The sequence below is a fragment of the Paenibacillus psychroresistens genome (assembly GCF_009728935.1).
GTDB classification, from domain to species: domain Bacteria; phylum Bacillota; class Bacilli; order Paenibacillales; family NBRC-103111; genus Paenibacillus_AC; species Paenibacillus_AC psychroresistens.
Genome location: NZ_CP034235.1, coordinates 6,676,272 through 6,906,957, shown reverse-complemented (window position 1 = coordinate 6,906,957; position 230,686 = coordinate 6,676,272). Strand labels below are relative to the sequence as shown.

Genomic DNA, 230,686 nt, shown 5'->3' with positions numbered 1-230,686 from the left:
TGACTTTTGCTTTTTTATATTTTATTTATAGGAATACAAAATTACTGGTGATGATGCCCTGGCTGTCCATGGTGTTCAAGATGTGGGTGATGGTAGTGGTGGATGTGGTGGTGATGATGGTGATGAACGTGATAGTGGCCGTTATGATCTTGTTGAGGTTGATGATATACAGGTCCATGACCTTGTATCTCTGGACGAACTTCATTTTGCTGGAAAGGATTAAAATTTATATCATTTAGGTTTTGATCTGGGTTACTCATCGGTATCCCCCTTTCATTAGCTATGCCTCATACTATTCATTATCGAGTAACAAGGGCACTTATCTATACAAAATGGGCAATTGGAAGAATAAAACTCATATATTTAGGCACCATATAACGAAAAAATATAAACGGAGGAAAATATATGAAAAACGCGGTATATTCATCGTCTGAGATAACGGATTTTAAAACTAAATCCGAACATTTTCTTCCATTAGATTGGTATAAGAAAATGCTGGAGGAGAATCCGGTTTATTATCATGCAGGCACGGACACTTGGAGTGTTTTTAAATATGAGAACGTTAAACGAGTGCTGACAGACTATGCATTATTCTCAAGTGTTCGCCAACGTACCCTTGTCAGTGCCGGATCTGGTACAGAGGAAGGAACTTTTCCAGAACGAATAAATCTCCATGATAGTGACCCACCTGAACACCGGAGGTCACGTTCTTTACTTTCGGCAGCTTTCACTCCTAGAAGCCTACAAGCATGGGAGCCACGTATTGAACAGGTAGTGAAGGATTTGATTAGCGAGATGGAAGCTAAGACGGTGATAGATATTGTCAAAGATTTTACAACCCCGCTACCGATCATAATAATGGCCGAGTTACTTGGAGTTCCGCATAAAGACAAACTGCTTTTTAAGAAATGGGTCGACATTCTGTTCATACCGTTCCATAAGGAAAATGTTGAAGAAGTTAATCAGCAGAAGGGGAGGGCAGCAAAGGAGTTTTTTAGTTATTTGCTTCCTTTCATTGTCGAAAAAAGAACACAAATTTCGGACGACATTATTTCGGATTTGATTCAAGCTGATTTCGAGGGAGACAAGTTAACGGATGATGACATTGTTAGAATAACTATGTTTATTCTTGGGGCAGGCATAGAAACAACCAGTCACTTGTTAGCTAATTCATTCTACTCTTTGTTGTATGACGATCCTAAACTTTATGATGAATTAAGAAGCGATATCGATCTCGTACCTAATTTTGTTGAGGAGATGCTGCGTTACCGTTTTCAAATCAGCAAAATGGACCGTACTGTGAAGGAAGATAATAATGTCTTAGGTGTTGATTTGAAGAAAGGTGATGTGGTGGTTGCTTGGATGAGTGCAGCAAACATGGATAAGGATGTCTTTGAAGATCCATTTACATTAAACATTCACCGTAAAAACAACAATCGACATCAATCGTTTAGCAATGGACCGCATATCTGCATCGGTGCACCTCTAGCGAGAATGGAAGCTAACAAAGCTTTTAGAATTTTTATTGAAACATTCTCTCACATTGAACCTGTCCCTGGGTTCGATTTGGAGTCGAATTTAAAGCTCGCAGCTGCTGGTCAAACCTTATTGAGCTTACCAATGAAGGTACTTCGCTGGGACGAGCCCGAATAGATAACCGGATTATAAAAAGTAGAGTCAAACACGGATAAACCCTTCTTTCTTAGAAGGTAGGGTTATCTGTGTTTGACTATTTCATAAGTACTCAAACATGACTTAAGTCATATTTTTGAGCATATTATGTAAAATAATGGTGGGATTATTACTTTTGTAGTGAACTTCATCATCTAGTATGGAACCTTATTATTACTTATAATGGAGTTAATCAATAGGAATGCAAGTCTGATAGATTTAAAATATAAATTCCAAGGAGAGTGATTTATGATAAACAAATTAAGATTACTCACATGTTTGCTGCTAATTTGTGTTAGTATACCCGTTAATTTAACATTTGCTGATCCTCCTTCTATTGATCGTGAAGGAGATGGTATTCATATTGATGATATTGTTTTTTATAATCTATCTCATTCAGGAGATTCTTTAGAAATACGAAATTTATTGGATCAGATTGTCCCAATAGTAGCGCCAAATGGTGGCCCTGGCCCAGTGGGATACACCTTTTGTGCGTATGAAGGTGGAACGTGCAGTTTTTCTGGGACCGCGATTGTAGCGTTTGGAGCAGAAGCAGGTGAAGTGGGAAATAAAGTGGGCTATTATAGTTATAAAAATTTCAGATCGACTACTTCTTGCGACAATGGAATATTTGGAGATCCGATAGGTGGCGTTCAAAAGTCCTGTTACTATCTTAATGTAGCTGACACAACGTCTCCTGTTCTGACCATGACCGGAGAATTAACGGTTAACTTGACGTACGGAGCGAGTTATGTGGATTTAGGAGCAACAGCAATAGATGATTTCGATGGCAATCTAACAGGGAGCATCGCCGTCACAGTCAGCAACAATGTTAATGAGGATACAACATTGAATACCTCAGTAGCAGGAACCTACACTTACCATTACAATGTGAATGATTTGACGGGAAATCACGCAAACGAAATAAAAAGAACTGTAGTAGTTGCAGCAGAAACATCAACACATGACCCACTATTTAATATAGCGATTGGAGCTACAGCAACAGCTTTAACTACGTATGAAGGCTATTCTGCGGCAAAGATTAATGATGGGAGTAATGATACTTCATTGGGTCAACCCTATAGTTGGACAAATCTCGCTGTTCCTGCATTGCCGCAATGGATTGAATTGGATTGGGGTGTGAATAATAAGACTTTTAATCGGGTTGAGCTCTATACGAGCAGCGGCTATGAAATAAGGGATTATCAAATTCTATATTGGAATGGTTCTTCTTGGGTGGATCTATTCACAGCGGAGACAGGAAATACATCCGTACATCGCACGCACATTTTTACTACTGTAACGAGTTCAAAAATACGTGTGGTAGGCAATAGCGGACCCTCGGGTCAACTTCAACACATTCGGGTCAATGAGTTAGAGGTTTATTTGGATTAGTCGAATAAAGGTATGAGAGCACCCTAACAGGTGTTTTTTTTTTATGTGAAAAATAAAGATCCTTAGTAAAAATCGGAATATTATGGTATTTCCAGGGGCAATTTAACTACAGCGAGCCGATTTTCAGTCTAAAGAAATTAATTTCAAACTAAGGAGTGGCCTTCATGCTTCGTTCTACAGAACATGATCGAATTTGGTCCAGGTTGTTTCGAAATCACAATACCCCGTTTACACACAATCGCCCCCTACATATCATGATCATTGTGTTTATGTTTATTTGGGTATTAACTGCCATTCATCCTGTAGATTTGAAAGATTGGATAGTCGAAAATGTCCCATTAATACTTTTTATTGGCGGGCTTGCCTTTCTATACAGAACCTTTGCATTCAGTAACTTGTCTTACCTGTTGATAATGGTCTTTTTAGTACTACATGCGATTGGTGCCCACTATGCTTACCAGCATTCACCGATAGATAGTTGGTTTAAAACAGTATTTCATACTAAACGTGGGGTTTATGACCGTATTGTACATCTAGCATTTGGCCTACTAATTGTCTATCCGACAATGGAAATTACCGTACGTATCATGAAACTGAGGAGCGTTTGGTCATACGTAGTCACTTTTGGATTAATCATGGCTTCGGCAGCTTTCTTTGAAATTGCAGAGATGCTGGTGGTCACACTTCTGGCTAATCCAAAGCTAGCAGCGAAGTATCTAGGATTTCAAGGTGATCCAATGGATACTCAGAAGGATATGCTGATGGCTATGATCGGTGCTATTCTGGCAATTGGGGTAATAGGTTTTTTGCAATATCGCAGGAGTTGCAAGAGGAAGTAGAGAAATTATTAATCCATAAAAATATGTATATTATTATCATGAATTATCGGTAGGAAGACTGTACAAATAAGGTTGGCGTATTGATATAATGGGGCTCAAGTATACTACAGATGAGATAATTGATGCTATAAACGAACATGGGTATAGAGCAAGAACAAAAGGAAAGTGACAGGAGATGAATATTATGAATTGGTTCTTAAAAAGTCATTATGGTCTTTTCTCACATTTCACGTATCGCAATAGTACAATCCATCAAACCATTTTTCCGGATGGTAAGCATCCTGCGAATTTGGATGAGCTTGGGAATAATTTTAATGCGGTGCAATTTGCTGAGGATGCCGATTTGTTTGGTGTCGAATATGTGGTCTTTACTGCATGGCATGCTGCTATGAATGTACTCTATCCAAGTGTTGCAAATGATTCATGGCGACCAGGGCATTCAACGACCCATGATGTAATTCAAGATTTGATTAATGCATTAAAGCCTTATTATATTAAATTAATACTGTACATACATGTTACGGATGGTATGGATTTTACTGATGCTAACCAAACGGCAACCGGATGGGACGATTCGTCGAACAGCTACCTTGTATGGAATAATTATGTGAATGATGTCATCGCAGAAATGGGTAATCGGTACGGCACTGGAATCGATGGTTATTGGATTGATATGGTTTTTGATACTACTTCATTTGGTATAAAAATTGACAAAGCCAGACTTCGCACAAGCCTGCTAGCTGGAAATCCGAACCGAATTATAATTGGCAACGGTGGCTATGGCGATGGTCCTATTGTTTCTGATGGCGTAGTAACCGATTATGTAGCGAAGGAAATGTTTAATATACCTGTAGATAATGGTGACTGGCAAGCTACTAATAATCATATCGCGACAGTAACAACAATAAAAGGCAACGACCCTCACTACTATTGGTGGGCCTCCATTCCGCAAGGGATCAATGCCCTCTTATATACTCCGGAAAATATGTTCCGATTCACCGTATTGCAAGCAGGTGTGAACCGAAATGGTGGGGGTATGCTTTGGGATGCGGGTAATTATGCGGGCTTTGAAGCTTAATGGGAAGACGGTGTGAAAACAGGCTTAATTAAGCTTGGCGGTTATATCAATGCCGTTGGTGTTTCCTTAAAAAATGTTTATTCAAGCACATCCTATGTAAGTGAAAGTGGTACCACACTAAATAGTTTAGCTAATGGCATTGTTGCCACCAAGTCAATTGACGATACAGTCGAATATATCCATATCTTGAATCCGCCAAGCGGTGACGTATTGTACTTACCTGCACCTAGAGATGGTAAGCAATTCATTAATGGGACTATTTTAAGCAATGGACATGCAGTAACTATTTCGCAAAATATATCAGGTGTGACTATCACCAAATCCGTGACTGATGTTTGGAGCAGCTTGGATACAGTGATTAGAATGGAAGTAAGCAGCGCCACAATCTAATAACGTGTATTTCGATACTCAGTTGGGGTAAGACCCATCCATTTTTTGAACTGTTTTGAAAAATAGAGCGGGTCGGCATATCCAGTTGCAGCAGCCACTTGTTCAATTGAGAGATGACCGTGAAGCAGAGACTGGGCGCGGCGCATTCTTATTTGAAACAAATAAGTCATAGGTGCGGTGCCGGTATATTTATGAAAAAGCCTTGTCATATGAGAACGATGATACCCAATCGTAAGGGCTAGCCGCTCTATGGAAATAGGTTCATGATAATGGGTATTCATCCAACGGATCGCTTTGGCTATGTTACCTGCTCCTTCATTGCTATTTTTCAGAGGTATAGCTGTATGCAATGATTTGCCATATTCAGCGATTAAAAGCTGGGTATAGGCTTGTGCTTGAAGTTCGGCAATAGCGGAACGGTCAAGAAAATGGCGCTCGATAAGCCGTAGGAAGGCTGAAATTCTGCGCTTACCCTTTGCTTCAACGACGGGCATATCTATAGAAATCCCCATTTCGTCCAACATCTGATAAGCTGCACCACTGCGGAAGCCGACCCAGTAATAATGCCAGGGTGAGTCTATACTGGACTCGTAGTCAACAAGCTCATCTGGAAAAATAAAAAAGCTGCTGCCTGCACTAACCGTATAGCGTTGCCCGCGGCACTGAAAGAAACCTTGCCCGCTTACTACATGATGAATGAGACAATAGTCAATAATCTGGGCACCGACGCGGTGTCCTGGTTTTGTTATGTGTGAACCGGCGGTAAGCACCGTAATGGAGCTTGATACCGGGTTGGGTGCTAGAAATGAGATATGCGAAAGAGACATTGGATTCCTCCTGTAAATCATAAGTGTGCATGTACGCCTGCAACATTTGTCCATATATATGCTTGGATTGTCTCTGTTAATAGGTGCGGTTTAATTCTACAATAAGGTTACTAGACTAGTGTAAGTAATTTCTTTTACGAGAGCAATTAATATTCGCAGATTGATTATTGTAGCGAAAAGGAGCAGGGTTAAATGTCAGCTGAATGGATGCATACCAGTTTCGAGGACGGGAGTCTTTCCGCCCAGTGGAATCAGATTTCGTTAAGTGGAGTTAAACCGCAGGCGACATTATGGATTGGGGAAACGGAGCATTTCTACCAATGGAAACCAGTGGAAATGCCGGAAGCGCTTATAGCAGATAGAGAAACATTCGCAGGTGCAGCAACGGATTATCAATTCATCTGGCGTGAAGAGGCTGGTTACGAGTGGTTCTGGTCGATAAGTATACTTAAGGATAAACCAGGTTTTACGGTCAGGGCAACGTTTACCAACCATTCCGGGGAGCCGATTCGCTGGAACAACTTTACATTGCTTCATTCCGTGGATAAAGGTCTGGCTTGCAAGGGAGATCCTTCATCATGGCATTTATCGCCATTTGCCCACGATTTGAGGGTAGGTCATTTGGGCGAAACATTAATAAGCAGCAACGAATCGACTGTTGCGATGTGGGAGGGGTTCGGTATGCCTGTCCCTCATGCGCTGGAAACCGGAAGCAAAGCAAATGACGGACGATGGCGCAGCTACGAGGATTATGCATCGCTTTATACCGATCAAGGCAGGCAAGGGATTGTAATTGGAGCGGTTGGAGCACCGGAAGCGGATATTCGTCTTGATTTTCAAGTTACGAAAGGAACAATGAAGCTGGTTGCCACTAGTGAAATGTCCGGGATTATAGTTTATCCTGGTGAAACTCGTGAAGCTCAGGAGCTGCTAGTGTTAGGTGGACCTTATGTGACAGCTGCTGAAACAATGCTGCGTTGGACGGCGAACACTCATGGAGCACGTACCTCAGCAGGAAGCCGGTTTGGTTGGTGCAGCTGGTACGATTTGATGGATAAAATTACAGAGTCTTCGATCCTTGAAACCACGGAGCGCATAGCTGATTTGAAGCAGCGATTGCCATTTGACGTTATCCAAATTGACGATGGCTATCAGCTTGAGACCGGTGATTGGAGGTGTAATCATAAATTTCCTAATGGCTTGTTGCCTATAGTCCTTAAAATCAAGGAAACCGGTGCAGAACCAGGTATTTGGCTAGCTCCTCTGGCAATGCATGACCGCTGCGGTCTGCTGGGCTTGAAACCGGATTATTTTCAGCGAAACGTTAAAGGCGAATTGGAAGGCCAGGCTAGTAACTGGGGCCCTACATCTCATTGGCTTGATCCAACTCATCCGGAAGTAAAGGCAATGCTGCGGCAGATGATCCAAGACAAGAAAGCGGACGGATTCACCTATTTCAAAATAGATTTTAATACAATCGGGCGTAAAGTCCGACTTTATGATAAGCATAAAACAAGACTGCAAGCTTTCCGCGAGCTTTATCAGCTGTATCGTGAAGAGATTGGTGAGATGGGCTATCTGCTGGCTTGCTCCGGTTTCACCCGAGGTGTTGCTGGGTATGCAGACTCAGCACGAATCGGTCCAGATTCTGCAGCTTTCTGGTCAGCAGCGCATTCTTGCACTATATTGGAATGTATTCGTTCTGTCGGCATGAATGCTATTGCCAATGGGATATTGTTTGCCAATGATCCAGACGTCACCTATATCCAGCCGCGCAATGCATTGACGGAAGATGAGTTGCGGACGTGGCATGGCTTCGTTGGCCTATTAGGAGGACTGTCGCTCGTGTCCGAACCGCTGCAACAGACTACTATGCAATCCCCGGAAGCCATGCGCAAGCTGGAATGGCTTCGGCCGTCATCACCTGAGCGAGGTTTGCCGCTCCGACCGGGCACTGAACGGAACACTAATCATTTTGGGTTCATTTCAACCCGAATGGAGGGAAACCGCTTCATAGCGATACAATTATTCAATGATGCAGAGCAGTCAACGGATATACCGTTAGATTTCCCTGGACTTGACGAGTTTGATAATAAGTTTCATGCGTGGTCGTTCTGGGATGGTGCCTATATAGGTTTAATAGACCGCTCCTATATCAGCCGAGGTATTCCGCCACATGGATCGCGCCTGTTGCGATTGACAGCCGCGAATAGTACCAGTCATCCTTTATTAATCGGCTCAGATCTTCATATCTCACTGGGAGCAGCTGAGATTGCCGAGGTTAGAAGTGATGCTGAAGATTCGACGTATGAGATTACGTTCACCGATGCGGGTACACGATCAGGTAGGTTATATCTCTATGCGGAGCAGAAAGTTTCGCTTATAGCAGCTAATGGTTGTAACTGCTCGGTTCACGCAACCTCAACAGATCATGTATGGTCCATCGCAATTGAGGGAAGAGCAGGGAATGAGCAGTGGGTCAAGCTAGGGGGATCGGATTAAGCACGAACCTTAATGAAAGCAATGAAAGCAATAATCATTCATTCACCAATATAAAGCTGTAGTGGTAAAAAGTATCGTTACAAAGATAAATTAGTAGAAGTAACTTGCTGTAGCGATATAAATTATCGTTTGAGTAGCAGTGGATGAGTGGTGGGAGCGGGTCTAGTGCTGTAACGATATTAAATATCGTTACAAAGATAAATTAGTAGAAGTAACTTGCTGTAGCGATATAAATTATCGTTTGAGTAGCAGTGGATGAATGGTGGGAGCGGGGTCTAGTGCTGTAACGATATTAAATATAGTTACAAAGATAAATTAGTAGAAGTAACTTGCTGTAGCGATATAAATTATCGTTTTAGTAGCAGTGGATGAATGGTGGGAGCGGGGTCTAGTGCTGTAACGATAAAAAGTATCGTTACAAAGATAAATTAGTAGAAGTAACTGGCTGTAGCGCTATAAATTATCATTAGAATGGCCGTTGGTAAGTGGAGTGTGCTGTCCCTAACTAATTCAAAAAGAAGACCGCCCGAACAAAAGGCGGTCTTTCCTATTTTTCAACAAAGAGTGCGGCATATTCTTTCGGCGTAATTCCATAACGGCTTTTGAAAAGCTTGTAGAAGTAGGATTCATTCTCATAACCAACTTTATTAAGAATGTCATAGACACTCTTGTTTGTATTTTTCAATAAATAGGCGGCTTCTTTCAGGCGTACTTCAGTGATAGAATCACTAACGGAAAGACCGGTATTTTCTTTGTAGATTTTGGCAAGCTTGCGTGAAGGTACATTTAGAGCGTCGGCAATCTGATCCAGGCAAAGTCCATTGTCGATATAGCTGCTTTGAATAATTTGATTGGCTGTATCGACAAGCAGCTGCTCTGTATTTACACTAACCTTATTCTCATCTGTGTCGAGCTTGTCATGCAGTGCGGCATGTAGCTTGTTGAAGCATTCATCAATAGTTTCGTATGTACCGATTGACTTCAATATTTCCAGCAAGTTGTAGCTGTCGTTCGTATCCGTTGTATTCATAGAGCGCAACCGATTTCGAATGGCATCAATTAATTGCAAGAGCGAGGACATTAGAGACTCATATTGCATTCCGCTTAACTCCAGACGAATGCTTTCCAAAGCAAGTCTGATCCCCGCCATATTGCCTGTATCTATATTCTCCATCAAGGCTGCCTCAAGCTTCTTAGACAAGGAGCTAAGCTTATTAGCTTCATTTGCACCAAGCAGTTTGTCCGTAATCAACCCGCGAGGTCCATAGACAAACCTGTAATGTGAATTATAAATTAAGCTGCGGTACGCTTCAGGCAGCTTGGAAAAGTCACCCGCCGAACCACTGACCGTTATAGTAACGGATAAGCTGCAATAATGTAAAATGTTCGCTTGCGCTTCTTTAATTTTGGCTACAAGTATGTCCTTGTTAGTTATTTCATTTCGGTAGGGGAGCAAAATAATAAGATCCTTATCGTTTAGCGAAACTTCTTTGACATTACCAAGCGAGATCACGGTTTCCTGAAAAATGTTAGCGACAGCATATTTAAGCAGGTTGCGGTCATGCAGATTGTAATTTTGCTGGAATTGGGTGAATCCGTCAATCTGGACCAGGATGAGCAGATAAGAATTGTCGTAACGGAAGTCTGAGTCCTCTTTGCCGAAGGCATCTTCGAATTTAGCTCTGGATATGAGGTTGTTATCGGTCAGTATGCTTTTCAAAACATAGGATTTCATAACCTGCTGCACATTTTGCTTTTCTGCATTATATTGCTTCAATGTTGCAGACAAGTCTCGATACGTATCGCTCAATAATGAAATTTCATCCACGCCTTGCAGAGGAACTGTTAACGGAGATACTTGTCGGATAAGACGCGAAATAGGGTTATAAACAATACTCGAGACCATCAGGGAGAATAGTAACGCCAAAAGCACGGTAATGAAAAATATGGTTAGCAAAAGCCAGCGAAACGTCTTTAAATACTTGTAGACTATTAGGGTAGGCTGTATTTTGAAAAAAGTAAGCTTCTGGTTAGGCAATTGCAAGTAAGTAATGACATAGCTTTGTCCTTCAAGCTTTTGTTCGAACGAGCCCGATCCTGCCTTGTCGCGCTTCAAATGATCCTGATATTCACGCAGCAGCGATTCCTTAAGGTTAGGGACGCTGTTTTTTTGCTCGAGAAAGCCACTGATATCACTATAGATAAAGATACTTTCCTCTGCTTTTTCATTAAAAAGATTAATTTGGTTGATATTCTCATAGATCCAATCTGCATTGATATTAATGGCAACCGCTGAATCAATCTTTGCAGGCTCCCCCGAAGTTTGGTAAATCAAATAGGTAAAGACCGTTTCTCCCACCACTTTGGCACCAAAAGTATTGTCAAGTGAGCGAATGATCGGTTTCATTCTCGGTGTATCCGGATAATTGGCAATCATTTCTTTCATGCCCACGTCATTGAAATCAAGTCCTTTCCCAGCATAAAAGATGCGGTTGTTATAGCTGTTATAGAATCCAATCGAATGAATAAAGGAATTGGAAGCGATTACCGATGTCGTTATGCGATTGATTTGGTTGTAAATTTCATCGTATTGCAAATTACCGGTATCGTTAAGTATGGTTGAAGATTCAGGATTGACAAACAGGTATTTAGTCAGATTTTGCACAGTGGAATCCATGAGCTCAAAATTGAAACGGGTTTGGTTCAGCAATTTCGCATTATTGGCCGTTTCTATTTGAAAAAGCATTTGTTTACCATAAATATAAGAAGTAATGAATAAAGCTCCGACGAGGATAATCACAAAGATGCTTACCGAAAGCATTATGCGCAAATAATATTTCTTTCTATATAATGAAGACGTTTTCGGAAACTTCATGTGGTTACTCCGTTCTCTGTTCTGTAAGTGTCTAGACTCTAATGTTACTTATTCTACTGCCTTTGTAAAGGGTTTTAACGATTTTTACAGTCGATGACAAAATGTACAGTGCCAAATTGCAGGCCGTTGTCAATTTGTGCAGTTCCGTAAGTGAGAGGCATCTTGCATAATAAGGGTATCAAACCGAAGTCAAACAGAAATCAGCTTTCAGAAAGGGATCATGAAACCATATGAGCAAGACAATGAGCAGACGTATACATCGTTTTAAAAGCAGCCTAGGACTTTCATTTCTGGCATTACCGGCATTTCTCTATATTCTAATATTCAGTTATATACCCTTGTACGGTCTGATACTTCCTTTTAAAAATTATACCTTTACAAAAGGTTTCTGGGGTAGTCCATGGATCGGGTTTACGAACTTTGAATTTCTGTTTAATTCAGATTTGCTGTATATTCTCCGGAATACGGTGGTTATGAATGGATTATTTATCACAATTAATGTAATTGTTGAGGTTGCCGCTGCCTTATTGCTGTTGGAGATAGGCAGACGAGCAACCAAGACTTATCAAACAGTGCTGTTCCTGCCTTACTTTATTTCATGGGTAATCGTTTCCTATGCAGTATATGGTTTTTTGGATCCGGATCTTGGATTAATCAGTAAATGGCTAACTGCATTAGGCAGTGAACCCATTATGTTCTACAACGAGCCCAAGTATTGGATTTTCGTATTGGTCATCGCTCATGTATGGAAATTTCTTGGTTATGGTACTTTGATGTATTATGCGGCGCTAATGGGTATCGATCCAGAGTATTACGACGCTGCCAAGATCGATGGGGCGAGTAGGCTCCAGCAAGCGATCCATATCTCGATACCGATGATCCGACCCATCATTATTATCATGGTTATTCTCAGTATCGGCAACATTTTTTACGCTGATTTCGGACTATTCTATAGTGTGCCCCGGGACAGTCCGATGCTATATCCAACGACAGATGTTATTGATACCTACGTTTTCAGGGCATTGCGTTCGCTCGGAGATTTTGGGATGTCATCAGCAGCAGGCTTGTTCCAATCCATCTGTGGGTTTATTCTCGTGCTGCTGTCAAACTATCTCATCGGTAAAATCAGCAAGGACGACAAATTATTTTAAGGTGGCATGATCATGGAAACCCCAATAGTTACTGAAAGATCAACGAGAACCTTCTCCACACCAGAGCAAAAAAGATTCAGCTTTTTCGTGCATATCATTTTTATTCTGCTATGTATTGCGGTTATTGTCCCGTTTCTCATCATTCTGATGGCTTCTTTCTCGGAAGAAATGAAACTGATCCGCGAAGGCTATTGGATTTGGCCCAGAGGTTTCACGTTAGATGCCTATCTTATTGTTTTTAATAATGGGAACCAATTGATGCAGTCTTATAGTGTAACTATTATTTCCACTTGTGCTGGAACTCTAATAGGATTGTGTCTTATGACAACATTAGGGTATGTGTTAAGTCGTAAAGATTATCCCTATGTTGGATTTTTATCCTTCTACGTTTTTTTCACTATTTTATTCAAAGGCGGTCTGGTTCCCTCTTACATTCTGATTACTAAATGGCTTGATATGCAGGATACGATTTATGCATTGTTTGTCCCAGCGATGGTCAATGCTTTCTATATTCTAATATTAAAAGGGTTTCTCAAAAGCATTCCGGATGCCATTTACGAATGCGCCAAGCTTGACGGAGCAGGGGAACTCCGTATTTTTATCCGTATTGTGGTACCATTATCGACACCTGTAATCGCCACGGTTGGGCTGCTCATGGCTCTGCAATTATGGAATGACTGGTTCGCCAGCCTGCTCTATACCGAAAGCAATAGTCTGTTGACACTCCAGGCTATGCTGAACCGAATGCTGAACAGTATTCAATTCTTGAACGTCGTTAAGCCAACTGGAATGTCAGGCTCCATTTTACCGGTTAATTCGTTCAGAATGGCGATTTGTGTACTGGCTATAGGACCTTTGCTGTTCGTGTTTCCCTTTTTCCAGCGCTTCCTGACTCGAGGGCTGACTGTAGGTTCAGTAAAAGGTTAGAGCATATTAGATGTGTGGTTATAACCGATCGTGCAAACAAGTTTGTTTACATGACCGATTAACATAGACTCCAGATGGATTGTGGCCACAATCGTATAGGAGTGATAGATTTAAAGAAAGATGGTGTTGCTGCGAGTAAGGTGATTTACAATGATACAAGGATGCTTTAATTATGTTAAACAATTATAAATAGGGAGGCTATTTCATTGAAATATTTAATGCGAAAAAGACTTGTTGGTTTGCGGATTTCAGTTCTATTAATTTTGGTATTATCGATTGTACTTGCAGGCTGTGCCAACACCAATAAGAAAGAAGCGGCTTCTCCTGCAGTCAGCGATGATAAAACCAGTTCGTCTAGCACTCCTGCCGAGAACACACCACCTCCTTCAGCTGATATTTCAGAATTCGTTGAGCTTATCTGGTATATGCCTCCGCCACTTGATCCACGTCCGAATGAGGCTAATGTTATGAAAGCTGTTAACGAGGTCCTTAAGGAGAAAATAAATGCACATGTAACGATAAAATTCGTCGATTGGGCTACGTATGTGCAGAAAATCAAGGTTGCTGCTTCGGCTGGTGAAGAATTCGACCTGTTTAGCGATCTACTCGGTACACTCGGCTTCAGTCAGAACGTCTCCAGCGGTATTGCAATGGAACTCGATGATTTAATTAATAAATATGGTCAAGATATCGTCAAAAAAGTGCCTAACCAAGCTTGGCAAGCTGTCACAAGCCAAGGTAAGAAATACGGGATAGCCAACCCAAGCGCATGGGTGAACTCGTTTAATATTGCTATGCGTAAAGATATTGCCGACAAATATGCGATCGATTACGCCAGTATTCATTCCTACAAAGATTTAGAGCCCGTCCTTGAAAGCTTAAAAAACAAGGAGCCGGATATGATTCCCTTCGTAGGCTATGGACCAGGGTATGCCGCTTTCCAACAGACCTTTGACAAAATATCCCCCATGATAGGTTATGATGTCGTTGACGGTAAATGGAAAAGCCAGCTGGAAGAACAGACATGGATTGATTTAGTGAAGATGATGCATGATTGGGCGCAAAAAGGCTATATTCCCAAGAAGGTCATTACAGATGCCAATGCAGAATTCAAAACGGGACGGTATGCCGTTGCTTCTTATCATATTTATGATCCGTCCTTTGTAAAAACAAGCACAGATTTTGGAGTTCCTATGGTGGCCACTCCGCTTGATTTCCATAATGTTGTGACAGGTTCGAGTATTCGTACAGCGGTCAGCTATGTCAGCACAACAAGCAAACACCCGGAGCGGGCGATGATGCTGCTTAACCTGATCTATTCCGACAAGGAATTCTTTAATAAATTCGCATACGGTGTTGAAGGTGAAGACTGGAACTATGTAAGTGGTAAAGGCACTGACAATCCAATCATTAAGACAAGTGAGAAAACAAACTGGGCTATGTGGCATCCGTGGATCGGAAGCCTCTGGGATCAATGGCCTTCGAATTGGAACAGCAAGGAAGTATTGGACGGTCTGAAAGCTACAATTGATAAGGCTGAATATTCACCTTATGCAGGCTTTACTTTCGACTCGACACCTGTCAAGAAGGAAATGGCACAGATCGATGCGATATTCCCTGAGCTTACCCCAGTATTTCTAGCGGGCGATGTTGATGCAAGTATTGCCAAGCTGAAGGAAAAAGTGGATAAAGCGGGTCTGAGTGAAGTATTGAAAGAGATCCAGAAACAGGTGGATGCCTGGAAGGCAACTAATTCGTAAATTAGCCACTTCAAAAATAAGGTAAGATGCAATATAACATTTAATTAGCGAAGAGGCTGTCAAAGAATGGGGACAGCCTCCCGCTAACCATGGTTTCTCAAATTTCTAATAGAGGCGAGGGATAATGATGAAAAAGTTAACTATTAACATTTTTTTAGTAAGCGCATTCATTTTTACGGCGGCAATTTTTCTTATTCATACTCCGACGGCCAATGCATTGAATACTACTTATTATGTAAATAACAAAGCTGGCTCAAATTGTGCGAACACCCATGCAGGCACAGCTCAAGGATCTCCTTGGTGTGACTTCACAAACGTCAACAGCCGTACCTTCGGCGGGGGTGATCAGGTACTACTGGCTAGAGGTGCCACATGGAATCAGCAAATGACAATTAACGGTTCGGGCACATCGGCCAATTATGCGATTATCGGTGCCTATGGTACAGGAAACAAACCAGCGATTCTCCGCAATAAGAATGAAGCTGACCGCGGAATCCGCATGAACAACCCTTCCTATTGGCAGGTCTCTGATTTGGAGGTAGGTAATGCCGGGACGGGCATACTGGTGCATTATGATACTAAATTCCATGATGGTCTGAGATTTAGTAATCTTTACCTGCATCACAATTCCGGTATCACGCGAGGTGACACAGCCAGTGGAGCGGCTGACCATATTTATTTTTCAAGTGGTATTGTATTTACTGGAAATATTGGTGCACTTGGAAGTAGTGAATATGTACTCCGCGACGTTATCCTGGACACTATTGAAGGCACCAAGAACATAAATTCTATCAGCTTTAATTGGAATAACAGTGGTTCCGTTACATCCAATCAGCATTTAACCACACAGGATGTCGTCATCAAGAATATCTATCTGCATGATGATGACGGGGATGGACGAAGCTCAAGCTGCAGCCAGTCGCTTGACCTGATTAATATGACGCGTGTTGTGCTCAAGAATGCCAATCTGGACAATGTGGCAGCCTGTTATGCACCACAAGGAACAGCAGCCATCTTATTGGGACGCGTCGACCATGTGGAAATTGTCAACAGTATGATTCATAATACGCCTGTGACCGGCTCAGGCGATGAGACGGGTATCGATTTTGAGATGGATACGGACAATGTAACCATTCATAATAATTATTTTGGGAATAATGCTGGAGCAGGTTTTGAGCTATTGAACATCGCTCCCGGATATACCGTTTCGAATACCTATTCATCAGGCAATACATTCGTAAATAACGGACATGGAGCAAATCCTGGTGGTGGGATGGCTACTGCAGGTAATTCCTCTACATTCCCAACTGGAACCGCAAGTAATAATATTTATGCTGAGCCGAATGGCTTTAATACGACCTGGTATAATGGTAGCTGGCAGAATTACACGTTTACCAATAATAAAAATGCCATTGATACCGAGATCTATTCTGCGCTTAAAGGTTTCAGTGCTACGCAAGGAAGCAACCGTTGGTCCTATCAATATAAAGTGAGCGGAGTATGGAATAATTCAACGTATGACAGCACAAACAAAAGATGGTCTGATGGAAACCTGAATATTGTCAGCCAGTTCTGGCAGCATCCGGAGAATTGCTCAGGCTGCGATTCTGCCAGAGTGTGGACCGCTCCAATGAATGGAACAGTGAGCATCCGTGGTTGGGTATCCAAATCTAATGCTGGTGGAAATGGCGTGCTAGTGCGGATTACGAAGAACGGAACACGAATATGGCCTGTAGCTGGAGACCAGACAATAGCAGGCAACGATGAGCTTGGAGTGAATACTGAACTGGATAATATAACTGTAGTCACTGGTGATTTGATTCGGTTCGAGGTGGGCAATAACGGCAATTATTCTTATGATGCAACAAGCTGGGCTCCAACCGTTGCTTATCCGAGCTTGGGCTTCATGATGATTAACGACAATGCTATATCATCCTCAAGTTATGTGGGTCCAGGCTGGATCTATGATCCAAACCGTTCAGGCTTAGGTGATTATGCAGGAGATGAACATTACACACAGACCAATAACGAATATTTTGAATACACGTTTACAGGAACGCGAGTCGACTACATTGCCGAAAAAGCATCAGGTGGTGGCAACATTGATCTCTACATCGACGGTGTTTTCCAACAAACGGTCAATACTTATAACGCAACACGTTTAGTCCAGCAGGTTATTTATAGCAAAACAGGACTAAGTAACGCAAGCCATACGATCAAGGGAATCAAGAAAAGTGGTTCTTACATGGAAGTAGATGCTTTCAAGGTATACTCGTAGAATTAAATGGATTACCAACCCAAGGACTTCCGCCACCTATTTAATTAGGAAACGGAGGTCCTTTTTCTGTTCCAAGATCTACCCTCCCCAACAAAACCGATTAATTTTTCACTATAAAAGATAATATACCCTCATATTTGCAGATGCCATCTTAAGGTAACATAAATGGTAGGAATATGCAGATGATGTCTTCAAGAGAGGTGATTAAGGGTGGGAAGTATTACGTTTAGCCATATATTTAAGCACTATAAAGGAGAGTCGCGTCCTGCAGTCAACGATTTTCACCTGACCATTGAGGAGGGGGAATTTCTTGTGCTGGTCGGTCCATCCGGCTGCGGTAAATCAACAACATTGCGTATGTTAGCGGGGCTTGAGGAGATAACAGACGGTGAGCTGTATATTGATGGAAAATTCGTCAATTACGTTTCGCCAAAGAACCGCGATATTGCGATGGTTTTTCAAAATTATGCGTTATACCCGAATTTATCCGTATATGAGAATATCGCGCTAGGCTTAAAGCTGCGTAAAACAGCGAAGCATGACATCGAGCTAAGGGTTAATCGCGTGGCGAAAACCCTCGAAATTTCGCATCTGCTAGATCGCAAACCAAGTCAGCTGTCCGGAGGACAGAAACAGCGGGTAGCGTTAGGCAGAGCGATTGCGAGGGAGCCGCAGGTGTTCCTGATGGATGAGCCATTGTCGAATTTGGATGCTAAATTAAGAGCCCAGACACGGGCGGAAATTATAAAGCTGCAAGGTGAATTGAAGCGAACGATGGTTTACGTGACTCATGATCAAGTGGAAGCGATGACAATGGGGACGCGAATTGTGGTTATGAAGGATGGCATTATTCAGCAGGTAGCAGCACCGCGCAAGCTGTATGATGAACCGGCTAATCTTTTCGTCGCAGGCTTCATCGGCTCGCCGCAAATGAATTTTATTGAGGGTAAGGTAACTTTGCAGGACGAGCGGTATTATTTTGAAAATAAACGCATGAAGCTCTTGATCCCTCAACAATTCGATGCTGATTTGGAAAGAGCATTGAGATCATCGCGCAGCTTTGTTATGGGAGTTAGACCGGAGCATGCATTGCTTAAGCAAAAGGATTGGGCAGCGACGGATGATGATTATGTACAATGCGTTGTCGAGATGACGGAAGTTACTGGGGCCGATTCCTATGTATATACGAAGATTGGTGATACGGCGGTCATTGTTAGAACGGATCCCGATACAGTCTACCTGAAGGACGAAAAACCAGCCATAGGCTTTAATATGAACAAGGTGCATTTTTTTGATGAACAATCCGGCGCCTCGATAGGGGTCGGGGGAGATGAAGGATGAGGAAGGGGAAACGACTTAGCCTTTTAATTCGCCTGGCTATATTTGCTTTGTTGATTTTTGTTTTATTTCGCTGGTTATCTGGCGGGGAGGCTATCATGCAGGCTTCAACGGTAAGCGTCTCGAAGCTGCTGTCGTTCGAGGAGCAGGGCTTACCCACTTATGCGAAGCTGATGTTGAAGAGTCCGGATGCTGCCGTCACAGTTGTAGATGCTCAACAGATCAGCATTCCACCAGCTTCGTTTAGTGCCTCTGCACCTGAAGCAACGCTTAAAATCGTGGACGAATCAGAGGGTAAAGCTCTGCAATGGGTTAACGACCAAGGCTGGGTGGAATGGAAGTTTACGGTTGCGCATGCTGGGTGGTACGAGCTGAGTTTGGATTACAAGCCACTCGAAGGCGGCAATACCTCAGTCGTTCGTGGTGTGCAGATTGACGGGCAATATCCATTCGCAGAATCACAGTATATTGAGCTGGAACGCAAATGGAAGGATGCCAAGTATCCTTATGCTCAGAATGAAATTGGTCAAGAGATTCGTCCTCAACAAACGGAGCTGGTGGGCTGGTCGGCCAAAGCGGCAGTTAATTTATCTACTTCTTCAGAGCCGTTGTTATATCGATTGGAGCAAGGAGAGCATACGCTCAAGCTGGTCGGAGAGCGAGAGGCTGTTGCGCTTAGAGCAATCACTTTTCAATCTAAAAAAAGCTTGAAAACATATGCCGAGTATGAGAAGTCCCATCCAGCATCAACCTCACAGGTTAATTGGTCAGAAGTAATTGAAGCGGAGCATTTTAAACAGAAATCGAGCTTGGCGATTCAAACCGATCACTGGTCAGAGCCCTATATCTCTCCAGATCCGGAAGGACGGATTAAGTATAACGTGCTTGGAGGCCAAAGGTGGCGCTTGCCTGGTGAATGGGTGGAGTGGGAGCTTGCTGTGCCTGAAAGTGGATGGTATGAAATCGATTTAAAAGCTTTTCAAGCTTATCGAAGCGGCTTCAAGGCTTATCGAACGATTGCTATAGACGGTGAAGTCCCCTACAAGGAAATGCTTCATTATGGCATTGATTCGAAAAAAGAATTTGAAATCGTCCCGCTTCAAGAGGCCGAAGGCAAGCCCTATCGATTTTATCTGGAGAAAGGCCCCCATACACTGCGTATGACCGCAGATGCATCTATGCTGCAGCCGGTTAGTCTGGCTCTCAAAGATACGCTTGAGCAGATCGCGGCTTTTGATCGACATATACGTCTGTTGACGGGCAATTATAGCAATAAATCTTTTGATGCAAATATGGATTCCACCCGAACGTGGAATATGACCAAGTTTGATCCAGACATCGAGAAGAAGCTAAAGGGATTAATCGACCATTTACTAGATATTCGCGAAGCCATTAATGGCTTAAACATGAAGAACTCGGATATATCGGAAGCGATCAAGGGCTCTGTTGATATCCTCGCGATCATGCTGGCTGATGTGGATCAGATTCCTAATAAAATCAATGATTTTGCGACGATTCAGAATAATATTGGCACTTGGATGTCGACTTTGACGCAACAGCCGCTGCTCCTTGATTCAATCGCGGTGCATACCTCAGGAGCTGAAACCAGCTTAAAAGTACCCACTGCACTATCCCGAGTTCCGTATGGCTTTGTTGAATTCGCGCGTTCTTTCTACATGGACTATGACATGCGCAAGCATAACAAGAAAAAGGCGTTAACGATTTGGGTACAGCGCGGTCGTGATTATGTGGATTTATTGCGAGAGCTGGTAGATCAGGATTTCACGCCTAAGACGGGAATCGAAGTCAATATTAATCTAATGCCTAACCCGAACATGCTGATTCTTGGGAATGCAGCTGGAGATGTGCCCGACATTGCACTTGGAGTTGGCGAGGCGACACCTGCGGATTTCGCAATGAGAGATGCAGCCCAGGATTTGTCGGTCTTTCCCGATTTCAACGACGTATTCGATCGGTTTATCCCTGGTGTGCGGCGTGCTTTGACCTATAACGGCGGAACCTATGGACTTCCCGAAGTGGAAAATTTCCAGATGATGTTCTATCGGACGGATATTTTTGAAAGATTGAATTTGAAGGCCCCAGATACGTGGGATGATGTTTTCAATATCCTGCCTACCCTGCAAGAGAATGGGATGACGATGAATTATCCCAAAGCGGATTTCATGACGCAATTTTTTCAGAATGGTGCTGATTTGTATTCGCCAGATGGCTTGAAAGCAAATCTGACTAGCGATGCAGGGCAGCAAGCGTTTAAACGTTGGACGGAATTGTTCAGCAAGTATAATCTGCCGATTGAGATTCCGGCATTCTTTCAGCATTTCCGGGATGGCGACATTCCTATCGGGATTGGCGATTTCAGTACTTACTTGCAGCTGCAGGTAGCAGCCCCTGAAATAACGGGCCATTGGAAAATTGCACCGTTGCCGGGTATTAAGCAGGCAAATGGCGAGGTAGCGAGATGGTCTCCGCAAGGAGTATCAGCAGCGATGATTATGCAGAAAAGTGAGCGCAAAGATGAGGCATGGGAGTTCTTGAAATGGTGGACCTCTAAAGAGGTACAGTCGCAATATGCAAGTGATATTGAATCCTTCTATGGGATTGAGTTTCGCTGGAACACAGCTAATATTGAAGCAATGAAATCACTCTCCTGGCCGAACGACGACTTGATTGCACTAAGAGAGCAGACACGCTGGGCTAAGAATTTGCCTTATGTTCCGGGTTACTATTTTCTCGCTCGTGAAATGGACTTTGCTTGGAATCGAACCGTTATGGATCGAATGCCTGCCCAGGAATCACTGGAACAAGCACAGCTTTCTCTGCAGAGGGAAATGAACCGTAGACAGAAGGATTTTGGAATCGAAGGCAAGGATGGGCTGCACATTCAGCAAATTAACAAACCTTACGAATGGGAGGGATCGCTTAAATGAATACAGAGCTTTCGCCTACTCTCCCTAAGGCTAGAAGATCGTCAGGTGTCCGTGTGAAATTGAAACGGTTTTGGTTGGATCTTAAGCGTGACAGCTTCTGCTATCTCTTTCTTGCACCGTTCTTAATTTGTTTCATCATGTTTATTGTCGTTCCCGTGGTTATGGCTGCAACTCTCAGCTTTACTTCTTACAACGGTTTTGGATCACTGCGATTTATCGGATTCAGCAATTACATCATGCTGTTCACGCAGGACATTATCTTCCTAACCAAGGCTATTCCCAACACGTTTCTGTTCGCATTAATTGTTGGTCCTGGCGGCTATGTGCTCTCATTCCTGTTTGCCTGGTTAATTCATCAGCTGCCGCTCCGCATTCGTGATTACTATACGTTGGCCTTCTATGCTCCATCGATGGCAGGCGGCGTGGCATTATCCGTGGTTTGGATTGCTGCATTCAGCGGAGATCGTGTGGGTTACTTGAATCATTTTCTACTTGAAATAGGCTGGATGGATAGTGCGATTGCATGGCTGCAGAAGCCAGAATATTTACTGAAAATCATGATTATTGTTTCGCTTTGGACCAGCTTTAGCGTTGGGTTTCTAGCGATGCTTGCAGGGCTGCAAACGGTGAACCGTGAGCTTTATGAAGCGGGGCGAATTGATGGGATATCTAGTCGGCTTCAGGAAGTTTTCTATATTACTTTGCCATCGATGAAGCCGCAGCTGCTGTTCAGCGCAGTAATGTCCATTGTCACAACCTTGAAAGCAGGTGGCATCTCTACCCAACTGACAGGCTTGGCGATAACACCACAATATGCGGGGCATTTGGTTATCAATCATATCGATGATTATGCTTTTATCCGTTTTGAGCTTGGCTATGCTTCCTCTATCTCTGTGGTCCTGTTGGTTGTCAGCTATTTTGCGATGAGATTCGCTTATCGGCTGTTCGGATCTAAGGAGGAGTTATAACCCGATGATACGCAGATTGCGCAGGTTGACTCTATTCGATGTAAGCCTAATTATCGTCTTTACGGCTCTAGCCGCATTCATGTCATTGCCGATTATCTTCATTTTCAGCAATGCCTTTAAGCCACAAAGCGAGCTGTTCTTGTTTCCACCGCCGTTTCTGGTAAAGAATCCGACGTTTCGCAGCTTCGAGCTGTTGTTCTTTCACGCGGCGAACTCAGCGGTGCCGTTTACGAGATACCTGTTTAACAGTATTCTGGTCGCTGGTATGACCCTTGTTAGTGTAATTATCGTCAGTACGATGGCGGCATTCGTGCTTGCTAAGTACGCGTTTCATTTTAAGCATCTCATATTGGCGCTTATCACCTTGTCCCTGATGTTTGCTTCAGAAACAGTAGCTATTCCGCGGTATCTGATTATTAGTGGATTAGGGATTAATAACACGTACTTTGGCCATATTTTACCAGCTATTGCATCTCCAGTTGCTGTATTTATGCTAGTTGGCTTCATTTCACAGATTCCAGGCGAATTGTTGGATGCAGCGCGAATTGACGGTGCTAGCCGGTTTGGAATATTCACCCGCATGGTGCTGCCGTTGTCCATTCCCGCAATTGCAACGATCTCGATTTTTACGTTTCAAGGTGTATGGGGAGATGTGGAAACCTCGACCTTATTCATGCAAGAAGAGACGATGAGGACACTGGCCTTCTATGTCAACAGCTTGCTCAGCGGTCTGCAGAATAGTGTTTCTGGACAGAATGTGGCTGCAGCTTCAGGGCTGTTGATGTTTATCCCGAATTTGATAATCTTCCTGCTCTTCCAACGGAAGGTACTTGAAACGATGATCCATTCCGGAATCAAGTAATTCAAACCAGCAAAGGATGTCGGAACGATGAAGAGATTTCTAATTTTACTGCTTTTGGTTGCGGCAGCTATGTCTGTCGTTCCAGCAACTATATATGCGGAGCTTCCTTACCGCACACAGTATTATGACAAAAATTTAGGCCAATGGCTGCGCGTTCAGCCCATCTATACTCCAGCAGAAGCGCACGGAACCCATCTTAATGAGCCTGTCGATCTTCAGGTCGGGGTGGATGATAAGGTATATGTCGCTGATAAAGGAGACAACGCTATAGTTGTGCTCAGCAACGACGGAGAGCTGCTGCAGAAAATCGGTGATAAGGATGGAAGCGGTCAGCTGAGCGCTCCTGAAGGAGTGTTCGTCACGCCTGAAGGAATCATCTATGTTGCGGACTCAGGCAATCAGCGAATCGCTGTATTCGACAAGGCTGGCAAGTTTATTCGGGAATATAAGAAGCCTAAATCCAGCTTTCTGGTGAATGAGCATTTTGTACCCATCAAGCTGGTTGTTGATCGTCGCGGTGTTATGTACATTGCTTTGAATTCCGCTTATCAAGGCTTGCTTCGCATGGATCAGGCTGGAGAATTCATGGGTTATTTTGGAGCTAATAAAGCCCAGCAAACGGTGCTAAATTGGTTGAAGAAGCTGATTCTTAATAAAGAGCAGCTTGCTAAAGAACTAGCCAGTCTACCTCGTCCAATAACAAATATAGCGTTGGATAATGATGGTTTTATCTATACGGCAACAGCTGCTGGCAATGGGCCAGGTGCCATCCGCAAGCTGAATGCGGGAGGTGTTGATGCCTTTAAGAATATGACCTTGAATCATGGATTTGGCATCATTGATGTAGCAATTGATCAGAATGGCTTTCTCTACAACATCGACAATGATTCGCGAAAAATCAACATTTACGATCGATATGGAGCTGCATTATTTGCTTTTGGCTCGATGGATAATGAAACGCAGCAATATGGTGTTCTCGGGTTTCCAACAAGCATTGGCATTGATTCTAAATTTGCGGTTTGGATTTCGGATAGTCGGACTAAAACGATTCATAAATTTGTGCGCACGGAGTTTGGTGTGGACGTAATGAATGCAATTACGTTGTATATGGATGGCAAATATGAGCAAAGCAAGCCTTTCTGGGAAAAGGTTTATGCGCGCAATGATATGTACAACGGCACCTTCGAGGGATTAGGCAAAGCGTATCTCCATGAGAATAACAATCACGAGGCGTTATCCTTCCTAAAGGCAGCTTTTGATATAAAAGGGTATTCCAAAGCTTACTGGCAAATTCGCTTGGATTGGCTGCAGAGTCATATTATCGGATTGGTAGGAGCATTGGCTGGTTTGTTTATTCTCTGGAAAATAGCCCGTCTGGCATTCAGAAAGCTAGCTGCTGCCCGCCGTCCGCTATCCGTTTATTGGCAGCGTTCGTGGAGTGATTTGCGCAATTTGGGTTATGTTATGCTCCATCCCTATCATGGATTCTATCGTTTGAAGGAAGCGCGGGTAACCCCGTGGATTATTATTCTAATCCTCATTTCTGTCCTGTTGGTTAAGCTTGCGACGATTTATTACACAGGCTTTCTATTCCATCCCGTTGAGCTGGCCAATATCAATGTTTATAGCAATCTGCGATTGTTCGTGCTTCCGTGGGTGACTTGGATTATTGCCAATTATCTTGTTTGCAGTGTGAAGGATGGGGAGGGGAAGTTCAGAGAGGTGATTCAGGGCAGTACCTATGCGCTAGCTCCTTATCTATTCTTTTCGATTCCTACATTGATATTGTCCAACATCGTTACGCTCGATGAGCGGGTTATAGTCGATTCGCTGGGCACGATTATGTATTTATGGATGGCTGTTATGTTCATTGTCATGACGCAGGTTATTCATAATTTTGATTTTGTGGAGACGCTGAAGAATATCGCTATTACGGTATTTGCGATCGGCACGATCTGGTTGTTTGCTTTCATTGTGTTTGGTTTGTCTTATAATCTCTACGACTTCTTCTACCAGCTATACAGGGAGGTGACCTTCTAGAATGCCTACGCTCATCAAGCGCCTGCCTTTTCCTGTGAAATTGGCTGCTATAGCTTTTTGTATTCTTATCGTGTTTATCCTATCTTTTCTGCTCAAAAATCACGGGACTTCACCTGCTGCTGCACTTGAAAAAACGGGAATCTCGACAACAGATTTAGCAAGAGTTCCTCTTTATACTGGCTCAGAGTGGAAGCCGACTGTGGAATCAGATGGTTATGCCAAAGCGTTAGAGAACGATACCTTTGCTTTATATATTCAGCCTAAGAGCACCCAGATTGTTTTGATCGATAAACGAACTGGTTTCCGCTGGAGTAGTAATCCTTCGGAGGAGCAGTTGAAAAGCCAAACCGTTAAAGGCTTGCTATTATCCAATCTGAAATCTCCTTTTGCGCTGACCTACGTTAGAACCAAGGGGAAAGACCAAACGATTCGTGAGGTTATCAATGCACTTGATCCAAAAATACAAATGGTCCTTACTCAATCAGCGGCAGGCATACAGGTTGTTTATACCTTCCCAGAAAGGAAGCTCAGCTTCGCGATTCAGTACGAACTAACTGCAAAAGGGCTTAAGACGCGTATTCCAACGGATGGGATTAAAGAGGAAGGCGAGTTTTCTGTATTCAACATCGATTTATTGCCTTATTTCGGAGCTGCTTCATCCGATGAGGATGGCTATGTATTCGTCCCTGATGGACCTGGCGGTTTAATTCGCTTCGACACCAAACGGGCTGACATCTCAAAAGGCTTCATTCATCAGGTTTACGGTTTTGAAGTGACCAACAATGGCAATTGGTACCGATCTGGTGAATGGCGTGAGGACATTGCATACCCAGTATTCGGGATGAAGCGGGGCAGCAATGCGTTTATGGCTGTTCTGACAGAAGGTGGAGATTCAGCGAACATTGCTGCCATGCCTCCGGGAGTGAAATCGACCTTGTTCAACGTTTACTCCAATCAGATTTACCGTGAAGAATATTTGTATCGGATGAGTCGGCTTGCTGCTCCTGCTAAAGCTGTACAGAAGCAAAGATTGGAAACAGACCGTGAGGTCGAGTACCGCTTTTTGAATGGAGCGGATGCTGGCTATGTCGGGATGGCGAAGTCATATCGCGAGTATTTAACTGAAACAGGCCGCTTTAAAAGTTTGTTGAAGCCTGTTGAACATGTTCCGCTCAACCTGAAAATCGTCGGAGGAGACTTCACAGAAGCCTATAACCGAATCCAATACATTCCCACAACTACCTTCTCTCAAGCAGGCGATATCGTGGATGGACTAAGGAAACAAGGAGTCGCCAATCTAAAGGTTACCTATTTTGGCTGGAAGAATTTAGCGGCCGATAATAGGTATGAGCCCTCCCCGATTGAGAAGGCTATTGGTGGTGAAGATGGGGCACGTGAGCTGGCAGCCAAGCTGAAGAAGCAAGGAATTCCATTGCTATTCACGGAGGACATGGTTTGGGGAAATACTAAAACCTCTGATTTATCAGGCAAGTCAAATGGAATACGTGGAATCGATGGCACGGTGTTCATGGAAGAGGGTTGGTTCGTCAATAAACCGGCAAGCACGGTAGCAAAGGCTTACGACACTATAAAGACACTGAAGTCTATTGGCATATCGGGTATTCAATACAACGATCTAGGCAGCTTTGTGTTTCACGATTATGAGCCTTCGGGCATCGCCACTCGTGCTGAAACGATCAACATATATAAGGGGTTGCTCGCTTACACCAAGAAAACTCTCGGATTGGCAGGCGTTTATCGTGGCTACGACTATTCGGTCGGTCAGGTGGACTCGATAGATTTACTTCCTCATGAATCTAGCTATGATTTCATGATTGATGAGACGGTTCCGTTCTATCCTATTGCCCTTCATGGCTATGTACCTTATTCATTTGGTGATGGGAATTTGCGGAACAATGTAGAAGCTGAATTTCTCAAGGCCATTGAATATGGCGCCGTGCCTTCCTTTATTCTGACACATGATGATTCCAGAAAGCTAAAATACACCTGGACCAGTGGGATTTTCAGCAGCCAATACGAGAAATGGTCAGACAGAATCGGAGATGAGTACAAGAAGTTCGATTCCCTCTCCAGCTTGTTCGCCCAGCAAATTATCAATCATGAAAAGCTGGCTGCAGATAAATTCGCGACCACTTACGAGGATGGAACTCGTGTTATCGTCGATTATGCTCAGAAAACGTTCGCTATAGAGAAAGGTGGGGGCGTTTAATGCAAACGAAGCTTAAAATTCGCGCAGCACGTCTTCATCTTTGGAAACGTTATGGTGTAGGACTGCTGTTCATGCTTCCGTGGATAATCGGGTTCTTATCCTTTGTCGTGATCCCCATTATCTGGTCGTTGTTCATGACCTTGAACAAAGTTAGGGTCGGGGTTGGCGGACTCAAATATAAGTGGGTCGGGATGCAGAATTTCCGGGATGCCTTCATTAAGGATAATATTTTTCCGATCCAGCTGATCACTTATTTTCAGGAAATGCTGCTGATGGTGCCGATCATTGTGATCTTCGCCTTGCTCATAGCTTTGATGCTAAATCAGCGGTTTCCTGGACGCTTCATCTACCGCGCCTTGTTCTTTCTTCCTGTTATTTTTGCGACGGGTCAGGTGCTGTCAGAGCTGTTCGTGCAGGGGTCAGGAGAAATTCCTTTCCTCGAGCAGTACAATTTGCTGCCGATTGTTGAACAGTACGTGGGTAGGGAGTTTGCCGCAACGGTCATGGATGTTCTAAGCAAGGTCGTACTTATTCTCTGGTACTCAGGTGTACAGATTCTTATATTTATTGCTGGATTTCAGACGATCTCGCAAACGATTTATGAGGCGGTTCGAATTGATGGTGCCTCTCCTTGGGATAGTTTTTGGAAAATAACACTGCCAGCTTCCATTCCCTTCATCAGCTTAAACGTGCTCTATACGATCATTGATCTGTTCACATTCCCGCTAAACCCTGTGATGAAGCATATTAAAGACAATATGTTCAAGATCGAAACGGGCTACGGTTATGCGAGCGCGCTTGCCTGGATATATTTTGGATTCATCTTCGCTCTGATCATGCTTGTGTTATGGCTATTCAATCGCAGTCTCAAGACCAGGAGGGCACATACATGATAGCGAGCTTAAAGCTTGAACTGGAGAAAATGACTCATAACGTGAGGACATTATTGTGGAGCCGCAATGCTCAAAGAATCAAAGTTCTGATTATGGGGCGTAATTTATCGGACGGGTTACTCGCCAAGCTAATCATCTACCTGCTGCTCTCCATTGTCGCTTATCTATATCTGCAGCCCGTGCTTTATATGGTCAGCACCATGTTCAAAACCCTCAGCGATCTGCTGGATCCAACGGTTAAGTGGATTCCTCGTGAGGTCACTTGGGAGAATATAACCAAAGCTTGGAAGGGGCTGCAATACCCAATAGCTCTGAGGAATACGGCTATCCTCTCGTTGTCTTGCTCGATTGTTCAGGTGTTCGTTTGTGCGATGACGGGGTACGCATTGGCTAGGTTAAGCGTGCCTTTTAAAGGCTTGATTACGGCGTTGGTTATCATGACCTTTCTCATCCCGCCTCAGATCATCATCATTCCGCTTTATGTGATTTACAGTAAGCTGCATTTACTTAATACGATATTTGTCTTTCTTGTTCCCGCTATTTTCGGGCAAGGGCTTAAAGGTGCGTTGTTTATTCTGATTTTTCGCCAGTTTTTCAAGGCACAGCCTATGAGCTTAGAGGAAGCTGCCAAGCTGGATGGAGCATCTACGTTAAGATTGTTTTTTGGAATTATGCTGCCTTTGGCTCGCTCGGCTTGCTTGGTCGTGTTCCTCTTTTCCTTCATCTGGTATTGGAACATGTACTATGAACCGTCGATGTTTTTGGCCAAATCTTTTACACCTCTATCGATTCGATTAGATGGGCTGGAGCAAGTGCTGAACCCGTCCTTGCTGGGAAATACCTTTACCATAACCAACCCAGTCACGGAGAGCACGAAGATGGCAGCCGCATTCATGATTATTTTACCGCCTATCCTTGTGTTTATGTTCTTGCAGAGATGGTTTGTTAGTGGGATTGAAAGAACAGGCCTGGTGGAATAAGGAGATTTAGCGAGAGGAGTGATGGCCGGAAAGTCAGCTTTGTTAGCCTAGTTTATTGCAATAATTCTGTATAACTAGAACCACAAAAACCACAAATTTAAGGGAGGAATTACAATGAAGAACAAACGTTTAGTAGGTTTTATGTTGAGTATTTTATTGATGATGACCGTATTTTTTACCGCATGCTCGAGTGGTGGAGATGAAGCAACTAAAGAAACAGATAAGGCAACAGCAGCACCTGTAGCTTCAAGCGGGGCAACAAAAGCACCTGAAGAGGCCGTAACGGCACCGCCTGAAACCGCTCACGAACCGGTAACATTAAAGCTGATCTCTTGGTCAGATTCCTACACCGAATTATATAAGAAGTTTAATGAAAAATACCCATGGATCACGATTGAGCAAATTCCGGTTAACAGCCGTCCAGTTATGGAGATAATTGCGACTCTGGAAGCAGCAGGCACGCCAGCTGATTTGACTTGGATCGATTCCGATTTAATTACCTTTGATCAAAATGGCTTGATCGAGGATCTAACACCTTATCTAGAAAAAGACACCTCATTCCGCGATATTCAATTGCCAACAGGCTTCTTCGATACAATGACGTATAAAGGTAAAAAACTAGCTGCGCCTTTTGTTGATGTGCCGATGTGGATTCTTGTAAACAAGGATCTACTGACTAAACATGGCGTGGAAATGCCGAAAAACGACTGGAGCTACGATGATTTCCGCGATGTAGCCAAGAAGTTGACAGATCCAGATGCTGGAGAGTATGGCTTAACTACACAGCCTGAATTCCAAATGCGCTTATTGAGCACCAAAGCAGTTGCGGATGGGCATGCTGCAAACCTGCAGTTTATGAATGCGGATTTGACACAAAGCGTGCTTAATACACCAGAAGTGATTAATGATGTGAAATGGCTGCAGGACTTCGTGACTAAAGACGGTTCGATGCAAAGCTATGCAGCTGCCAAAGAAAAGGGCGATGTTTCCGCTCAGTTCATTAATGGTAAAACAGGCTTCGCTATCGGCGGAGACTGGGTACTGCCTGGATTGAAAAAGGATGCTAAATTTGCTTGGGACGTTCTCCCTTTTCCAAAAGGTAAAGTTAGTCAGCCTGGTTACACGATCTACGGACCACTTTCCTTACTTAGCGGATCCAAGCACAAAGAAGAAGCTTACTTATGGATCAGCTTCCAATTCTCTAAAGAAGCCCAAAAATGGAAAATCGATCAAGGGGCCAATGCATCTGTAATTGATCCAGAATTAACAGCTTACTATGATCAATCCCCAATGTGGCAAGGCAAGAATATTGAAGCCGTCAAAATTGCTCAGAAAAACGCCGTAATCCAACCGGGTGCTACAGTTCCTGCATGGGGCGAATACAACTGGAACAATATCATGAATGATGTTGTAATGGGCGAAGGCGACATCAACTTGATCATTCCAGAGACGGAAGCTTGGAACAAGAAGACGCTCGAGGTTCGGGATAGTTTGAAGTAAGGTAAACAATCACCAACACCCTAAACCATGTTAGTTGTGGCGTTGGGTGTTTTTGAATTGTTGAAAAGCCAGGAAATAGAGGGTGATTTGCGAAAAGAGCTAACTTTGTACCATTAAGTTTAAGATTGACTCCTACTAAAGCAGGGTGGAATTTATGTAAAATAGTATCAAATATGAAATGAGGGGTATTCAGGATGATTAATGAGAAACAAATTCATAAAACGCTAGGCAAGCTGAAGAAAATCGAAGAAGTGTATTTGCCTTATATTTTTCAAAAAGTCGGAGATGTTCCTGTACGTTATATGGAAACTAGCGAGCACTTGTATGAGGTTCCTAGCGAAAATGATTCGTGGAAAAAAGCACATAGTGGGTTGGCGTGGGGGAAAGCTTGGGAGTCGGCTTGGTTTAAAGGTACTTTTGAAATCCCAGCAAGCTTAAAAGGCAAGAAGTTATTCGTCAGCGCGCAAACAGATGGGGTGGAAGCTTTTTTCTGGGTTAACGGCAAGCCTAAAGGGATTTTCACACATGCCAAAGAAGCTGAAAATAGGGGAAACCATCATACCCTGCTATTGGCGGATGAGGCCAAGGTAGGAGCGGTTTATGAGCTTGCTTTTGAGGGCTATGCAGGCCATCCTTGCTTTGGCACACAGCCCTACCAAACCTACCAATCCAATGATGGCTATCATGACCGCTTCGAGCGAGTCTTTCAATCTATCGATATTATGATTTGCAAGGAAGATGTTAAGGATTTTGTGTTCGATTTACGTACCTTGAACCAATTATCCAGTTCAGGAAGAGTTGATGAGTTCCGGAGGGGGCGAATAGTTAACGCACTGCTGGAAGCATTTACGGTTCTTGAGCAATCACCAGATGAAGTGTCAGAGGACATCTGGCGACCTGGGATTAAGAAAGCTTGTGAAATAATAAAGCCACTTTTGCAGCAGAAGAATGCGGATTCCGCACCAAAAGCAGGCATAATCGGACATTCTCATATGGATACGGCTTGGCTGTGGACGCGTGATGAAACGATTCGCAAATGTGCACGAACCTATGCCAATGTGCTCTCTCTTATGGAGCAATATCCGGAGTATACCTTTATTCAAAGCTCTGCATTTCACGCAGAGCTGATGCGCCGCCATTACCCGACTATCTTCGAGGGAATGAAGCAGCGCATTGCTGAGGGGCGATGGGAGCCAAACGGCGGCGTTTGGATTGAGTGTGATTGCAACCTAGTCTCAGGTGAATCTATGGTGCGCCAGTTCCTCAAGGGGCAGCGTTACACTCGAGAGCATTTCGGTTATACAGCAGATACCTTCTGGCTGCCAGATACATTTGGTTACAGTGCAGCCATACCGCAAATTATGGAGAGCTTCCACGTGCGTTATTTTCTGACGACTAAGCTTTCTTGGAACGATACGAATCGGTTTCCATACGATACCTTCCGCTGGCGAGGGCTGGATGGAACAACCGTGCTGACTCATTTTAACAGCATCCATTGCTGGCCGGACGCCGAGACATTGATCCAGCGAGTTTATGACACTACACAGAAACAGGTAGTGGACAGTCGTTTGATTTCATACGGCTATGGTGATGGCGGCGGTGGTCCGCAGTATGAAATGCTGGAAGCGGCTAGACGTATGAAGGATGTGGAGGGTGCTCCGAAAGCTGAGCATACAACCGTCAGCCGCTTTATGCAAGAGCTGGAGCAAACAGCAGTTAATCCACCGCTGCATGTAGGTGAGCTCTACTTCGAAGGGCATCGCGGGACGCTTACCCAGATGCATCAGATCAAGCGCAATAACCGTAAAGCAGAATTTGCAATGCAGAATTTGGAGCTTCTAGAGGTTTGGAGCTGGGTTAATGGAGGAGCTGCTCCTTCTGCAAGACGAGATGAAATTTATGAAATTTTGCTGATTAATCAGTTCCATGATATTTTGCCAGGCACATCCATTCCAGAAGTACATGATCGAGCGATTAGCGAAGTCAATGATATCATTCGTGAAGCGCAGGAGATGACAGCAGCATTGTTAGCAAAAGCTGTTGTTGCCAAGCCAGAATCGATAACGGTTTGGAATACACTTAGCTGGACTAGAACGGGCACAATTGCTGTAAATCAAATTCCAGATGGGTTTATTCCAGAGCAAGCTTCGTTAATTAGCCAACGGATTGAAGATATAGCTGGGCGAAAAAGCCTGTTAATTGGTGGAGTGGAGCTGCCAGCCTTGGGAGCGCAGGTCATTGACCTTAAGCGTGTAAGTGTAAGTAACTCTGCGGTGGCTAAAGCTTCACCTTTTCAAATGGTAGGCAATCGCTTAGAGACTCCTTATGCAATTGTGTTATTTGATGAAAATGGCTATATTGTCTCGTTTATAGATAAAACTTCAGCTCGTGAGCTCAGGGGCAGCGGTTATCCACTCAATGCTTTTCTAATGGGTGAAGACCTTCCGGGGGCTTGGGATAATTGGGATATTGACCGAGATGTTTTTGGTAAGCTGAAGCTGCAAAATACGCTTATCTGTCGAGATGTCGTGGCGGATGGTGAGCTGCAATTTAGGATCAGAAGTCATTATCGTATTGGGCTTAATTCTGCGCTTAAACAGGACATTGTCTTCCATGCCAATAGTCCGCAGGTGGATTTTGAAACGATTATCGATTGGAGAGAGAAGCATCAGCTTCTAAAGGTAGGTTTTAATGTTAATATTCTGGCTCATAGTGCACGTCATGAAATCCAGTTTGGGCATGTGGAGCGTCCAACGCATACCAATACGACCTATGATCAAAGTATGTTTGAAGTATGCGCACACAAATGGACGGATATCTCGGAAAATCGTTTCGGTATTGCCTTGCTCAATGATTGCAAATATGGGGTATCCGTTGATGGTTCCGACATCCGACTGTCCTTGCATAAAGGCGGTACTCACCCTGATCCGCGTGGTGATGAAGGACTCCATGAAGTGACCTACAGTCTGCTGCCGCATCAAGGTGGCTTTAGTGCAGAAACCGTTATTCGTCCGGCCTATGAGCTGAATGTTAAGCCTTTGGTGGCATATGGCAGCTCAAACCGCGAGATTAATTCCTTTCTTGAAGTAGGTGCTTCAAATGTGATTTTGGAAACCGTTAAGCCGGCAGAGGTTGACAAAGCCTACATTATCCGCCTATACGAAGCAGAGCGTTCCGCTGTTAATGGCATGTGGCTGAGATTCAACACGATTCCAAGCAGAGTTACTCTGGTAAATATGCTGGAGGAAGAACTTTTGGAGCTTCCTGTTAATGGGGCTGAAGTGTTACTGGATTTCCATGCATTTGAAATAAAGACAGTTAAGGTGTTCTTCTAAAAGGTGCACTTCTGCACCTTATATCATCGATCTGGGCCCATTCCGATAAATGAGGTGCACTTATGCACCTTAAATCATCGATCTGGCCCCATTCCGATAAATGAGGTGCAATTCTGCACCTTATAACATCGGTCTAGCCCTATTCCGATAAATGAGGTGCATTTATGCACCTTATATCATCGGTCTAGCCCTATTCCGATAAATGAGGTGCAATTCTGCACCTTATATCATCGGTCTAGCCCTATTCCGATAAATGAGGTGCAATTCTGCACCTTATATCATCGTTCTGGCCCCATTCCGATAAATGAGGTGCACTTCTGCACCTTAAATCATCGATCTGGCCCCATTCCGATAAATGAGGTGCAATTCTGCACCTTATATCATCGATCTGGCCCCATTCCACTTCTGCACCTCTGTAAGTTGCCAGCATCTTTAGCCCCCGCCCATAAAGGAGATTAGACTAATGTGAAAAAAGCTAGAGTGAAGATAATACTGGGTTTTCTATTATTAATTAGCTTTTTTCTAGTAGGCTTCTTTGTTGTTCCACACCTTCAGTCAACTAAAGTTCCTGCCAAAGAATTCAAAGTGCTCGTTTTCAGTAAAACAGCAGGTTTTCATCATGATTCAATTCCTGCTGGAATTGCAGCTATCCAAGCATTAGGTAAGGCGAATGACTTCCGAGTCGATGCAACCGACGATGCGAGCCAATTCTCAGCAGACAATTTAGCTCAATATGCGGCGGTCGTTTTTCTGAGCACAACAGGCGATGTGTTGGATAAGGCTCAGCAGGCTGCTTTTCAAGCGTATATTGAATCCGGGCATGGCTATGTGGGTATTCACTCTGCCTCCGATACGCTGCATTCTTGGTCATGGTATGGAGATCTGGTTGGAGCATTCTTCACGGATCATCCGGCTGTTGCCCAAGCGACGGTGAAGGTAGCGGATAAAGCTCATGGTTCCACGGCAGATTTACCAACCATCTGGTCACGAATAGATGAATGGTATAACTATCACCATAATCCACGGGGTTCTGTTCATGTACTCGCAACTGTAGATGAGAAAAGCTATACTGGCGGCAAAATGGGCTTTGATCATCCAATCTCGTGGTGTCAAAAGTACGATGGCGGTAAATCGTGGTACACGGGAATGGGGCATGCCATTGAAAGCTATACAAGCGATTCTCAATTCCAGCAGCATATCTTAGGCGGAATTCTGTGGGCAGCAGGCAAGGTCGAAGGGGATTGTTCAGCAACAGTTTATTCTAATTTCAATTACCAGAAGCAGGAGCTCATTTCTGCTGTTCAAGCACCGATGGGCTTTGATTTTGCACCTGATGGACGGATGTTCCTGATTGAAATTGGCGGCAGAGTCCGCGTCTATTCCCCAAAAACAGAGGTGACTAAAACGGCAGTGACCTTGAAAACGGTCAGCGGAAATGAGCAAGGCTTGTTGGGTATTGCGCTAGATCCTAATTTTGCTGCCAACAATTGGCTTTATCTCTATTACTCACCTGCTGGAGCGACAGAGGAAGACCGCATTTCACGTTTTACAGTGTCAGGCGATACGATCGAGTTAGCTTCTGAAAAGCTCTTATTGAGCGTGCCCACCCAAAGAGCAGAATGCTGTCATCATGCAGGGGATTTGGAATTTAGTGCCGACGGCAATTTGTATCTTTCTACCGGCGATAATTCGAATCCGTTTGCTTCAGATGGGTTTGCACCACTGGATGAGGGAGCGGGCCGTTCAGCATGGGATTCGCAGAAATCATCAGCCAACAAAAACGACCTCCGTGGCAAAATATTAAGAATCCGACCGCAAGCGGATGGGACCTATACGATACCAAGCGGCAATTTATTTACGGATGGCTCAGGAAAACCTGAAATTTATATCATGGGGGCACGGAACCCGTTCAGGCTAACTGTTAGTCCTTATGATAATACGCTTTACTGGGGCGAGGTTGGACCTGATGCTGGTGCGGATAATCTGCTGCGAGGCCGTAAAGGCTACGATGAAATCAACCAAGCAAAGACAGCTGGAAATTACGGCTGGCCTTATTGCATTGCTAATAATAAAGCTTATGTGGATTATGATTTTGCTGCGCATAAGTCGGGAGTTGCTTTTAATTGCGATGTCCCACTCAATAATTCTCCCAATAATACGGGCGGGCAGAGCTTACCAGCAGCACAAAACGCCTTGATTTATTATCCATACGGAAAGAGCATTGAATTTCCTGAGATGACGGACGGAACTGGGCGAACTGCTGCGGTAGCATCCGTTTATAAGTTTGATGAGGCGAACACCAATGTTTTTAAACTGCCAGCTTATCTGGATAAGTCGCTGATTATTTATGATTTCTCACGGCAGTGGTTTAAAGAGGTCAAGCTCGATGACAAGGGAGACTTACTGAAAATCAACCCTTTTCTAACTAATTTAAATTTTGACCATCCGATTTATGCAAAAGTAGCGAAAGACGGGAATCTTTATATCGCTGAATATGGGAGTGGCGGAGCAGACGGCAAAATATCGCAAGTCATTTACACAGGCGGTGGAGGAAACTTAGCTCCGACAATCGAGGCATCAGCTGATAAAACAAGCGGTTTAGCTCCTTTACTAGTCACCTTCAACACAAAAGGCACAGTAGATATGAATGGTGATCGAATAACGTACGCTTGGGATTTTGACAATAATGGCACAACGGATTCCACAATACCTAATCCAAGCAACTCTTATGCGAAGAATGGGAATTACAAGGCTAAGCTAACGGTTACCGACAGCAGGGATGAAGCTGCTTCGATGACTATCCCGATTACAGTGGGGAATAATGCGCCAGTTGTGACCATTACCACACCATCCGCAGGCGGATTCTTCACTTGGGGAGATACGCTTAATTACACGATATCCGTTACAGATGCAGAAGATGCAACAATCGATTGCTCCAAAGTTAAAGTAACTCCCGCGCTTGGGCACGATGAGCATTCTCATCCTGACGCGACCCAAACGGGCTGCACAGGTTCTTTTAAAACAGCTTTAAGTGATACTAATATTGAGAATACCTTTTATTACCTTACGGCAGCTTATACGGATAACGGCGCGACTAATGCAAATCCCGTAACGGGAGCATCAACGATTAAAATTCTCTCCAAAGATCGACAAGCCGAGTTTTATGACAGCTGGAGCGTAGGAGCTCTTCAAACCGAAGCGACAGCGGACAAAGGTGCAGGCAGCAATCTCGGTTTTATCGAGAATGGGAGCTGGATTGCTTATAAAGACATGGACCTAGCTGGAATGAATGGTATTAGTGCAAGAGTTGCTTCAGCGGGTGCAGGTGGAACCATAGAAATGCGTGTCGATTCGATAACGGGGACACTGCTCACTACCCTGACCGTTCCCGTAACAGGCAATTGGCAAACCTGGAAGGATGTATCAGGTAAGCTAAATCAGGTACCGACCGGTAAGCATACTGTTTATTTTGTGTTTAAAGGGAAGGCTGGTTACTTGTTTAATGTGAATAAATTTGAATTTTATTAAAGAAGCTAATTTTAACCTTAAAAGTTTAATATTGTCTCCTATTATTGGGATATCACTTTAATATAAGATCATTATGAGAAACAGCAAGGGTAAACTTCACTTTATGGAAACGCTTGCAGAGAGCGCCGATTAAGCAAAGGAGGTAAGTGGTGCGAGCTGGATGGATAGCAACCAGCTCTTGGGTAGTTGAAATTGGCGTTATCTGTTTTAGAAATTTTATTAGTACCTAGCAGTTAAATTTATTCGGAAAAAGGAGTGTTAACAATGAAAAAATCTTTAATGGTTCTGGCTTTAGTTATGATTATGGTAGTAAGCAGTGCAAGCTTGGCGTTCGCAGCAATCAGTCCTTATGATAAGATTTCCCCAAGTGAAAACACAGATCTGAATAGTGACACGGGCAAGCATGATGATGGAAAAGGCCCAAGAATTGAGGAAAATGATAAGAAAAACTTAGGCTACATTAAAGCTGGCAACTATGCCAAATTCGGCGGAATAGATTTTGGTGCAGAGGGTGCATCGAAAGTAAAGGTTGAAGCTGCAACTCCAAATGCTGCTGGTGAAATCGCATTCGTGTTGGATGATCCCAAAGGCGCACCATTTGCAACGGTTAAATATGAGTCCTCAGGGGATTGGCAGAAATATGTATGGTCTGAAGCAGATGTTACAGGTGTTACTGGCGTACATGATCTCTACGTAGTATTCATCAGCGGTGATGTGAATGTAGGCGATATTCAGTTCGTAAAAGCTAGCGGTGGAGCTGAAGCCGCTGTTCCTGCTGCCGACAATCCAAAAACAGGTGATGCTGGTGTGATGCTGTATGTTCTGCTTGCAGCTGGTTCCGCAGCGTTGTTATTTTCGGTAAGAAAGTCATTTATTAAACAATCGTAATTAAACGGATTTAATCAACACAACTACCTAAAGGAGGGGATGTTCTCATGTCATTGAAAATGGCGGAGGAACGTCCCTTTTTAAACGAAGAGGGACGAGTGAATCGAGTAGCTGCACATTGGATTAAATGGTGTGTACTGAGTATTGCTTTAGCTGTATTCCTATTTTCCACCTATAAAATTGTGGCATATGTAAATGCCGGCTCTGAGAACAAGAAAACTTATGCAGAAATAAGAGAATTGTATGTTGCCGGACCGCCTAAAGTAACTCAAACAACGCTAGTGACCTCAACCTACCAACCATTTAGCTCGGATGATGATTTACATAATGAGCAGGTCCTACCTGAGAAAAAACCTAATCCTAAATTCCTTGAGCTGCTTAAGCAGAATGCAGAAATCGTTGGATGGATTAAAATTAACTCCACTAAAATTGATTATCCAGTAACGCAAACAAAGGATAATGAATTCTATTTGGACAACGATGTAAACAAAGTTAAGAATCCAGCTGGAAGTATCTTTATGGATTATCGGAATTTAGCGGATGGGCCAAATCGGAATATAATTATCTATGGCCATGACATGCGTACAGGTGCTATGTTTGCTAATCTACTGGGTTATCAGAGTAAATGGAATTTTGACAATAAGTCGATTATTGAATTCGATACACTGTATGCGGATGAAAAGTGGCAAATATTCTCTGCTTATACAACGGATTCACAGTTCGATTATATAAAAACAGATTTTCGTACGGATGTGGAATATTTGGCTTTCTTGAAGACAATTCAGGCTAAATCGATCCATTCAACCTCTATCGAGCTTACCGAGACAGACACCATTATAACTTTATCGACATGCTCAGCTGCGTCTAAAGATGCGAGATTTGTAGTTCATGCCAAGCTGATTAAGGAGGAGTTATGAAAAGATTCACGTGGATTGTCCTATGTTTTAGCTTGATTTCAGGCTGTAAATCGGAAGCAGTAATATCGAGCAAAACCGAGACAACGCCAGTACCGTCCTTATCGACACCTATACCTACACCAAAACTGATTAGGGATGGGGATGTCTTAGGCAAGGTTTATGCTGGCTATCAAGGCTGGTTTAATGGAGTGGGTGATGGGGCGAGCAATGGTTGGACTCACTGGTCTAAGAATAGTAAGGCTCCTGAAGCCAATGCCAATACCCCTAATGTAAATTTTGAGCTATATCCGGACATTAGAGAGTATTCAAAGCTATATAAAACTAATTTAGCTAACTTTGGAAATGGACAGCCTGCTATGTTGTTTTCGTCCTATGATCAAGAGACGGTTAACAAGCATTTTGAGTGGATGCAGACCTACAATATAACAGGTGCTGCCTTGCAGCGATTTGGAGCAGAAGTGAGTGACAAACCAAGTAACTGGAAGAAGAATCGCGATAGTGTAGCTGTAAAAGTGAAAAATGCCGCGGAAGCGTATGATCGTAAATTTTATGTGATGTATGATATTACAGGAATGAATGCTGAGACTTGGGTAAATGCGGTTGAACATGACTGGACCACTAACATCGTAAGTACGATGAATCTGACGGGCTCAAGTGCTTATGCCAAACAGGATGGGAAGCCAGTTGTTTGTATCTGGGGAATTGGGTTTAACGACCGACCAGCTGACGCCGTGCAATCTGCCGCAATCATCCAGTGGTTCAAAGACCAAGGGTTTTATGTGATCGGCGGGGTACCCACTTATTGGCGTTCAGGCAATAAAGACTCAAAGCCTGGTTTCGAGGAGGTTTATAAATCACTAGATATGCTATCTCCGTGGTTTGTTGGGCGCTTTGGAAAGCTTGAGGGGGCGGATCATTTCAAATATAGCCAATGGAAACCCGATTTCACCTACACCGAGCTTCACCACATAGATTATCAACCGGTGCTTTGGCCGGGTTCTGCATGGTCTAACTTAACTAAAGGCAAAGGTCCTAAAAATGAAAATCCGAGATTGCACGGCGACTTTATGTGGCGGCAGGCTATCAACTTAAAGAGTATCGGGATCTCAACGGGGTATGTGGCGATGTTTGATGAGTATGATGAAGGCACAGCCATTGCCAAAATAGCCGAGAATAGCTCAATGATCCCAACGGATCAGTACTTCCTTACCTTAGATGCAGATGGAGTGGCTGTTTCAGCAGATCTCTATCTTAGGCTGACTGGCGATATTAATCGACTGTTTAATGATGAAATTCCTTTAACCCCGGAGCATCCGACAAGTCATCAATAGAGTGTTAATAGAAAATGCGAAGACGCCTTAAGATCTCTTAGGGGGTCTTCGTTTTTAAATTCCATTTCTGTAAATCTAACTCCCCGCGTCCACTGCTACTCTAATCAAATGAGGTTTAGTTGATTGGCGAACAATCAAATGAGAAGGCAAAACAATTTTTTTGCGTTCCTGCAACGGGTTGTTAATTAGCGAAATGAGCAATTTCGCGGCTTCCTTGCCGATTTCTTCCTCTTGCTGAACGATGACAGTAGGTGGGATTCGCGATAGCTCGGAGTACTCATAGTCATCAAAGAAGACTAAGGAAAGCTGGTCTGGAATGGGGAGATTGAGCTTAGCTGCAATATGAAGGACATGATTGCCAGTACCCGTATTCTCGGCAAAAACAGCAGTGATTTCGTTGTGTTCTTTCAAGAAATTCTCAATATCATCGGCTCCTGCGTTCAAAAGTCGCAGGTTATGGTGGATCGGAAGACCGTGATCAGATAGAGCTTTTTCATAGCCAATCAAGCGTTCCTCCACACTTGCGGTTCCGTGCTGGCTGGAGCTAATAAAAGCGATTTGCTGGTGGCCTTGTTCAATTAAGAATTTAGTTCCAGTATAAGCACCACCGCTGTGATCGGAGCAAACGCTATTAGCGGCAATTCCGCGCATTTCCCGATCGATAAGGACAATGGGAAAACGTGATAAGGTAAGCTGTACAAGCTCTTCATTAAAATGCTCACCGTCAACTGGGAAAATAATAATGCCTTTGACCCCGAGCTGGATCACTTGATGAATCAGTTCTTTTTCTCTCTGTTGGGTATCATGTGATCTATAGAACAAGACATTATAGCCGGATTTAGCTAGTTCTTCCTCAACACCACTCAATAAGTTAGCCGTAAATCTATTCCTCAACCATGGCATGATGTAGGCAATTAAGGGTGGAGTGTTCGGATTTGATTCTGGTGTGAGGAGTGTGGGTTCTCCAGCACCAGGTGCTGAAACGAAGCTGCCTCGCCCTTGAATGCGATAAATTAATCCCTCTTTGACGAGAGTCTTAAGTGCATTTTTTACAGTGATTCGGCTGACACCAAATTGATTCGCAAGCTCATTCTCAGAGGGTAAGCGATCACCAGATTGCCAATGGTGCTGTTGAATCTGCTCAAGAACAAAGGTGCGAAGCTGAATGTATAAAGGAATGCGTTTATCCATAGATACCAAGTAGATTCATCTCCAAATTATTATTATACCAAATATACAACTTTTATTCGTAAAAGTAAACATGAAAGCGGTTGATTTCCTTGTTTTATCGTGATATATTCTGAATATAATAATCAATGTACTAATTAGTTATAAAGGTTTATAGGGTATACTATTAAGGGGTGCAACTATTGCTTCTTGAAAAAGGGTGAGATGTTCATGTACACACTATTAATTGTCGATGATGAGAAGGAAATTCGCGAAGGCTTGAAAACGGTCATTCCCTGGAATGAGTATGGAATTGATGTCGTGTTAACAGCAGATGATGGGGATACGGCTTTGGCGGTCGTCCAAGCAAATCATATCGATATTATCCTGACAGATATAAAGATGAATCGCATGTCGGGGTTAGAGTTTATCAAGAATGTGTATCGGGATAAACTATTCGCCGCTAAATCTATTGTCATTAGCGGATATGATGATTTTGAATCGGTGAAGGAAGCCATGAAGCTAGGGGTAATGGATTATATTTTAAAGCCAATTAATATAGACGAGCTGCAGCAAATTATCAGCAAGGCGATTAACCATATCCAAACTGAGCAATTTGATAAGCAAAATCAATTATTTCGTGACAAACAACTAAATCATGCGATTCCGCAATTGCAGGAGCAATTTCTCAGAGGGCTTCTAGATGCGGAGCATATTGTTGAATCGGATTGTTGGATTGCGGATCAGCTGAAATCTGTGCAAATGGAGTGGTTAAAGGACCATGCATTCGCGCTTTTAGTGCTTGAAGTCGATGATTTAAAAGCCATTGAAGAAAAGAAAAAGTATCGCCGTGAGAAAGAATTGGTTATATTCGGTGTTGGAAATGTGATCAATCAAACCCTCAAGGAAGAGTGCTTTGAGCCATTTGCCTTATTCGCAGATAAGAAAGAACGCTGGGTGCTATTGGTTAATTATGAGCAGAACAAGGAGCTTGAGGTGATCGAATCACTGGCTAAGCTTATTATCGAGCGGTTGAATAAATATGTAAAAGTTAACGTGACTATAAGTATAAGTCCAGATGTGGAGGGGGTGAATAAGCTCTATTCTTCTTATCATAAAGCAATTGAAATTCTCGAACGTAAAGTGATAATTGGTGGGAATCGGTTGATCGGATCAGATGATATGGAGGAGGAGAATAACAACGCTCAAGTGACATTGCGGAATGTGGCAGAAGTGGTCGATTTAATTAAATTTGGGACTGAAGCTGAAATTGAAGAATGCTTTCGTTCATTCTCGACGATGGTTAAAGGCTGGTCTTTTACTAATATTAAAGATATTCAGCAGCTTACTTTCGAATGGCTCATTGAACTGTTTAAAAAAGCGGAAGCAGCTGGCTGGAAGGAACGCTGGCGCGAGCAAAATTTAATTGCCGTCTGGGAGCAAATGGAGCAATTCGATACGTTGGATTCCTTGCAGAAATGCACAATGAACTATGTAATTGAAATTGCAAGAAGCTTTAAGCTGAATCACCAGCCTAATAATCAGATTATTACAGAAGCAGAAGCCTATATATCGAAGTATTATGCGGATAATTTAACGTTGCAGCTTGTTGCGGATCATGTGCATATTACACCTGTGTGGCTTAGCAAATTATTCAAAAAAGAGAAGCAAACCCCGTTTCTCGAATACTTAACTGCTGTCAGAATTGATAAAGCGAAGCTGCTATTAAATGATCTTCAGTTCCGAATTTATCAAGTGGCCCAGGAGGTAGGGTACAAGGACTCGGTCCATTTTACCAAAATATTCAAAAAAGTTGTAGGGTATACACCGAAGGAATATCGCAATATGCGAGGCATCCATGAAGAATAAATCCTTTCTGGTCAATTCGGTATCAGTCCGCAAAAGAATCGTTGTGTTGTTCTTTATTTTTATTATCCTGCCTTTCATCTTCTTGGCCTATTATTCCTATAATCAATCCGTTAAAGGCATTTCCGATGCTAATGCATCGTTTTCGCTGGATTTTCTAATCCAATCTAAAAAAAACTTTGAAGATTATTTAAAGGATTTAAACGAACAAATGAACACTTTGATTGGGACTAAAAAGCTGCAGGATCTGGTGATTGCCAAGCCGAAAGGCCCTGCCGAAGAGGAAGCCTATGCCGCTGAATTGGAGGATTTCATATACGAGAAGAAACCCATTGTAGACGCTTATCGGATTCGAGTTTACCCGCTCCTAACGGTACCCTATTTTGCTTATATTCATCATTTCTACTATGGAAATGATATTAGCAATGAAAACTGGTTTACTGAAGTGAAGAAAACGGGCAGACCCTCTTGGTATTTATTCATGCCAGCTGACAATGCCGATTTGTATCCTTTTCCAATTATCTCCTATGTAAAACGCTTTACGGGTCTATATGATAACGTACCTCGAGGCCTTATTATTGCGGATTTATCAGAGGATAATATTTATCGATATATGTCGACACCGCAAAGGCTGAATGGGCAAGAAACCTTTCTGCTCGACATTCATGGAGTCATTATTTCGCATCCCGTGAAGAGTAAAATCGGCACCATCCTTGAATCCCCAGAGTTAATAAGCTTGATAGACTTGAGCGGTGAAGGTACAGAAATCATCAAGCTGGGTAAAACCAAATTTCTCGCTACTTTTGTGAAATTAGAGCAGCAGCCATGGACCATGGTAAGCACGATACCTCTAAGTGAAATGACAAAGTCGATTAGCAAAATTAGCAACGTGACGTATTATTTTATCTTAGGCTACATTCTCTCCTGTATCATTATGATTCTTTATATCACGAATTTTTTCACTAATCCAATTGTGCATTTGGTACGATCGATGAGGAAGATGGATAGCAATAACGTTGCCATGCCTTTGCAATATTTAAAAAGACAGGATGAGATTGGTCTGCTTTACCGCGGATTTGATCAAATGCGCAGCAAGAATTATGACTTGATTGAAGAAGTCCATAAATCCGTGAAAACTAAAAAAGAGCTTGAATTTCAGGTGTTGAGCCATCAAATCAATCCGCACTTTTTGTACAATACCTTGGAGTCGATTCGCTGGAAAGCGGAGCAAAGCCATATGAAGGAAATCAGTGAAATGGTTTCTGCATTAGGTAATCTACTGCGTTTAAGTCTCAATCAAGGTCAAGAGCTAACCACGGTTAGCCGAGAGCTTGAGCATTTAAGAGCTTATATTCATATCGAAAAAGCACGCTTAGACAAACCATTTCGAATTATGATCCAGGTGGATGAGGATACGTTAAAGCTGCCTTTGCTGAGACTCATTTTTCAACCATTAATCGAAAATGCGATTCATCACGGGATACGCGATAACCCGGAAACAGGGAAGATTATCCTAACAGGCAAGCTTGAAGGCAATAATCTTTATTTTGAATTAATCGATAACGGCAAGGGAATACCACCGCATATCATTGAGGGATTGAATAATCCGCCGATGGATGGCATGCAAGCTAAGAATACTAATGGAGGTGTAGGGCTTTCAAATGTGAATAAAAGATTGAAACTATATTTTGGGGAAGCGTATGGGTTGCAAATTATTTGTGAAGAAGGCAAAGGTACGAAAATTATTATTAAGCATCCGGTACTTCCAGAAAACTATGAAGGTTAACAGGAAACGCTATATCGTAAAAATCGATATGGCGTTTTTGTTTCCTTAATGCTAACAAGCCAATTATGTGCCTGTAAAGTTTATGATCGTCTTATAGCAGAGCAGCTTCATTAACTAGTAAAATAGACTTATGAAAGCTGAAGAAGCCAAGCAGGACGGTACTAGTCATCATAAGAAAGGTTGATCAGAATGAGGGGATTGGACATGCAAACACAGCAGTTTCCTGTTAAGAAACGCAAGGGAGTTTGGCATGAATTAAAAAAGAATGCATCTGTGTATATGATGTTTATTCCAGTAGGGGTATTGCTGCTGTTATTTAATTATTTTCCAATGGCCGGACTGGTCATAGCGTTTAAGGACTTTAATTTCACTAAAGGGATTTTTGGAAGCGAATGGATGCAACCGTTTTTTAGTAATTTTGATTACCTATTCACTTCATCAGCTGCTTTTAGAGCGATCAAGAATACGATTTTCCTTAACCTGCTGTTTATCTTGTTTGGTTTAATATTTGAGATCGGGTTAGCTTTGATTTTCAATGAAATCCGCAATAAATACTTTAAAAGAATCTCGCAATCCATTACGTTTTTACCTTATTTTATTTCTTGGATTGTCGTGGGTGTGTTTGCGTATAGCATGTTGAGCGATATTGGTTCTCTCAATTCTTTCTTGAAGTTCTTAGGCATCCCGCCAATTGATTTCTATAACAAACCAGGTCTCTGGCCGATCATTCTCACCTTTATTATTCGTTGGAAGGTCACGGGTTATGGAAGTGTGATCTATATGGCAACTCTAGCTAGCGTCGATTCTTCTTATTATGAAGCTGCCGCAATTGACGGTGCTAACAAATGGCAGCAAATTCGCCACATCAGCTTGCCCATGCTCAGGCCAACCGTGATTATTCTAACCTTGCTGGCTATTGGGCGGGTTATGAATGCAGACTTTGGAATGTTCTATGCGGTTATTGGCGATTCTTCTCCCTTATACCCAACCACGGATGTTATCGATACTTTTGTTTATCGCAGCCTACGAGTTACGGGGGATATTGGAATGGCTTCGGCAGCAGGTTTTATGCAATCAACTATCTCATTTATTCTAATCCTTGGCAGTAATCTAATCGCCAGGAAATTGGATCGTGATGCCGCTTTATTCTAGAGAGAAAGGGGGATACCCAAATGGTTGCCAAAAAATTCGATATTGTACAGATCATTCTAATGCTCCTGGTAGCTGTATTTTGTATCTTTTGCTTAATTCCGTTCGCAATGGTGATTAGTGGATCGTTGAGCTCGGAAAGAGATATTTTTCAATATGGGTATACGTTAATTCCGAGAAATCCAACGTTATTAAGCTATAAAATTCTCTTATTGGGATCTGCTAGAGTAATTAATGCCTATAAAGTGAGTATTATTGTTACGGTTTGTGGGACACTGCTAGGTCTGCTTGCCAATACCTTAGGCGCTTATGCCATGGCAAGAAGAACGCTGAAATATAGGAATATTCTCTCGATTTATGCTTTACTCACCATTATGTTTAATGGCGGTTTGGTTCCTTGGTATATCATTTGTGTGAATTATCTGCATCTGAAGGAAACTTTATTTGCTTTAATTCTGCCTGCAGTTGCCAATGCCTTTTATATGTATCTCATACGCAATTATCTGTTATCCATTCCGGAAGAAATGTATGAATCCGCTAAAATCGAGGGAGCAGGAGAATGGCGAATTTTCGTACAAATTATTATGCCGCTTGCTAAGCCTGTTCTGGCTACTATTGGTCTTTTCTTTGCTCTACAGTATTGGAATGATTGGTTTCTCGGGCTTATGTATACAGATACGCAGGAATTACAGCCGTTACAGCTGATTCTTAGAGTACTCATCAATAATGTTGATTTTCTTCGCACCTCGGCAAATGCTAGTGAAATGTCTCGTCTGTCTGCAGCTATACCCTCAGAGGGAATTAAAATGGCTGCAACTATTATTACGATTGGACCTATCGTATTCGTGTATCCCTTCCTGCAAAAGTTTTTCATCAAAGGAATTATGGTTGGTGCAGTAAAAGGGTAACTATTACAGCTATACTGTTAACGGGAAACAAATTTGCCCGTTAACAGTATCACCGCTGTTTAGTATAAATATTAATAAAGGGAGCGTTCAAGATGCAAAAAAGACGTTATTTTATGTTAGCTTTGGCTTTATTCTTGATGTTAAGTATTGTGCTTTCCGCTTGTAGTTCTAAGAAGGACGTAGAAGAAGCTGTTCCAACTACTGCTCCACCTGCCAGTTCAACTGCTCCTGCAGTAAGTGCTTCGGCCGCTCCTCCAGTAACGCCAGCAGCTGATGAAAAAGAAGTTACGCTCCGCTTTTATTTTGGGGGAGATAAAAAATCAGCTACGGATGAGATTTGGAAAGCAGTAAGCGATTATGTGAAAGCCAAAGGGCTTAATGTTAATTTCAACATCAGTACAATACCATTCCCGGATTATAAACAGAAAATGCTCGTAATGGCTGCTTCTGGCGATGATTGGGACATGAATTTTGATGGCGATTGGCTCTCGATTTTCCAAATGGCTGCCAAAGGCGGATATATGTCGCTTAATGACCTGTTGCCTAAATATGCACCAAACCTTTATAAGAAATATCAGGATGCAGGCACACTTCAAGCTGCTACTGTAAATGGAGAGATTATTGCGCTCCCATGGACAATGGAAATGAATCAACGTATATTCGCTAACTGGCGGTCTGACCTAGCAAAGAAAGCGGGTATCAATCCAGCACCAGGTGCGATTAAAACGATTGAAGATGTCGATAAATTTGTACATGAATTTAAGAAAGCTTACCCGAACCAAAAGTTTGGTAGAAGCGGTCCTTTGGACTTAATTCAGCCTAAATATGAGTTGGTTAAAACAGATTGGCATTTCTTGTACTTTGATGTCAATGATCCGTTAGTGAAGCTTGTTCCGATTGAACAAACCCCAGCCTACAGAGAAGCGATTAATTTAGCGGAAAAATGGAAAGATGATGGAATCATCAATAGTGATGCATTGGTTACTAAAGAAGATGGCGCAGTAGAGTGGAGAAATGGTAAGAATATCTTTACGATTACTTCCCATGAATGGACTTATAATACGATGAACTTCTCTGAGCCTGGTGCTGAAAGAGAAGGAGCAGAAATGTATCCGGATAAAAAACAAGTAAACCGTACAGCATTAGCTAATGTTGTCGCGATTAATAAAAACTCGAAGAATGCAGATAAAGTACTGCGTTTTCTAGATATGCTGGAAGTGGATCAGAAGCTTTATGATCTTGTACAGTATGGTATCGAAGGCAAAACTTATGTTTTGAATGGCAATAAAGCAGATTACCCTGCCGGTATGGACGGCGGTTCGAGTAATTATATGGAGTGGGGCGGTCAATGGGCGCTTTGGAAGCCGCAATATATGAGACCAAACCCAAGCTATCCAGATGGTTTCTGGCAGAAGGAAGCAGATTTCGCACATGAACCAACGAATATCGTAAATCCAATTGATGGATTATTGCTAGCTGAAGATAACGTGAAAACAGAAGCAGCGAAACGTGACCAGCTGCAGGATGAATTCGGTAAAGCCTTAGAGCTTGGAAGTATTCCTAAGGGTAAAACAGCAGATCAAGCCGTAGATGAATATATTGCTAAGCAAAAGGCAGCAGGTGTTGATAAATTTGTCGCAGAAGCTCAAAAACAAGTGGATGCATTCTTGGCAAGCAAGAAGAAATAAAAGGTAACAATTACAAAAAGCGTGCTGCTTGTAGAGCACGCTTTTTGTACATTAGGAGGGATGGAAATGGCAAAAATTAAAGAAGTAAGATGTATCCGTACGAGAGCCAATTTAAGCTGGACGATTGTAAAAGTCATTACAGATCAGCCTGGTTTATATGGAATCGGCTCTGTCTCAGACATGTACAATCCAGGTGCTGTAGTGCAAGTGATTGAGCAGCTGTTTGCTCCAAGATTAATTGGCAGAGATGTCAGTCAGATTGAAGATATTTGGCAAACGCTGTATACCAGTGGCTATTGGCGTAATGGAGCATATCTCCAAACAGCAATTGGCGGGATTGATATGGCTTTATGGGATATTAAAGGCAAGGAAGCGAATATGCCTGTATATAAGCTGCTCGGCGGAGCCTGCCGTTCAGCTGTCCCATGTTATGCCCATGCGGGCGGGCAAGATATAGAGGAGCTCATAGATGAAGTTTCTCGCTATAAAGAAGCAGGTTATTCCGTTATTCGCTGCCAGTTTGGCAGCTATGGCGGCGGGGGATTTGTCTCTGGTAAGCAAGCTAATTTGCCTGATCCAGCATGGGCTAGTCAGGTATTCGATGAAGCCTTATATATCCACACCATTCCAGACATGTTTGAAAAGCTGCGAGTTAAGTTTGGCATGAGTATAAACTTTACGCATGACGTGCATGAGCATCTATCGCCTATAGCTGCGATTCAATTATCGAAACGCTTGGAGCCTTATAGCTTGTTTTTCTTAGAGGATGTGCTGCCGCCTGAACAGATAAGCTGGTATAAACAGCTGAGACAGCAAAGCGCCACGCCTCAAGCAATCGGCGAGCTATTCACGAACCCGCAAGAGTGGGTTCCGTTAATTAAAGAGCAGCTGATTGATTTCATTCGCGTTCGGGTTTCGAAGGCGGGAGGCATTAGCGCTTGCCGCAAAATTGCTGCATTGTGCGAGGCTTTTGGTGTGCGCACAGCTTGGCAGGAGGGTGGAGAGAATGATCCCGTCAATCAAGCGGCAGCGGTGCATTTGGATATGGCCATCTCTAATTTTGGAATCCAAGAGATTAATCATTTTCATCCAGAAGAGGAAGCAGCTTTCCCAGGTCTTATCGAACGAAAAGGCGGATATCTATATACCAATGACAAACCTGGACTGGGGATTGATATCGATGAGGAAAAAGCTTCGCTGTTGGTAGATGATGAATGGAAGAATAAAGCGTATCATCGTCCCTATCCGACGGATCGCAAGGCAGATGGAACTATTGTAAAACCATAATAGAAAGGGAGACTTATTGAATGAAGAGCATTGCAGTTACTGGAGCAAGCGGGAAGCTAGGCAGTTGGGTAGTTAATGAATTATTGGAGTATGGGTATAGAGTGATTGCGCTAGATCAAACTAGATCAAATAAATTAAAATGTGAGCAAAGGATCATCGATTTAACCAAGCTTGGGGAGGTTATTGGCGGGTTGAAAGGAGTAGATGCCGTCATTCATTTGGCAGCGATTCCGGCACCTGTGATGTTTCCGCATGAGGTTATTTTTAACAACAATGTGATGGCTACCTATAATGTTCTAGAAGCCGTTTCTATTCTAAAGATACCGAAGGTTGTAATAGGATCGAGTGAGTCGGCTTATGGATTTTGCTGGGCTCCTCAACCGTTTTCTCCTTTATATTTGCCTGTTGATGAAGAGCATCCATTACTACCACAGGAGTGTTATGGATTATCGAAAGAAATCAATGAGCGTACAGGAGCGATGTTTAATCGTAGAGCAGGCACACAGGTTATTGCAATGCGATTCTCGCTTATTCTAACCATAGAAGAATATGCAGCTATGCAGGAGAGAATTAGTAAACCGGAGAATTTTAAACGGATCCTTTGGAGCTATATTGATATTAGAGATGCAGCCGCAGCTTGCCGGATTGGGATAGAAGCCGATGACTGTAATTATGTTAGCCTCAATGTTACAGCCAACGATACTTTAAGCGATTGGGAAACGAATCGGTTGCTTGCGGAATTCTATTCAGACGTGACTGATCTGCGATGCAGCTTTATAGGGCGTGAAGCGGTAGTGAGCAACGAGCTTACTAGTCGAATATTGAATTGGCGTCCGCGGTATTCATGGAAGGAAAGTTTGACGGTATCTTAGTAGCGAAGCTGGTTCCTGAGTTTTTGGGAATCAGTTTTTTTGTGGGAATAATTAGCAACATTTCCATGCGGTCTGCGTCTTAGAAGATGAGGTGATTAAGTTGAGGAAATTTCCAATAGTGGGGCTTTTATTACTTGTTCTATTGGGCGGATGTTTGGGTAACGGGAATCAAGCCGAAACCATTAAGAACGTCGATGAATTTAATAGCTTGCAAAAGGTTGCTGAGGTGAAACAAGGTGATTTTATTTATCGTTTGATCTCGGATAAAGAAGAGTATAAGGGAAATGAACCCGTAAAGCTATACGCGACTATAGAGTACATCGGAGAGCGGAAGGAAATTACGCTTTTTCATGGATTTACGCCTCTTGGCTTTCAGCTTCTCGAGAAAACACGGAATTATAAGATTGACCAAGCTATGCCTGCCATCTTAAAAAGTGCCGTCTATAAAAAAGGCGTGCCTGTTCGTACTGACTACACGAAAAGTGGAGGTTATGGTGAGACGGACACTAAAGCTTATACTAACTTTATTAAAGAGCTTTGGAGTGATGGCTTACCTACTGGTTACTATGTAGTAGATGGAAGCGCCCAATTTTATACAGAATCTCCTGTAGGTGCGGAACCGGATAAAAACCAAATTATGATTAATGCTCAAATTGATTTTAAAGTGGTGCGTTTAGTAGGATGATCTAGTCACTGCATGAATGTGAATGTGAATGTGAATATCGGGCTGAATTCCATGTAAATCATAGAAACAAATCTGAATCCATTTATGAGCAGGAGAAATTCCATGTAGATCATCTGAGTGGGTAGGAATTATGATCACTTTAAAATGATTTTCTCAACTACCTGCAAATATACAGTTACATTGGATAAAATCAGCCTATTAGTGTGATCTACCTGCAAATATACAGTAAGAATTCCATGGAAATCCTCAAAACGCCAGTTTTCAAGCTATTTTAGAGAAACAAACTGTATTATTGCAGGTAAACACCTAGTTTTGAGTAATTTTGTGTAATCTAACTGTATTATTGCAGGTTGGTTTAGAGCGGAAGAAGAGATTAAACGGTTTGAGATATATATAACTTACCTTGGGCAACCGATCCATTCATTCGGTTGCCTTTTCCCATAAGAAATAAATCCTAATATTGACAACTATGGTGTATTAAACGTATAGTACATCTATGGTGTATTAAGTGCTTAATACATAGATGGGATAGGAACAGGGGATGGGCGGATGAATGTTAAGTTTAACAATCGGGATCCAGTTTATCTGCAGGTCGTTCGGCATTTTAAAGAAGAGATTGCCACGGGTAAGCTGGCAGCGGGTCAGGAGATTCCATCTCGTCGGGAGCTAGCGGGTTTGTTTGAGATCAATCCTAATACGGCACAAAGGGCATATAAGGAAATGGAATCTCAGAGTTTGATTACAACAGAAGGCAATTCACCAAGCCGAATTACCAAAGATGAGGGGGTTCTTAAGTTGATTCGATCGGAGCTGCTGCAAGAAGCAGTTGGCGTATTCGTCGGTTCTGTGATGAAAATTACGGAATCAATGGATGAGCTGCTGCAGCTGGTTAAAGAGAAATATGAATCAGAACGGGCTAAACCGCAGGAGGATGTCTTATGATTGAACTGAATCGGATCAGTAAAAAATATGGGAATAAGCGAGTCTTATCTGAAGTCTCATTCGCAGCGGAGAAGAGCCAAATTACATGTCTAATTGGTTTAAATGGCGTAGGTAAATCCACCATTCTTAAAGCGATCATGGGACTAACGCCAATAAATAGCGGGAATATCCTGATCGACGGACAACCGATTAATCATCTAATTTATGAGAAGGTTGCTTTCATATCAGATACACTTACGATGCCTTCATCGTTAAAGGTAAGAGAGACGATAAGCTTTATGAAAGATTTCTATGTGAATTGGAACGGGGATCGTGCCCGAGAGCTTTTAGCTTTCTTCAAGCTTAATGAACAAGATCGGATCGGAGATTTATCTAAAGGAAGTGCTGCCAAATTAAATTTATTGCTCGGATTATCGCTAAATGCCGATTATGTGCTAATGGATGAGCCTTTTTCTGGGATTGATTTGTTCAGTAGAGAGCAAATTGCCAAGGTATTTACTAGTGATTTGATGGATGAGCGCGGTGTAATTATTACTACTCATGAAATTCAAGACGTCGAGCATTTAATTGATAAGGTGATACTGCTGGATCAAGGTGCTGTTCTGAAAGAATTCAATACAGAGGATATGCGCTTGCAGGAAGGTAAATCTGTAGTAGACGTAATGAGAGAGGTGTATCAAGCATGAATCGCTTTTGGAAGCTTCTCAATTGGGAGCTTAGCCGCTTTGGCAAGCTTTACGCTGTATTATTACTCGTGATCTTAGTTCTGCAGTTCACTGGAGTTTTGTTATATTCCTTTGGAATAATGAGCAAGTTTAATGCCCAAATGGATGGAAATTTTTTATCGCTTAGCCAGTATTTGCAGAAAAATGGGGTCACTAATTTAGAACAGTATACAAGCTATACAAGCTATAGCTTATGGTTTGCTGCACCCATTGCTTTGGGGGCGGTAACACTTATTCTGTACGTTCTTTTAATTTGGTATAAAGAGTGGTTTGGCAAGAACACATTTGTCTATCGCCTCCTCATGCTGCCTACCTCAAGAATGAATATATATTTAGCAAAGCTCAGTGCGATTGTTTTATTCGTGCTAGGTCTTGTGGCTTTTCAGCTAATCATTCTTTATCTACAAATGCTCACTTTTAATGCCATTATTAATCAAGAGTTAAGACAATACATATCGATGGCAGAGCTGATTTCCCGAAATAGAATGCTGAGTGTATTTTACCCTTGGCATTTCATACAATTTTTATTTTATTATGGTCTGGGCATTACAGCCGTTATTGTTGTTTTCACCTTAATTATGCTAGAACGCAGCTTTCGAATCAAAGGTATTGTGGCTGCTGTCGGGTACGGAGCAACGATGATTTTCTTGATTCTAGCGCCAGTGGTGTTCAGGGATCATTGGGGCAGGGATTACTTCTATCCTAATGAAATATTCTTCACAGTTGTAGTAGTGATGGTGTTAATTTCTAGCGGATCGTTATGGTTCAGTTCATTTTTGCTAAATAAAAAGATTAGTGTATAGGATTATGCTTACGAAGCCAGTTTTACAAGTAAAACTCTTAGGGGGGAGAATATGAAGCGTTATTGGAAAATAGTCGTGCTAGTTCCATTTATTCTATTATGTATCGGGACTTATTATATAAATTCTACTCGTATCAATTACCCAGATTATTATCTCAAGCTTCATGCTGGGGATGAGAAGGAAGCAGCCGGGGTAACCCTGGAAGCTAATCAATCACTAACGATCAGTACTCTAGGAAGCAAGTATGGAAGTAATAGTTCTTATTGGAGTCAACTAACTTCACGTTATGCCAAAATCCCAGAGATCGAAAATTTGAAAAAGCAGTACCGTCAATTCATGCGGGGCAAGAATGATTCAGGTGCTTTTTATGACGATGATAAAGTCTTGTGTTATGTGGAAACCGACTCCGAAACTAGGGATAGTTACAATTTTAAGATTTCAGTCTATGATAAGAAACAGAAGCGCAATGAATACTTTAAGATTGGAATACCAAGAAATGAGTATAAATCCATTAGGGTGGTTGATGTTCAAATTGTTGGGCGAACCTTAAACCTCATTACCAATAACGCGACTATAATCACGAATGTAGCTCATTCTGAGTTCCATCACTATAAAATTGATTTGGATAAGAAAAATATAGCGTCAGAACAAAATATTGCAAGCAGTGACATTTCTAAAACAGATGATCCAGTTGAAATGGGCATCTATTACGAGTCAAAAACGGCGACCAAGCCTAATCGGTTTACGGTGTTTAGTATTAATCATACGAAGCAACAAGTAGAACGTAAGGTCGCTTCTGGCACTATTGTAAGCAATCGTCAAGAGTTGGCTTACTACGATATGCAGAGCGGCAAGCTGATACCCATTGAGGTGAAGGCAATTAATGATTTGTCGGAGATGAGCATTTCCTATTCCCAGAGTAAGCTAATGCTGACTTCTCAAACAGATTCGAATGAAGTTAGAGTCATTCTTTATAGTTTAGCTGATGATAAAATTGAAATTGATACGACAATTGACACTAATGGTTCTCTGAACAAAAATGAAAGAATTAACTTCGTGGTGAATGCCAAAGATCGTTTGTACATGACGGGAAATATGGTGCATGGTACTGAAAATAATTTTACTGTATTAATTGCGGATATGAAGACTGGCCACATTCTTTACGAAGGTTATGTAGCACGGAAGGACAATATGCCAACCAGAAACATGATATTTGAGGGCTTTAATATTCAGTAAGAATAGAAGGGGAAATGCGCCATGGTCAGAAAATATTCTATTCTACTACAGCTAATTGTTCTGATTGTATGTTCCATTATTGGGATGCTGACCGTACCTACTATTAGCTATGCTTGTTCATGTGCAGAAACAGGCTCAACTCAGGCTGAGCTGCAAAAGCAAACAGCTGTTTTTAGTGGGAAGGTAACAGCAGTTAGCAAGCCGTTCAAAGTATTGAATCAGACTGATGAAGAATCTGTAAAAGTAGCTTTTGAGGTTTATCGAGTATGGAAAGGGGAGATAGGGAAGAAGGTAGCTATCTCCACGGGAGTATATAGTGCAAGCTGTGGATTTACTTTTGAGAAAAATCAGGAATATTTAGTTTTTGCTAATGGTGATATTTCCAACTTGGAAGCTAGCTTGTGCAGCAAAACACAAGCCTTTCTAACCGCAGGGAAAGATATAGATGGTTTAGGTACAGCGATATTAAGCCCCATTGATGACCCCGTTAAAAGAAGTACGATGTATTACACGTTTGCTGTAGGTTCGTTAGCACTTGTTATACTCAGTTTTATAGTGGTTATGCGGAGGAGATTGCGCAGCTGATTTGATATACATCTAGAATTATAGCTGTATTTAAGTTAAACTGGACTCAGCGGAAGCACCGCCAAACGTATTTTTACGTATTGGCGGTGCTTTTTTGCGTTAAGAGAAGGAGGGGGACTACTGCGCTTTCTAGCAAGATGGGATATAATAAACAAAAGAAGATGAGTGGATCGAGAGTTTAGTAGGGAGGGAATTAAAAGTGAATTATGATGATAAACCACAAAATCCATTACTAATCAAAGAATCAGGCTGGACTCTTGAGGATTATTACAAGCTGCCTGAGGATGGGAATCAGTATGAGATTATTGATGGAGTACTGGAGCTCAAGCCATCGCCAACGACCACGCATCAGCGGATTAGTCAGCAAATCTTTGAGTTGCTAAGGGATTCTTGCAAGAATGAATATATTATTCTACTAGCACCTGTAGATGTTATTCTCTCAGAAAGCGAAACGCGACAGCCGGATTTGTTGATGGTCCATCGTTCACGTGAATCAATTGTTGAAGTACATGCTGTAGTTGGGCCACCGGACTTGGTCGTAGAGGTACTATCACCTTCTAGTGTGAAACGTGACAGGGTAATGAAGCTGCGCAGCTACGCGCATTTTGGTGTTTCAGAATACTGGATTGTTGATCCGTTACATGTCACTATAGAGCAATATGTTTTGAGGAATCTAGGTGAGCCTTATGAGCTGGTAGAGGTTTATAGCGCAGATGAAATTGTGGTCTCTCAGCATCTGCCTTGTGTTGGTTTTAAAGTGAAGGATGCGCTAACCATTCGGTAACATATTCATATTGAATTGCGATTTAGCTGTTTTTTACGAAATGTGCTTGGTGACTCGCCCGTTACTTTTTTGAACATCATGCTGAAATAGTTTGCATTCTCATAGCCCACTTGTTGGGCTATTTCTTGTACCGTTTGCTGGGTATTCAACAAGAGCTTTTGAGCTTCACCTACGCGTCTTTGAATCAAGTAATTAATCGGTGTATTGCCTGTTTCTTCTTTAAAAATGTGCGAGAGATAATAAGGGCTGATATATAGCCGGTTGGCTATTTCGTTTAAGGGAATATCCTTCGTGTAGTTTTTATCAATATATTCTTTGATTTTATAGCCTAATGAATCAATAGAAACCGCTTGTTTTGGCGGGGTTTGAGTGTTGGTAATCCGAATGACAGAAATGATCAATGAAACCAGGTTGTTCTGGCAAACGGTCTCGAAGCCTAGGACTTGGGATTTAAGCTCTTCAAAAATAGCCGAGATGTAGCTTTCAACCTGATGGCTATAAGCTCCCGCATGAATGACGGGCTCGAGATGGTTAGGGACAAGAGTTCCGGGTTCCACCCCTTCAATTGCCAAATTACCGATACCACAGAAATAGGTTTTGAGCGGATGCTCGGGATTGGATTGTTCCTCATGCAGGATACCCTGGTTATAGATCAGAATATCGCCTTTTGTAGCTGTGAAGGATTGATTGCCAATCGTAAATAAACCCTCTCCCTCGCTAATGTAAATAATTTCACATAAATCATCATGCTTATGACTAGGGAAAACCCAAGTCGGCTGCTCATTGATTTGTCCAGCATAAAGCAATATAGGAAGCGAATCGTTAGCAAAAATAGCTTGCTCGGATTGCTTTAAAGGGATTTGTACCATGGTAGATGTCCTCCAGCAGTTAGTCTTTTCTCATTATAACAAAGGAGTAGCTTAAACAGAAAGACAAGATAGCTGAGATACTGCACAAGATATCGAATTCTTTATAATGCGCTTTCAACTTATACTGAGTTTAGGCGAGTTGCTCGCTTTACTATTTGGGAGGATGGAGTTTATATGCCATTAACAGCTAAGATTCAGGAAACCTTTGATAAAGGTGGAGGCATTTTTCGATTGGCTCCTGTGTTTGTTCCACGTCGGTTTGCGCAAGCAGGAAAACGGCTGAGATTGCATCCGGATGATTATTATGCACTTGGCACCAAACGGGGCTCAATTAAAGAAAGATGGTTTTCATCCGTGATTTCCGCAATGAACGGACCTTTAGCGCCAGCGGATGAGGGAATGAGTTATGTGGCTGCTAATATCGACGGGACGGATAAATTTCTGCTTCGCGATGCGATTGCCTCATTAGGCGCTGCTGTTATCGGTCAAGAGCTATACGACCAATATGGCACGTGGCCGATGTACTCGAAGTTTTTTGATTTTGAAACGCCGTTATTTCACCATCTTCATTTGAATGACGCGGCTGCTGGTCTTGTCGGTCGAATAGGCAAGCCTGAAGCGTATTATTTTCCGCCTCAGCTGAACAATCACCCGGGTTTATTCCCTGTAACTTATTTTGGGTATGATCCTGATGTTACCATGGATCAGGTCAAGGAACGCTTGCTGCAATTTGAATCAGGCGACAATCGGATAACGGAGCTTTCACGTGCTTATCGAATTGAGCTGGGTACTGGCTGGTATACGCCGCCAGGGGTTGTCCATGCTCCAGGCTCCTATTTAACTTATGAGCCCCAGTGGAACAGCGATGTGAATTCTGTACATGAGAATATCGTTTCAAGTGAAGTTTACCCATACGAATTCCTAACGGAAAACTGTCCCGAGGAAAGTAAACTCGATATTGATTATATTCTAAGTTTAATGGATTGGGAGAAAAACGTCGATCCGCATTATAAAAAGCATTACTTCCGCCCGCCTATCAAGTGTGAGCATTCGGATGAACAGCATATTGAAAAGTGGATTACTTATGGAAATGAATATTTTGGCGCTAAGGAGTTAACGATTTTGCCTGGGCAGACTGTACTTGTTAAAGACCCTGTTGCCTATGGAACGATATTGATTCAAGGGCATGGCACTTTTGGTGTTCATGATGCTGAAGCTGCCTCGATGCTGCGTTTTGGCCAGATGAGCGGAGATGAATTCTTCGTTAGTGAAGCGACTGCAAAGGATGGAGTTACGATAACCAATCGCAGCCATTGGGAGCCTATGGTTTTCTTGAAGCATTTTGGACCCAACTATCCCCAAATGCCTTAAACTCATATTATAAGGAGTGAATGAAGATGTTATTACAAAATTTCGAGCTAAAAAATGCTAAGATTAAAGCAGATTTCTTAAATATTAAGCAAAACCAGCCAGAAAAGCTGCAGCAGCGTTTGAATTTTTCCTGGAGCAATTGGGGTTTTGGAATGGAATCCTTGAAGGAAACGGCTGTGCGACTGGAACAAGCTGATATCCATTATATTGAGCTGCACGGTAATCATTATGGTCCGAATTTAGGCTATAAAGTAAAAGAGACCTTAGACATTCTTGGACAACATCAGATTAAAGTGGGCGGTACTTGCGGCATGTTCTCTGCGGATAACGATCTATCGAGTAATCGAGCGGTGCATCGCCAAGCAGCTATTGATTATATTAAACGTGAGCTTGAATTTACAGCAGCGGTTGGCGGAACGTATTTGCTAGTTGTACCAGGGGCTGTCGGTCGGCCTAAAGCTTATGACCAAATGGAATTTGACCGCAGTGTAGAAACCCTGCAGATTGTCGCGGATTTGTTTGTGCAATACAAGATTAAAGCGGCTATCGAGCCGATTCGTTCAGCAGAAGCCAGCTTTATCCATACCATTGCCGAAGCACAGGAATATATTAAAGCTGTTGGCCATCCTGGGGTGCAGCATATTAATGCTGATGTCTACCATATGCAAGTGGAAGAATCGCATATTGGTGAGGCATTGATCGCAGCAGGAGATCAGCTGGTCAATCTGCATATGGCAGATAGCAATCGTGGGGCACTTGGTGACGGTTCGCTTGATTTAGATACCATTATTATGGCGTTGTATGTATTAGGCTTTAACCGGGAAGGCAGATATTTTACACCTGAGCCGCTAGGACCTGGCGGTGATCCTTATCCAGCGATGTACGGCAAACCGGATAGACGATCACTGGAGCGTATGGTACAGCAATCTGTGACTTATTTCCGTGAGCGGGAAGCGGCTTTACTGATGTAAAGTGGTTGTATTGTTTATAAATGTCAACTTTCGTAGTATAATGACCTAGATTATGTGAAATTTATCTATGAAGTTCATTATAGAAAGAGTTGATTGATCAATATGAGTGCTTTTGCTAAATTAGTTGGGAAATTTCCACTCTTTGAGGGCTTTGATCAAGAAGAGTTGGACGCAATTTCCAGTCTGCTTATTGAAAAACGCTATCCTCGCGGCAGCTTATTATTCACAGAAGGTGCGCTCGGAGATGAGTGCTACATTATTAAAACAGGAACCGTAAAGATTTATCGGATAGATGACACTAAAGAAGTTACTTTAGCCTTATTGCGTGAGGGTGATTATCTAGGTGAAATGGCGATGATGAGGAAAGGCTTAACCCGTTCAGCTACAGCTGAGGTCATGGAAGCAAGCGCGATTTATTCATTGAAAGGCTCCGATTTTGTAAGCTTCCTCGAGGAAAAGCCTAAAATGTGCTTGAAGCTGCTAGAAGGAACAATGGAACGTCTGCGCCGAGCGAATGAACAAATCTATGATTTAACATTCTTGAATTTAAGGGCACGCATTCTTAAAGCGATCATTCGACTAGCGGATGAGCATGGCATCCAAACAGATGAAGGTATGCGTATCCCGATTAAATTATCGCACCAGGAGCTGGCAAATATCACCGGAGCGACTCGTTTTGCTGTCTCAAAGATAATGGTTGAGCTTAAAAACGAGCAAATCATCGACATCACTAATCAAATGTTTACCATTCTTCAGTTAGATCAAATGCGCAAAATGTATGCTATAACTATATAATAGATTGCTAGACTGGCACCTGCTTATTGGGAGCCAGTTTTTTTTTTTTTTTTTGATTATATATAAAGCTAGTTCTAAACTTCATTTCTTTTACATAGAATATAGGTAGTTTATATATATTATTTGGTAAAAGGAGCGAGTGGTTAATGGGGAAATCCAGAAGGAGATTGCTGGTTTTGATAGTCAGTTTAATTATGTTGTTTACGTTTGTAGTACCCGCAATGGCTGCTGATGAGAATTACAGAACGGTTGGTGTTACAGTCGATGGGGTGAAATTAGATGCGACGGCGTACATAGTTGATGGCAGAACAGTGGTCCCTTTGCGAGCGATTTTCGAGAAATTGAATGCTGCACTATTATGGGATAGCAAGGATCGTTCGATCACGGCTACTCGTAATGGAGTTACGATTTGGTTAGCCATTGACAACACCAAAGCCCAAATAGGAGATAAAGCTACGGTTCTGGACGTTCCTCCTTTATTAATTGATAGCAAGACCTATGTGCCATTGCGTTTTGTATCGGAGGCTTTAGGTGCAGAAGTCACCTTTGATAATGTAAAATTCATTGCGAGTGTAAAATCTTCAAAAAGCTGTTCTTTACAAGGCGGGCAAACCCATTCTGGCTATATAACACCGGGTGGAGAAACCTGGGGTGTTTGCGGAAGTCCACATTTTGTAAAAGGCGCGTTCGAGGTTAGTGGAGCGGACAGTCCTGTATTGACCATTGAAGCTGGTGCAACAATTCGTTTTGAAGCCGGTGCGCATATTTATGTTGGTTCTGAGAGTAATGGAGGCTTAGTTATTAAAGGTACTCTAGATTTACCGGTGTTGCTAACAGCAGATTCAACCAGCCCTTTTGCTGGTATATGGGGAGGAATTAGTTTTCTGTCCCATACGATTAGAGGTGAAGCGATTATTGAAGGAACCAAGATTGAATATGGGACATCTCCAATTACAGTTGGCTATACAGATGATGCTGTTGAAGTGACAGTAAAGGACACGACCATTACTAACAGCTCGAATAGTGGGATTATCCTATTAGGCAATAGCCGTCTTTCTGCGGATAGTGGTAATTTGACGATTAGTGGAACAAAGGTAGATTCTGACGGTATGGGCGGCTATCCAATTGTTACAAGTGGACGGGGATCTGGGAGTATTCCTGCTGGAACGTATTCAGGCAACGTTTTTGATTATATTAATGTTTTTAATCCCGGAAGTGTAGGCCAGGATATCATAACCAATACCACATGGCATAATGTAGGCGTACCTTATCGTGTAAGCTTAGATGTTTATATTGATAGTCCAGCTTATCCGATCCTTAGCCTTGAACCAGGTGTGCAGGTTTATTTTGGACGAAATGTTAGCTTGAGCGTAAATCAAGGTGGTATAAAGGCAGAAGGTACAACAGATTTACCGATTACTTTCTCATCTAGGGATTCATTTGCTGGATCGTGGAACGGCATAAGACTGTCAGTTAATGCTAAGCCTGCGTATTCTATATTTACTAATAGTCTAATTGAATATGCTACATTTGGAATTGCCTTTGAATCCGATCTAGGCCCAGTTATTACAAACTCGACCTTTCAGCACAATAAAGCAATGGGCATTTACCTGCCATTTATAGAGGGTGGATCGAATTATGTTACTACAGGCGGGAATGTTTTTAACGATAACCCGATAAATCAGAATACAGATTAATCGATCTAACTTAAATAACTTATTATGAAAAATAGAGCGCATGCTGGCAACAGCTTGAGGCTCTATTTTTTTCTCTCAAAATGAACTGTACATATTTTAGTGAAGCTTGTTATGATGCTAATTAGAACTAGTTTTTACTGTTTTTGGCAGTTTGGAATGAGAATGAACCTTTTAGCTGTCGGGGTTGTTTATAGGTTGTACGAGGAAAGGTGGTGGGATATGAACGAAAAGGATTTGTTTGAGAACTATAAAAAGGAAGTATATAAAACCTGTTATTTTATGTTACATAATAAAGCAGATGCTGAGGATGTTTGCCAAGAAGTATTTATTAGTGTATTTCAACATGATTGGAAACGAGTGGAGCATCTCAAAACGTGGCTGATGCGTGTTACGGTAAACCGTTGTTTAAATCATTTGAAAAAAGTCAGCCGCATTAAAGAAAAGGAAGTTAGATTACAGCTTCAGCCGTTTAAACCTGTAGAAAAAGCTACCGAGCTTGTTGTTGAAGAGCGAGAGGCTGCTAAAGCTTGTGTTCAGTTATTAAGTCAGTTGCCTCTAAAAATGAGAGCAGTGGTTTCCTTGCGATTTATGAATGAGTTAAGCTTGAATGAAATTGCTGATATTCTGAGGATTCCATTAGGGACAGTGAAGTCGCGCCTGAATAAAGGCCTGAAGCATATGAAGATTATTGTGGATATAGATGAAAAAAATCAAGGAAAGGACGGTGATAGGTATGGACAAGGTGGAGGAAACATTTACTCAGTTTCAAAATGACGAGGTACAGCTGGATTATCCGGATTTTGATGCTATGTGGGGGAGGATAGAGGCCAGCTTGCCAGAACCAAACAAGAAATTGATAAAGGTGCCAGCTTCTGCTCCGAAATGGAGATGGCTGCAGCATAGAAAAGTTGCGGTTATATCTTCGTTAGCGCTTTTATTGGTGGCGGCTCCGGTGCTTGCGACGGTAACCAATAAATGGGATAGTTTGTTTAATTATCGCAGCGGAATTCAGACTGCCTTGTTGAGTGGATTAGGCCAGAACATTGATCAATTCGTAATTAATGATGGTGTTAGATTAACATTAAAAACAGCGATAGTTGATGATAATCGAACAGTAATTATTTATACGATCAGCTCAGCAATAAAAGCAGCCGACTACTTGAAGTTTTCAACTATGGAAATTAAAGATAGTCATGGGAGAGTCATCGAAGGTATGCAAAGCCAGACATGGGATGAGGCTAGCCAAACGTGGAACGGCTACTTTGAAACGGATTGGTCGCCGGACACGCAGCTTTCAGATGTGCAGTTTACAGCTAAAAATTTGCAATCCTTTTCTGGTGTGAAGCGGGATATCGAGTTTAATCCACTTAGCGAAAAAACGAATCTGTTTACGATCAAGCAGGATGGGATTAATGAGGTTAAGGTGGAGTCTTTTGTCCAAGGCGATCAAATCATGCTCTCTTCAGCGGTTACCTACTCACAAAAGGATGTTAAAGATTGGACATACCCGAGCATTGGTGTTTATAAAGATAATGTGAATGTAAGAGGTGTAGGGACCGATGTAGCTGGAACGCCAGGTGAGCAGGGGGAGGTTATGAGGAAGCAGTCTTTTAAGTTAGCGGATCTTGAACAAGCTGATCTTCAATATAAGCTGCTTTACACTCGTGAGGAACAAAGCATTAATAAAGTGTGGGCCTACAATCTGCATCTGGATAAAACTGTAATGCTTAGCGGTACAATTAAACGCACGATGAACGTTCCTTTAGTAGCTTCAGGTGCGCGGCTCGATGTGGAGCAAATGACCATTACACCTACTCAAATAAAAATTAAGGCTAGACATGTGGAGAGCGATAGATTTCACGATAGATTTCCTTATGTGAACTATGCTTTGGATGTAGATGGGAAGGTGTTAAACGGCGGGGAGTACACATTTGGCAAATATGATCCGGAATTTTCTTATTACCGTTTTGAAATTCCAGTTGGCTTGAAGCTTACGAAACAGTCGTCGATATTTTTTGTAGCTAAGTATGAAAGCCGAGCTTTTCGAGATGCCAAAGAACCTATACTACTTAAAGACATTAGTGAAGAAGAGAAATCGCTGACTACACTAGTTGGTGGATACACTGTAAAATGGACCTACTATAAACGTGATGGTAATCTTTATGTGCAGAGTGAATGTGAGGATCCAAGCTTTGGCGGAGTTAATCAGACTTACATGGGAAAAGGCGCGGATGGGATGAGTGGCAAGCAAGTAAGTCCGCATTTTAGTGGGGATGGAGTCAATACAGGGCTAGATGTTTATAAAAACTATGCAGGTACTGATGCGGAAATATATATTTTCTGGTATTACGTTGAGAATCCTAATAAGGAAATAAGAGTTGAATTGAAGGAGTAGTTGGAAGTGAGTGGTTAGTTGCAGGGATAGAGGGAAGAGAAAGGCATCCTAAGGTGGTAATTAATCTGCCAGAGGATGGCTTTTTTTTGCGCGAGGCTGCGCTTAATCTGGCAGCGGAGCGGGATCTGAGGATTTAAAGCGTCGCTGCCGCGCTAAATCGAGCGGAGCAGCTCGATCATACTTGGTAACTCCAAGTGCTCTGCCCAGCCGAGGGCAGTTGAGCCATATATGCGATCGGCTATCTCCATATTGGCTCCATGACTTATGAGGAATCGAACCATCTCTCCATTTCCTCTGGCTACTGCTCGGTGAAGAGGTGTAGCTTGACCATCGAAGCCAGATGGCTGAGCATTAATGTCAGCGCCACAATCTAGAAGATATTTTACTCCTTCTATATTCCCAGCTATTACTGCATAAGTAAGTGCCTGCTCAATAAGCTCATCAGACTGTCCGGCAGCCAAGACAGCAGCATTTATTGGTGGAGTATGCTTTCCAGCACCCTGAAGCAACACACGATTAGTATCTAAGAAGGCTGAAAGTAAATCTATCCGACCAAGTCCTGCAGCAAATTCGAGATTAATTGTTGCTCCTCGTTTGACTAAAGTTTCTGCAACCTGTGGAAACCCATACCACAATGCTTGTGCCAGAGGACGCAGGTCATCGTTCAGTCCATTCACAGCTGCACCTGCATCGATGAGTAAGTTAACGAGGTTGGAGTCATCATTACTGGCTGCCCATTGTAAGCCGGATTCTCCATGAACCGAATTTATTGCACGTGCATGAACATCTGCACCTGAGGCAATCAAAGCTGAACCCGTTTCAATGGCTCGCGGATAATGGCCAGGAAAATCACATAGATGATGTAGCAGCGTACGACCTTGTAACGAGCTAACTGTAGCTAATTCAGGCTGTTCTTGCAGCAAACGTTCGAGAGTTTCCACATCACCTGTTTTTACCGAGCGAACTGCAATCGGGAATGTGGAGGAAAACCTCGCGTCTCTCGATGAATCATCAACTATTCGTTCCATTGGATCATCTACCTTCCATTTGCATTTACTTTGAATATATAAGATTGGTGACTTACTGACAACTAGACAACCACAAAGTGCGCTAACAGGTACACCTAATTTTCTTATACTAACTGGAAAACCTCCTGCTAATATAGCATAAACGCAGTCTTATCAGCAGTTAACTGGAAAATATCCCTTTAAAATAACTTTTTTTACGAATATATCGATTTACTAAAACATTATCAGGAGCAATTCCATTTAAATGATCAGAATAGCCATTCTTCAAGTAATTAACAGTATGTTTTCCAGTTATTGATTCTAGGCAGAGGGAATTCTTAAACGGAAAAGTTGTATATGAATCAGTTAAATTTGAAGCTGAAAAAACGTCCAAAACTATTTGGAAGAATCAAAATCTTAAGCCAAAAAGCCGCCCCAGTCCCAGTTGCAGCGATATGAACTGCAAAGCTAGGGTTAGAGCGGCTTTTAGGTGCTTGTTATTTTAACGACGTTTGCGTTTAGGCAGCGGGCTAGCAGGTGCATTTAAAGCTTGAGCTTGAGCAGCAACCGGTGTTGTATCAGACAAATGTTTAAGCAAGGATTGACCTTCAATATCAATGTTAGGCAGAATCCGATCAAACCATTTCGGGATATACCAAGCGGAACGGCCGAGAAGGATCATAACTGCTGGGACAAGAGTCATACGGACGACGAATGCATCGACCAGGACACCAAAGGTTAAGGCTACACCCATTGCTTTTGTAATCGGATCTTCGGTAAAAATAAAGCTGGAGAATACAGCCGCCATGATTAGACCAGCAGCAGTTACTACACGACCACTGTGTCCAATTCCCATAATGACGGATTCACGCGCTTTCCCCGTATGGATATAATCCTCGCGCATCCGGCTAACTAAGAACACTTCATAATCCATAGCTAAACCAAACAATACACCGGTAACAAGTACAGGGAGAAAGCTTAGAATTGGCGCAGATTGCGACATGCCGAGTACCTTAAGAAAGTGGCCATCTTGGAAAATAAATACCACTACACCCAATGAGGAAGCAAGACTTAGCAAAAACCCAATCACGGATTTAAGCGGAACAAGCAAGGACCGGAAAACTAGGGCCAAGAGTATCAAGGCTAAACCAACTACTACTAAAGCAAATACAGGCAAGGCCGAATTCAATTTAGCAGATACATCAATATTGACCGCAGTAGCTCCAGTAATATAAAGGTCTACTTCTTGAGCCTTCTGTAAGGCGTCCATATCATTACGAATATAATGGACTAAATCGACAGTTTCCAAAGTGTTGGGACCTGTTTTGGGAATGACGCTGATCAGTGCGATTTTATTCGTTTGGTTCCAGTTGGGCTGTGCTACAAAGGCAACATTCGGCAGAGCAGATAATTCTTTCATTACGGCTTGCGCGGCTTCCGTGGGAGCTTTTTTGCCAACTACATCGATAACGACGACCAAAGGTCCATTAAATCCAGGACCAAAGCCTTTTGATAGCAATTCATAGCCTTTTCGTTCTGTTGTTTCTTCAGGCTTGGCTCCGTTATCAGGCAAACCTAATCTCATATGGAGTGCAGGGAGACTGACAGTAACCAGTGTGATAACAACGATTAGGATAATAATTACCGGATGCCTTGAGACAAAACGTCCCCAACGAAGTGAGACGGTTTTTTGGTTAGCAGCAGTAGGTGGCTTGCGAAACAAGCGTGAATACTTAGCTGGACTGATACGACTTCCTGCCATACCTAGCACAGCTGGAATTAAATTGATTGCGATTAAAACGGCGATTAGAACGGTGAATGAAGCGGCTAATCCCATAATGGAGAGGAATGGCACACCGGTTATTGATAAGCCTGCAAGGGCAACAATGACTGTTAAGCCTGCGAATACGACTGCACTACCCGCAGTACCAACAGCTCGGCCAACGGACTCTTCTAATTCCAAGCCTTCAGCAAGCTGTTGGCGATGACGCGAGACAATGAAAAGCGCATAATCAATTCCAACTGCCAAACCTAGCATGATAGCAAGAATGGTAGCGGTCGATGTCATCGGAACGAAGCGGGAGACGAATAAGACACCCATAATCCCAATTCCAACGCCTACAATGGCTGTAAGAATAGGAAGACCAGCTGCTAGCAAGGAAGCGAACGTAAAAGCAAGAATGGCATAAGCGACGAATACGCCAATGACCTCTGGAACAGGGCTGGTTTCAAAATCTGTGAGTTGAACAGATCCGCCAAACTCCGTTTGTACGCCTGCATCACGAGATATTTTGGCGCTTTCGACGATATGCTCTTTGGACTCTCTAGATACCTTTTGTGTCTCGGCTTTATAAATGATATCAGCGAAGCCGATCGTTTTGTCTTGATTTATCGTTTTAAGATTATAGGGATCGAGAATAGCGACAACCTCTGTATCCTTCTTGGCTTGTTCGAGGGTAGCTGTGATTGTTTTCTTAACATCTTCCGAGTCCAAGGTTTTGCCGGCAGGGGCAGCAAAAATCATTCGAACATTACCGCCATTGGCTCCTGGAAATTCTTTGTTGAGCAAATCGATCGCTACTTGAGCTTTTGTTCCTGGAATCGAGAATTCACTGCTTGTTGCACCTTTGAAGGATAACCCAACGACAACAGTTGCTAAGAGAACAAGGATCCAACCGATAACAACTAAACGACGCTTGCGATAAGACCATTTTCCGAAACGATAGAGATATTTAGCCATAAACGACTCCTTCTTTTTTCTAAAATTATTGGTTTAAAGCATAATGCTCTAAATTGTTCAGGTTGATCAGGATTTCTGCGAGGCCTAAGCTCTTGAGATGGCTGATCATTGCTGTGGTGATAATGGGGTCTATCTGATCTTTTGTTATTTCATGGTCTAGGACGGTTAGGTAAGACAATGAGGCTGTCTTTATCTTAGTTTCTAGCTTGGATTGTTTAATATAAACACGGATGGACTGTACAGCTTTCAGGCTATCTTCATAGGAAAAGCTGGTGTCTGGCGAACAGGGATTTGCATTATTCTCGGATTGTTCCTTATTGAGTATGGGCTTCTGTTGCTTCCGAATCATTCCATCAACCAAGTCATCCAAACGATCCATAAAAAACCTAGTTAACTCTGTGGATTCTAGCTGAACCCGATCCATGTATGTGAAGTGTTTGACAACAGCTTGAATAATAATCGCCGCATCGAATACATAGGGCTTCGCATCATCTCCATAAATTGCCAATATACTTTGGCAGTACCATTGAAAATCGGCTTTGTGCATGTCGTTCAAAAAAGCCTTCATTTGGTCATTGACCATTAAATCCGTTTCATTCTTTAAAGTAGCGATAAAATCACTATATTCCAGTGTGACTTGCAGCATGTGCTGAAATTGAGCGGCTAGTCTTTCTCGAGGTGTGAGATTTATGTCATTAGCTACTGAAAGAACCCCGCTCATCATTCGATCGTATTCATGCTTAATCGCCACAAAGAGTAAATCTTCCTTCGATTTAAAATAACTATAAACCGAGCCTTTTGCTATACCGGCTGTATCGACAATTTCTTGAATTGAAGTGGCATGAAACCCTTTTTGAGCAAAGCATTTAATCGCTGCACTAATAATCAGCTGTTTTTTATCCTTCAAGGCACACATTCCTTTCTTATATTATTTTAAAAAATGACCAGTCATTCTAGTTGATGGAGTAAATATAGCGTATTATAAAAATTATTGCAAATTAATGACCGTTGGTTCATTTTTGTGGTAAATGCTTCCCACGATCGATGATAGGTGAGAAACTATAGAGCCAGAAACTGGCGTTATTTTCCTCATACATAATTACTAATATTTATACAAATGATAACTGAAACAAGTGAAAGGGGTTTATCATGAAATTTCAGTTAAATGCTTCTGAGATGACTAATTTATGGACTACCTATATTAGCAATTCAGCTTCTGTAATCATTTTGCGTTCATTTCTACACTACGTGGAAGACTCTGATATAAAGACGTTTCTCGAACAAGGGCTGCAAAACGCCGTGAAGTCTGTTTCAGGTTCCAAGCTTTTTTTGGATCGAATCCATTATCCCCTCACCGAGAGTTTTGGTGAAGCTGATTTAAATTTAGCTGCACCTCGTTTGTATACGGATAAGTTTTGCTTATTCAGCATTAGACGTTTGTCCGAATACGGAATGATTGTAATTGGTATTGCCTTGAATACTTCCTTGGATAAAGAAGTGAGGCAATTTTACTCTAATCTGCTTACATTGAATATTGCTTTATATAATCAAGCCAGTGATCTTAGTCTGATTAAAGGGATCGAATTCTCACCTCCGCATATTCCAACTCCAGAGCAGGTCGAGTATTTAAACAAGAAAACGGCCTATAAAGGTTTCTTAGGTCATCCACGGACAATCAATGGACTAGAAATTAAAGAGATTGTCTTTAGTCTAGTAGGAATGATACATGCTGAAACTATACTGCTGGGGTTTAGTCAGGTTACTAAATCCAAAGATATTCTTAAGCATCTCTTAAGAGGTAAAGAAGCAGCATCTAAACAAATTGGGGTGCTGCAAACTATATTGAAGGATGATGACTTGCCAACATTTCCAACTATTGAGGATGAGGTAACTCAAGCAACAGAAGCTCCATTTTCAGAAAAACTTATGATGTTCCTGACTATTTCTCTGTCACAGCTTACACTTGCCAGATATGGGATTGCGGTTAGTCAATGTGGAAGATCGGATATCATTGTTGATTTAACTCGACTTATGGCAGAAACAGCAGATTACTTAAAGGATGGATCGGACCTCATGTTGGAAAAAGGCTGGTTGGAGCAGCCGCCAATGGCAAGCAATCGGGATGCTTTAGTTAGTAAATGATTTTTTTTTGGATTAAAGTTAACGTTGACGTTAACGACAGTTTATTCTAAACTAGAAATTAGAGATTGCTTACGAGGAGTGATTCTATGGTCTGGTTAAAAATCGATGAGGTGGCGAACCGAACAGGCTTGACGAAGCGAACGATTAGGTACTATGAGGAGCTTGGGATCTTAGCTCCGCCTGAACGCAGCGAAGGCAGAGTTCGTTTATATACGGATGCACATATTGAACGCCTGCAGAAAATTGTCAATGCTAAGGATGTCCTAGGCTGTTCTTTACAAGAGCTTCAGCTGTTTAACTCAATTGGGTCGACGCTTGATGCTCAACGTCAGGATTATAAGCTTCACTATAAAGACTCCGCAGATATCGCCGAAAGAAAAAGCAGGCTGCTGGAAATGGATCTAAATGCAAGTAAACAGCTCGAGCTGATTGCCCTAAAAATAGATAAAATTCACGAGCTTCGCACTGATTTGGAGGATTTACGAATTCGGATTCGCGAAGGCATTGCCAAATTAGATGATGAAAGGAAGTAATTCTAATGAATAGTACGTCCGTTTCGAATCAAGCCAAATGGTGGATTCTCTCGGTGACGAGTCTCGGTACGTTATTATCTGCATTGAACTTCAGTACTTTAATTATCGCGTTGCCCGATTTAATTACTGGCTTGCATACAACAGTCCTTCAGGCTATGTGGGTTATGCTATCCTATATGGTTGCTCAAACAATTTTCGTCCTAATTGCAGGCAGCTTGGCAGATCGATTTGGACGGAAGCGTCTCTTTATATGGGGGATGATCTTATTCACAATTGTTTCCTTAGCATCCGGCTTTGCAGCTAATTCGACCATTTTGATTATCATGCGAGTGCTGCAGGGGATCGGTGGTGCAATGGTTATGGCGAACAGTACGGCTATTGTGGCAGATGCTTTCCCTAGCAAGCAATTGGGTCAGGCATTAGGAGTTAATATTATGGTTGCTGCAGTTGGGCAAATAATTGGGCCTGTATTGGGCGGTTGGCTTACGACGGCATATGGCTGGGAGTGGACCTTCTGGTTTAATGTTCCTTTTGGTTTAGTCGCTGTGATTTGGGGGATTCGGATCATGGGCTTCACAGATGTCAAAGTATCCACGTTGAAAAAACGCTTCGATGTATGGGGCATGGTTACTTATATGATCTCTATCTTTGGGTTGCTGCTAGCTCTGACCTGGGGACCCTTGCAAAGCTGGAGCTCCCCTGTAGTATGGATCTCTGCTATTGCCTTTATTCTTGGATTCCCACTTTTTCTCCGTATTGAAAAGAAGCATAGCAACCCTCTGCTGCACATTCCATTGTTCTTCAATCGGATTTTCACACTTGGCGTTGTATCTGCAACTTTAAATGCGATTGCTCGCATGTCTGTGATGTTCATGCTGATTTTTTATTTTCAGGGGGCACTTTCTTATGATGCTTTAGATGCGGGTATCCTAACTATACCGTTAGCGATAGGGATGTTCGTCTTCTCGCCATTATCGGGTTGGATGGGCGATAAATATGGTGAAACCCTGCCAGCTACGCTTGGTTTGGGAGTTACTCTTATTGGCTTAATTGGGTTGGCGCTGGATACAAGCTTATCTACACCCTATTGGCAATTAGCGCTTTGGATGAGCTTGGTGGGGATTGGAGCAGGCTTGTTTAATTCGCCGAATTCAAGCAGTGTTATGAATGCTGCAGGTGTTAAATTTCGTGGTGAAGCATCCGGCATCCGTTCGTTGACAGTCAACATGGGCATGATGTTAAGCATTGCTTTCACGATGCCATTGATTACACATAGTATGCCGCGTGAAGCCATGCTGGCGATTTTCTCGGGTACAAAGGTAGGTCTTGATGATGCAGGTTCAACCTTGCATAGCTTTATTACGGGGTTGCACGTCGTATTCTGGGTGATGTCAGCCTTGCTTGTTGTGGCGACGATCCTCTCGTTTATGCGAGCTGGAAACAAGAAAGCTGAAGCTGCAACACATATTACAAATTAAAAAGATGAGGTGTTCAGATGCTAAAATTAAGTGCTTTGGATCATTCACAAATCTGTGAAGGTCGAACAGCTGGAGATACATTGCTTGAAACAACGCGACTTGCTCAAGAAACTGATAAATTTGGCTACACCCGTTTTTGGGTAAGCGAGCATCATTCTTCTACGGCGCTTGCCCATTCAAGTCCCGAGGTTTTAATCGCACATATAGCTGCAATGACTAAGCGCATTCGAGTTGGCTCGGGTGGCATAATGGCTACCCATTATAGTGCTTATAAGATCGCTGAGAATTTTCGTTTGCTCGAAGCTTTGCATCCAGGCAGAATTGACTTAGGTATAGGCCGCGCACCAGGTGGAACACCCTTATCATCCAGAGCGCTGCAAGAAGGCAAATATAATACGGGAGATCAGACTCCTCAGCAGGTGTCCGACTTAACCCATTATTTCCATGATAATCTCCCTGCGGATCATCGCTTTGCCGGTTTGCAGGTTTCGCCGGTTATTCCAACAGTACCTGAAATTTGGATGCTAGGCTCTAGTCAAGGCAGTGATCGAATTGCTGCCCAGCATGGGACGGCATTTGCTTACGCTCAGTTTTTCGGAGTTCCACAAAGCGATCAATCGATAGCTAGCTATAAACAGAACTTTAAGCCTTCGATCTTGAATAAAAAGCCTCATGCTCTGGCGGCGGTATTGGTGATTTGTGCAGAAACCGAGGAAGAGGCCAATCGTTTAGCGATGAGCAGTAATTTATTCTATCTGAAACTGGAGCAAGGCAGATTACTCGATACCTTTCCTTCTGTACAAACAGCTGAGGATTACCGCTATACCCCTAATGATCTTGAAAATATTGCAGCAAAAAGCCACCGTAGAGTAATCGGCACACCAGCGCAGGTAAAAGCAAAGCTGCTTGCGATGAGCGAGCAATATGGAATTGATGAAATTATGGTCGTTAGTCCGATTCATAATTTTGCCGATCGGGTACGTTCCTATCGATTACTGGGAGAAGTATTCGAGCTTGATAAACAGCATTAATCCTATCCATTTATATATAGAGCCCAGCTCCAATCGAATCCTTTGATTGGCTGGGCTTTTTTTTTGAGAAAATAATGGTAAACTGGGAGCAAGTATCAGAAATAATCAATTGAGCGGGGAAAATACGGATGACAACGATCTTAGTGGTGGATGATGATGCGCATATTCGTGAATTGATTAGCTTGTACCTCACGGATGAAGGCTTAAATATCGTTGAAAAAGCAAATGGAGTCGAAGCACTCGAGTATGCTGCGTATTATCCAATCGATATGGTGATCATGGATATCATGATGCCGCAAATGGATGGCTGGGAGCTATGCCGCAAGCTGCGGGAATTAGGTGATATGCCGATCCTGATGATAACGGCCAAGGGGGAAGCGAACCAACGGATTAAAGGATTCCAGCTTGGTACGGATGACTATATAATCAAACCATTTGATCCAGTGGAAATGGTCCTGAGAGTTAAAGCGTTGTTGAAGCGATATCGGATTTCGGTTTCTCAGATTATCCAGCTTGGACCTATCAAACTAGATAAGAATAAATATGAAATATATTTCGAAGATACGGGTGAATCGCAAACACTGCCACTTAAAGAGTTTGAACTACTATATAAATTGGCGAGCTATCCGGGGCAGCTTTTTACGCGAGACCATCTCATTCAGCAGGTTTGGGGAGCTGAATTTGAAGGGAATGAACGCACGATCGATGTACATATTAACCGATTAAGAGATAGATTCGAGGCTTTCACGACCTTTTTCAAGATTACCACACTACGCGGATTAGGCTATAAACTGGAGGTTTATCATGATTAAATCTTTATATGTGCGTGTAGTCATTACATTTATTGCTACGGTGATGCTTAGCTTAATCCTAGCTTTTTTCTTGGCTACCTTGCTGTATAAAAATCAGATAACCGCTCTTGCCGAGAAGCAGCTGATTGTAAGCGGTAAACAAATTATTCAAAGCTATCAGCAGTCGCAAACGGATGATTTAGAAGGTCTAGCTCAAGATGCAGGCTTGCTTCTTAACTATAGAGTGCAAATTTATGATGATAAAGGTGAAGCTGTCCGCCCCCAGGGTGTGAATAATCAAAAACTAATCATGACCAAAGATCAAATTCAATTTGTGTTAAATGGGGGAGTTTATCGTGGTGAGCCACATGGAACTCCAAACAAGGGAGCGCCGGAAGGCTTAATAATTGGGTTGCCTTTTAAAGTGAATAATAGTTCGTATGCCTTATTTATTAAACCGGATATTTCGGAGATAACTAAACAATTTGGTCAACTCTTACGAACTGTCCTTATCATCGTGCTAATAATCGGCAGCTTGTTTATTGCGATTGCAGCTAGATACTTAGTTAAACCATTGCGCCAATTAACAGAAGCGACACGTAAGCTGGCTAAGGGGGATTTCAGTGTGCATGTGCAATCAAAGCGCAAGGATGAAATTGGCATTTTGACCACAAGTATTAATGATATGGCACAGGAGCTGGGCAGGCTTGATCAAATGCGCCAGGATTTTGTAGCCAATGTCTCGCATGAGATTCAGTCGCCTCTCACTTCGATTAAGGGCTTTTCCAAAGCTTTACAGAATAAAGCATTAGACGAAGTGAAGCGAATCCATTATTTGACGATTATTGAGGAAGAAAGTGAACGGCTTTCAAGGCTAAGCGAGAACTTGCTGAAATTATCCTCTCTACAATACGAGCATCATCCGTTTCATCCTCACTATTATCGTTTAGATGAACAGCTCAGGGGGGTCCTTATTGCTTGTGAACCATTATGGGCCTCAAAGCAGCTGCAAATTGATCTAGAGCTGGGGGAAGTTTCGATTCAAGGCGATGAGGATCAGCTTAATCAGGTATGGTTGAACTTAATTCATAATAGTATTAAATTCACTCCAGATAAGGGCGTAATTAGTATTAAGCTAAAAGCAAAAAGCAGCAATGCTATAGTTACCCTAACAGATTCAGGCATGGGTATTCCTGCTGAGGAGCTTGATGATATTTTTAAACCTTTCTATAAAGTCGACAAAGCAAGATCAGATTCAAGTGGCGGGAGCGGTTTGGGCTTGTCCATTGTTAAACGCATTGTTGACATTCATCAGGGAGATATTGAAGTTGTAAGTCCTCCGGAGGGAGGTACTTCAATAATTCTTAAGCTGCCTCTTGAAGGCAAAATGTAATCTGTTGTTTATATTGTGTTTATAGTGCTCGTTTATAGTTGCATTACTATGAATGAGGAGAGAATCAGATGAGTGGAATCAGCAGATTTAGTTTAAAGAATGGTGTAGCAGTCGTAATTCTATGTGTGCTCGTACTGGGATATGGACTGTATTCCTCTACGCAAATCAAACAACAAACCTTTCCCGATATTAGTTTTCCAGCCGTATTCGTGCAGGTCAGCTACCCTGGAGCTTCGACTGAAGAAGTGGAGGAAGAGGTTACAGCACCTGTTGAGCAAAGCTTATTAAGCTTTAAAGACTATGATTCATTGACTAGCACATCCGCAGAGAACGCAGCTAATATCTCCTTAACCTTTGCTTTTGGGACGAACATGGATACCGTTACCGCAGATGTAGAAAGTGCGATTGCTAAGCTTGCATTGCCAAGTAAAGCTAAAGTAAGTGTTATGCGGTTTTCTGCTGGATCACAGCCAATCTATGAGGCAGCGATCTTCGCGGCAGATAGTAATAGCAAGGTAGATTTACAGAATCTTTTAGAGAATGAGGTTGTTCCCAAGCTAAGTAAAATTGCGGGTGTCAATTCGGTTGAGCTAAAAGGAACCAAATCCGACAAGCTGAATATTGAGGTTGATAAAGCTAAAGCGAGTCAGCAGGGTATCTCATTAAATACGATTCAAGCTGCGATTCAAGCTCTCGATTATGCACTTCCGCTTGGTTCAATTAATCAAGATTCAACGACGATTCCTATTCGTTTGGTAGGTAATCTGAGTTCGTTGCAGAAAATAAAGGATTTACAGCTATCTCCAGCACCTAGAGGGGCTGCAGGTCTAGAAGCAGCGCCAAAAGTAAAGCTTTCGGATATTGCTGCAATTACAACAGTAGGAACACAGGATCAAATTACAAGGTTTAATGGCAAAGAAAGCTATGTTATGCATATTACCAAAACCCAGGATGCCAATACGGCAGAAGTAAGCAACGAAGCGAAGGCTATTCTGGCACAGTTTAAAACGGATTCCAACTTGGACATTCATGTAATCCAGGATCAAGGGGCGGAAATTGAAAAATCCGTTGCTGATTTGATTCGTGAAGGCCTATTCGGAATTTTATTCTGTATCATTATTATTTTCCTATTCTTACGAAATGTCCGCGCAACGATTATCTCGATTCTTTCCTTGCCGATTTCGATTTTCGCGACAATTGCTCTATTGAATCAAATGGGCTATACGCTAAATATTATGACATTAGGTGGAATCGCGGTATCGATCGGTCGGATCGTAGATGATAGCATTGTCATTATTGAGAACATTTATAGATGGCGGCAAGAGAAGGGGACAGAGCTGAAGGGCAGAGAGCTTGCCTATCGTGCTACCAAAGAAGTGATTGGGGCCGTTGCTTCGTCTACGATTGCTACGGTTGTGGTTTTTCTTCCGCTAGCCTTCGTCAGCGGGATCATCGGTGAGTTCTTCCGACCTTTTGCCATTGCGGTTGTCAGCTCGATCATTGCTTCGCTTTTTGTAGCTATGATGCTGATTCCAGTGATGGGTGCAAAGTTTTTTAATAAGGTTAAACCACACCATGCAGAAGGCAAGCTGATTAAGCATTATGAAAAATGGATTCGTGGCGCTTTAAACCGTAAGAAAACGGTGTTGGCAGTGGCTACGGCATTATTGGTTGCTTCACTCGGCACGATTCCATTGTTAGGGGTTTCCTTCCTGCCGGCTGGCAGTACCCCAGCAGCAGAAATTGCGTTAACATTGCCATCGAAAAGTACTATTGCCGAAACTAACGCTTTGACCATTAAAGTCGAGGAATATGTAAAAAACTTAACAGGAGTCAAGGATTATCAGGTTTCAATCGGTGGCGGAGGCGGAAGAGGTCCTTTTCAATCGGCAGGAGGCAACACCAACAAGGCAACGATTGATGTTCAATTCGCAGCAGATACCGAAATGGACGCTATGATGGATAAAGCGAATGTGGAGCTTAAGGAGATTGTTGTTGCAGCGGTTCCTAACTCAACCGTTAATGTTAAGGCAGGGCAGCAAGAAGGTCCACCGTCTGGGAATGGGATAGATGTAAGCTTGTATTCCAGCAATCAAGAGGCATTGACGAAAGCTGCTTCACAGGTGAATGATCTGATGAAACAGAACACCAAGCTTAAAGACATAACGAATAACCTGCAGGATGTCACACCAAAATGGGTGCTTTCATTAAACCAGACAGGCATAGATGCGAATGTTTCTGCTTTTCAGGTGATGCAAGCTGTGAATGAGCAGATTAGACCTGTCGATGTGGGGACTTATACATTGGATAATAAGGAATCATCCATCACTATGTCATACGCTCAAGCGATTTCCAGCAAGGAAGAGCTTGAGAATATCAGTATCCCCACAGCCAGTGGAGTGATGAAATTGCAGCAAATCGCCGATTTGGCAGAAACGAATGCACCTGTTACTGTTAATCATGACGCTGGTAAAGCCTATGCAAAAATCAGCGGTACGATTAAAGGCGATGCCAGTACTTCATCGGTTACAAAAGAAGTCCAAAATGATATTAAAAGCTTAGCTTTGCCCGAAGGTGTTGAAGTTAGCTTTGGCGGCGGGCTTGCGATGATTACGAGTGGATTCAGCAGCTTGGGCATTGCGATGGCATCCGCGATTTTCCTAGTATTCTTAGTGATGAGCATGACCTTTGGCGGTCTGAAAACACCATTAATTATTCTATCCTCGTTATTATTCGTTCCAGTTGGTTCATTGGGTGCCTTGCTTGTAACGGGCCAATCTTTATCGATGAGTGCGATGATTGGAATGCTAATGCTCGTAGGAATTGTTGTGACTAATGCGGTCGTCCTGCTTGATCGCGTGGAGAAGAATTGGAAGACAGGTATGGAAATGACGGAAGCTATTGTTGAAGGCTCGAAAAATCGGGTTCGACCGATTCTCATGACGGCTTGTGCGACAATATTAGCGTTGGTTCCCCTAGCTTTATCTGATTCTAGCTCAGGACTTATCTCTGGAGGGTTGGCTATTACGGTTATTGGCGGGTTGTTTACTTCAACCTTATTGACTTTGGTTGTTGTTCCAGTGATATACCAGCTTACCGGTAAAAAACGCAAACCGAGTGAAGATACCTTTTAAAAATGAGGATTTGATCCGAAAATAAATGGATGAAAAGCGTTTCTATTAGAAAAACTACCATGAAAGAAAGGAGTGGTAGCATGAAAGCATTAACATATCAAGGAATGAAGAAAGTAGAAATCAAGGAAGTGCCAGATCCCACAATTCAAAAACCAGACGATGTTCTGGTTCGGATAACGACGACTGCGATTTGTGGCTCGGATTTGCATATCCTTAATGGGGAAATTCCTAATATGCCTAAGGATTTTGTGATTGGACATGAGCCAATGGGAATTGTTGAGGAAGTGGGGCCAGAGGTTACCCGAGTCAAAAAGGGCGACCGTGTGATTATTCCCTTTAATGTAGCTTGTGGCCAATGCTGGTATTGCAATCATCAATTGGAGAGTCAATGTGATAATTCTAATGAATTTCTACATGGGGATACGGGTGGTTTTTTTGGTTACTCAGAAACGTTTGGAGGATATGCAGGAGGACAAGCTGAATTAATGCGTGTGCCCTATGGTAATTATCTACCATTCAAAGTACCAGAGGATGCCGAACTCGAAGACGAACAAATTTTGTTTCTATCTGATATAATGCCAACCGCATTCTGGAGCGTAGATAACGCTGGAGTTAAGCCGGGAGATACTGTAATTGTACTTGGATGTGGCCCTGTCGGACTATTAACGCAAAAATTCGCTTGGCAAAAAGGGGCTAAACGCGTAATCGCCGTGGATCATGTTAAATATCGCTTGGAGCATGCCCGAGTGACGAATCATGTCGAGGTATTTGACTTCAAGGAAACGGACGAACTATGGAAGCATCTCAAAGAAATAACTGGCGGAGGCGCTGATGTAGTAATTGATTGCGTTGGATTAGACTCTGAGAAAACACTGCTGGAAAAAGTAGAAACTATGCTGAAGATGCAAGGGGGCGGACTCGGGGCGTTTCGAATGGCAGCAGATGTTGTGCGAAAGGGCGGAACCATTCAAGTAACCGGCGTGTATGGAATGAATTACAATATGTTTCCTTTTGGGACTTTATTCGCTCGCAATATTACTATAAAGATGGGGCAAGCCCCTGTAGTCCATTATATGCCGGAGCTATACAAACAAATAAAAACCGGGAAGCTCGATCCGACAGATATTATTACACACAGGTTAAGCTTGTCGGATGCAGAGCATGGATACAAAATTTATAATGATAAAGATGAGTCATGCATTAAGGTGGTATTGAAGCCGTAAAAGAATACTTGTGAACAAACACACTCAGGTCATAAGTAGATTGAGTGTGTTTGTGATAGTGTTAAAAGAATATCGAATTTTTTATCCCGGGAAATTAACCAATTCGGAGCTGTGCATTAAGGCAATTACGATTGCCAAAAGCATCAATATAACCGCTGGGAAGGTCATTGCAAATGTATGTCTAACACGTATATGAGCTGCAACAGCACAAAGCATTGTAAAGCCTAACCAAATTCCTGCCCATGCTGCCCAGCTTGGCTCCCAAAAACCAATAATAATCCCTGCTACTCCAACATATTGCACGAGCCCTGTCACCACTCTAAACCATTGCGGAAGTCGCAGTGATTTAAAGCTGTCCACCTGCATCTTTACACCAAAGATTTTCGTTGCGCCTGCCATTAGAAATATAAGACCTAGTAATGCTTCAAGTATGATTGCTAAAACGTCCATTTTAATTTCTCCTTTTTATAACTTACTTTTTTAAACTAGATAGTACTAAATATGCGTCTCCGAAATAAGCACAGTTAAAGCAATAAAAAAATGCGGCAAATAATTCAACCACAGCTAGCAAAAAAAATATAAATGTCATCTCACTATATAACTTACTTTTACAAACCTCCTTGTAATAAATATGCGTCTCTAACTAAAGCACAGTTAAAGTGATAAAAAATGCGGTGAATAAATCTAACCGCAACTATCGTAAGCACATTATATATCTAACTCCCGTTAGGATGCAAGAGTTAATTAATACTCCATTATTTGGCTTTATTACTGAAATCAACATCCTTCATCAGGTCTGATAAAGTATATTGCTGGAGTACTTCAATTGTTTTCTGCTCTACCTCGAGCATAACGGCTTCCAAATTACTGTCTAGTTGTTTTCCAGCTTCACCGCACTCTTCTGCGATTTCTTCATCCGATTCAGAGCCTTTAACTGCCATATATATTTCAGCAAGTGTCAGCTTGTTTGCTGGGATTTTTAAGTAATACCCGCCATCGCGCCCTTCTCTGGAATCAACGATAGTAAATTGCGCTAAGAGTGCCATAATTCTACGTAAAAAAGTAGCATGAGAATTCACTTGGTTTGCAAGGGTTACACTCGATAAGACTTCACCAGTTTGGGCGAGCCAAATAAGTGCATGAACGGCAATTCCAAAACGCGCAGGGCCAATTTGATTGATTCGACTCATTTTCATTGTGGTATCCCTCCTAACCCAATTGTACCTTAATAAGCTGCGACTAACCAATCAATCACCAAGCTGGCAATAAAAGCGAAAGTTATTAGGACAGTTTCGTCATAAATCCTTCCATGAGTACCTCTAAGCCGAAGCGAAATTCATTATCTAAATCGGAGTTTGTCATATAAGTGCCAAGCCGGATCATAAGTGGAAAGCGTTCTTTAGGCAAATGCTGATAAAATTCTTGATGGTTTCCACTCTGTTTATCGAGCTGAGCTTCCTTCACATTGGGTATGACAGAATGCTGAAGCTCTTCGACCACAAAGCCAAGCACGAAGTTTTTCAGCATGGATGCCATCCATGGTATTTGATTATCTTGAAAGCCTGCGAGTACCAACACTTCGAAAAGCTTCTCAATCTGAGTCAAGCGACCATAACCTGGAGCATAGTTCCAATTGAATAGCTCTACGGAATTTCGATAGCTTTGCAGCACTTTACGGAAATGATCTCCCCAATATAAAATTTGCTCCTGCCAGGGGAGAGAAGCATCTGCCCAAAGCATATCCTCACAAACTCTATCGGCAAGCAGCTGCAGCAATTGGTCTTTATCCTTAACATGGTAGTAGAGGGAAGCTGTCTTAACGCCTAATGCATCCGCTATTTTTCGCATGCTCAGCTCTTTTAAACCTATTTCACTCAATAATTGTAATGCTATATGTGTAATTCTAGCGGGATCCAAAGGTATGTGTGCGGACTCACTAAGTTCATTTGAACCAGACGAATTCACGGAATAGATTCTTCTTCTTGCCATTTATATATCTCCTTCGAGTCTGTATAAGAAAGCTTGCATAGTTAGTTTAACTTCTTGACAATTATAACACAGCGAGTTAATCTAATGGTATTAAATTAAATCTAATACCATTAGATTACGGAGGTCGGACTACAATGCAAACACTTAAAAACTATTTCTTGGATGAACCAGAGAGTTCTATTCAAAGCTTGGTGAAGTATATGAATCAGGCTCTATCAGAAATATGGGAAGTTGTATTAAAGAATAATGAGGCTGAGCTTACTCAGATGTTTGTGGATTATGGTGACCGCGCTTATGGGGCTTATATCCAGAAATTTATGGGAGAAATTGGTGAGCAAGTCAATCAGGCAGGTTATGAGATGAAGGCTGGGTTTAATCTGGCGAACTCTATTGAAAGCTGGGGACCTCCAGAAGAACGGGAGCGCTGCGTTTGGTATGTGATTAACGATGTAACAGGAACACCTTTAGGATCAGCAATCCTGCAAATTTTTCATTCCCCATACTCGATTTCATCTTCCGCAAGCACCGCGATTCTTCCTGTTAGAGGAAACGGAGAGGGAAGCCATTATAGATGCAATTTCATTCGGTGGTAAGCGTTTGGAGAGTAATAACTCGAGATATTCTGATTTATTAGTTGAGGTTCAAAAGCAGAAATGGGAATACGCAACAGAAGTCGGGTTAAGCGATTATACGCAAATTTACCATGGAAGAAAAGTGCCTAATTATGATTATGCCCTGGCACTTTGGGGGCGTAATGGTTGGGAGCTAATCTCGATCATCCCGCAAAATGATCGATTAATTGCCTTTTTCAAGCGTCCTACAGCATGATCCTCTCCGACGTATAGGTAAAAATCGCATAAAACAAAGCCAAGTCATTTAGAGACCTGGGTTTGTTTTATGCCTGAGCGCTTTATAAGAATACATATTTTGATCAGCTACATGTATTAAATCATCCAATGTGATCGCCTCATCAGGATAAACGGCTAATCCAATCGTAACGGATACAGTTATTCTTAGATCTTGAAAAGTTGTTTCAAGCTCGTTGTTAATCTTATTAATCATGTTCTCTTTGCTCTCGTCATCGGAAAATGCGGAAAAGGTTAAAAATTCATCCCCTGCCCAGCGAACAAGCATATCTCTTTTCCGTGAATGAAACTTGATAACGTTGGCAATTCGCTGCAGCACCTGATCACCAATTTCATGTCCATAGTTATCGTTAATATGTTTAAAATCATCGACATCAATAAAATAGAGGATCAGCTTCTCACGGTTTCGATCTGCAGCAGCGATAAGCTTAGGGAAGGTTTGGATCATATATCTTCTGTTATGCAGCTTAGTTAACACATCTTTTTCAGAAAGAAATTTCACATGGTCATACTGTTTTCCAAGAAGCCAAAAGACTAATATAATAACCAATCCAAAAAAAGGAAACTGGTAAATTGGAACGTCATAATTAAAATGTCCATAAATCCTTATAACAAAGATGATGATAATGGCGATGGAAACAATGGCTATTCTTCCTGTATACTTCATCGCAGTCCTCCAAGTTCCACAAGATGCAATTCGTTCAGCCTGATTTACGAATAATGAGCTCAGCAGATAGAATAATTTTCTCACGAATAGTATGCCCATTCTGCAGTTTGCGCTTTAAGGATTGAATAGCTCTCATCCCCAAGGGCTCTTTGGCTAACTCAATGGTAGTCAAAGAAGGGGAGGTGTCTGCAGAGGCTTCGATATTATCGATCCCCACGACGCGGCATTGATCGGGAACAGTAATGTTGAGCCGCTTAAATGTAAGCAGCAATTGCATGGCGATCTGGTCATTGGCACAGAGAATAGCATTAGGAAAATTATGCGGCTCCCATGCTAGAATCCTTTTTTCGAATTGCTGCTGCCAATTCCTCATCGCAAGCGAAATGCTCCACTTCTGCAAGCTGCATCGCTGCTCTGGATTGGCTTTATTCCACTCTTCTATAGCAAGCTTGCAGCCCCACCAACGCTCTTTAAAGCTGACAGCAAGACTGTCACGACCGATAAAGATCAACGAAGAACAGCCTTGCGCAATAAGATGATTGCATGCGATTAAAGAGGCTTCCATGTTGGCATTAAGAATGACATCCGCCGAGATAAGCGGATCTTCATGATCGACCAAAACTATTGGCAGACCAACGTTTTGCAATACTAACAGATGGCTTCGCTGTGAAATGCCAATAACGATGATCCCAAGCGGGTTTTTGGCATGGTTGACTAAATCCGTAAAGGTACTCAGATTTGTTGAATTATCAATAAATGAGTATGTCCATCCCATCTCTCGACAGCCTGCCTGCAAGCCATCCAGTACTCTTGCCCAGAAATTAGTCTCTTTACGGAATTCCTCTTTCATATAGATGAATACGGTACTGGTTACCGCAGGTTCTGAATATTCCAGTGAAAGCCGTCCTGATACGGCAATCGGCTTCACTCGGTAGCCTAATGCTTCGGCTAGCTTGAGAATGCGCTGCCTTGTGTCATTGCCGACACCTGATTTGCCAGACAGAGCCTGAGAAACGGTGAATTTAGAGATACTAAGCCGATCAGCAATTATTTGCATGGATACTTTTTTGGCCATGAGTAAGCCTTTCTTATTAAGAAATTGAAAATATATAAATATAGATTGACATACGGATGGAATAGAGTTAGATTGTGTGCGAAAGTAGCTTGTCTTAGCTAACAAACCTAACAAAATAGTAGCAGAATACATGGAGTGTTACAAGGAGGAAATATGAAAAAAATAGTTATTTTTTATGATCCTGCATTTCCTTATGCCGGAGCAAGACCAAGTGAAGCTGATGTAGAGAAATTGCAAGAGCTATTTACTGTAACAAGAGCGGCGGATCTGTCGAGCGCATTAGAAGCGGCAGATGGATATATTCATTTGCATGGCCCTTACTTCCCTAAGGAAAGCTGGCCTGCAATCCTTAAGCATCTCCGTTCAGGGAAAGGGATGCTTGCGATTGGCGGAGCTCCATTTAAGATTCCGGTATATCTGGAAGGCACTGAGTGGGTGCAGGAAACGGCACAAACCGCTTATCATCAGCAGCTGCATATTCATGAGGCGCTGCATGCAGATGAGGGACCCATTAAACGGTTGGTTTATAATCCGGACATTCCTTTGTTTCTGGGCTACGAGAAGCTGTTCACTATCGAACCGACATTTGGTTTGATCCTGCATGTGACACGAGCGGCAGATGTTCCCCATGAATCTGGCTCGGCTGGTCCAATGGATGCGCATTTATATCCCTTGCTCCTAGGAGTCGGAGTTGAGCCGCTTGAGCGAGAGTATGCAGCTCCGGCAGTTTTATTGGAACACACGAAGGGCGAGTTTGCCGGCGGGCGCTGGATTTTCATTAATCAGCAGCTTCGTCAGCTATTCTGGCAGCAGGAAGGCATTGAGGCGCTTAAGCGTTGGGCAGGCTTTATTACCAAAGGTGTAACGGAAATGTGGCTGAAACCGAATTATGCCATGTATGAAGCGGATGAACGGGCTGTATTAAACTTGCAAGTCCAATCTCTCGCACCTAGTCAGTATGCGTCAGCAATAACTTGGTCATTTCATCTGAAGATTTCGAAGTCCTTGTCATCGGAGGTGCAAACTCCAGAGCCCAAATACAACTATTCAAATGAACATTGGTCGGAAATTTGGCAGACGGAGTGTTTGCTGAAGGTAGACAAGGAATTGCGATTTGAACGGATTCGCTTGCCCTTTTCGCTGGAAGCAGGCTTCTATATAGCGGAGTGTGAGGCTGTTTCAGAATTAGGAGAAAAACGCATGCTGCGGCAAGGCTTTTGGGGTATGGATACCCATTTGCTTAGAGCGGGTGAACCGCTAGCTTGTGGCCGAGATTATTTCATTAAGGACGGCAAGCCATTTCCAGTTGTAGGCATGACTTATATGACAAGTGATGTAGCGCGTAAATTTCTCTTCCTGCCGAATGTAGCCGTATGGGATCGCGATATGGCGCAGATGAAGCGGGCGGGAATCAACTTGATTCGCACTGGAATATGGACAGCTTGGCGTCAGGTTATGTTTGCAGACGGCCATGCATATGAAGAAACCCTGCGGGCAATCGATGCTTTTATATTGACGGCAAAACGCTATGAATTAGAGGTAACCTTTAACTTCTTTGCGTTTACTCCGGAAAGCTGGGAGGGGGTTAATCCGTATCTCGATCCACGGAGTGTGGAGGCGCAAAAGCGCTTTATTGCTTCCATTGTATCCAGGCATGTGGAAACAACGAATGTGCATTGGGACTTGATCAATGAACCGTCGATGTTCGATCCGAAGCGGATCTTCAAAGGACCGCGGACGGTAAGCGATCGTTATGAACGCGAAGCTTATATTGCCTGGCTGAGAGAGCGCCATGGTGCGATTCGCTTGCTGCAAGAGCGGTGGAATATGACTCCTGAGGAGCTGCCTTCCTTTGAAGCAGCCCTGCCACCTGAACAGGATGATATTAGCTTCAATACAACAGAAATGCTCTCCAAAAAAGGTGGACAGTGGTTGGACTATTCTCTGTTTACGATGGATATGCATAATCGTTGGGCGGAGCAATTGATAGCTACGATTCGCAGCTATCAGCCTAAGCAGCTGGTTACCGTTGGGCAGGATGAAGGGCTTGCAGCGCAAAGGCCTTCACCATTCTTTTACGCGGAAGCCGTGGATTATACGACAGTCCATACCTGGTGGAAAATGGATGATCTTGTATGGGACAGTGTATTCGGCAAAGCACCAGAAAAGCCGACCCTTATTCAAGAAACAGGGATAATGTATGTTGAAACACCGGATGGTCGAGCTAAGCGAAGTGAGCATGAGCTGCGCAATATATTGGAGCGCAAATATGCTTATGCCTTCGCGAATGGTGGTGCTGGAGCTGTACAATGGATTTGGAACGTTAACTACTATATGAACAATGTGAACGAATCGAATATTGGCGCATTGCGTGCAGATGGAACGGAGAAACCGGAAGCATCTGTTTCCTATGATTTTGGGGCGTTTATCGGCCGAATTCGCGATTTGTTTAAGGATCGGGAGCTCGAGGATACAGTCGTTGTTTTTCCGTATTCGAATGACTTTTCTAACCGTCCGTTAGCCTATAAAGCAACGACAAAGTCGGTTCGAACGTTAACTTATCGGATGAACACACCACTTCGCGGCTTAGGTGAATACCATTTGGAGTCGCTGCAGGCTTATGTGCCAAAGCTGATAATTGTGCCTAGTGCCCATAACTTCAGTGATGAAGCCATGCAACAGCTGGTCAAGCATATTGAAGTGTACGGCGGCACTTTATTAATAACCGGTCCGATTGGATTGGATGCTTATTGGCATCCGACAACCACGCGTCTGAATGAGAGCTTAGGGGCAGGCGATGTAGTCAATTTATTGCGGGAAGAAACACTGAGAATTGAAAATGTGGAATGGCCGGTTTCCTATGGAGAAATGCGCATTGCAGATAGCTGCAAGCAGCTCATTGCGGAATCAAGCGGAGGTGTATCCAAATTAGTGGAGGCTAAGCTTGGCGAAGGCCAATTACTCTGGTGTCCCTTGCCTATTGAATTAAACGAGGATCCGGCAGTGATAATTGCTTTATATCAATATGCTATACAGCGGGCGAACGTTTCAGTTGAGCTGGAATGGTTATCTGGCGAAGGCTTGCGCGGGGTATATGGCCGTAAGCTGCTATTATCCGGCGGCAGCTTGTTCGTTTTCGTATCCGAGTATAGCAGCGACACCGAGCTTGCTGTGCGAGATCCGCGTACAGGAGCCAGTTACTCATTTAAACTGGAAAGTGAGCGTTCTGTTATGTTTGCTACTGATACAAAAGGACAGCTTCTTGACGTATATCGCCCGCTGGAAGTTCATATTACAGTGAGCTTGGCCTAGACAAAAGGAGCTTGTATGAGGACGGCATATGTATTCATGCTTATACCTAATTTGTGGTAAAATAGCCACGCAAGGGTTAAGATAGAAAACATATGCCAAATCCTTAGTTAAGGTGTTGAGCAATAGATGTTTTTACGTGAAATTATTAAAATGAGTGAAAGAATTCAAAACCACAATCAGTATCCATTTGATATCCCTTCAATTAAGCTGCTTGATAGACTATCATTCAGAAAAAATGTAACGTTTTTCGTAGGCGAAAATGGTTCAGGTAAATCTACATTATTAGAGGCGATTGCTTATCAATGCGGGTTTAATACTGCTGGAGGCGGCAGAAATAACCAATATGAGCTATCAGCTTCGGAGGCAAAGCTAGGAGACTTTATTAGACTCTCCTGGATGCCTAAAGTAACTAATGGATTTTTCATGAGAGCAGAATCATTCTATAATTTTGCTTCCTATATCGATGAATTAGCCATAGAGGATCCCAGAATTTATCAAAATTATGGTGGGAAATCGTTACACGAGCAATCGCATGGGGAATCCTTTTTAACCTTATTCAAGAATCGCTTTGGACAAAAGGGGATATATCTCTTGGATGAGCCGGAGGCAGCACTTTCCCCCAAAAGGCAGCTTTCATTCATAAGTATAATCCATGAGCTTCAAAAAAGTGGACAAGTGATTATTGCAACTCATTCTCCTTTACTCCTTGCTTACCCTCATGCCGAAATATATAATTTCAATGAAGGCCCTATTCAATTAATTAAATATGAAGATACCGAGCATTATCAGATAACACGCAGGTTTTTAGAAAATAAGCATTTTTATCTTAACGAATTAATCGATTAATAGTAATAATAAGCTGCCGCTGAATAGGAAACGAGGTGAGGAAAATGCAGAGGTTAATCAAGTTTATCATAGAGAATGTGCGGACAATTAAATTTACTAAAACACCGAGTGGGACAAGTCTGTCTAAATTAGATCATACAGACTGTATTTTCCTGTGCCTATCGGATTGAGTACATAAAAGTAGTTAATACTTTTATTGTCATCCTTAAGCTATGGAGTGCGGTCCATAGCTTTTTATTATGTTTATAGAGGATGAGAAAAAGTGGAATTACCTAAATTGGCTAGAAATATTCCGTTATTTTATATGTATATGAGCTTGAACTCTTTTATTCTGGATAGAGGGATATGGATGTTGTTCTTAGCATTCAAAGGCTTTACTCTAGCCGAAATTGCCTTGATAGAATCTGCGTATCATTGTGTGATCTTCTTATTGGAAATACCGACGGGTTATATTGCAGATCGTTATGGCAGACGAACTAGCTTATTCTTAGCACAGTTAGCTGGAATTGGCTCAGCAAGCTTCTTATTGTGGGGAGATCAAGGCTATACGATTATTATCGGTTTTATGCTGGGAGCGCTAGTTGGAACTCTGCAATCGGGAGCGACGAGCGCGATGATCTATGAAACTTTATTGGAGCTTGGTAAAGAGGCAACGTATAAGAAGCAGAATTCGATACTTTTGGCAGTTGGTTTAGTTGCTATGAGCTTGAGCGGAATGACTGGCGGAGTTTTATCAGATATAAACTGGGGATGGGTATATGGAGGCAAAATTATGCTGCATCTCTTGACCTTAGGTATTGTTTTATTGCTTTTTGAACCGGCCTTACACAAGGACTCCTCAGCAGCTGGTAAAAGGACTGCGTTCTCACTCGGACATCAAATCAAAGAAATTTATCAGTATATGAGAATGGACAGAACATTTATTTCTTATAGCTTTTATGGAGCTGTATTGTTTTCAATGGCGTGGTCGCTTACTTTTTATAGTCAGATTATTTTTCAGTCTATAGGGCTGAACAACTCTACGATTGGATTTCTAAATGGATTGGAGACCTGGATTGGGGCTGGGTTCGCAGCTGTTGCCTTTATTGGAGAACAGTTTATCGGAAAAAGAGGATCGATGTTGGTTTCTGGATTAGGATTCACCCTATGTTTGCTCGCTTTTTCGATATCAGGTAATTCAGTTGTGTTGATTTCTGCCTTTTTTCTGATGAGTATGTTTATAAGTTATATCGAGCCGTTGTTAGAAGCTTATCTCAATGAGTTATTGCCATCCAATATAAGAGCTACGATGTTATCTGTTTTTGGGATGATGATTTCAAGCGGGATGATGATCACTTTTACTACAATTGGATTTTTAGCTGATGCAGCTAGCTTGCCCATAGCCCTGCAAAAGTGGATCCTAGTATGGATTCCATTGTTTGCGGTTGTATGTCTCCTAGCAATGAAAAGAGCAGGCAGTCTGCCTGGGAAATGACTTCAATAAAACTTCAGGATTACTCTAAAAATACAGCTTGTCTACTGTTTCATTCTTTGGGCATGGGGTTAAATAGAAATTAGGAAGACCATAAAAACCCAATAAAATGCATAGGAGGAAATAATTATGAGCCAAGTAAACCAACAGAAAATTGTAGGTGTCTTTCAAACGGAACAAGAAACAACAAGGGCAATTGAAGAGCTGAAGCTTCAAGGATACCGTTCAGATGAAATCTCCATTATTGCTAAGAATAAAGATGTAGTGGCTACTGTTACGGAGGAAACCGGAAGCAAAGCACCGGAGGGAGTAGCAGCAGGTGTGGCTGCAGGTGGCATGCTGGGGGGATTTGGCGGTCTTTTATTAGGAGTAGGAGCTTTGATCATACCAGGAGTTGGCCCTTTTATAGCGGCAGGCCCAATTGTAGCCATTCTTACTGGAGCGGCAGTAGGCGCTGGTGCTGGTGGCTTGATAGGCGGCTTAATCGGCTTAGGGATTCCCGAAACGGAAGCACGTCAGTATACCCGTTATGTAGATGATGGCCATATTCTTGTTATGGTCGAATCCAAAGCTGAGCGAAATGGTAAAGTATATGATACTTTCCGCACACATAATTCTGTAAATGCCAGTTCCTATGATCGAGCTGGAGTAGATAACCCTTGGGTTCGTTAATACCGAATTTTATAAAATACAGATTTAAAATGGATAGGGCATCGGTTGGTTCTGATGCTCTATCTTTTTTTTCTACAAATTATCCTCCATCAGCCGTTTCAGTTTAGCTTCCGTTTTCGAATCCTCAATAGGAGTATAGATACTGCAGCGTAAATCCACACTGCCTTGGACCTGCAAGGATGTTAAATTAAACAGCATTTTTCCTACCTTTGCGTGCCGGAATTCTATGAGCACCTCGGGTGCAGAGCTAACATCACTTTGATTCCATTGTTCGAGAAATTCCGGATGAACCTGGCTCATGTCTTCAATAAATTGCGAATACCATTTATCTGCTACATAGTGGCCATAATACGCCCGAAAAATAGACAGAAACCCTTTGACAAAATGCTCCCAGTTTACAGCCAAGCTGCGAAATTCTTTTTTGGTGAACAGCAGCTGAATCATATTGCGTTCCTCTGCAGGAATCTGCTCAAAGTTGAGAAATACATGGGAAGCAGCCTGATTCCATCCCACGATATTACATCGTCTGTCTGAAATAATAGTTGGACAGTAACGGAGCTCTTGTAAGATACGAGCTAGGGAGGGGCTGATTACATTCTTCTCATCATCCGCCAGCAGCGGTGGGGAGCCAGTTTCTAAAGCCAGATCGAATAAATACCTGCGCTCGTCCGTTTTTAGCTGCAACACATTGGCAATTGAATCCAACACAGAAGCGGAGACTTTAATGTCTCTTCCTTGTTCAAGCCAGGTATACCAAGTGACGCTAACTCCAGCTAGTTGTGCCAATTCCTCACGGCGCAGCCCAGGGGTTCTTCTTCGTGTTCCTAAAGGCAGTCCGACCATATGTGGATGGATCTTAGAGCGTTGGATCCGCAGAAAATCGGAAAGTGCTTCAAGTCTGGTTTCTGGTTTCATCGTGTAGTCTCCTTGAAAGCTTATTATTATAGTAGTTATTATACCAGTATAATGAAGCACTTGTTATAGGATAAAATTCGGGTAATACTAGGGTAAAGAAGTTATAAGAAGGAGTCATTACTATGGAAAGAGTTGTTATAACAGGAATGGGTGTCATATCTCCGCTTGGCAATAATGTAGAGACTTTATGGCGAAATTTAATTGAAGGCAAGTCTGGCATTACAGCTATTGATACTTTTGATGTTGCCAATTCTAAAACAAGAATAGCAGGACTAGTCCGAGATTTCGATGCGGAGGGAATTTGGGGACGCAAGGAAGCAAGGAAGATGGATAAGTTTTGCCAGTTTGCACTTGCCGCAGCTGAAGAAGCTCTCGAAAATTCTGGGCTTGAGCTGGATAAGATCGATTTGGAGCGCCTAGGTGTTTATGTAGGTTCAGGAATTGGCGGGATTCAAACCTTAGTCGATAATGTTAATTTGTTGAATGAGCGTGGACCAGGCAGAGTAAGCCCTAGCTTGGTGCCTATGTTAATTTCCAATATAGCTGCAGCTCAAATTAGCATCCGCTTGGGTGCGAAGGGAGCATCATTATCTCCAGTAACAGCGTGTTCCATTGGGAATACAGCGATTGGTGAGGCATTTCGAGTGATTCGAAGTGGTGAAGCCGATGTGATTTTTGCGGGTGGAACGGAAGCGGCTGTGACGAATATATCCTTAGCTAGCTTTGGCAATGCAACAGCGTTGTCAACGCGTAATGATGAACCAACTCTAGCAAGCCGTCCGTTTGATGGGAATCGGGATGGCTTTATTATGAGCGAAGGCTCCGGTATTCTCGTATTGGAATCATTGGAGCATGCGTTGGGAAGAGGAGCGACTATCTATGGTGAAGTGATCGGATATGGAGCAAGCTCAGACGCTTATCATATGGTCGCTCCCCATCCAGAAGGAGCAGGAGCTTATCTTGCGATGAAAAATGCTCTGCGGAATGCCGGCATTTCTTCAGAAGAAGTGGATGTAATAAGTGCGCATGCTACAAGCACATTGGCAGGAGACAGAGCAGAAACCTTAGCGATCAAGAAGATGTTCGGCGAGCGTGCTTACCAAATTCCCGTCACAGCTAATAAATCAATGCTTGGGCATATGTTTGGTGCGGCAGGTGGAGTTGAGGCGATTGCCTTAGTGAAAACCTTAAACGAAGGCATTATCCCAGCAACAATTAATTTATCCGAGGCAGATCCTGAGTGTGATCTGGATTATGTGCCGAATGTAGCTAGACGGGCTGAGCTGAAAATCGGTTTATCGAATTCCTTTGGATTTGGTGGCCACAATGCTGTAATTGTTTTGAAGCGTTATGAGGATTAATCCTAATATCTAATATTAACAACCCGAGGGCAGCTAATAAGCTGCTCTTTATTTTGATTCAATAGCTGATTATATGTATTTTTTAAGACATTCGAATATTTTCCATAAAAGTCCATATTCTACACTTTCCGATATTTGGTTAATTTGTTAGAGTGAATTATGTTCAATACACAGTCTTTTTGAAGGAGCAATCAGAATGAAGTACATCGGTCAGCTTATATTGATTATTATCGTGATGCTTCTTCTTGGCTCCTGCAAGGAAGAGCAGGCTACAAAAGCAAGCAATGAAGACATCACAGAACTGAAATTTTGGGGCGAGGGGTCAACGGAATGGTTTATTACAGAAATTGAAACACCCCTAAAGACGAAATATCCAAATATCAAGTTTAAAATATTAAAGCAACCCACTTTAAAACAAGCTATTGAGGAAAATAACATTCCAGACATCATGTTAGAATCGGTTTATTGGCAATCACCTGAATCAGCTCAGTTAGGCATTCAGCTTGATTTAGCGGGTCTTGTCAAATCAAATAACCTGGACATGGGTAAGTTTCAGCCAGAGTTCATTGAAAAAGGTCCTACGTTCCAGCTTCCTTTTACCAGAACTCATTATGTGTTGAATTATAACAAAGATGTTTTTGATCTGTTCCAGCTTCCTTATCCGACAGATGGAATGACTTGGGATGAGGTGCTAAAGCTTGCAACTCAATTCAAAGCTGAGCAGCAAGGAAAAGCTTTCTATGGTCTGTATCTCACCTATAATGATATTCCTAAAATAGCAACGCAATTATCCTTATCCTTACTTGATCCAACAAGCAATGAACCGACATTAGGTGATAAAAAGTGGGATAAATTAATTGATATATGGACCGCGGCAGACACACCGAAAATGGAGTCGGAGAATAAGTTCTATACTTACAATCTCTTTTCAGAGGGAAAGAATGTAGCTATGGCAATTGGCGAGCCTTATGGGAATAGTGAGCAGAATGTAGGTGTAGCTTCACTGCCCGTATTCGCCGACAAAGCTCGAGGTGGTGCGGATTCTATGGCCACAGCACTATCCATCTCTACGTTAAGCAAGCATAGTAAAGAGGCATTTCAAGTCATCCAATACTTGGTGTCCGAGGAGTTCCAATTAAAAATGGCAGCTAAAGGCCAATTTGCTGCGCTGGATCAATCTATTGTTGAGCAGTCTTATGGAAATGACTTTACTAAGATCAGTCCCTCATTAAAAGCTTCCATTTATTACAATGATCCTGTAGTAATTTCAAAACTTAGTATTTACGATCATTTTAGCTCATTGCAGCCTTTTGCAGGTGGATTTCTTGATAATATCGACACCAGTATTATGTATTGGCAGTCATTCGAAGATTTAAAGGATGGAGTAAATAAGACTATATTCCGCAGTAAATTAGCAGGTAACCTCAAACAGTGGGTAAATGATCAAAGTGAAATTTTAGCTGAATATAGCAATAAGACAAAGAATCTTCAAAAGTAAAAGGAGCGTTTCAATGAAGTATATTTGTCAGGTTCTTTTGATTATTAGCTTAACGTTCCTCATTAGCTCTTGTGAGGGTATAGGGCAATCTCCAAAAACGGTGAAGAAAGAAATTGTAGAATTGAAATTTTGGGGCGAGGGGTCTAGGGAATATTTTGATAAAGAAATAGCCGAACCCATTAAGGCTCAATTCCCCAATATCAAGCTTACTTTATTGATGAAACACAATTTAAAACTAGCGATTGATGAGAATGTCGTACCGGATATCATGTTGGAACCGGTCTATGGGCAACAATCCGAATCCGTACAGCTGGGCCTACAGCTCGATTTAACAAACTATATTAAAGTGAATGCTTTAGACACCAGTCATTTTGAACCGGGTGTATTAGAGGATGAACCCATATCTTCACTCCCCTTCACAAGAACCCATTATGTATTAAGCTATAACAAAGCTCTGTTTGATTCACTTGGAATAGATTACCCTACAGACGGGATGACTTGGGATGAAACCTTGAAATTGGCCGCTAAATTGAAAACAGCTGGGAAAGGTAAATCCTCCCTTTATGGTTTATACTTAACCCAAAGTGATATTCCAATTATTGCGTCTCAGCTTTCATTAACCTTCGTGGATCCAGTAACAAACGAGCCGACATTAATGGATAAGCGCTGGGATCAGTTATTTCAATTATGGAAATCAGCGGATACTGCGCCTTATTATAGGGATAACGAGAATAGCCATGTATACTATGAGACTTTAGTTTCTCCTACTAAGGAGATAGCTATGAGTATTGTTCCTGCCTATTGGAACGCAAATGGAATAACAACTAGCCTGGTCTCATTGCCAGTTTTTACAGACAATCCGCGTGGGGGCGCCGATGCTGCCTCTACAACGTTATCAATTTCTAAGCAAAGTAAGCATAAAGATCAAGCCTTCCAGGTTATTCAATATCTGGTTTCCGATGAGTTCCAGATGCAAATAGCGAATAAAGGGCAATTTTCTTCGCTGAATAAAACGATTATAGCCGATTCTTTTGGTAGTAAAGTACCAGGCATTACCAAGGAAATGATAAATTCGCTTAATTACAATGATCTTGCTGTAAGGGTAAAACGAAGTAAGTTTGATCATTTCCAAGATTACTTGATTAAAGCTGGAGCTATCAGTCACGTTATCGATACAAGTATCCCTTATTGGGAAGCTTTTGATCATCTTAAAAAAGGCGAAGACAAGCAGAAAGTATTGCGTGGATTAACGATTTCGCTTAAATATTCGGTGGATAGTATCAAGGACACAGCGGAGGAATATAGAAAAAAGCTGGATTGAGCTGAGTAATCTCAGCTCTCGTCATGCCAAAGCAGCTGCATCTCTTCACTGCTCAGCAGCAAGTTTTCCAGCGTACCCTCAGCTTCAACTCTTCCGTCCTTAAGCACAATAATGTGATTGGCACGGCGTAAAGCTGCTTTGCGATGAGAGACAACTAGACAAGTAGATCCCTCACGTTCATAAAGCCGTTCCCACAATAACAGCTCAGTCTCAACATCCAATGCACTGGAAAGATCATCGAATACCAGCAGCTCCGGGTTTCGCACGAACATGCGAGCGGCAGCAGCACGTTGGGCTTGCCCTCCGGATAGTTTTAAGCCTTTTTGGCCAATAACGGTATCAAGTCCATGCTCGAGCACATCCAAATCTCGCTCCATTACCGCTAATCTAATCGCCTCATTTAATTGAGCTCCGTCTTCGGGTATGCCCATCAGAATATTATTCATCAAGGTGTCACTGAAGAGCTGAGGAATCTGAGAGGTGTACGCACTGCGTGGAGGTATGAAGAAAGTCGCTGCATCCGTAACTCGGGTACCATTCCAGCGAATCTCCCCTTTATCCATTGGAAGCAGGCCTAACAAGGCTCGCAATAAGGTGGTTTTTCCGGAACCAATTCGTCCTGTAATTACGGTAAACGAGCCGCGTTTTATTATTAAATCGACGCCTTCAACTCCCCGACCGGTATCTGTATAATGATAACTCAAAGCTTTAACCTCCAACGTACTCAGAAAATCAGCTTCGCTTTTAACAACAGCCTCACTCTCGGGAGGGAGCCCGTATAAATACAAAGGATGATGTTCGACCAGAATTTCTGGAGTATCCCCTTGTAACAGCTCGTTCATTCGGGTGAAGGCTACCTTAGTTTGTTTAAAGTGAGCAATAAATTTGCCGAGAAAATGAGTAAAGTCAGTGACAAAGGTTAAATAATATACAAATAGTGCAAAGTCTCCGACAGTAAATGTCGATTGCTGCATAGAAGAAGCTGCTAATAGTAAAATTAAGCCAGTACCTAAACTGATCGTATTAAAGAATATAGAATCCATAGCTAAAGAAAGCAGGCGATCTTTAAGGAACTGTTTTCTGCGCTGCTCATTCAGCGTTCTAAATTGTTCAATCACCCGTTTCTCTGCACCTGCGGCTTGAATGGCTTGAACACCATCGAACATTTCTCCAATCGCCCCAGTTACTCGTCCTGTAGCTTCTCTACTTTGCATACGATATTTCTGCAGCTTTTTAGTGATCATTTGCGCAATTGTCACGACGATCGCAATGGGGATATAAACCCAAAAGGTCATACTTGCATTAATACTCGTGAGGATAATCATCGCTCCAAGCGCAAACAGAAAATTACCTGTAACATCAAGTGTCCAGCTTATTGAATCCTCGGCTTGCTCGGTATCATCTCTGAATTGGGATAAGGCCTCACCAGGAGAAGTCGGAATTGCCTTGGCTCCGGGGTGTTTCAATATTTGTGCCAATAGATTTCTCCGCAATAACGCACTCATACTAAAGCGATGTGGAATATCTGCCAGAGCCCCGCTGAGAATTAACAAAACTCTCATAACAGCCACGGAGACGAATAGAGCAGCAAGTCCCAAAGTGCCGAACTTAAAAGCTGCATCCCCCGATATATAATCGAAGAATTCACGAATGATCAAGCCAGGTACTAAAGGGGCCAAGTAAATCAGCATCCAGCAAACAAAATTTATACTATATAAATAAGGACGATAACGGATCAAACGTCGAATATATTGCCAGGTTGTCATGTCATCACCTCTTCGATCCCTGTTTGTAAAAGTCTGTTGAAGCGGGAGCTTGGATCATTCAGCAAATGAAGCCTCTCGCCATACTCAAGCACCTTGCCTTGATCAAGAATTAGAATTTGATCTGCACGTTGAATAGTAGTCAAATGATGAGCGATAATAATCGCAGTTCGTCCCTGAAGCAGCTTATTCACTGCTTGCTCGATTAGCTGCTCTGTTGCTGGATCCAAGCGTGAGGACGCTTCATCGAGAATGATGAGCTTGGGATTGTTTAAGAAAACACGGACAAAAGCCAATAGCTGAGCTTCTCCTGCAGATAACCCACCCCCGCCAGCTGCCAATTTGGTTTCCAATCCATTAGGCAGAGAGTTAAACCAGCTAGTTAAACCCAAGTCTCCCAACACCTCGATGATTCGGGCATCTTGAATTTCTGGATCGTACAAAGTCACATTATCGCGCACAGAAGCATGGAACAACTGGACATCCTGTGTAACAATCCCGACTTGTCTACGAAGCTCACGGAGAGAAAGCGTATGGATGGGGACATCTCCGAATGAAATGCTGCCCGAATCTGGATCATAGAACCTGAGCAATAGCCGAGCCAATGTAGATTTTCCGCTTCCTGTACGTCCTAACAGTCCAAGCACCTTGCCTTCCGGCAAATGAAAAGATAGCTGCTCCAGTACACGATCTTCAGCGGTATAGCCAAAAGAAACATTGTTAAAATCAACATTGAACGCAGCTGCAGAACGAGAATTTAATTGAACTAAGGCACTAACAGACTCAGTAGCACCAGCGTCTTTAAGCTTAGAAATGGTTTGAAATAACTCCTGTGTACGAATAATGCTGGAATCCGCACGTTGGAGATCTTCGAGCTGGGTGCGAATATTTTCGATAGGCCGGTTCAGAAGCTCTGTATAATAAAAAATCATGTATAACGTGCCAATTGTCAGCGAGCCCCTGGTCCATAAGTAACCGCCAAGAATAATAATCAACGCGTTGCCAAGAGCGAAAACAAATACAGAGGACATCCACATGGAATAACCTGCAAGACCGGCTTTTCGACTTACCGGCAGCCAGTTGCGCAGCAGCTCATAGAATCTTCGCATAACGTGACTTACCGCTCCATTGGAGCGTGTGTCCTCCGTACCTGCTAAATGCTCACCGACAAAACCATAGAACTCTGCTCTAGCTATACTTACCTTGACCCAGAAAGGAGCGGCTATGGTGCGAATTTGTTTCATTATCAACAAGGCAAAAATAACAAACAAGGTCATTCCAAGCCCAATTCGCCAATCTACCTGGAACAGGACAATTAAAACACCTAGCAACAGAACCATATTGGACATCAGGGCAATAACGAAGCTAGAGAAGAAGTTAGAAAGTGAATTGACGTCTCCATCGATCCGCTCCACCATTTCGCCAGAGGTATGCTCCTTATGAAACGATAAATCCAAGCGCAAGCAATGCTCAGCCAGATCTCCTCGCAGCTCATTAGTGGCTTTCCAGCCAACATTCTCTCCTACATATTGAGCTAATAAAGTTAAAAACTGATTCAGCACGGCGGCTCCTGTAAATAAGAGAGCAGTAATAAACAGCTCAGTAGCTATTGAGTAGCTGCTTTTAGCTGCATCATTTAAAGCCTGCTCATTACCCTTACTGCTTGCAACAGCCAAGTCAATAAAGTGCCTTAATATTTGAGGGTTTAAGAGCTGCAATCCAATACTCATTAGCAGCAGCAAAGCGAGTAAAGATACCATAGGCCATTGCGGTCGAAAATAAACCTTCAGCAGAATCCAATATTGTTGAATCGGAATCTTCATTTTTGGGGATTTTGCTTTTGTCATTCCTAACTCAACTCCAAAATTATGTAATTAATCGTAAATCAAATTAATTAAAGCATATTGCCATTAAATGGTATAGATAAAAAATGAGTTTACTTATTTATTACAATCGCTATGTATAATGTTTCCAGCAATAAAAATCACTAATTATGATATGATTTTATAGCTAATAATGAACTGTATTTCAAAGGTGATGTTTAGTAAACTAAATGTAGTATTTAGAAGAGATCGAAATATCTGCAAACGCTTACGTATTAAGGATGGAGGTAAGAAATTATTTTGTTTAGGCTGATTATGCGTAAAACCAATGATATCAAGCTTCGCCATAAGCTCGTCCTCTCGATCGTTTTTGTGATGATGATTCCAGTGATGATGGTGGGTATCTTCTTGACTGTAGAGCTTCGACAAATGGCTTTAAATGATGCAACTAAGCAAACCTTAAACAATGTGGAGCGGGTTCAGAAGCAAACATTGGAAATTATTAATGTGGCTCTAGATATTTCAACGCGGCTTTTGTTTGATAACCGACTCAAGGCTTTGGCCAATACAAGCCACGAAACCGTTTATGATGTGGTTAAAGCTTATCAAGAATATCCAGATATTCGTGATAATATTCGACTGAATAAGCAGATTTCCAACATACGTCTTTACATGGATAATCCAACATTAATAAACAACTGGGAATTTTTTCAGATTGATAAAAAAACGGAGGAAGCTCCATGGTTTAAAAGTGCAGTCGATGGAAAGGGAATGATCAATTGGTATTATATTGAGGATGAGAGGACCCAGCATAAGGAACTCAGCTTGATCCGTAAAATTGATTTTTTAGAATATCACACCTTTGGGATTCTAGTTATTAATGTAAGCGGCAGCTACTTAAACTCTTCCCTTAGCCTGGAGCCCTTTGAAACGATGATTGTGGACGATAACAATAATATTGTCTCGGCCAACCGTGGTTCCTTGATTGGGAAAACCTTAGAGGATTTGAACTTCGATTCGAGTGTTTCTGTTATGGAAAAAGGCACCTATGAATCGGTGGTGGATGGGGAGAGGTCGCGGATCGTGATCGATAAGCTGCAGCCGGATTCAAGTCTCAGCGGATTAAGGATTGTCTCAGTTTTCTCTATAGCTAGCATCGTTAAAGACGCTAATCGCATCAATCAGGCAGCGCTTACTGTGATTATTATCAGCTTGCTAGTCGCTATCGTATTGATTTATGTGGTTTCGATGCTGCTATCTAACAGACTGTTAAGATTGAGCAAGCATATCAGCAAATTAGCTGTAGGAAATTTGAATGCTGTTTTGGAGATTGATGGGAAGGATGAGATCGCCCAAATATCCAGACAATTTAACTCGATGATCGGCAACATAAAAGAGCTAATGAACGAGGTGCAAGCTACGCAAATCCAGAAGAATCAACTGGAAATCAAACAAAACGAAATTAAATTTAAAATGCTGGCGAGCCAAATCAATCCGCATTTCTTGTTTAATGCTCTTGAATCCATTCGGATGAAAGCCCATCTGAAGGGAGATAATGAAATCTCAATAGTTGTGAAAAATCTAGGGAGGTTAATGCGGAGCAGCCTGAATGTAGGCAGTAAAAAAATCCCGCTCCAAAATGAGCTGGAAATGGTTCGCTATTATCTGGAAATCCAACAATTTCGTTATGGTGATCGGGTTTCATTTAATTTGAGTATTGACCCAAGGTCGCAACAAGTAGAAATTCCTCCATTGATCATTCAGCCTTTAGTTGAAAATGCGGTTATTCATGGTTTGGAAAATAGAATGGAACATGGAATTGTAAGTATTAAAGCTTACATTGTTGGAGAAGAATTACGTATCGAGGTGTTGGACAACGGACAAGGTATGGATCAAAGGAAAGTGAACGAGCTGGTAGGCTTACTAAATAGTACAGAGGATGATCATAATCATATCGGCATGCGTAACGTTCATCATCGCTTACAGCTTTCTTATGGTATTCAGTATGGCTTAAACATACATAGCCAGCCAAACAAAGGGACTAAAATCGAATTTTGCATACCTATTGGGGGGAGTTTACTTGTATAAAGTGTTAATTGTAGATGATGAACCTAATATCAGAGACGGATTAAGAACACTTATCCCCTGGGGTCAATACGGATTTCAGGTTATGGATGTTGCTGCAAATGGGAATGAAGCTATAATAATGCATCAAAGTATCGTACCCGACCTAATGATTGTTGATATTCGGATGCCAGGAATGAATGGATTAGAGCTGATTCAGAAGCTCCGGGAATCTGATCCAAGGGTACAATTCTTGATTTTAAGTGGATATGCTGATTTTCAATATGCCCAAAAAGCGATTCAGGCGAATGTGCACGCTTATATATTAAAGCCGATTGACGAAACGGAGCTTATTGGATGTTTAGTAGACATCGCCGAGACTCTCGACCTTGAGGCCGAGAACAGGCGTACAGAAGTAGATCATAAAGTATGGGAACGTGAGCATAGAGTCCAATGGGCCTTAGCTAACCTGCATTCCAAAGATATAGATGCTCAAGCATTTAGTGATTTAAAATGGGATTCATACCAAATTCTTTTAGTTAAACTCAATTCTGAACATGCGCTCGAGGCTGAACTTGACGCACAGATGAAACAAGAACTGAAATTTCGAGTGGATACGGCGGATTCGGGTATATTCTTTACTGTCGATACCTATCTAGGCGTCTTATTGAAGGATTCGCTAAAAGCAGTCCGACAAAGCCTGCTAGCTTATGATGACTTAGCGAAAATCATTCATCCTTATGGCATTCCGTTTAGTGCAGCAGTTGGAATGGCTGTGAATTCTTTTGAAGCAATCAAGTCATCCTATGATGCTGCAGCTCAGCTAATCAAACGTCAGTTTTTTTTAGAGGATAATCAAATATTTAACGAAAACACCAAACCTTATCAAAGTCGAATAAGCCAACAAATCGTGTCTGCGGAAGCTCTTGATCTGGATGAGACTTCAGACCTCCTATATTACGCAATGGATATAGGGAGTGTCGATGCAGCAGAACAAATCCTATCTGAGACGCTTCATCACATGCTTCAGACAGAGCTAACTGAGCAGGAGATAAAATCTGGGTTTGTGCGAATATTATCTAATCTGTTAGGTAAAATTTCGCTTCATAATGCAAAGCTTCAGTCGGAAACCCCTCTGTATATGGAACGGATTATTGCTATTTATCCTGTATCCACATTAAAAGAGCTACAACTGTATATGGGTAGACTTATTTCGCAAATGAATCTACAGGCAGAGCAGTTCGATTCGGATATGCTGTTGAAGAAGATGGTGGATCTGATTCGGCGAAACTGCCATGAAAACTTGAAACTGGAAACGTTGGCGAAGGTATTTAATTACAATAGTGCCTACTTAGGGAAAATATTTAAAAGCTACACAGGGGAATACTTTAACACTTTCCTGGACCAGGCACGGATGGAAAAGGCAAAGGAATTATTGGGAGAAGGACTTAAGGTATATCAAGTCGCTGAGCGGATTGGCTATACCAATGTTGATTATTTTCATAGTAAGTTTAGAAACGTAATCGGCATTTCCCCCACTGCGTATCGAAAAAGTATAGTAAAAGAAATCGACTAATCATAAATCGAATGGAAAAATGGAGCTAATTGGAAGCTCTTTTTTTTTGTCAATCCATATGCAATTAGTATATGATTTTAGACGAAATCCTTAGGGTATTGAATTAATAAGAAATCTAATATGATTAAGACATTGCTCGGAGGTGCTGGAATGGAAGCGGTAACAACAGAGGTTGGACAAAAGCTTAAAAGGCCGTCTAGATTTTGGAAAACATTTTTCAAACAAAAGTATTTATACATGATGTCGCTTCCATTTGTAATATGGGTCTTTGTTTTTCAATATTTCCCGATTTGGGGCTGGACCATGGCGTTTCAGAATTATCGTCCAGGGAAATCGTTTTTCAATCAGGATTGGGTTGGTTTTAAACATTTCATAACGCTTTTCCATGATGATCAGTTTTACTTGGTCATGCGCAATACATTAGCTATGAGTGTGATGGGATTAATTGCAGGCTTTATCGTACCGATTATTTTTGCGGTATTACTTAATGAAGTTCGTAGGCAAACACTTAAACGGTTTGTGCAAACGGTTTCTTATTTACCGCATTTTGTTTCTTGGGTTGTTGTCGCAGGGATTGTGAGTAAAATGCTCTCGATTGACGGGGGAATTATTAATGAAGCACTATTATTCTTTCATATAATTGATGATCCTATACAATTTATGGCAAAAGGCAATTGGTTCTGGGGAATCGTTACAGCAGCTGATGTATGGAAGGAAATGGGCTGGAACACCATTATCTATTTAGCGGCTATCACAGGGATTGATCCTGAGCTTTATGAAGCCTCTAGAGTCGATGGAGCATCTCGAGTAAGACAGGCTCTACATATTACACTTCCTGGGATTCGATCTACAATCATCGTATTGTTGATTATGTCGATCGGCCACTTAATCAGTATCGGCTTTGAGAAACAGTTTTTGCTGGGAAATCCATTGGTTAAGGAATATTCGGATGTTTTGGAACTCTATGCACTTAATTATGGACTAGGAATGGGAAGGTTTTCCTTTGGAACGGCGATCAATATTTTCAATTCCGTCATCAGTATCTTATTATTATTTACCGCTAATGGAATATTCAAACGTTATGCCAAAGAAAGCATCATGTAAGGAGGTCGACAGAGATGATCAGAAAAAAGAGTTATTTTAAGGCATCATCGTCAGACCGCATTTTTGATGGTATCAATTATTTGGTCATGGCATTAGTTGTTGTTGTCACTTTGTATCCTTTTCTAAATGTATTAGCTATTTCGTTGAATGACTCGACGGATACGGTCCGTGGTGGTATCTACCTTTGGCCGCGCTCGCTTTCCTTTGCTAATTTTAAAGCCGTACTAACTTTCGATGGATTGTTGGTTGGGTTGAAAATATCGATTCTAAGAACTATAGTTGGAACGCTGGTTGGGATAATGAGCGCTGCTCTAATTGCCTTCACATTAAGCCGCAAGGATTTTCAAGGCAGGAAATTTGTATCGATATTCTTGGCATTGACGATGTATTTCTCAGGTGGCTTGATTCCAGTTTATATCTTGATGCGTGACTTGGGATTGATGAATACCTTTGCTGTTTATATCTTGCCTGGCTTAGTAAGCGCTTTTAATGTATTCGTTATTCGCTCCTTCATGGATAACTTGCCGCCTGAGCTTCAGGAATCAGCAAAATTGGATGGAGCCAATGATTTTACAATCTTTTGGCGGATTATTCTACCTTTATGTAAACCTGTGCTAGCGACGATTGCGTTATTTCTAGCCGTTGGACAGTGGAACTCGTGGTTTGATACGTATTTATATAATGGTTCAAGCGAGCATTTGACCACGCTGCAATTTGAATTGATGAAGGTGCTGCAAAGCACTACAGCAGGTACGAATCAGGATGCACATTCACAAAGTATGAATCAATTGATGAATACGGTATCTCCGGAATCCGTGAAAATGGCGATTACGATCATCGTCACAGTACCCATTGTTGCTATTTATCCATTCTTACAAAGATATTTTGTTAAAGGTATGACCTTAGGTGCTGTGAAAAGCTAATCTAAGTATTCGCAGGGACGCCTGTTTATACAATATAACCAAACATTATAGGGAGGTTCACCATTATTATGAAAGCAAAAACAACAAAAATAATCAGTATTATGCTATTGTCCGTGCTTATTATTGTCACAGGCTGTACCAAAACGACAACTCCAACGACTGACGTCAAAACAACCGATACCTCACAAGCGGAATCTTCAGCTGCTGCAACAGCTCAGGCTGAAGATTTAAGTCCGATGACACTTTCGATTTTTAGTGAAGATCCAAGTCCTAACTGGAATAACATGCAGGATAGAGTGGGTAAGGAAATCACCGCAAAAACGGGAATCACTTTAAAGGCAGAATTCGCAGTAGGGGATCCTGCACAGAAGGTTGCGCTTATCGCAGCTAGTGGTGAGTACCCTGATTTAATTAGTGCTAAGGCCGATGTAGCTAAAATGGTCGACGCCGGGGCAATGCTAGATTTGACTGATTTAATTGAGCAATATGCGCCAAACATTAAGAAGCTTTTTAAGGATTATCCAAAGCGATTGCGTAATAGTCTGGAAGACCAAGCGATTTATGTGATTCCAAGCTGGGGTGGGGTAGACAATAAGTACTTCACAGCCGGTGGTGGTTTTGAAATACAGCATGCGGCAGTGAAGGAAGCGAACTTCCCGAAAATTCGCACATTACAAGATTATGAGAATGTAATTAAAGCCTATAAAGATAAACATCCGACTGTAGATGGTAAACCGACGATTGGGATTAGTTTGAATTCGGACGATTGGCATATGTATATCTCTGTCACGAATCCTGCCTTTTATGCGACAGGTGGACCTGATGATGGAGAGTACTACATTGATCCTAAAACATACGACGCAATCTATCATTTCAGACGTCCAGAGGAGAAAGAATACTTCCGCTGGTTAAATCATATCAACGATATTGGTCTCTTGGATCCAGAAAGCTTTGTGCAAAAATATGATCAATACAAAGCAAAGGTTGCTACAGGGCGCGTTATTGGTTTGATTGATCAGGATTGGGATTATGGTGATGGTGAGAAAGCTTTGAAGACAGCTGGGAAATTCGAGCTAGGCTATGGACATTATCCAGTGACCTTAAGCGAAGAGTATAAGGATCATTCCTTCCAAGATACCGGCTTCATGGGCGGTTGGGGAATTGGGATTACCAAATCAGCTAAAGATCCGATACGTGCAATTAAATTCCTTGATTATTTAGCATCAGAAGAAGCGCAAGTCCTCAATAACTGGGGGATTAAGGATACAGATTACGTGATTGAAAACGGATTGCGAACCATTCCTAAAGCAGTGAATGACAAAAAGATAAACGATGCAACCAATTTTCAAAAGGATTCCGGTATTGGCTTATATACCAACATTCAAGGACATTATGGTGATGGAGTTAAAGATGCAACAGGAAGTAATTATACAACTAATTTCCCAGAGCAAATTATCGCAGGCTATAACGATGTTGAAAAAGAAGTTCTAGCGAAATATAATGTGAAAACCTGGAAGGATTTATTCCCGAATGAAAGTGAATTCCCTGTTAAACCTTGGGGAGCCGCATGGAATATTACGGTGCCGAATGAATCAGAAGTGACCGTTCTTGCTAACAAAATGAAGGACATTACTTGGAAACGAATTCCGGAAGCGATTTTGGCTAAACCAGAGAAGTTTGATGCACTTTGGGATGCCTACCAAGCAGCTTTAATCAAGGCTGACGTTGAAAAGATGGAAAAAGGGTATTCTGAAATGGTTAAAGCTAGAGTTAAGCTTTGGAATGAATAGTCATTGAATAGGTAGTTAGCTGAAAGAGCCCTTAGTCATATAGGGCTCTTTTGGTTTTTTAATATTCGCTTGACCTTCACTCTACGGGATGGTTTATGCTTCGCAATAGGAAGTGAATAGAAGGAGTTGGATAAGCTGAAAACACTTATTAAAGACGTATTAGTAGTTACGATGGTAGAAGGTATCACTCCATTTAGAGGGGATATATTATTGGAGGGCGATAGCATTACCGCTATTCATCCGTTAATAACCGATGATGTGAATGAGGTCATTCAAGGCAAGGGCATGATCGCAATGCCTGGGTTAATTAATGCTCATCAGCATTCGCCAATGAGCTTGCTTCGCGGTTTTTCGGATGATCTCAAGCTGATGGATTGGTTGGAAAAGAAGATGCTGCCGGCTGAAGCTAGAATGACTCCCGAGGATATTTATTGGGGATCTAAGCTGGCGATGGCAGAGATGATCAAGTCGGGAACAACCGCTTTTGCTGATATGTACATCCAGATGAATGAGATTGCTTTGGCGGTAGAGGAGGTTGGGATGAGGGCTTCTTTGACCCGTGGCTTGGTTTTCCTCCAGGATGATGGCGGTAGAAGAGTTCAAGAAGCGCTGGATCTAATTGATCGATGGTCAGGAAAAGCACAGGGAAGAATCACGACAATGCTGGGTCCACATGCTCCTTATACATGCCTGCCTGAGCCATTGAAAGAAATTATCTCGCTCGCCGTTAAACGAAATATACCGATTCATATTCATTTAGCAGAAACCAAAGAAGAAGTCATCCAAATGCGCGAGAAATATCAGCAAACGCCAACGGAATATTTATACCAATTAGGTTTGTTTGAGCAAGCTCATGTCCTCTTGGCACATGGTGTGCATTTGAATCATCGGGATATCGGCTTGTTAAAAGGCATGCGAGGAGGAGTGGCGCATAATCCCGTCAGCAACCTTAAGCTAGGCTGCGGTATTGCACCTATTATGGACCTGCTTCGTTTCGGAATCACAGTGGGGATAGGTACAGATGGAGCGGGGAGCGCTTCGACTTTAGATATGTTTGAAGAAATAAAAGCGGCTACCTGGCTGCAAAAATTAGATTATGGAGATCCTACGGTTTTACCTGCTAGGCAAGTCCTTCGGATGGCAACCATTGAAAGTGCCAAGCTGCTGAAAATAGATTCTGAGGTTGGTACGCTTGAGGTCGGTAAAAAGGCAGATATTATTCTGATTGACGGCAATAAACCGCATTTACTTCCCCTTCACAATGTTGAATCTGCATTAGCTTATTGTGTAAATGGAGCAGATGTGGATACGACAATAGTGAATGGGAAGCTGCTTATGCGGCATCGACAGCTGCTTACTATAAATGAAGAGGAGCTTTTTAAGCAGGTATCCGTCCGAGCAAAGAGAATTGTCGAAGGTATTTAAAGGTTACTTTGTTAGCCTAAAGTCAATTTAGGTATAGTTAATCCCAGCTTGGATTGCTGCTGCAGAAAATCGTTAAGCGAAGCAAGAGTAATCAGGCCGGTTCCGCCCATACCTAGTGTAGAGAGCGCTCCGCAGGCATTAGCAACCATAAGCTTTTCGTAGGATTCTAATTCATGTAAATGGGCATAGATCAGTCCGGCATTGAAGGAATCGCCCGCACCAGTGGTATCAATTGGTGTGACTTGAAAAGGGGCTGCGGTTAACAATGAACCGTCCTGCTGCAGCAAGAGTCCGCCTCTTGAGCCTAGCTTTACGGCAATCCCATTGTGAGGGAAGGCTCCTGCTTCATCGATTAGCTGCTTAATTTCATTCAGCTCCATGATGTGCAAAGCTTCTTCCTCATTGGGCATAAACCAATCAGCGGCAGTGATTAACTCTTTAATTGTCTCACGATCCCACAGCTCATCAGGATCCCAGCCTACATCAAAAGAGGTGCTGATCCCAGCTAACTTAGCCCGGCGACATACTTCTATCCAAGATTTACGCATATTCTTCTGCAAGAAAAAAGAGCCGAAATGGATATGATCAGCCAGCTGATAAACCTCGTCTGGGATTAGCTCTAAAGTTAGATCGGCAATAGAACCCATATAAGTCAAGAGCGCTCGATCGTTTCCATCCGATAAGGCTAATGTAACACCCGTAGTACGTTTCGGGTCGATAAGGATATAGCTGGTGTCTACTCCCAGCTCCTCTAGTCTGCGAATACAGAACCTGCCAAAATCATCGTCCCCTACAACAGACACCAGAGCTGTCTGTAAGCCGAGACCAGCAAGATTAGCAGCTGTAATCGCCGAAGATGATCCTAACAAAACCTCGAAATGCTCGACGATTTTCTCCTTATTAGCTTCTGGAGTAACATCTTTACCTCTCACAATTAAATCAACATTCAATTCGCCAAGTACAAAAACTCGTTTCTTCATAGTTATCGTATGCCTCCGTATCGCAAAAAAAGGTTAAGCCTATTAGAAGTCTAATAAGCTTACCCTTTAATTATCCCATCGAAAAATGATCAAGTCAATCATTTATTTGAATCATACAATCATTTATTGGTCCAATTAGTTAACAAATTACGACAAGGCAATATCACGAATTTCGGCTAAGGTTGCTTCATCCAGCGTAACATCCACTGCTGGCAGTACACTTAGGATGTGACTAGGCTTACGGACTCCAACAATTGCACTTGTTAGAGCTGGATGAGCCAACGTATAAGCGACTGCGAGCTGAGGTAAAGTAATCTCAAGACGAGAAGCAATTACTTTCAATCTCTCTGCAAGATCAACATTCTTAATTAAGCCTTCCCCTGTATGTGCTTTATTACGAGAGCGCCAATCGGATGGATCAAATTTCGTATCGTAGGTATAGTTGCCTGAAAGTAAACCAGAGGTTAGCGAGCTGTAACCGACAACTCCAATGCCTTTTTCCAAGCAAAATGGCAATAACTCTTTCTCGGCCGCTGGTCTGAGGATGGAGTAAGGTGGCTGCAAAGCATCGACATGCCGCACGGTAAGTGATTCTTCCAATTGAGCTACATTATAATTACTTACTCCTACATAACGAATTTTACCGTCTTGTACAAGCTTATCCATGGCACGCATGGTTTCTTCTGCAGCTGCATGCTGATCTATGTCCGGCCAATGCATTTGGTAAAGGTCGATATAATCCGTACCCAAACGACGCAAGGAAGCTTCTGCTTCACGAATGACAGAATCAAAAGTGCCGTTTTTAGAAACTTTACCCTGCTCATCCCAGATAAGTCCGCATTTAGTTGCTAGTACGACTTTATGGCGATCTGCTTTTAACGCCTGACCCATGACTACCTCTGAATGGCCAAGCCCATAAACAGCTGCGGTATCATAGAAAGTAACGCCTGCATCGAGAGCTGCACGCACGCTGTCATTGGAGACTTGATCATCCTGATCGCCCCAGCCGCTCGCCCATCCTCCACCAATTGCCCATGAACCAAAACCAATAACCGATATCTCCGGACCATTTTTTCCTAATTTGCGGTATTTCATAAAAGTAATCGCTCCTTTATTTGGCGTGCTCTCTTCATTATAGACATTGTTTTTTAATTTAGTAAGGACTGAAATCTTTTTCAGTTAGTTACCTTAAGGTAATGGAACATGTTAAAATAAATCTGTAAATCCCAAACCTACGGAAGGGAATTCCCTAATATGTCTAAAGCAGACAATATGCTTTCCATTCTCTGGCAGTTGAAGGCTGGGAAACGATTGACAGCGAAACAGCTTGCAGAATCATTAGAAATGAACATTCGTACGGTCTACCGCTATATAGATGCTTTATGTGCAAGCGGAGTGCCCATTGTTGCTGATTCTGGGCATAATGGCGGCTATAGCTTGCTGCAAAGCTTTCGGGAGGCTCCACTTTTTTTTGATCTAGAAGAACAAAAAGCGCTTGTTCAAGCAGCTATTTTTGCGCAAGAGGCCGGGTATCCTTATGGTGATGGGCTGCGCCGAGCGATCAATAAGCTGAAAACTTATACGAATGAAGCTCAGTTGAAAGAGATCAATCGTCATAGTGTTGGTTTTGAAGTCATTCAACCGCGGGTTAATCCAGGTATGCAGTCGATTCTTCAGGAATTAGAGATTGCTGTTGCAGATGGGCTTACGCTGAACATGGAATATCATAGTGGCAAAGAGTTAACTTCCCAATCGCGTTTGATCGATCCTTATGGTTTGGTAAATTGGAAGGGCAAATGGTATATCGTGGGTTACTGTCATTTGCGAAGTGAAATACGGAGCTTTCGAGTGGATCGAATTCTGGCGCTCGAACGAACGAATGCTGTTTTCCTACGACCGGAGGCTTTTTCAGCGCGCATTTTTCTGCTTAAGGATCTGCTGCCTAGTGAGCAAAATGCTGAAGACCTCGTTACAATTCATATAAAAGGCAGGCCTGAGGCACTTAACGATCTTTGCGAGCATTGGCTGTTCGGACATGCTTTAGTCGAACGAACCCATGAAGATGCTTATTTTCAAGTAGAAAAACAAGTGCTTCTAGGGTATGTACCTCATTTTCTACTTGTTTATGGGAGAGCGATTGCAGTAATTGAACCGACTGAGCTTAAAGATAAACTGATCGAGATTTCTTCAGGACTTTTAGAGCATTATAGGGGCTTGTAGTTAATCAAATGAGTATGAAGAAAGATGGTAAACGGAATGACAATCCGCAATGTTTGGAGCCAACTTGACTGACTGATTCTGTCAGTATTCTACGGTATAATGAGGATATGAACCATTGTATCAAGGAGGCGTTTTATTTGAAGTTATTGCAAATTAGATTATTAACCGAAGATTTTAAGAAAAGTACGGCATTCTATCGAGATGTTCTAGCCTTGCCTGTGCTTTGGTATGAAGAAAGTATGGAGTATGCGTTATTCGATAATGGAGAAACGAAAATTGAATTGCTCTCAATGAAGGCGATGAACGAAGCTATTGGTGAAACGAATGAGTGTGTACCAGGCGCTCCCTCCAAATTCCTGTTGAATTTCAAGGTAGATGATGTAGATGCGACTTATGCAGAATTGTTGGATAAAGGTGTCGTATTCATTACCGAGCCGCAGGATAAGGCTGCATGGAATGCGCGAGTTGCCCATTTTCGTGATCCAGACGGTAATTTGATCGAACTCTATAAAACTCTTTAGAATAGTAAAAAGGGAACACAGCTTAATCGCTATGTTCCCTTTTATATTGTTAAAGCTTATCTAAATCATTAAACAATTGCTTAATGGTTTCTTCATCAATGCTGCCTTTTTGTTTGAATTCCAGCAGCTTTTGTTTGAGCTTTTCACCAATTTCAGCATGCTCGTCGAAAACCGTTTGGTGGGCAGGGTCGAACCATACATAACTGTCATTATCAGAGCTGTTGCGCAGATAAGGCTGCGTCCAATGTTCTGGATAGGTGAATAGCTGCTCACCTAGAACAAGAGCTAACACATCATCTGTTTCCAAGGGCATCAGATGGTAGTAGGTTTCCTTATGATTGTTATCGGCAATAAGCAAATGCTCATAATAAAACAGCAGGTAATGCTCGCCGTTAAGCGTATCTTTATGAATTTCGTATGCTTCTAGATCCGTTTGCAGCAAATCTTTAATTTTTTCTAGCCGTGTTTGCAGCAAGACGTGGGGAACCCGCTTAAGGTTTTTGAAGGATTCACTCATATTAGACCTCCTTAAGGTTATCAAACACCTTAATTATACCCATCCCAGGATACTTCTGCAAAGCTACTCTACTGCAGGAGGAATAAATGCATGGATAATCCATAGGGTACTAAAGATAATCACTATAAGAACAGTAATAACAGCAAGCACAATTTGTTTTGGATTTTTTGACATCTTATTGCCCCCATTTCTAAATATAATCATTAGACGCTTAAAAATTGAAAATGTTTCCAAATTTACATGGTTAAAAAGGATGATCTCATAGAAGGTTTTTTGTTATTATAGAGACTATAAACGTATACGAGGATTTGGAAGGAGAATCAAGCTTGAGCAATCATAAGAAGGTTACATGGTTGGAATTATTCTATGATTTGATCTATGTGGTAGCGGTCTCGATTACAATTCATGTGCTGGGGCATTCACACGAAGGTCACGTTTCTTGGGATGAGATTATTAAATATCCCTTAATCTTTTTCCCTTTATGGTGGGCTTGGACGGGGTTCACTGTATATGTTAATCGGTATGGTGAAGATAATACCCATCAGCGGTTAGTGTATATTGTGCAGATGCTGTTCGTTATTCTCATGTCAGCTAGCATTAGCACCAATTTTAATGCGAATTATTTACCTTTTTTGATTGGCTATGTTGGCATAAGATTGACTACGGTTTATATGTATGGACGGGTTTGGTTAAAGCGGCACCATTCATCTGCCATATCAAGCTATCTAGCAAAAGGTTTTTTTATCGGAGCGTTAATCAGCTTTAGCTCGGTCTTCTTTCCAGGCGATTGGAAATTTATTGTCTTATATTTGGGTATTTTAATTGATATTTTACTCCCTTTATTAGGAAGGCGGATTCTAAAAAAACATCCCGTACAGAATCATCATTTACTAGAACGATTTGGACTGATTACGATTATTCTATTAGGGGAATGTATTCTGAATATTGTGACTACGGTTCGCGAAGTTCCTATTACAACAGAAGTTGTCGTCGCAGGATTACTTGGCTTTATCCTTGCGGTTTCAATTTGGTGGCATTATTTCGAGTCTTCGGAGGAGACAGTAGGAGAAAATTGCAATGGACCTGGGCACGCGATTATTTATGGTCATCTATTTGTTTATATGTCTCTTGGAATATTGGCTAATGTTATCCGTTATGGGATTAATCACGAGCTGGAGCTTCGACAATATGCAGAGTTTGCGATGGCAGGTGTTGTTCTCTATTTGGTTGCTACTGGTTTTATATTTAATGTCCATAGTAAAGGTGGGCTTAACCCGAAAAAGAAATGGTTGTTTTTCTATATAGCAAGTGTATTAATAGTTTCCTCATGCCTATTAATTCTACCTAATGTAATAAGCGTTCTGTCAGGCACAGTCGTGCTAATTGTTGGTTATACCGTTTATTCTCGTTTGCGTTTCCGCAAGCTTAATAACTCATAGGACTATGCTAATTTCGCTGCCATCCTGAGAAAATATTGCAGTGTTGTATGCACACGTTCTTTAACCTTTAACTGCTCAGGCGCACCATCTTCTGTAAAGCCGTGCTGGCCGGAACCGATTGAAATCCATTCGGGGCAATTGATGCCATGTACATTGCGGATTATGGTTTGCAGCTGTGTGAGCGAGCTCATGCCGACAAGTCCACCTGCCGAGCTAACAGATAACACCACTTTGGAGTCAAAATGGGCAAAGCCCAAATGATCTAAAGCATTTTTAAGCACTCCAGAAATCGAGCCATGATAGTCTGGGGTACTGAGAATGATCGCATGCGATTGCAGCATAATAGCTTTCAGTTCAATTAAATGTAAATCTGTATTTAAGCTAGTGTCCGGACTATAGAAAGGAATTGGTTTTTCATACAAATCGAAGAAGGCAACTTCATGTCCATTTGAGACAAGTTGTTGTTCGATATAACGGGATAGTTTTGTGCTCGTAGCATGTTTACGATTGCTTCCGGCTACTAGGGTTATTTTCATCAGAGCTTCACTCCTTAATATATTAGTTACTTAACATAATATACAATGAAGTATAAAAAGTGGCAATCAAACTTTGTTGAAATTATAAAATAGGTATGATAAGATGCTTTTAATAATTTGATTGGAGTTGAAGAGGATAATGTGATTTTTCTTGCTGATTTTATAAAATAATAAAACAATTTAAGGCGATATTTTTTTCGTGTGTTTTATTCTTTATATGCAAGAAAGTTACTCATTCTTTTCACTCAATCAATATATCCAAATCTTACTCCATAGCGGGGTGGATTTTCTGTATTTATTTGAGCTACAAGAAAGTAACTTTCTTGTAGCTTTTATATTTTTTCATACAGGAGGATAATATCATGTCATTAATAAATGTTACAAACCTGACTTTTGCCTACGAAGGCAGTTACGATAACATATTCGAAAACGCAAGCTTTCAAATAGATACGGATTGGAAATTAGGATTCTCGGGAAGAAACGGTAGAGGTAAGACAACATTTCTCAACTTGTTGCTTGGTAAATATGAATACAGCGGAAATATTTCGGCTAATGTCAGCTTTGAATATTTCCCCTTCCATGTCGAAAACAAGAAAAATAATACGCTTGATGTAATCAGCGACAGTTTTCCGGACTATATTCACTGGGAATTAATGCGTGAGCTTTCATTGCTAAAGGTTTCTGAGGATGTTTTATATCGGCCCTTTGATTCCTTGTCCAACGGAGAGCAAACGAAAATATTGCTGGCTACATTATTTCTTAAGGAAAATAGCTTCCTGCTAATTGATGAACCAACCAATCATCTCGATAGGAATGGCAGAAAACTTGTCAGTGATTATCTCAAAACCAAAAGTGGGTTTATTCTGGTATCTCACGACAGAGCGTTTCTTGATAACTGTGTAGACCATATCCTTTCAATCAATAAGACTAATATAGAAATTCAAAAAGGTAATTTCTCAAGCTGGTGGGAAAATAAAGCGAGACAAGATAACTTTGAGCTTGCAGAGAACGAAAAACTTAGAAAAGACATTAAACGCTTATCGGATTCTGCTAAACGGACGGGCAATTGGTCACACGAAGTGGAAAAAACAAAAAACGGAACCAGAAATTCCGGTTCTAAGGTGGATAAAGGCTATATTGGCCACAAGGCTGCTAAAATGATGAAGCGCTCTAAATCCATTGAGCAAAGACAGCAATCTGCAATTAATGAAAAGTCTAAACTCCTTAAAAATATCGAAAACTCGGACAGCTTAGAGATTTCGCAGCTTGCTTTTCATAAAAACCAACTTGCCGAACTTAATAATATTTCGATTTTTTACGGTGAGAGGATGGTTTGTGCAGATATAAGTTTTACTATTGAACAAGGTGAGCGAATTTCTCTATCGGGTAAAAACGGCTCTGGTAAATCAAGTATCATCAAACTTATTTGTGGAGAGGATATAAGCTATACAGGCACCTTCAGGAAAGATAGTCAGTTGCAAATATCCTACGTATCACAGGACACCTCCCATCTTCAAGGCAATTTATCGGACTATGCTGCAGAAAACGGGATTGATGAAAGTCTGTTTAAATCTATTCTAAGAAAGCTTGATTTTTCTAGGGATCAGTTTGAAAAGGATATTTCAGCCTATAGCGGAGGGCAAAAGAAGAAAGTACTGATTGCAAAAAGCCTTAGTGAGAACGTTCATTTGCATATTTGGGATGAACCGCTTAATTTTATTGATATTATTTCTCGCATGCAAATTGAAGAGTTGCTGCTGGAATACTCGCCAACCCTTATTTTTGTGGAGCATGACAGTGAATTTTGTGAAAATATTGCTACGAAGACGATTGAACTCTAATGTTATTTTGTAAGGTCAATTGTGAGTTGTCATTGCCATGCTTCTTGCAGCAAGCTAATGCCTTCCTCGAGTTCATTGTCAGTCAGCTTACCAAAGCCCAAGAGGATTCGAGGCGCCGATAGTTCATTGGGTGTTATCGAGTATTGAGAAACGGAATAAATTTTAACGCCTTTTTTCGCTGCTCTGTTTATTAGCTCTGATTCGGAGAATCCATTAAGGACCTCTAATACGATATGCAACCCAGAGTCTTGCCCAATTACTTTTACGCTATCTCCTAAATATTTGGTGATTACGGAAAGTAGAAAAACATGTTTCTTCTGATATATCTTTTTCATTCTGCGCAGGTGCTTCTCCCACCAGCCTTCTAACATAAAACGCTCCAATGTATAGGTATGGATAATAGAAGCTGTTGGTTCAAGTGAAGCCTTAATGAGGTCGAATTTTTTCAGTAAATGCTCAGGAAGTACCATATAGCTGATTCGAATAGCTGACAAAAGGGACTTGGAGAAAGTGCCCAAATAGATTACACGGCCGTTTGTATCCAAGCCTTGAAGTGATGGAATAGGACGGCCGTGATACCTGAATTCACTATCATAATCGTCTTCTATGATTAATCCTTCCGTTTCAATTGCCCATTGAAGAAGCTTCAAGCGTTTTTGAATAGGAAGTATCATACCGAGCGGAAACTGGTGTGATGGAGTTACGAATACGAGCTTTGCTTCGGATTGCTTAAGTAATTCTAGGTTGATTCCATCCTCATCAAGATGGATAGGCAGCATATTAAAGTTAAGCTGAGCAAAGACTGACTTAGCACCATTATAGCCAGGCTCTTCGACAGCGATCGATTGTTCTTCTGACCCCAAGAGCCGACACAATAACATCAGCAGGTGCTGACTTCCGGCTCCTACAATAATTTGTTCCGCAGAACACTGAACTCCGCGCGATTGTCGCAAATATTTAGCCAATTGGTTGCGGAGGCCAAGTTCTCCCTGAGGGTCTCCATAATACGATAAGTGGTAGCGTTCCACATCCTGCATGGTTTGGTAGCTGAGTCGGTTCCAAACAGTAAGTGGGAAATAACGCAAATCAATCGTACCATTCTTAAAATCGCAGCGAGTTTCTGTGGTTTGAGGAATGGTTTTTTTGGGTTCGGTTACCATTTTTCGTATGCTTGAACGCTTGACCTTATCTTTCGCTAAGGAGAATTCCTCCTCAAGTTCAACAACATACAACCCACTTCGCGGTCTACTCTCGACATACCCTTCCGCAATCAATTGCATATAAGCGGCTTCTACTGTATTGCGGCTTATATGCAGATGTTCCGATAAGCGACGAATAGCGGGCAGGCGAGTTCCAGCAGGAATATGCTTGCTTTTGATTTCTTGTTGAAAGTAGCGATATAACTGCACGTAATAAGGGACATTCCCTTCCACATCTATACTAAGGGTAATTTCTATCATATAAGCCTCCTATTCTAATGATTTAATAGTGCAACTGACCCCATTATAAATGTATAAATTGGTTCTAACAAGAGGGGGCAGAATCGATTAAATTGGTAATAAGAAGTAAAAAGATTAGAAAAACTGAAATATATTGGAGGGGTTGGAATGAACGGTAATCATTATGAAATGGAGCAAGAAATGAAAAGAAGACAGCTCAACATCGAACGGAGCGGTAGGCAAGAGTGGAAGTTTCATGAGGAGATCATTGGGGGAAACAAAGCTACAAAAGGCAGAATAAGATTTCCATTCTTGAGTGGCTTGCTGCAGATGTTAAAAAAATGATCGGATTATTACTGCTAGCAGGCTCGTCCTGAGTCTGATATCAAGCTTTTCAAAACTAATAGACTTATAATAGTCCGTTATTAGATTAAGAGCGATTCATCATTTGGAAAAAGGTTATATTGTCATATTCGCTGGTGGGAATGGACAGCCCTATGTCACAACAGACTATCCGTCGGTACAAAGGGCTATCGAGGTCAATTGCCAAGCGATTCTAGTAGCTAAACAAGGTGTGGATGGGGTATATAATAAAGACCCTAAGCTTGAAAAAGAGGCCAAGCGGTACCAGTCACTTCATTACAACGATGTGATAAAAGATGGGTTAATGGTTATGGATCAATCGGCCTTCATACTCGCCAGAGATTATCATATGCCAATTCATGTTTTTGACTTCGATAAGCCAGATTCGATGAAGGGGATTTTTGAAGGCTTGAATATAGGTACTCTAATAAGCAGCAAGTCTAAATTAGAATTCAGTAAATAATGGAACATTAATTCCGGCGTCTACTAGCAGCTGCTAACCAATTTGGCTCCCAGCCTCGCTCTAAATCGTCTAATATTTTACCAGGTGGAACAATTTGATCAATAGCATCCAGTAAGTCAGAGCTCAATTGAATGTTAATACCTTTTAACGATTCTTGAATCTGATTCAAGGTGCGTGGCCCAATTATTGTAGATGTAATGGAAGGGTGTGCTTGGGTGAATGCAACAGCCATATGGGCTAGAGTCATCCCAGCCTCTGCTGCAACCTCTTGCAAACGGTCAATGATTTCGAATTTTACACGATTTTCTTCGCGGGATGGATCTACAACATTTCCTAGGACACTTCCTTTAAAGCGTGCAGCACGAGAATCAGACGAAGCGGTTTGGCCCTTGGAATATTTACCAGTAAGCAATCCTCCCGAAAGTGGGCTCCAGACAAGAACACTCATGCCGTATTTTCTGGTTGCTTCAAGAACGTCCAATTCAATGCCTCGATTGAGAATAGAATATGGCGGTTGCTCGCTAGAGAAACGTGCAAGATTGCGGCTTTCGCTTACCGATTGGGCTTCGGCGATTTGCCAAGCCTGGAAGGTGGAGGAACCAATATAGCGAATTTTTCCTTCCTTAATTAGATCCGTTAATACTCCAAGCGTTTCCTCGATATCGGTTTGCGGATCTGGACGATGAAGCTGATAGAGGTCAATATAGTCTGTTTGCAAGCGACGCAGGCTATTCTCGACTTCGCGTCTAATCCACAATCGTGAATTTCCGCTTTGATTCAGCCCCGTTCCCATAGACATGCCAACCTTGGAAGCGAGTATAACGGAATCGCGTCTACCTTTTAATGCTTTCCCAACAATTTCTTCTGACCCCCCCGCGGAATAAACATCAGCTGTATCGATAAAATTGATGCCTGCTTCAATAGCAGTATCAACGATTTGAATGCATTCTTCTTCGTTATTATTACCCCATGATCCAAATGCTCCTGTGCCTAAGCAATAATTGCTTACCTTCATTCCAGTACGTCCTAGAAAACGATATTCCATTATAATAAGCTCCTTGTTTTATATTTTTTGACTGTAAAGAACAGAATTGTGTGAATTTCCAGTAGTTTTCCCTTGTTTCGATATTTTATTTTTACATGATAAAATAAGTTTCTTAGATTGTTTTATTGGCTGATAGCAGCAACTCCTCTTCTGATTTTTTTCACTATACCTTTTTTAAGAATGGTCAGTCAAGTATTATTTTTTTTGAATTTGGAACGATCATAGAAAGAGAATCAAGATTTTATGAGGTTTTAGCTAGTTTTTTCTAGTTTAATTTCGCTAATTAAATATAAAGACTTACCACTTATAATAATGTGTATTGGATTATTTTTTTGATTTTCTTTATTATTAATTGACTAATCATTCTCTTACTAGTATAGTGCAACATAGGAAGTATTCTTTATTTTAGTAAGTTGTTTAGGAGGCAAAGCATCATGGGAAGACCAAGAGAATTTGATCAAGAGATGGTACTTGATAAAGCAACGGAGCTGTTTTGGTCAAAGGGTTATGAACGGACCTCCATTCAGGATCTCACTGAGCATACAGGTGTTCACAGAGGAAGCATATATGATACATTCGGCGATAAGAATGCCTTGTTTTTAAGCTGTTTGGATCGTTTTCGTCTTAACAGTAAGAAGCATCTGTTCTATATTCTGGATGAACCGGGTATTCCAAAGGTGATTTTGGAACGTTTTTTTGAAAAAGTGATCGATGGAGCAATGAGTGATTCTTGGCAGCGAAAAGGATGTCTTATGGCTAATACAGCTACAGAGCTTGCTCCGATTGATTCAAATGTCGCTAGCCGTGTTGAAGCATATAGTCTTGATATGGAAAACATGTTTTATAGCTTCTTGCTAAGGGCACAAAAGGATGGAAACCTCAAGAGCAAGCATAACCTTCGTGAGTTATCTAGATTTCTTGTGAATACTAGGCAGGGCCTGTATGTGATGTCGAAGACGGCCGGGGACAGTAAGATTTTGAAGGATGCAGTTAAGGTAGCTTTGTCGGTGCTTTCATAAGATATATCCATATAAATGGTAAGGCCTAAGCTAATATTAGGTCTTTTTTTTCTGCTGTAATTTAAGGTAATATTCCTAATGACAATTGGCTCACAAGATGAGATGATAAAAGCGGATTTCAATATTTTGAAAAGCTCTGGATGCGATTAGGTGCAAGTATATTTTTCATAGATAAAAAGGAGTGGAGTAATGCCTGCAACTAGTCGTTTTAGTAAAACCCTCATCCTTTTATTAGTCCTATTAATACTCATCGCTAGTTCAGTGCTTGCTCAACCGGTAAATGCTGCTGAGCCGCCGCCTATGAAAAAAATTCTCATATTGAATGCCCAAACTCCTGAATTTCCTATTCATACTATCTTCACGAAAGCAGTTAAAGATGAAATGCTTCGGCTTGGCTATACCAATATAGAGTATTATTCGGAATATCTGGAGCTTAATCTTTATCAAACTGAGCCTAATTATATCGATAGTCTGAGTCAGCTTCTGAAACAAAAGTATACGACTAATAAACCTGACGTGATTATGGTCAATGGCGTTTATGGAGCCCCATTTATGATCCAATACGGCAAACAATTATTTCCAGGAGTGCCCGTAGTGATCACCTCAAATGATTTTGAAGGTTTTTCCGATATGCAGCTGCCTGCTGATTATAGCGGAATATCCGGAATCATGGATTTATCCAAATCTATTCAATTGATTCTAAACAACCATTCTGGCACTAAAAAAATAGATATTATCATAGGCGCATCAGAGATTGAAGTGAAATTAATGGCTACTTTTAAAAAAAAAGCTAACTTCTATTCGGATAAAGTTACTTTTGAATACTTGAATGAACTTTCTTTTCCGCAAATACTGGAGACCGTACATAACACAGATCCACATACAGCTATACTGGTTCTTTACATTTATAAAGATGCGGCTGGAACTAATTTCGTTCCCTCAAAAGCGTCTCGCGAAGTTACCCAAAGTGCTAATGCTCCTGTTTATGGGATCTATGAGCCTTATTTAGGTGTAGGCATTGTTGGCGGGAATTTATTAAGCTTCGCCGTGCTAGGTAAGAAGGCAGCCGCGCAGGCGATTGATTTTCTTGCGGGCAATCGGACTTACGATAAGATAATTGAAAAAGTTCCAGCTAGTGCAGCGGCTCATTCAAACTTCGGGTTATAAAGAGTAATAATTAGGGAGCTTATCTTGAGTTGAGACTGGAATTTTTAATTATACTTAATTTCTGACTGTACGGAGGGTAAGGTGCCTGATATATTTTACCAAGGAGATATTCGAAAGGGGAATTTATACTCTATGCCTGCTAACCAATAATGGTAAACGACTAAAATAACTAATTTTTTAATCCTCACTTGATCAAGGGATTAGTCTGTCTGTGATTGCCATTATAGGAGGAACAATTAAATGAATACTAATATAAACAATAAAGTTGAAGAATATATGGATGCTTATGCGGCATGCGGTTATTTTAACGGTAGTGTGCTTGTAGCTTATAAGGGAAGTATTCTGCTCAGTAAAGGCTACGGATTAGCGAACATAGAATGTCACACTCCGAACAGCCCACAAACGAAATTCCGGATTGCCTCGCTTACCAAAGCGTTCACATCTATGGCTATCATGCAATTAGAGGAAAAGGGATTTCTCCAGGTTAGTGACCCCTTAAGTAAATACATTCCCGACTATCCATTAGGAGAGCAGATTACGCTGCATCATTTATTGACACATAGCTCAGGAATTACGAACTACACAAGCTTTCCCCATTTTGATCATAAAATTAGGCCGTTTATCTGGACATTAGAAAATTTGATCGATGAATTTAAACATTATCCATTGGAGTTCAATCCGGGAGAAAGCCAAGCTTATTGTAATTCGGGCTATATTTTATTGAGCTTCATCATCGAACAAATCTCGGGACAGACTTACTCAGATTATTTAAGAGACTATATTTTTAGGCCGCTTGGCATGAAAGACTCTGGAGTTGATCTCGGTAGAAAAATAGTCCTAAATCGCGCTGATGGCTACAATTTGGATAAAGAGTTTATTCATACCGTAGTCAATAATATGTCCTCCATGGTTGGTGCAGGTGGAGTTTATACAACAGTAGAAGATCTCTACTTATGGGATCGGGCTCTATATACGGACGCACTGGTTAATAAAGAAACGCTGCAACGCATATTTACTCCTTATTTCGCTTCTTACGGCGGTTATGGCTGGGACGTTTCACACTTTGATATTCACGATCAACCGAAAAAACGGATGGCGCATTATGGCGATGTTGAAGGGTTTGTCTCCTATTTTACTAGGTATGTCGAGGATGATCTTACTGTGATTGTTTTGAGTAATACAATGATTGCACCTGTCCAAGAAATTAATAATACACTGGCCAAAATTGTTTTTGGATATGAGATCTCCGCGCCTATAATCCCTGCGTTCATTGAGGATCCGAATAAGCATGAATATGCGAGGGAGTATGCTAGGGAAGGTGCGGAAAGTGAAAAGATTAATTTAACCTTTGAGGAGGATAATCTTTATTTATCTTCGAATGGTACGGATAGATATCCTGTTAATCCTGTTCATAGGCATGATCATGCGATTGATTATATCGCCGAATATATGAATGAACGACTTACTTTCTTGTTAAATGACTGCAATAAAGTGACTCAAGTTATCTATACTAATGCCAATGGCGACGCTAATTTGTATGGACGGAGTGTTTAAATATGCTGCCGCAAATACAAGTTTTGTATAATGATGAAATTCTAGCTTGGTTTTTAGAGCGATATGAGATAGACGAGAAAACGGTCCGCTTAATCGGTGATTCCGACAGCTATGTATACGAATTTAACAGAGAAGATAAACTCTACATTCTGAAAATAACGCATAGTTTTAGACGGACACAAGAGTATTTGTTGGGAGAGATAGATTGGCTAAATTATTTGGTGGATCAAGGTGTGTCGGCTGCTAGAGCAGTTGCTTCGATACATGGGAATTTGGTAGAAGTTCTTGAGGGAGAGAGTGGATATTTCCTCTCATCTATCTATGAGAAAGCTCCTGGAAGTGCTACGAAAGAAACGGATTGGAATGATCAGTTATTCGAAGAATGGGGTAGAGCTTTAGGCAAGCTGCATGCTGTATCTAAAAAGTATATTTTGAACAATGAAGCTTGGCGTCTAAATGATTGGCATGAAGAAGAATACTTAAACGTAAACAAATACATTCCTCCAAATGAGAGTGAGGTCATTCAAAAATCAAATGCCTTAATCACTAAATTGCAAAATATACCGAAAACACAGGACAACTATGGATTAATCCATGCCGATCTACAAAGTCATAACTTTAATTTGGCGGATAAGCAAATTGTAATGTTTGATTTTGATGAGGTTTCCTATAACTATTATGTTCATGATGTGGCAGTCGTTCTATTTCAGGCTTATTGGAGACCACTAAAGGAGCCCGTTGATAAACACGCTTTTGTTGAGGGATTTTTAAATAGTTTTTTAAAAGGATACAACGAAGAGAATCATTTTCAAGCGGTGTGGTTTACCTATCTTGCCGATTTTCTGAAAATCAGGCATCTTACCTTTTACATCTGCTTTTTGCAGGTTTGTGATCTGAATTCACTGAATGAAGCTGAGACAGCGGAAAGTGAGCTTGCAAAAAGAGTTATTACAGCAGAGTGGCCGATTGTGGACTTTGACTTTGTTGAATATTGTGAACGGAGATTAGCGCAATAATTTGTTTGATTAATGCCGAAGGCTCTCTTTAATTAGAGAGCCTTTTTGATTGCTTGTGTAGTTTTTTTTCGGCTAATCAAGGATATTGATTTTTAACTTTGGATAGCTGATGCCCAGCCCAATTAGATGTTTACTTAATACCTCTTTATCAAAGCTTGAATTAAAAATATCCTGATCTGGCATGAAGGTAACGCTGGTACCTGTCTCTTTTGTTACACCCGTTACTAGCAGCTCACTTTGTGGAATCCCGTGTTTGAAGGTTTGGTGGAACACCTTGCCCTCGCGACGTACCTCAATAGATAGTTTATACGAGAGTGCGTTGACCACAGCCATATTAATACCTTTCAATTCACCCGGAGCCACTACGGATGCGCTGGAGTTATAATGTCCCAGCTCAGTAAGAACGGTTTGAACTGGAGTCTTAGTGGAATTTGGCAAAGCTTGAATTGGAATTCCTCGTCCATTATCGGCAACTGTTATACTTAGTTCACCTTGGATGATTAGGTTAATCTCCGTACAATAGCCTGCTTGATGTTCAATAATGCTGTTCTCAAGCACAGCCCATAGAAGATGGTGAGGATCGTGCGCGCCTTGGTTTGTTCCTAGATAAGCTGCTGCATTATTACGGGTTTCGGTTAATTCAATATAATCGCTTGTATCAAGCAGATCTGAGCTTGCAGCAAGCAGCAGAAGGAACGGCAGTGAACGATGAGAGGGTATAGAATATTTGCCTCCGCGATCCTCTTGGACTAATAGATCAGCACCTAACAAAGCTTTAGTATGATGATAGAGCTGTCCAGTAGTACCCATGTTTAATTGCTCGACAATTTCAGGTCCGGTAAGGGGTTTCTGGAGAACGGCGGTTAAGATATCCAGGCGTTGTTTATTCCCGAGAGCAGCCAACACTTTGGCTGCTTTATCACTATCAAGGCCAAGTAGTTGACTAACATTTCTTTGTTGAGGGTCCCATCTGAAGCCGTTTGTCCCTCGATATTGACCCGAGTAAAAAATAGTGCCCATTTCATTTTCAATTTTGTTGTCGATGCTTTCATCTTTTGAATCTTCAGGCTTAGATGGTTTCTGTAAGTAGCGTGCACTAACAAAATGATTAAAAAGTTGTTTGAGCTCACTCATCTCTTTCTTAAGAAAATCCAGCTCGACACCGTAATCCCTTGAAGTTGTCAAAATACCACTCCTTATAATTTATTTAAAAACGTAATTACGTAATATAATAAATTATAACATGGGGTCTATTGAGTGTAAAGTGAAACAAGCAACATTTAGCACTCTTTGGACGTTTAACTATTAATCAGAAAATTTTTCCAGTATTAACATATTGAAATAGAAAAGGGGTTTATAAATATGAAAAAATCTCCGCTAATGATGTGCATTATTATGCTGTTTGGGCTAGTGGTTGGATGTGAAAGGGCAGGGAATGAGGAGATAGATGAACAGGTTGTCCAGCGTGTTAGTATTGCGAAGTCTCTGGCGCATGGTTCAGTAAATCCTGCTTTATTGGCGGAGTATACGAATGAACAGACTATCGAGAAATTTACCAATGCCGAAAAAACGGCAAACAAAATTCAGGGGATTCTGAATACGTCTACCCCGAATTTTGATATGACCTTCATCTTAAAGGATGAAAAAAAGAGCTTTCATTTATGGCTTAGCGAGAAAAGCGAACTAGGAATGATCATGAAAGTAAATGACACCTCTACCGGTTATTCACTCACGAAAGAATCAACAGCTGAATTGTTAAAAATCATCAATGAGAGCGTACAATTTCGAACTATTGCCTGGGCAGCTGTTGAGGAAAGTCAAAAACCTCATGTGACTGGTAACTGGGAAGAAGCATTGGTTTCTACAATAATTTTTACCGATCAATGGCTAATTCCTAATAAAGATCTTAGTAAGTTTAAGAATCAAGAATTGGTAACCGTTAATTTCTCAACAGATCAGGATGGATTACTAGGTCCAATCGTTGTCGTGATCAATCCTGTTACTAATGAAGTAGTCGGATTCTATCCACGATATTAATGCATTCGTTACTTCTTCAAAGGCAGCCATTTCAGCACGTTCTGAATATGCTCATCCCAGAATGCCCAGGAGTGATCACCAGGTCCCTCTGTATATTTCAAGCTTAGGTCTAAGGTTTCGACAGATTCACGAAACTGTTTATTATCCTCGTATAGGAAGTCTTCTGTTCCGCAAATTTGGTACAATAATGGCTTAAGCTGGTCTGACTTTGCCAGTCTTTCTGCTACAGCTATTAAATCACTGTTGCTTCCTTTAACAGTCGCGCGGTCCTTATAAATGAGTTCAGCATCCGCAAGACTCAGATCGAAAACATTCTCTGCTATAAGAGCACCGGATAAACTTGCCGCCGCAGCATATTGCTCAGGGTGATTCAATGCCAGCTTAAATGCTCCAAAGCCGCCCATAGAAAGACCTGCGACAAAGTTGTCCTCACGTTTTTCGGATAAGGGAAAGAAAGATCGCGCAATCGCAGGCAGTTCCTCACTTATGAATGTCCAAAACTTCATCCCATTAGCCATGTCTGCATAAAAGCTGCGGTGCACGGATGGCATAACCACCGCAATTCCTAGCTCAGAAGCATATCGTTCAATTGAAGTACGACGCATCCAAATGGAATGATCATCCGAAAGTCCGTGAAGTAAATAAAGCGTGGGATGTTTAGTGGCAATAACGTTTCCTGCCATGCCAATTTGGGTCGTAGTTTGCTGGGGGAGAATGACGGACATGGAAGTTGAAAGCCCTAATGCTTCTGAGTAAAAGCTACACTGAATAAATGCCATTGTTAATACTCCTTCAATTCATATTGTGGTTTTCTCATAGTATACCAGATTCAGCCAATCTTCAGCATTCCCTCAGATATAATTCAATTTGGAGTGGTATAAGAAGATGAGAGCTTGAGCCATCATTCGAATGAATATCTAACAGAGAAAAAGGAGTAGCTGTAAATGAAAGTATCAAGTAGTATTTCAGTTAGCAATCAGTATCTGTCTTCGACATCGACACAGAAAGTACACCACAAACATTCTACTAGCAATAGTGCAAAAACTCAGGATACTGTGGAGCTTAGTGCAGAAGCTAAAGCGAAGTATGCCGAAACTCAAGGTAATCTGAGCAGTGATTTTGATCCGACTACAGAGCTTTCTGCAGCAGATCAAAAAGAATTGTTATCTCAGCTGAAGTCAGATCTTAGTAGTTCAACAGAAGATGACGACATGCCAGCTGAATTGAAGGCTGCAATTGCAAGTGTGCAGACTGACCTATCGTCGGTTGGCCTGGAAACGGCTTCCGATGCAGACATCTCTGCTCTATTGACTAAAGTGATTGCTACTTTTGAAGCAGCTAAAACTTCAGACAGCGAAGCAAGTGGAAGTGGAAGACCTATTGGAGGACCAGGAGGACCACCGCCACCACCAGGTGGCGGTGCGGGCAAAAGCTCAGCTTCTAGTGACGACTCCGATACTATTCAATCTCTTCTCGATGTATTAACAGACGAGGAAGATACGAACGGTGATGGCGTTGTAGATGAAAAAGACGAGCAAACAACGGCTAGCAAAGCCGCTACAGAATTAAAGAGTAAATTAACAGACTGGCTAGCTGGCGATAAAACAACAACGGTAGGTAGCTATGATTCCCTTGTTCAGCAGCTAAGCTATATAGATTCAAATCAAGAAGAGTCTGCCTCATAAAATTGATCGTTTATACTTAAGCTCTCATTAGAATCGTATTCGTTTTAGTTCATCCGGCCGATGCTAAACACGAATGCGATTTCTCTAAAATCCCTCTTGACTTAGTTAACTGTAACAATTATAATAACAGTATGAAGTCGAGGAGGTAGCAGCAATGAATAGTGAATTTACAATCGCAGTTCATAGCCTAGTCTTGTTAGCTTACCATCCAGGTAAGATGGCTTCCAGTGATTATATTGCCCAGAACGTCGCTACCCATCCTGCAAGAGTACGCAAAGTAATGGGACTTCTGAAAAAAAGTGGATACGTGACTTCAAAAGAAGGTGTTGGCGGTGGATTTATTCTTCAAGCAGATCCGGACTCTGTAACTTTAGGTGAGATTTATCGGCTTACTTCCGAAGGATCTTTGCAGCCCAATTGGTGCTCAGGTGACACGAATATGCCATGCGTAGTTGCATCCAATATTGAAGAGGTAATGGCCAAAGTATTCTGTGATGCAGAACAGCATTTAACTTTATATTTTGATCAATTAACTATCTCTAATGTACTGAAGGAATTAAAAACCACGCAAACGAAATAACGATTAGGTTATTTTTTTATATAAACTGTTACAATTATTGTATCAGTTATATAAATTTTCACATAGATCCCATACAAAATATAAGGAGAGTGCATATTATGTCATTAGTAACCGTAACTGATAATACCTTTAAACAAACCGTTGAAGAAGGCAATCTGGTCTTAGTTGATTTCTGGGCACCTTGGTGTGGTCCTTGTAAAATGATCGCTCCGATTCTAGACCAGTTGGATAAAGAGTCTGCCGGCGCTGTAACAATTGCTAAATTAAACGTAGACGATAATCCTCAATCAGCTAGCCAATATGGTGTAATGAGTATTCCAACTCTAAAGCTCTTTAAAGATGGCAAAGAAGTAGAAACTATTGTTGGTTTGCAGCCTTTAGAAAACTTAAAGAAATTGATTCAAAAACATGCATAAGGTTTAAACTGTAATAATAAGGATAACAATTAATTTAGAGAAGAGGTGATTCCTATGCAAGGGTTAGTTAAGGATCGATTCAAAGAAGGCGATTGGGTCAGTGGGAAAACGGTCAATGATGAGAAATTTCATGGTTATATCGAAGGGCTTAATATCTTAAAAGGCACAGTTAGAGTGAAAATAACTGCCTGTGATAATGAAAGCTCAATTGGTCGAACCGCAGAATGTTTTACAGCAACATTGGAGTCTTTGCCGGTAGATATATTAAACCAACAAGGACATCTCTTCAATTTAATTGATATATCCTTGAGCGTAAGAGATGAAGCTTGGTTTATGGAATTAACTTCGCAGCTTAAAGACGTGCAATTACCTAAAATTAAGAAGCTTCAAACAAGTATTTAATACATTCATATAGCATTGCCAAAAGCCCATGATTCTCATACAAGAATCTTGGGTTTTTTGGTGTCTCTGTACATAAAGTAAAGGACAAATGTATTTTATGTCGAATTTATAATACTAGTCATTGTGGAAATAAGTGTGAAGGGGTTTTGAAGTTGAAGATAGTTTCGTATTTATTATTGACCATTTTTACTGCTCTGTTAATTATTTTGATTCCCATCGCTACCGTTTTATTTTCGGCAAACACCACTTTCTTAAAGCCTTATAATACTGAAAAATATTTAGCGGATAGCGGGATTTATGGGTATTTTGAGCAAAAGCTCCGCAACAATTTCGTTAATGAGGATGTTAAAGTCAAACAAACCGCTCTTGAAAAGCTGCAAGACAAATTAGTTGGCCAAGCATTTGATGCCATTGTAACGGATGAATTAGTTTCAAACAAAATGAGTCTAGTGCAAACCGGTTTATGGGATTATTTCACGGATAAAACAGACACAGTTTTAGGCATTCCGATTGCAGAGGTATCTACTATTACAGAAAAATTTCCTACTCTAAAAATAGGAGACCACGCAGATATTAACACTATGATTGGCCTTAAAACGGATAAAATGGAAAAGTATAAAACATACTACTCCTTATACTCTAAAGGAATCTGGGGACTATATGCGCTCATTTTCATTTTGGTGGGAATTTGTGCTTTGTTAACCTACGTCTTGAATATCACTGGTAAATGGCTTGGCGCTTCGATAGTGATTGGAGGCGCAATCGCTTTGTTCTTATGGGTTCCAACTATAATAGCTTCAGAGATGGTAAGTGATACATCAGCATCAGACAGCCTGCGCAATGGAATGTTTGGACTGTTTAAAAGTGCTAGGCATGATTTCTTACAGTGCTTAACCATTATCTCGGTCGTTGTTATTGCTTTGGGGATTGTAACAACATTTATGAGAAAAAGATTGCGAGAAGAGGAAGCTCCACAAGAAAATAATGATGTAATTACGATTCTTTAGCTTTTCAACGTAATTTGGATAAAGTATAATTGGGAATTATGAGTTTTGAAAAGGAGTATATAACATGAATAATCAAGCATATGCAGGAGAATATCAAGGTGAAAAGGCTATTTGGCTGCGTTCAGGCCATTATGAGGCAGCTTTATTGCCTGAAATTGGTGGGAATCTAGTAGCTTTCCGGGATACCACTAGGGGATTTAATATACTTCGCGAGCCTAGCTTAGATGAGATGGCTGGTTTTAAAGCAGTACCTATGGTTCATGGGATTCCGATTCTGTTTCCTCCGAATCGTTACCATGACGGAAAATTTTCATTGAATGGGCTGAACTATGAATTTCCAGTGAATGAGGCCAAAACAGGCAACCATTTGCATGGTTTCTTCTACAATATTCCATGGGAAGTAAGCGATTTTGGAACAAACGATTCAGAAAGCTATGTGATCATTGAACAGAATGTGGATGAAAAACACTCCGCTTATCCATATTTTCCTCATACTTTCCACTTTTCAATAAGATATGCTTTAAGTGAAGCGGGCTTGCGGCAAGAAGTAAGCATCACCAATCTTGGAGAGGCGGCTATGCCTTGTATGCTAGGGTTTCATACAGCGTTCAATGCACCTTTTGCTCCTAATAGCACGCAGGAAGACATCACATTTACAATGACAATTGGTGAACGTTGGGAGTTGGACAGCCGAATGCTGCCCACTGGCAGTTATCAACCCTTAGTCGCTGGTGAGCTGGCTATGAAGAGTGGTGGAGTATCGCCGTATTTCGCAGGAATGGATAATCATTATACAGCGCAGCCGCAGAATGGGATTAATGCCATAATCATTACGGATGCGAAGGAAAAATTGAAGCTAGTTTACGATGTAGGTACTGGGTATAAGCAATGGATGATCTGGAATAATGAAGCAAACGGCAGATACTTTTGTCCAGAGCCGCAAATTAATACGGTAAATGCACCTAATTTGGATTTACCAGCTGAACAAATTGGCTTAGTGCTGCTAGCACAAGGGGAAAGCTGGAATGAAACCAGCAAAATCTTTATTGAAAGCGTAGTAGGTTAAGAATAAGTTTTATTCTAAAAAGCCACATCGTTAGGGAGAGATAATCCCAAACGATGTGGCTAATGTAATGTAGCATCCAATCTTTGACTAAGCTAGCTCAGCTAATCGACGAATTTGATAACAGTGCAAGCTTACCTCACCTAGATCCTCCACAATACTATAATTCGCTAAAGCTCCAGCCACAGCACCAATACCTGGTATCATCTGCAGCAATTTACGGAAGTCGATCGAGTCTCGATATTCCTTCTGAAAGGTTTCCCAATCAAAGGATTGATAATAATCTTTGTCAGATATCCACTTAACTTTATGCTCATCCCAATTTTGAATAGTGTGTAAGAGCTGTTCGCGTTGGTCTGGATTGGTGAAGGCCATTTGGAACACAGTGAGAATAAAAATACGTTCCGAAAATTCATTCGTGTTATAACCATAAACATGAGCGAGCTCAAACAATAGCTTAAGCTTAATGGCAATAAGCGCTGGGAAATCCACAATATTGAGTAGTATCCCGCCAGCTCCAGTCCCAGCACCTTCTGCTGTAGCAATTTTCTGATATAGAGATAGTGTTTCATGAGCCTTCTTATCTGATTCTTCTAAAGTAAGCCCTAGCTGAACCTTGCCTTTAGGCGTGTATTCAGCACCAAACAACGTCGTGCGAACAATTGCTTTGACTGCAGCTGTGATGGCGTTATGCACTTTTTGCGGGATCCATGTATTGATTTTGGTACTGATTTTTTTGGAGGTTTTCTCGAAAAAGCCAGGAGGCTTAAGAAAAACGGGAATCCAATTTATAATTTGTTGCTTAATAATATTCTCATAGCTCAAGAATCCGCACGCCCTTTCATTTCATTCATTTAACTATTATACGTAAAGCAGGAGTGAGCGGATGCAAAATCCTAAATTATATTTGTGGTATGGGTTTCTAGCCTCTAACTTATTCGCGTACTTAATGATAGTATTGACTCGAGAATTAGTCTTGAAACAAGAGGGTACGGCGGGAATTATCACTACCGCTGATTTTATATTTTTACCAATATTAATGGGGATCATCTGCGCTTATTTCTGGAAGGATTTAGGATTGAGAACCAGCGGCAGATTAATTTATACCACCTATAATTTTATATTTGTTTTATTCGTAAGTGCTAAATTTATGGGTGAGGGTATCATCTGTTTAATCATCGTATCTCCATTGCTTATTGCCTTTATGATGCTAGGAGTCTGGATAGGCAAGGTTATGTTTGAGAAGGGCAAGAGGACATTGAATATTGGGATTGTATCCATATTATTTCTTGTGATCCTAGTGGATCCACTGACTCAGCACAACAATCAGCACATGGTGACAGATACGATGCTAATAAAAGCTTCACCTCAGCAAATTTGGGAGCATGTCGTTGCGTTTAAACCGATTGAAGCGAAGTCGAAATATTGGTTATTCTCAATAGGTATGCCACAGCCGATGGAATCCACAGTAGATGCCTATGCTCTTGGGGCTAATCGCAAATGTATATTCTCTAATGGAATGGTATTTGATGAGAAGATTACTGTGTTTGAGCCGAATGTTAATTTGACTTTTACGATCGTTAAACAACCAGAGGACCCAGAAATTATGGGACATATTCAAATTCAAGAAGGACAATTTCTGTTGCACGATAATGGGGATGGGACTACAACTCTAACAGGCAACAGCCGTTATGAGCTGTATGTGTATCCAGCATGGTATTATAATATTTGGGCCAAAAGCATTACGCGGAATGTACATTTAAGAGCTATGGAGCATATTAAAAAATTGAGTGAAGCGGCCGCTTCCTAATGTTTAAGTTTGTTGTAAGGCGGTTGGCTTTTCTTAAATATGTTCCTTTGCTTCCTCAGGTTTTTGATCTGTTATTTAAAATGTGGAATGGGTTGTTTCGTCCTCAGTTGAATGATTGGAACGATCAAATTGAAGCTGAAATCCTGCAAATACCTGGCATCGAGCTTTCTTTGCATAAATATGGAGGCACTCAGTTCAATTATTGTACTAAGGAATTAGGTCACCTGCACAGCAATGGATTACTGGATATTCTTACTTCGAAAGCCGTAAAAGCTGCTTATCTAAGTAAGGGACTAGCTGAGAATCACCATGTTATGCCTCAGTCTGGTTGGGTAAGCTTCTACATAGGCTCCATAGAAGATCAACAGCAAGCCGTATTACTATTAAAAGAAGCCTATGAGCGAGCACGTAATTTAGAGATGAAGCGTAACTTACCATAAAGGAGAAAGGGGAAGAGGCATGCTATTCGTCTTAATTGCTTTATGGCTGATTGCTATCACATTATTGTTATCTGATGCCAGAAAAAGCTCTATCCGTTGGTTAAGCGGCGTAGCATGGTGCGGAGGCTTCGGCGCGTTATCAGCCGTGGCTGCTGATACTCTCATTCCTTATGCTGAGCTGCATGCGCAAAGTGAGGCCGTTCTCTCGTTACTTAACCATTTAAAAGCTTATTCATCGCTGATGCAGAATTATGGTTTGCCTTATTGCTTTGTAATGTTCGCTGTTAGCTATAATCCAATCGTTTCGGACCGATGGAAGAACCGTTTGTTGCTCATATTGCTGCTGCCTATTATGGCGATGTTTATTTTCACGACTAATTATCCAGTTCCCAAGACGATAGCTGCCTTTTGGGCAATACCTTATGTGCTGGTGGGCGCTTATATTGTACTTCGCAAGAAAGAAAAGCTGCCTTCCCTCCGTCAGAATCATAGGTTTACTAGTTTAGCGGTATTGCCAGCCGTGCTCTTGAGTACCCTTACAAATTATGTTATGCCGTTTTTTGGTATGAGTGAGATGTGGCGTTACAACACTTGGATTATCCTGTTTGCAGCTGTCGTATTTGTTGTAGCGATCTTTAATTATGGCTTTATGGGCATTCAGTTTATTATTCATAAACGGAAGATGGAGTTTACATTCCGGACCATTACCTCGGGTACGAGTATGCTAAATCATGCTATTAAAAATGATGTTGGTAAAATGAAGCTATATTGCGATAAAATAAAGACATATGCAGAAGAAAGCAATCAAAATGAGCTAGCGGCAGATGTGAAGGTCATTCTTTCGGCTACTAGGCATATTCAAGATATGATCCAACGTGTGCATCAGCAAACACAAGAAACAGAAATGCGGATGGAGCCTTGTAATCCAACGGATTTAATTGGGCAAATTATTGAGCAATCGCAGCCTTTGTTAAAGAATATCCATGTGAAAACGACCTATCGCAGTCAATGGCTTCTAGAGCTCGATCCGGTTCATATTACCGAGGTGATGAACAATCTGCTTGCTAATGCAGTTGATGCGATGCCTCAAGGCGGCGAATTGAAGATTCGATTATTTGAAACAAAAAAGCAAGTATTCATTCAAGTGAAAGACAGCGGAAGCGGGATTGAGAAACAGCATTTAAAGCTTGTGCTGGAGCCCTTTTTTACAACAAAGAATCGGATGAATTTCGGGTTAGGCTTAGCCTATTGTTATAATGTAATGAAAAAGCACCAAGGCAATCTTGAAATTGATAGTGAGGTTGGCAAAGGGACTTCGATTTATTTAAGCTTTCCCAAACGAAGGAGGAGCTATGGAAACTATTAAAGTACTCATAGTGGAGGATGATCCCGATTGGTTAAAGGGTCTATCAGCCTATCTAACCAAGCAGCCGGATCTTCAAATCATAGGTCAAGCCAGCAATGTCGAAGAAGCTTTACTGGCAATCGCTAAACTGGAGTTCGATGTCGTTCTAATGGACATTATGCTTGCTAATCAAGCTGAAGGAATATGGTTAACCTCAGAAGTTTGCCAAAAGTGCCAAGCACAGGTTATTATGCTAACATCAATGGAAGAGAAAGAATTAATTTTTGAAGCCTTTCAAGCGGGAGCAATTGACTACCAGATTAAGTCTGATTTCGAAAAACTGCCTCAAGCAATTCGCTCTGCAGCCAAAAAGCAAGCCCCGATTAACTCTACAGTGGCGGAGCAAATGCGAGCAGAATTTAGAAGGCTGAAGGTTTTGGAGAAATTCTATCAGGTAAAGGAAATTAAGAATATGATTACCCCTACTGAAATGGATATACTCGAGCATATTGACCAAGGCTTTACACAAACAGATATAGCCAAAAAATTTGTTATTTCCATTCATACAGTTAAAGTTCATGTAGGTAATGTCTTGCGGAAGCTAGGTGGACAGAGCAGTAAAGACTCTGCACGAAAGCTTCGTGACCTCGGAGTTTTTAAGAAGGAAGATTCACAGAATCCCAATCATAAATGAGGTGATTATATGAGAATGGTTTCAATCGATGAAGTGCGTGAAGGAGATCGGATTGGGATGAATGTATATTCGTCCGATGGCAGATTAGTTTTACGCAAGGGCATGGTGGTTACGGGGAAATTGATAGATGGATTTAAACGGCTGCATGTGGATGGGGTCTACATCGAAGATGAGCGGCTTAAGGATGTACAAATGGAAGATAGCTTTAGCGTGCGCTTTCGCATGCATGCTATAAGCTTGCTGAATAGTGCATTTGAAGAAGTTAGAGAAAGCAAAGGCTTTAATTGCAAAGCTTTACTAGAAACGAATAATGAAATGGTTCGCCATTTATTAGCTGAGCAGAACTCCTTACTTCAAATTAATCATATACGCATGCGAACTGGCTATTTACTGGATCACAGTATTAATGTTGCCATGCTTTCTGTGCTTACTGCCAAAGCAATAGGCGGGTACTCTATACAACAAATGCAAGCAATAGGAATTGGTGCTATGCTGCATGATATTGGTTATGCCTTACCTGGATTGGAGAATCCTTACATAGAACATCCCAAGGCAGGTCATGATTTATTAATTAAGCAGCAGGATATTCCTGTCATGTCAGCAGAATTGGTCCTGCAGCATCATGAGATGATTAATGCAGATGGGTTCCCGTATAACCTCAAAGGTAAGGAAGTTAAGGAAATGGCGCAAATTTGCGCAATAGCCAACGATTTTGATCATTATGTGAATGAAATCGATCACAATCGTTTGCCTCATGAAGGCATGGATTATGTGATGACTAAAGCAGGCGTCTCGTATGATGTTCATATCGTTCATGCTTTTATGAGAGCTATCGTGCCCTATCCAATCGGGACTGTGGTTCTATTAACGAATGGAATCACAGGTATTGTTATAGAGAATAACAAAGATTATGAGTCCAGACCCGTTATTCGCGAGCTGAATAAGGATCACGAAATTTCATTAATCAATCATCCTACTCTTTTTATTAAAGAAGTTGTATCTAGTCGAGATATTTTGTTTTCCTAAATATAAGAATTAGAAAAAGCAGTTAGGATATCCTAACTGCTTTTTCTGTACATTTATTATATTGCATTTGTTAAAAGTTCTTCATCTTCATTGCTATTGAAGGCTTCACGATCGAACTCGCCTTCAGAATTTGCAACGAGTAAAGCAGTAACGGCTGTACCCGTTGCATTAACAGCTGTACGAGCCATATCGATTAGCGCTTCTACCCCTGCAACAATCGCAATTCCTTCAAGCGGCAAGCCAAGTGCAGTTAATACAACAGTCGTCGAAATTACCGCAGGTCCAGGTACACCGGCTACACCAATCGATGAAATAACACTAACGAGTACCAGAACAATGTAATCTGTCCATGACAGAGTAATATTGAATACTTGTGCCGTGAAAACTGCGACAACAGCGGGCCATACGCCACCACACCCGTTAAAGTTGACGGATGCGCCTAGTGGAGCTACAAAGCTAGCTATCCTTGGTGAGACATGTAATCGTTTTGTGATAACTTCCAAGTTAATTGGTAGAGTTGCGTAACTGCTTCGTGTTGTGAAAGCAACTGCAACCGTAGGGTATATTTTACGAAAGAACTTAATAGGATTAACCTTCGCAACAAAAAACACTAGACCGCCAAACACGAGTATAAAGTGCAAGATCAATGCGATGTACGATGTAATAATTACACTACCTAATTCCTGTAAGGTTTCCCAGCCGTATCTAGCGGTAATACCAGCTATTAATGCGAAAACTCCATAGGGAGTTAGTCTAATGATGAACTTGACTACCTGATGAAGTACCAATGTAAGAGATTGAATAAGATTAAGCACAGGTTTTACTGCTTCAGCGTTCTTAGAGCCAACTTTTATAATCGCAACAGCGATGAAAATTGCAAAAATTAGTAGGGGGACAACTTTGCCGGTTGCGGCTTCATTAATGGGGTTAGATGGTACAAGAGCCAAGATAACCTCAGAGAATGTTGGGATTACACGTGCCTTGAAGTCTTCAGGTACTACTTGTTGAATTCCATGCCCAGGGTTGAACAATAAAGAAACTGAAAGTCCGATAATGGATGCGATAGCCGTAGTTCCGAGGAACCAAGCAAAGGTCTTGAATCCAATTTTACGTAAATAATCTAAGCTTGTCAGCGAAGCGATGCTGTTAAGTACAAGTACGAATACTAGGGGGATAACTAGCATTTGAATCAGACTAATATAGATTTTTCCGAAGGTGGTAATTCCTTTGGTATCGAGAGAGTCAAGATTCTGGAAGAGAATACCTACCAGCAACCCAATTCCTAACCCAATTATTACTCGTGTGCCAAAGCTGACCCGCTTGCGTGCCAAGAAGTAAAGCAAGGCAAAAACAAATACGGAAACGATGAAGCTGTACCAATTTGTTTCAATGGCAGACAGCAGGTTGTTATTAATTTCATTCATTTCTTTCAAAGCCTCCTAAACCTATTTTTTTTATGGGAATTTACTGATTTAATATACAGAGAACGAATAAAAGTGTCAATTAAATTTTAAGAAAATCTAATTCCGACAAAAACAATAGGAAAATAGTAAATAAACATTGACAAGGCAATCTATGTCGAATAAAATAAAATAAATGCAAATGACAAAATTTACATTTTATTGGATGAAATAAAAGATGATCAATCTACTGGACCACCAGAGATTCAATTAAAGCGTGATTTCACGCTTCGTTGGATCTTTTTTTATTGCCCAATATCTATATCAGTAAAGGGAGGAAATACAAGGGGAAATTAATAGCTTATATGAAACGAAAGACTTGAAAGTTGCATCATCATTGTCATTAGTAACAGAAGCGTAAGCAACAATAAGGTTTTTAATAATAAGCTCATTGGAGCGAAGGGATGTTTTATAACCATGATAAAACTAATTTCAACAAAACTTGCATTATCAATTGGAGCAGGAGTAATTGCATTTTCAGCTTTGACTTTTGTAGCTATTAATGGAAATACACAAAATGATTCAATTACTAAAGTGAATACAGTGAATGCATCAACAACTACTACCCAACAAGCTGTACAAGGAGATCAACCCGCAGTTATTACAACAGCAACAACACAGGTAAACCAACCAGCAGCAGTAGCAATAACTGAATCAACCCAAGTCAATCAAACGGTAACTACTGATGTAGCAGCAGTAACAGTAAACCAACCAGCAGCAGAAACGACTGTAGCTGTTCAAGAGAATCAACCGGCAGCGGCTACGACTGATGCTTCTACAGGTTCAAAAGCAACAAAACAAGCCAATCAATCATCAGGAATTACCAATGCAGCACTAAAAGTAAACCAACCAAAAGCAGAATCAGCAGCTCCACAGCTGAACGCCATTGCAACTACTTCAGTTGTTAATCAACCACAAACAAATGCTAGTGTTGCACAAGTGGAAGAACAGCCAGCAGCAAACAACAACACAGTCACAGAAGAAGTAACTCAAACTAAAAAGGTTTCATTCGCAGCAGCTCCAGTTCAACAACAGAGCACAACGGCCGCAACAACAGCTTCAGTTCAACAGCAACCTTCATCAAGTGGTTCAACTGCAGCAGTTCAGCAACAATCCACGTCTTCAGCTCCTGCAACTCAACAGCAATCAAGTGTAGCTGCACCAACACAGGCAGCAGCAACACCAGCTCCAGCGCCAGTTTCAACACCAGCGCCAGCAGCAGCTGTATCAGAACCAGCACCAGTGGCTTCATCGGGTGAAGAAGAAATTTGCCCATGATAAACTTATCACAACAAAACTTATTGCAACGTTAAGTATCGGTGTAATTAGCATTTCAGCCTTGACCTATATAACCTGAAGCAGAATCGGTTCCAGTAGCTTCTTCGGATGAAGAGGTCTCAGAAGACGGATGCAATTAACATGCAATTTTACACATAATAATTAATTAGAAAGTTTGGGGAGAAAACAATGAAAATTAAATTTAAGGCATTTAACGCGAAGATTTTGGCTCTACTTTTGGTAGTTTCGCTTTTTTTACCAGTTCTTAATGTTCAAGCATCTGAAGGAATTAGTTCCGCTGGCCTTACTGCTGGCAGCTTTAGTCCCATTGGTGCTACGTATAATAAAAGTGTTAGCCATTATGATTATTTCAGTGATGTGTATCCACATTTGGGGGATACTAATCATGTTTTTAAAACAGTAACAATCGAGGATTTGGATACAGTATTAAGAAGCGAAGGTACCTATGTTGTACTCTTTGGCGGTGCTTGGAGCGACGAAACTCAAGCCGATATTGGATATATTAATCAAGTGGCTAAAGAATATGGCGTTAAAACCATTTATAACTTTGATACTAAGCTAGATGGCAAAGATTTTGATATTGCACAAACCAAGGAACTTAGTACAGTAACATCTAGTACTTACAAGGGAGTTACAACGTCTACTTATAAGTATTTTGATTATGCAGAAGTATATGTGAAATTCGTTAATACTTACTTAACGAACCTAAATACTAACACAGTTTCAGATGTTACTTATACCAAGCGATCAAACAAAGTAGTAACATCACCTGGTACCACGACAGACTCTACTATTCTAGGGTCGGGAACAGCAAAAAAAATCACCTCCCCATTTCTCTTTGTTTACAACAAAGATAATAAGGATTCGAATAATGTTAGCGCTCCGATAGTTTCCTACTTGGAGAAACATGGTCCAGCAGGCTTGGCAAGCTATAATTATAGTAACTTCTCATCAGCTAGTTCAGTAGATACTTATAAAGCTCAGTTAAGGGCTGTATTCGGACAAGCCCAAACTGCAGGATATAATACTTTTAATTCAGTTGATAACTGGGATTTTATTGCACCTGAATTTAATAAAGCCAAGGATGCTTCTGTCGGCAAAGATGTCTTTGTTAAAGCCGATGATATCTCACTTGTATATGAACATGTAACCTATCACGAATTGACTAAGCTGTTGCAGACTAAGGGGAATTATGCAATTCTATTCGGTGGATCTTGGTGCCCCAATACATCAGCGATCATCAAATATGTAAATGAATATGCGAAAAAGTATAATGTGGATAAGGTTTATTTCTGGGATACCAAGCTTGACTCAGGAATAACGGTGGGAATACCTGTGTTTGATGTAAATGGTCAGCATAATAGTACTTTTCTGCAAGTCAGGGATACGAATCATCCTTATGCAAACTTGTATGTGGATCTAGTTAAAACTTATTTAACTAACATTAATACAGAATATAATATAGCTTCTAATAATGTGAGTTATGTCAACGATGGTAAAACTGTAGTTGCAAACAAAGCACAGGTTCCATACCTATTTACGTATAATAAAGATAATAAAGATAAAGATGGTAATAGTGCTCCGATTCTTGGACACACTGAATTGATGTATAATTGGGCGAACATTCAGGAAACAGCTAATAATAATGGTATAGTAGGATTAAACAAAGCGAATTATGTAACGGCTCTGAAAACTATTTTTTCTAAGCTGGAAGCTAAACCAACAGGATTAAGAGGTATTTCACCTACTTCATCCACAGCCAATAACGGACAAATTAATGGTGTAGCATTTGGACAAGAGTACAAGCTTTCTACAGTTACTGATTATGTGTATGTTACAGGAGATAATATTACTAACTTAGCGCCAGGCACTTACAATGTAAGATATGCGGCTAAGGTAGGATATAATGGACCGGTTACTGTTTCAACTGGATCTGGAAAAGATAGAGTTACAAAAAATGTAGCACCAACCACACCAATATATGCAGCTAGCGAATCGGTAGATGTTGTAGTTCCAGCTTATTCCACTTCAACTGGTGGAAATGGGGATCCTGGAACAGGTGGAACACCAACCGCAACTCCAACTGCAACACCTGTACCGACTGCTGTTCCGACTAGTGGAACACTGGCAGTACCTTCAAAAACGGATGCCGCTACAGGAGCAACTACAGCATCAGTATCTACTGAAGCTGTTACAACCCTAGTAGAAAACGCTAAGAAGGATGCAGTTGCTGGCAAGTCCACTACCGTGGTATTCAAGGTTGCAGCGACTGCTGATACTAAATCGTCTGAGTTAACACTACCAGCGAATACATTCAGTGATTTGACAGGCAGCACTAAAGCTGACATTAAGATTGACTTTGGAATTGGCACGATCACTTTTGACTCAAAAGCAGCGGGAAGTATCCATCCAGCAGCAGGTTCAGGTGACATCATTATTAAAATTGCTAAGGTAGAGCTATCAGAAGAAAGCAAGCAAGTATTAGGAGACAGACCGGTGTATGACTTTACCGTAACTGCAGGAGGCAGCAATGTCTCAACCTTTGGCGGGGGCAGTGTAAGCATTAGTGTTCCTTATGTGCTTAAAGCGGGAGAAGATCAAGACTCTGTCATCGTCTACTATGTTACTGATGCAGGTGAATTGGAAACTATTCGCGGCAAGTTTAACGCAGCAACGGGAACTGTTGATTTTAGCACAACGCATTTCTCCAAATATATTATTGGCTATAACAAAGTAACCTTTGCTGACATCTCAGATTCAGCTTGGTACAGCAATGCAGTAGGATTCCTAGCTGCACGAGAAATTACCAGCGGAACAGGCGGGAATAAATACAGCCCGAATGCTACTGTGACCAGAGGTCAATTCATTGCTTTATTATTGAAAGCCTATGGAGTGAAGGAAGAAGCAGTAGGATCCGATAATTATGCGGATGCAGGAAATACCTATTATACTAATTACCTTGCAGCTGCCAAAAAACTTGGAATTACTGCAGGTATAGGCAACAACAAATTCGCTCCAGATGCTCAGATTACACGTCAAGATTTATTCACACTATTGTATAAAGCCCTTGATGTTCTAGGTGAGCTTCCACAAGATAAAACAAGTGCAACAGTTTCGAGCTTTAAAGATGCAAGTCAAATTGCAGGCTATGCACAAGAAGCATTCAAAATACTTGTTGAGAGTGGAGTTATCACAGGTAGTGATTCAAAGCTTAACCCTAAAGGTGTAACTACGAGAGCGCAAGTAGCGCAGGTTCTGTATAACTTGTTTTCAAAGTAATAGCTAAGGTATTGGAATAAAATCAAGCTTTGAATCCAGCGGCAAACCCGTGAAATTTCAAAATTTCATGGGTTTTTGTGCGCTTGGATCTACCATTATAATCAGATGAAAGGAGAAACAAGTTGGATTTTATAGCGGGGAATATCGCAAAAAAGAAAATTGGGACTATGACGGAGGAGCAGATAAGATCAACAATAAATGACTTAATTAAGTAGCCAATGCAGATAAGAAATCGTTCGTCCAATGAAAACGGTACCAAACTCCTAATCAAAAAGTTGTATATCCTTCTTTAGTCACATTAGTCTGCATTATCCGACCTATTTCTTTGTTTTGTAATAGAGATTACAGAATAAGACAAATCGCTATGCTACTATTTGATTAAGGTCAGTGACCTTAGAACTATATCTTGAGGTGGATGAAGTGAGACTCGTTACAGCGGATGATGTGCGTGAAGGTGATCGAATCGGAATGGATATCTATGCGGCAGATGGACGGCTGGTATTGCGGCAGGGTATGATAGTTACGACAAGATTAATTGAAGGACTCAAAAGATTGCAGATCGAAGGCATATACATAGAAGATGAACGCTTCCAAGATATTCAAGTCGAAGATGGAGATAGCATGAGATTTCGCATGAAAGCCATTTCTGCCTTGAATAATGCATTTGAAGAGATTACACAAAAGAGAAATTTCAACAGTAAATCATTGATTGAAACCAGCGAGGAAATGGTTAATTACTTGGTTGCAGAGCAAGATCCATTAATTCAGACTAAGAATATTCGCACACGAACAGGATACTTATTGGATCATAGTATCAATGTTGCGATGTTATCGGTATTGACGGCTAAAGCATTGGATTATAGTGTGGAGCAGCTGCGTGTAATTGGTATAGGTGCTATGTTGCATGATATTGGGTATGCATTGCCAGGTCTTAAGGATCCCTATCATGAGCATCCCAAAGCAGGTTTTGATATAATCCGCAAGCATCAGGAAATCCCTTTAATGGCCGCACATTTGGTATTGCAACATCATGAGAAGACCAATGGTACGGGTTTTCCATTCGGAGTGAAGGGTAAAGAGATTAGAGAAATGGCGCAAATTTGTGCAGTTGCTAATGATTTTGATCATCACGTGAATGAAATTGACAAAAATCGACTTCCGCATGAAGGAATTGAGTATATCATGTCGAAAGTAGAAACAACCTATGATATTCATATTGTGCAAGCCTTTATGCGAAACGTTGTACCTTATCCGGTTGGGACTATAGTAAGTTTGACGAATGGGGTAAGCGGAATAGTGACGGAAATCAACAAAACGAATTCATCGAGACCTGTGATTAGAGTGCTGGATAAAGATCAAACCATTTCCTTGTTAGATCATCAAACCTTATTTATTAAGGAGGTACTCTCAAGCAGGGATTTGTGTTTTTCAAGGGAAAAGGAGATTGTATAAATGGAAAGGGATATAAAAGCAGTTCTGAGAACACTCCCCTTTTTGCAGGATCTTGATGCTGGATATTTGGAATCTACCATACCCTTGTTTCAAAAAAGAAGAGTGAAAAAGGGTTCAATCATTTTCTTTGAAGGTGATGAGGGGGACGAATTCTATATTATAGAATCAGGGCTTGTCAAAATATACAGCTTTGACGGAGCTAAAACCGTAATTCTTGCTTTTATCCGTGAAGGTAATTATTTCGGCGAAATGGCATTAATCAAACCTGGTCTCCTGCGATCCGCTACAGCGGAAACGTTAGAGGCTACTGATCTCTATGTGCTGAGAAGACGTGACTTTGAGCAGCTGTTGGTTAAGAATAATAAAATGGCCTTGCAGATGTTATGGTTTACGATGGAGCGCCTGCGTAATGCCAATGAACAAATTCAAGATCTTACTTTTCTGAATGCACGCGAACGAATTTTAAAAATATTACTACGTCTTTCCAAGGAACATGGTACTTTATTAGCAAATGGTGAAATGCAGATTAATTTGAAGCTGACTCATCAACAAATTGCTGATCTGGTAGGTGCTGTTCGCGAAACAGCTTCTAAGATATTGCAGGAGCTTCAAGAGGAAGGCTTTATTACTGTGGATCAGAAAAAAATAATTCTCAAGGATCCAGCTAATTTTGAAAAAAAGGTAACAGACGTTTAAATTACAAACTAGATAGTTCACTTACATATTGAAGTAATTTCTAATTTTCGGGAAATGAATGATCAGCTTAGTGTATTTACCTTCCTCCGATTGAATAGATAGTCTATGATCAAGCTTAATGGATAATTGCAAAGCCAAATATAGTCCCATCCCAGTTGATTTGGTAAAACTTCTCCCAGACGAGCCTGTAAATCCTTTCTCAAAAACACGCTGGATATCCTCTGGTTTAATACCAATTCCTGAATCTATGAGCAGCAACCTTTTTTCTAGCTGGTCCTCCTCAAAGCTAATCAGAATTTCGCCGCCATCCCCTGTATATTTTAATGCATTAGCTATGATTTGATCGATAATAAAACCAAGCCACTTGCTGTCTGTTTGGATAAATTGTGGAGTCTCATACATTTTAAAACGAATGCGTTTATTGATAAATAGCTTGGCGTATTTTTTAATACTCTCTTTAATAATTTGATCCAAGAGTGTTTCGGTAATGAAATAATCCTTGGAGAACGTATCAATTCGCGAGTAATAGAGAGCTTGCTCGACATAATTATCAATTTTATTCAGCTCGTCCTCTAATTTATCAACCATATAGTCTACTGATTTCCCCGTACTATGCTCCATTAGCAGCCGACTTGAGGCAATGGGAAGCTTGACTTCATGGATCCATGACATGATAAAATCCTGATGATCTCTTTTTTCAGCATGCAATTTCTGTAGCCGATTGGAGTGCTCGGAATGCAGCTTTTTTAGCAGGTCTATGTAAAGTGCTTGCTCATAATTTTGTGGTTCAGGCAATGCGGTGGCAGTGTCTTCATGTGTATTCGCTATCAGCTTTTTCAGCTTATCATAGTAGGAATTGCGGTAATAGTAACCAGCAGTCAAGTAGCAGCAGACAAAAAAGAGACAAGTAATATTCGTGTATAGCAGATTATTAATAGCATGCTGGTGATTGACGCTTACCAGCATAATTAATGAAACGAAGAGCATTAGTACAACATATAAGACAAGAAAATACCGTTTATCCAAAACATAGCGAATAAAGCTCATAGGATCATATACCCTTGTCCTTTCTTGGTGCTGATGAAGCTCTCTTTGCCAAGCTCCGCAAGCTTCTTACGCAGTCTTGTCATATTGACGGTTAGCGTATTATCGTCAACAAAGCTTTCATCCTCCCACAAGCTGCGCATGACTTTTTCACGGCTCACAATGACGCCTTTATGCTGCATCAGCAGCAAGAGAATTTTAAATTCGTTTTTGGAAAGCTCGACTTTTTGCTCACCTGAGAACATGTTGCCCTCCAGCAGATTAAGGAATATGCCGTCATGCTCTAACGCTTGGGATTCTATCTCGGCGTAAGAGTAGGTTCTCCTTAATAATGCGTTAATTTTGGCGACCAGTACATCTGTATAAAAGGGCTTCTGAATGAAATCATCTCCGCCCATATTCATCGACATGACCATATCCATCGGTGTGTTGCGTGAGGAGAGGAAGATTATAGGTACTTTGGAAACCTCTCTAATTTTATTGCACCAGTAAAATCCATCATAAGCCGGTAAATTGATATCCATTAGCACTAGATGAGGTTTTTCAGTCAAGAATAGCTGCAGTACCTGCTCGAAATCAATGGTTAATACGGCTTCAATACCCCATTTACCGAGTGCTTCTCCTACCATATCGCGAATAGTAGGCTCATCCTCTACAATCATGATCTTCATAATCATCCCTCCTAATACAAGGATGGTAGCACAGACGTGACAAAAATGTAAGGTTTAATCCACAAGCTGTAAGCTGATTCGATGGTTGGTTAGTTCTGTGGATGGTAGTATGAATGCATAGAGCAGAAATCAGTAGTGGAGGTAAATGAAGATGAAATATGTTGTTGAAGCTAAGCAAATTAAAAAAGTATACGGTGCTAAGGGAATTGTCTTTCCGGCATTGGATGAAATTGATTTAAATGTTCAGGAAGGCGAATTCGTCGCGATTATGGGGCCATCGGGGTCTGGCAAAACCACTCTGCTTAATTTATTAGCGACTATCGATCAGCCCACAACCGGTGATATTCGGATTGACGGAGTAAGTATTATAAGCATGAAAGAGGAGCAACTATCCACATTCCGTCGCGATAAGCTTGGTTTTATTTTTCAGGATTTCAATTTGCTGGACACATTAACGGTGAGGGAAAATATACTGCTGCCGCTGGCTCTAGCCAGAATGAATGTTGCGGAAATGGAACGTAGAGTGGATGAAATTGCCGATACCTTTGGGATTCGTCCGATTCTTGATAAATATCCCTACCACATTTCTGGGGGCCAAAAGCAGCGTACAGCCGCATCCAGAGCGATTATTTCCAACCCGCGCTTAATTTTGGCAGATGAGCCTACGGGCTCGCTCGATTCTAAGTCAGCCACAGATTTGTTGGAAAGCTTGAAAGGATTAAATGAGCGGAATCAAACGACCATATTGATGGTTACGCATGACGCTTTTGCTGCAAGTTATTGTAAACGTGTATTGTTCATTAAAGATGGCAAAATGTTCACAGAGCTAGTGAAGGGTGAGATTTCACGCAAGGAATTTTTCAGAAAAATATTGGATGTATTAGTCGTGCTTGGAGGTGGCTCGAATGACGTTATTTAATGTGGTGAAAAAAAACGTCATTGGCAATTTTAAAAGCTATCTGATTTACTTTATTTCGATGATTCTCAGTGTGGTGATCTATTATACATTTGTTGCGCTTAAATATAGCTCTGATATTCAGAAAAGCATTTCCGCTTCCGACTCCATGAACATTATTTTTACGGAAGGCTCGGTTATATTGATTTTGTTTGTCGCTGTATTTGTTCTATATTCCAATGCTTTTTTTACCAAAAGGCGCAAGAAAGAGGTAGGCTTATATTCTCTGCTAGGTGTAAGGAAGAAAACCATTGGCAGCATGCTGTTCTATGAGAATTTGATTATGGGTTCCATTGCGCTCCTTGTGGGTATTGTGTTGGGAACGATTCTCTCGAAATTGTTTGTATTGATCTTACTTAAGCTCTTGGATTCAGCCATTGAAATAAGCTTTAGCCTATCTTGGCAAGCTATTATTAATACAGCCATAGTCTTTGCCATTGTTATTCTCTTTACCTCCATACAATCCTATCGAGTGATTTATCGGTTTAAGCTAATCGAATTGTTTCAAGCGGAAAAAGAGGGGGAACAAGCACCGAAAACTTCCGTAATTGTTGCGGTTCTTGCCATTATTCTAATCGCGTTCAGTTATTGGCTTGTTTTTCAACCGATGGAAACCTCCGCACGATTGGCGATTTATTTTTTACTGTTCATGGTCTGTATTATTATTGGGACTTTATTATTATTCCGCTCGTTGACGATTTACCTCCTGAGAATGGCGCAGAAAAACAAGGCGCGTTATTATCGGGGCATGAACTTAATTGGTACTTCACAATTGTTATATCGCATTAAAGGAAATGCAAGAATGTTAGCGACAATTGCTTTGCTTAGTGCGGTAACTTTAAGCGCTATTACGGTGGGTTATACCCAATATGTTAATGTGGCTACGCAAGCAAATAAAGAATCACCTTTTAGCTATACGTTTGTTTCGCAAGATGAAGCATTTGATCAGCAGGTGGAGAAGGTTATTGCCGGGGATCAAGCGCACCCAGTTACTGCACAGCTCGATATTCCGGTCATCAGGACGAAGATTGCTTCATCCAATTTGGAGATTTTGCCACCTAGTGTGCTGGAGGAGGATGAAAATCCACTTAAGCTGATTTCCCGGAGTACATTTAATCTAATGTCAAAAGCATTGGATAGAGAGACGCAGATTGAGCTTACAGGGGAGCAAGCAGCGATAATCCGACCGTTGTATACATCGTTTTCTAGCGCGGACTTTAGAGGATTTACACTTAACATAAAACTGCCTCAAGGTGAACAAGCTATTTCCTTTGTTACTTTGTTGAAAGATAGGGTGCTAAGCTGGAGCTACCCCGATTTTCTCGTTATCGTCAGTGATGGGCTTTATGCAGAGATGGCTAAGCAAGTTCCGCCAATTACTTATAAGGTTTACAAAGTAGCCAATGAGGAATCTGCAAGTACAGTATCCGCTCAATTGAAGGATTTGGATAGAGAGGGTGCCAAGGTAACTGCTTACTATAGTATCTATAGACATAATCTCGAGGATGCAGGCTTAGGTATTTTTATGCTAGGATTTTTGGGCTTGGTTTTTCTAGCGGCAACAGGGAGCATGATTTACTTTAAACAGCTGACAGAGGCACACTCGGATAAAAGGCGTTATGAAATTCTACGGAAGATCGGAGTTAGTAAAAAAGAAATCAGGAATTCTGTAGCAAAACAAACCTTGTTTGTTTTTGGACTCCCGCTGGCTGTGGGGATCGTGCATAGTACAATGATTCTAAAAGCATTATTAAGTATTAATTTAATTACTTTTAACTACGCTTTCCCCATTGTACTATCTGTGACAGCCTATATAATCATTTATCTTTTTTATTATGTTATAACGGTGAACTCTTTTAATAAAATTGTTAATTCGTAAGCTAGAGTAATTTGAAGCTATTCGCTTGGTTTAGTTTCGATTAATTGTTTTAATTTGTCTGTTTCTTGAAGCATCATTTGACTGCTCTCGGTAATGAATCGCAGAATAACATTAAGCTCCTGGTCTGTATATTGACTGCTCATTTGGACAGATGATTCATAGAGGGATAAGAAAAGCTTGCCCATTCTTGCTTGGCTATCCATAGCTGGAGCTATCATCACACGTCTGCGATCATGCGGATCCTTCTCCCGATTCACATAACCAGCTTTTTCGAGACGATCGATTACACCTGTGACGGCCCCTGTAGTTAGACCCGTCAGCTCGGCAAGCTTGCCTGCAGTTTGGGGACCTTCTTCTAGCAGGAAGCCCAAGCATTTGTGGTCGGTAATATTCAAACCAAGAAAGTCAGCTAGTGTCTGGTGGAATAATATGCCTCTTGTACTGGATAGTTTTAATTGCCCGATTAAGTGATCAATCAATTGAGATCGCTCTGAATTTATGCTTGACATAAATATTACCTCCGACTAATATGAAATATATCTTAGTTTATTAAGTTATTTATCTGAATAAGATAATTAATGAAGTAAGTATTCATTAATACTAAGATTATAACATAATAATCAGATTAATAAAGGAGTTGATGGTTTATGGCAGTAAAAAAGAGCAGATTGGGTATTGTAATTGCAGGTTTATTGCTAGGAATCTTTGTAGCATCCATTGATAACACAATTGTTGCAACTGCAATGGGGACGATTGTAGGGGAGCTTGGCGGGCTGGATAAATTCGTTTGGGTTACCTCTGCCTATATGGTTGCTGAAATGGCAGGCATGCCGATTTTCGGGAAGTTATCTGATATGTTTGGACGCAAACGGTTTTTCATTTTTGGATTGCTGATGTTTTTGCTGGGTTCTGTGCTGTGCGGATCAGCAAATAGCATAGTGGAGCTTAGTATTTATCGGGCGATTCAAGGGATTGGCGGAGGGGCATTGATTCCAATCGCATTTACGATCCTCTTTGATATTATTGAACCTGAGCAACGTGGCAAGATGGGTGGGATGTTTGGAGCTGTATTTGGACTCTCGAGTATTTTTGGACCCTTGCTAGGTGCATATATCACTGATTATATTGGCTGGAACTGGATATTCTATGTTAATCTGCCGATTGGTTTAGTTGCCTTTATCTTCGTTGCATTCTTCTATAAAGAATCCTTGCAGCATGCGAGACAAAAAATCGATTGGTGGGGAGCGACTACACTTGTTGGAGCTATCGTTTCTCTAATGTTTGCCATCGAGCTTGGCGGTAATAAGTACGCTTGGGATTCAGCGCAAATACTTGGATTATTCGCTGTGTTCGCAATTTTACTGATAACCTTTTTGTTTATTGAGTCGAAGGTAGAAGAGCCGATTATTTCATTTAACATGTTTAGGAATCGGTTATTTGCAGGAAGTACCTTGGTGGGATTATTCTCCGGAGCCGCGTTTATCACAGCAGCGGTGTTTATTCCGCTATACATTCAAGGTGTCTTTGGGGGGACAGCTACAAACTCAGGGCTAATCCTGCTGCCGATGATGCTGAGCTCTGTTGTAACGGCGGCGGGCGGCGGTATACTGATGAATAAATATAGCTATCGCAATCTTATGCTGCCATTCTCCGTGCTGCTGTTAATAGGAATCATCCTGCTCACAACTTTGAGTACGGAAACACCACGGTACATGGTCACTCTTTATATGATCATCACTGGATTGGGAATAGGGGCTTCATTCTCTGTGTTAGGCAATTCAGCGATTCATCATTTTGATACAGACCAACGCGGTGCCGCCAACTCGGCGATGGCGTTTGTTCGATCCTTTGGAATGACAATTGGGATTACGATTTTTGGAATCATTCAACGCAACATTTTCACTAATCGATTGACTGAATCTTTTGCTGGGGAAGGTAATGCAGCAGCTAGCACCGCCATTGGTGACCCGCGAGAAATGCTCTCACAGGCTGGAAGAGCGAAGATTCCGGCTCCGGTACTGGAGAAGATTACGGCGGCATTATCTACATCTATTGCTCATACCTTCGTTTGGGCTTTAGTTCCTGCTGGGCTGGCCATCGTCTTCGTATTATATATGAGCAATGAACGTTTAATTGTTCCAAGTGCTGCAGTGAAAACTGCTCCGGCTGAGAATCTTTAACAATAAATCAGTTGTGGCTCCGTCGATTGCCTCCTTGATGGGGCTTTCGGCGTTTTTTTGTTTATTAACTAATTAGTAGAGTTTAAAAATGTTGTTGACATGACATCAAATGGTGTCCTATAATAAACGTGTCACCTAATGGTGTCTAATTATCGCCTCATAGGCGCTACGTCCGAAGAACCGCGTACTTTAAAGAGGTGGTGAAATTAACGGCAGTCCCTTGGTTATAATTAAGGAGAGGGTCTTGTGAGTGAGAACAACCAGCATCGGGATGTGTTTGACGCGATTGCAGATCCAACTAGGCGCCGACTAATTCGTCTATTAGCAGAGGTAGAGGAGATGCCGCTTTATGAATTAACGGCACAGTTTCAAATGGGCCGTACAGCGGTATCCAAGCATTTAACAATTCTTAAAGAGGCAGGACTGATACTTGACCGAAAAGTAGGCAGAGAAACGCGATTTAGGCTAAACGCCTCGCCGCTCAGAGAAATTCAAGATTGGGTGGCTTTCTACAGCAAGTTTTGGAGTACGAATATGTTTCGCTTGAACCAACTATTAGAGGAGGAAGAAGAATGAGTTTAACATTATCATTGGATTATCAGTATACGTCATCAATTGAGAAGGTTTGGTCCGCCCTTACCGATTCAAGCAAGCTTGCCAAGTGGATCATGGAAAATGATTTTAAGCCCGTCGTAGGACACCGTTTTCAGTTTCGCACTCAGCCGACCGAATATTGGAGTGGAGTTATTGAGGGTGAAGTGCTAATCGTGGATCCGCCAAACCGGTTGTCCTATACTTTTGCCAGCGGTGAGACGCACACGGTCAACTGGACGCTGCAGGATTTAGGGGACGGGAAGGTTAACCTTCATCTCGAACAAATCGGATTCTCAAATGTTCAAGGACTCGAAGGCGCTAAGTATGGCTGGGGTAATTGGAGTAGCGAGCTTGCAAAGTTGTTGGAACAATAACCGCATTCGGTACTGTAACATCTTCTTAACCAATGCTAAATTAATAGGTACGATAGACCCGAATCAACATAAACCAGCCGCATGTAGTGTGCAGCTGGTTTATGTCTATTTTACATACGACGTGGATCGAGTTCCAAAACTAAGTCACTCAGGCGTAAACAATCTTGAAAGCCTCTTCCACTTGCGGAAGAATGGCATCCCAGGATGTATCCGCTTTTTTACTGATAGTAACGAAGTCCTTGATCCCAAATATGTTATCAATGCCTTCAATGCTCAATAAAGCCTTAGCCAACGGATGATCGGTTTCATCCCCTGCTTTTAGAGATGTACTCCGTGGACCTTCAAATAAAGTTTGATTCGTATTTACCTTGATCGAATTCGGATTCGGTGTTTCTTGAATATTGATTTCAATTGCCATAAGATTAGCTCACTCCCTTAAGCGCTATTGTAACATGTTGGATGGAGGCAAGCTACCTACTTCGTTTTCGGCGTTGAGCCGACCAAATCCAAACCACAGTACCTACTAGATATATGGGCAGCACTATAACTAATAAGGTTGCGAAATCAGCCAGATCATCCCAGCCGCCTTTATCCTGAAGTAGATTCACTACAAATAGCAAAGATCCGATCAAATAAATAGCTGCAGCGATCCAATATCGGCGAATTCCTGTTATAATAGGAGCGGCAAGGATTATGATCCAAAAGATAATATAAACAATTTCTCCTTGAAGACTCATTTTCATCACCTCTAGATCTATTATAAACTAAAAGGAGATTCCCTGAATCATGTTATTCCACGCTTATCTTCACGGTTTTATTCTGGCTTTTGGACTAATTATTCCCTTAGGAATTCAGAATTTTTTTATTTTCAGTCAAGGAGCTGTTAAGCAGCGATTTAGAGAGTATTGCCGATAGTAGTAACAGCTGGCATTTGTGACACTTTATTGATATTGCTGGCAGTTCTTGGTGTATCGGTTATTGTGCTTAGCTTTGCTTGGATGAAAACCGCTTTGATTATTGCAGGATGCCTATTTCTTGTTTATATGGGCATTATCACATGGCGCAGTAAGTCACCAAGCCCCTCCTCAAATGCAGTCGAACCCATAAGTCTGGCGAAGACAATTAGCTTTACCGTAATGATTTCCTTATTGAACCCCCATGCTATTCTAGATACGATCGGTATTGTTGGGGTAAGCTCATTAAGCTACTCGGGATATGCAAAGATTGCTTTTACCGCAGCTTGTATAATGGTGTCTTGGACTTGGTTTTTTAGTTTAGCGATTTTGGGACGGTTTGTTGGGCTGAGAGATAAATCAGGCGCAATTATTAAATCGTTCAACAAAATTTCCGCAGTTGTTATGTGGGCTGCTGCCATTTATATGATCTATATGGGATAATCCATAGTGAATCTCAACAAATACAAAAAGAACCTCTTTTCATATGAGGTTCTTTTTTGTAGTGAAAAATTATATAAAGAAACCTGCACTTAAAATGATAACTAATAAAATGTACAAAACCAAAATCATTGCAGTAGAAGTACCTACGAATGCGCTCATGGAATTCACCACCTTACGTATTAGATAAATTACAATATGCAGGATATGGACATAACTCTTGGGTTATAAATAAAGATCAAGTTACATCTAACCTTTAAATACCCTATAATTAAAGTTGAACTTATATAAGCAATCGAAAGGAACATAACCATGAAATCTTCTAAACAAATGATGAAAGCCATAGGTCTGTACAAATATTTGCCGATTGATAATCCTGAGAGTTTAATTGATGTTGAAATTGAAAAGCCGCAGTTACCTAGCAATCGGGATTTATTGGTGCAAGTTAAAGCTATATCAGTAAACCCTGTAGATACCAAAATTCGCGCGCCAAAAGATAAAGTAGAAGAAGCTCCGCGTATTCTCGGTTGGGATGTTGCAGGGATAGTGGAACGGGTTGGACCAGATTGTACGTTATTTCAACCAGGAGATGAGGTTTATTATGCAGGAAGTGTCATACGACCAGGTGGAAATAGTGAATTCCATCTTGTTGATGAGCGTATTGTGGGGCATAAGCCGAAATCATTAAGCTTCGCCGAAGCAGCGGCACTGCCACTTACTACTATTACTGCCTGGGAAGCGCTTTATGATCGTTTGAATATTTCTCATCATCCCGACGGGAACGAGGAAAAGTCGATTTTGATCATTGGAGCCGCAGGTGGAGTAGGATCTATTGCGATTCAATTGGCAGGTATGGCTGGATTAAATATTATTGCAACAGCTTCTCGACCAGAATCAATTGAGTGGGTAAAGCAGCTGGGTGCCGATTATGTGATTAACCACCATGAGCCTTTTATGCCGCAGTTGAAGAAGCGTGGCATTGAGCAAGTCGATTATATTTTTTGTTTAAATAATACAGCTCAGCATTGGAGCCACATGGCGGAGGCTATCGCTCCTCAAGGCAAGATTTGCTCGATTGTTGGCATGGGAGAGCCTGTAAACCTCCAGCCGCTTTTTGGCAAAAGCGCCACATTTGTTTGGGAGTATATGTTTACCCGAGCCATGTATAAAACCGATGATATGGAAGAGCAGCATAAACTGCTGGAACGTGTAGCAAAAATGGTCGATGCCGGTAAGATCCGCACTACACTAGTGGAATGTATCGAACCCATTAATGCTGAGAATCTGCGACTGGTCCATCAAAAGCTTGAATCGGGACACACTATTGGGAAGATAGTTCTGCAAAACTTTCCTGAATAAAGCATATAAAACTTCATGTAAGACTTTTGTAATCTATTTGTTAGTTTAAATTAAGGTGTATGGTTTATACTTCTTCTATAGATTGGAGGCGATGAGAACATGAACCAAACGATTCTGGTAGCGGACGATGAGACGAATATTACGGATGTATGTCGAAGGTACCTGGAGCGGGAGGGGTATAAGGTTCTAGTCGCTAATGATGGGATTCAAGCACTTGAGTTATGGAGAATCCACCAGCCTCACTTTATAATTCTGGATTTAATGATGCCAGGAAAAAACGGTTGGCAGGTTTGCCAAGAGATCCGAGATCAACAAGAAGTGCCGATTATTATGTTAACCGCTAGAGGTGATGAGCCGGATCGATTATTAGGCCTAACCATGGGGGCAGATGATTACATTACAAAGCCGTTTAGTCCACGAGAATTAGTGCTGCGGGTTAAAAATATATTACGAAGAAGCCAGATGAACGCGGTACCAGCCAAAGCTACAATAGCTGAAACGCTTTATTTTGAAGGCTTGACGATTTATCCGGAGCAAAGACGAGTATCTGATTTAACTAAAGATATCGAGCTTACGGCTAAGGAATTTGATGTGCTCTACCTTTTGGCGTGCCATCCCAATCAAGTATTTTCGCGTAATCAACTGCTTAATAAGGTATGGGATATAGATTTTGAAGGTGATACGACAACGGTTACGGTTCATATTCGCCGCTTGCGGGAGAAGATTGAAGCAAATCCCTCTGAACCGCATTTCATCAAAACAGTCTGGGGCATCGGTTATAAATTCGCTGAGAAGGTACAAATATGAAGCTGCGCACTTATTTATTAATTGCCAATGCAGTCAGTATAGTTTTCCTACTTATCTTTCTCTTCGTCAGCTATGATAAAATGCTGCTTAATACTCGCCAGTTTATCTTGATTTCAACGATTACCTTTTCAGTTGGCGTATTATCCGTGCTCTTGCATTTCCTGATGATCCGGCCTTTGGAGAGATCGATGCGGCTGATAGTTGCTGAATCAAAGAAAATTGCCCTAGGTAATTATCATGCTCAGGTGCCGGTTGTTGGACCCGTTGAATTCAAGAAAATGGCTAACCAGTTTAATGAAATGAGCTCACATCTGGAATTGAGCTTTAATCGGCTAAGAGATTCTGAAGTCTCTCGTCGTGAACTGATAGCCAATGTTTCACATGATTTGCGAACCCCGCTTGCTTCAATTCAATCTTATGTAGAAGCACTTCAGGATGGTGTTGTGGAAGATAAGGAAACCTATCAGAAATACCTGGGCACGATTCAGACGGAATCGATTCGTTTGGGGCATTTGATCAATGATTTGTTCGAGCTTTCTCGCTTGGATGCAGGTGTTGAGGAATTCCAACCCGAGCTTTATCCATTAGAAGACTTGATCGTAGAGAAGCTAAAAAGCTTTGCTATCCAATTCGAGCAGAAAAAGCTGCAGGTATCGGTGCATATGCCGGATGATTCGCCTTTTGTACAGATCATGCCATTCAAAATCAAACGCGTATTTGCAAATTTGTTAGAAAATGCGATTCGTTACGCACCAGATGAGAGTCATATTGAAATTACAGTAACACCACAGCAGGATCAATTCATTGAAGTCTCCATTGCAGACCAAGGTGAAGGCATAGGCGAGATGGAGCAAACACAGCTATTCGAACGATTCTACCGCACGGATAAATCACGTAATCGACATAGCGGAGGAGCCGGATTAGGTCTAGCAATTGCCAAATCGATGATCGAGCTTCATGGAGGCCGTGTCGGTGTGGAAAGTGTTAAAGGACAAGGCAGCCGTTTCTGGTTCACATTACCGAAGGTCCATTTGGAGAGGAGCTAAATCAATGAGCACATGGAAAAAATGGCTGAAGCCGCCAATAGGCAAATTTTTAGTGCAATTGCACAAATGGAACGCTTGGGTAATCGTGTTATTGACCATTTCCGGGATTGTCTTAAGCATTGGTTCAATTCGTGGAGATTTGGGCGCAGGTCGAGTTTGGTTGAAGCAGATTCACATCTGGGCAGGAGTTTTGTCGACGATTTTACTGATTATTTACCTGCCTAGAATGCGCAAGCATCTCAAACAGCTGCGTAATAAGCCGGGACAGAAATTTAATTTAAGCGTTGTCTTATTTCTGCTGGTTGGTTGGATTATCTCTGGGATTATCTTATGGCAGGGCAGAGAATTTACACCGCGTTGGAATACGGCGGCATTGGCTATCCATGATATTTTCACTTGGGTCGGAATTCCTTATGCACTTTTTCATTCGATTACAAGATCACGTTGGGTAAAAGAACCTACCAAGCGGACTATCAAAGCTGAGGAACAGATCATCATTACTGAAAATGGCAAAATTGAAGTTATTCGGCCAGTGATAACCGGAAAACCTTTTTATACTCGACGCGAGTTTTTACGTTGGGGTGTTGGCGTAGGTACAGTTATCATTGTTGGGCCGATGTTCATTAAATGGTTAAGCTCGAATGTGCTGAATATCGGTAGTGGAGATGTAGGAGGAGTTCTAACAGAAGCAGATGGAAGTCCTCTCCGGTTGGCACCTGTTCCGCTTGCAGATTCAGTAGCTGTCATTGGCGGTGGTGCGGAAGGCAGATTCCGGATCTATACGGTTACGCCGATTCCTAAATTCCACTCGGAAACCTGGAATTTCTATGTTAAAGGCCTTGTAGATAAGCCATTGGAATTCAATTGGGCACAGTTCTTGGAGCTTAAGCGCAAGGTGCAGGTTAGTGATTTTCATTGCGTGACAGGTTGGTCGGTATATCACAATACATGGGAAGGTATTCCTTTGTCGGCAATGCTCGAAATGGCTGGAGTGCAAAGCAAAGGTAAATTCGTCAAATTTTACTCAGGGGATGGGGTTTATACGGATTGCTTATCACTTGATGTAGCCAAAGGTGAAGATATCATGATTGCTGTCATGCACGATGGCAAGCCGATATCAGCTGATTTAGGCGGGCCTGTCAGACTGATTGTCCCCCAAATGTTTGCCTATAAATCTGTGAAATGGCTGCAGGGTATCGAGCTTATTGAAGAAGATCACTTTGGATATTGGGAAGTTCGCGGCTATGATAATGATGCATGGGTTAAAGCATAATATAAGAGATTGTTTATTAGATAAAAAATCTAATAGGCAATCTCTTTTCTGTTTGATATGATTGTATTTATTTGGTTTATTCGCAAGACATGGAAGAGGTAAATAATGAGAAATCGATTTCTGGTTGTACTTGTAGTTTCAAGTTTGTTAGCCGTACAATTCTGGTTTCTATTCTTGACCTTTAATAATGCTTATTACGGTGTGGAGATTACTAAAAACCACGATAACCAATATATTGTGACTGGCTTTGAAGAGGATATTAGCAGCTTAACTTTAGGGCTGCAGGTAGGCGATATCATTGTTAAAGTCGATGGTGAAGCTCCTGAAAAATATAAAATACTTAGAAAATTCCATGATATAGAGCAAGCGGGTGCAGTTACCGTTTTAAGGGACGGCGTTAATCACGATATTGTGATTAAGCATAATGGAGTTTTAAACTTTGATTATATCTCTCTTTTTGCAGAAATCATCTGCTTTTGTATGGCAATCATCATCTACTTGAAAATCCCAAATAGTAAATCGGCACGGTTTTTAGCGTTAGTATTCATTTTAATGGGTATTGTTTGCATGAGCATTCCTGCTTCATCTCGAGGGGATACTCTAGGCAAAATGTTAGTCACTGTTCCAACGGTTGCGGCACCTGTTGTGCTTTTGCATTTTTTGATGATTTTTTTCAAAGAGAAATGTAATATTCAAATGCCGCTCAAGCTCGTTTATGCTTTATATAGCTACGTAGCAATTAAAGCATTAATTTCATTAAGCTTTTTCACGCCTTTTCATAACTATGAAATCTACAAAGATGAAACCATAAGAATCTTTATATTCTTCCTTTTCGGGCTCCTAATCAATTTATTCATGTTAATCTATATTAATTTTAAATTCAGCAAGCAGAATCCATCCGTCAAACCAATCATTAAATTCGTTTGGTTCGCGTTTTTTGTCTCTTGTGCACCCATGGTGACACTATCTTTAATCCCGTACTTAATTACCCAGAAGCCACTCATTGAACCTATATTTACTTGTTATTTCATCTTGTTATTTCCGCTTTGTTTTGCCTACATGATTGTGACCGAGCAGCTGTATGATGTTCAGATCATCGCGCGACGAATTCTATATACCACATTAATTGCGATGATTCCAAGTGTGGGCATTGTTGTCTTACAGGGCTTTATTTTTAAACAAACCGCATCTTTTCAGAATTTGTTTTTCAGTTTTTTATTGATTTTGACGATTATCTCATTCCTGCTTTATCTTTTAGAGTATTTTGTAACCAAGCTTGATTCAATCATGTTTCCACACAAATATTATTTACAGATGGCACTTAAAAAAATAGCACAAAATCTTAGAACGATTAGAAGCTTTCGCGAGTTAAAGGATATTATTCTCGTAGATATAGTTAACACCTTGCAGGTAAAAGGCGGGGCTATTGTTTTTAAACATCATAATGCGATAGAAACGATCAGTGAAGGCAGCATTGATCTGGTAAAATTGGAGCAAGCTTTTAACTCGGATGAGCTAGACGATTCAATTTACTCTGTGTTTGAAATCAATCGGAATGAAGAGTATGCCAGCTTTCTGATCACAACTAAGAAGAAAAACAATACCTTATTGGGGTTAGAGGAAACACAGTGGTTGAGCTTGATTATCTCGTACTTGGCGGTCAGCCTGGAGAACTTGTATTTAATTCGTAAACTAACCTTAAGACTCCACGAGCTTGCTTCACAAATTCCTAACGAGCAAGCGGCTCGGGATGTGGTCTGGCTACGGAAATCGTTGTTTGAATTACAGGAGCGGGAACGATTTCGAATTGCCACGGACCTTCATGATACAACCTTGCAGGATATTCTGCTGATTAAGAAAAGCTTGGTTACTTACATGGACAATGGCCAAGATCGTCAGGAATTAATCGGTATTATTAAACATCTTGATCTAGTTAATGATAGCTTGCGTCAAAGCTGCTTTGAGTTAAATCCATACCTCTTACAAAGGATTGGACTTATCAAAACAATTGAAGCAGCTATTGAGCTGGATATGGGCTCCAGTAATTTTGAAACAGGCTTCTATTATGAAGGTGCTGAAAGGATTGAAAGCTTGGATATCGAAGTGAAAAAACATGTATTTCGAATTATACAAGAGTTAATCCAGAATGCTAAAAAGCATTCAAATGCTTCTAAGATATCACTCAAGCTAGCTGTTATGGAAGAGTATTTTTGTTTATTTTATAACGATGATGGGGTCGGGATGGATGTTAAAATGATTGGAAACGAGAGTAATCACAGATCTCTTGCAAATATGGGACTAGGGCTTGAGCAAATGAAAAGCCGTATCATGTACCTCAATGGACATTTAGAATTAGAATCAAACAATAATCACGGAGTTGCTATAACCGTACGAATACCTAATCTGAAAGGAATAGCCGTATGAGCAAAATAATCAGAATTCTGATCGTGGATGACCACCCTTTAATGGCGGAAGCAACGCTGCAAACATTGGAGCAAATTGATTTTGTACAGATTGTTGGTATTGCACTTACTGGGAAAAGCTGTTTGGAAATGGTGGAATTTACTAAACCTGATATCGTTTTTCTCGATTTCAATCTTCCGGATCAGTATGGGGACGAGCTTGCAAAAATAATAAAGGCGGCTTATCCAATGATCCATCTTGTTATTTTTACGGGGATTGATATTGCGCATTTATATAATCATCTAATCGGAATAGGAGTTAGCGCCATTATCTCTAAAGAATCCAGTGGCGCGCTCATAAAGAGCTTAATCACTATTCTGCTTGAAAACCATACAATATTACCGATTCCAACCTTCCACCAAATGAGGGTATTGAGGAATGAAGTAGAACCGACTAATTTATTGGATGCGGATGAAATAAAGATCATGGAAATGATCGTTAATAGTTCAACAAATGAGCAGATTGCTGATGTGATCCGTATGAGCAAGCGAACCATTGATAACTATATTCGCAAAATTTATGTTAAGTTAGGGGTTACCTCAAGAGCACAGGCAGTTATTAAGTACAATCAATTAAAGCATGTATTTGATGTTAATCTTAGGTTATAGATAGGGGATATTTATGCCAGATTGGTCTTATCGTACTTTATTCCGCCCACTTCTATTTTTAATTCCTTCAGATAGTGCAAGAGACCTTACTTTACTAGCTATGGGCAGCTTAAGTAAAATGCCATGGGGATCGCTGGTTATTCGAACCCTTGGTCATATGGAATCTTATCCGATTCTTGAAACGAGTCGCTTTGGGTGCAAGCTGAAGTATCCAGTTGGTTTAAGTGGGAGCCTAGATATCCATGGTAAGGCTCAAGCAGCACTAGCTCAATTTGGTTTTGGTTTTATTGAAGTTGGGCCAATTACGACCCTTGAAATTGAAGATAGTCGAATGATCGTGCGAGACATTGAGAATGAAGCCATTCATTATCCAAACGCATATGTAAATGAAGGACTTCAAGCCGTTATCTCTAGAATGCAGAAAAAACAAGGACACAGGCATCCGCTCATGCTGAGAATCAGACAAATGCCAGGCAGCTCTGCAGAAGAGGCAATGCTTGAGCAAATTGATATGCTAGACAAGCTAAGGGCCTACGCATCTGGCTTCTATATAGATGTAATAGATGAATTGTGGAGCCTAGAGCAAATAGAGAATATCCTAATAAATATCCGTGAAAAAGCAAAAAAACTTGATCCGGGATTGCCGGTTTTCATTTACATTCCCTTAGATCTGTCCTTGGACATTTTAAATTATTTACTGAATAAATTAGAGCTCCATTTGTGGCAAGGTATAGTTATTGGCGACTACATACATTCAGATCAAGGTTATACGGTGGGACACCGAGGATTACAGATTGGGATTGAGAAAACAAGGTTGATTCGTGAGGCATGTAAGGGTGAACTTGCCATAATTGCTACAGCAGGTGTTCATCAGCCTCAGGATGCCTTGGATTATATCGATGCAGGAGCCGATTACATTCAGCTGCATAGTGGTTTAGTTTATTCGGGACCCGGTCTGCCCAAACGAATTAATGAAGCTATTATCTATGAAAGAATTCGTACGGTGGAGCCGCATCCTATGCCGAGCTTTTGGAAAAGCTGGGGTTGGATGTGTTTATTAGGTATTGGAATGATCTTTGGTGGAGTTATGGCATGGGTGATTGCAGCAACTCGTGTAATGCTTCCATATGACGAAACATTTCTAGGGACCGCAAAAACATCACTTATGCATATGAATCATAACCTTCTGCCATTTATGTCCCATGACCGTATTACACTTGCAGGCACAATGATTTCCCTAGGTATTCTTTATTTTCAGCTGGGTAAATACGGATTAAGGCAGGGTCAGCACTGGGCGCAAACTGCCTTGCTAGCTTCGGGAATTGTTGGCTTCAGCAGTTTTTTCCTTTATCTGGGACATGGTTATTTTGATCCGCTTCATGCTTTTGTTGCTGCGGCTTTATTCCCCATGTTTATTCTTGCAATGAGAGTACGAGCAGATGAGCCTTCACGTGAGCAGCCTAATTTACTTAATGATCGCACCTGGTTTATGGCACAGTGGGGCCAGCTGATGTTTGTTGTACTTGGTTTTGCATTGGCGATCGGTGGAGCGACCATTTCTATCGTTGGGATTACACATATCTTTGTGTCCACGGATTTAGCATATTTAGAATCTACCCATGATGGAATTGGCCAGCTTAATCCACATTTGCTTGCTTTAATTGCGCATGATCGGGCAGGTTTTGGCGGTGCCTTGTTCAGTGATGCTATAGCTATTCTGGCTACATCATTATGGGGAATAAGCCAAGGTCGAAAATGGGTTTGGTGGGCTCTGGCAGCTGGTGGTTTTCCGGGATTTCTGGCCGTATTCAGTGTGCATCTTAACATTGGATATACAAACTTCTGGCATCTTCTACCAGCATTTTTTGCAGTCATTATCTATGTGCTAGGACTAATCTGGTTATTTCCTTATTTGATGAAAATAAAAATAGAGCGAGTGGAGAGGTAGGGGAGGATTCTGAAGTTGAAGCAGAAAAGAAGCTGGTGGATTCTATTTATCGTCTCCCTTGGGGTTATGATTCCATTCATGCTGCCATACTTAACCTTAGATCCGGCAAGAGCCCGTGTGGCTATTGCATCGAAAAATATTCAGTTTCCACTTTTAGTGACTCATATCATTTTTGCATTTATTGCACTAGTAACTGGCTTCTTACAATTCATTGAACGTATTCGAATTCAGTATCCAAAGCTGCATCGTTATCTCGGACGGGCTTATGTGATAAGTGTATTTATTAGCGGCTTGTTGGCGCTCGTGGTTGTATTCTATGTGGAAAATTTCACGAAGGCATTGGCTTTTCTCGCATTAACGATGGTTTGGTTAGTCACGTGCTGGAAGGGATATCGCTATGCTATGAAAGGCCAATTTAAGGAACATAGGATCTGGATGATCCGCAGCTTTGGGATAACTCTTGTGGCAGTAAGTGCACGAATAGTTGTCCCTCTGCTACTGCTTTCTTATTTTCTACTAAACGGGTTAACTATTCCCGGAGGAAGAGAGCAGATGGTTGAAGAAGTGCTGAATGTTAACATTTGGGTCGGGCTCTTGTTAAACTTCATTATTGTGGAATGGATTATTCTTAAAAAAGTCGATGCTGTAAAGTAAAAATAAACAACAAAAAGCAGCTGTTCAATCTGGCAGCTGCTTTTTGTTGTTTAATTAGGTAAGGTAACGATACTTTTAAGGAAGACGGCGTCTGTCTGTTGGTTCCGCTGGATTAGCTTCGACAAAGGTTGGGATGCTTGAGGCTTTAACTGGTGATTCTGGACTATATTCTGCTGCTGCTTCAGTCTCTGCGAGATTTTCTTTAGTACCTGATTTGAATTCGCGTATCATTTTACCAAAGCCTCGTCCAAGCTCAGGGAGCTTAGCAGGTCCGAAGAATATTAGAGCTACAGCGGCAATTATCAATAAATGGCCAGGAGTGAAAATTTCTCTCAATGGAAACACCTCTTTTCGTGGATAATTCAATTATACCTTAAATTTGCAAATAAATAATCAGCCTTCAAGGCAATTTCGTTAATATTATTAAATGGAAGCGCTAACGTAATGTGTTGGAGCTTTTTTTACCTTTTCTTACTAGTAAACATCCAGAGCGTATAGTACAATTAACAAAAATGTATCATAGAATAGCAAATACTTTAAGTAAGGTAGTGGTGACATGCCCAGACATTTGGTCGTAGGAAACGGAAAAATTCTAGTTAATTTAGATCAGAACGCGTATATCCGTGATATCTACTACCCTTTTGTTGGACAATTAAATCACGTCGGCGGATATCGTTGTCGAGTGGGCATTTGGGTAGACGGACAGTTCAGCTGGTTAGATGATCCAGAATGGACGATGAAGCTATCTTATATCGAAGACTCACTTGTAACAGATGTAGAAGCGGTTAATAATTCGCTAGGCATTACTTTATTAATGAATGATGGCGTCCATCAGCGGGATTCGATTTATTTAAAGAGAATTATTGTTGTTAATCATCAATCTCATGAACGTGAGGTTAGGATTTTCTTTAATCAAGACTTGAATATCAATGAAACTGAAGTTGGCGATACGGCGGTTTATTACCCTGCCAGCAATACAGTTTTTCATTATAAGAAAGATAATTACTTTATGTTTAATGGTATTGCTGGAGGCGAAGGTATTTTTCAGCATACAACTGGAGTAAAAAGGTTTCATGGTGCTGAAGGAACTTGGAAGGATGCAGAAGATGGAACTTTGATGGGGAATGAAATATCCCAAGGCTCCGTTGACAGTACCATAAGTCTAAGGATGATGTTGCCTGGCGTTGGCAAGCAAGAAGCTTATTATTGGATGAGTGCAGGAAAAAGCTTGGATGAGGTGAAGAAGCTAGACACTTACGTGCTTGTAAGTCACCCAGGCAGTTTATTGAACCGAGTACAGATTTATTGGCAGCGTTGGGCGAATAAGCTAGACCGCGATTATGCAGACTTAGATGCAGGCGTAATTAAGCTATTTAAACACAGCCTCTTGATTGTGAGAACGCAAGTCGATGTGAATGGAGCTATTATTGCGGCAAATGACAGTGATATCCTCCAATTTAATCGTGATCATTATAGTTACATGTGGCCTAGAGATGGAGCGTTAGTCGCTTATGCAATGTCGATGGCAGGTTATCAAGGGGTCATTGCCCCGTTCTTCCATTTCTGTGCTAAAGCATTGACACCTGAAGGATATTTATTGCATAAATACAACCCAGATGGAACCGTAGGCTCAAGCTGGCATCCTTATTTTCATGAGGGTAAAGAACAGCTTCCTATTCAAGAGGATGAAACGGCACTGGTTTTGTTCACTTTATGGCAGGACTTTCTGAAAACGAAGGATGTTGAACTGCCTCAATCGTTATATCGCAATTTGATTCGAAAAGCAGCGAGATTTCTTTATACTTATGTAGATTCACAGCTGCAATTGCCTAAACCTAGCTATGATCTATGGGAAGAGCGATATGGGATTTTCACATTTACCACTTCTGCTGTCTATGGCGGAATTATGGCTGCCTCGAATTTTGCTAAGCTATTCGGAGATGATGAGCGCAGCAAACGGTACTACAATGCAGCAGAGAATATTAAAAAGGGCATGCTGAAGCATTTGTGGAACGAAGAGCATGGTCGGTTTGCTCGCGGGATTTACCTAAAGGACGGCGAATGGATTCAGGATATGACACTAGAAAGCAGTGTTTATGGGATTTTTGAGTTTGGCGTTCTGCCTGCGGATGATGAGCGTGTCGTGAAAACGATGGTCTCGATTAAGGAAGGTTTATCTGTAAAAACCCATATTGGCGGGATTGCTCGTTATCATAATGACTACTACTTTCAACGTTCCATGGATATCAATCAAGTGCCAGGCAACCCTTGGATTATCTGTACCTTATGGGTCGCAGAGTGGGAAATCGAGTGTGCTAAATCCATTGAGGAACTAGAAACTCCACGCAAAACGCTCGAATGGGTAGTGAAATACGCCATGGAAAGTGGAGTGCTCTCTGAGCAGCTGGATCCATTGGATGGAAGTCCGGTATCGGTAGCTCCTTTGACATGGTCTCATGCCACATTTGTACTAACTGTTGTTAAGTATATGAATAAAGTAGAAGAGCTTAATAAAAAAGTGATTAATCGACTAATTAGAGATGCAGATACCATATAAACGTGCTTGTACAACAAAAAACCGCCATTTGGAGTTAATCTCCAGCAGGCGGTTTTTCGGTTTCAGGTTTATCACGGTTCGTCATTTGCTGCCAAACTGAGCCAACGGCTGCTTCTCCGCCTTCAATCCGTTCAAGGGCGAGCTTAACCTGCATTCGTATTTCAAATTCGGAATCCTCCAACGCCTCGCGAAGAGAAGGGATCGCAGATTCATCTCCAACTTCATATAGAAAACGCGCTGCGCGCCATCTGACTATTTTACTAGTGTCCTTAAGAGCTTGAGTCATTGCGCCAATTGCTGCGGGATCGCCTAGATCGGAAAGGGTATCTCCAGCTGTCCGACGTACGGCAGGTGAACGATCGACCAGAGCTTTGTAGAGATAAGGTAAAACCTCTGGTTCTTTAATATCACCGATATAGACGGCGGCCATTCTGCGTACAGATATATGCGGATCATCCAATGCTTGGGCCAATAAGGGCAAAGCTTCCATAGTAGGACGAAGCGATTTCAAAGCAGCATAACGTTTATGCCAGTCCTCATTTTCCAAAGCGGCAGATAAATCCGCTAAAGAGGTAGATTTAGAAGACAATTGTAAGGGAGAATCAGAAGCTTGGTAGGTAGCTTTTGTAGCCTCAGTGACTAATTGAGTCAGTTGTTCGTCCACATAAGTAGCTTCGAGCTCATTAAGAATTTGCTCCAGAACATCTTGTAATTCACCATAACGAATTCCATATTCCACTAGCTTGCGTTCTTGGATTAAATTAGGTGAAGCCAATCCTGCTTCTGTTGCAGCTTTAATGAAGCGTTCAGGCAATGCTGCGCGTTTCTCTTCCAACCCAGTCGATACACGAATTTGCATAGGAATCTGGCGAAACATTTGGATCAGTACTTTGATTTCACCAAATCCAGAATCAGAAGCATCACTAGAGAGTGCTGCTGTACTAGGTGCTGCTGATGGTTCAAGCTGATTCGGTTTGATGGAATCCGATTTACCTAATATCTCTCTGGCTTTTTCAAGAATAAGCTGCCAGCTTCCTCTAGATAGTCGATCCAAAGCAATGAAATCAGCGGTTTGAAAATAACTACTGACATCAGGAATACTTAAAAGCTTTTGGCCATATTCGGGTGCACTTTGTTTATTGCTTTGTGTAAAAGTGTATTGTATTCCATCTGGTAACCGTACATCTAAGTTGAGCTTCATGGAATTAGGACTTGGGGTGGGCTCCATAGAGATAATTTTCATCGCGTTTAATCCAAATCTTGAAGGCTGCGGTCTAAATACTTTTCTAATGTCTTGGTGATATCGTACATGGTATGGGAAAGATCTGAATTATCGTAGAGATGCTCACATTCCTCGCGGTTTGCTGATTCTTTTTCAAAGTCGTTCATATACCTAGCAATCTGTTCGGGTGAATCTCCGCGTTCTTGCTGACGTTTAATCAATTCGTCTCGATCTGCATAAATGAAAATTCTTATGACTTTATCGCCATAAAGCTTTTTCAGAATATTGGCACCTTCACGATTTAGAATTAAATAAATGCAACCGCTTGCTTCCAACTGGCTTTCTATATCTTCACTTTTAATTCCGTAGGAATTCCCAGCGAATTCTATGATTTCAATAAATTGTCCTTGCTCATGTGCGACATCAAAATCCGCTTTGGTTATGAAGAAATAATCTTCAGCCTCTACCTCGTTGGCTCTTCTGGTTCTGGTCGTATAGGAGAGGACCTGCTTAATATTCAAGGTAAGCCCAGCCATATCGGCAACCGTTTTACGGCCGGCTCCATTGGGTCCTGTAAAAACAAAAATCAATTCTTTGTCCTTTAATTCGTACATAGAATCCCTCCTCAGATATAGCTATATTTTACTGGTTTTTGTACCTTTGGTAAAGCGACAAGCCGTAAAATTAATAAATACTTACAAATAACTGTTGAAATATTGCCATTTTAATGGGAAGAGGTAGTGGAGAAGCTTTTGAAAGCTCATACGCACAATAATTGTGCTTATCAGGAATGCTCTAGTTGGAAAGTTGGCTATAAGCACAGATACTGTGCTAAAAACTATGAAAACCAAGGGTTCTAAGACGTTCGTCCTGTTATAGGCACAATCGCTATGCTTATAGTGTTAGTATACGAAATATGAAGCAATATTAGCATAGTTTTTGTGCATAAATAGTTAGTAGGCGTGATACTTAATTAAACTAGTAACTGATTAATTTTACTTTCATTAGCTTTATAAGCTCTTACTCGTATAGCATCCCTTTTTAAAGGAAGAATCCATTGCTTTTCAGCTAATTTTCTTAATAAGGATTGCGCAGAATTACGATGAAGCTTTAGGTGGTAGGCCACATCCTTGATGGTAATGGGCTTTCCGAGCTTTAAACACAACCGCAATACTTCCCGTTCTTGTAATGTAATCATATTTGATGGTTGGTTGACCCCGTAATATTTGCCGAGGAGCAATTGTAAATATTGAATACAACGAGTCGGGTTTTCTTTAATCTCGTCAATCGAAAACCGCAGAATCTTCCAGTCCATGGCTACTAAGAAATTCTGGCGATTCAATTGATCTGTAAACTGTCGACGATCCATTTGCTGCACATGCGGGCCAAATCCATCTGCCTCTAGATCCAGCTGAAGAAGCTCGGGATCAGGAATAAATGCATAGTCCAAGTAGTATGTCCCATAACGCATATCGGTTACAGCATACTCGGGATAAAGAAAATCAAAGTTCTTGAATGCAGGCCACCATACCTTTTTTAACAATAGTTTTTCACCGTAACCGTGACCGTCTAATAATCTTCTTAAAGACTCGCCTTTTCTAGTTGAGCCATGATGCTGGATAAATTTCTCGTATTCTTCTTCGAATGTCATTTTTCACAACCTTTCTCACTAATGGAAAAGAGAAAACGCCATTAAGACGGGTTACCGTCTTAATGGCGAGTGCTTCTCACTATAAATATAGATTAACTTAAATTAGCTATATGGTATATAAATTTATTTATTTACCTTTACGTTGTGATTTTGCGGCGAAATTACCTTTTGCTCCGTTATCTTTAGCGCTTCTGCTTCTGTTATCCGGATTGCCTGTTCCGCTTTTTTTTGGACCGCCCGTTCTTGGACCGCCAGCTTTTGGCGCACCACTTCTTGGACCTCCGCCTCGTGGTCCACCTGTACTTGGGCCACCAGTTCTTGGACCGCCGCTCTTAGGACTGCCATCTTGAGGCATATTATCCTTGCGACCATTGGATGCGGTATAAGGTGAGTAAGGAGAGGAAGCACCGCGTGGCGCTTTCGGTCTTCCTACTGGTCTTGCCCCAGCATCGCCATCCTCCGATGCTCCGGCTGGACGCCCGCTGCGCTGCTCAGGAGCAGCGGGAGCGCCGTGCCAAGCGCGATCGCGCTTGGGATCAACCTTTTCGCCTTCGGGCTTGCGCCCCCAGGCGGCTTCGTTCTTCGCTGCTGCCACCTTGGCTGATAAGCCAAGTGGCCTAGCGGCAGTGGCAGCTTCGCTGCCGTCACGGCGGGGACCTCGTCCCGCCGTTCTCTCACCGCGCTCAGCTCCCGCGCGCGGTGCTGCTGCGGCTTCGCCGCCACGCACGCGACTCGCCGCGTTGCTGAAGTTCCCCTCGCGCATTACGCGAGGCGATGCTTCGCTGCGCTCTTGGCGGAGCTGCATGCCGCTGCCTTGTCGGCCTGTGCTGCGCGGCTCAATCGTTTCGCCAGCACGTCCGATGCCAGTCGTTGTGCGCCCGCGAACATTCGCACCATTCATTTCATTCCGCCCGCCACGCACTTCACTCCGTGCACCGCGAACTTCGCTCCGTGCTCCGCCCGCAGCGCCTCTAGCTCCAGCTCCGCGAACTTCACTCCGCGCTCCGCCTGCAGCATCTCTAGCTCCAGCTCCACGGATACTTCTTTCAACTCCGGCAGCACTACGATCACCGCGTTCGCCAACGCCTGCTCTAGCAGAACCAGTCCCGCGCCCGCCGCGTTCCTCGCTGCTGCGTGCTCCACGTCTACCGCCTGTTGTTGCTCCGCGAGTTCCGCCTTTAGCTGAGCCGAAAGCTCCAGCTGTTCTTGGAGCTCGTTCGTTGCCACCTACAGTACGTTCGCCATTGCGACCTAAACCGCCTTGCTTCGAACGCTGCTCTCCGCCTAATTGCTGCTGAATGCCGCGCTCAATTTGCTCCAAGTAAGCACGGTCATGCGGTGTCGAGAAAGTAATAGCAATCCCTTTTCTACCAGCACGCCCAGTCCGTCCGATTCGGTGGATATAGCTTTCTACATCATGTGGAATGTCATAGTTAAAAACATGAGTAATGCCTTCGACATCAATCCCTCTTGCTGCCATATCGGTAGCCACAAGAATTTGGATCTTAGCTTCACGGAATTTTTTCATGACTTGCTCGCGCTTGGCTTGTGATAAATCGCCATGCAGCTCATCCGAGGACATGCCTTGTTCTTGCAATGCTTTATTAAGCGCTCCTGCACGTTTCTTAGTCCGACAGAACACCATGGCTAAATATGGATTGTACTGCTGAATCAATTTAATCAATTCGGCATCTTTCTCACGGTCGTTTGTTTCAATTACCACTTGTTCAATTTCATCCAAAGTAATCCGTTTGGCTTCAATTTGAATATCAACGGGTTCCTTCATATATTGTTTCGCTAAAGCACGAATGGGAGCAGGCATTGTAGCTGAGAATAACATCGTTTGTCTGCGTGTTGGAGTTTGAGCAATAATCTCTTCAACCTCAGCAAGAAAACCCATGTGCAGCATTTGGTCAGCTTCATCTAATACAAGCATATCCAATTTGCCGAAGCTAACGGTTTGTCTGCGTAAGTGATCAAGCAATCTTCCTGGCGTTCCAATGACGATATGCACATCGCCCTTAAGCTTATGAACCTGTTTATCTACATCTTGCCCGCCATAAGCAGCAAGCACATTGGCTCCAATAACAGGAGCTAGTTTTTTGACTTCAGCCGCGATTTGAATCGCTAATTCACGTGTTGGCGTAACAATCAAAGCTTGTACAGCTGATTTATTCAAATCAATAGCTTCCAAAATCGGCAGCACAAAAGCAAGCGTTTTCCCTGTGCCGGTTTGGGCTTGTGCAATTATATCTTGACCAGCCAGTAAAATCGGGATCGCTTTCTCTTGAATAGGGGTTGGTTCAATGACACCTGTTTCATGGAGTGCCTTGACTAACTCCTCGCGTATATTCAAACTAATAAAATCTTTTGCCATTTCAAATTATCTCCTTCATCTAAATAGGTTTGCTTTTTTACTATTATAAATCCTAAGCCGTTTAAGGTCTAAAGGTCATTTTACCACGAAACGCGGTCGTTGTCCGATTGAAATTGATATAATTGCAAAAAATAGCCCGAAAAAGGGCTAATTGACTAAAAAATGTTTGATTTGATAGCTGTTTATTTCTTTAATGCCGCCTCAGGAACACCAAATAATCGATTGACTGTGCCATTAAATTCATTTATGTGGTTATCGGAAGTGGTATCACCCCAGCCACTTTCGATAGCATAGCTGTTTAACTGGTTAATAAAATCACGGTTTGCGGAAATAAACACGGATTCAATCTGAGGTTTTGCAAGTCGCAGGACTGTCGCTATCTTTTGCTTGAAGGGTGCTGCAATGTCTTCCTGATTTTGGATAGTTTCATAGTTATTAATTCCAGTGGCTAAACGCCAATTCTCCACAGCTTGGTTTAAAGTATGTGGATCGTAGGTGCCAAAAGAAGCCCCAGTATGATTAGTTTCCTCCTGGCTTTTAGGTCCGCGGGTCCCTGTTACCGAATTATCAATGAGGATCGCCGTATAAGCATTTAACTCAGTCAGCATCACAATAGCAGAGCGGACACCGGGGATATTAGTTAGCTTATTGCTAAGCTCACGGCTATATTGAAGTTGCTTATTGTTATGGATTACAATACCGCTTAATTGATTAGAGCCGTACATACGGCTGCCGCTTTGTAAATCGGGATCGCTCAGACTGGTGTAATTCTTGCTATTCCCCCCTTTATCACCGCTATAAAAGCTGCAGGCCGGGATTATTAGAACAATTAAAGCGAAGGTGGACATTATTTTTAAAAACCTTAGAACCATCAGGAAGACCTCCTATAATCCGAGTTTTAGTTGATTTATCTATAGCATTGGTTTAAAACTGGAAATTATGCTTTAAAATCGGAGGAAAAAATGCATAAGTTCACTATTTTTAGGAAATAACCAGAAGGGGATAATATCTTTAAAATCCGCTGTTTTAGAACAATTTGTGAACTCTGGCAGGAAGATTGACAAAAAAGTTTAACAAATTTATAGTTAGTGAAGTGATTGCGTTAATTGACAGTGTATGCTAATTTTCGGTACCTGTTTAAAACAGATAAGCGGGGTTGATAAATGATGAATCGTTTTAAATTTGTAAAGCGGATATTGCCTCTATTGGGGATGCTGGCGTTACTTCTGACAGGCTGTGGTGATCCTAATCTATCGGCACTTCATCCAAGAGGACCAGTAGCAAGAGAACAGTTGGATTTGGTTATTCTTAGCTTGGGAATTATGATTTTTGTACTTGTAATTGTTTTTGCAATATATTTCTATGTTCTTATTCGTTTCCGGAAGCGTAAAGGCGACGAAAGTATTCCAGAACAGGTAGAAGGTAATCACGTTCTTGAGATTATCTGGACCGTTGTTCCGATTATTTTATTGTTGATTATTGCAGTGCCGACGGTTCAATATACGTTCAAACATGCAACGGATTATCGCAAAGATAAGGATGCCGTGCATATTCAGGTAGTCGGACATCAATTCTGGTGGCAGTTTAAATATGGTGATTATGAAATCAATACAGCCCAAGAAATTCTAATTCCGATTAAAAAGCATGTTTCGTTTGAAATTAATTCCGGCGATGTGAATCACTCCTTCTGGGTGCCGTCACTTGGCGGTAAGATTGACTCTAATCCAGGTGATGGAAGTGTGAATATTCTCTACCTGGAAGCGGATGAGCCAGGTATTTATGAAGGCAAGTGCGCAGAGCTTTGCGGTGCTTCGCATACTTTAATGGATTTTAAAGTTAAGGCTGTCACACAAGCTGAATTCGATGCTTGGATTCAGAAAATGAAAGCTCCTTTAGCTGCTGTTCCGGCTGATGCGCTTGCTGGAGAAGCAATCTTTAAAGAGAACTGCTTGCAATGCCATGCTATTGAAAGCAATGGAGCAGGCTTTGGACCGAATCTGAACGGCTTCGCTAATCGGATTGAAATTGCGGGGATACTGGATCGCAAGACTCCAGAAGAAAGCGATGCAAATCTGTTAAAATGGATTGAAAATCCTAACGATGTAAAACCGGGTACTTTAATGCCGCAGGTAATAGATAAAGCAACAGACCAACCACTTGGCAAAGATAAAATTGCTGAGCTCATCAAGTACTTAAACACTTTGAAATAAGAGGAATAGGGGGTTACCACGTTGTCACATGCTGCACATGCACATACGAGTAAGAAAGAGCGAAGCTATCTTATGGATTGGCTTACGACAGTGGATCACAAGAAAATTGCTATATTGTATTTTTTAGCTGGCGGACTATTCTTTTTGGCTGGCGGACTTGAAGCTTTGTTAATTCGTTTACAGCTGATGTTTCCAGATCAAACGCTGTTTATCGGCGGAACGTACAATCAGCTTTTGACCATGCATGGCACAACGATGATTTTCTTTGCTGCGATGCCATTGATTTTTGGATTTATGAATGCAGTTGTACCGTTGCAAATTGGCGCACGAGATGTAGCTTATCCATTCGTTAATGCACTTGGGTTCTGGCTGTTCTTCTTTGGCGGACTGCTTATGAATACAAGCTGGTTTTTAGGTGGAGCGCCGGATGCAGGTTGGACGGCTTATGCTCCTCTCTCCACTACATTTAGTGGACATGGGGTCGATTTCTATGTTCTTGGTTTGCAGATTGCCGGTTTAGGTACGCTTATTGGGGGGATTAATTTCCTCGTTACGATTATCAACATGCGTGCACCAGGCATGACCTTCATGCGGATGCCTTTGTTCACATGGACTGCTTTCATCACATCGGCACTAGTATTGTTCGCATTCCCAGCCATTACGGTTGGACTTGTTGAGCTAATGTTTGATCGACTGTTTCACGGAAACTTCTTTGAAGTAGGCAAGGGTGGAAACACCGTTTTATGGCAGCATTTATTCTGGATTTTCGGGCATCCTGAAGTTTATATTCTTATTCTGCCTGCGTTTGGGATTATCTCAGAAGTTATTCCAACGTTTTCTCGCAAAAGATTGTTTGGTTACAGCTCCATGGTATTTGCCACAGTCTTAATCGGCTTCTTGGCATTCATGGTTTGGGTCCATCATATGTTTACTACAGGACTTGGCCCAGTTGCCAACTCAATTTTTGCAGTAGCCACTATGGCAATTGCTGTTCCAACGGGAGTTAAAATTTTCAACTGGTTGTTTACAATGTGGGGCGGGCAAATTCGCTTTACCACAGCTATGTTGTTTGCAGTTGCATTCGTACCAACCTTTGTAATGGGTGGAGTTACAGGTGTAATGCTTGCAGTACCGCCAGCTGACTTTCAATATCATGATTCTTACTTCGTTGTAGCGCATTTTCATTACGTTATCGTCGGTGGTATCGTGTTAGGTGTTTTCTCAGGCTTGTTCTATTGGTGGCCAAAGATGTTCGGACGCACATTGAGTGAAACTTTAGGGAAATGGATGTTTTGGATTTTTGTACTTGGTTTCCATCTTACGTTCTTCCCTCAGCATTTCTTAGGTTTAATGGGAATGCCGCGTCGTGTCTTCACGTATGAGCCTGGTGTCGGGTTGGAGATGGGTAATTTACTAAGTACCATTGGTGCCGGTATGATGGGTATAGGAACAATAATTTTCTTATACAATATCATTATCACAGCAATGAAAAAGCCGGATGCAGCAGCCGATCCTTGGGATGGACGTACGTTGGAGTGGACAATTCCTTCTCCGCCTCCAGAATATAACTTTAGATTAACTCCATTAGTGCGTGGTCTGGATCCATTCTGGAAGGAAAAAATGGCAGGTAATAAAGAGATGACTGCAGCGGAGCCATTAGGTCCGATTCATATGCCATCGAACTCCATTCTGCCTTTTGTAATGTCACTTGGATTATTCATTGCAGGCTACGGCTTTATGTATGCTCGTGAACCGTTTGATAACACTTTATTGTTCCATTTATTCCATGATTATTATGTTTCAATAATAGGTGTGGGTATTACCTTTGTATGTATGTTCATTCGTTCGATGAATGATGATAAAGGCTGGCACGTCAGTCTTGAAGAGTTAGAAAAAGAAGGGGGCAAAGGCTAATGAGCTCACATGATATTAGCGGCGTTTTACCGGCGGAACCGGAAAAGGCAACCCTAGAGGGCAGAAATAAAATTCTTGGCTTTTGGTTATTCCTTGGTGGGGAAACCGTATTGTTCGGAACCTTGTTTGCTACATTTGTAGCGCTTCGCAACGGAACTAATGATGGTCCGACTGCCAATGAATTGTTTGAATTAGGTTTAGTGGCGATTTCAACTTTTATTCTCTTAACAAGTAGTTTAACGAGCGTATTCGCCATGATGTCCATGCATGCAGGTAAAGTTAAGTCGATGTTGAATTGGTTTATTGTTACCATAGTCATGGGATTAGGCTTTTTGATCTTAGAAATTACCGAGTTTAGAACTTACGTAGAGGAACATCATACCTTTGCAGGTAGTGCATTTGGGACCTCGTTTTACACCTTGGTTGGTTTCCATGGTGCCCACGTTGCATTTGGGGTATGTTGGATCGGATTGCTTGTTTACCAAGGTTATCGTAGAGGCCTTACTGTAGTTACTGCACCAAAATTTTATGTAGCAAGTCTTTACTGGCATTTTATCGACGTTGTTTGGGTATTTATCTTCACTGTCGTTTACTTGATGGGAAAGGTGGGCTAAGCCAATGAGCGATCATCATTCCGAGCATGCTTCATTGCCGTTAAAAAGGCATAAGACTGAAGGGCCACAGAATCACTATCTGGCTTATATTATCTCTATTTTACTGACGATGTTATCGTTTGCTATTGTTATCTATGGTGGGCTTGACCGCTCTTTCTTAATTGCTTTCTTGTTGGGTCTTGCCATTACTCAAGCTATTTTTCAGGTATATGTATGGATGCATGCTAAGGAAAGGGATCATTTATTCCCTTTGATGTTCCTATTTACTGGAGCTTTTGTAGCTGTTACAGCTTCGATTGCTGCTGTTTACTGGATCTGGTGGTAAAGTCAAAGTGCGCGTTTATTCATTTAAACGCGTCTTTTCTTTTTAAAATCCTAAGAAAGTATAAGGAAATTTCTATACTGAACTTAGAATTCCGGACAAACGCTCCGTCTTAAAGACGGTGTAAAGTTTATCCTTGGGAGGCAAAATAAATATGGATTCAATGCACGATATGTCCGGCGGCTTTGCTGCTATGTGGAGTCCGGGGCTATTCTTAATATTGATGATCATAACTTATGTATACTTTCAGTTGATTGGCCCTTTGCGCCAACGTTTTGCAGGTTCTTCAGAAGTGAAGCTAGGCAAAAAACTGCTGTTTGTTACATCAATTGTAATTCTCTATATTGCACAGGGCAGTCCGATTAATTACTATAGCCATGGAATGATCTTTAGCTTTCATATGTTCCAGCAAACCTTGATTTATTTAATCCTGCCGCCGATATTCTTTATCGCGATGCCGGATTGGTTGTTGCGTCCGGTGCTGATGAAGGCATTCGTCCGTAAATGGATATTCCCGTTTACACATCCACTAATTGCCGGCTTATTATTCAATTTGTTATTTTCGTTTTATCATATTCCGCTAATTTTTAACTACTCTTTTGATCATACCTTTATTCATAACACGTACCATTGGGTACTAGCGATAACAGCTTTTATGATGTGGTGTCCGGTTTTCTGCACATTGCCTGAATGGAAGCGTATGTCCGATTTTCAGAAAATGGGCTATGTATTCTTTAATGGGGTCCTGTTAACGCCAGCTTGTGCCTTGATTATTTTTTCAGATAATTTGCTCTATCCAGCTTATGTTCAAGGCTCACAAATGATTAATTTCGTATTGCCGCCTATTGAAGACCAGCAGCTCGGTGGAACGCTGATGAAAATTATTCAAGAGATAGTTTATGGTGTAGCTTTGGCTTATATCTTCTTTAACTGGTATCGGAGAGAGAAGAAAAAAGAAGAAGACGATGAAAAAGAAGCTTTTGGGGAAATTACTCAACGAAACCCATTGCATTCGTCACTGGCAACAAGCAACAATTAAGTTTTCTTGAGTTGCCTGTTAACAGTATAATTAATACGGTAGAGTGATGGGGGATTTGAGATGCATACTATATTACCATTAATGTGTACGACTTTTATTGCGATCAGTGGGATCTTGGTAGCAATCGGTTGGTACCAAATCATAAAAGGCCGAAGGGAACTTCATCAAAAGTTCATGACTGCCGGTGCAATTTTTGCGTTAATCTTTTTTCTGTTATATGTATCACGTACGATATTTCTTGGTAATACTGCCTTTTCAGAATCAGCTCCAGTCGCAGTTCGCGATGCCTATTATATCTTCCTGCTCTGTCACATTATTTTTGCAACCACTTCGGGTGTATTCGGGATAATAACTTTATTGCTAGCTTATAAGAAGAAGTTTGCCAAACACAGGAAAATTGGCCGTTACACCGCAATTATGTGGTTAATTACTTCTCCATCGGGAGTTATGGTTTACTTGTTGTTGTATGTATTTTACCCAGGTGGGTCGACTAAGCCTGTTATTGATGCTATCCTAGGCTAATAAAATTAACTAATAGAACTCTTTCTTCTGCTGTATGCAGATAGAGGGAGTTTTTTTATTCCGGTAAATTAGTTTGAACTAATCTAAAAAATTAAAATGGGAGGGGCGCAAGTTCTTCCTTTTTGATTGGAAAGGTTAGAAACTTGATGCTTAGTGGGGGCAAGTGTACGCGGTAGCAGCTCGGCTAAATTAGAGATTTAAAGCGTTCGTGGCGCGTTAAATCTAGCCGCGCGGGTGAAGAGGAGGATGTAAAGCGCTCACGCCGCGTTAAATCCAGCCGCGCGACAAGAAAGGAAGATTTAAAGCGTCCGCGCCGCGTTAAATCCAGCCACGCGACAAGAAAGGAAGATTTAAAGCGTCCGCGCCGCGTTAAATCCAGCCGCGCGGCTAGAAAGGAAGATTTAAAGCGTCCGCGCCGCGTTAAATCCAGCCACGCGACAAGAAAGGAAGATTTAAAGAAACGTCCGCGCCACGTTGGAGTATCCTTCAATATATATTTTTAAATTGCTGCTGCAAAATCATAAAAAATGGGTAAAGTACATAAGAAGACAATTAGGATGGAAACTGAGCGGATGGGATACAGGTCAGAAGGCTGCGATTCGTATAATAAACAAGGCACATAGACAAAAATTAAGAATTACGAGAAGCAACCAAGGAGGCTGACAAATGGATTATAGAGTGGAGAAAGATACTTTTGGCGAAATCAAGGTGCCGGCGGATAAGCTTTGGGCGGCTCAGACACAGCGCAGCTCTGAGAACTTCCGGATTGGCATCGAGCAAATGCCAATCCTCGTGATCCGCGCGCTGGCGATGCTCAAGCGCAGCGCTGCTTTGACCAATCAGAAGCTGGGCAAATTGGGTGCAGCCAAAGCAGATGTGATGGTCGCAGCGGCGGACGAAATCATTCAGGGCAGATTGGATGAGCATTTCCCGTTGGTCGTTTGGCAAACGGGCAGTGGGACTCAATCCAATATGAATGTGAATGAGGTGATAGCCAATCGGGCGAATCAGCTTTTGACTGAGCAAGGCAGCGATTTGCGAATTCATCCGAATGATGATGTCAATCAATCGCAAAGCTCAAACGATACCTTCCCTACTGCCATGCATATAGCTGCGCTCATCGAGCTGGAGGATCATGTGCTGCCGGCTGTTGCCAAATTAAAAGCTACGCTCCAAGCAAAGAGCGCAGCGTTCATGGAGATAATTAAAATAGGCAGAACCCATTTGCAGGATGCAACTCCATTGACGCTGGGACAAGAAGTTAGCGGTTGGGTGCGGATGCTGGAAAAGGCGGATAGCATGATCCAATTAAGCGCGGTTTTCTTGCGCGAGCTGGCAATTGGCGGCACGGCAGTGGGCACAGGCATTAATGCTCATCCGAAATTCGGTGACTGGGTAGCCCAAGAAATTAGCCAGCTTACCGGTAAAAGCTTCACCTCCGCGTTGAATAAGTTTCATGCATTAACCAGCCACGATGAGCTAGTTCATGTTCATGGTGCGCTAAAAGCATTAGCAGCGGATCTGATGAAGATTGCCAATGATGTCAGATGGCTTGCAAGTGGGCCACGCTGTGGGATTGGTGAAATTTCGATTCCAGCCAATGAGCCCGGGAGCTCTATTATGCCTGGCAAGGTTAATCCAACGCAAAGTGAAGCATTAACGATGGTCGTCTGCCAAGTAATGGGCAATGATGCTACTATTGGGTTTGCGGCTAGTCAGGGGAATTTTCAGCTTAATGTGTTTAAGCCTGTGATAATCTATAATTTTCTGCAGTCTACTCGGCTGCTGACAGATTCAATCCTTTCGTTTAATGACCATTGTGCAGTAGGTATTGAGCCAAACCTGGCAGTTCTCCAAGCAAATTTAGAACGGTCTCTAATGCTGGTTACCGCATTAAACCCATATATTGGTTATGAGAATGCAGCACGAGTAGCGAAATTAGCTCACGCCGATGGGATCACACTTAAAGAAGCAGTTGTAAAACTTCAATTATTGACAGCAGTCCAATTTGATACTTATGTGAAGCCTGAGCAAATGATACATCCACAGAAATAAGATGTTCACCAAATAGTGCTGAAACCATATAGACATACACCCAAAAAATAGATATAATAATCGATACTGATAATCATTATCAGTATCTATTTTAATGAAAATTATTCCTCGAAATAAGGAAGGTATGTATGTCATCTCAACAAGAAATTGCAGCACACTCCAAAATTAAGCTTCGTTCACGTCCTTTGGTCGCATCTATTATTTTGTTCGGTGGATTTATCGCTGTTGTACTGGGACTCGCTGTTTCCGTATCTGTAGGGGCCGCAGATATTAAGCTTGCTACAGTATGGGAAGCTATTTTTTATTTTGATCTTGATCTTACTCAGCATCAAATTATTCGAGAGCTGCGTCTTCCGAGAGCCGTTGCTGGTGCTTTGGTTGGGGCTTGTTTTGCAGTAGCAGGTGCTATTATGCAGGGGATGACCCGTAATCCACTAGCAGAACCAGGATTGCTCGGAATTAATGCCGGTTCTGGATTTGCTCTAGCTTTAGTATTTGCTTTCTTCCCGGGGCTCTCTTTTCTCAACATTATGCTATTTTCCTGCTTAGGTGCGGGAGTCGGGGCAATATTGGTTTATGGTATTGGGTCTTTATCTAGAGGAGGATTAACACCGGTTCGTTTAGTGCTGGCAGGAGCTGCTGTTTCGGCATTACTCGTTGCACTTAGCGAAGGAGTCGCCATTTATTATCGCATTGGCCAAGATTTAGCCTTCTGGTATGCTGGAGGATTAGCCGGTACGAAATGGCTGCAAATTAAAATCATCATACCTTGGATTGGAGGGGGGCTGTTAGTTGCGCTGCTGCTTTCAAAATCTATTACTTTACTCAGCTTAGGGGAAGATGTAGCTATTGGATTGGGACTAAGAACACGCTGGATTAAGCTAATCGGCATGCTTACTGTGCTTGTTCTTGCAGGGGTATCTGTATCCGTTGTAGGTTCAGTAGGCTTTGTCGGTCTAATTATTCCTCATCTTTCTCGTTTTCTAGTTGGTGTAGATTATCGTTGGATTATCCCGTGCTCCGCAATTCTCGGCAGCCTGCTGATTATCTTAGCTGACATTGGTGCAAGAATGGTCAACCCGCCTTTTGAAACTCCGGTTGGGGCGATTATTGCTTTAGTAGGCGTACCGTTCTTCCTCTACTTATCTCGCAAAGAGGGGAGAGAGCTATAATGTCAAACAGCCTGGAGCATCGCAAACGAGTTCGAACCACATGGGTTCTATTGATACTTGGTATTTTGATTTTAATTTGTTTTGTGATAAGTATGAATACAGGTTACATAAAGCTGACCCCGTTAGAAGTTATCAAAACCTTATTCGGTGGAGGCACAGCTAAACAATCACTGATTTTATTTGATTTTCGACTTCCGCGGATAGTTATTTCTATTCTGGTTGGTGCAGGGTTAGCTGTGTCTGGTTGTATTTTACAAGGGATATCACGAAATGCATTGGCTGATCCTGGTATTCTCGGAATTAATTCAGGAGCTGGCTTAGCGGTGGTGTTGTTCATCTCGTTTTATCCATCGAATGCAGCGGCACCTGTTTTTATGCTGCCATTTCTAGCCTTAGTAGGAGCAGGGCTTACAGCCTCATTAATCTATTCACTAGCTTATAAAAGGCACGAGGGATTATCACCTAATCGTTTGATTCTCGTGGGGATAGCTGTTGCAGCCGGCATTAGCGCCGCGATGATCGTCTTAACACTACGATTGAATCCACAAAATTATCAAATGGTTGCCATTTGGCTAGCGGGGAGTATTTGGGGTACCAACTGGAAATATGTCCTAGCTTTGCTGCCATGGATTGTCATCCTCGTTCCTTATGCCTTATACAAAGCACGCGTTATGAATATTCTAAGCTTGGGAGATCAGACAGCTGCTGGATTAGGTACAGCGATTGAAGGTGAACGTTTGCGGTTATTAGCAACGGCTGTTGGCTTGGCGGGAGCTTGTGTAGCTGCCGGGGGTGGAATTGGCTTTATTGGCCTACTCGGCCCACATTTGGCAAAACGTTTAGTAGGTCCCAAGCATCAAGCTTTATTGCCAGCCTCTGCTTTAATAGGCGGCCTGCTGCTTATTGTAGCGGATACCTTAGGCCGATGGATTCTCCAGCCTTCTGAGATTCCAACTGGTATTGTAGTAGCTGTCATTGGAGCTCCTTATTTTCTTTATCTGCTTGCTAAATCTAAAGCATAAGCAGCAAGGGAAGTCTCTAAAAGTTTGGAAAGGGGATGTATTCATGGATATAAACAAACTCGAAACCGATTTTCGGATTACTTTGCAGAGCAATACAGACGCTATATTTTCAATGGCTTTGATAGATTTGCTTGAGCCTAAGAATATGATTCAACTATTGGAAACTTATACACCGCTCCTTAAAGCTAGAGGCAATGAAGCGGCTGCGGCCTATTTTGTCAGTTGGTTCAGTAGTGTGCCTTTGGCCTTGCAATATAGCATCTCTGCTAATAAGGCGGTTCGATTAACTTTGGCTAATTTAACTGTTCAGATATTCCCTGTAGGTGAGTACCACCAATTTTCCTTCAAAATAACAGATTATGAAACACAGGATGCACCTATAGCTGAAGCTGAGCGGAAAGAATGGCGCAATCAAATTTTAGCGGAATTTTATACGGAGGCCACAAAGCCGTTGTTTGAAAGATTGGCAATTGAATCAAATATGGACATTGGTCAGATCTGGGGTCAGCTTCCAACAAAATTTAATTATTATTTAGCCAATTGGTTGGAAGAGCTGGAGAATGAGGGTCTCAAGGCTAACTTGGCGAATGATTATCATGCACTTGCACATGAGCTTAAAGCCGATGTATTTGGCCGCAAGAAGAACCCTTTTGATGTCCAGATTCGCTGGGTTGAGGATATTAGGAATCCTGGCAAGCAGATGCGGATGAAGAATGCCTGCTGTCTCTATTATCAAGTGGGAACGGGTGAATACTGCTATACCTGCCCACGCTTGAAGGAAGAAGACCGCGCGGAGAAAAGAGCTCAATATCTTGTTAAATAAAAATAGGACGAAATTCCAGTTATCATCTTGATTCTGGAATTTTTTATGTGTATACTGTATATATTGATATAAACAGTAGTACAGTGGATGAAGGAGGTACATACGATGCAACGATTGCGGAAGAGCTGGTTTTTGGTTCGATTTGATCTCGTAAGGCACGGTATGGGTTACATATTGTCGGTATTATTTTTTGGATATGGATCAGGAATGGTTTTAATGATGTTTCAAGATATGGAAGGCAAGGATGCAAGCAGTTTTAATAGCGCGAATCTAATTATCGATCTTTATTTTCTTTGCATTCTTGGGCTAAGCGGATTTGCTTTTGCAAGTCTTTATTATCGCATGTATTGGCGCAGTAAGAGCTTCTCAAAAAAAGCTATTTTCCTCAAAAGCTATCCGATTAGCGCACGAGAAACAGTGGAGAGCAAGATTATGAGTGTAATTATCCACGTAATCGGTCAAGGTGGAGTTTTCTTCTCTGTCATGTATTTTGGACCATCCCCGCTACAAGAATTGTTAAGTGTGTCCCAATATTTTGAATTTATTATTATGTGGCTTGCTTACGCTTTTGTATGGGGATGTTTCTATGCGTATATGGAAATTAGTTTTTCGGAGAAAGCTTATTTGTGGGGCTGTATCGGGATCGCGATATTATATTCGCTAGTGCTCTGTTTGGGATGGTTAGCAGATTATCCGCTCGTTCAACATTCTATAGGCTGGATTCAACAGTATGGGATATGGGCTCCACTTGGTTCTCTGGTTGTGAGTGCTGCAGCTTTATTAATATTCCACAGAGCTGGGATTAAGAAAATACATTCAAGAGATTTATATTTATGAACATACCCATTCGTGTTTCAACAGACAGTGCGGAGCCTCTATATCACCAGATTAAAGAGCAGCTGCGAGCGCTGATTGTCAGTGGGCAACTGTTGGAAAACTCTTTGCTGCCTTCCATTCGCGATTTAGCACAGCAGCTTGCGTGCAGCGTCATTACAATTAAACGGGTTTATCAGGACTTAGAGAATGAAGGATTACTGCGAACTAAGCAAGGCACTGGAAGCTTTGTAGCGGCTGTGGGGCAAATAAATCGTGAGCAATTTAAGTTTGATGCCGTTTATAAAGCGATGAAGGAAGCCGTTCGCCAAGGGCATAATGTACAGTGCACCTCAGATGAAATACGAGCGATTCTGGAGCAGATTCTAAATGAAAGCAATGGAGGTGCGAGCTTATGACGAGTATCTTATCCTTAAGCCAGGTTACCAAAAGGATTGAAGACAAATTTACGTTGGGTCCATTGGATTTAGAGATTGAACCGGGGGTTATTGTTGCACTTGTAGGTCCTAACGGCTCAGGAAAAACCACGCTTTTCCGCATGCTAATGAATATGGTTCAATCCGATAGTGGCGAGCTCAAGCTGTTTCATAAACAGTATCCAGCTGACGAGGTTTCAATAAAACAGAAGGTTGGTTATGTGTCGGAAACCAGTGTCATTCATGAAATGTTCAAAACCGTATCCGATGCGCTGAAATTTGCTGCCTATTGGTACCCGACCTGGGATGTGACCTATAGTGAGCTTCTTTTAGAGAAATTTGAGATTACTAGAACAGATAAACTTAATGGTCTATCTAAGGGGACACGCCGTAAGCTCGATTTAATTCTCGCCTTGGCCCACCACCCGGATTTATTATTGCTTGATGAACCTTCGTCCGGACTTGACCCATTCGCATGGCGGCTTATGATGGAGGAAATGGCACATTACATGGAAGCAGGTCATCGCACGGTGTTTATGGCTACTCATATCATGGATGAAGTCAGGAGATTAGCGGATTATGTGGTATTTCTTTATCATGGCAAGCTGCTTGGCTTCTATGAAAAGGATGCTTTATTGGATGGTTGGAAGACCATTTGGGTAGATCGTTTACCTGCTGCTTCCGCGAATATTAAAGGAATTGTCGCTGTCGAGCAGGATTCTTCTATTAAACTGATTAGTGATTCTGCACAAGAAACCCTGCATTCATTAAAGGCTAATGACATTAACGTGATCAAGACGCAGTCTGTAGACTTAGACGAAATATTCATGCACTTATTGCATAAGAATAATTTGGGATCGAAAAGAGAGGGGAAATCAGGATGAATGCTTTACAGGTAGAGAAAGTTACTAAAAACTACGCTGATAAAACGGCAGTGAATGGGATTGATTTCAAGCTAGAGCAAGGAGAAATCTTCGGTTTACTAGGAGGCAATGGGGCGGGGAAAACAACTACTATGCGGATGGTACTAGGGTTGATATTACCCGATCAGGGTCGAATTCTGTGGAATGGCAAGCCTTATAATGATGAGCTTAGACGTTTGATGGGGTATCTTCCGGAGGAGCGAGGACTATATCCCAAGGTTAAAGTAAGCGATCAAATTCTCTATCTGGCTGAGCTGCGCGGAGTGAAGCGCAAGGATGCAGATGCTAGCTTGAAGCGGTGGCTGGAACGTTTTGAAGTGCCGGAGTATTACAACAAAAAAGTCGAAGAGCTATCCAAAGGCAATCAGCAAAAAATTCAATTTATCGCGGCAGTGATCCACGATCCTGAAATTCTGATTTTGGATGAAGCTTTTAGTGGATTGGATCCGGTTAATGTTGAGCTATTGAAAGCAACTGTTCTGGATTTGCGCAAGCAAGGGAAAACAATTCTTTTCTCCAGTCACCGGATGGATCATGTTGAAGAGCTTTGCGAGAAGATATGCATTATGCATAAGTCGAATACAGTGCTACAGGGGAACTTGCGAGATATCAAAGGTGCCTTTCCGAAGGAACGTATCCTGCTGGATACGACGGCTGCCATTAGGGGCTTGGAGCAAATTGCTGGTGTAGCTAATGTGAAGAAACTGGAATCAGGCGGTTATGAAATACATATCTCGGATATGAAGGCTGCGGAACCTATATTAACTCTAGCTATGCAGCAAGCAAGTATTCTGCGGTATCAGATTATGGAGCCCACGCTCAATGAAATCTTTATTAAGAAAGTAGGAAACTACCATGAATAGTATTATGACGGTGATTAAGTTTACATTCATGAATCGCTTTCGTGCCAAATCTTTTAAGATAATGACGGTTATTTTTATTCTATTAATCTCGGTCTTGGTTAATTTACCTAGTATCATTTCAGCATTTTCTTCGGATAAGCCAACCAATGTGGGGGTATTGGCTTCCTCCTCATCGGATATTCCTGCTCAAATCCAGCAATATTTTATCGAAAATCCTGATATGAAAATAGCCATAGTCCCTATTCCAGATACTAAGTCAGTAGAGGGGAACGAGAAAGCAGCAAAAGCCCAAATCGAGGCTAAGAAAATCAAAGGTTATCTGCAATTGTTCGACGATCCTGCTTCCACTTTCCCAAAAGCAATCTATAAATCAGAAGGAAGCATGGAGTATAGCATTAAGAATAAGCTTCAAGCGGGACTGCAGACGATAAAGCAGGAGCAGATTCTCAAGGACCTAAAATTGACAGAAGAACAAAGAACAGAGCTCAATACGTCTGTTGCGATAGATACCGAACAGATTACCATTAAAGACGGTGGAACTAATCAGGGGAAAACCGAAGAACAAATGGCTGTCGCTTACGGACTGGTTTATGTTTTGTTATTCCTGTTGTTTATGTCCGTTCAGCTTTTCGGAAATTTAATTGCAACAGAGGTCACAGCAGAGAAAAGCTCACGTGTTATGGAGCTGCTCATTACTAGTGTGTCTCCATTGAAGCAGATGTTTGGTAAAGTAACGGGGATGTTCCTGTTGGGAATGACGCAGCTTCTCGCATTTGGTATAGCTGTAGCTATCAATATCCAGCTTCCGAATAATCAAGATTTTTTAGCTGATAACAATATTCATTTAAATGAAACACCACTTAGCTTACTGCTCTATTTTGTTTTATTCTTTATTCTAGGATTCTATCTGTTTGCCATGCTGTATGCAGCTGTCGGATCACTTGTCAGTCGTACCGAGGATCTCGGGCAAGCTGTATTGCCGATAACCTTTCTGTCGATTGGCAGCTTCTATATCGGGATTTTTGGATTGAATGCCCCGACGTCAAGCTTTGTAACGGCAATGTCCTTTGTACCTGTATTTACACCCTTGATTATGTTCCTGCGCATTGGAATGACTGATCCCGCTGCGTGGCAAATTTGGTTATCAATCCTATTGTTGTTAGCCACAATTGGCTTCGTTAGCTGGCTTTCAGCTAAAGTCTATCGCATTGGTGTTCTGATGTACGGGAAGAAACCTAGCTTTAAGGAAGTTTTTAAGGCTATGCGGGCTTATAAGGCTTAGGGCGGATTGGTTATGGAAGAGAAAAATAATATTGTACGTCGATAAAAACCGTGAAGGCTTGATGCTTCGCGGTTTTTAGTCTGTTTATGGTTAAATCTTTCATTATTCTTTCATTTGCATTTAGTAGACTTAGATAATATTAGTTTTCGAAATCTAAAAAAATCCTAGTAAAGAGGAGTAAAGAAAAATCATGCTTACAACTAGAATAAAAGAGGTTTTAGTTACCATTCTATTAACTGGAGGAATGTTTTTCACCTTATTATCACTTTCTTATCCATTTATGTCCCATGCATCGGCTGAGGTTCCAACTCCTCTAACATCTTCATGGACGTACTGTGCTAGCGATGGTGAATATTGTTCGTTTACGGGCATGAAAATCGTGGAATACGGTTGGAATATGGGACTTGGGGCAGAACTATGGATAACAAAAAAGCTGAATGCTAAAACGTATACGCTCACTGATGGTTCATCTGTAGAGGGTGTATTATGCAATGCTAATGAGTTTAGTCCTGTCTCCGGCGGCCTTGGTTTTAATATTTGCATGATCCGCGACCTTGCCCCTGCGCTTGATACTATCTGGTCTGCAGCTGTTGGCGATGACAATAAGTCCGTTACGGTTACTTTTTCCGATAAAGAGACGCAAGTGGGCACACTGGATGATTTAAAAAAGAAGATCAGGATCAAAAGAACCGACGAGGCTAACTTCAAAGAGCTTGATTCGGAGGATTCCGTTAGCAACTCTACAACCGGAGTGGCTAGTACGCTCCAGATCAGCTTCAATAGGCCGTTAATGGGCTTGGACAACCAAATTCGAATAGATGCAGGAGCGCTTGCGGATATTGGAGGGGATGTTTTCGATAGGGCGATTGAAATTAACGATTTACCGGAAAATGACCTGGGCGTTTGGCAGGATGTGGGCAACCGAGGCTTATCGGTAGGCAATACATTAGACATGTCACTAATCTCCGTTAACAGTACTCCGTTTCTCGCCTATATTGATGGAGGGGCTGGCAACAGGCTTTTTGTAAAGAAATACGATGGAAACAGTTGGGTACAGGCGGGGGATGCGCTTTCCACAGGGGCGGTAGGTCTCCAAGCGTTTACACGAGGTTTTTCGATGGCCGTTTCCAATGGTACCTTATATGTGGCTTACTGCGATGCGGCAAATGGATTTAAAGTTTCCGTAAAAAAATACGTTGGAAACAGTTGGCTCCCAGTCGGCAATACGGATGTTTCGTCTGGTCTGGGATACGAGATGTCACTCGCAATCTCTGACGGCATTCCCTATGTGGCATATAATGACAATGTAAATTTAGGTAAAATAACGGTGAAGAAATACAAGGAAAGCAGCAACGGTTGGGTGACATTGGGCAGCATGGGATTTTCGCAGAATGCGGTTTCGCAAATATCATTGTCAATCAATGAGGGTATCCCATACGTAGCCTATCGAAACGAGAAACCGGTTCGTGTTAATCATAATGGTATGTATTATGACGAGATTGAGTATTCAGGTGTGTTTAAGAGATTCGATGAAGCCAGCGGAAGCTGGTTGGATTTAGGGAATTTCGCAACGGGAGGATTCTCAACTACGTCATTAAATATATATGACGGCATTCCTTTTATCGCCTATGTGGATTGGCTGACCGGTTATGGAGTCACACTGAAGAAGTATGAAGGAAATAGTTGGACGAGGGCAGACAACAACGCGAATTTTAAAGTAGGCGACTCGAGTAATATCAGTTATACTTCCTTCTATTTTTCCGAGGGTACACTCTATGTGGCTTATAGGGGGATTGACTTTAAAGACTCAGTGAAGAAATATAATGGAAGCAGCTGGGTATCAGTAGGTGTCTTGAATGGGGCGGCGGTTCTTGGTAAGTCCTTATACGTCGATAACGGCGTTCCTTATTTGGCGTATTCTGACTTTCTTATCGCCGGAGTGTACAATGATGGTAGGAAGCCAATGGTTCAGAAATTCCTGCTGACACCGTCTACATTGACGGCAGATACGACGAGCAACGATACAGTAAGCCCGATAGAAGTTACATTTCTTGATTTGGCTGCATGGCGAAATGTTATTACCGCAGTGAAGTACGGAACAACTGTGATACCGCCAGCGGATTATACAGTTAGTGCAGGGAAGATCACATTCAAACCAGGTGTGCTGGCAGTAGGAACCCGCTTGATCACGGTATCGGCAGAACTTTATGCAGATGCAGCTGTAAGTCAAACGATGAACCTGAGACCGCCGAGTTTAACGGTGGACACTACGGTCAATTATGTTGTGAATGCAATTGACGTTACTTTCCCAGATGATGAGGAGTGGCGGAGGGCAATTGTGGCGGTGAAAGATGGCGCACAAACATTGCCGTCGGAGAGCTACGACGTCGCAGCAGGAAAAATTACGTTTAATGCAGGTACCCTTGCTGAAGGTGTTCACAGAATTACCATATTAGCGACTGATTATTTAGAAACAAGCGTAAATCAGACGGTAAACTGGATCCCATCACCTGCCTTAACGGCAGACACGACGGACAACAATGCGGCAAGCGCAATCGAAATCACGTTTACGGATGCTGAAGGTTGGAGCGATGAGATAACGGCAGTTAAAGACGGTACGAAGACGATTTCGATAGCGAAATACAGTATTAACAACGGGAAGCTCACGTTAAAAGCAGGCGCATTATCACTGGGCAGCCATACGATCACCGTATTAGCTCCTAATTATGCGGATACGAGGGTAAGCCAAATTGTATTCCTGAAGCCGCCGACTTTGACAGCGGACACGATGAGCAACAATCTGTCGAACGCGATCGACATCTCGTTCACAGATGATGCGGCATGGCGTTTAGCGATCACGGCAATCAATGACGGAGCGACGATACTGCCGACGCAGACTTATACCATTAGCTCTGGGAAGATCACTATTAAAGCAGGCGTATTGGCAACGGGCAGCCATACGATTAAGGTAATGGCAACGGGTTTTAGTGTTACGACTATTAGTCAACCTATATCATCGAGTAATGTGGATTTGAGCGGCTTGAGTGTAAGCAGTGGTTCGTTAAACTTTGCACCGATAACGACGAGCTATATGATGAGCGTAGTGAGCAACGTTGCGAGCATAACTGTCACCCCTACTTCGGTAGATGCAACGACGAGCGTAACAGTTGCGGCAAATGGAGGAACAAGTGCAGCTGTAGCAAGCGGTCAGCCAAGTGCTGAGATTCCGCTAGAAGTAGGAGCGAATAATATTCTTGTGGTTGTCAAATCGCAGGATGGCAACAATACGAAAACTTACACAATCCATGTCATTAGGATTAGTAACGATGCATTGCTGTCCAGCTTGGCTGTAGATCAAGGTACATTGGCATTTGTTCCGTCGGAGCTCGATTATACGGTGGAAGTGGCTAACACCGTTTCAAGTCTCAATTTCACCTTAATTAAAACAAACCCTAATCAAACTCTCACGGTTACAGGTGCGACTAACAGCACGGTAACAGGAAATGTGTATACTTATAGCGCTTCTAACTTGATTGTTGGATCTAACCCGATTCAAATTAATGTTACAGCACAAGATGGCATGACGATGAATCCGTATCATCTCGTAGTGAACCGTGCGCCAATAGCCAGCAGCAATTCAGACTTGAGCGGTATATTGTTGTCAAACGGAACACTAAGTCCTGATTTCGCATCAGGAATAACAGCCTACACTTCCAGTGTGGATAATGGTGTATCGAGTCTTACCGTAACAGCGAGTGTTTATGACAGCGGTACAACGATGACCGTTAACGGAATTACAGCAACTAGCGGTCAAACGAGCGGTATTGTAAACTTAAATGTTGGAACTAACCCAATCATCATAATCTTGACAGCGCAGAATGGTAATAACAAAACGTACGTGCTTACTGTGACACGTGGTGCAAGGGTCGAAGAATCTGGCAATAATGGTGGCGGTTCTACAGCAAATCCTGCATCAGGTACTATAGCACCAAGCGATCCCCCCATTACATCCGATGATGGTATTTTAACGCTTCCACCAGGTAAAACGGGCGAGGTTAGTTTGAAAAATGAGCTCACGATCTCTATCCCAGCTGATGCTTCAGAGAAAGAACTAATAGTATCGATAGAAAAAATAATAGACACTAAAAATCTACTAACAAATAATGAAGTTCTAGCCAGCCCAATCTTCGAGATTCTAAAAAATTTCTCGGAAAACTTCAGTAAACCGGTAACGTTGAAATTATCTTTTGATCCGACAAAATTGAACGGCGATCAAAGAGCAGCTATATTCTATTTTGACGAAGCAAAGAAGGTATGGATAGAAGTTGGCGGTATAGTAAGCGGTGATCATATTATTGCAGAGGTAAACCATTTTACGAAATATGCGGTATTTGCAGTTGGCCGAGCGGTAGAAATACCAATAAAAGATCCTTCAACTGAAACGAAGCCGAATTTGAAATTTAGCGATATAACTGGGCACTGGTCTGAAACTGACATCAAGCTAGCGGTAAGCAGTGGAATTGTAACGGGATATCCGGACGGTACGTTCAAGCCGAATCATACTGTGACGCGTGCGGAATTCTCCGTCATGCTGGTGAACATGCTAATGTTGCAGGGAGCTGATGTACCACTGACTTTCACTGATACAGCCAAGATCGGAGCATGGGCGCAGAAAGCAGTCGCGTTGGCGGTACGAGAGGGCATAATTAAGGGCTATGTGGACGGAAGCTTCCGCCCTGATGCAGAGATAACACGTGCTGAGATGGCAGTGATGATCGCAAATGCTTGGAGTCATTCTTCTAATAAGGCGGAGGTAACAACAGGCTTTGCGGATGACAAGGACATTGCAGCGTGGGCAAAAAGCAGCGTTGCCTTCTTGAAGCTAGATGGTATTGTACAAGGGAATAGTAATAATCAATTCGCCCCTCAAGATCTTGCAACAAGGGCAGAGGCTTTAACAGTTCTACTGAAGGTTAAGGCACAAATAAGCAAATAAATTAAAATTATCAAAAAAGGTTTCTCTAGTGCGGCAAATATGCCTATTAGAGAAGCCCTTTTTTTTGCTATAAGTCTCATTTATAACCGTTACCCACATTTACAATCTGATTAAACAGCACATTAAAAATCCCCTTGCATCGGCGGTAAACCGAGCGCAAGGGGATTTTTGAAGGATTCTTTAGTTGATCAGCTTGGCTGTTTGGAGTAAATTACTCAAAACTTTTGCGATTGCTTCACGAGTAGTTGGTTGCTTAGGGTTAAAATAGAAGCTGCCCTTGATTTCAACACCTTGCATCAATCCTGCATCTGAAACTACTTGAATGCTTTCTTGTGCATAAGTGCTAAATTGAGCGGAATCTACGTAAGAGTGACTAACAGATCCTACGGGTTTTGCTAAGTTGAGCAGTTTCATGGCTCTAGAGAGCATCACGGTAAGATCCTGACGGCTAATCTCAGCATTAGGTTTAAAATTACCGCTTATGCCTGTTACAAGACCGGCTTGATAAGCAGCTGCAACATCTTGCGCGAACCAATCTTTAGTAGTTACGTCGCCAAACGGTGCAAGCGAGGTTTGCTTCTGCAAGCCAAGAGCTCTGACTAGTATGGAAGCAAACTCTGCACGTGTTACATTGCCTTTTGGTGAGAACTTGTTAGTAGAAATTCCATTTAGCATAAATTTGTCCGCAAGTGATTGAATTTGGCTCTTTGCCCATGAGGTGTCAATGTCATTAAACGTTATATGACGCGACGCAGCAGCATAAGTTGAGAAACCAGGGCGACTAATCGTAATAATCGTTGCTCCATTATCGGTTTGCGTAAATTGTGCGGGAATGGAGTAGACATTGTCTCCTTCTATATACAAGGCACCGGCAGTACTTGTATCAATTCCTTTGTCTAGCAAAAATGATCTTTTGAATACTTGATTAGCAGGCAGCGAAAGTGGAGTTGTAACCCCATTGATTGTTGAGCTTGCTTCGAATGAATAAGGTGTTCCTAAAACGGTAGCATCCGTATATTCAGTAGTAAAAACAGGTTTGCTAGTTTCATCCTTCTTAATCTTAATTGCAAAATCAGCACCAGCAGGAACACTGTCAAATGCAGAGAATGAGGACGAGATGGAAGCATCATTGTATGAGAATACGATGGTGCTATCCTTATTCGCATCTTTCAAAAGCTTCAATTGGGAAGCTGTTAGCTTCAGCTGTGCTTCAGTGGAATCAGCTGAGGATACACGGATAACGAAAGCGGATGATGTTTGTTTTGCTGCTTCCAATGCTTTCTTAACATCGTCATCTGTAACTGTTGCAATTAATTGGGTTCCTTGCAGCTCGGTTTTGGCTGGCAATGAAACCGTTGGTTGATCTTTTGGAATTACGGATCCAAGTACATCCTTATTGCCTGTTTCAGTTACTGGTGCAGGTGTAGGTGTAGCCGTTGGTGCAGAGGTAGGCGCAGGAGTAGTATCGCCACCACCAGGACCGCCGGAACCAGGCGTACCGCCACCAGGATTACCGGTATTAGGATCTTCTTGATTTGGATTAGGTACATTTTTAACAAATATCGTTTTAAAATTATAACCATGATCTTCGAAAGTATATGTGTCAGGATTATAATGATAGACAAATATACCTAGCTTGTAAGTGCCATCTTCCAGATGCCCCACTTGAATTTCTCCGGTTTCTGGATCTTTTAATATGCCATAACCACCATCAATGTCGGGAATAGTTATATTACCAGATGGAAGAGCTTTATATTCGTGTGTAACTTCATCTATATCTTGTATGGTTGTCATTATACCAATTAATTCATCATTTACTCCAAAAACAGCAATTTCCATAATGTTATTAAGATTAGACTTAAGGTTTACTGTCATATCAATTGGAGTATCTGAATAAACCGTTCTATCTGTGAAAGTTACATTTTGAATTTCAAAATCGTTATTCGCAGAATCATCTCCAACATGGATAACGAATGGAAGATGCAAGGCTGGATAGGCTGGATTATTATTTTCCAGAACCACTTCACCTTCATATACACCATGAGCTGCAGAAGATATAGCTTCAGCTGACAAGGTGAAGGCATGCGTGCCTGCTACAATGTTGCCATCAACATCTTTTATTGGCTCAACTGTAATTTGGTCTTGAGTACCTGCATCAAGCCCACCAAGCTTCATTGTAATATTGTTAATATCCGGAGTCTCGATTGGGTGATTAGGGTCGGATGTAACATTTGCATGCATGAATACTTTAGCTGAGTAAGTTAGCGTGCTGTCGGAAGTATTCTTAAGCTGAAGAGGCTCAGTAACCTCTGTTCCTGGATCCATCATGCCAAAGCTCAAATTGCTAGCTTCACTATCCATTGTTATTGGATTCATTTGACCATCATAAATCGTAATCTTATTAAGAGCTTGCAAAAGTGCCGGGGTTTCAAGTGCTTTGGCAATGTTTGCGCGTCCGGATCCCTGAGAATAAACATCGTACAGAGTACCGTCATTCACGTCCGTTTTGATTTCATCTGCGGTATTAGCAAGTGCAGCACGAACATCGAATGGTGTCCATTTATACGAATCATCGCTATGCTTATCCAAAACAAGCAATGCAAGTCCTGCAATATGCGGTGCTGCCATACTTGTACCACTTTCACGACCATAAGCAGTTGTGTAGTCTCCGTAAGGATGCGCATAGGTTCCATCTGCATCTTTCCCATAAGCTGCCAGTGTGGAATAAATGTTCACACCAGGAGCGCTAACGTCTGGCTTGATGCCATAATTGTCATCCGAATTTGGCCCTCTGGAGCTGAAATCTGCAACCGTATCTCCGTAGAGGTCTACCTTTTCAAAGCTAGGATCAAATGTAAATGTCAAAGCATCAGGATGCAAGAGCAATTCTCTTGCAATTTTTCGGCCTTCTTTTCCAGGCATATCAATTAACGGAATGTACTTAGAGCTATCGCCAAGTGCGGCTATGGAGCCTATTGCTTCATTTCTACCATCAATATTATCTGATAAATCGGGTACCATAACTTCAAGACTGGGGTCTGGTTTATATCCGTTGCCGTTGAAGATAACTGCAGCTATGGCTCCATGCTTCTTAGCGATCTTGATTTTGTCCTCAAAGGCAAGTACACCGCGAGAGATGAAGGCTATTTGACCCTCTATTTTCCAAATCGATTCCTCTTCGTTAAATTGTCCTTTGTCTGTATAATCACTGTCCTCACCGAAACCTACATATACAGCTTTCAGCGGTGCGGTTCCTAAACTACTATTAAAATCGTTATTATGCGGATCCCATGCAACCAAATTAAGAGGTTCATAGACAGCGTTTGTTACGGAGTTGCTAGTTTTTGCTACATATTGCACGCTAGAGTTTGTAGTCGCGGCTACGGAGATAGCGAGCTGAGCTGAGGCTGGAGATCCCATCGAATAATAATATTTACCCGAGCTTCCATCGTTCCCATTAGCAATAACTGCGACAACTCCCGCTAGAACCGCATTGTTAATAGCGATCGAGTCAGGAGAGCTAGCATCTTTACTTCCCGCGCTGCCTAATGACAGGTTGATTACATTCATGCCATCCTTAACGGCATGCTCTATTCCATCAATAATCTGGGCCGATGATCCAGAGGGTGCTGTTGCTGTGTCATCATCTGATTTTGCCCCCAATACTTTGTAAACATGAAGCTCTGCTCCATATGCGACACCTCTCTGTACAAAATCAGGAGTCGTATTCAAAGCTCTGCCCACAATGGTTCCCGAAACGTGGGTTCCGTGCGAGGAACCTGGGTATCTAATATGATTCGGGAAATCCTCATAAGGATCATCATCACCATTAAAAGCGTCATAGCCATAGACATTTTCTGATACATTTTCCGGTGTTTTAAACGCAGTTTTTAAATCAGGGTGGAGATAATCGACACCAGTATCAATAACCCCTACCTTTAATCCTGCGCCTGTAATGCCCTGAGCCCATGCTTTGTCCACTCCAAGCCGTATAAGAGGATTCATATCATTGGCATACGTACTATTCGTTACGGATATACTAGATTCCGGGTCTGAAATAGGGTAATAGAGTAAGTTTGGATGAATGTCCTTCACACCAGCAATTTTAGCCAATTGAGGAATTTGATTAGCACTTACGGTAACTTCAATTCCATTAAGAACCGTGTCGTATTTGTAATTGACTGTAACAGGGATACCTTTGGCACGAGCCGCACTTAAAAATGCAGTTTGCTCATCTTGCACCTTTTGCTGAGTGAATTGAGCAGCTAATGTGCGGTTTCCTTGCTTGGCAGAATATATGCCCATAGCGGCGGGCTGCGCGTTGAATTGAATGATGACATTAATCTTATTAGTTGAAGCTGTGTTGATGTCTGATGAAATAACAGAGTGCTCTAAGCTGTCCGTTTTGGAAGCCTCACCTACAGATTTACTTTTTAAAGCCTCTTGAAGTTGAAATTGCAAGTTTCCGAGATTAATAGGAAGAGCAGAATGAACGGAACTGCTGGCAGCTGAAACGGTTTGGTTTACAAGTCCGCCTAGTAAGATAGTGATGGCTAATAGGGATGTCGATTTTTTGACAAGTGATTTGATCAAGTTCATTTACCTCATTTCAAACAGGATAGTGGTGGTGCCTGTGCTACTCGGGGATTAGGATTCCGAATTGAAGTTATTCTTATTGTTCTCTACCTTTAAAGCGAATCAGTTCAATACGTCAAGCGCATCAAATGTTATAAAAGTTCCTGTAGAGAGCGGATTTTTTTCCGCTATATTAACCAATTTAATTTTATGTCTTGTATTGGAAAGAAGGGAAGAAGTAAACACAGGAACCTGGTATTTTGATTTGAAGCTATACAAATCTACTGTTTGGATAATATTGTCATCCAAATAGATGTATGCTTTTCCGCGATTTTTGCCAGTATTGGACAATAGAGTTACTCTAGTGCCTGTAAACAAAATTTCCACAGAAGCATTCTTAGAATTTGAAAACTTCTCAGCGCCACCAGTGAAATTCGTTCCATAGTTTACACCCCAAATACCTTTATAAGAGGCTGATGTGTCAAGCGAATTCATCAAATTCGAAACTATAAAAGCATCTACGTTAATGAAGGTACCTTTAGATTCTGGATCTTGCTGACCGGTCCATTCTATCTTGATTGTATGGCTTCCGGATTTTAAAGATTTCTTAAGAACTGACTGACGATCCAATGGAGTTTCACTATAAAGCGATAGTAAGGCTACTTGTTCACCATCAATAGAAACTTTGGCAATTCCGGAATTACTATTCTTTGAGCCGATCCATTCAATTTGGTTTCCTTTAAAGCTGAACTCCACGTTTCCTGAAGATTTGAGCTGTTTCAATGCTCCACCCGAAAATAATGAATTAGCATTGGATGACCAAAAACCATTGAATAGGAGTGCCCTGTTGGTTTCTTGAAATGTTCCCCACTGGTTGTTTGATATAACGCTCAATGTATATTTGCCTGAGCCGTTCAGTGCATTGACATTGACATAATAAGTACCAGAACTAGTTACCGTATAAGAAATGGCTTCGTTAGAAGTATTCTTATTCTTGGAAGAAGTGATTAATTCTTCGCTGGAGGTAATCGTTGTTGCAGAAGGGTTATATAAGGCAAGATTAAAGTCGGTACCTGGCTCACCAGATAGAGAGAGACTGATTTGATCGCCAGCTTTTAGATCAACAGCATAGACAGCATTCGGATTGGATGTTGAATCAAGCCTATTGCTGACTGATGAATCTTGAAGCGGGGTACCGGGAATGTCTTTATCCCATACAGCCCTGAAGGCGTTAATCATATTACCGCTTACTGTTTTTCCGCTCAAGGAGCTAAGAGGAGTACCGCTATTCATTAATCTGTTCCTTACAGCTGCAGCATCCATTTTAGGAAATTGACTGAATACTAGAGCTGCCGCACCTGCAGCATTAGCAGCCGCAAAATCGGGACCTGTTTTATAACGATAATAACCATTGTTATATTCCAAATTGATCTTAGTAATGGACGGATTGGTTGAAACGGTATAATTGAAATATATGTTGTAATCTTTCAACTTGTATGGCTCTGGTCGATCTTGATAAATCGTGTTCTTTGAGGGAATGATAGCACCGCCATCCCCGTAGGTATCTTCACCTATTTGAAATACGTTTAAGGTATTCTTAACAAATTCAGTGTTGCCCATCGTATCGATTGAATCTTGACCAGTTAATAATAGACGGCCACCGTTATTTAAGTATTTCGTTACATCATCTTGGTCATGTTTTGTTAAAAAAGTTCCTTGGGATTCTTCTCCAAGTTCATAAACTGATGATGTACCTGTAAACCAAATCACAATATCATATCGTTTGAGCTCATTAAAGTCAGGCCCGTCTATGCTCTGGTCTTCTGGTGTTATAGTACGAACATTGGTGTATCCTGCCTGCTGCAGCATGTAATTATAAATATTTAAAGCTTTCAAACCACGCTCACCACTAATACCACATCCGGGATCGCCACCAGGGTCTCCAGCTACTATAGTTTTAGTGCTGCAATAGCCTCCACCTTCGTTACCACCAACGACATTGGTATCTTGCACCAAAAGCACTCTCACAGCCGAATTAGCTGTTGTACTATCCGGTTTTAAGTAGTTCATCGCAGTGTCAAACATATCTTGTCGTTGTGTGGGATCAAAATCATCTTCAGAGCGAAGTCCTATTCCTCCACCATAATTATGGATTGGTACTTGCTCAAAGCCTATTCCGTTATAAATCGCCTTGTATTCCTTGTTTGAGCCTTCTGCAGGCTTATGAATTTCCGCAGCAAAGCCAATTTGATAATCTGGAGATTCGGATAGGATATAGTCTCCAGGTGCCGCTACGTCTACGGTTTGTTTTCCATAAGCTGTATGATAATTACGTCCAAAAATGTCTGTGTAGCCGTATAAATTCCCACCTCTGTCAACAGCTGTAACATTAAGTACGTTAGGGCTTTTAAAAGAGCTCGGATAAGATGGAGTAAGATCGGTATTAAGGTCTACACCTTCGCCGGCACCAGATACAATGAGCATTGTGGATTGCTCTATAGCATCGCGCAATACTTGACTGTAATCAAATGTAGGAGTAGGGAGATAGGCGATTTTAGCTCCATTGTTTTGCGCATAGGTAATGGCAGCAGCGGCATCAAGTATATCTCCTTGCAGAGATCCATTTTCGTCAAGCTTAAAGAACTTGAGCGGCATAATTTTTACATTCGGAGCAACTCCGCTTATACCAATCTCATTCGTTGAGGCTGCGATAACACTGGCAATCTGGGTGCCATGAAAATCAGTGAATTTATCATTGAGATCGAAAAGAGAATTGTCATTATGTGCAAAGTCCCAACCATTCACATCGTCTATGTATCCGTTATGATCATCGTCTACATGGTTGTTAGGGATTTCTTTTGAATTAATCCAAATATTTTGAGCTAAATCAGGTAGAGTCGTTTGGACGCCTGTATCAATTACAGCAACAATGATGTCGCTGCTGCTTTTTGTATTACCCCATGCTTCAGGAACATCCATGTCGATATCAGGTGTACCGGCTGGAGCAGTGTCATTATTAAGGGTTTGTCCTGTATTGTTCAACGCCCATTGATTATTATAGAGCGGATCAATGGCATGGACCGGAGTCGGTGCATTGTCATATGTTCTGGAATATTCGTTAATGGCTTGTTTAAAATTGGGTTCATTCGTGATTTTGGGGGGGAGAACGATATAATCGGGTTCCGCATAGAGGACATTAGGATCTTTTTTTAACTCCTCTATAACACTTTTAATATCAGTCCCTTTTTTGAGGTTTAATACTTGAACGTCCAAAGAGCTAATTGTAGTAATGTTTACAAGCTTATTTGTAATCGTACTGGAAAGCACAGATGCTGTTTTAAAATTTGATTTATATTTCATAAGTACACGATCAGGGACGTACTTTGCGATTACATTTTCTGTGGTTGGAGCAGACTTAGCGGAATTTTCCGCTTGATTGGGTGCAGCTGCAATCGGGTTTATGCCCATGCCAAATGCTGGTTGGGTCAAACTGAATGCCATAAACATTGAAGCAATTACAAGTAAGGATTTTCTTTTCTGCCTATTCAACGTTGTCACTTCCTCTTTTAAGTGTAATGTTACCTGACATTGTCTTTCGTGGTTGCTAGTTTGCTGATCTAGTAGTTTATTGTTGCGCTATTCACCGTCCTTCTTATTCATAATTAGGTGTACGTATTAGTGCGCATTAGTACGCATAACTCAACCATGGAAGATATAGTACCACAGAATATTGCAAAAAAATACAAAAATATATAACGCGTTATGTTATATAAGGTGACGCGTTCCTGTGGTAGAGAGACCAAGCGATAATGCGAAAAAGTAAATAACAACCCCAAAAAAACGGATAGAGTTTCTGGGAAAAATGACCCAATACCGCACCAGTACTGGGATTTAGATGTCCGAGTTAGATTGGAAAGAAAGTTTAGTGATAGCTCTCTTTTTTTTCATGTTGACAGTTTTAAACTATATCACTATATTATATTTTGTTAGAATAAATAATTATAGGATAAAACAGTTCATTTTGATTTACAGGATTATGGTAGAGTTATATAATAATAGCTATTAAATATGGGGACAAAAGATGCTCTTTTTTTATAAATTAATTATATTAAAGGAGAAGCTTATGTACTTGAAGAAAAAATTCCAGTTTCAACGGCGAATGAGCATTCAGAGAAAGATATTTATTGCCTTCATACTTGTCATGATCATACCTACTATGATTATTAGCATAAGCTCATATCTAATCTCCATTCAAATATTGAAAGAAAAAGTAAGCCTTTCCTTTGGTGAAAACCTTACTTATTTAGGAAATTCAATTGAACGGAAATTGCTGGATATTGATAATTTAACGGGTCTCGCAGCTATCTGCAACCGATGTTCAATTAAAGGAACTCTATGAAACACTCAAAGACAGAATGTTTAGAAAAGCAAATAAAGTTGTTGTCCAAAAAATAGCAAAAACTTACTTAAACGGCAAGGGCATAGTGGATGATACATTAAAGCTGGCAGCAAAACAGGAAATCGATAAGCTTCGCCAGCGACTGGAACAAGGTGAAGACTTCGAGGTAATATGGCAGGAGTGGCAGCAAGAAGAGAAAATTAAAAAAGAAGAAGCGCAGCAGGAATTGAGTGAAGCTTCATTACGTACGGATTTAAACGTCTCACCGAAGCTAAGAGATATTGCTAATCTACTTAAACAGGATGAAGTTAGTCAAGTGTTTGATGAGCCTACACAAAATGCTTTTTATATCATCAGATGCATACAAAAAGTCGCTGGAGGATACAAATTGTTAAAGGATATAAAAAGCGATGTTGAACATCAATTTGAAGAAACGAGCTATATAAGCTATATGGATAAAGAGGTGGGAAATTCACAAATAAATTTTTCCAAGGACGGAAATCATTAATAAAGAGGAGATTTGTCAAATGGCATGAGCTGCGTGATTTTCAACACTAGTTGAAAATCACGCCTTTTCTTTATATAGTTCAAAATGTTTTAATAAAAACTTGCCATAATAATTTATTTTTCGACAAAATACAACAAAATATTACCAAAATTTGTTGTATAGTGGGATTACTGTGAAGGATTTGTATAAGGGATTGAAAATTCATCAGATAGCAAATATACTTCGAAAATTAGGTAGGTGTTAAGTTTTGTACAAAGTTCTTAGCTTGACATTATTGCTTTTCTTTTTTTTGAATAGCTTAGTTTACGCAGAAGAATCTTCATCGTTTCTGAAGAGATATAATATTTCTATAAACGATGCAATTGTAGAAGGTGAAAAACTAAATATTATGGAAGAAGAATATTTTATTGTAGCTCAGAGGGTTAATAATAATACAATGTTAACGGCAGCGTCTGATTTATCCTATATCTATGGTGAAAGTAAATTAGCTAGCTTGGATAAAGAAATAAATTTATTGATTAGTGAGCTTAATTCTACCGAGGCATTGATGAATAAAAGCAAAGAAAAAGAAGTGAAATATATTATGGAGCTTGATTCAAAATATAGATCTATTGTGAGTAATATAGAAAATAAACGTCAAGCGAGAAAAGTATGGATGGAACAAACAAAGTTGAACAATACAGTACCAGTGAAGAATGCAGATCAGGATAAGAGCAAAATGAATGCTTTGAGTAATCTTGTGGATGAACAGAGAGATAAATATCATAGGGCTATCACGTATTCGGATTTAGGGGAGATAACAAATTTTAAGTCACCTTTAGAAATCCCTGTCATTGTGACATCTCCGTTTGGGGTAAGAATGGATCCATTAACTAACAGTATTATGAAATTTCATAAAGGATTGGATATGCACGCACCTTTGGACACCTCAGTTTTAGCGGCGTTTAATGGCTATGTTGAGGAGGCATCACAGAACTCTCAGATTGGCAATTATGTTATTATCGACCATGGGAATGGCATTAAAACTCTTTATGGCCATCTGAATAGTTATCATGTAGTTAAGGGGCAGAAGGTGACTCAATACGAGATCATTGCTAAATCAGGTAATTCGGGTACTGAAACAACAGGCCCACATTTGCATTTTGGAGTTTTTATTAATGGAAATGCTGTAGATCCCGAAGTGTTCATTAATCAAATAAATTCCTAGACTAAATATCTGCAGAGATGAGGTTTGATAATGATAGTTGTTTCCAAGATAAGATACTTGCCCATTACAATTAACACATTAGTTTTATATAAAGATGAACATTTTTATTATCTAAGCAGGGATGTCTATGACCAAGCATTACTCCTAATGAATAATTATCCGATTTTAAAGAATCTTTCAGATATATTTGAAGGTTCCAAAATGAATGATTCAACGGTTTCTTGGTTTTTTGAAAAAGCCCCTCACCCTATCAATATACTGGCGCCCTATCTTTTTCTTGTGAATGGACCCGTGGAGCAAGATATTGAATTATGCTGCGGTGTGCTAAATGCCATTACAAACATGTTAAATGTACGAAGTTTTATAAATAAACCAAGTGAAATCAGAAAAAGCGTCTCGTTCTCTCTTTTAATTAAAGAAGAATACAAAATCGAGTGGAACCGCTTCTTTTTATCTGCTTTGCCTTATGAATCACAGAACGATATTAATGATGCAGATCAAAGTGAAAGTGTCTATTCCCAGGTTGACTCTAGTTTGTCGGAATTGGACTTTACTTTCAATAAAAAGAATGAAAAGCAAGAATTATTAAGTTTATTAGAGGGGGGAGGACTTAAGAAAGAGGATCTAAAGGGAGTAGGATTACCTAAAACCTCATCTCAATCTGAAAGAAGGACAATTAAAAACCTATTAGAGTGATTCATGGATAAGTTTATTAAGTAGGATTAGAAAAAATGGAATGGAGTGAATAACATGCTTAGTAATCATGAACAAGTACAAAAGTCAATGTCAATCATCGTTAAAGAGATACAAACTCTTTGTTTAGATTTGCAGCAGCTTCGGGTAATTTATGATGAGGCAGCTGATGAATGTGACTTAACGTTTATAAAAATTCTAAAGGATAAATATGAATTATTGGAGGATGAATTTCTAAAATTAAGTGGAGTAGTTACAGATGTACAGGTTGGATTAGTAAACTCAGCCAAAGAGTCTCCATTAATTCGGAAAATAGTATAGGAGGGAAAGTAAATGGGAGGTAAAACGAATATTTTTGATGTAAGACAATTGGAAACTATATATCTAGAAAGTCGACGTTTCGGTCAAAAGGCTGAAGCTAGCATGCAAAGAATCCAACTTGAGCTTTCAACGCTTAACGATCCTTCCTTTCAAAATGAATTATCTGCTGAACAGGCTATTTCTGCTCGGGAAGCCATTTCCAATATGAATGAGGTTATGGGGGTTCTTAAGGAAACGCTTATGTCTACGAATATCTTTATTGAAGGGAAATTAGCTGGAGCTGCTCAATTAGCTCGAGATAAGCAGGAAGTTTCCTCAACGGCGGACAAATTTTCTGGCTTCATTAAGCATATGAATTTAAAGAAATAATTTTTAGCGAAATATATAAACACATATTACTAAACAAATGACGATGAAAGTAAAGAATAATCCCCAAATTGTGTTTTGATTTCTTGAAGTGCTCTTTTCTCTGGCTTCGTAGTCCATAAGTGTATCGTGTTTAGGAATGATAATCTCTTCACTGAACTCACCACAAACTAAGGATAATAAGGCTAATTCGTCTTCAAGGGTGAGTTCAACATGGCTGATTTCGGCGGCTGCCAAAACCTCGATCGATTTTTTAATATTGTCTTTAATAAGACCCAATCCATTATCACATAAAAAATAAGAGAATGGACCTGGAATAATCTTGTCTTTACCGAATCGAGCTGAGAATTCAATAGCTGATAATTCACTCGTTTTCACTAGAATCCCCCTTACAAATACTAAATAAAGTACATATTTAAACAAGTTTAAAGGATCTTGAATAAAATTAATAGGGGGAGAAGGATATGATTAGCAACAAAGAGCGTCTGGGCTACATGGTTCAGCGAACTCCTCGAATTATACCAGCCATTCAAATAAGCGAAATTAGTATTGAGAAAAATTCCAATAGATCGAGTAAACCCTCGATTTCATGGCTTAATATGTTATTTCCACCTATAGCGATGATGATGATGACTGTAATTACTTCCATATTGATGAAATCGAAAACGATGATTTATTCGGTTGTGGGCATGACTTTGATTACTATAATTGTTTCCATTGTGAATTATGTTTCTTCGATTCGTAAACATAAAAAACAAGAAGCCGAGAAAAAAGCTAAATATATGGAATATATGGATATGGTTGTGCAAAAGCTGCAAAGCGCAAATGTGAATCAAAAGGAAGTCATGTCTTTAATCCACCCTAATACAGATATCTGTATCGAAATCGTGAAAAACATGGATAAGAGCTTGTGGGAAAGAACTTCTATTGAAACAGATTTTCTTCATACTCGGGTAGGGATAGGGACTCAAGCTTTAAAGCTAAAGGTTAAATTTCCACAAGAAAACAAAGCATTAGATGAAGAAGATTTACTTCTAAGCGAGCTAATGAAGAAATGTGAGCCATTAACAGTTGTGAAGGATATTCCTTTTGTGCTTCCGATTCGCGATATTGGGATACTGGGGTTGGTTGGAAAGCGTAATAGATTAAGTGAGGTAATCAACTCGTTGATTCTTCATTTAACTACACATCACGGATATGACGAGGTTAAAACGATATTTATATACTCCGAGGAAGAGAAGGAGCAATGGGAATGGCTTAGATGGCTGCCGCACGTTTGGAGTGATGATCAGCAAACTAGATTTATGGCCTCAGACTCAACAAATGTTCTAAAAATAGTAGAAGAAGTACAACAACAACTGAAATCTCGCGAGTCACGAAAGAATGGGTTTTCAGAAAATAGTAACCAGAATCGATTGCCCCATTATGTTTTTTTTGTTTTAGCGCCGGAGCTTCTAGAGAGTCTCGAATTTTTTAATTATTTACTCTCCAATCAACCATCACTCGGATTAACAAGTGTATTTCTTACGGAACGCATAGATGTAAATTTACCATTGAATTGTCAGACTATCATTGAGGTTTCCGATAGGATAGGCATTATTAGAAGAGATCAGGCCCAAGTATTAAGCGATTATAATGAGAATATAATTCTTGATTTTGTTGGTAAGCATAAAGCCGAACAATTCGCTCGACAATTAGCACCAATTAAATTAAAAGAAACGGGGGGGAAGAATAAAATTCCTTCACTAGTTACTTTTTTAGAGTTATTTCAGGTTGAGAGAGTGGAAGAGCTAGGTATTCTAAATAGATGGACTAAGAATCAAGCTAATCGCACAATGGCTGTTCCATTAGGGAAAGAAAGCGGCGGTAAGCTATTCATGTTTGACATGCATGAAAAATTCTATGGCCCACATGGTCTTGTAGCAGGTACTACAGGCTCAGGAAAAAGTGAGCTGCTGCAAGCATTAATTCTAGCATTAGCAGTAAATTATCATCCACATGAAGTATCCATGGTCATTGTTGACTATAAAGGTGGAGGTATGGCTAATGCCTTTATTGGGATGCCACATTTAATTGGAACCATAACTAATTTAGGTGGTAACGAAATAAACCGTGCGCTAGTTTCTATTAAAAGTGAATTAAAGCGTAGGCAGGTTCTTTTTGGAGAAATCGGTGTCAATAGCATTGATGCCTATATTGTTAATTATCGGGATGGAGTCGCAAAGGAACCATTGCCTCATCTCTTTATCATTGTCGATGAATTTGCGGAGTTAAAGTCGGATCAGCCTGAATTTATGGTTGAGTTAGTCAGTGCAGCACGTGTCGGCAGAAGCTTAGGTATTCATTTAATCTTAGCTACTCAAAAGCCTTCTGGGGTAGTAAATGATCAGATATGGAGTAATTCTCGTTTTAAGCTTTGCCTAAAGGTCCAAGATGTGTCAGATAGTCAAGAAATGCTAAAGCGTCCAGAAGCGGCTGAAATAAAAGAGAAAGGTCGCGGATATTTACAAGTAGGTAATAATGAAGTTTTTACTTTATTTCAATCTGCTTGGAGTGGCGCACCTTATCAAGTAAACGAAGTGATAGAGTCTGATCAAACTTTTTATAAGATTGAATTGAATGGGAATCGGACAGCAATTAAACGCAATCAAGTTGTATTACTATCAGAGGGGAAGAAAATATCACAGCTAGATGCAGTTGTAGAGCAAATTAAGCAAGTAATAAAGGACAGTGATATTAAGGCTGTAAAGCCACTTTGGTTAATGCCCTTACCAGAGCGATTATCTTTAGAGGATTGCTATAATATTAAAAATGTAATGGGAGAAAAGACCAAAAGAAGCGCATCGAAGGAAGGCTTAACTTTCACAGTTGGAATTGTAGACAATCCAGCAGCACAGATCCAATTCTCCTTACAAATGGACTTAGGCAAAGAAGGGCATATTCTAATATATGGTGTACCGAATAGTGGAAAAACCACGCTCTTAAAATCAATAATTATCGATCTTGTTACTTCGTATACAGCAGATGATTTGAATTTGTATTTGTTGGATTTTGGATCACGCACATTAGCTGTGTTTCATGAGCTTCCGCATTTAGGGGATGTCCTTTATTTAGAAGAAGAGGACAAGCTTTTAAAGCTATTCAAAATGCTTACGCAGGAATTGGAGAATCGCAAACGATTATTTGCTGCAGAAGGTGTAGGGAACATCTTTGCATTTAGAAATTTATCAAGCTTACCGATACCGGCTATAGTAATTATTCTGGATAACTTCACAGCCTTTTCAGAAAATTATAATGATGCAGTGGCTTTTTTAATTATGTTGATACGTGAAGGTGGCAATTATGGTATTCATTTGATATTAACTGGAACATCCGGCAATACATTTTCTTATAAAATTACTCAGAATGTGCGCCAAAGTATCACCCTGCAAATGGCAGATAAGAATGATTATTATGCACTTGTTGGGCGAACGAACGGACTTGAGCCTGCTAATGTTCCGGGTAGAGGGTTAGTGAAAATTGAAATGCCACTTGAGTTTCATACAGCTTTACCTTATGAAGGAGCAACAGATGAGGAAATAGCACTTGGGATTCGTAAACAATGCAAACAAATTAATCAAAGCTGGAAGGGAAGGAGAGCTAAAAAGGTTCCAACTATCCCAGCTAAGTTAAGTGCGGAAGAGTTAATAGGCAGATGTAATATAGATAATATTCCCGAAAATGAACTGACCGAATTATTTCCAGTCGGGTTGGAATTGGAAGAAACCTTGCCTGTATATTTCAAGCTTGAGGAATTTTTTAGCTGTCTGTTTTCTTATTCTGACCTTGCTCAGGCTAACCAAATGATCCATGCCTTGGTTCCTATTTGGCGTAAATCATTTGAAACACAGGAAATTTTAATACATGTAATCGAAGGGATCAAATCACCGTTACAATTACTCAAAAAAACACTGGAAATTGATTCATACATTATCGCAAGTGATCCATTACAGGAATTTATTGATCGCATCATCGATGAAATGCAAACAAGGAAGGATTCTATTCGCGAGGCTTCAGCTAAATCTCAAGACCCCGATACATTTGATGAGTATCAGTTTATTCAAAAGCATTATTCAAGACAATTTATTTGTATAACGGATTTACAACATGCCAGTAAATTAATGAATGAGGATATACTTAAAAAAATGGATAAAATAACTATGTTTGGTAACGGACTAGGGATTTACTTATTCATCTGTTCGCCAGCAAATGATATCAATAAACTGAAGAATACTTTGGATTTCGTAAGTCCATTATTGGAAAGAAAATGTGCGATTGTCACAGGTGGATCACTGCAGCAGCACACTGCCTTTTCACAAGAAATGAACGGAATACCCTATTCCGAGCAAAACCGTGATATGGGTGAAGGAATTGGCTGGTTATTCCGCAAAAATCAAAAAGTAAAAATAAAATTGCCAATTTAGTTGATAATGTCTAAAATTGCAAAATATTGACGTAATTTAGCAATTCGTATAATATGGAAATAGGTGGCAGGGAGGGAGTTTTTTGGTGCTTACAACAAAAGGTTCTATATCCATTTCATCAGGTGAGCTCAGCTATTTAATCGCAATAATTGGGGGGAGAGTTCTACCAGGAATAGAAATCGATTATTCCTCCTTATCTACAGCCGAACTTAAGGTTGAATTGGCCGATGTCCAGCGAAAACTGGAAAAGAAACTATTAATACAAGTTAATTTCGACGGAACTCTTGAAATTGCTAGTGATATTTTTGAAGAGCTTTCTATCATAGCCTTTTGTAGTAGAGTAATTAATCAGACAGTTCGAATAAACGGAGTGATAAAGTCTTATCAATACTTCTTTCGTGAGAGCGAACTAGTTGAATTAACTCAAGACCAAACAGAAGCTTATAGTTTTAAACGTATTTGGGCATTACATGACTTGCAAATGATGATTGTTGAGAGAAATGGCCTACAAGCGGCCTATGAATTTGAATTTAAGCAAGAAAAGGTAGATTCGGTTAATAATCTAACCCATTATTGCACTCTAAATTCTTTTACAATTCTTAATGATTTAATAGACGATGTTAGAGAATCAAGCTTCATCATAGCCGACAACAAATTGTTGCGAGTAAGCTTTAATATGATTCCTGATAATGAGCCCCTCATATATTCTCTTGTCCCGATTGAATTTAATATGATGATGACACAAACCACTCAATTTATAACAGGTAAGGAATGATAATATGCAATCCTCCTATGTTTTTGGAACTGTGCCAAAGATTAATCCACTTATTACAAGCTCTAATGATCTTGTAACTGAAATGACTCTAAAAACGGCTAATATTTCAAGCTACTGGAATGAATTTGGCCAATTAGATTTCCAACAAAAGTGCGAAAACTGGATTAAAGATATGGGTAAGTTCAAATCCATGCTCGAATCGCTTCAGAGCAGTGTGAATTCAATCGCAGTTACTTTGCAGGCGGAGGAAATTCGTATCGAAGAAGCAAGGCAGGCCCAGCTTAGAAGAGAAGCTGCAGAAAGAGAAGCTTCTGCAAGAAGACAAGCCGCTGAACGAGAAGCATCAGCGAAAGTAGCAGCTGGAAATAAAATTGTGAAATAATATGAGATGGATTTCTTCTTTTTCCCTGAAACGGAAAGAGTTTAAATAATAGAATTTAATTTGAAGGGAATGGTTTAAATGGCAACAGATATTAAAGTATCATATGGAGAATTAGAAGGAAAAAGTCAGAAAATGTATGGTTTTCAAACGGAATTTGAAACTTTAATAAGAAATGCAAATGACTTGATTAAATCACTCAATGAGGCTTGGGATAGCACGGCACAGAAAAATTATGCAGAGGAATTCGGGCGTTTGAAAACATCTGCAATGGATCCACTTCATCTAATGTTAGGTGAATATGCCAAGTTTCTACATGATTCCTCTGATATCTACCTAAAAGCTGATGAGGCAATAAGCAAAGCTCTTGGTAAAACAACAGCAACAACAGGATTTTAGTTAATAATCTTAAAAATGGCTATGCAATTTATGCATAGCCATTTTTAAAATTATATAAAGAAATTGTTATACATAGAAAACTAGAACAAGAATTTATGATAAAAGGTATTTTTAAAGGAGTGTTTAAACTGATAGTTGAATTGACCATTTTTGAACAAACAGATAGCAGTAAATGGTTGGATGTTGGGCTGCAGGACAATATTTCGATCAAGGAATATTTACCACAGCTTATTTCATTATTCCATTTAGATCAAGAAAGTGAACAAGGTCAGGTGTATTTTGAAATTCAAGCCGCTGATTCTGAATTAAAATGGATGAACATCCCTTTATCCAAATGCTTAAAGGACTTCTCGATTGTTAGTGGCGGGTATATGCAAATTTCGCGGCATATTTCTTATTCTTCGGCCGAACAACAATCCCCGCTACTTGGCTGGAAACCAATAACGGGTATCCAAGAGGAAGCAACCGTTAAGTCTTTTTTTAAGAAAAAATAAAGTGTTGATAAAAGGATGGATACAGCATGGAATATAGGACTCAAGCGACGCAAGGGAACCCGGCACTTATCATCTATTTGCTTGATATAAGCGGTTCAATGGGATTATTAAAAGGTGAAAAACGTCGTTTGGATATTGTAATGGACGCATTGAATGTTGCATTGACCCAAATGGTATTCCGCTCAACTAAAGGGAGTAGAATTTCACCCAGATATCGTGTTGCGCTTATCGCCTATAGTGATGAGGTTCATGATTTGCTGGGAGGGATCAAAAAAATAGATGAGCTTATGGCTATCGGAGGTATACCTGAGCTATCGACTCAGAGATTTACTAACACGGCTCAAGCATTTCTGTATGCAGAGAAATTATTGCAACAAGAGCTGCCGCTTATACAGGATTGCCCAGCTCCGCTTGTTTGTCATATGACAGATGGTATTTATACAGGAGACGACCCGGAACCAATCGCGCGTAGAATTATGGACATGTCTGTAAAGGATGGCCACATTCTAATTGAGAATATTTTTATTTCAGATGATCTGCTAGAGAAAGAGATTGAGCAGCCCAAACGTTGGCCAGGCATTATGGAGAATTCAAATTTCCAAGATGATTATGGATATAAGCTTAAAAAAATGTCTTCTGTAATTCCAGAAAGCTACCGTGAGATGATGATTGAATCTAACTATAGCCTTACACAAGGCGCCTTACTTATGTTTCCAGGCACAAATCCTGATTTGGTTTCGCTTGGCTTTCAAATGTCTGCCGCGACTCCGATTCATTAAATCATGAAACCGATCATTAGACTACCCCAAGAGTCAGAGACGGAAGTCCATGCTATATCTAATTCGATTTGGCAGTATCAATATGCGTATTACCGATCGTTGGAGTCAAGAGAAGTAAATGACCCAGGACAGGACTATCTAACTTTTCTGGCAGCTGAGAATTGTATGCTTATTACAGTGTGTGATGGAGTTAGCCTTTCCTACTATGGTGATATTGCGGCAAAGTTTTTAGGAGATCAGCTGTTGAAGTGGTTACTTGCCTATGATCATGCAGAGTTAGATAGCTTATCCATACAAGCCGATATAGATAAATACTTGCGAGATATTACTTGTGAGGCAACCGAGCTTCTGGATAAGCATGAACTGCCATCTCATATTCAAGGTATTCTGCGAGAGGTGCTTGCAGCTAAGAAGGAGCATGGCAGTGACTCCGTATATGGGGCTGCTCGTGTGGATCTTCCTAGCGCCTTATATCCGAATGGCAGAATTCTAATAATATGGCAAGGCGATATTCGTATTCGATTATGGAGTAGTGATGAAGAGTCAACGGAAAGATTAGGCGATCAATTCCACACCTCGCATAGATGGAACAGTAGATCAGGTCCGGTAGGCAGCTCACCCCATGTGTATTGTAATGATTTATTAAGCTTTGGTACAAAAGGTCGTCTCCTCCTATACTCGGATGGATTGGATCAATTGGATTCTCTGCAAATACCGACCTTAGAAGAAATTAAGCATACATTGAATATAACAGCACAGAACCCTTCAAGCGATGACATGTCTTTTTTTAATGCTTGTTGGGATATGGCTTTAATAAGGAGATAAGAAGATATGGGTTTTCAGCCTTCAGTTAATGAAAAGCTCGTAATTGATGGGGAGACTTATACGATTGGCGAGCATCCCAATGCAAGAGGTGTGCCGTATGGTCAAGAAGGCCGTCAAGGAACGGTTTATTTAATGAACTCTGAGCATAAAACAAGGAAAAAGGCTATCAAAGTATTTCGTGCTAAATTTGTAAATCCTTCGATGGTTTATCATGCTAAGCAGCTTGCAAAATTTAGAGATGTCGTAGGGCTTGCTGCATGTCAACGTTTTGTAGTGACGCCACAGAACACGGCTGAGTTGCTAATGAAGGAGCCAGATCTTCTATATGCCGTTGTCATGCCTTGGATTGATGGCCCAACTTGGATGGATATTATATTGAATAAGGTCCGGCTTAGTAAAAAGCAAAGCTACAAAGCAGCATTTGCATTAGCTGAAATCTTAGCTGCAATGGAGCAGCGTGGACTGGCGCATTGTGACCTTTCAGCACCAAACCTTATTCTGCCGATGCTAAGTGAGGATATAAGTAATGTGAAGTCGGAGGATTATGTCCAATTAATTGATTTGGAGCAAATTTATTCAACGCAATTTGAGCGGCCGGATTATGTGCCAGCAGGTTCTCCGGGATATGCTGCGCATAATGGAATGCCATCTAATGAAATGTGGAGTGCTTTTTCTGATCGTTTCTCGGGGGCTGTCCTGTTAATGGAGATGTTAGGGTCTTGTACAGATACTTTTGTTGATCATGCATTTGGTGAAAGCTTCTTTGCTCCTAATGAAGTCAAGAGTAATTGTGAACGATACCATCAATTAATTAATGCAATTCGTCCCATATGGGGAGATACAGTTGTTACTCTCTTTGCTAGCGCTTGGGAAAGTGAAGGACTAACACAATGTCCAACCTTCGGTGAATGGTTAATTGCCATTTCAAAGATTAAACAGCCTGGCATGGAAGAATCGTTAAATGCTCCTGTAATAACAGAAACGAACTCCGTAGGGAATTCCAAAAAAGGAAAAGGAAGTATGGATGAAGATCTCTTTAAACAGGCCAAGGAGTACGAGTTAATTGGAGACTATAAGGAAGCAATCCGAATATATCGCTCTATTCAATCGCGGAATCTACATACAAGTCTTGCTAAAGAGATAGAGATCGCCATAAATTTATTGGAAACTAGCAGGAAGAACAATAAAAAACAAAAAACAAATAGTGCTTTCTTTCAAACAATAGGTAGGCTAATTACTTCAAGAAAAATGAAAAAAGTAACCGTATTCGCCTCACTAATAATCGTAATAGGTTTAATTGGGTTCTTCTCTTATTCCTTCATTCATAGCCATACGAAATTGTTTACAGCGTTCAAGAGCTCCACCACTGCTAAGCCTACTCAGTCATCAAGTGCTGCTGATCCTGTATTAGAAAGCTTGAAAAAGCAATTAGCGGAAAAAAATAAACAAATTGATCAACTTACAGAACAGCTGAAACAGCTGAAAAAGCCGCAATCTCAAAAAACTAAAGAAGTAATTAACCAATTAAATAAGGATTATATAGAGATAAAAAGAATTGCTAATTTGGACCCTCAAGGTAACTCTAATTTGGAAAAGCAGACGTTGGATGCTTCAGTGGTCTATTTGAATCACTTTTTTGATTTTGTTAAAAACTCATTTGATCTTGACCAACATTTTGATAAACAAACTACCCTCGTCGAGGGATATTACTTTCCTTATATTTATAATGATGGCCGTAATTCACAGCTGAATTTACAATTCTTTAAAGATTATAAAAAGAAGTTCTAATAGAATAAATATAGCTTTGTCACAATTATAGGAGGTTATTATGCCAAACAAAGCTGTATTCCAAGATGACTCGATGCAAAGGTTATTCGATGGCTTAACGGCCATAACCGATGATGCCAATTATCTGCGTAATGGAATAAACGGATTTGTAAATCAGCTAGATGGTCAATTATTAGCTCAAATCTCGGGACAAACCTCAGCTGCGCAAGCACTGATTAGTCAATTAACGACCCGCGCGGAAGACATGGCTGGTTTTATTAAATTTGCAATCGGACAATTACAGGAAGCAGAGCTAAAGAATAAGGCTGCTGTTACCGCATTAACGAAAGTATCTGTAAAAGAGAACTTTTGGGATAAATTAGTGCATGGAGCAGGGGCAAAGCTAGGTGCAGTGGAGAAAAAAATCGCTTCGGGATTACATAATATCGCAACGACTCTCACAGATACGAATCCCATATGGCTTATTTTAGCGCCTATACCGACCCTGCTGGTTGCTGTAGCAAAATCGTTTAAAGTGAAAATAAAAGAGAGCACTTTTGAAGCTCGTTTAGGAACGTTGAAGGAAGATAATCAGGTTAAATATTTGTTGAAATTAACGGCGAATGGAACCGAAGGTGAACAGAAATGGGCAATGGGTCAAATTGAACAAATTATAAAAGCCTTGGATGAAATTGGTCGCTGCCAAGCGGCACATGCCATGTATACCAAGTTTGGAAACAGGCCCTACAAGGACAGAGCTCATCAGGAAGCAATTAAAGTAAGAGAGAAGCTCGCAAAGTTAAATGTGGCGAGTGTTTATTATGAGGAAGGTAATGATTTCTCTGCTCGTTATAAAGGCTCCCCTTTGTTGGCTTGTCATTACAACCCGATGAAAAGTGATCATTCTGAGCTTCCCGCAGATAACCAATTGCGTTATTTAATTGAGACAAGCGCATTAAAGGATGGAATGGGGAAATGGGCTAAAGGCCAGATTGGGCAGATTGAAGCACTTTATGCCATTATTGGGAATGCCCAAAAAGCACTGCATTTTATAGGGGATAAAAGCGGTAAAGCGAAAGAAGAGAGCAAGATTACAGAAGCACGGAATAAGTTGGTTAAGGATTTTCATCTTGATGCTAAATTTATTGATGGGGTTGATTTCACTAAATATGATATGCAGCCTAATGTCGGGGGAGTACAAAATATAAAAAATACTAACACGATTAAATCAACGGGGAATTATGACAAATTTTTAGAGTTACTTGCAAATCATGAGTCATCAGGAAATAAAAATCCATATTCTGTGGTCAATCAAATTGGATATCTAGGTAAATACCAAATGGGTGAAGCTGCTTTGGAAGAAGCGGGATTATATATAAAAGATATATCTAGCAAAAAAAATGATTATATTGGGAAATGGACAGACAAAGCAAAAAAACTTGGTGTTACAGACAAAAATTCGTTTCTAAATAACCCTGAAGCCCAAGAAATAGCTATTAAGGACTTTCAAAAAAAAGTATGGGAGTATGTAAAAAAATTCTCACCCTACATCGGAACTGAGATTGATGGAGTAACTGTTACTGCATCGGGGTTGCTAGCGGCAGGACATTTGCTAGGAAGTGGGGGATTGATTCAATTATTTGGTGGGAAAAAATATTTTGATGAGGACGTAAATGGAATACCTGTAGATGATAATGGGACTCCAATTACAAAATATATGAAGGACATGGGTGGCATTGATTTGACAGATTTACTTGGCTATAATCCTGACTCTGGTAAATTAGACAATAATGCTGCAACTAAGCCAATTAATACAGAGATAGATAATGACATCAAGGGAGGTAAAGTACCTCTTCTAAAGCAAGGGGATATTGCCTCCACTTACACAGGTGATGATAAAAGCGACATATCGTTCTTAAAAAGTTTCGCTCATTATGCTTGTTATGTAACCTCTATTACTGCTGTAGTCAACAGTGAGGGGATGAAGATAAGTCCGGGGGATTTTGCTTTAATATGCAAGATAGAGCGAAATCCGGGGGATACACAGTTTGATTTGCAAAAATTGCCAGATGGAGTTCACAGCCAAACAATAGCTTTCAATGAAGTTGAACTGAGGAAATTATTAGAAGAAGGGAAAAAGCCTATTATTCGATTTGGGACAGGGACTAATACTCATTTTGTTGTTGCTACAAGAGTCGATGGGAATGGGGACGTTATAGTTATGGATCCTGCTGTAGGAAAAGAAAGAAAAATGGACGAAGCCCATAAACTTGGAGTGAAAGCAACCCAAATCCGTGTTATAACAGTAGATAATTAAAAGATGAATAGAGGAAATAGCATGCGGAAAGTTATTGTAATAGCGTTTTTTATAATTCTAAGTGCTTGCGATAATAGCGGAGGTAATGAAGAGAAACCTACACAAGCAATGGTATCTAATGGTACTAACACTGCTGTAGTTTCTGCTTCAAGTCCTGCAATGAGTGTCCAACCGCTGGCTTCATTAAATGCGGAAGTTAAGGGTAATGCAGAGCAATGCATGGAGTCTTTAATTAAAGAAAGAGATAAATATAATGTTAAAGGGACAGATGACAAGGATAAGTTAGTAATGAACAGTATTATATCATCACAGTTATATTTAAACAGAAAATATGGAGTGCTTTTCGATATTGATAATAATACAACTACTGATTTAGCATATGATCCATTACCTATTTTCTTTGATAACAAGGCTGACGTGAAATTGGTATATCCAAATCTGAGTTACCAAACAACATCGATCTCTTTAGATTTCAATGTAGATACGTTTAATAAAATGATAGTAGATTGGAGTGGTACTCAGAAACCGTGGGAAGTCGATGCAAGTACTTTAAAGGTGCTAGACGGCTGCTCCATTTTGCCCTTTAAGGAAATTAAATTTTCCAGTGAAGGGGGAGCGAAACGAAAGATGATGCCTCAGAATAGAGAGTCTAATTCCTTTGATTATATTAACACATTAAATATGTGGAGTGATAGGGATAATGCCTCAAAAGAATATAATGATAAAATAAAACAAGCTAATGAGAAATTTGAAAGCTCAGGAGTTAATCAACAATTTGTTTATTTATATTGTAATAATTGTGAAATAAAGTATTTGGTTCTTAAAAATAAAACAGAGGATAAAGTTACGGAACTTGTATTTAACCAAGTAGAGGTTAACGAAGGCTGGCATACGTTTATGGCTGAAACTATGGAGAGTCCGTGGTTGGATTTTCCGCCTTACTTACTTGACAATCTTAACGGAAGCACACAATTCATTCTAAATGCAAATGATCAAATTTATAATTTAACGAACCAATATGCTAGACAACCTGTATCTGATGATTCCGCAAACGCATACGGAAAAGATCGATTAAACTTAGCAGGAAATTATTACGCAGGACAATCTCTTCTTACAATAGATTTGTACGAAGGGAATTTAATAAAGGGTAGCTTGAGTTATGCGAGTAGTCATTTAAGTAAAATAGCAAAAACCGAATTTTCGGGTGAATTGCATGATAATAAACTTGAATTTAATTTTGAAGGTGATGGTTATGTGGCGGGGGAAACTAGTAAAGGAGTACTTACTCTAAACGAGGATAGTATCAAAGTAGAGCTGCAAATTCATCATAATAATAAAGGCTGGTCACTACCTGATGGGAGTATCCTATTCTCGAAATCACTAAAGGAATATACACCTAAGGAGCTAACTACAGAAGAGTTAAACATTATTGATATTGAAAATTATATTGATTTTTATGTCGATGCTTGGACAGTTGCTGTAAACGATAATGATTTTGGCATTATAGGCGATAGCTTTGTTGAAGGAAGCGAGATATATAGTATAGAAAAAAATTATGTACAAGAAAGCTATGCCAAAGGAAGTAAACTTAAACTTCGAGATTGTGTAAATCAGACGAGGAAGATTAATAAAAATGAATATGAGGTAGCTGTTACAATGAAGGTACAGATTACCGAAAATGACCAGAAAAGTACAAAAACGATGAATAAAGTATTTACAGTAGATTATCAAGACAGAATAGCGAAAATTAGTAAGATTGAAAACCAGTAAATATTTATGTTTAATTTCTGAATTATATAAAGGGTACCCATACGCTTACTCCTGCAGTAACCCCTCCAAACAAATCAATTAATGACTTTACGTCTTATTTTAATATGTCAAAGCAAGATCCGATTAATAGTTTAGGTAAAGGATTCCAAGAAGGGACAACATCAATAGAAAAATCACATTTAATTTTCCCGATTCTTTTTTACCAAACCTTAGGACTAACTTTTGTATTCGGCAACCAAGAGAGTTCGAGTAAAGTCATGCACATTATGGTGAATAGTGATGTAGATATTAATAATATCAATATAAATGGTGCAATTCCAGGAATGAGCTTTGTGGAAGCAGAAAGTAAATTAGGGCAAAAAAAGAGGAAACTTGGGTTTCTACCGAGGATGATAAGTCATACAAAATCGAATATCTAATTGATGGGCTCCAATATAAATTTATTTCACAATATTCAGATGGCAAATCTTCTGAATTAGTAGTTACTAAGCAAGCAAACAATATTTCTTTAGAGGTTAGCAATGAAAATATTCCTGTTTATCACAATAAAGCTTTAGGATTCTCCATTCAATTTCCGGAAATGTGGAAGGGAAAATATATCATAAAGGAGCATGAAACAGGCATTACAGTTTTTCATAATACGAATAAAGCCACGATGGGGCAATTTTTCTCCATATCTATCTACGGTACTGAAGCTGATTGGAATGAACTCATGCAAACCGAAGAGGATGGATGGCCATTCAAGAAACTTGGTATAAAGGATGGAATGATACTCGTGAAAACAGGACCGTCTGATGAGCAATATGATGCCAGCACAGTTGAAGGAAAGGAACTTTCTGAAGAATACTTTAAACTAGCTGAACAAATAGACACAATACTATCTAGTTTCAAGATAATTTGAAAGGAAATATAGAAAGCTTAGATATGCAGGTAGTAAAAATAAAAAAATAGAGACTAGCGAATAGAACAGAATGGTCCCTATCTTATTAATAAGACGGGGATTATTTATGGTTGATCATAAAGTGGGAGGAACAAATAAATGTGGAAAATGGTTTTATTGGCAATTTTGATTATATTAAGTGCATGTGACAATAGTGGAATCCAGGGTGAGAACATTTCACAAGTTTCAGAATTAACCGAAAAGGGAACTCCGTTAGTTTCATCAAAGCCAGAAAGTAGTGTAACTAAGGAACCAAACACACCTTCTCCTTCAAGTGTTGAGGCTACTAATATCAATCTCATTGAGAGTTTCATAGATTTTTATATCTTCTCATGGGCAAATGCAGTAAATGAGAATGATTTTGACTCTATTAGTGCTAGCTTGGTTGAAGGCAGCGAACTCTATAATTCAGAGAAAAGCTATATTCAAGAAAGCTACAACAAAGGAATCAAAATTACACTTCTAGATAATGTAGATGAGACACAGAAGATTGGTGAAAATGAATATAAATCAACTGTAACGATGAATGTAGAGATCATAGAGCAGGATAATAAAAGTACGCAAACCTTCAAAAAAGTGTTTATAGTAACTAAACTAGATCAAGAACGGAAAATTAAACAGATTGAAAATATAATAGATTCTATTTCTGAATCAACTAGATGGATTGATTTTTCGACAAAAGAATTTTTAAGTGAAAGAAAGCTTGTCCAAGATTTTTATAAGGATGAAATCAATGAGATACGAAAGGTAGAAGGTTCTAACCAAGAGCTTGATTTCTCTATGGCCTTGGAAGACTTAAATAGCGATGGGGTTAAAGAAATTATTGTTGCGTTACATGATCTAATCTTCACTGGAGCTAACTCGAATAGTAATATCCAAATATTCGAAGTTGTTAACGGGAAGCTACAAGACCATATTATTGGACAAGCCTATCTTGCACTCGATGAAAATGGGCATCAAAAGGAGCTAGGGATTCTGAATAGTGAGAGTAACAAATGGAAAGATATTACGTTAAATAAAGACATTTTTAAATGGGATGGTCAAAACTATCAGTAATCTCTTAGGGGGAATGACAACCCTATCTTCGTTACAAATAATAACAAGTACAAGAATTCACTGTTATTTGCAACAATCCACTCAAAGAGAACTGGTGTTTTACATGGAGTTGTTGGTTTTCCTAATAATGAAGTAACAAGATACTATGAGCCAATGGTTTTTGGCAGTGAGTCTGGATTTACACCCCAAGTACCCGCTACTGATATTGGTCCCTCAAATAAATCAGTTGATGTTAATCGAGAAACATGGGAAACCCAATTATCAGAATACTCGAGAGAATGTAAGGAATCGTTAATTTTACCAGCCACTATAAAAGAAAGTCCATTTTTTCAGTATAATAATAAGATTTATCCGTTTTCTAAAGAGAACGATTTTATAGCAGGTGTTGAAGGGGTAGGGTTTGGTTTGGACGAAAATGGTAATTATTACTTCCCAGAAGAAAAGAAAATACAAATCCCTATTCTTTTTTATTGCCCAGAATGCAAGAAGTTGATTTTGACGAAAATTCGTTTGCAATCGCTGATTTATCGAAAATACATTCTGACCTTCCTCCATTCATTAGTGATCGTCCATCAATTATTCAAGTAACAATAAATGGAGAGAAAATTAAATATGTTAATCAATAAATGACAACAACTACAGAGGGGAAGTGAGCCATTGTTAAAGAAAACAATAGCAACAGCAGTGGTATTAGCAGTGATTTCATCAACAACATTATTAGCGGCTACTGAATTACCAGCACCTATAAAAGGTCAGATGATGATTCCAGTCATCGTAAATGGTCTTAAAGTTTTATTCCCAGATACGGAACCCTTTATTGATGACAATGGAAGAACGATGGTTCCTGTGCGCTTCGTATCAGAGAAGTTAGGCGGAGAGGTTAAATGGGATGCAGCATCTAAAGTCGTTACAATTACGTATAAATCAAAAGTTATTACTATGCCACTAGATTCGAAAGAAGTAACTATAGATGGAGCTTCTATTACTCTTGATACATCAGCCGTATTAACAGAAGGACGTACTATGGTGCCTTTACGTTTTGTAAGCGAAGCGATGGAAGCTACAGTCGTATGGGACGAGCCGGCTCATGCTGTGCAGGTAAATGACGCAGCATTTACAGCTAAAGTTGCATCCGGAGAAGTGAATCTTGATCCTTGGGGGCGACTGTTGGCTACTAATCCAGATCCAGCTATAGTGAAGGATTGGAACACATTGGCTGATCTTCCAAGTATGGCTTATGAAACTATAGTTGAAACTGTTGGTTTAGCAGATAGAAATAATAAAAAATATTTCGATGTCAATAGAAATAATATCTTTACTTCTAGAGAAAGTTTGGATAGATGGTCTAATATGATACGTCAATATTATGTAACCGTACTAAATGTAGATTATAGAACAATAAATGAAAAAACGTTCTATGACGCTATTACACCACTAATTCTAGACATTAATTACTCTGACAATCTAGTATACTATGTAAATTTGTCAATTACTAATTATGTTAAATTTATTAAAAATAACCATGTTGTCATAAAAGGTTATGCTGATCCAGAACCTTATCTCACGAGGCAGGAGAATTCGTTACCAATAATAAGAACTCATTTTAAATTCGAGATTATTCAATCGGATGATCGGACACAGTCCATATTAGACTCTTACCATGTATCAGATAAATCAGATAAAATAGAATTTAAGAGAAAAACATGGTATACCGGATATTCGGATGTAAGGCTTATAACTACTGCTGGGAATTATCAAGAAGAGCATATGTTTATTAACGTTAATCTAGAGAATATGTTTTTGACGGATCAATATAAATATGAGGTGTTGGAGTGAGGGAATAAATAGTTCTTACATGACAACAACTACAGAGGGGAAGTGAACAGAACCAATGTTAAAGAAAACAATCGCAACAGCAGTGGTATTAGCAGTGATTTCGTCAACAACATCATTAGCGGCTACTGAATTACCAGCACCCGTAAAAGGTCAGATGATGATTCCAGTCATCGTAAATGGTCTTAAAGTTTTATTCCCAGATACGGAACCCTTTATTGATGACAATGGAAGAACGATGGTTCCTGTGCGTTTTGTATCAGAGAAGCTAGGCGGAGAGCGGCTGAACACCCTTATGCTGGACGCTACACCTCTTAACGAAATGATCTCATAGAATTGCTAGATATTGCTCTTGTTTGCTCCATTTTTCACGGTTTACACCTTAATATGTTTAGGCTGTACGAGATTTTTCTTCAATGCTTCGATATATTCATAGGGTGATAGGTCATAAATACTCCCATGGATCCGTTGTTGATTGTAATCTTTTATGAATTGAGAAACGATCTCATAGACCTGTGGATACGTTTCAAATTCATGGCGTTGGTAGCATTCCGCTTCCAAAATAGAATGAAATGATTCAATGTGAGCATTTTTATTTGGCGTTCTAGGCGGAATCCGCTCATGAATCATTTGAAAGTTCTCGCATGCATCTTCAAACAGGTGGCTGATGAATTGTGGACCATTATCGGAGCGTATAAAAGGTTTCTCTTCCTGTGGTTTCCCGAATAATTGACGCTTCATAAGGGCCTCCTGAGTGATCTGAACCAGATGTTTAGCCTCACAGGTTAAGCCAAGATGATACGAAATAATGGCACGATCAAACACGTCTATAATGCTCATTATGAAGAAGAAACGGTACTCGCCAGCAATCCATCCGTACTTAATATCGGTCTCCCACAATTGATTGGAGCCGGTGATTAAACGGTTGTTAGCAAGTCTTCTTGGATGCTTATTCTTTAACTTACGCTGTGGACGTAGGACGTTCATAGACTTACATAGCCTATAGACTTTCTTCTTGTTAATCACAAGTTTGTGGCGTCTTCTAAGAAGCACAGTGAGCTTGCGGTAGCCGTAGGCTGCTCCCTCACCCGCTATGAATTCCATCAGCCATTCTGTGATCTCTTCATCACTTACGGGCTTGCCATCTGCTGTATAAGATAAACCAGGTGCGGGGCGACCGACCCTGTGGATAGGTTTTAATTCCGCTTTATTCACATGTGCATAATACGTCGAGCGTTCGACTTCCACCACACGGAGCACTAAGGTAATACAATGCCCTTGGACAATATATTTGTGGGCAATCTCTATTTTATCCGCAAGTTTGGGTTCGTTTTTTTTAGTAGGTCTTTGAGAATTTCTCTTTCCAGAGCTTGTTCCGCTAGTAGCTTCTTCAGCTTTTCATTCTCATGCTCTAACTGTTTATAATCATCAGGGGTAGGTATAAACTGGGCTTGTCTTTTGCTAGCACCATCTAACTTATCCACATCCTTACGATTTAATTCTTTTGCCCATCGCATGACCATCTTGGGATCCAGTTCGTGCTGTCTGGCTACTGCTGTAAAGTTCCCAATCTCTTTCCCTTTTCGAATGATATCCATCTTAAAATTAAGATCATACTGTACTCGCTTCATAACGTTCCCCTCCGTCTAATATAATTATATTTGATTAAGGGGTGTACTGTCCAAGTCTCCTAGGGGGCTAAATAGAGAGGTTAAATGGGATGCAGCATCTAAAGTCGTTACAATTACGTATAAATCAAAAGTTATTACTATGCCACTAGATTCGAAAGAAGTAACTATAGATGGAGCTTCTATTACTCTTGATACATCAGCCGTATTAACAGAAGGACGTACTATGGTGCCTTTACGTTTTGTAAGTGAAGCGATGGAAGCTACAGTCGTATGGGACGAGCCAGCTCATGCTGTGCAGGTGAATGACGCAGCTTTTACTGCTAAAGCCGAAGCTGGAGAAGTGAAGCTTAATCCTTGGGGGCGACAGTTGGCTACAAATCCAGATCCAGCTATAGCGAAGGATTGGAACACATTAAATGATCTTCCCAATATGGCGTATATAAATGATGTAAGAAGTTTAATGTTTTTAGGAGACCTCAATAATAAAGAATATTATATAGCATACAAGAATGATGCATATACCTCAAAAGAATATTTAGATAAATGGTCTAATATGATACGGCAATACTACGTTACGGTATTAAATGTTGATTATCGTACCATTGATGATAAAGCTTACTACAATGCAGTTAGATCGTTATTAGATCCTTCCAGAGATGATATAGAAGAAGAAACTGAAGATGTTATTAATGACTATATAAAGTTTGTAAAGGATAATCATATTATAACCGTAAGCGTAAAATACTCCCCACCTAAAAATATGGATTATTCTATGAGATAATCTACTTCAGATTTAATGAAGGAGGCTATCTTATGGATAGTAATCAACGAACTCAGGATTGGATAACAAGAATAGCAGACTTTAAATCCAGTGGACTTACGATGGCAGCGTGGTGCAAAACTCATGAGCAAAGTATGCATCAATTGAAGTACTGGCTCAAAAAAATGAATATTTCCGTACGTCCAAGATCCTCTTCTTCCACGCATTGGCTGCCTGTTGCTCTTCCCAGCAACAAACTACAAATAGACGGGACAGGCAACCTCGTTGTTCGAGTTGGCTCTGCGAGTATTGAGGTTCCAGCAGACTTTAACGCCAATCTACTTCGTGACCTTGTACGCACATTAACTTCATGCTAAATGCTTCGAGCATCGAACGTGTTTACCTCGCTTGCGGCAATACAGATCTGCGCAAATCAATTGATGGACTCACCGTGCTGGTTAAAGAAGGCTTTGCGTTGGATCCCTTCTCATCCAGCCTCTTCGTATTCTGTAATCGCAATCGAGACAAACTCAAAATTTTGCATTGGGATCACAATGGCTTTTGGCTCTATTACCGTCGGCTGGAACGCGGTACATTTCGTTGGCCTTCTTCGAATACAACTCCTTTAGTCGTCGGTTACCGTGAATTGCGCTGGCTTTTGGATGGACTTTCACTTGAGCAACAGCAAGCGCATCCTTCCGTTACCGAACGCACCGTGATCTAACTTCAAGGAACAGGAAGTTCGAGATTTTGACAAAATTGTTGAAAGGAAAACGGTGAGCTAGGTCGAAAAAGTTAGATATGGAAACCACAACGGATACGTCCCACCCTACAATAGAAGAGTTACAACAACAAAATATAAAACTGGCCAAACAAAACGCCGAACTGTCTGCGAAGCTGGCTTGGTTCGAGGAGCAATTCCGTCTCAGCCAGAAGAAACAATTCGGTGCATCAAGTGAACGAACGCATCCGGATCAATTGGATCTCTTTAACGAAGCCGAGTCGGATGCCAATCCCGCTGCAGAAGAACCAACGTTGGAATCCGTTACCTACAGCCGCAAGAAACAAAGCGGACAACGAGAGGCCATGGTTGAGAATTTACCTGTAGAGACGATCGAGTACCGCTTGTCCGAAGAAGAACAAACTTGTTCATGCTGCGGTGGAAACTTGCATGAAATGAGCACTGAAACGCGCCAAGAACTGAAGCTTATTCCTGCTGAAATTAAGCTCGTGAAGCATGTGCGTTTCGTTTATGCTTGCCGTCGCTGTGAGGTCGAGGCGACCACGACACCTGTGGTTACAGCACCGATGCCACGTCCGGTTTATCCGGGAAGCCTAGTCTCTTCCTCGATGATGGCTTACATCATGAGCCAAGAATATGTAGAAAGCATGCCCCTTTACCGTCAGGAGCAGCAGTTTGCACGACTTGGCGTAGCCTTGTCCCGTCAGACGTTAGCCAATTGGATGATCCATGGTGCAGATACTTGGTTGCGATTGCTGGTTGAACGCATGCACGAGCATCTGCTTCAAAAGGACATTCTACATGCAGATGAGACGACCTTGCAGGTGCTGCGAGAACCAGGTCGATCTGCAGAGAGCCAGTCTTATCTTTGGCTTTATCGTACCGGGCGCGAAGGTCCGCCAATCATTATCTATGAGTACCAGCCAACACGAGCAGGGGAACACCCGCGCAAGTTTTTAACGGGTTTCAAAGGTTACCTGCATGTTGACGGTTACTCGGGATACCACAAGATAATGAATGTGACCTTAGTCGGTTGCTGGGCTCACGCCCGTCGCAAATTTGATGAGGCCCTGCAGGCATTACCGGATCCTAAACGATCCACTCCTGTAACTGCCAGTGAAGGTTTAGATTTCTGCAACCGTCTCTTCGCTATTGAGCGAGAGATTAAGGATTCTACACCTGAAGAGCGTACAACCATTCGAATGGCGCGTAGTCGCCCGATTCTGGATGCTTTTTCAGCATGGCTTCGTACACAGCGATCTCGCGTTTTACCCAAGAGTAAACTCGGGGAGGCAATTATTTATTGCCAAAACCAATGGGAGAAGCTCGAGACTTTCATGAATGACGGTCGCTTAGAGATCGATAACAACCGAAGCGAACGCTCGATTAAGCCCTTTGTCATCGGTCGAAAAAACTGGATGTTCAGCAATACGCCTCGCGGTGCAAAGGCAAGTGCCATGATCTATAGTATGATCGAAACGGCTAAAGAGAATGGATTAAATCCAATGATCTACCTGACTTATCTATTTGAGAAACTCCCCAATTTAGAAGACCCAAAAGACACGAAAGCTTTAGATATGCTATTGCCCTGGTCACAGACTTTGCCTCTGACCTGTCGTGTATTCAATAAGAAAACCACTTAGTCCCCGTCCTTTGTACTTGTGCAAGGTGGGGGCTGTTTTACGCTTACGCTTATAAATATTACTTTGTCTACGCGTATTTTCGGTAATCTGTTCGATCACTTCTTCGTCCCTAAACCTGGTTCCTACCCTTCCGCCTTTGGTAGAAGTACAGGACTCTTTTTGTCCGCAAAAATCAAAGGCTCCACAAGTATAACGCCTATACTCTTTCCCATCTTGTGTTCCATTCCATTTGAAAGGTAATTCATAACCCAACGGGCAAATATATCTATTGTTTATGGAGTCATAGTTAAAGTTCGCTTTATCAAATCCACTTGCCACTTTGTTTTGCTTTCCCTTTTGTGGCTTAATTAAGAGTTCTGTGCTTTCATCGACAACGTCGATGATTTCAAGGTAATTATAATAGCCTGTATCGGCGACAATTATAGTTTTTTGATCACGAAAAACCTGCTTTGTATTATACGCCATATTAGACAACTGCTTTTGATCGTTGACCGTGCAGTCCACGATTAGTTTATACTTGCTGTCCACTGCAGTTTGAACATTGAAACAAACTTTATGCTTTCCGTTAGTTAGGGTATTCCCCCGGTAGATTCTTGCAGTCGTATGCACCAGGTAGAGCTGGTGGGAATTTTTTCTGATATTGATAGGAACAGGCTAATACATAATGCTTGCCTCCATAGTCTAAGGTCGGCTTTATTAAATCGCTTTTCATTTAAATAGTTATTAAAGCTGGATTATAGAAAGTATGTGCATCTGGTATCTGCTTTGGCACAAGACGATTGAGTAACTCCATCTGGACAAAATATAGGGGGGAGGGCAAATTGGTAATGGAGTAATACCGTCTGGGCACATACGTTGTTTTCCATGGTGAAAGGTTACTGCTCTATCGTAATAATCCCGCAAATCTATTCTGGCTTGCTTAGAGAAACCATTGGGTGATCCGCCTACTGCATCTCTTATTGCCGCTAAGGTATAATATTTTGTAGGCTGATAAGAATTGGGCTTCATCTTTACTCTTTATTGTACTCGTCCAATCACCGCTTTTTTTGTTTACAATAAATAGATCATCTGTACTGTCATTTACAATTATATCATCTCCTCAGTCTTGAGCGAGACTATCTTCGTAAAGATATTAAAAATGAATTATTTAACATGATAAGAGAAATTTCATCATTGCCATTAAAAGAGGAGTTAGACCCCGAACA

Annotated in this window: 193 protein-coding genes and 2 pseudogenes; 151 read left to right on the top strand and 44 right to left on the bottom strand. The window is 41.2% G+C overall.

Annotation, left to right across the window (positions count from 1 at the left end):
* Positions 1–82 precede the first annotated feature (82 nt).
* The 6 genes from EHS13_RS37020 (at position 83) to EHS13_RS31055 (ending at position 5,373) form a co-directional block, all read left to right on the top strand.
* Positions 83–223 carry a hypothetical protein gene (locus tag EHS13_RS37020; protein ID WP_227013612.1) on the top strand — a complete coding sequence of 47 codons (141 nt, stop codon included), beginning with the start codon at positions 83–85 and terminating at the stop codon, positions 221–223.
* 182 nt (positions 224–405) lie between these two features.
* Positions 406–1,653 carry a cytochrome P450 gene (locus EHS13_RS31075; RefSeq protein WP_155704092.1) on the top strand — a complete coding sequence of 416 codons (1,248 nt, stop codon included), beginning with the start codon at positions 406–408 and terminating at the stop codon, positions 1,651–1,653.
* A gap of 267 nt (positions 1,654–1,920) precedes the next feature.
* On the top strand, positions 1,921–3,066 hold the full coding sequence (locus tag EHS13_RS31070) for an immunoglobulin-like domain-containing protein (RefSeq protein ID WP_155704091.1): 1,146 nt from the start codon (positions 1,921–1,923) through the stop codon (positions 3,064–3,066).
* Positions 3,067–3,230: 164 nt separating this feature from the next.
* Positions 3,231–3,905 carry a DUF2238 domain-containing protein gene (locus EHS13_RS31065; protein ID WP_155704090.1) on the top strand — a complete coding sequence of 225 codons (675 nt, stop codon included), beginning with the start codon at positions 3,231–3,233 and terminating at the stop codon, positions 3,903–3,905.
* 184 nt (positions 3,906–4,089) lie between these two features.
* A complete protein-coding gene (locus EHS13_RS31060) occupies positions 4,090–4,983 on the top strand; it encodes an alpha-L-fucosidase (RefSeq protein ID WP_162463337.1) in 894 nt (297 codons plus the stop codon).
* A gap of 12 nt (positions 4,984–4,995) precedes the next feature.
* Positions 4,996–5,373, top strand: coding sequence for a hypothetical protein (locus tag EHS13_RS31055; protein WP_155704088.1), 378 nt, complete (start codon positions 4,996–4,998; stop codon positions 5,371–5,373).
* On the opposite strand, the gene EHS13_RS31050 is transcribed toward EHS13_RS31055, so the two are convergent.
* On the bottom strand, positions 5,370–6,200 hold the full coding sequence (locus tag EHS13_RS31050; RefSeq protein WP_162463336.1) for an AraC family transcriptional regulator: 831 nt from the start codon (positions 6,198–6,200) through the stop codon (positions 5,370–5,372). The genes EHS13_RS31055 and EHS13_RS31050 overlap by 4 nt on opposite strands.
* Before the next feature lie 192 nt (positions 6,201–6,392).
* Here EHS13_RS31050 and EHS13_RS31045 point away from each other — a divergent pair, with 192 nt between their 5' ends.
* Positions 6,393–8,702 carry a glycoside hydrolase family 36 protein gene (locus EHS13_RS31045; protein WP_155704086.1) on the top strand — a complete coding sequence of 770 codons (2,310 nt, stop codon included), beginning with the start codon at positions 6,393–6,395 and terminating at the stop codon, positions 8,700–8,702.
* A 547-nt stretch (positions 8,703–9,249) separates the two neighbouring features.
* On the opposite strand, the gene EHS13_RS31040 is transcribed toward EHS13_RS31045, so the two are convergent.
* A complete protein-coding gene (locus EHS13_RS31040; RefSeq protein WP_155704085.1) occupies positions 9,250–11,577 on the bottom strand; it encodes a helix-turn-helix transcriptional regulator in 2,328 nt (775 codons plus the stop codon).
* Positions 11,578–11,819: 242 nt separating this feature from the next.
* Between EHS13_RS31040 and EHS13_RS31035 the strand changes: the two genes are divergently transcribed.
* From EHS13_RS31035 to EHS13_RS30970, 14 genes are all read left to right on the top strand, one after another.
* Positions 11,820–12,728, top strand: a complete 909-nt coding sequence (locus tag EHS13_RS31035; protein WP_155704084.1) for an ABC transporter permease subunit — start codon at positions 11,820–11,822, stop codon at positions 12,726–12,728.
* A 12-nt stretch (positions 12,729–12,740) separates the two neighbouring features.
* Positions 12,741–13,655, top strand: a complete 915-nt coding sequence (locus EHS13_RS31030; protein WP_162463335.1) for a carbohydrate ABC transporter permease — start codon at positions 12,741–12,743, stop codon at positions 13,653–13,655.
* 218 nt (positions 13,656–13,873) lie between these two features.
* The gene (locus tag EHS13_RS31025) at positions 13,874–15,415 is read left to right on the top strand and encodes a DUF3502 domain-containing protein (RefSeq protein ID WP_227013610.1); all 1,542 of its coding nucleotides are present in this window, start codon (positions 13,874–13,876) and stop codon (positions 15,413–15,415) included.
* Positions 15,416–15,539: 124 nt separating this feature from the next.
* On the top strand, positions 15,540–17,693 hold the full coding sequence (locus EHS13_RS31020) for a hypothetical protein (protein ID WP_155704081.1): 2,154 nt from the start codon (positions 15,540–15,542) through the stop codon (positions 17,691–17,693).
* Positions 17,694–17,903: 210 nt separating this feature from the next.
* Positions 17,904–19,034, top strand: coding sequence for an ABC transporter ATP-binding protein (locus EHS13_RS31015; RefSeq protein ID WP_155704080.1), 1,131 nt, complete (start codon positions 17,904–17,906; stop codon positions 19,032–19,034).
* Complete coding sequence (locus EHS13_RS31010; protein WP_155704079.1) at positions 19,031–21,979, top strand: extracellular solute-binding protein; 2,949 nt, start codon at positions 19,031–19,033, stop codon at positions 21,977–21,979. Before EHS13_RS31015 ends, EHS13_RS31010 begins: the two co-directional genes overlap by 4 nt.
* Complete coding sequence (locus EHS13_RS31005) at positions 21,976–22,947, top strand: carbohydrate ABC transporter permease (protein WP_155704078.1); 972 nt, start codon at positions 21,976–21,978, stop codon at positions 22,945–22,947. Before EHS13_RS31010 ends, EHS13_RS31005 begins: the two co-directional genes overlap by 4 nt.
* Positions 22,948–22,951: 4 nt before the next feature.
* The gene (locus EHS13_RS31000) at positions 22,952–23,809 is read left to right on the top strand and encodes a carbohydrate ABC transporter permease (RefSeq protein WP_155704077.1); all 858 of its coding nucleotides are present in this window, start codon (positions 22,952–22,954) and stop codon (positions 23,807–23,809) included.
* Positions 23,810–23,836: 27 nt separating this feature from the next.
* Positions 23,837–25,849, top strand: a complete 2,013-nt coding sequence (locus EHS13_RS30995; RefSeq protein ID WP_155704076.1) for a YIP1 family protein — start codon at positions 23,837–23,839, stop codon at positions 25,847–25,849.
* A 1-nt stretch (position 25,850) separates the two neighbouring features.
* Positions 25,851–28,079, top strand: a complete 2,229-nt coding sequence (locus tag EHS13_RS30990; RefSeq protein WP_155704075.1) for a DUF5696 domain-containing protein — start codon at positions 25,851–25,853, stop codon at positions 28,077–28,079.
* Complete coding sequence (locus EHS13_RS30985) at positions 28,079–28,972, top strand: carbohydrate ABC transporter permease (protein WP_155704074.1); 894 nt, start codon at positions 28,079–28,081, stop codon at positions 28,970–28,972. Before EHS13_RS30990 ends, EHS13_RS30985 begins: the two co-directional genes overlap by 1 nt.
* Positions 28,969–29,952, top strand: a complete 984-nt coding sequence (locus EHS13_RS30980) for a carbohydrate ABC transporter permease (RefSeq protein WP_162463334.1) — start codon at positions 28,969–28,971, stop codon at positions 29,950–29,952. Before EHS13_RS30985 ends, EHS13_RS30980 begins: the two co-directional genes overlap by 4 nt.
* Positions 29,953–30,066: 114 nt before the next feature.
* Complete coding sequence (locus EHS13_RS30975) at positions 30,067–31,452, top strand: ABC transporter substrate-binding protein (protein ID WP_155704072.1); 1,386 nt, start codon at positions 30,067–30,069, stop codon at positions 31,450–31,452.
* A 194-nt stretch (positions 31,453–31,646) separates the two neighbouring features.
* A complete protein-coding gene (locus tag EHS13_RS30970) occupies positions 31,647–34,787 on the top strand; it encodes an alpha-mannosidase (protein WP_227013608.1) in 3,141 nt (1,046 codons plus the stop codon).
* 241 nt (positions 34,788–35,028) lie between these two features.
* Here the strand turns inward: EHS13_RS30970 and EHS13_RS30965 are convergent, their stop codons facing one another.
* Positions 35,029–35,217 carry a hypothetical protein gene (locus EHS13_RS30965; RefSeq protein ID WP_155704071.1) on the bottom strand — a complete coding sequence of 63 codons (189 nt, stop codon included), beginning with the start codon at positions 35,215–35,217 and terminating at the stop codon, positions 35,029–35,031.
* Positions 35,218–35,252: 35 nt separating this feature from the next.
* Between EHS13_RS30965 and EHS13_RS30960 the strand changes: the two genes are divergently transcribed.
* From EHS13_RS30960 to EHS13_RS30945, 4 genes are all read left to right on the top strand, one after another.
* Complete coding sequence (locus EHS13_RS30960) at positions 35,253–38,315, top strand: ThuA domain-containing protein (protein WP_155704070.1); 3,063 nt, start codon at positions 35,253–35,255, stop codon at positions 38,313–38,315.
* 264 nt (positions 38,316–38,579) lie between these two features.
* A complete protein-coding gene (locus tag EHS13_RS30955; RefSeq protein ID WP_155704069.1) occupies positions 38,580–39,203 on the top strand; it encodes a carbohydrate-binding protein in 624 nt (207 codons plus the stop codon).
* A 47-nt stretch (positions 39,204–39,250) separates the two neighbouring features.
* Positions 39,251–40,120 (top strand): class B sortase, encoded by an 870-nt coding sequence (srtB, locus tag EHS13_RS30950; RefSeq protein WP_155704068.1) that lies wholly within the window; start codon positions 39,251–39,253, stop codon positions 40,118–40,120.
* Positions 40,117–41,451 (top strand): glycoside hydrolase family 99 protein, encoded by a 1,335-nt coding sequence (locus EHS13_RS30945; protein ID WP_227013606.1) that lies wholly within the window; start codon positions 40,117–40,119, stop codon positions 41,449–41,451. The genes srtB and EHS13_RS30945 overlap by 4 nt, the downstream gene beginning before the upstream one ends.
* 75 nt (positions 41,452–41,526) lie before the next feature.
* On the opposite strand, the gene EHS13_RS30940 is transcribed toward EHS13_RS30945, so the two are convergent.
* Positions 41,527–42,642: a GntR family transcriptional regulator gene (locus EHS13_RS30940; RefSeq protein ID WP_155704067.1), complete on the bottom strand. Its 1,116-nt coding sequence runs from the start codon at positions 42,640–42,642 to the stop codon at positions 41,527–41,529.
* Positions 42,643–42,849: 207 nt separating this feature from the next.
* Here EHS13_RS30940 and EHS13_RS30935 point away from each other — a divergent pair, with 207 nt between their 5' ends.
* The 14 genes from EHS13_RS30935 to EHS13_RS30870 all read left to right on the top strand — a co-directional run bounded on the left by EHS13_RS30935 (position 42,850) and on the right by EHS13_RS30870 (position 57,934).
* Positions 42,850–44,487: a response regulator transcription factor gene (locus EHS13_RS30935; RefSeq protein WP_162463332.1), complete on the top strand. Its 1,638-nt coding sequence runs from the start codon at positions 42,850–42,852 to the stop codon at positions 44,485–44,487.
* The gene (locus EHS13_RS30930; RefSeq protein ID WP_155704065.1) at positions 44,477–46,270 is read left to right on the top strand and encodes a sensor histidine kinase; all 1,794 of its coding nucleotides are present in this window, start codon (positions 44,477–44,479) and stop codon (positions 46,268–46,270) included. Before EHS13_RS30935 ends, EHS13_RS30930 begins: the two co-directional genes overlap by 11 nt.
* Positions 46,271–46,474: 204 nt before the next feature.
* The gene (locus tag EHS13_RS30925; RefSeq protein ID WP_155704064.1) at positions 46,475–47,422 is read left to right on the top strand and encodes an ABC transporter permease; all 948 of its coding nucleotides are present in this window, start codon (positions 46,475–46,477) and stop codon (positions 47,420–47,422) included.
* A 20-nt stretch (positions 47,423–47,442) separates the two neighbouring features.
* Positions 47,443–48,327, top strand: coding sequence for a carbohydrate ABC transporter permease (locus EHS13_RS30920; protein ID WP_155704063.1), 885 nt, complete (start codon positions 47,443–47,445; stop codon positions 48,325–48,327).
* Between the two features lie 92 nt (positions 48,328–48,419).
* The gene (locus tag EHS13_RS30915; protein ID WP_155704062.1) at positions 48,420–50,015 is read left to right on the top strand and encodes an extracellular solute-binding protein; all 1,596 of its coding nucleotides are present in this window, start codon (positions 48,420–48,422) and stop codon (positions 50,013–50,015) included.
* Positions 50,016–50,081: 66 nt separating this feature from the next.
* Positions 50,082–51,302, top strand: coding sequence for an enolase C-terminal domain-like protein (locus EHS13_RS30910; RefSeq protein ID WP_155704061.1), 1,221 nt, complete (start codon positions 50,082–50,084; stop codon positions 51,300–51,302).
* A 20-nt stretch (positions 51,303–51,322) separates the two neighbouring features.
* Positions 51,323–52,174, top strand: coding sequence for an NAD-dependent epimerase/dehydratase family protein (locus EHS13_RS30905; RefSeq protein WP_155704060.1), 852 nt, complete (start codon positions 51,323–51,325; stop codon positions 52,172–52,174).
* 100 nt (positions 52,175–52,274) lie between these two features.
* Positions 52,275–52,859, top strand: a complete 585-nt coding sequence (locus EHS13_RS30900) for a hypothetical protein (protein ID WP_155704059.1) — start codon at positions 52,275–52,277, stop codon at positions 52,857–52,859.
* Between the two features lie 549 nt (positions 52,860–53,408).
* Positions 53,409–53,801, top strand: a complete 393-nt coding sequence (locus EHS13_RS30895; protein ID WP_155704058.1) for a GntR family transcriptional regulator — start codon at positions 53,409–53,411, stop codon at positions 53,799–53,801.
* Entirely contained in the window at positions 53,798–54,487 is a 690-nt protein-coding gene (locus EHS13_RS30890; RefSeq protein WP_155704057.1) for an ATP-binding cassette domain-containing protein, read from the top strand. The genes EHS13_RS30895 and EHS13_RS30890 overlap by 4 nt, the downstream gene beginning before the upstream one ends.
* Positions 54,484–55,329, top strand: a complete 846-nt coding sequence (locus tag EHS13_RS30885; RefSeq protein ID WP_155704056.1) for a hypothetical protein — start codon at positions 54,484–54,486, stop codon at positions 55,327–55,329. The genes EHS13_RS30890 and EHS13_RS30885 overlap by 4 nt, the downstream gene beginning before the upstream one ends.
* Before the next feature lie 51 nt (positions 55,330–55,380).
* A complete protein-coding gene (locus EHS13_RS30880) occupies positions 55,381–56,565 on the top strand; it encodes a hypothetical protein (RefSeq protein ID WP_155704055.1) in 1,185 nt (394 codons plus the stop codon).
* 21 nt (positions 56,566–56,586) lie between these two features.
* Positions 56,587–57,150, top strand: coding sequence for a hypothetical protein (locus EHS13_RS30875; protein ID WP_155704054.1), 564 nt, complete (start codon positions 56,587–56,589; stop codon positions 57,148–57,150).
* Positions 57,151–57,349: 199 nt separating this feature from the next.
* Positions 57,350–57,934, top strand: a complete 585-nt coding sequence (locus EHS13_RS30870; protein ID WP_155704053.1) for a Uma2 family endonuclease — start codon at positions 57,350–57,352, stop codon at positions 57,932–57,934.
* A 5-nt stretch (positions 57,935–57,939) separates the two neighbouring features.
* On the opposite strand, the gene EHS13_RS30865 is transcribed toward EHS13_RS30870, so the two are convergent.
* Positions 57,940–58,803, bottom strand: a complete 864-nt coding sequence (locus tag EHS13_RS30865; RefSeq protein ID WP_155704052.1) for an AraC family transcriptional regulator — start codon at positions 58,801–58,803, stop codon at positions 57,940–57,942.
* 174 nt (positions 58,804–58,977) lie between these two features.
* On the opposite strand from EHS13_RS30865, the gene EHS13_RS30860 reads away from it, so the two are divergent.
* From EHS13_RS30860 to EHS13_RS30835, 6 genes are all read left to right on the top strand, one after another.
* Complete coding sequence (locus EHS13_RS30860; protein ID WP_155704051.1) at positions 58,978–60,174, top strand: hypothetical protein; 1,197 nt, start codon at positions 58,978–58,980, stop codon at positions 60,172–60,174.
* Between the two features lie 26 nt (positions 60,175–60,200).
* Positions 60,201–61,145: a sugar phosphate isomerase/epimerase family protein gene (locus EHS13_RS30855; RefSeq protein WP_155704050.1), complete on the top strand. Its 945-nt coding sequence runs from the start codon at positions 60,201–60,203 to the stop codon at positions 61,143–61,145.
* A 102-nt stretch (positions 61,146–61,247) separates the two neighbouring features.
* Positions 61,248–61,940 carry a Crp/Fnr family transcriptional regulator gene (locus EHS13_RS30850; protein ID WP_155704049.1) on the top strand — a complete coding sequence of 231 codons (693 nt, stop codon included), beginning with the start codon at positions 61,248–61,250 and terminating at the stop codon, positions 61,938–61,940.
* Between the two features lie 146 nt (positions 61,941–62,086).
* Complete coding sequence (locus EHS13_RS30845; RefSeq protein WP_155704048.1) at positions 62,087–63,637, top strand: copper amine oxidase N-terminal domain-containing protein; 1,551 nt, start codon at positions 62,087–62,089, stop codon at positions 63,635–63,637.
* Between the two features lie 219 nt (positions 63,638–63,856).
* A complete protein-coding gene (locus EHS13_RS30840; RefSeq protein ID WP_162463331.1) occupies positions 63,857–64,411 on the top strand; it encodes an RNA polymerase sigma factor in 555 nt (184 codons plus the stop codon).
* Positions 64,371–66,032 carry a DUF4179 domain-containing protein gene (locus EHS13_RS30835; RefSeq protein ID WP_162463330.1) on the top strand — a complete coding sequence of 554 codons (1,662 nt, stop codon included), beginning with the start codon at positions 64,371–64,373 and terminating at the stop codon, positions 66,030–66,032. Before EHS13_RS30840 ends, EHS13_RS30835 begins: the two co-directional genes overlap by 41 nt.
* 152 nt (positions 66,033–66,184) lie before the next feature.
* On the opposite strand, the gene EHS13_RS30830 is transcribed toward EHS13_RS30835, so the two are convergent.
* The 3 genes from EHS13_RS30830 to EHS13_RS30820 form a co-directional block, all read right to left on the bottom strand.
* On the bottom strand, positions 66,185–67,060 hold the full coding sequence (locus EHS13_RS30830) for an ankyrin repeat domain-containing protein (protein WP_155704045.1): 876 nt from the start codon (positions 67,058–67,060) through the stop codon (positions 66,185–66,187).
* Positions 67,061–67,541: 481 nt separating this feature from the next.
* Positions 67,542–69,779 carry an MMPL family transporter gene (locus EHS13_RS30825; protein WP_155704044.1) on the bottom strand — a complete coding sequence of 746 codons (2,238 nt, stop codon included), beginning with the start codon at positions 69,777–69,779 and terminating at the stop codon, positions 67,542–67,544.
* 25 nt (positions 69,780–69,804) lie between these two features.
* The gene (locus EHS13_RS30820; protein ID WP_162463329.1) at positions 69,805–70,686 is read right to left on the bottom strand and encodes a TetR/AcrR family transcriptional regulator; all 882 of its coding nucleotides are present in this window, start codon (positions 70,684–70,686) and stop codon (positions 69,805–69,807) included.
* A 242-nt stretch (positions 70,687–70,928) separates the two neighbouring features.
* On the opposite strand from EHS13_RS30820, the gene EHS13_RS30815 reads away from it, so the two are divergent.
* The 8 genes from EHS13_RS30815 to EHS13_RS30780 all read left to right on the top strand — a co-directional run bounded on the left by EHS13_RS30815 (position 70,929) and on the right by EHS13_RS30780 (position 81,504).
* A complete protein-coding gene (locus EHS13_RS30815; protein WP_155704042.1) occupies positions 70,929–71,921 on the top strand; it encodes a DUF3231 family protein in 993 nt (330 codons plus the stop codon).
* 86 nt (positions 71,922–72,007) lie between these two features.
* Entirely contained in the window at positions 72,008–72,454 is a 447-nt protein-coding gene (locus tag EHS13_RS30810; RefSeq protein WP_155704041.1) for a MerR family transcriptional regulator, read from the top strand.
* Positions 72,455–72,459: 5 nt separating this feature from the next.
* Complete coding sequence (locus EHS13_RS30805; protein ID WP_155704040.1) at positions 72,460–73,932, top strand: MFS transporter; 1,473 nt, start codon at positions 72,460–72,462, stop codon at positions 73,930–73,932.
* Positions 73,933–73,949: 17 nt separating this feature from the next.
* On the top strand, positions 73,950–74,963 hold the full coding sequence (locus tag EHS13_RS30800; RefSeq protein WP_155704039.1) for an LLM class flavin-dependent oxidoreductase: 1,014 nt from the start codon (positions 73,950–73,952) through the stop codon (positions 74,961–74,963).
* 128 nt (positions 74,964–75,091) lie between these two features.
* Positions 75,092–75,775 (top strand): response regulator transcription factor, encoded by a 684-nt coding sequence (locus tag EHS13_RS30795; protein ID WP_155704038.1) that lies wholly within the window; start codon positions 75,092–75,094, stop codon positions 75,773–75,775.
* The gene (locus EHS13_RS30790) at positions 75,768–77,147 is read left to right on the top strand and encodes a HAMP domain-containing sensor histidine kinase (RefSeq protein ID WP_227013605.1); all 1,380 of its coding nucleotides are present in this window, start codon (positions 75,768–75,770) and stop codon (positions 77,145–77,147) included. The genes EHS13_RS30795 and EHS13_RS30790 overlap by 8 nt, the downstream gene beginning before the upstream one ends.
* Positions 77,148–77,215: 68 nt before the next feature.
* Positions 77,216–80,281, top strand: a complete 3,066-nt coding sequence (locus EHS13_RS30785) for an efflux RND transporter permease subunit (RefSeq protein ID WP_155704037.1) — start codon at positions 77,216–77,218, stop codon at positions 80,279–80,281.
* A gap of 80 nt (positions 80,282–80,361) precedes the next feature.
* Complete coding sequence (locus EHS13_RS30780) at positions 80,362–81,504, top strand: zinc-dependent alcohol dehydrogenase (protein ID WP_155704036.1); 1,143 nt, start codon at positions 80,362–80,364, stop codon at positions 81,502–81,504.
* Between the two features lie 81 nt (positions 81,505–81,585).
* Here the strand turns inward: EHS13_RS30780 and EHS13_RS30775 are convergent, their stop codons facing one another.
* The 3 genes from EHS13_RS30775 to EHS13_RS30765 form a co-directional block, all read right to left on the bottom strand.
* Entirely contained in the window at positions 81,586–81,954 is a 369-nt protein-coding gene (locus EHS13_RS30775) for a DoxX family protein (protein ID WP_155704035.1), read from the bottom strand.
* A 305-nt stretch (positions 81,955–82,259) separates the two neighbouring features.
* A complete protein-coding gene (locus EHS13_RS30770; protein ID WP_155704034.1) occupies positions 82,260–82,700 on the bottom strand; it encodes an RrF2 family transcriptional regulator in 441 nt (146 codons plus the stop codon).
* 85 nt (positions 82,701–82,785) lie between these two features.
* Positions 82,786–83,493 (bottom strand): TetR/AcrR family transcriptional regulator C-terminal domain-containing protein, encoded by a 708-nt coding sequence (locus EHS13_RS30765; protein WP_155704033.1) that lies wholly within the window; start codon positions 83,491–83,493, stop codon positions 82,786–82,788.
* A gap of 134 nt (positions 83,494–83,627) precedes the next feature.
* On the opposite strand from EHS13_RS30765, the gene EHS13_RS30760 reads away from it, so the two are divergent.
* Both EHS13_RS30760 and EHS13_RS30755 read left to right on the top strand, forming a co-directional pair.
* Positions 83,628–84,086, top strand: coding sequence for a DUF6022 family protein (locus EHS13_RS30760; protein ID WP_155704032.1), 459 nt, complete (start codon positions 83,628–83,630; stop codon positions 84,084–84,086).
* The gene (locus EHS13_RS30755; protein WP_405083597.1) at positions 83,986–84,321 is read left to right on the top strand and encodes a DUF6022 family protein; all 336 of its coding nucleotides are present in this window, start codon (positions 83,986–83,988) and stop codon (positions 84,319–84,321) included. Before EHS13_RS30760 ends, EHS13_RS30755 begins: the two co-directional genes overlap by 101 nt.
* Positions 84,322–84,369: 48 nt before the next feature.
* Here the strand turns inward: EHS13_RS30755 and EHS13_RS30750 are convergent, their stop codons facing one another.
* Together EHS13_RS30750 and EHS13_RS30745 are read right to left on the bottom strand one after the other, a co-directional pair.
* A complete protein-coding gene (locus EHS13_RS30750) occupies positions 84,370–85,026 on the bottom strand; it encodes a GGDEF domain-containing protein (RefSeq protein ID WP_162463328.1) in 657 nt (218 codons plus the stop codon).
* 34 nt (positions 85,027–85,060) lie between these two features.
* On the bottom strand, positions 85,061–86,101 hold the full coding sequence (locus EHS13_RS30745) for a LacI family DNA-binding transcriptional regulator (RefSeq protein WP_162463327.1): 1,041 nt from the start codon (positions 86,099–86,101) through the stop codon (positions 85,061–85,063).
* A gap of 153 nt (positions 86,102–86,254) precedes the next feature.
* Between EHS13_RS30745 and EHS13_RS30740 the strand changes: the two genes are divergently transcribed.
* From EHS13_RS30740 to EHS13_RS30725, 4 genes are all read left to right on the top strand, one after another.
* Positions 86,255–89,413 carry a beta-galactosidase gene (locus EHS13_RS30740; protein ID WP_155704028.1) on the top strand — a complete coding sequence of 1,053 codons (3,159 nt, stop codon included), beginning with the start codon at positions 86,255–86,257 and terminating at the stop codon, positions 89,411–89,413.
* 126 nt (positions 89,414–89,539) lie between these two features.
* The gene (locus EHS13_RS30735) at positions 89,540–90,259 is read left to right on the top strand and encodes an AAA family ATPase (RefSeq protein WP_155704027.1); all 720 of its coding nucleotides are present in this window, start codon (positions 89,540–89,542) and stop codon (positions 90,257–90,259) included.
* A 262-nt stretch (positions 90,260–90,521) separates the two neighbouring features.
* Positions 90,522–91,733, top strand: a complete 1,212-nt coding sequence (locus EHS13_RS30730) for an MFS transporter (protein ID WP_155704026.1) — start codon at positions 90,522–90,524, stop codon at positions 91,731–91,733.
* A gap of 126 nt (positions 91,734–91,859) precedes the next feature.
* Positions 91,860–92,402 carry a general stress protein gene (locus EHS13_RS30725; RefSeq protein WP_155704025.1) on the top strand — a complete coding sequence of 181 codons (543 nt, stop codon included), beginning with the start codon at positions 91,860–91,862 and terminating at the stop codon, positions 92,400–92,402.
* A 72-nt stretch (positions 92,403–92,474) separates the two neighbouring features.
* Here EHS13_RS30725 and EHS13_RS30720 read toward each other — a convergent pair whose 3' ends face one another.
* Complete coding sequence (locus tag EHS13_RS30720) at positions 92,475–93,317, bottom strand: helix-turn-helix transcriptional regulator (RefSeq protein WP_155704024.1); 843 nt, start codon at positions 93,315–93,317, stop codon at positions 92,475–92,477.
* Between the two features lie 122 nt (positions 93,318–93,439).
* Between EHS13_RS30720 and fabF the strand changes: the two genes are divergently transcribed.
* The 3 genes from fabF (at position 93,440) to EHS13_RS30705 (ending at position 97,497) form a co-directional block, all read left to right on the top strand.
* Positions 93,440–94,678 (top strand): beta-ketoacyl-ACP synthase II, encoded by a 1,239-nt coding sequence (fabF, locus tag EHS13_RS30715; protein WP_155704023.1) that lies wholly within the window; start codon positions 93,440–93,442, stop codon positions 94,676–94,678.
* Positions 94,679–94,874: 196 nt separating this feature from the next.
* Positions 94,875–96,176: an ABC transporter substrate-binding protein gene (locus EHS13_RS30710; protein ID WP_155704022.1), complete on the top strand. Its 1,302-nt coding sequence runs from the start codon at positions 94,875–94,877 to the stop codon at positions 96,174–96,176.
* A 13-nt stretch (positions 96,177–96,189) separates the two neighbouring features.
* A complete protein-coding gene (locus EHS13_RS30705; protein WP_155704021.1) occupies positions 96,190–97,497 on the top strand; it encodes an extracellular solute-binding protein in 1,308 nt (435 codons plus the stop codon).
* Between the two features lie 11 nt (positions 97,498–97,508).
* Here the strand turns inward: EHS13_RS30705 and EHS13_RS30700 are convergent, their stop codons facing one another.
* Both EHS13_RS30700 and EHS13_RS30695 read right to left on the bottom strand, forming a co-directional pair.
* Positions 97,509–99,263 (bottom strand): ATP-binding cassette domain-containing protein, encoded by a 1,755-nt coding sequence (locus tag EHS13_RS30700; RefSeq protein WP_155704020.1) that lies wholly within the window; start codon positions 99,261–99,263, stop codon positions 97,509–97,511.
* Positions 99,260–101,107 (bottom strand): ABC transporter ATP-binding protein, encoded by a 1,848-nt coding sequence (locus EHS13_RS30695; protein WP_227013603.1) that lies wholly within the window; start codon positions 101,105–101,107, stop codon positions 99,260–99,262. The genes EHS13_RS30700 and EHS13_RS30695 overlap by 4 nt, the downstream gene beginning before the upstream one ends.
* A 276-nt stretch (positions 101,108–101,383) precedes the next feature.
* Here EHS13_RS30695 and EHS13_RS30690 point away from each other — a divergent pair, with 276 nt between their 5' ends.
* From EHS13_RS30690 to EHS13_RS30665, 6 genes are all read left to right on the top strand, one after another.
* Positions 101,384–103,171, top strand: a complete 1,788-nt coding sequence (locus EHS13_RS30690; protein ID WP_319633399.1) for a sensor histidine kinase — start codon at positions 101,384–101,386, stop codon at positions 103,169–103,171.
* 1 nt (position 103,172) lies between these two features.
* The gene (locus EHS13_RS30685) at positions 103,173–104,723 is read left to right on the top strand and encodes a response regulator transcription factor (RefSeq protein ID WP_227014074.1); all 1,551 of its coding nucleotides are present in this window, start codon (positions 103,173–103,175) and stop codon (positions 104,721–104,723) included.
* Between the two features lie 150 nt (positions 104,724–104,873).
* Positions 104,874–105,827: an ABC transporter permease gene (locus EHS13_RS30680; protein WP_155704018.1), complete on the top strand. Its 954-nt coding sequence runs from the start codon at positions 104,874–104,876 to the stop codon at positions 105,825–105,827.
* 14 nt (positions 105,828–105,841) lie between these two features.
* A complete protein-coding gene (locus EHS13_RS30675; protein WP_155704017.1) occupies positions 105,842–106,750 on the top strand; it encodes a carbohydrate ABC transporter permease in 909 nt (302 codons plus the stop codon).
* 68 nt (positions 106,751–106,818) lie between these two features.
* The gene (locus tag EHS13_RS30670) at positions 106,819–108,540 is read left to right on the top strand and encodes an ABC transporter substrate-binding protein (RefSeq protein ID WP_155704016.1); all 1,722 of its coding nucleotides are present in this window, start codon (positions 106,819–106,821) and stop codon (positions 108,538–108,540) included.
* A gap of 135 nt (positions 108,541–108,675) precedes the next feature.
* A complete protein-coding gene (locus tag EHS13_RS30665) occupies positions 108,676–109,965 on the top strand; it encodes an amidohydrolase (protein ID WP_155705577.1) in 1,290 nt (429 codons plus the stop codon).
* An 11-nt stretch (positions 109,966–109,976) separates the two neighbouring features.
* Here EHS13_RS30665 and EHS13_RS30660 read toward each other — a convergent pair whose 3' ends face one another.
* Both EHS13_RS30660 and EHS13_RS30655 read right to left on the bottom strand, forming a co-directional pair.
* A complete protein-coding gene (locus tag EHS13_RS30660) occupies positions 109,977–110,945 on the bottom strand; it encodes a carbohydrate kinase family protein (protein WP_155704015.1) in 969 nt (322 codons plus the stop codon).
* Between the two features lie 147 nt (positions 110,946–111,092).
* Positions 111,093–112,040 carry an aldo/keto reductase gene (locus tag EHS13_RS30655; RefSeq protein WP_155704014.1) on the bottom strand — a complete coding sequence of 316 codons (948 nt, stop codon included), beginning with the start codon at positions 112,038–112,040 and terminating at the stop codon, positions 111,093–111,095.
* Positions 112,041–112,199: 159 nt separating this feature from the next.
* Between EHS13_RS30655 and EHS13_RS30650 the strand changes: the two genes are divergently transcribed.
* Together EHS13_RS30650 and EHS13_RS30645 are read left to right on the top strand one after the other, a co-directional pair.
* On the top strand, positions 112,200–113,165 hold the full coding sequence (locus tag EHS13_RS30650; RefSeq protein WP_155704013.1) for a helix-turn-helix transcriptional regulator: 966 nt from the start codon (positions 112,200–112,202) through the stop codon (positions 113,163–113,165).
* Between the two features lie 137 nt (positions 113,166–113,302).
* The gene (locus tag EHS13_RS30645; protein WP_155704012.1) at positions 113,303–113,686 is read left to right on the top strand and encodes a VOC family protein; all 384 of its coding nucleotides are present in this window, start codon (positions 113,303–113,305) and stop codon (positions 113,684–113,686) included.
* 49 nt (positions 113,687–113,735) lie between these two features.
* Here the strand turns inward: EHS13_RS30645 and EHS13_RS30640 are convergent, their stop codons facing one another.
* The gene (locus tag EHS13_RS30640; RefSeq protein WP_155704011.1) at positions 113,736–114,203 is read right to left on the bottom strand and encodes a hypothetical protein; all 468 of its coding nucleotides are present in this window, start codon (positions 114,201–114,203) and stop codon (positions 113,736–113,738) included.
* Positions 114,204–114,529: 326 nt separating this feature from the next.
* Here EHS13_RS30640 and EHS13_RS30635 point away from each other — a divergent pair, with 326 nt between their 5' ends.
* Entirely contained in the window at positions 114,530–115,642 is a 1,113-nt protein-coding gene (locus EHS13_RS30635; protein ID WP_162463326.1) for a low temperature requirement protein A, read from the top strand.
* Between the two features lie 2 nt (positions 115,643–115,644).
* Here the strand turns inward: EHS13_RS30635 and EHS13_RS30630 are convergent, their stop codons facing one another.
* The gene (locus tag EHS13_RS30630; RefSeq protein WP_155704009.1) at positions 115,645–116,178 is read right to left on the bottom strand and encodes an NADPH-dependent FMN reductase; all 534 of its coding nucleotides are present in this window, start codon (positions 116,176–116,178) and stop codon (positions 115,645–115,647) included.
* Between the two features lie 362 nt (positions 116,179–116,540).
* On the opposite strand from EHS13_RS30630, the gene EHS13_RS30625 reads away from it, so the two are divergent.
* Entirely contained in the window at positions 116,541–118,019 is a 1,479-nt protein-coding gene (locus EHS13_RS30625) for an Lsa family ABC-F type ribosomal protection protein (RefSeq protein ID WP_155704008.1), read from the top strand.
* 29 nt (positions 118,020–118,048) lie between these two features.
* Here the strand turns inward: EHS13_RS30625 and pdxR are convergent, their stop codons facing one another.
* Positions 118,049–119,479: a MocR-like pyridoxine biosynthesis transcription factor PdxR gene (gene pdxR, locus EHS13_RS30620; protein ID WP_155704007.1), complete on the bottom strand. Its 1,431-nt coding sequence runs from the start codon at positions 119,477–119,479 to the stop codon at positions 118,049–118,051.
* 147 nt (positions 119,480–119,626) lie between these two features.
* Here pdxR and EHS13_RS30615 point away from each other — a divergent pair, with 147 nt between their 5' ends.
* Both EHS13_RS30615 and EHS13_RS30610 read left to right on the top strand, forming a co-directional pair.
* Entirely contained in the window at positions 119,627–119,803 is a 177-nt protein-coding gene (locus EHS13_RS30615) for a hypothetical protein (RefSeq protein WP_155704006.1), read from the top strand.
* Between the two features lie 79 nt (positions 119,804–119,882).
* Positions 119,883–120,284 (top strand): annotated as a pseudogene (locus EHS13_RS30610) (amino acid kinase family protein); the annotation flags it as partial.
* A gap of 7 nt (positions 120,285–120,291) precedes the next feature.
* On the opposite strand, the gene EHS13_RS30605 reads toward EHS13_RS30610, so the two are convergent.
* Positions 120,292–121,329: an aldo/keto reductase gene (locus EHS13_RS30605; RefSeq protein ID WP_155704004.1), complete on the bottom strand. Its 1,038-nt coding sequence runs from the start codon at positions 121,327–121,329 to the stop codon at positions 120,292–120,294.
* Positions 121,330–121,763: 434 nt separating this feature from the next.
* Here EHS13_RS30605 and EHS13_RS30600 point away from each other — a divergent pair, with 434 nt between their 5' ends.
* The 4 genes from EHS13_RS30600 (at position 121,764) to EHS13_RS30585 (ending at position 126,085) form a co-directional block, all read left to right on the top strand.
* Positions 121,764–122,348, top strand: coding sequence for a TetR/AcrR family transcriptional regulator (locus EHS13_RS30600; protein WP_155704003.1), 585 nt, complete (start codon positions 121,764–121,766; stop codon positions 122,346–122,348).
* A 189-nt stretch (positions 122,349–122,537) separates the two neighbouring features.
* Positions 122,538–123,515 carry a hypothetical protein gene (locus tag EHS13_RS30595; RefSeq protein WP_155704002.1) on the top strand — a complete coding sequence of 326 codons (978 nt, stop codon included), beginning with the start codon at positions 122,538–122,540 and terminating at the stop codon, positions 123,513–123,515.
* A 240-nt stretch (positions 123,516–123,755) separates the two neighbouring features.
* Positions 123,756–125,069 (top strand): serine hydrolase domain-containing protein, encoded by a 1,314-nt coding sequence (locus EHS13_RS30590; protein ID WP_155704001.1) that lies wholly within the window; start codon positions 123,756–123,758, stop codon positions 125,067–125,069.
* Between the two features lie 2 nt (positions 125,070–125,071).
* Positions 125,072–126,085, top strand: coding sequence for a phosphotransferase enzyme family protein (locus tag EHS13_RS30585; RefSeq protein ID WP_155704000.1), 1,014 nt, complete (start codon positions 125,072–125,074; stop codon positions 126,083–126,085).
* A 72-nt stretch (positions 126,086–126,157) separates the two neighbouring features.
* Here EHS13_RS30585 and EHS13_RS30580 read toward each other — a convergent pair whose 3' ends face one another.
* On the bottom strand, positions 126,158–127,270 hold the full coding sequence (locus EHS13_RS30580; RefSeq protein ID WP_227013602.1) for an ATP-binding protein: 1,113 nt from the start codon (positions 127,268–127,270) through the stop codon (positions 126,158–126,160).
* 177 nt (positions 127,271–127,447) lie between these two features.
* On the opposite strand from EHS13_RS30580, the gene EHS13_RS30575 reads away from it, so the two are divergent.
* The gene (locus EHS13_RS30575) at positions 127,448–128,122 is read left to right on the top strand and encodes a YhfM domain-containing protein (RefSeq protein WP_155703999.1); all 675 of its coding nucleotides are present in this window, start codon (positions 127,448–127,450) and stop codon (positions 128,120–128,122) included.
* Positions 128,123–128,130: 8 nt separating this feature from the next.
* Here EHS13_RS30575 and EHS13_RS30570 read toward each other — a convergent pair whose 3' ends face one another.
* A complete protein-coding gene (locus EHS13_RS30570; protein WP_155703998.1) occupies positions 128,131–128,901 on the bottom strand; it encodes an alpha/beta hydrolase in 771 nt (256 codons plus the stop codon).
* Between the two features lie 165 nt (positions 128,902–129,066).
* On the opposite strand from EHS13_RS30570, the gene EHS13_RS30565 reads away from it, so the two are divergent.
* The 6 genes from EHS13_RS30565 to EHS13_RS30540 all read left to right on the top strand — a co-directional run bounded on the left by EHS13_RS30565 (position 129,067) and on the right by EHS13_RS30540 (position 133,278).
* Positions 129,067–129,807, top strand: a complete 741-nt coding sequence (locus EHS13_RS30565) for a hypothetical protein (protein ID WP_155703997.1) — start codon at positions 129,067–129,069, stop codon at positions 129,805–129,807.
* Positions 129,808–129,961: 154 nt separating this feature from the next.
* Complete coding sequence (locus EHS13_RS30560) at positions 129,962–130,387, top strand: Rrf2 family transcriptional regulator (RefSeq protein WP_155703996.1); 426 nt, start codon at positions 129,962–129,964, stop codon at positions 130,385–130,387.
* A 98-nt stretch (positions 130,388–130,485) separates the two neighbouring features.
* A complete protein-coding gene (gene trxA / locus EHS13_RS30555; RefSeq protein ID WP_155703995.1) occupies positions 130,486–130,803 on the top strand; it encodes a thioredoxin in 318 nt (105 codons plus the stop codon).
* A 54-nt stretch (positions 130,804–130,857) separates the two neighbouring features.
* Positions 130,858–131,205, top strand: a complete 348-nt coding sequence (locus EHS13_RS30550; RefSeq protein ID WP_155703994.1) for an IDEAL domain-containing protein — start codon at positions 130,858–130,860, stop codon at positions 131,203–131,205.
* Positions 131,206–131,357: 152 nt separating this feature from the next.
* Positions 131,358–132,212, top strand: coding sequence for a hypothetical protein (locus tag EHS13_RS30545; protein ID WP_155703993.1), 855 nt, complete (start codon positions 131,358–131,360; stop codon positions 132,210–132,212).
* Between the two features lie 64 nt (positions 132,213–132,276).
* Positions 132,277–133,278: an aldose 1-epimerase gene (locus tag EHS13_RS30540; RefSeq protein WP_155703992.1), complete on the top strand. Its 1,002-nt coding sequence runs from the start codon at positions 132,277–132,279 to the stop codon at positions 133,276–133,278.
* An 87-nt stretch (positions 133,279–133,365) separates the two neighbouring features.
* Here the strand turns inward: EHS13_RS30540 and EHS13_RS30535 are convergent, their stop codons facing one another.
* On the bottom strand, positions 133,366–134,100 hold the full coding sequence (locus EHS13_RS30535; RefSeq protein ID WP_155703991.1) for an EcsC family protein: 735 nt from the start codon (positions 134,098–134,100) through the stop codon (positions 133,366–133,368).
* Positions 134,101–134,161: 61 nt separating this feature from the next.
* Between EHS13_RS30535 and EHS13_RS30530 the strand changes: the two genes are divergently transcribed.
* The 5 genes from EHS13_RS30530 to EHS13_RS30510 are packed head-to-tail and all read left to right on the top strand — an operon-like array spanning position 134,162 to position 138,590.
* Entirely contained in the window at positions 134,162–135,085 is a 924-nt protein-coding gene (locus tag EHS13_RS30530) for an SRPBCC family protein (RefSeq protein ID WP_155703990.1), read from the top strand.
* Positions 135,085–135,525, top strand: a complete 441-nt coding sequence (locus tag EHS13_RS30525) for a luciferase domain-containing protein (RefSeq protein ID WP_155703989.1) — start codon at positions 135,085–135,087, stop codon at positions 135,523–135,525. Before EHS13_RS30530 ends, EHS13_RS30525 begins: the two co-directional genes overlap by 1 nt.
* 19 nt (positions 135,526–135,544) lie before the next feature.
* The gene (locus EHS13_RS30520; protein ID WP_155703988.1) at positions 135,545–136,891 is read left to right on the top strand and encodes a sensor histidine kinase; all 1,347 of its coding nucleotides are present in this window, start codon (positions 135,545–135,547) and stop codon (positions 136,889–136,891) included.
* On the top strand, positions 136,878–137,564 hold the full coding sequence (locus tag EHS13_RS30515) for a response regulator transcription factor (protein ID WP_155703987.1): 687 nt from the start codon (positions 136,878–136,880) through the stop codon (positions 137,562–137,564). Before EHS13_RS30520 ends, EHS13_RS30515 begins: the two co-directional genes overlap by 14 nt.
* A 9-nt stretch (positions 137,565–137,573) precedes the next feature.
* A complete protein-coding gene (locus tag EHS13_RS30510) occupies positions 137,574–138,590 on the top strand; it encodes an HD-GYP domain-containing protein (RefSeq protein ID WP_155703986.1) in 1,017 nt (338 codons plus the stop codon).
* 56 nt (positions 138,591–138,646) lie between these two features.
* On the opposite strand, the gene EHS13_RS30505 is transcribed toward EHS13_RS30510, so the two are convergent.
* Positions 138,647–140,014 (bottom strand): dicarboxylate/amino acid:cation symporter, encoded by a 1,368-nt coding sequence (locus EHS13_RS30505; protein WP_193571457.1) that lies wholly within the window; start codon positions 140,012–140,014, stop codon positions 138,647–138,649.
* 453 nt (positions 140,015–140,467) lie between these two features.
* On the opposite strand from EHS13_RS30505, the gene EHS13_RS30500 reads away from it, so the two are divergent.
* The 4 genes from EHS13_RS30500 to EHS13_RS30485 all read left to right on the top strand — a co-directional run bounded on the left by EHS13_RS30500 (position 140,468) and on the right by EHS13_RS30485 (position 146,776).
* The gene (locus EHS13_RS30500) at positions 140,468–141,328 is read left to right on the top strand and encodes a hypothetical protein (protein WP_155703985.1); all 861 of its coding nucleotides are present in this window, start codon (positions 140,468–140,470) and stop codon (positions 141,326–141,328) included.
* A gap of 189 nt (positions 141,329–141,517) precedes the next feature.
* Positions 141,518–144,628 (top strand): S-layer homology domain-containing protein, encoded by a 3,111-nt coding sequence (locus EHS13_RS30495; RefSeq protein WP_155703984.1) that lies wholly within the window; start codon positions 141,518–141,520, stop codon positions 144,626–144,628.
* A gap of 387 nt (positions 144,629–145,015) precedes the next feature.
* Entirely contained in the window at positions 145,016–146,080 is a 1,065-nt protein-coding gene (locus tag EHS13_RS30490) for an HD-GYP domain-containing protein (RefSeq protein ID WP_155703983.1), read from the top strand.
* A complete protein-coding gene (locus EHS13_RS30485) occupies positions 146,081–146,776 on the top strand; it encodes a Crp/Fnr family transcriptional regulator (RefSeq protein WP_155703982.1) in 696 nt (231 codons plus the stop codon).
* A 21-nt stretch (positions 146,777–146,797) separates the two neighbouring features.
* Here EHS13_RS30485 and EHS13_RS30480 read toward each other — a convergent pair whose 3' ends face one another.
* Both EHS13_RS30480 and EHS13_RS30475 read right to left on the bottom strand, forming a co-directional pair.
* Positions 146,798–147,823, bottom strand: coding sequence for a sensor histidine kinase (locus tag EHS13_RS30480; RefSeq protein WP_155703981.1), 1,026 nt, complete (start codon positions 147,821–147,823; stop codon positions 146,798–146,800).
* Complete coding sequence (locus EHS13_RS30475; RefSeq protein WP_155703980.1) at positions 147,820–148,491, bottom strand: response regulator transcription factor; 672 nt, start codon at positions 148,489–148,491, stop codon at positions 147,820–147,822. The genes EHS13_RS30480 and EHS13_RS30475 overlap by 4 nt, the downstream gene beginning before the upstream one ends.
* A gap of 151 nt (positions 148,492–148,642) precedes the next feature.
* Between EHS13_RS30475 and EHS13_RS30470 the strand changes: the two genes are divergently transcribed.
* Positions 148,643–149,410: an ABC transporter ATP-binding protein gene (locus EHS13_RS30470; RefSeq protein ID WP_155703979.1), complete on the top strand. Its 768-nt coding sequence runs from the start codon at positions 148,643–148,645 to the stop codon at positions 149,408–149,410.
* Complete coding sequence (locus tag EHS13_RS30465) at positions 149,397–151,325, top strand: ABC transporter permease (protein WP_155703978.1); 1,929 nt, start codon at positions 149,397–149,399, stop codon at positions 151,323–151,325. The genes EHS13_RS30470 and EHS13_RS30465 overlap by 14 nt, the downstream gene beginning before the upstream one ends.
* Before the next feature lie 17 nt (positions 151,326–151,342).
* Here EHS13_RS30465 and EHS13_RS30460 read toward each other — a convergent pair whose 3' ends face one another.
* Positions 151,343–151,834, bottom strand: a complete 492-nt coding sequence (locus tag EHS13_RS30460; RefSeq protein ID WP_155703977.1) for a MarR family transcriptional regulator — start codon at positions 151,832–151,834, stop codon at positions 151,343–151,345.
* Between the two features lie 138 nt (positions 151,835–151,972).
* Between EHS13_RS30460 and EHS13_RS30455 the strand changes: the two genes are divergently transcribed.
* The 3 genes from EHS13_RS30455 to EHS13_RS30445 all read left to right on the top strand — a co-directional run bounded on the left by EHS13_RS30455 (position 151,973) and on the right by EHS13_RS30445 (position 154,473).
* A complete protein-coding gene (locus tag EHS13_RS30455; RefSeq protein WP_155703976.1) occupies positions 151,973–153,505 on the top strand; it encodes an MDR family MFS transporter in 1,533 nt (510 codons plus the stop codon).
* Between the two features lie 246 nt (positions 153,506–153,751).
* Entirely contained in the window at positions 153,752–154,081 is a 330-nt protein-coding gene (locus tag EHS13_RS30450; protein WP_155703975.1) for an ArsR/SmtB family transcription factor, read from the top strand.
* Entirely contained in the window at positions 154,078–154,473 is a 396-nt protein-coding gene (locus EHS13_RS30445; RefSeq protein WP_155703974.1) for an SRPBCC family protein, read from the top strand. The genes EHS13_RS30450 and EHS13_RS30445 overlap by 4 nt, the downstream gene beginning before the upstream one ends.
* 148 nt (positions 154,474–154,621) lie before the next feature.
* Here the strand turns inward: EHS13_RS30445 and EHS13_RS30440 are convergent, their stop codons facing one another.
* Both EHS13_RS30440 and EHS13_RS30435 read right to left on the bottom strand, forming a co-directional pair.
* Positions 154,622–154,891, bottom strand: coding sequence for a NifU N-terminal domain-containing protein (locus EHS13_RS30440; RefSeq protein ID WP_155703973.1), 270 nt, complete (start codon positions 154,889–154,891; stop codon positions 154,622–154,624).
* Between the two features lie 52 nt (positions 154,892–154,943).
* Positions 154,944–155,210 (bottom strand): hypothetical protein, encoded by a 267-nt coding sequence (locus EHS13_RS30435; protein ID WP_155703972.1) that lies wholly within the window; start codon positions 155,208–155,210, stop codon positions 154,944–154,946.
* A 49-nt stretch (positions 155,211–155,259) separates the two neighbouring features.
* Between EHS13_RS30435 and EHS13_RS30430 the strand changes: the two are divergent.
* The 9 genes and pseudogenes from EHS13_RS30430 to EHS13_RS30390 all read left to right on the top strand — a co-directional run bounded on the left by EHS13_RS30430 (position 155,260) and on the right by EHS13_RS30390 (position 166,025).
* Positions 155,260–155,870 (top strand): annotated as a pseudogene (locus EHS13_RS30430) (LysE/ArgO family amino acid transporter).
* A 309-nt stretch (positions 155,871–156,179) separates the two neighbouring features.
* Complete coding sequence (locus EHS13_RS30425; protein WP_227013601.1) at positions 156,180–157,226, top strand: zinc-binding alcohol dehydrogenase family protein; 1,047 nt, start codon at positions 156,180–156,182, stop codon at positions 157,224–157,226.
* Positions 157,227–157,325: 99 nt separating this feature from the next.
* On the top strand, positions 157,326–158,033 hold the full coding sequence (locus tag EHS13_RS30420; RefSeq protein ID WP_155703971.1) for a response regulator transcription factor: 708 nt from the start codon (positions 157,326–157,328) through the stop codon (positions 158,031–158,033).
* Positions 158,030–159,079: a sensor histidine kinase gene (locus EHS13_RS30415; protein ID WP_155703970.1), complete on the top strand. Its 1,050-nt coding sequence runs from the start codon at positions 158,030–158,032 to the stop codon at positions 159,077–159,079. The genes EHS13_RS30420 and EHS13_RS30415 overlap by 4 nt, the downstream gene beginning before the upstream one ends.
* A 4-nt stretch (positions 159,080–159,083) precedes the next feature.
* Positions 159,084–160,352 (top strand): molybdopterin-dependent oxidoreductase, encoded by a 1,269-nt coding sequence (locus EHS13_RS30410; RefSeq protein ID WP_155703969.1) that lies wholly within the window; start codon positions 159,084–159,086, stop codon positions 160,350–160,352.
* 105 nt (positions 160,353–160,457) lie between these two features.
* On the top strand, positions 160,458–162,776 hold the full coding sequence (locus EHS13_RS30405; RefSeq protein ID WP_155703968.1) for an ATP-binding protein: 2,319 nt from the start codon (positions 160,458–160,460) through the stop codon (positions 162,774–162,776).
* Positions 162,773–163,423 (top strand): response regulator transcription factor, encoded by a 651-nt coding sequence (locus EHS13_RS30400; RefSeq protein ID WP_155703967.1) that lies wholly within the window; start codon positions 162,773–162,775, stop codon positions 163,421–163,423. Before EHS13_RS30405 ends, EHS13_RS30400 begins: the two co-directional genes overlap by 4 nt.
* A gap of 13 nt (positions 163,424–163,436) precedes the next feature.
* Positions 163,437–165,371, top strand: coding sequence for a beta/alpha barrel domain-containing protein (locus EHS13_RS30395; protein WP_155703966.1), 1,935 nt, complete (start codon positions 163,437–163,439; stop codon positions 165,369–165,371).
* Between the two features lie 15 nt (positions 165,372–165,386).
* Positions 165,387–166,025 carry a DUF2306 domain-containing protein gene (locus EHS13_RS30390; RefSeq protein WP_155703965.1) on the top strand — a complete coding sequence of 213 codons (639 nt, stop codon included), beginning with the start codon at positions 165,387–165,389 and terminating at the stop codon, positions 166,023–166,025.
* Positions 166,026–166,100: 75 nt separating this feature from the next.
* Here EHS13_RS30390 and EHS13_RS30385 read toward each other — a convergent pair whose 3' ends face one another.
* Positions 166,101–166,361, bottom strand: a complete 261-nt coding sequence (locus tag EHS13_RS30385) for a Sec-independent protein translocase subunit TatA/TatB (protein ID WP_319633398.1) — start codon at positions 166,359–166,361, stop codon at positions 166,101–166,103.
* 220 nt (positions 166,362–166,581) lie between these two features.
* On the opposite strand from EHS13_RS30385, the gene EHS13_RS30380 reads away from it, so the two are divergent.
* Positions 166,582–168,582 (top strand): glycoside hydrolase family 15 protein, encoded by a 2,001-nt coding sequence (locus tag EHS13_RS30380; RefSeq protein ID WP_155703964.1) that lies wholly within the window; start codon positions 166,582–166,584, stop codon positions 168,580–168,582.
* A 34-nt stretch (positions 168,583–168,616) separates the two neighbouring features.
* On the opposite strand, the gene EHS13_RS30375 is transcribed toward EHS13_RS30380, so the two are convergent.
* The 5 genes from EHS13_RS30375 to EHS13_RS30355 form a co-directional block, all read right to left on the bottom strand.
* Complete coding sequence (locus EHS13_RS30375; protein WP_155703963.1) at positions 168,617–169,825, bottom strand: virulence factor; 1,209 nt, start codon at positions 169,823–169,825, stop codon at positions 168,617–168,619.
* A 5-nt stretch (positions 169,826–169,830) separates the two neighbouring features.
* A complete protein-coding gene (locus tag EHS13_RS30370) occupies positions 169,831–170,418 on the bottom strand; it encodes a guanylate kinase (RefSeq protein WP_155703962.1) in 588 nt (195 codons plus the stop codon).
* A gap of 359 nt (positions 170,419–170,777) precedes the next feature.
* Entirely contained in the window at positions 170,778–171,455 is a 678-nt protein-coding gene (locus tag EHS13_RS30365; RefSeq protein WP_155703961.1) for a PDDEXK family nuclease, read from the bottom strand.
* Between the two features lie 127 nt (positions 171,456–171,582).
* Complete coding sequence (locus EHS13_RS37415; RefSeq protein WP_319633397.1) at positions 171,583–173,832, bottom strand: DEAD/DEAH box helicase; 2,250 nt, start codon at positions 173,830–173,832, stop codon at positions 171,583–171,585.
* Positions 173,833–174,014: 182 nt separating this feature from the next.
* Entirely contained in the window at positions 174,015–174,704 is a 690-nt protein-coding gene (locus EHS13_RS30355) for a hypothetical protein (protein ID WP_155703960.1), read from the bottom strand.
* Positions 174,705–174,998: 294 nt separating this feature from the next.
* Here EHS13_RS30355 and coxB point away from each other — a divergent pair, with 294 nt between their 5' ends.
* The 6 genes from coxB to EHS13_RS30325 all read left to right on the top strand — a co-directional run bounded on the left by coxB (position 174,999) and on the right by EHS13_RS30325 (position 180,453).
* The gene (gene coxB / locus EHS13_RS30350) at positions 174,999–176,042 is read left to right on the top strand and encodes a cytochrome c oxidase subunit II (protein ID WP_155705572.1); all 1,044 of its coding nucleotides are present in this window, start codon (positions 174,999–175,001) and stop codon (positions 176,040–176,042) included.
* Positions 176,043–176,114: 72 nt separating this feature from the next.
* Positions 176,115–177,956: a cytochrome c oxidase subunit I gene (ctaD, locus tag EHS13_RS30345; RefSeq protein ID WP_155705571.1), complete on the top strand. Its 1,842-nt coding sequence runs from the start codon at positions 176,115–176,117 to the stop codon at positions 177,954–177,956.
* Complete coding sequence (locus EHS13_RS30340; RefSeq protein ID WP_155703959.1) at positions 177,956–178,570, top strand: cytochrome (ubi)quinol oxidase subunit III; 615 nt, start codon at positions 177,956–177,958, stop codon at positions 178,568–178,570. Before ctaD ends, EHS13_RS30340 begins: the two co-directional genes overlap by 1 nt.
* Positions 178,571–178,574: 4 nt before the next feature.
* Positions 178,575–178,895, top strand: coding sequence for a cytochrome C oxidase subunit IV family protein (locus EHS13_RS30335; protein WP_155703958.1), 321 nt, complete (start codon positions 178,575–178,577; stop codon positions 178,893–178,895).
* A 151-nt stretch (positions 178,896–179,046) separates the two neighbouring features.
* Entirely contained in the window at positions 179,047–179,931 is an 885-nt protein-coding gene (locus tag EHS13_RS30330; RefSeq protein WP_155703957.1) for a cytochrome c oxidase assembly protein, read from the top strand.
* Positions 179,932–179,991: 60 nt separating this feature from the next.
* Complete coding sequence (locus EHS13_RS30325; RefSeq protein ID WP_155703956.1) at positions 179,992–180,453, top strand: DUF420 domain-containing protein; 462 nt, start codon at positions 179,992–179,994, stop codon at positions 180,451–180,453.
* 184 nt (positions 180,454–180,637) lie between these two features.
* Here the strand turns inward: EHS13_RS30325 and EHS13_RS37010 are convergent, their stop codons facing one another.
* Entirely contained in the window at positions 180,638–180,943 is a 306-nt protein-coding gene (locus tag EHS13_RS37010; RefSeq protein ID WP_227013600.1) for a hypothetical protein, read from the bottom strand.
* 176 nt (positions 180,944–181,119) lie between these two features.
* Here EHS13_RS37010 and fumC point away from each other — a divergent pair, with 176 nt between their 5' ends.
* The 10 genes from fumC to EHS13_RS30275 all read left to right on the top strand — a co-directional run bounded on the left by fumC (position 181,120) and on the right by EHS13_RS30275 (position 194,839).
* A complete protein-coding gene (gene fumC, locus EHS13_RS30320; RefSeq protein WP_155703955.1) occupies positions 181,120–182,508 on the top strand; it encodes a class II fumarate hydratase in 1,389 nt (462 codons plus the stop codon).
* Between the two features lie 128 nt (positions 182,509–182,636).
* Positions 182,637–183,680, top strand: coding sequence for a FecCD family ABC transporter permease (locus tag EHS13_RS30315; protein ID WP_155703954.1), 1,044 nt, complete (start codon positions 182,637–182,639; stop codon positions 183,678–183,680).
* Positions 183,680–184,702, top strand: coding sequence for a FecCD family ABC transporter permease (locus EHS13_RS30310; protein ID WP_155703953.1), 1,023 nt, complete (start codon positions 183,680–183,682; stop codon positions 184,700–184,702). The genes EHS13_RS30315 and EHS13_RS30310 overlap by 1 nt, the downstream gene beginning before the upstream one ends.
* 43 nt (positions 184,703–184,745) lie before the next feature.
* On the top strand, positions 184,746–185,525 hold the full coding sequence (locus EHS13_RS30305) for a (2Fe-2S)-binding protein (RefSeq protein WP_155703952.1): 780 nt from the start codon (positions 184,746–184,748) through the stop codon (positions 185,523–185,525).
* A 105-nt stretch (positions 185,526–185,630) separates the two neighbouring features.
* Entirely contained in the window at positions 185,631–186,362 is a 732-nt protein-coding gene (locus EHS13_RS30300) for a hypothetical protein (protein WP_155703951.1), read from the top strand.
* Positions 186,359–186,757, top strand: a complete 399-nt coding sequence (locus tag EHS13_RS30295) for a GntR family transcriptional regulator (protein WP_155703950.1) — start codon at positions 186,359–186,361, stop codon at positions 186,755–186,757. The genes EHS13_RS30300 and EHS13_RS30295 overlap by 4 nt, the downstream gene beginning before the upstream one ends.
* On the top strand, positions 186,754–187,659 hold the full coding sequence (locus tag EHS13_RS30290) for an ABC transporter ATP-binding protein (protein ID WP_155703949.1): 906 nt from the start codon (positions 186,754–186,756) through the stop codon (positions 187,657–187,659). Before EHS13_RS30295 ends, EHS13_RS30290 begins: the two co-directional genes overlap by 4 nt.
* Complete coding sequence (locus EHS13_RS30285) at positions 187,656–188,561, top strand: ABC transporter ATP-binding protein (RefSeq protein WP_155703948.1); 906 nt, start codon at positions 187,656–187,658, stop codon at positions 188,559–188,561. The genes EHS13_RS30290 and EHS13_RS30285 overlap by 4 nt, the downstream gene beginning before the upstream one ends.
* On the top strand, positions 188,554–189,843 hold the full coding sequence (locus EHS13_RS30280; protein ID WP_155703947.1) for an ABC transporter permease: 1,290 nt from the start codon (positions 188,554–188,556) through the stop codon (positions 189,841–189,843). The genes EHS13_RS30285 and EHS13_RS30280 overlap by 8 nt, the downstream gene beginning before the upstream one ends.
* 190 nt (positions 189,844–190,033) lie before the next feature.
* Positions 190,034–194,839, top strand: coding sequence for a hemoblobin-interacting domain-containing protein (locus tag EHS13_RS30275; RefSeq protein ID WP_155703946.1), 4,806 nt, complete (start codon positions 190,034–190,036; stop codon positions 194,837–194,839).
* Between the two features lie 180 nt (positions 194,840–195,019).
* Here the strand turns inward: EHS13_RS30275 and EHS13_RS30270 are convergent, their stop codons facing one another.
* On the bottom strand, positions 195,020–199,438 hold the full coding sequence (locus tag EHS13_RS30270) for a S8 family serine peptidase (RefSeq protein ID WP_155703945.1): 4,419 nt from the start codon (positions 199,436–199,438) through the stop codon (positions 195,020–195,022).
* A gap of 99 nt (positions 199,439–199,537) precedes the next feature.
* Positions 199,538–202,963 carry a S8 family serine peptidase gene (locus tag EHS13_RS30265; protein WP_155703944.1) on the bottom strand — a complete coding sequence of 1,142 codons (3,426 nt, stop codon included), beginning with the start codon at positions 202,961–202,963 and terminating at the stop codon, positions 199,538–199,540.
* A 580-nt stretch (positions 202,964–203,543) separates the two neighbouring features.
* Between EHS13_RS30265 and EHS13_RS30260 the strand changes: the two genes are divergently transcribed.
* The 6 genes from EHS13_RS30260 to EHS13_RS30235 all read left to right on the top strand — a co-directional run bounded on the left by EHS13_RS30260 (position 203,544) and on the right by EHS13_RS30235 (position 206,911).
* Positions 203,544–203,813: a hypothetical protein gene (locus tag EHS13_RS30260; protein ID WP_155703943.1), complete on the top strand. Its 270-nt coding sequence runs from the start codon at positions 203,544–203,546 to the stop codon at positions 203,811–203,813.
* A 16-nt stretch (positions 203,814–203,829) separates the two neighbouring features.
* Positions 203,830–204,321 (top strand): peptidylprolyl isomerase, encoded by a 492-nt coding sequence (locus EHS13_RS30255; RefSeq protein ID WP_155703942.1) that lies wholly within the window; start codon positions 203,830–203,832, stop codon positions 204,319–204,321.
* 247 nt (positions 204,322–204,568) lie between these two features.
* Entirely contained in the window at positions 204,569–205,528 is a 960-nt protein-coding gene (locus EHS13_RS30250) for a M23 family metallopeptidase (RefSeq protein ID WP_162463323.1), read from the top strand.
* Between the two features lie 30 nt (positions 205,529–205,558).
* Positions 205,559–206,224, top strand: a complete 666-nt coding sequence (locus tag EHS13_RS30245) for a hypothetical protein (RefSeq protein WP_155703940.1) — start codon at positions 205,559–205,561, stop codon at positions 206,222–206,224.
* A 54-nt stretch (positions 206,225–206,278) separates the two neighbouring features.
* Complete coding sequence (locus EHS13_RS30240) at positions 206,279–206,542, top strand: hypothetical protein (protein ID WP_155703939.1); 264 nt, start codon at positions 206,279–206,281, stop codon at positions 206,540–206,542.
* Positions 206,543–206,554: 12 nt separating this feature from the next.
* Entirely contained in the window at positions 206,555–206,911 is a 357-nt protein-coding gene (locus EHS13_RS30235; protein WP_155703938.1) for a hypothetical protein, read from the top strand.
* Between the two features lie 3 nt (positions 206,912–206,914).
* On the opposite strand, the gene EHS13_RS30230 is transcribed toward EHS13_RS30235, so the two are convergent.
* Positions 206,915–207,286, bottom strand: a complete 372-nt coding sequence (locus EHS13_RS30230) for a hypothetical protein (RefSeq protein WP_155703937.1) — start codon at positions 207,284–207,286, stop codon at positions 206,915–206,917.
* 86 nt (positions 207,287–207,372) lie between these two features.
* Between EHS13_RS30230 and essC the strand changes: the two genes are divergently transcribed.
* From essC to EHS13_RS30150, 16 genes are all read left to right on the top strand, one after another.
* Positions 207,373–211,371 carry a type VII secretion protein EssC gene (essC, locus tag EHS13_RS30225; RefSeq protein ID WP_155703936.1) on the top strand — a complete coding sequence of 1,333 codons (3,999 nt, stop codon included), beginning with the start codon at positions 207,373–207,375 and terminating at the stop codon, positions 211,369–211,371.
* 82 nt (positions 211,372–211,453) lie between these two features.
* On the top strand, positions 211,454–212,146 hold the full coding sequence (locus EHS13_RS30220; RefSeq protein ID WP_155703935.1) for a hypothetical protein: 693 nt from the start codon (positions 211,454–211,456) through the stop codon (positions 212,144–212,146).
* A 31-nt stretch (positions 212,147–212,177) separates the two neighbouring features.
* Positions 212,178–212,528, top strand: coding sequence for a hypothetical protein (locus EHS13_RS30215; protein WP_155703934.1), 351 nt, complete (start codon positions 212,178–212,180; stop codon positions 212,526–212,528).
* A gap of 78 nt (positions 212,529–212,606) precedes the next feature.
* A complete protein-coding gene (locus tag EHS13_RS30210; RefSeq protein WP_155703933.1) occupies positions 212,607–212,924 on the top strand; it encodes a WXG100 family type VII secretion target in 318 nt (105 codons plus the stop codon).
* A 119-nt stretch (positions 212,925–213,043) separates the two neighbouring features.
* Complete coding sequence (locus EHS13_RS30205) at positions 213,044–213,418, top strand: hypothetical protein (RefSeq protein ID WP_155703932.1); 375 nt, start codon at positions 213,044–213,046, stop codon at positions 213,416–213,418.
* Positions 213,419–213,444: 26 nt separating this feature from the next.
* Positions 213,445–214,197, top strand: a complete 753-nt coding sequence (locus EHS13_RS30200) for a vWA domain-containing protein (RefSeq protein ID WP_155703931.1) — start codon at positions 213,445–213,447, stop codon at positions 214,195–214,197.
* Positions 214,198–214,200: 3 nt separating this feature from the next.
* Complete coding sequence (locus EHS13_RS30195; RefSeq protein ID WP_155703930.1) at positions 214,201–215,022, top strand: hypothetical protein; 822 nt, start codon at positions 214,201–214,203, stop codon at positions 215,020–215,022.
* 6 nt (positions 215,023–215,028) lie between these two features.
* Complete coding sequence (locus EHS13_RS30190; protein WP_155703929.1) at positions 215,029–216,810, top strand: serine/threonine-protein kinase; 1,782 nt, start codon at positions 215,029–215,031, stop codon at positions 216,808–216,810.
* A gap of 40 nt (positions 216,811–216,850) precedes the next feature.
* Complete coding sequence (locus EHS13_RS30185) at positions 216,851–219,106, top strand: cysteine peptidase family C39 domain-containing protein (protein WP_155703928.1); 2,256 nt, start codon at positions 216,851–216,853, stop codon at positions 219,104–219,106.
* Positions 219,107–219,127: 21 nt separating this feature from the next.
* Positions 219,128–220,876 (top strand): TcaA NTF2-like domain-containing protein, encoded by a 1,749-nt coding sequence (locus EHS13_RS30180; protein ID WP_155703927.1) that lies wholly within the window; start codon positions 219,128–219,130, stop codon positions 220,874–220,876.
* A 104-nt stretch (positions 220,877–220,980) separates the two neighbouring features.
* Entirely contained in the window at positions 220,981–221,295 is a 315-nt protein-coding gene (locus tag EHS13_RS30175) for a hypothetical protein (RefSeq protein ID WP_155703926.1), read from the top strand.
* A 161-nt stretch (positions 221,296–221,456) separates the two neighbouring features.
* Positions 221,457–221,777, top strand: a complete 321-nt coding sequence (locus EHS13_RS30170; protein WP_155703925.1) for a hypothetical protein — start codon at positions 221,457–221,459, stop codon at positions 221,775–221,777.
* A 138-nt stretch (positions 221,778–221,915) separates the two neighbouring features.
* Positions 221,916–222,872, top strand: a complete 957-nt coding sequence (locus EHS13_RS30165) for a TcaA NTF2-like domain-containing protein (RefSeq protein ID WP_155703924.1) — start codon at positions 221,916–221,918, stop codon at positions 222,870–222,872.
* 153 nt (positions 222,873–223,025) lie between these two features.
* On the top strand, positions 223,026–223,460 hold the full coding sequence (locus EHS13_RS30160) for a hypothetical protein (RefSeq protein WP_155703923.1): 435 nt from the start codon (positions 223,026–223,028) through the stop codon (positions 223,458–223,460).
* Positions 223,461–223,529: 69 nt separating this feature from the next.
* Entirely contained in the window at positions 223,530–224,708 is a 1,179-nt protein-coding gene (locus tag EHS13_RS30155; protein WP_155703922.1) for a copper amine oxidase N-terminal domain-containing protein, read from the top strand.
* A gap of 55 nt (positions 224,709–224,763) precedes the next feature.
* On the top strand, positions 224,764–225,039 hold the full coding sequence (locus EHS13_RS30150) for a stalk domain-containing protein (protein WP_155703921.1): 276 nt from the start codon (positions 224,764–224,766) through the stop codon (positions 225,037–225,039).
* 41 nt (positions 225,040–225,080) lie between these two features.
* On the opposite strand, the gene EHS13_RS30145 is transcribed toward EHS13_RS30150, so the two are convergent.
* A complete protein-coding gene (locus EHS13_RS30145) occupies positions 225,081–225,974 on the bottom strand; it encodes an IS3 family transposase (RefSeq protein ID WP_227014073.1) in 894 nt (297 codons plus the stop codon).
* Between the two features lie 35 nt (positions 225,975–226,009).
* Positions 226,010–226,336, bottom strand: coding sequence for a transposase (locus EHS13_RS30140; protein WP_155700896.1), 327 nt, complete (start codon positions 226,334–226,336; stop codon positions 226,010–226,012).
* A gap of 46 nt (positions 226,337–226,382) precedes the next feature.
* On the opposite strand from EHS13_RS30140, the gene EHS13_RS30135 reads away from it, so the two are divergent.
* The 4 genes from EHS13_RS30135 (at position 226,383) to tnpC (ending at position 229,481) form a co-directional block, all read left to right on the top strand.
* Positions 226,383–227,117, top strand: a complete 735-nt coding sequence (locus tag EHS13_RS30135; RefSeq protein WP_155703920.1) for a copper amine oxidase N-terminal domain-containing protein — start codon at positions 226,383–226,385, stop codon at positions 227,115–227,117.
* 32 nt (positions 227,118–227,149) lie between these two features.
* On the top strand, positions 227,150–227,473 hold the full coding sequence (tnpA, locus tag EHS13_RS30130) for an IS66 family insertion sequence element accessory protein TnpA (protein WP_155702776.1): 324 nt from the start codon (positions 227,150–227,152) through the stop codon (positions 227,471–227,473).
* The gene (tnpB, locus tag EHS13_RS30125) at positions 227,467–227,820 is read left to right on the top strand and encodes an IS66 family insertion sequence element accessory protein TnpB (RefSeq protein WP_155703919.1); all 354 of its coding nucleotides are present in this window, start codon (positions 227,467–227,469) and stop codon (positions 227,818–227,820) included. Before tnpA ends, tnpB begins: the two co-directional genes overlap by 7 nt.
* A 77-nt stretch (positions 227,821–227,897) precedes the next feature.
* The gene (gene tnpC, locus EHS13_RS30120; RefSeq protein WP_155703918.1) at positions 227,898–229,481 is read left to right on the top strand and encodes an IS66 family transposase; all 1,584 of its coding nucleotides are present in this window, start codon (positions 227,898–227,900) and stop codon (positions 229,479–229,481) included.
* Here the strand turns inward: tnpC and EHS13_RS30115 are convergent.
* The gene (locus EHS13_RS30115) at positions 229,431–229,946 is read right to left on the bottom strand and encodes a transposase (RefSeq protein ID WP_155703917.1); all 516 of its coding nucleotides are present in this window, start codon (positions 229,944–229,946) and stop codon (positions 229,431–229,433) included. The genes tnpC and EHS13_RS30115 overlap by 51 nt on opposite strands.
* Positions 229,947–230,686 lie beyond the last annotated feature (740 nt).

What these genes read in the sequence shown, in the direction of transcription:
- EHS13_RS31075 (WP_155704092.1), top strand. Translation starts at nt 406, where the DNA reads ATGAAAAACGCGGTATATTCATCGTCTGAGATAACGGATTTTAAAACT.
- EHS13_RS31070 (WP_155704091.1), top strand. Translation starts at nt 1,921, where the DNA reads ATGATAAACAAATTAAGATTACTCACATGTTTGCTGCTAATTTGTGTT.
- EHS13_RS31065 (WP_155704090.1), top strand. Translation starts at nt 3,231, where the DNA reads ATGCTTCGTTCTACAGAACATGATCGAATTTGGTCCAGGTTGTTTCGA.
- EHS13_RS31060 (WP_162463337.1), top strand. Translation starts at nt 4,090, where the DNA reads ATGAATTGGTTCTTAAAAAGTCATTATGGTCTTTTCTCACATTTCACG.
- EHS13_RS31050 (WP_162463336.1), bottom strand. Translation starts at nt 6,200, where the DNA reads ATGTCTCTTTCGCATATCTCATTTCTAGCACCCAACCCGGTATCAAGC.
- EHS13_RS31045 (WP_155704086.1), top strand. Translation starts at nt 6,393, where the DNA reads ATGTCAGCTGAATGGATGCATACCAGTTTCGAGGACGGGAGTCTTTCC.
- EHS13_RS31040 (WP_155704085.1), bottom strand. Translation starts at nt 11,577, where the DNA reads ATGAAGTTTCCGAAAACGTCTTCATTATATAGAAAGAAATATTATTTG.
- EHS13_RS31035 (WP_155704084.1), top strand. Translation starts at nt 11,820, where the DNA reads ATGAGCAGACGTATACATCGTTTTAAAAGCAGCCTAGGACTTTCATTT.
- EHS13_RS31030 (WP_162463335.1), top strand. Translation starts at nt 12,741, where the DNA reads ATGGAAACCCCAATAGTTACTGAAAGATCAACGAGAACCTTCTCCACA.
- EHS13_RS31025 (WP_227013610.1), top strand. Translation starts at nt 13,874, where the DNA reads ATGCGAAAAAGACTTGTTGGTTTGCGGATTTCAGTTCTATTAATTTTG.
- EHS13_RS31020 (WP_155704081.1), top strand. Translation starts at nt 15,540, where the DNA reads ATGATGAAAAAGTTAACTATTAACATTTTTTTAGTAAGCGCATTCATT.
- EHS13_RS31010 (WP_155704079.1), top strand. Translation starts at nt 19,031, where the DNA reads ATGAGGAAGGGGAAACGACTTAGCCTTTTAATTCGCCTGGCTATATTT.
- EHS13_RS31005 (WP_155704078.1), top strand. Translation starts at nt 21,976, where the DNA reads ATGAATACAGAGCTTTCGCCTACTCTCCCTAAGGCTAGAAGATCGTCA.
- EHS13_RS31000 (WP_155704077.1), top strand. Translation starts at nt 22,952, where the DNA reads ATGATACGCAGATTGCGCAGGTTGACTCTATTCGATGTAAGCCTAATT.
- EHS13_RS30995 (WP_155704076.1), top strand. Translation starts at nt 23,837, where the DNA reads ATGAAGAGATTTCTAATTTTACTGCTTTTGGTTGCGGCAGCTATGTCT.
- EHS13_RS30990 (WP_155704075.1), top strand. Translation starts at nt 25,851, where the DNA reads ATGCCTACGCTCATCAAGCGCCTGCCTTTTCCTGTGAAATTGGCTGCT.
- EHS13_RS30985 (WP_155704074.1), top strand. Translation starts at nt 28,079, where the DNA reads ATGCAAACGAAGCTTAAAATTCGCGCAGCACGTCTTCATCTTTGGAAA.
- EHS13_RS30980 (WP_162463334.1), top strand. Translation starts at nt 28,969, where the DNA reads ATGATAGCGAGCTTAAAGCTTGAACTGGAGAAAATGACTCATAACGTG.
- EHS13_RS30975 (WP_155704072.1), top strand. Translation starts at nt 30,067, where the DNA reads ATGAAGAACAAACGTTTAGTAGGTTTTATGTTGAGTATTTTATTGATG.
- EHS13_RS30970 (WP_227013608.1), top strand. Translation starts at nt 31,647, where the DNA reads ATGATTAATGAGAAACAAATTCATAAAACGCTAGGCAAGCTGAAGAAA.
- EHS13_RS30965 (WP_155704071.1), bottom strand. Translation starts at nt 35,217, where the DNA reads ATGCTGGCAACTTACAGAGGTGCAGAAGTGGAATGGGGCCAGATCGAT.
- EHS13_RS30955 (WP_155704069.1), top strand. Translation starts at nt 38,580, where the DNA reads ATGAAAAAATCTTTAATGGTTCTGGCTTTAGTTATGATTATGGTAGTA.
- srtB (WP_155704068.1), top strand. Translation starts at nt 39,251, where the DNA reads ATGTCATTGAAAATGGCGGAGGAACGTCCCTTTTTAAACGAAGAGGGA.
- EHS13_RS30945 (WP_227013606.1), top strand. Translation starts at nt 40,117, where the DNA reads ATGAAAAGATTCACGTGGATTGTCCTATGTTTTAGCTTGATTTCAGGC.
- EHS13_RS30940 (WP_155704067.1), bottom strand. Translation starts at nt 42,642, where the DNA reads ATGGATAAACGCATTCCTTTATACATTCAGCTTCGCACCTTTGTTCTT.
- EHS13_RS30935 (WP_162463332.1), top strand. Translation starts at nt 42,850, where the DNA reads ATGTACACACTATTAATTGTCGATGATGAGAAGGAAATTCGCGAAGGC.
- EHS13_RS30930 (WP_155704065.1), top strand. Translation starts at nt 44,477, where the DNA reads ATGAAGAATAAATCCTTTCTGGTCAATTCGGTATCAGTCCGCAAAAGA.
- EHS13_RS30925 (WP_155704064.1), top strand. Translation starts at nt 46,475, where the DNA reads ATGCAAACACAGCAGTTTCCTGTTAAGAAACGCAAGGGAGTTTGGCAT.
- EHS13_RS30920 (WP_155704063.1), top strand. Translation starts at nt 47,443, where the DNA reads ATGGTTGCCAAAAAATTCGATATTGTACAGATCATTCTAATGCTCCTG.
- EHS13_RS30915 (WP_155704062.1), top strand. Translation starts at nt 48,420, where the DNA reads ATGCAAAAAAGACGTTATTTTATGTTAGCTTTGGCTTTATTCTTGATG.
- EHS13_RS30910 (WP_155704061.1), top strand. Translation starts at nt 50,082, where the DNA reads ATGGCAAAAATTAAAGAAGTAAGATGTATCCGTACGAGAGCCAATTTA.
- EHS13_RS30905 (WP_155704060.1), top strand. Translation starts at nt 51,323, where the DNA reads ATGAAGAGCATTGCAGTTACTGGAGCAAGCGGGAAGCTAGGCAGTTGG.
- EHS13_RS30895 (WP_155704058.1), top strand. Translation starts at nt 53,409, where the DNA reads ATGAATGTTAAGTTTAACAATCGGGATCCAGTTTATCTGCAGGTCGTT.
- EHS13_RS30890 (WP_155704057.1), top strand. Translation starts at nt 53,798, where the DNA reads ATGATTGAACTGAATCGGATCAGTAAAAAATATGGGAATAAGCGAGTC.
- EHS13_RS30885 (WP_155704056.1), top strand. Translation starts at nt 54,484, where the DNA reads ATGAATCGCTTTTGGAAGCTTCTCAATTGGGAGCTTAGCCGCTTTGGC.
- EHS13_RS30880 (WP_155704055.1), top strand. Translation starts at nt 55,381, where the DNA reads ATGAAGCGTTATTGGAAAATAGTCGTGCTAGTTCCATTTATTCTATTA.
- EHS13_RS30875 (WP_155704054.1), top strand. Translation starts at nt 56,587, where the DNA reads ATGGTCAGAAAATATTCTATTCTACTACAGCTAATTGTTCTGATTGTA.
- EHS13_RS30865 (WP_155704052.1), bottom strand. Translation starts at nt 58,803, where the DNA reads ATGGTACAAATCCCTTTAAAGCAATCCGAGCAAGCTATTTTTGCTAAC.
- EHS13_RS30860 (WP_155704051.1), top strand. Translation starts at nt 58,978, where the DNA reads ATGCCATTAACAGCTAAGATTCAGGAAACCTTTGATAAAGGTGGAGGC.
- EHS13_RS30855 (WP_155704050.1), top strand. Translation starts at nt 60,201, where the DNA reads ATGTTATTACAAAATTTCGAGCTAAAAAATGCTAAGATTAAAGCAGAT.
- EHS13_RS30850 (WP_155704049.1), top strand. Translation starts at nt 61,248, where the DNA reads ATGAGTGCTTTTGCTAAATTAGTTGGGAAATTTCCACTCTTTGAGGGC.
- EHS13_RS30845 (WP_155704048.1), top strand. Translation starts at nt 62,087, where the DNA reads ATGGGGAAATCCAGAAGGAGATTGCTGGTTTTGATAGTCAGTTTAATT.
- EHS13_RS30840 (WP_162463331.1), top strand. Translation starts at nt 63,857, where the DNA reads ATGAACGAAAAGGATTTGTTTGAGAACTATAAAAAGGAAGTATATAAA.
- EHS13_RS30835 (WP_162463330.1), top strand. Translation starts at nt 64,371, where the DNA reads ATGGACAAGGTGGAGGAAACATTTACTCAGTTTCAAAATGACGAGGTA.
- EHS13_RS30830 (WP_155704045.1), bottom strand. Translation starts at nt 67,060, where the DNA reads ATGGAACGAATAGTTGATGATTCATCGAGAGACGCGAGGTTTTCCTCC.
- EHS13_RS30825 (WP_155704044.1), bottom strand. Translation starts at nt 69,779, where the DNA reads ATGGCTAAATATCTCTATCGTTTCGGAAAATGGTCTTATCGCAAGCGT.
- EHS13_RS30815 (WP_155704042.1), top strand. Translation starts at nt 70,929, where the DNA reads ATGAAATTTCAGTTAAATGCTTCTGAGATGACTAATTTATGGACTACC.
- EHS13_RS30810 (WP_155704041.1), top strand. Translation starts at nt 72,008, where the DNA reads ATGGTCTGGTTAAAAATCGATGAGGTGGCGAACCGAACAGGCTTGACG.
- EHS13_RS30805 (WP_155704040.1), top strand. Translation starts at nt 72,460, where the DNA reads ATGAATAGTACGTCCGTTTCGAATCAAGCCAAATGGTGGATTCTCTCG.
- EHS13_RS30800 (WP_155704039.1), top strand. Translation starts at nt 73,950, where the DNA reads ATGCTAAAATTAAGTGCTTTGGATCATTCACAAATCTGTGAAGGTCGA.
- EHS13_RS30795 (WP_155704038.1), top strand. Translation starts at nt 75,092, where the DNA reads ATGACAACGATCTTAGTGGTGGATGATGATGCGCATATTCGTGAATTG.
- EHS13_RS30790 (WP_227013605.1), top strand. Translation starts at nt 75,768, where the DNA reads ATGATTAAATCTTTATATGTGCGTGTAGTCATTACATTTATTGCTACG.
- EHS13_RS30785 (WP_155704037.1), top strand. Translation starts at nt 77,216, where the DNA reads ATGAGTGGAATCAGCAGATTTAGTTTAAAGAATGGTGTAGCAGTCGTA.
- EHS13_RS30780 (WP_155704036.1), top strand. Translation starts at nt 80,362, where the DNA reads ATGAAAGCATTAACATATCAAGGAATGAAGAAAGTAGAAATCAAGGAA.
- EHS13_RS30775 (WP_155704035.1), bottom strand. Translation starts at nt 81,954, where the DNA reads ATGGACGTTTTAGCAATCATACTTGAAGCATTACTAGGTCTTATATTT.
- EHS13_RS30770 (WP_155704034.1), bottom strand. Translation starts at nt 82,700, where the DNA reads ATGAAAATGAGTCGAATCAATCAAATTGGCCCTGCGCGTTTTGGAATT.
- EHS13_RS30765 (WP_155704033.1), bottom strand. Translation starts at nt 83,493, where the DNA reads ATGGCAAGAAGAAGAATCTATTCCGTGAATTCGTCTGGTTCAAATGAA.
- EHS13_RS30760 (WP_155704032.1), top strand. Translation starts at nt 83,628, where the DNA reads ATGCAAACACTTAAAAACTATTTCTTGGATGAACCAGAGAGTTCTATT.
- EHS13_RS30750 (WP_162463328.1), bottom strand. Translation starts at nt 85,026, where the DNA reads ATGAAGTATACAGGAAGAATAGCCATTGTTTCCATCGCCATTATCATC.
- EHS13_RS30745 (WP_162463327.1), bottom strand. Translation starts at nt 86,101, where the DNA reads ATGGCCAAAAAAGTATCCATGCAAATAATTGCTGATCGGCTTAGTATC.
- EHS13_RS30740 (WP_155704028.1), top strand. Translation starts at nt 86,255, where the DNA reads ATGAAAAAAATAGTTATTTTTTATGATCCTGCATTTCCTTATGCCGGA.
- EHS13_RS30735 (WP_155704027.1), top strand. Translation starts at nt 89,540, where the DNA reads ATGTTTTTACGTGAAATTATTAAAATGAGTGAAAGAATTCAAAACCAC.
- EHS13_RS30725 (WP_155704025.1), top strand. Translation starts at nt 91,860, where the DNA reads ATGAGCCAAGTAAACCAACAGAAAATTGTAGGTGTCTTTCAAACGGAA.
- EHS13_RS30720 (WP_155704024.1), bottom strand. Translation starts at nt 93,317, where the DNA reads ATGAAACCAGAAACCAGACTTGAAGCACTTTCCGATTTTCTGCGGATC.
- fabF (WP_155704023.1), top strand. Translation starts at nt 93,440, where the DNA reads ATGGAAAGAGTTGTTATAACAGGAATGGGTGTCATATCTCCGCTTGGC.
- EHS13_RS30710 (WP_155704022.1), top strand. Translation starts at nt 94,875, where the DNA reads ATGAAGTACATCGGTCAGCTTATATTGATTATTATCGTGATGCTTCTT.
- EHS13_RS30705 (WP_155704021.1), top strand. Translation starts at nt 96,190, where the DNA reads ATGAAGTATATTTGTCAGGTTCTTTTGATTATTAGCTTAACGTTCCTC.
- EHS13_RS30700 (WP_155704020.1), bottom strand. Translation starts at nt 99,263, where the DNA reads ATGACAACCTGGCAATATATTCGACGTTTGATCCGTTATCGTCCTTAT.
- EHS13_RS30695 (WP_227013603.1), bottom strand. Translation starts at nt 101,107, where the DNA reads ATGACAAAAGCAAAATCCCCAAAAATGAAGATTCCGATTCAACAATAT.
- EHS13_RS30680 (WP_155704018.1), top strand. Translation starts at nt 104,874, where the DNA reads ATGGAAGCGGTAACAACAGAGGTTGGACAAAAGCTTAAAAGGCCGTCT.
- EHS13_RS30675 (WP_155704017.1), top strand. Translation starts at nt 105,842, where the DNA reads ATGATCAGAAAAAAGAGTTATTTTAAGGCATCATCGTCAGACCGCATT.
- EHS13_RS30670 (WP_155704016.1), top strand. Translation starts at nt 106,819, where the DNA reads ATGAAAGCAAAAACAACAAAAATAATCAGTATTATGCTATTGTCCGTG.
- EHS13_RS30660 (WP_155704015.1), bottom strand. Translation starts at nt 110,945, where the DNA reads ATGAAGAAACGAGTTTTTGTACTTGGCGAATTGAATGTTGATTTAATT.
- EHS13_RS30655 (WP_155704014.1), bottom strand. Translation starts at nt 112,040, where the DNA reads ATGAAATACCGCAAATTAGGAAAAAATGGTCCGGAGATATCGGTTATT.
- EHS13_RS30650 (WP_155704013.1), top strand. Translation starts at nt 112,200, where the DNA reads ATGTCTAAAGCAGACAATATGCTTTCCATTCTCTGGCAGTTGAAGGCT.
- EHS13_RS30640 (WP_155704011.1), bottom strand. Translation starts at nt 114,203, where the DNA reads ATGAGTGAATCCTTCAAAAACCTTAAGCGGGTTCCCCACGTCTTGCTG.
- EHS13_RS30630 (WP_155704009.1), bottom strand. Translation starts at nt 116,178, where the DNA reads ATGAAAATAACCCTAGTAGCCGGAAGCAATCGTAAACATGCTACGAGC.
- EHS13_RS30625 (WP_155704008.1), top strand. Translation starts at nt 116,541, where the DNA reads ATGTCATTAATAAATGTTACAAACCTGACTTTTGCCTACGAAGGCAGT.
- pdxR (WP_155704007.1), bottom strand. Translation starts at nt 119,479, where the DNA reads ATGATAGAAATTACCCTTAGTATAGATGTGGAAGGGAATGTCCCTTAT.
- EHS13_RS30615 (WP_155704006.1), top strand. Translation starts at nt 119,627, where the DNA reads ATGAACGGTAATCATTATGAAATGGAGCAAGAAATGAAAAGAAGACAG.
- EHS13_RS30605 (WP_155704004.1), bottom strand. Translation starts at nt 121,329, where the DNA reads ATGGAATATCGTTTTCTAGGACGTACTGGAATGAAGGTAAGCAATTAT.
- EHS13_RS30600 (WP_155704003.1), top strand. Translation starts at nt 121,764, where the DNA reads ATGGGAAGACCAAGAGAATTTGATCAAGAGATGGTACTTGATAAAGCA.
- EHS13_RS30595 (WP_155704002.1), top strand. Translation starts at nt 122,538, where the DNA reads ATGCCTGCAACTAGTCGTTTTAGTAAAACCCTCATCCTTTTATTAGTC.
- EHS13_RS30590 (WP_155704001.1), top strand. Translation starts at nt 123,756, where the DNA reads ATGAATACTAATATAAACAATAAAGTTGAAGAATATATGGATGCTTAT.
- EHS13_RS30585 (WP_155704000.1), top strand. Translation starts at nt 125,072, where the DNA reads ATGCTGCCGCAAATACAAGTTTTGTATAATGATGAAATTCTAGCTTGG.
- EHS13_RS30575 (WP_155703999.1), top strand. Translation starts at nt 127,448, where the DNA reads ATGAAAAAATCTCCGCTAATGATGTGCATTATTATGCTGTTTGGGCTA.
- EHS13_RS30570 (WP_155703998.1), bottom strand. Translation starts at nt 128,901, where the DNA reads ATGGCATTTATTCAGTGTAGCTTTTACTCAGAAGCATTAGGGCTTTCA.
- EHS13_RS30565 (WP_155703997.1), top strand. Translation starts at nt 129,067, where the DNA reads ATGAAAGTATCAAGTAGTATTTCAGTTAGCAATCAGTATCTGTCTTCG.
- EHS13_RS30560 (WP_155703996.1), top strand. Translation starts at nt 129,962, where the DNA reads ATGAATAGTGAATTTACAATCGCAGTTCATAGCCTAGTCTTGTTAGCT.
- trxA (WP_155703995.1), top strand. Translation starts at nt 130,486, where the DNA reads ATGTCATTAGTAACCGTAACTGATAATACCTTTAAACAAACCGTTGAA.
- EHS13_RS30550 (WP_155703994.1), top strand. Translation starts at nt 130,858, where the DNA reads ATGCAAGGGTTAGTTAAGGATCGATTCAAAGAAGGCGATTGGGTCAGT.
- EHS13_RS30540 (WP_155703992.1), top strand. Translation starts at nt 132,277, where the DNA reads ATGAATAATCAAGCATATGCAGGAGAATATCAAGGTGAAAAGGCTATT.
- EHS13_RS30530 (WP_155703990.1), top strand. Translation starts at nt 134,162, where the DNA reads ATGCAAAATCCTAAATTATATTTGTGGTATGGGTTTCTAGCCTCTAAC.
- EHS13_RS30525 (WP_155703989.1), top strand. Translation starts at nt 135,085, where the DNA reads ATGTTTAAGTTTGTTGTAAGGCGGTTGGCTTTTCTTAAATATGTTCCT.
- EHS13_RS30520 (WP_155703988.1), top strand. Translation starts at nt 135,545, where the DNA reads ATGCTATTCGTCTTAATTGCTTTATGGCTGATTGCTATCACATTATTG.
- EHS13_RS30515 (WP_155703987.1), top strand. Translation starts at nt 136,878, where the DNA reads ATGGAAACTATTAAAGTACTCATAGTGGAGGATGATCCCGATTGGTTA.
- EHS13_RS30510 (WP_155703986.1), top strand. Translation starts at nt 137,574, where the DNA reads ATGAGAATGGTTTCAATCGATGAAGTGCGTGAAGGAGATCGGATTGGG.
- EHS13_RS30505 (WP_193571457.1), bottom strand. Translation starts at nt 140,014, where the DNA reads ATGAATGAAATTAATAACAACCTGCTGTCTGCCATTGAAACAAATTGG.
- EHS13_RS30500 (WP_155703985.1), top strand. Translation starts at nt 140,468, where the DNA reads ATGATAAAACTAATTTCAACAAAACTTGCATTATCAATTGGAGCAGGA.
- EHS13_RS30495 (WP_155703984.1), top strand. Translation starts at nt 141,518, where the DNA reads ATGAAAATTAAATTTAAGGCATTTAACGCGAAGATTTTGGCTCTACTT.
- EHS13_RS30485 (WP_155703982.1), top strand. Translation starts at nt 146,081, where the DNA reads ATGGAAAGGGATATAAAAGCAGTTCTGAGAACACTCCCCTTTTTGCAG.
- EHS13_RS30480 (WP_155703981.1), bottom strand. Translation starts at nt 147,823, where the DNA reads ATGAGCTTTATTCGCTATGTTTTGGATAAACGGTATTTTCTTGTCTTA.
- EHS13_RS30475 (WP_155703980.1), bottom strand. Translation starts at nt 148,491, where the DNA reads ATGAAGATCATGATTGTAGAGGATGAGCCTACTATTCGCGATATGGTA.
- EHS13_RS30470 (WP_155703979.1), top strand. Translation starts at nt 148,643, where the DNA reads ATGAAATATGTTGTTGAAGCTAAGCAAATTAAAAAAGTATACGGTGCT.
- EHS13_RS30465 (WP_155703978.1), top strand. Translation starts at nt 149,397, where the DNA reads ATGACGTTATTTAATGTGGTGAAAAAAAACGTCATTGGCAATTTTAAA.
- EHS13_RS30460 (WP_155703977.1), bottom strand. Translation starts at nt 151,834, where the DNA reads ATGTCAAGCATAAATTCAGAGCGATCTCAATTGATTGATCACTTAATC.
- EHS13_RS30455 (WP_155703976.1), top strand. Translation starts at nt 151,973, where the DNA reads ATGGCAGTAAAAAAGAGCAGATTGGGTATTGTAATTGCAGGTTTATTG.
- EHS13_RS30445 (WP_155703974.1), top strand. Translation starts at nt 154,078, where the DNA reads ATGAGTTTAACATTATCATTGGATTATCAGTATACGTCATCAATTGAG.
- EHS13_RS30440 (WP_155703973.1), bottom strand. Translation starts at nt 154,891, where the DNA reads ATGGCAATTGAAATCAATATTCAAGAAACACCGAATCCGAATTCGATC.
- EHS13_RS30435 (WP_155703972.1), bottom strand. Translation starts at nt 155,210, where the DNA reads ATGAGTCTTCAAGGAGAAATTGTTTATATTATCTTTTGGATCATAATC.
- EHS13_RS30425 (WP_227013601.1), top strand. Translation starts at nt 156,180, where the DNA reads ATGAAATCTTCTAAACAAATGATGAAAGCCATAGGTCTGTACAAATAT.
- EHS13_RS30420 (WP_155703971.1), top strand. Translation starts at nt 157,326, where the DNA reads ATGAACCAAACGATTCTGGTAGCGGACGATGAGACGAATATTACGGAT.
- EHS13_RS30415 (WP_155703970.1), top strand. Translation starts at nt 158,030, where the DNA reads ATGAAGCTGCGCACTTATTTATTAATTGCCAATGCAGTCAGTATAGTT.
- EHS13_RS30410 (WP_155703969.1), top strand. Translation starts at nt 159,084, where the DNA reads ATGAGCACATGGAAAAAATGGCTGAAGCCGCCAATAGGCAAATTTTTA.
- EHS13_RS30405 (WP_155703968.1), top strand. Translation starts at nt 160,458, where the DNA reads ATGAGAAATCGATTTCTGGTTGTACTTGTAGTTTCAAGTTTGTTAGCC.
- EHS13_RS30400 (WP_155703967.1), top strand. Translation starts at nt 162,773, where the DNA reads ATGAGCAAAATAATCAGAATTCTGATCGTGGATGACCACCCTTTAATG.
- EHS13_RS30395 (WP_155703966.1), top strand. Translation starts at nt 163,437, where the DNA reads ATGCCAGATTGGTCTTATCGTACTTTATTCCGCCCACTTCTATTTTTA.
- EHS13_RS30380 (WP_155703964.1), top strand. Translation starts at nt 166,582, where the DNA reads ATGCCCAGACATTTGGTCGTAGGAAACGGAAAAATTCTAGTTAATTTA.
- EHS13_RS30375 (WP_155703963.1), bottom strand. Translation starts at nt 169,825, where the DNA reads ATGAAAATTATCTCTATGGAGCCCACCCCAAGTCCTAATTCCATGAAG.
- EHS13_RS30370 (WP_155703962.1), bottom strand. Translation starts at nt 170,418, where the DNA reads ATGTACGAATTAAAGGACAAAGAATTGATTTTTGTTTTTACAGGACCC.
- EHS13_RS30365 (WP_155703961.1), bottom strand. Translation starts at nt 171,455, where the DNA reads ATGACATTCGAAGAAGAATACGAGAAATTTATCCAGCATCATGGCTCA.
- EHS13_RS37415 (WP_319633397.1), bottom strand. Translation starts at nt 173,832, where the DNA reads ATGGCAAAAGATTTTATTAGTTTGAATATACGCGAGGAGTTAGTCAAG.
- EHS13_RS30355 (WP_155703960.1), bottom strand. Translation starts at nt 174,704, where the DNA reads ATGGTTCTAAGGTTTTTAAAAATAATGTCCACCTTCGCTTTAATTGTT.
- coxB (WP_155705572.1), top strand. Translation starts at nt 174,999, where the DNA reads ATGAATCGTTTTAAATTTGTAAAGCGGATATTGCCTCTATTGGGGATG.
- ctaD (WP_155705571.1), top strand. Translation starts at nt 176,115, where the DNA reads ATGGATTGGCTTACGACAGTGGATCACAAGAAAATTGCTATATTGTAT.
- EHS13_RS30340 (WP_155703959.1), top strand. Translation starts at nt 177,956, where the DNA reads ATGAGCTCACATGATATTAGCGGCGTTTTACCGGCGGAACCGGAAAAG.
- EHS13_RS30335 (WP_155703958.1), top strand. Translation starts at nt 178,575, where the DNA reads ATGAGCGATCATCATTCCGAGCATGCTTCATTGCCGTTAAAAAGGCAT.
- EHS13_RS30330 (WP_155703957.1), top strand. Translation starts at nt 179,047, where the DNA reads ATGGATTCAATGCACGATATGTCCGGCGGCTTTGCTGCTATGTGGAGT.
- EHS13_RS30325 (WP_155703956.1), top strand. Translation starts at nt 179,992, where the DNA reads ATGCATACTATATTACCATTAATGTGTACGACTTTTATTGCGATCAGT.
- fumC (WP_155703955.1), top strand. Translation starts at nt 181,120, where the DNA reads ATGGATTATAGAGTGGAGAAAGATACTTTTGGCGAAATCAAGGTGCCG.
- EHS13_RS30315 (WP_155703954.1), top strand. Translation starts at nt 182,637, where the DNA reads ATGTCATCTCAACAAGAAATTGCAGCACACTCCAAAATTAAGCTTCGT.
- EHS13_RS30310 (WP_155703953.1), top strand. Translation starts at nt 183,680, where the DNA reads ATGTCAAACAGCCTGGAGCATCGCAAACGAGTTCGAACCACATGGGTT.
- EHS13_RS30305 (WP_155703952.1), top strand. Translation starts at nt 184,746, where the DNA reads ATGGATATAAACAAACTCGAAACCGATTTTCGGATTACTTTGCAGAGC.
- EHS13_RS30300 (WP_155703951.1), top strand. Translation starts at nt 185,631, where the DNA reads ATGCAACGATTGCGGAAGAGCTGGTTTTTGGTTCGATTTGATCTCGTA.
- EHS13_RS30295 (WP_155703950.1), top strand. Translation starts at nt 186,359, where the DNA reads ATGAACATACCCATTCGTGTTTCAACAGACAGTGCGGAGCCTCTATAT.
- EHS13_RS30290 (WP_155703949.1), top strand. Translation starts at nt 186,754, where the DNA reads ATGACGAGTATCTTATCCTTAAGCCAGGTTACCAAAAGGATTGAAGAC.
- EHS13_RS30285 (WP_155703948.1), top strand. Translation starts at nt 187,656, where the DNA reads ATGAATGCTTTACAGGTAGAGAAAGTTACTAAAAACTACGCTGATAAA.
- EHS13_RS30280 (WP_155703947.1), top strand. Translation starts at nt 188,554, where the DNA reads ATGAATAGTATTATGACGGTGATTAAGTTTACATTCATGAATCGCTTT.
- EHS13_RS30275 (WP_155703946.1), top strand. Translation starts at nt 190,034, where the DNA reads ATGCTTACAACTAGAATAAAAGAGGTTTTAGTTACCATTCTATTAACT.
- EHS13_RS30270 (WP_155703945.1), bottom strand. Translation starts at nt 199,438, where the DNA reads ATGAACTTGATCAAATCACTTGTCAAAAAATCGACATCCCTATTAGCC.
- EHS13_RS30255 (WP_155703942.1), top strand. Translation starts at nt 203,830, where the DNA reads ATGTTTAGAAAAGCAAATAAAGTTGTTGTCCAAAAAATAGCAAAAACT.
- EHS13_RS30245 (WP_155703940.1), top strand. Translation starts at nt 205,559, where the DNA reads ATGATAGTTGTTTCCAAGATAAGATACTTGCCCATTACAATTAACACA.
- EHS13_RS30240 (WP_155703939.1), top strand. Translation starts at nt 206,279, where the DNA reads ATGCTTAGTAATCATGAACAAGTACAAAAGTCAATGTCAATCATCGTT.
- EHS13_RS30235 (WP_155703938.1), top strand. Translation starts at nt 206,555, where the DNA reads ATGGGAGGTAAAACGAATATTTTTGATGTAAGACAATTGGAAACTATA.
- essC (WP_155703936.1), top strand. Translation starts at nt 207,373, where the DNA reads ATGATTAGCAACAAAGAGCGTCTGGGCTACATGGTTCAGCGAACTCCT.
- EHS13_RS30210 (WP_155703933.1), top strand. Translation starts at nt 212,607, where the DNA reads ATGGCAACAGATATTAAAGTATCATATGGAGAATTAGAAGGAAAAAGT.
- EHS13_RS30200 (WP_155703931.1), top strand. Translation starts at nt 213,445, where the DNA reads ATGGAATATAGGACTCAAGCGACGCAAGGGAACCCGGCACTTATCATC.
- EHS13_RS30195 (WP_155703930.1), top strand. Translation starts at nt 214,201, where the DNA reads ATGAAACCGATCATTAGACTACCCCAAGAGTCAGAGACGGAAGTCCAT.
- EHS13_RS30190 (WP_155703929.1), top strand. Translation starts at nt 215,029, where the DNA reads ATGGGTTTTCAGCCTTCAGTTAATGAAAAGCTCGTAATTGATGGGGAG.
- EHS13_RS30185 (WP_155703928.1), top strand. Translation starts at nt 216,851, where the DNA reads ATGCCAAACAAAGCTGTATTCCAAGATGACTCGATGCAAAGGTTATTC.
- EHS13_RS30180 (WP_155703927.1), top strand. Translation starts at nt 219,128, where the DNA reads ATGCGGAAAGTTATTGTAATAGCGTTTTTTATAATTCTAAGTGCTTGC.
- EHS13_RS30175 (WP_155703926.1), top strand. Translation starts at nt 220,981, where the DNA reads ATGTCAAAGCAAGATCCGATTAATAGTTTAGGTAAAGGATTCCAAGAA.
- EHS13_RS30170 (WP_155703925.1), top strand. Translation starts at nt 221,457, where the DNA reads ATGTGGAAGGGAAAATATATCATAAAGGAGCATGAAACAGGCATTACA.
- EHS13_RS30165 (WP_155703924.1), top strand. Translation starts at nt 221,916, where the DNA reads ATGTGGAAAATGGTTTTATTGGCAATTTTGATTATATTAAGTGCATGT.
- EHS13_RS30160 (WP_155703923.1), top strand. Translation starts at nt 223,026, where the DNA reads ATGGTTTTTGGCAGTGAGTCTGGATTTACACCCCAAGTACCCGCTACT.
- EHS13_RS30150 (WP_155703921.1), top strand. Translation starts at nt 224,764, where the DNA reads ATGTTAAAGAAAACAATCGCAACAGCAGTGGTATTAGCAGTGATTTCG.
- EHS13_RS30140 (WP_155700896.1), bottom strand. Translation starts at nt 226,336, where the DNA reads ATGAAGCGAGTACAGTATGATCTTAATTTTAAGATGGATATCATTCGA.
- tnpA (WP_155702776.1), top strand. Translation starts at nt 227,150, where the DNA reads ATGGATAGTAATCAACGAACTCAGGATTGGATAACAAGAATAGCAGAC.
- tnpB (WP_155703919.1), top strand. Translation starts at nt 227,467, where the DNA reads ATGCTAAATGCTTCGAGCATCGAACGTGTTTACCTCGCTTGCGGCAAT.
- tnpC (WP_155703918.1), top strand. Translation starts at nt 227,898, where the DNA reads ATGGAAACCACAACGGATACGTCCCACCCTACAATAGAAGAGTTACAA.
- EHS13_RS30115 (WP_155703917.1), bottom strand. Translation starts at nt 229,946, where the DNA reads ATGGCGTATAATACAAAGCAGGTTTTTCGTGATCAAAAAACTATAATT.